This is a genomic window from Exiguobacterium sp. FSL W8-0210 (assembly GCF_038006045.1).
Taxonomy (GTDB): domain Bacteria; phylum Bacillota; class Bacilli; order Exiguobacteriales; family Exiguobacteriaceae; genus Exiguobacterium_A.
The window spans coordinates 1,968,450-2,199,135 of the sequence record NZ_JBBOUK010000001.1; the positions used below are offsets into that span (position 1 = coordinate 1,968,450).

Consider the following 230,686-nt stretch of genomic DNA (forward strand, 5'->3'; position numbering starts at 1 on the left):
AAAATCCGGAATACCGAGCGTCGCATCGGCAGCGAGCACCCCAACGAGCGTGACATTTGGAAAGTCGAGACCTTTTGCGATCATCTGTGTCCCGAGAAGAATGTTTCCTTCCTTACGCTCGAAGGCATCGAGTAACTTCTCGTGTGCGCCTTTACGAGACGTCGTATCTTGATCCATCCGGATAATGCGCGCTTCCGGAATCAAATGCGCCAACTCTTCCTCGATCTTTTGTGTCCCCGTTCCGAACTGACGAATCTTCGTCGATTCACAGGACGGACAAGTTTTCGGCATCGCTGCCTCAAATCCACAATAGTGGCACTTTAAGCGATTTTCAGGTTGATGATACGTTAAATTGACGGCACAATGCGGACATTGAAGCGTCTCCCCGCAATCCCGACATAAGACGAAGGTCGTGTATCCACGACGGTTCAAAAGTAATACCGTCTGTTCCCCACGCTCGATTCGTTCTTTGATACCTTCGACGAGCGCGAGGCTGAACGGAGTCCGATTGCCCCGTTCAAGTTCTTTACGCATATCAACGATGTCGACCGGAGGCAGTTCCCCACCGAATCGTTCGCGAAGCGGTAAGTAACGATAGACCCCTTTTTGTGCCCGCGCATACGTCTCAAGTAATGGCGTTGCACTTCCGAGCACGACGGGACAACGATGATAGGCCGCTCGCCATTTTGCAACATCACGCGTATGATAGCGCGGATTCTCTTCTTGTTTATAGGTTGTTTCATGTTCTTCATCGAGAATGATGATTCCGATATTCGTCAGCGGCGCAAACACGGCGGACCGTGCACCGACGACGACATCGACCTCGCCTTGAGCGATTTTGCGCCACTCATCATACTTTTCTCCGAGCGATAGACCGCTATGCAGGACAGCGACCCGTTCTCCGAAACGACGTTTGAACCGTTTGACCATCATCGGTGTCAGACTGATTTCAGGGACGAGCAAGATCGCTTGTCTACCGCGTTCGAGTTGTGCATGAATCGATTCAAGATAGACTTCCGTCTTTCCGCTTCCTGTTACGCCATGTAACAAAAACGTTCCGGTCTCAGCTTCAGCCGTAATCGCCGAGACAGCTTCCTGTTGCTTTTCCGTCAAAGAGGACGGCACAAAGATGTCTTGGACGAGATGTTCGTAAGGATTTCGCCGTACATCAATCGTCTCGACTTCAATGATGCTTTTTTTCTCGAGGGCGTTCAACGTCGCGCTCGTTGCGCCCGTCGCCTGCTTGATTTCACTCCAAAGCGCATTCGGAAATTCTTGGATATACGCATACAGTGCCGCTTGTTGACTCGCTTGTTTCGTAAAAGTTGCCTGTTCCTCTAGGAGACGAATCCGTTTATCCGTCTTTGACGTCTTTTTCTCGCGAATGACCGGTTGAAGCGTCACGTCAGCTTGTTTCGCCGCTGTTAAGATGATTTGTTGGACTTCCGTTGGTAATTGACTCATTTTCTTACCATGATATGCCCGAAGTGGGCCCGACTCGACTATGACCAGTTTATCATAACTCACCTTTAAGGCAGCCGGCAGCATCGCAAGCAACGCCGTCGCCTGAAAACACAAGGTCGTTTCTGATAGATAAGCCGACAGCTCGAGTAATTCTTGCGTATAGGTCGGCGTCTCATCTAAGACACGAACAATCGATTTGACGTTCGTCAAATCAGAGGTTGCTTTCGTTCCGACGACGATCCCAAGCAACGCACGTGGACCGAACGGAACCTCTACGCGCATTCCGGGAACAATCAGCTCCTGCCAGAGTTCCGGCACGGCATAATCAAACGGACGATCGACGGTGGCCGCTGCGACATCGACGATGACTTCAGCTATCATGCCAATGCCTCCGCAAATTGGCGCATGAGCGCTTTAGCGAGCGTCGATTTCAATTGTTGATCGTATCGCGTGACGGAATCATTCTTCCCAAAAACGACGACCTCATTTTCGTCGCTGACAAATCCGATGTCAGAACGAGAGACATCATTCGCGACAATGAAATCCGCTTTCTTTCGGACGAGTTTCTGTTTCGCGAACGTCTCGACGTCCGTCGTCTCCGCTGCAAATCCAACTAATACCTGATGTTCTTTCTGCTCACCGAGCGTCTTCAGAATATCCGTCGTCTCCTCGAGTTCAATCCGCAATGGTCCGTGAATTTTTTTCTGCTTCTGATCGTACTGGACAGACGGTCGATAGTCAGCTACGGCAGCGGACATGATGACGATGTCTTGCGTCTCATAGTCACGTAACATGGCTTCGAGCATCTCTTCTCCCGACTCGACGGCAATCGTTTCGACGCCAGCCGGTAGTCCGATCCGAAGGGGCCCGTGTACGAGCGTGACATCTGCTCCTGCATCTCGCGCTGCTTCTGCTAGCGCAATTCCTGTCTTTCCTGAAGAATCATTCGTCAAGTAACGAACCGGATCAATCCGTTCCACGGTCGGTCCCGCACTGATCAAGACTTTTCGTCCGGCTAGATACTTCTCTTCAAAGAACGTTGAGAGTGTTGCGACTAAATCTTCCGGTTCAGGTAAACGACCTTTCCCGACCCAACCACATGCGAGATTTCCGACTCCCGGTGCAATCACCTGGACACCGTCCTGCTTCAGTTGTTCGATGTTGCGGACTGTCGCCGGATGTTCGAGCATGTTGACATTCATCGCTGGAGCGACGATGACGGGACATGTCGCTGCAAGGATCGTCGTCGTGATGAAATCATCCGCGATCCCGTGCGCGAGTTTTGCAATCAAGTTCGCGGTCGCTGGTGCGACGACGATCAGGTCCGCTTCGTCCGCTAAATCGATATGGGCGATCTTTGACGGATCATGCTCGATGAAGACGTCATCATAGACCGCTTTTCGCGTCAGTGCTTCAAATGTCGTCTTACCGACGAATTGTTGCGCATTACGCGTCATCGCGACTTGAACATGTGCGCCTGCTTGAACGAGTTTGGAAGCGAGTGCTGCTGATTTGTAGGAAGCGATTCCACCGCCGACACACAGTAGAATGTTTCGGTTGGTTAACATGTAGGTGTCCTCCTTATTGAAAAAAACAGCCACGATGACAAGTGGCTGCTTCAAAATTAGTCTTGCGGTTGGTTCGTGACGGATACTTCTTCGAAATAAAGCTCTTCTAAAGCTTTCCCGACCGGTTTATGCGATTTTGGGTTCGTGACTTTCACGCGTTTCCCGTCTTGGATTTGACGCGCACGCTTAGCGGCAACTGTAACGATTGTATATTTCGACGGTACTTTCTTTTGAAGCTTATCAACTGATGGATATAACATATCACTTAACCTCCATGGCTTTTTTATATAGGGACGCGACACGTTCCCGACTGCAATGTTCCGCTGTGACGATCGCTTGGATCCGGTCACAGGCTTTATGAATTTCGTCGTTCGTCACGACATAGTCATAGGCATCCATCATCTCGATCTCTTCCTTAGCGACGAGAAGACGTTGCTTAATGACTTCCTCCGATTCCGTTCCACGCCCTACGAGGCGGTTCCGTAATTCTTGGAGGCTTGGAGGTGCAAGGAATAAGAAGACAGCTTCCGGAAAATGTTCTTTGACCTGCATGGCCCCTTGAACTTCAATTTCGAGAATGACGTCTTTTCCTTCATCTAGGATCTGGTTCACCCATTCGACAGGTGTTCCATAGTAGTTCCCTACGAATTCAGCATATTCCAAGAGTTGATTGTTCGCAATCATCTCTTCGAATTCTTCACGCGATTTAAAGAAATAGTGGACACCATCTACTTCTCCTTCACGCGGTTGGCGCGTCGTACAGGATACCGAGTAATGCAGATCGTTATCCTGATCTTCGCGCAAGGCACGACAGACCGTTCCCTTTCCGACACCACTTGGACCAGATAATACGAGTAATAAGCCACGCTCTTTGAAAATCACTTCAAAACCCCTCCATCTCACAAACTTCACATTGTTTCATATTAGCAGTAGAGACGGGAAGTTCGCAAGTCATCTTTTTTAGCTCGACTGCTTTATCATACCATAACGATGCCATTTCTGTTACCTTTAGAAAGTGAGAACGAAATCAAGAAAGAAGGTAATCGTATGGCTTTTGACGGATTGATGACGACACGCGTCGTCGAAGAACTCCAACCGCTCGTCGGAGGACGGATCAATAAGGTATACCAACCGTATACATTGGATTTAGTATTCCAGGTCCGGGCCGAGCGAAAAAACGTATTGTTGCTCGCCTCTGCGAATGCCATGTATGCACGGATGCACATTACGTCGGAAGCGGTCAGCAACCCGAGTGAACCCCCACTCTTCTGTATGATGCTCCGCAAACATGTCGAAGGTGGGTTCATCGAATCAATTGAACAACTCGAACGTGACCGAATCATCGTCTTGCGCGTCCGCTCCCGGAACGAACTCGGTGATGAGGAAGCGAAAAAAATCTATGTCGAGTTGATGGGACGTCACTCGAACATCATTTTGACCGATGGACAAGATAAGATCCTCGATGCGATCAAACACTTACCACTCAGTCAAAATACCTTCCGGACGATCATGCCAGGGATGACATACCAGCTTCCGCCGGCACAGGATAAAGTTGATCCGCTTACGGGAGATATCGAAAAGACCCTTCACCGAATCGACTGGAACGCTGGGAAACTCGATCGACAGTTACTTGGTCTCTTCAGTGGTCTATCTCCGCAAATCGCAAAGGAAGTCGTCACACGGGCAGGTCTTGCTAACCGGACGAATCTTGCATCTGCCTTTCAAGATGTCCTGAAGGAACTCGATGGTCCTTATGTGTTGCAACGGATGGAAGGTGGTAAGGAACGCTTCGCACCGGTCCGGCTAACGGAAGGATCCATCATCGACGAGAAGACGTTCGAGACGAGTGGTCAAGTCCTCGACGCCTTCTTCCATCAAAAAGCAAACCGCGATCGCGTCAAACAACAAGCAGCCGATCTCGAACGGTTCATCAAGAGCGAGTACGATAAGAATATCTTAAAGCGCTCAAAACTCGAAAAAGATTTAGAAGCGACGTTACGGATGGATGAATGGAAACATAAAGGGGAACTGCTGACGACCTATCTTTATCAGCTCGAACGCGGGATGAAGGAAGCGACCGTCGTCGATTACTATGATCCAGATGGTGCTGAGATCACGATCACGCTTGATCCTCGTTTCTCGCCGAATGAGAACGCGCAACGTTATTACAAACGGTATAACAAATTAAAAACCGCCAAAGTCGAAGTCGCGCGTCAGCTCGAGAAGAACCAAGCTGAGATTGCGTACTTCGAAGGCTTACTTGCGCAACTCGATGTCGCATCCCCGGAAGACATCCGGGAAATGCGCGAGGAACTCGTCGAAGAAGGTTATCTGCGCGAACGACAAAAGAAGAAAAAGAAACCGCAGCTCCCACAACTCGAAGAATACCGTTCTTCGACTGGTCTTCCATTCTTCGTCGGAAAGAACAATAAACAAAATGATTACGCGACGTTCAAGTTCGGACGCAGGTCCGATACGTGGTTACACACGAAGGATATCCCGGGATCACACGTCATCATTCAAAGTGATGCACCGGACGAGACGACGTTGAAGGAAGCAGCGATTGTCGCGGCTTATTTCTCGAAAGCACGTGAGTCGAGCCAAGTTCCGGTCGACTTCACGGAACTACGTTATGTCAAAAAACCGAGTGGTGCAAAGCCCGGATTCGTCATCTACACGGATCAAACGACTCTTTACGTCACACCTGATCCAGATGTCGTCCAATCCTTACGTCAATGATGCTACACAAAAAAGCGCTGTTTCTCCTAAGTGACATTTAGGAGAAACAGCGCTTTTTCATCTTCACTTCATTTTTTCTAACTGTTCCCGGTAATCGAGCAAATGCCCATGGATGATATCCTTCGCCTCGCTTAATTCTTGATCGAATGAGAACATCGCTTGTTTTCGTTCGTGGGAGAAGATGACATCGTAATGATGGCTGAGTAAGAAATCAATTTCCTGACCGAGCGTCTTTTCTTGTTCTTCTGTCATCGGGATATCCCGGTGACTAGCAATGCTTTCAAGCAAGACGAGCAACTTGTCTTCAAGATCAACAAGCTCCTTCAGTCGAATGAACGCTTCACTTTGACCGCTCGCCACTAGTGGATATTTTTGATCCTCTTGAAGCATCAACATCATTTCCTCATGTTTGAGGATTTGTTTACGGACAGTCAGCAAGCGTCCATCATCTTGCACAAGGCTTCGCCAATCTTCCATCAACTGTTGCGTCGTTTTTTTGACGAGTAACAGTAAGCGGTCTTCATAATGTGGCGGGAAGACGATGTAATTGACGAGGACGGCAGATAATACCCCAACGACAGTCAACAACGACCGTGATAAGGCATAGTGGACGTAGTCAGCGGTCGGGCTCTCGAACATCAAGACGATCGCAAAAGCAGCGAACGTCGACATATCCGTTCGTCCAATCATCGAATTGAGGACGAGCGAGACGACGACGGCGAGTCCGATCGTCAGTGGATTGGCACCAAGTGTCGCAACGATGGCGAGTCCACACATCAGTCCGAGTACCGTTCCGAAAATTCGATTGAAGACGATTTTAAATGAACGATGGATCGTCGGTTGCATCGCAACGATGGCTGCGACAGCCCCCATTCCTGAATAAATACCGAATACATACCAAGAGATGCTGAGTGCAAGAGCTACCGCGATACCGGTCTTGATCGTTCGAAGTCCAATCCGAAACTTTAATTTCACTCGAGCGTCACCTGCCCGACTTCACTATTGACTGTCACTTCCGGTTTTTCTTGTTTCGACAGTTCATAAATCGTCTCATCCTTATTCTTTTGTTTCGTATATCGGTCAGAGGCTTTAATATCGCCTCCCGTGTCAATCGTAATCGTACCGGCTGATTTATCTGGTTTTAGCTTCGTCGCGCCGTCAATCGTCGTGACATCAAGACTCAATTTCGCCATATAGTCTGCCAGTGAGACACTCTCGCCTGTCACCTGCGCATGGACGGCGTCCATTTCCTTGACGGAAATCGCACGTGTAGCATTCAGTGTAATCTCATCACCTTTTACTTTATCGAGACTCATCGCTTCTCCGTCCATCTCGATCGTTTTTGCGTAGATGCCCATTCCTTTAAGTGTTCCAGCCTCGACATCGACACGGTTCATATAACTTGGTAGTCCCACTTGAATCGTATAGTCTGCTGTTTTTTCGCTCGGACGATTGCCAAGTCGAGATAGCCAACCATCTCGTCCTGTCACCGTCACCGTATTCGTCGATGTACTGATTTTCAGTCGTTTGCCACTCGACGCACTATCGACGAGCTTGATTTGGACGTTTCCATCTGTGCTTCGAATGAATTGTACCGTTGCGTGCGGCGCCTCGATGGCGAGAGATTTATAGCGATTCGTCGTTTTGAATGTTTCGCCTCGTGATAACAATTCCGTTGAGACGAGCAATGTGATTGAATAGATGACGACAAGTCCGAGAATGACACCACCGTATAAATAAAGCGGTCGCTTCACTGGTCCTTTTTCTCCAATCCGGTTCAACCGTGCATCCATCTTTTGTTTTTGTTTATTTTTTAAGCGTGTGAACGACGATTGTTTTCGTTTCCGCACACTCCTACTGTTATGCTCTTCCATGTCAGCCCCTCCATCTCATGTCTACCATTATTCCGAATATCTGAATCGGCTGTCAACAGCCCCCTTCTTATCATAGAAGAAGTTCACCGTTTCGCCATCGGGCGGAAGAAGGAAGCGTCATCGGATGAACCACTGACATTCCAGAACAATAATCGACAAAAAGGAGAGGAACATTGACGTTTCCTCTCCTTTGCTTAAGAACGGATTATAATTCGAGTGACTCGCCAATCGCGAGTGGATGACCCGTTTGACCTTGCGCTTCAATCTTTTCACAGAATGCGTTCGCATCTTGTTTGATTAAATCAAATGTATCGTAGTGGATTGGTACGACGGCTTTCGCTTGCAACATATCTGCAGCGATCAACGCATCATCCGGACCCATCGTGAAGTTATCACCGATCGGTAAGAAGGCTAAATCGATTTCGTGATGAGCGCCATAAAGGGCTAAATCCCCGAACAGTGCCGTATCGCCTGCATGATAGATTTCCTTTCCTTCGATCGTCAGCAAGAATCCAGCCGGCATCCCCATGTACGTAATCGTCTGTTTTTCCTCATCGATGATACTTGATGAATGGAATGCCTGTGTCATCTTCACTTTACCAAACGGGAATTCAAACTGTCCGCCGAGATTCATCGGATGAACGTTGAGGCCTTTGAAACTCAGATACGTCGCCAGTTCGTGCGTAGCAATGATTGTTGCTCCCGTGGCTTTCGCGATACGCTCTGCATCCAGCATATGATCGGCATGGGCATGGGTTAACAAAATAAAATCTGCCTTGACGTCATCTGGATTCGTCGTCGCTTTTTCATTACCACTAAAGAATGGATCGATGACGAGATGGTGACCATTCGTTTCAATCGTTACTGTTGACTGTCCATGATAAGTTAGCTTCATCTAATTCACTGCCTCTCGATTAGGATTCGGATAATTGATTCCCTTCCCCCCATGCGCATAAACCTTTCATGGCTGGTTGCAGTGTAAATGCCGCTTCTGTCAATTTGTATTCGACATGTAAGACGGCTTCATCATACTCAATCCGTTCATCATTCCGAGACGTTCGAGTTCTTTTAATTGATCCGTCAAGACTTTCCGAGAAATTCCGGGAATGGCACGTTGTAACTCTAAAAAACGTTTCGGACCGTTCTCTAACGTGCAATATAATTGTGGACGCCATTTTCCGCCGATGATGGCGAGCGCCCGATTGACCGGAAATTGTTCTGTCGACATGTTGTTCTCTCCTCCAGAGTAGTTACTTCAAAGTGCGTACTATGCAATCGAGTGTAGCGTAAGTTAGAGTATGCGTAAATCATTTTGCAAAAGGAGTGTTAAGCATAACGTATCCACGTAATTTTTCGCACATCGGTCTTTCTGTACCGAATCTCGACGAAGCCGTCCGTTTTTATCAAGAGGTGATGGGTTGGTATATCATCATGGAACCATCTGATGTCCTCGAAGATGACTCTGCCATCGGTGTCATGTGTACGGATGTCTTTGGTGCAGGATGGAACAAGTTCCGGATTGCTCACATGGCGACAGGTGACCGCATCGGAATCGAGTTGTTCGAGTTCCCGAACAATGAACAACCCGAAAATAACTTCGAATTCTGGAAAACAGGCATCTTCCATTATGCGATCCAAGATCCAGACGTCGAAGGACTCGTCGAAAAAATCGTCGCCCACGGCGGCAAACAACGGATGCCGATCCGCGAATACTATCCGGGAGACAAGCCGTATCGAATGGTCTACTGTGAGGATCCATTCGGTAACCTCGTCGAAATCTACTCTCACTCGTATGAACTCACCTATTCGGAAGGAGCGTATTAAACATGAAAGCATGGTTAAATCACTCAGGTACAGCCATTGATCAATGGACATTCGAAGAGGTCGAAACACCGACGCCAGGAGAAGGTCAAGCCTTGATTCGTGTCAAAACCGTCGCGCTGAATCCCGTCGACTATAAGGCGACCAACAATCCAGCTTGGACGTTCCCGCATATTCCAGGCGTCGATTTAGCTGGTGTCGTCGAACAAATCGGACCCGGCGCAGAAGTGAAAATCGGCGATCGTGTAGCGATTCATACGAACCTGCAACGCGATGGTGCTTTTGCTGAATATGCCCTCGTCGATACACGTGCCCTCGCCCTGATTCCGGAAGACATCTCATTCGCTGAAGCCGCTGCGATTCTTTGCGCAGGCATGACTGCCTATGAAGCCATCGTTCAGAAGATGAACACGACAGGGAAAGAAACGATCCTTATCCATGCTGGTGCAGGTGGTGTTGGTGGCATCGGCATTCAACTCGCAAAACGCCTTGGTCTTAAGGTCGCGACGACTGCTTCGACGGAAAATCATGAGTGGGTCAAGCGACTCGGTGCCGATCTTGCCATCGACTACAAAAAAGAAAATGTCACGGATGTCATCCGCGATTGGACGAACGGTCGCGGCGCTGACTTGATTTTTAATACGGTGGGTCGAGATGAAGCAACAGCTGATCTCGGACGTCTTGCCTTCTCGGGGCAACTTGCCTTCATCGCCGGTGGTCCCGATCAGTCGGTCGTTAAGCCGTTCACGCTCTCCCCTTCGATCCATGAAGTGGCACTCGCGGCTGCTTATGCAAGCGAAGATGACCGTGCCATCCGAAATCTCGGTTATATGGCAAGCGAGTTATTAAAATTCGTCGCAGCAAAAGAACTCGATCCACTCGTTACAGAAGAGATTCCAGCAGCAGACATCGTCAAAGGATTGCAACGTCTATCTGAACGCCACGTCCGTGGTAAAATCATCGCTACATTCAATTGATTTCTCAATTTGACATGAAACAGCCGATCGTCCTTAGATAACAGGATGATCGGCTGTTGTTGTGCATATCAATGTCTAGACATCGAAATAAGAAACTCGATACTTACCGGTAGCGGTCTTGTTTCTTGATATGTAAGGATCGTCCGACTAACTCGAAACCGACATGCTGATAGATCTTATTCGCTGTCTGGTTCGACCAATCAGTGTAGAGCGTCACGACCGGATAAGACTGTAGTAGATGTTCAGATAGTTTGGCGACAAGATAAGAGGCATACCCATTTCCACGCAGTTCTTTCGGCGTATAGACGTAAGAAATCGTAATCCCAGTTTGCGTCGGACGCGTCGCTGCTGCCATCGCGACAAGCACATCTTCACGAAACAGTCCGATCAAGCTTCTTTGGTGGATGTGTCGCGTCATCGACTGATGGAGTTGCGTAAGCTGTCGCTCAGAAGGTCGCGTTTCAACTTCATATAAAAATCCGGACGCAAACGCTAAGGCTTGTTGTCTTTCATCGTCCGAAATCGGTCGGAAGACGACATTTTTCGGAACCTGCGGCATCTCGACCTTCGTCAATGCATACATCCCCTGTTCCATATGTACCTCATACATGGAATGTGGGAGTAACAGCGGCGCTAAGATAGCCTGTTCTCCGACGAATCCTGGACTATCCAGAATTCGCGCAAGCTTTCGGATTCCTTCTTGCGAGAACACATCCCCTGCGACGATGGCTTGCTCCGGTATCGTTTGCAATATGACGAGACGATGATCGCCTTCTTGTGCCGTTGCCATCAAGAGCGGTTCATCCCCACGTTCTAATATGCCAAGAATCAACTGATGGGTATCCGGACGTTCAAGCAAAAACGGGAGGACGACCTTTTTGAACTGTTCATAATCACGATAATGCGTCACCATAGTCGACGACCTCCTTTATTTTTCTAGTGTACCAAAACATTCACTAGAAATCGTAGGGCGTCCGACGGAATCTATCGATTTTAGGCGTTCGCTGTAAAACGTTCGCTCCAAGCGACTGGATCTTTCGACCAATCCGCCAACTGTTTTTGCTCTTCTATAGTAATATCGCCTTGTTGTTGTGCGGTTTCGAGTAACGCTTCGAACGTCAGTAATGCATCCGCTTCGATCTTTGCGTCGCGGAGATTGTTTGACAAGCGCTCCATCCCGTACGAGAAGATCGCTTGAATGCGAATGACATTTGCTCCCTTCGCTTGCAGAGCTTCCGCCGCTTCGATTGCTGACATCCCCGTCGATAATAAGTCTTCGATGACGACGACACGTTGTCCAGGTTGAATGACACCTTCGATTTGATTCCCTTTACCGTGTTTCTTGTTGCCACTACGTACGTAGACCATCGGTAATCCTAGTCGTTCCGCGACGAATGCTGCGTGTGGAATACCTGCCGTCGCAGTTCCAGCAATCACATCGACTGCAAGTCCCTTCACTTTCTCAGCGAGTGCATCTGCAATCAAGGAACGAACTTCTGGGTACGAGAGCGTCAAACGATTATCACAATAAATCGGTGAACGAAGTCCACTTGCCCATGTGTATGGATCGTTTGGCGATAAGGTGACGGCTTCAATACGGAGTAACGCACTAGCGATTGGATTTACCATGAGAATTGCCCCTTCCATTGTTCAAGTAACATCAGATAGATCTGTTCTGGATGTTCTACACGCGTAATCGGACGACCGATCACTAAATCCGTCGCTCCATTTTGACGAGCGTCAAGAACGGTCGCGACCCGCTTTTGATCATCCGCTTGACTGTTCGTCGGACGAATGCCGGGTGTGACGAACCGAAAATTCGTCCGACAAGCTGAAACTAGTTCCGGAAGATCGAGTGCTGAACAGACGATACCATCTAGTCCTGCTGCTTCTGCGAGTTGCGCATATTCACGAACGACTGCCGGCATCGCTCCTTCAATCTTTAAATCGCGTAACATCGCTTCATCCGTCGATGTCAACTGAGTCACGCCAATCAGTTGTGTCTCAGCGTTCGTCTCACGCAGTCCTTCTCGCGCAGCGATCATCATCTCTTTTCCACCAGCAACATGGACGTTCGTCAGTTCGACGCCTAATTGTCCGATGATGCGCATCGTCCGGCGTGCCGTTTCTGGAATGTCGTGGACTTTGACATCGAGGAATACCGCGTGTCCACGCTCGACGAGTTTTCGGACGAAAGTTCCGCCTGCTGCATAAAACAATTCCATCCCGATTTTCACGGCAGGTCGTGTCTCTTCGAACCGTTCGAGAAACGAAAAGACTTCTGCTTCGGTCGGAAAATCAAGCGCGATGTAAAGTTGATTCATATGCTTTCCCCCTGATGTCTAAAATATGATCGATGCCAAGTTCGTCCATCCGTTCTGGTAACTGCTGAATCAATTCTTGACAGATGTATGGATTGACGAAGTTTGCGGTACCAACGGCAACAGCCGAAGCCCCGGCGTAAATCATTTCGAGGACGTCATCGACCTCCATCACGCCACCCATACCGATGATCGGGATCGAAACGACTTGCGCGACATCATGAATCATCCGAATCGCGACTGGTTTGATTGACGGACCCGATAATCCACCGATACGGTTCGCAAGGATTGGCTGTCCCGTCCGGACATCGATTCGCATCCCAACCAGTGTATTGATCATCGTCAGACCATCTGCACCAGCGGCTTCGACGGCACGCGCCATCTCGACGATCGAGGTGACGTTCGGTGATAGTTTGACGTAGACCGGTTTAGTCGAGACTCGTTTGACACGTCGGGTCAACTCAGCGGCAAGCAACGAATCCGTTCCGAATTGAATCCCCCCCGATTTGACGTTCGGACAGGAAATGTTTAATTCCAGTGCATGAATGCCTGGATGCCGACTCATTTTCTCCGCGACGAACTCATATTCTTCCGGTGTCGAACCTGCGACATTGGCGATGATCGCCGTATCGAACGTCTCTAGGAATGGCAATTTATTCGTTAAGATGCCATCGACACCCGGATTTTGGAGACCGATTGCATTCAACATCCCCATGCCACTCTCTGCGACACGTGGCGTCGGGTTTCCGTAGCGTTCTTCACCCGTCGCTGCTTTAATCATGATCGCCCCAAGCTCTGATAAATCATACAACTTCGCATATTCCTCACCGAATCCAAAACATCCGGATGCTGGCATGATCGGATTTTTTAAAGAGAGTCCCGGCAACTCGACACGCAATCGTTCTCTCATAATACGACCTCCTCTGCCCGAAAGACTGGACCATCGGAACATGTCTTAACGTACCCGCCGGTCGGTGTTTTACAGACACAGGCAAAGCACGCTCCGATACCGCACCCCATTCGGTTTTCGATCGACAGATACTTATGTTCGATCGGTTGTTGCTGTAACGTTCGCAACATCGGTTCCGGTCCGCAGGCGAGTAGGACGTCGTAGCTTTCCGGACGTAAGGCTGCCGTGACGAATCCTGTCGTGCCATGCGTTCCATCGACGGTCGTGACCGTCGTCTTACCGAGTGCTTGGAATTCCGCTTCGTAAAAAACGCTTGTTGCCGTATCGAATCCTAGAATCGCTTCACATGTCACGCCCCGGGCGACAAGTTGGCGCATCGTCTCATACAGCGGTGGGACACCGATCCCCCCACCAACGAGGACGACGCGTTGAGTTGGATGGATAGCAGCAATCGGAAACCCGTTTCCAAGCGGTCCGAGGGCATCGATCGTATCATTCGGACGCAAAGAGGCCAGTTCTGCTGTTCCTTGTCCGATTTCTTTAAAGAGAAACGTGATCAAGTCATGATCGACCCGGGCAATCGAGATCGGTCGGCGTAAGAGTGGCCCGACGCGAAGATGCATGAATCGCCCTGGCGCGATGATCTGAGGTTGCTCAAAGCGACAGACGAGTTCTGTCGCACCTTGAGCTACCGTTCGTCGAGAGACGACCGTCAAGAGTTGCTTCATTGGATCACCACTTTCTTTTCATGTGTGAAGGCTTGGATTGCACTGGCTTCAAACGAGCGACTTTCGATGACACGTAGAATTGCTTCCGCCGTATCGAGTGATGTCAGACAGACGACCTGATTCTCGGCTGCTGCCCGGCGAATGATGAAGCCATCTTTCGTGACTTGCGAGTCCCGACTCATCGTATTGATGACATATTCGATCTCCCCTTTTTCAATCACGTCGAGCATCGATTCGGAAGACGAGTCGATTTTGCCGACCGTCTGGACCGGTAATCCTTGCTCCGTCAAGTACGCTGCCGTTCCTTCCGTTGCAAGTAACGTGAATCCAAGTGAGGCAAAGCGACGTGCGAGATCCGTCATTTCTGCTTTATCTGGATCTGCGACTGTCAAGAGGACACGACCGTGCTCTGGAATCGCCATCCCTGATGCGAGCAACCCTTTATAGAGCGCTTTTTCGAGCGTCCGGTCCGTTCCGATGACTTCACCGGTTGATTTCATCTCCGGTCCGAGTGTCGGATCAACTTCTTTAAGCTTCGCAAATGAGAAGACCGGTACTTTGACAGAGACGAGTGGTTCTTCCGGTAGGACACCACTTGTTAATCCATAAGAAGCGAGTGTCTCACCGAGAATGATGTCCGTTGCGAGACGCGCGACCGGAAGTCCCGTTACTTTCGAGATGAATGGCACCGTCCGGCTAGCACGCGGATTGACTTCAAGGACATAGAGAGCGCCGTCCGCGTAGACGAACTGGATGTTGAGTAAGCCTTTGATGCCGAATGCTTTCGCAATCCGTGTCGTGTAGTCGACGATCCGGTCCTTGATGTCTTGGGAGACACGTTGTGGCGGATAGACACCAATCGAGTCACCCGAGTGAACACCGGCACGTTCGATGTGCTCCATGATGCCTGGAATGACGACATCCGTTCCGTCGCAGATTGCGTCGACCTCGAGTTCGATTCCTGTCAGATAGCGGTCAACGAGGACCGGTCGTTCCGGTGAGGCGATGACGGCGTGTTTCATATAATGTTCGAGTTCTTCTTGAGCATAGACGATTTCCATTGCCCGACCGCCGAGGACGTACGATGGACGAACGAGAACCGGGTAACCGAGTGACGCTGCTGCCGTGACCGCTTCTTCGACTGTCACGGCCGTTTTACCTGGTGGCTGTGGAATGTCGAGCGCCGTCAATGCTGCTTCGAACTGTTTTCGGTCCTCAGCCCGGTCGAGATCCTCAAGCGATGTCCCGAGGATTTTTACACCTTCTGCTGCTAATGACTCGGCTAAGTTGATCGCTGTCTGTCCACCGAACTGGACGATGACACCGAGCGGACGTTCATTTCGGATGACTTCAAGGACATCCTCCGTTGTCAGTGGTTCAAAGTAAAGCCGATCGGAGATCGAGAAGTCGGTCGACACCGTTTCTGGATTGTTGTTGACGATGATTGCTTCGTAGCCAGCTTGACGAATCGCCTGAATCGAATGGACTGTCGCATAATCGAACTCAACGCCTTGACCAATCCGGATCGGTCCCGATCCTAGGACGAGAATCGAAGAACGGTTCGTCGCGATCGCTTCATTTTCGCGTTCGTATGTCCCGTAGTAGTACGGCGTGTCGGACGCGAACTCTGCCGCACACGTATCGACCATCTTATAGACCGGGTGAATCGCTTGTGCTTCACGCATCCGGCGAATCTCCGTTTCCGTTTGTCCGGTGATCCGGGCGAGCATCGGGTCACTGAATCCATACCGCTTCACATGCAGGAGTAGTTCAGGTGTCAAACCAGCTGCGACCGATTGCTCGAGCTGCCAAATATGGTGCAACTTCTCGAGGAACAGGCGATCAATCGCCGTCCAGTCATGAATCTGTTCGACGCTGTAACCGCGGACGAAGCCCGCGTACAAGGCGAAGAGTCGATCGTCCGTCGCTTGGCGAATCGCTTGTTGTAAGGCATCATCTGCCATTTCGATGAAGCGTGGCATATACAGATCCGCTGTACCAATCTCGAGTGAACGAACGGCTTTTAGTAAGGCCTCTTCCATCGTCCGTCCCATTGCCATGACCTCACCAGTTGCTTTCATCTGTGTGCCGAGTGTCCGGTCTGCCGTTTCGAATTTATCGAACGGCCAGCGCGGAATCTTGGCGACGACATAATCGAGTGCCGGTTCGAAGGAAGCAAAACTTGTCTCGGTGATCGGGTTCTTTAATTCGGATAAGGCATACCCGACGGCAATTTTCGCAGCCAGTTTTGCGATTGGGTAACCCGTTGCTTTTGACGCGAGTGCAGACGAGCGTGAGACACGTGGATTGACTTCGATGACATAGTAGTCGAAGCTCGTCGGATCCAGTGCGAACTGGATGTTACATCCACCCTCAATCCCGAGTGCACGAATGATATCGAGCGAGACGTTTCGTAGCAATTGATAATCGCGATCCGATAGCGTTTGTGTCGGAGCGAAGACGATTGAGTCTCCAGTATGAACACCGACGGGATCGAAGTTTTCCATCGCACAGACGATGATCGCCTGATTCGTCGCATCGCGCATGACTTCGAACTCGACTTCCTTCATCCCGGCAATCGATTTTTCTAGAAGTACTTGTGTTGCCGGACTTGCCTTGAGTCCCCCTTCGACGATTCGCGTGAACTCTTCTGGTGTGTTGGCGATTCCACCGCCTGTTCCTCCAAGCGTATACGCCGGACGGATGATGATCGGTAAACCGATCTGTTGCCGGAATTGTTGTGCCTCTTCAAGCGTATGCACGATTTCACTGTCCGGCACACCATGCCCGCGTTTAAACATCAGTTGACGGAACAAATCACGATCTTCTGCCTCTTCGATTGCTGACAATTTCGTACCGAGTAACTCGACACCATACTCAGCAAGGACACCGAGACGATCCAGTTCGACAGCCAAGTTCAGACCCGTTTGACCTCCGAGTGTCGCAAGCAAGGCATCCGGACGTTCCTTGCGGATGATCCGTGAGACGAACTCTGCTTGGAGGGGCTCGATGTAGACACGATCAGCGACCGTTGGATCCGTCATGATCGTTGCAGGGTTCGAGTTGACGAGGATGACTTCATATCCTTCTTCCTTCAAGGCTTGACACGCTTGTGTTCCAGCGTAGTCGAATTCAGCTGCTTGTCCGATCACGATAGGACCGGACCCGATAACGAGAATTTTCTGGATATCTTGACGTTTAGGCATGAGAGACCTCCTGTTGTTTCGTGATTTCTTCTAAAAACTGTTGGAATAGACCGTTCGCATCCATCGGACCAGGTGATGCTTCCGGATGGTATTGGACGGAGAAGACCGCTGCTGTCGTATGACGGATGCCTTCGACCGTTCCGTCATTGATCGCAAGATGCGTCACTTCAAGCACGGTATCGCGTAATGACTGTTCGTCGACGGCATACCCGTGGTTTTGCGACGTGATATCGACGCGACCTGTCCGGATATCTTGGACTGGATGATTCGCCCCTCGGTGACCGAATGGGAGCTTGAACGTATCCGCCCCGTGCGCTAGTGCAATCAACTGATGACCGAGACAGATGCCGAAGATGACGACTTTTCCCGTCAATTCTTGAATCAACGGAATCGCCGTTGGGACATCCTTTGGATTCCCTGGTCCGTTCGATAGCATTACACCGTCCGGACGATAGCGTAAGACTTCCGTTGCATTGACATCGTAGGGCACGACGACGACTTCACAGCCGCGTTTGACGAGTTCGCGGACGATTCCGAGCTTCGCACCGAAATCGACGAGAACGATCCGCGGTCCAGCACCTGGAATGATGTACGCTCGTTCCGTTGAGGCCCGCTTGACTTGATCCGTCTCGATAGGTGCGTTTTGAAGATGAACCAGTTCTGCTGCTAAATCGAACTCACCGTCAACGAGTCGTCCACGCATGACACCTTTCGAACGGATGTGCCGTGTCAATTGACGCGTATCGATTCCACTTAATCCTGGAATATCAAGATCCTGAAGTGCCGCATCGAGTGACATCTCACTCCGGAAATTCGACGGCGTCTGACAATGTTCACGGACGATCAGTGCTTTAGCGAGCGGACGCGTTGTCTCATAATCTTCTCGGTTAATCCCGTAGTTTCCGATTAACGGGTTCGTCAACACGATCATCTGATCGCAGTAAGATGGATCCGATAACATTTCTTGATACCCTGTCATTCCGGTCTGGAAGACGACCTCTCCTGTTGTTGTCGTATCTGAGCCAAACGCCGTTCCTTCAAACGTCATCCCATCTTCTAGTATCAGTGTCCGTTTACGCATGTGCTGTGTCCTCCTTGAATACGATTTCTCCCTTGACGAGCGTCATGACCGGGAATCCTTTTAACCGTTCTCCTGCGAACGGTGTGTTCTTACCTTTTGAGCGGAATCGTTCCGGTGATACGATACGCTCCGTTTCTAGATCAAGCAAAACCAGATCTGCTTCCGCCCCCACTTCGAGTCTCCCGTAAGGAAGTTCAAAGATGGCTGCTGCCTTGTCCGTCAAATTCCGAATCAGTGTCTCAAGTGCCATCTCTCCTTCAGCAACAAGCTTCGTATAGAGGAGTGGGAAGGCCGTCTCGAACCCTGTGATGCCGAACGGGGCGCGTTCGATACCGAGTGCCTTCTCTTCTGCCGCATGGGGAGCGTGATCGGTCGCGATGCAATCAATCGTTCCGTCCGCTAACCCCTCGAGCAATGCTTGGCGATCTGCTTCACTTCGTAAGGGAGGATTCATTTTAAAGTTCGGGTCCTGATTCGGTATGTCTTCATCGATCAACACCAGATGGTGCGGTGTGACTTCTGCCGTCACCCGGATCCCTGCTCGTTTCGCGTCACGGATGACACGGACCGATTCTTTCGTCGAGACATGACAGACGTGATAATGACAGCCAGTCTCTTCTGCAATCAGAACATCACGTGCGATGTGGATACTCTCAGCAAGCGACGGAATACCTTGTAGTCCTTCTCGTCGACTGTAGTTTCCCTCGTGCACACATCCTGCTTTTAACGAATCATCTTCACAGTGGGCAACGATCGTTTTCCCGAGCCGTGCCGCTTGTTGCATCGCTGTCCGCATGACTGCTGCCGTCTGGACGCCGACACCGTCATCCGTGAACGCGACGGCATCTATTAATTGGTCGAACGCGACGAGTTCTTGTCCGAGTTGATTTTTTGAAATCGCCGCGTAAGGCAAAACCCGGACGGACGCCGTCTCTTCAATCTTTTGGAACAAAGCATCGAGTGTTTGACGATCGTCTGGTACGGGGCGCGTGTTCGGCATCGGACAAATCGTCGTGAATCCACCCGCTGCCGCCGCTGCCGTGCCGGTCGCAATCGTCTCCTTATGTTCGCCACCCGGTTCCCGCAGGTGGACATGGATGTCGACGAATCCTGGTGCAACGAATAAGCCGGACGCATCAATGACCGTTTCATTCGCTTGCGGTGTTGCTGCTAAATCCGTGATTTTCCCGGCTTCAATCCGAATATCTCCAGTTCGAACTTGTCCCGCCTCGTACCATCTCGCATTCTCAATTCGTGTTGTCATCTGCATCGTCTCCTTTGATTGATTTCGTTGAAAAGCACCATTCCAGAATCGCCATCCGTGCAAAGACACCATTTTTCATCTGTTCAAAGATCCGCGATTGCGGATGTTCGACCAGTTCGTCGGCAATCTCGACTCCCCGATTGACCGGTGCCGGATGAAGCACGATCGCGGAATGCTTCAGACGGTTCATCCGCTCATGTGTCAATCCGTGTGTTGTGTGGTAGACTGCTGGATCAAATCGTGTCGTCCCGTCATGCCGTTCGTGCTGGACACGCAGTAACATCAAGATGTCGCACTGCTCGACTGCTTCATCCATCGGAAGATACGGTATGCCCATCGCAGGGTCGTACCACTCAATAGGTCCTGATCCATAAACGATGGCACCGAGTCGCTTTAAGATGTCCGCGTTCGATCGGGCGACGCGACTATGTTGCAAGTCCCCACAGATGACGACGACTTTTCCTTCGACCGTTCCGTACGTTTCGACCATCGTCATCAAATCGAGTAAGGACTGGGACGGATGTTGACCGCTCCCGTCTCCCGCATTGATGATCGGAATATCGAGTGTCTGCATCAGTTCTTCGTAATATCCGGTTGCTCCGTGGCGAATGACCAAAGCATCTGCGCCGATTGCTTCGAGTGTCTTGCATGTATCGCGTAACGTTTCTCCTTTTTGCACGGAGGAAGTCGCCGTTTCGAACGGCAGTAGATGCATGTTCAGACGATGCTCTGCCATCTCAAAGGAAGAGCGTGTCCGAGTCGAGTTTTCAAAGAACAGATTGACAAGCGTCTTATCGGAATAATCTGGCGCTGGCTCGCCTCGTTTAAAAGCGAGACTGCGTTCAATCAAAGAATTAATTTCTGTCGTGGATAAAATTTCTAGGTTGACGAAATGCCGGTTTTTTAGGATCGTCATCATATCACTCACTCCTCTTCAGGTCATGAAAAAGGCGCACCTTCTAAGTGAAGGTGCGCCGAAAGAAGGCAGAGTGATTCCCTGCATCTTTTCATGGCCTTCACTTTATCGTTCTCTCGGAACGTCTTAAAAGTTGTTAGCTACCGATTGAGTTGTAGAGGTTTCCGTTGTTTCTTCGACCTGCTCTGTCATTTTCGGAAGAACTAGATTCAGGATGATTCCAAGAATCGTCGCTAGTGCCATTCCTTCGAGAGAGAAGTTGCCGATTTTAAGCGCCGCGCCTCCGATACCTGTGACGAGAATGACGGCTGTAATCGTCAAGTTCCGTTTATCGGCAAGATCGATCTTACTTTCCGTCAGCGTCCGGAGACCATTCGACGCGATGACTCCAAATAGGAGGATACTGATCCCACCCATGACCGGTGTCGGAATCGTCTTGATGAACCCTTCGACATATCCGAGGAATCCGAAGCTAATCGCAAGAACCGCCGCGCCACCGAGGACATAGACACTGTAGACACGTGTGATTGACATGACACCGTTGTTCTCACCATACGTCGTAACCGGTGGTCCGCCAAGCATCGACGCGACTGTCTTCGCAATCCCGTCACCCAGTACGGTCCGGTGCATCCCTGGATCGAGGAGCGTCTCGCGCCCGATGATCCGTGATGTCACTTTTTGTTCGCCGATATGCTCCGTCAGTGTGACGAGCGTCACGGGAACGATCAGAAGCAAGGCGGCTGTATTCCACGATGGTGTGTAATTCAAGAACGGAATCGTGAAGTCCGGCACGTGGAACAACGTGGCTTGTTGAAGTGGTGTGAAGTCAATGATTCCGACTGATGCCGCAACGAGATAACCAATCGTGATCCCGAACAGGATCGGAATCGTGCTCCACATTCCTTTTAAGTACGTCATCGCAAGGAGTGTGACGCCGAGTGTGACCATCGCGACGAGGAAGTACAGTCCGTTGTACTTACCATCCGCTCCGTTCATCGCCATGTTGACAGCGGTCGGGGCGAGCGATAAACCGATGACCATGATGACCGGTCCGATGACGACCGGTGGGAGTAAGCGAAGCAACCAAGCAGCTCCCGTGTAGCGGATGAGGAGTGAGACAAGTCCGTAGACGAGTCCAGCGACCATTCCGCCGATTAAGGCATCCTCGACACCCCACCGTTCACTGACGGCAATGATCGGGGCGATGTAGGCAAAACTTGAACCAAGATATGTGGGTACTTTGAAGCGGGTGACGGCGAGGAAAATCAGTGTGCCGACTCCGCTTGCGACGAGCGCGACCGATGTGTTGAGTCCCGTTAAGAGCGGGACGAGCACGGTCGCACCAAACATCGCGAAGACGTGTTGTAAGCTGAGCATCAGCCAGTTTAGAGGGTGAGTAGGTACTTCTTGTACATCAAGTACTGCGGCATGTTTTGCCATATGGATGACTCCCTTCCTGGTCTCTCTGGACCACCTTAAAGGTTTTGAATTTTAGCGTTTAATGAATACTTGATCGGCTTCATCGACTTCAGAAAGCGCGACGACGACTTGTTCCTCACGGGATGTCGGGACGTTCTTACCGATGAAATCTGGTCGAATTGGTAACTCCCGATGTCCGCGGTCGACGAGGACAGCGAGTTGAATCATACTTGGTCTTCCGTGGTCGACGAGCGCGTCCATCGCGGCGCGAACGGTGCGACCTGTGTAGAGCACGTCGTCAACGAGGACGACGATTTTCCCGGTGATGTCTTCCGGTAGATCAGAACCTTTGATTTCTGGTTCTAAACTTCGTTTCGACAAGTCATCCCGGTACATTGAGATGTCGACGACACCGAGTAAGACCGGTTTTCCTTCGATTTGTTCGATGCGCTTCGTAAGTCGACGAGCGAGTGTCTCGCCTCGCGTCTTGATTCCGACAATCATCAAATCATGAATTCCTTTGTTACGTTCGATGATTTCATGGGCGATCCGTGTCAGTGCACGTCCAATCGCGGCTTCATCTAAGATGACGGCTGGTTTCATGTTTTCTCCTTTCATACAAAAGACCTTCTGCGGAAATCCGCAGAAGGTCATCGAAGACAGAATCATGGCATACGTATTGTATGCATGCCTACACACGATCGTGGTAGGTTCTCCCTTTCGCAGCCTCTCCGGACTCGATTAAAGGTGATACTAGTTAGGTAGGATCGTCACTCGGACGACCGAAGTGTCAGTAGAGGATGTCTCGCATCGCTCTCTAGGTGATACTCTACCGTTTTATTAGAAAAACGTCAAGACTCTAATTCAAGTTTTTTCAATTGACCGATTTCAAATGTCATCTCTTCTGGGAGCGGTGCTTCAAAGCGCATCCACTCACCTGTGCGTGGATGTTCGAAACCGAGAACCGCAGCATGCAAGGCTTGACCGTTCATTTTCATCGTCTTGCGTGGACCATATTTCGGGTCACCCGCAAGCGGGAAACCGATATAACGCATATGGACACGGATTTGGTGTGTCCGTCCTGTTTCAAGTTTACATTCAACGACCGTAAAGCCTTCATACCGATCAAGAACACGGAAATGGGTCACGGCAGACTTTGAATTCTTATCCGTTACCGTCATTCGTTGACGGTCGTTCTTATCGCGTCCGATTGGGGCTTCGATCGTTCCGAGTTCGTGCGGGATTTCACCGTGCACGAGCGCAATGTAGAGACGTTCCGTCGTCTTCTCTTTCAATTGATGCGCCAGTGACTCATGCGCTAAGTCGTTCTTAGCGACCATCAACAGACCTGACGTATCCTTATCGATCCGGTGAACGATTCCTGGACGTTTGACGCCATTGATGCCTGAGAGATCTTGACAGTGGTGTAATAAGGCGTTGACGAGCGTTCCTGAGACATGCCCTGCCGCCGGGTGAACGACCATCCCTTTTGGTTTGTTGACGACGATGACGTCCGAGTCCTCATAGACGACTTCAAGTGGGATGTCTTCCGGTAAGATCTCGAGCTCCACCGCTTCCGGGATATGAACGACAATCGATTCCGTTCCCGATAATTTATAGTTCGGTTTGACGACACGACCATCGACTTCGACACGTCCCGCTTTCAACCATTCCTGTACTTGCGAACGCGACCAATCGTTTTGTTCTGCGAGCCATTTATCAATGCGCCCTGTCGCTCCATCCGCTTGTACGGACCATGTTTCTACTTCATTCATTTATCCATCGTTCCTTTCTTAGTCAACCGTTCTTCAAACATGACGCTGATCAGCATCGTGATGACACCAAACGTCAAACAGACGTCTGCGACATTAAAGATCGGAAAATTATAGCCGAACGGGAAGAAGTGGAAGAAATCAACGACTTCTCCTCGTGCCATTCGATCAATGAAATTTCCGATCGCACCACTGAGCAATAACGCGATGCTCCAAGCAAATACCTTATTTTTCGTGCCTTCCTTGTAAAGGAAGTAAATCAATCCAATGACGACGACGACTGTAACGACGAAGAAAAAGCCGAATTTACCTTCGAGCATTCCCCACGCAGCGCCTCGATTTCGATACGAGTTGAGATAAAAGAAATCCGGAATGACCGTGATCGCTTGACCGATCGTCATGTTTTGAACGACGATCCATTTCGTCAACTGGTCGATTCCAACGAGTAAAGCAGCAATCCCTAAGTAAAGCCACATCCTATTGTCCTCCGCATCCAAAAATAATGAGGGACGTCCTGCGAAGTCGCAGTCGCCCCTCCCTTTGTATCATTATAAAGAATTGACGACTTCAGTACAACGTGGGCAAAGCGTCGGATGAGCCGGATCTTGTCCGAGTTCCGTCGAATATGTCCAACAACGTTCACATTTTTCACCGTCAGCTTTTTGAACCGTGATGCCGGTCGTCTCATACATCTTATCCGCCGTTTCCACGAATTCGAGTTGTGAGACTTGGAGTAACTGCTCAAGATGATCGATTGTTCCGAGCAAGGCTTTCGTCTCTTCCTTCGGTGCAAGCAAGAGTTTCGCTTCGAGTGTCTTACCGACGAGTTTCTCAACACGCGCTTCCTCGAGTGCTTTTAAGACATCATCGCGGAACGTCAGGAACGCGTTCCATTTCTCGATGAGGGCAAGTCCTTCTTCTGAGACTTCGACCGTTTCCGGAAGGTCTGTCAGGAAGATACTCTTCGTCTCAACAGCTGGTACGAATTCCCATGCTTCGTCTGCTGTGTGAGGCAAGACTGGTGCCATCAATTGCAACAAGGCAACGACTGTATCATACATGACCGTCTGAACCGCACGACGCGATGTCGCGTCTGCTTTTTCGATATACAGGATATCTTTCGTGTAATCGAGGTAGAACGACGACAAATCAAGGACACAGAAGTTGTGGAGCAATTGATAGACCGCCATGAAGTCGTACGCATCATAAGCCGCTTTTACTTTTCCAACAAGTTGGTCCAGTTTCGTCCGCATGAAACGGTCTGACTCTGGTAAGTCTTCAAATGCGACGCGGTGCGTCGCAGGATCGAATTGATCCAAGTTTCCGAGGAGGAAACGAACCGTGTTGCGGATTTTACGATAGGATTCTGAGACTTGTTTAAAGTTATCCATCGATGCCCGGACATCAGCTTGATAATCGACAGATGCGACCCACAAGCGAAGGATCTCTGCTCCGAATTGTTGCATGACTTGGATCGGTGCAATCGTGTTACCGATCGATTTCGACATCTTGCGACCTTGACCATCCAGAACGAATCCGTGACTGACGACCGCTTTGTATGGTGCTTTTCCTGTCGTTGCGACGGCTGTCGATAGCGACGAGTTGAACCAACCACGATATTGGTCAGATCCTTCAAGATAGAGATCCGCTGGACGTGTCAATTCAGGACGTGTCGCAAGGACACCGGCATGTGATGAACCAGAATCGAACCAGACATCCATGATGTCCGTTTCTTTTTTGAAGATACCGTTCGGGCTTGCTGGATGTGTGAATCCTTCAGGAAGCAAGTCGACTGCTTCGCGCTCATACCAGACATTTGATCCGTGAGCTGCAAATAAATTCGCGATATGATCAATCGTTTCTGGTGTGACGATTTCCGTTCCATCTTCAGCATAGAAGATTGGAAGTGGAACGCCCCAAGCACGTTGACGTGAGATGACCCAGTCGCCGCGGTCTTTGAACATGTTGTGGAGACGTGTTTCGCCCCACTCTGGTACCCACTGGACTCCTTTGATTTCATCAAGGATTTCCGCACGGAAGTCTTTGATTGAAGCGAACCACTGTGGCGTTGCCCGGAAGATGACCGGTTTTTTCGTCCGCCAGTCGTGTGGATACGAGTGTTTGATGAACGACAGTTTTAAGAGAGCGCCTGCTTCTTCGAGTGCGAGACCGATTTCTTTGTTCGCATCCTCATAGAACATGCCTTCGAATCCAGGAGCTTCTGCTGTCATGACCCCTTTATCGTCGACTGGGCAAAGAACGTCAAGACCGTACGCTTGACCGATACGGAAGTCATCTTCCCCGTGACCTGGAGCCGTATGCACGACACCTGTCGCTTCCGCTGTAACGTGATCGCCAAGCATGACGAGTGATTCACGGTCGTACAATGGATGTTTTGCTTTCATGTATTCGAAGTCCGCACCATTAAAGATACGTCCGACTGTTGCGTCTTCCCATCCGAGTGCTTCGATGACTTCAGGAACGAGTGTTTCCGCTACGATATAGCCTTTTCCTTGATATTCGATCCGCGCATATGTCAGTTCCGCACTGACAGAGATTCCGAGGTTCGCTGGAATCGTCCATGGTGTCGTCGTCCAGATGACGAAATGATCCGTCGGCTCTAAGATGTTTTTACCGTCCATGACTTGGAACGCGACATAGATAGCAGCTGACCGTTTATCTTGATATTCGATTTCTGCTTCAGCGAGTGCTGATTCAGAAGACGGTGACCAATAGACCGGTTTCTTCCCTTTGTAGATATAGCCTTTGTTCGCCATATCCCCGAATAAACGAATTTGAGCTGCTTCAAATTCTGGTTGCAGGGTGATATATGGGTTGTCATAGTCACCGAGAACGCCGAGGCGTTTGAACTGTTCGCGTTGGTGATCGACTTGTTCGAGCGCATATTTCGCACATAATTCACGGAATTCAGCGACCGTCATCGATTTACGATCAACACCGGCTTTTTGAAGTGCTGTTTCGATCGGTAATCCGTGTGTGTCCCAACCAGGCACGTACGGAGACTGGAAGCCATTCATCGATTTATAACGAACGATGATGTCTTTTAAGACTTTGTTTAATCCGTGACCCATGTGGATGTCACCATTCGCATACGGAGGACCATCGTGGAGGATGAACGTTGGCTTTCCAGCGTTCTTTTCCTGGACCGCAGCGTAGAGATTCATCTCTTCCCATCGTGCTTGCATATCTGGTTCACGTTTTGGCAAGTTGCCTCGCATTAAAAACTCCGTTTTCATCATCAATAAGGTTTCTTTGTAATCCATCTGACTATCTCTCACCTTTCGCTTTAAAAGTACAAAAAAAGCCAAGCTCATCCCTGAGATAGGGACGAGCTTGGCTGAACTCGCGGTACCACCCTACTAATCCCGCTCGCCAGTTTGACGACGCAGGACCGCTTAAGAACTCGATAACGGGAGTGAGCCGGCATGACTTACTGTTCAGCGAACGTTCAGTCATGCACTCCAAGGGGATACCCCATCTTTTTCGTTGCTCGGGCTTCCACCATTCCCCCGATTCGCTGTCAACCGTCCAAGATGCGACGTGTCCTTGTCATTGATTTTATTTATACGACATCGTCGTCATTATACGCAACTGCTGGAACATCGTCAAGCGCTCCACGAGAAGAGAAATCAAACGCATCCCAGTCATGGCTCGTCAATAATTCCATCTGCGCATCGATCAATACTTTGAATCGATTACGATAGAGTTCGATTTTTTTGCGCATTTGCTCTACTTCGAAGTCTGTCCGTTGTGCCCGGCGTTGCGCCGCATCTTGCAACTGCTCTGCTTCACGTTCTGCTTGCTTTAGGATCAAGCTCGCTTCTTTTGAAGCACTGGCTTTGACTTCTTCAGCCGCTTCCTGTGCGACGATGATCGATTTATTCAACGTTTCTTCCATCGAACTGAAGTAGTCGACACGCGCTTGCATGTTTTGGATGACTTCTTGTTGTTGACGGTTCTCACGTAACAACAATTCAAAATCCTTGATGACTTGATCTAGGAATTCGTTCACTTCATCTTCGTCATAGCCGCGAAACTTTCGTGTGAACTCCTTATTATGAATATCGAGTGGCGTTAATGGCATGATGAATCCCTCCTCCGCATTTATCTTATCCTTTTAAAATACCGTATTGTAGTTTGATTCGATCACGTTTCGTTGATCCGAGGATTGCAATCAACTTGACGCGTCCTGTTCCACGCAAGGAAAGTAAGTCGCCTTCTTCTAGCATGAAGCTCGAATCATCCACTACTTTATAATTGACCTTACTTTCACCTTGTTTAATGAGCGTCTGTGCTTTTTGACGCGAGAAGCCGAGAATTTCACTCACGACCGTATCAAACCGAAGTGAACTGACGAACCCAAGTGTCTCTTCCCACTCTTGATCCTTCACTTTCAAACGGTCTTCCGCCTCAACACGCGAAAGACGAATCTTCGTCTTCCCTGCTCGTTCGACGTTTGCTTCGATATAGGTCGCGACTTCGTCCGCGACGGCAAACTGTACTTGATCCTGAATGATGACGTCGCCGAATTTGGCTCGTTTCAACCCGACGTTCAATAATGTACCGGTGACTTGACGATGAGAAAGTTCAACGAATTTAGTAGGATAATGAATGCGATAGATGGAAATGTCAAAGTCATCCGCGTTGTATTCATAATAATCTGGTGCGAGGATTGCCCGTTTACGTTCAGCGCCTTCGAAACCGCCCTCAAAAAAGAGGGCGCATTTCGAACCGACGAGTTCTTGTGTGATTTGTTGTTCACGTGGATCTAGGAAATCCGTTAATTTGAACGTATAGGTCGCTTCCACATGATCGATCCAGTTCAAAACTGAGTCGACGAATTCCCGCTCGCTTCCACGATAATGATCATATACGCTCATACTAAAAAGATTGCTCGGATACCCGATTGAGCCAAGTTCAAGACGAGGAAGGCTACAATCGGCGAGATATCCAGCATGCCCCCGATAGGCGGGATGATACGACGGAAGGGCGCTAGGAATGGCTCGACCAACATCGCGAGCACTTGTCCGAATTTAGAATCACGGGCATTCGGGAACCACGAAAGCAGGATATAAACGATCATGACGTAACTGTAATACTGTAACAACGTACTTAATGTACGACCAATTGCGTACATCACTTGAGAATCCATACTTACCACCCCTTATGATTAATATCATCTTCTCCAAGAAGATTCGAGATGCTACCAGCTAACTCGACGTTGTTCGGAACACAGAGGAGGGTATTCTGACTGATCGTCGTAATCGTTCCATCGAGAGCGAAGACGACACCAGATAAGAAATTAATCATCTGTCGTGATTGATCTTTTGACATACGCTGCATATTGACGATGACAGCACGGTTCTGACGAAGATGTTCCCCGATTTCCTGGGCTTCGTTGAAGACACGTGGTTCACTCAAGATGACCTGCGATTTCGTTTTTTTCGTCGCATGTAGCGGCACGATATTCGATTGTCTCACGCTGTCCTCCTTTTGAGTAACACTTGCACTTGGGGTAGATTCCTCGTAATACTCTTCGTACTCTTGTTGTGAAGCACCTCTACCTTTATTTATTGTAGCATCATTTTCATATTCGAGTTCATCTAAATCATCGCTGTTGCCGAGAAATAGATTTTGCATTTTTGATTTGAAACCCATATCCATTCTCCCTTCTTCTCGTTTAGGTGTGAACGAGCGTCGTCCCGACTCGGACGAACGTCGCCCCTTCTTCGATGGCGATCTCAAAATCCGATGACATCCCCATGGATAACTCTGTACATGGAGCATACGACAATTTTTTTGCCTTGACCTCTTCTTGCAATGTTTTTAATGACCGGAATACCTCACGTATACGCGTCGTGTCTTCCGTCAACGGTGCCATCGTCATCAGTCCGATGACACGAATCGCGGGATACTGACCGATTTCGTGTAAGAACGACGGTACATCCTCAGGCGCGATGCCTTGCTTCGATTCTTCTCCCGAGATATTGACTTGAATGAAACAATCAATGATTCGGTTCGTTCGTTTATTGATCTCTTCTGCCAAATGAAGACGATCGAGCGAATGCAGCACATCAATAGCATCGATGATCTGACGAACTTTACGCGTCTGTAACGTGCCGATGAAGTGCCATGTACAGGCTGTACGTCCAAGTTCTGCTTGTTTTTCGAGCAGTCCATCCGGACGATTTTCTCCAAGATGCGTTACACCGGCCTCTAATAATTCAGAAGCAACTTGACTTGAGACTGATTTCGTCACGCCAATCAACTGTACCTGCTTTTTGGATGAACTCTTTTCACTCGCTTGTTTTATCCGTCGTGTAACCTCTTGTACATTTTCAAGAATTGACATCCAATGACTCCTTTACGATCAAACTCGCGAACCGACCGCCGTGGTCGCCGTGGCGATAAGAGAAGTAATCTTCCGCCTGACAGTGTGTACATAGACCTGAGTCAAGGACATCACCCACTCCACAACGCTCAGCAAGCGCAGCATTTGTTTTTTGTAGCGATAACATCGCTTTTCCATCTTCCTTGCGTATGTAAGAAGACTCATCGAGTTCAAGTGCGTCGATCGCATCGATGACGGGTTGATCGACTTCGTAACAACAATCACGAATCGATGGACCAATGACCATCTGAATCGATGAGCGACTCGCACCTGCACGCTCCATTTGTTTGACTGTTTCCTCGACGATATTGCCAACAGTCCCCCGCCATCCGGCGTGCGTATTCGCGATGATTCCTGTCGTCGGATCACAGAAGACAAGCGGAACACAATCAGCGAAGAGCATCATCAGTAAGACATTCGAATCAGTCGTCACCAATCCATCTGTACCCGGAATCGCTGTTTCGTAATCCAGAGCGCCGCGTCCGGAGTCAAGTGTCGTCACCTGTTCGACGTGATTTCCGTGAACTTGCTGTGCCCAAATCGAGTTCTCAAGGGAGAGATCAAGCTGACGTGCGATGACTTGTCGGTTCTGGATGACGCCGTCACGATCATCGTTGACATGTAATCCTAAGTTACCGTTTCCATGTGGTGCTGCGAACTTCGTCGTAAAGGCGGCACGTACTGTACCTGTCGGTGTATCCCATTTGATCCATTGTCCAAACATGTTCATGCCTCCTTTGATTTTGACGGTTTGTCAAATTAAGCGCAACACTTCTTCGGAAAAGACCTCGTATGCAGTTTTCCAATCCAAACACTTTCTTGGTCGATTGTTGATTCTAGAAAGTGCGTAATCTAATTCTGTCTTGTTGATCATTCCGAAGTTGGTTCCCTTTGGGAAGAACTCACGGAGAAGACCATTTGCATTCTCATTGCTGCCACGTTGCCATGAAGAATAGGGATCCGCAAAGTACATTGGGATACCAAGAGAGTCCTGTATCCGTTCGTGACAGCTGAACTCCTTACCGCGATCCGTCGTCATGGTTTGAAACGTTCCCGATGGGAAAGAAGAGTAAAGTGTTTGGATGGCATGTTCCATCGAGTGAGAAGAACGGTCGACCATCGGTAGTACGATATAGAACCGACTTTTACGTTCGATGAATGTCGCAACACACGCCTTTGTCTGCCCTCGTCCTGATACGACAGTATCCAACTCCCAATGCCCGAACGTTTCTCGACCCCGGACGTCCGACGGACGTTTACTGATCGGAAGCCCGATGTTGAAGCGACCTCTTGTCTCACGTGGCTTTTGGCGCTTTCCTTTTTGTCGTAAAACGCCTAAATCGCTCTTGATGAATCCTTTATATATCCATCGATAGATTGTACTGTACGATGGTCCCTGTTCGTGAAAGAGCCGTCCGGCGATCTGTTCGGGAGACCATGTCTCTCGCAGTTTCGAAAGGATACATGAGCCAAGCGAAGTGCTGAACAGCGTGCGTGCTCCACAATTCTTTTTTTGCATCTCATAACGCAGTCCGGCGTTGATCGCATTGTAGGAAGGATTCCGTTTGAGCTCACGTGAAATCGTGGACGGCTGTCGTCCGAGATGCTGAGCGATCTTTCGCATTGAAAATCCAAGCTCTAGATAAGTTTCTATTTTGACTCTTTCTGATGTGGTAAGATGAACATAGCTCATAACGAATCCTCCGTTGAATTTGGTGTGGTAACTCTATTCTACACGAGGTCGTTATGGGTTTTTTTTGTGTTTTCAGCTAGGTGTTGCACTTAATATTACAATTCGTCTTTTAAAAAAAGAGGCGCCGCTTTCGCGACACCTCATCGTTTAGCAGTCGTGTCACTGGAACATCGATCAACGATTATTCCGGCGAAGGAAAGATGGGATGTCCATCGTTTCTTCGACATCTGGCTCTTTAGCCGGTTCGGGATTCGAGCTGACAGGTGTCTCTTCGACTTGTGGTTTTGACTCCTCTGTTGGTGGTGGAGTCGCTTGTTTTTTCTTCAATAAATTCTTCATCATTTCTTGAGCGGATGGAATTTCGAAATCGAGTGGTTCGTTTTCGAATTCCGTCGCGATGACTGTAACGATGATTTCATCTTCTAGGTTATCGTTGATGACAGAACCAAAGATCAAGTTGACTTCCTCATCAGCTGCACTCTGAACGATTTGTGCGGCTTCCGTCACTTCGTACAAGCTAAGGTTCGCACTACCTGTGATGTTCATCAGAACACCTTTCGCGCCTTCGATCGAGGTCTCAAGCAACGGACTCGAAATCGCTTTTTTCGCTGCTTCCGTCGCGCGGTGTTCGCCTGTCGCGACACCGACACCCATTAAAGCAGAACCTTTTTCCGTCATGATCGTCTTCACATCGGCGAAGTCGAGGTTGATCAGACCAGGTACGGCGATCAAGTCAGTGATACCTTGTACACCTTGACGCAAGACGTTATCTGCTTCTTTGAACGCTTCAAGCATTGGTGTGTTCCGATCAACGATTTCAAGTAACTTATCGTTCGGAATGACGATCAACGTATCGACTTTTTCTTTGAAGTTCTGGACACCTGAAACAGCATGTTGCATCCGTTTACGTCCTTCGAACATAAATGGTTTTGTGACGACGCCGACTGTCAATGCACCGATTTCTTTTGAAATCTCCGCGATGACAGGAGCAGCTCCTGTACCAGTTCCGCCACCCATCCCAGCTGTGACGAAGACCATGTCAGCGCCTGAAAGGATTTCTGTTAATTGCTCACGGCTCTCTTCCGCCGCTTTTTTACCGATTTCCGGATTGGCACCCGCACCGAGACCACGTGTCAATTTAGCACCGAGTTGTAGTTTTACGTCAGCTTGTGACATGTTCAATGCCTGCGCGTCCGTGTTTACTGCGATGAATTCTACGCCTTGGACACCGTGTTCAATCATTCGGTTGACAGCGTTCGAACCGCCACCACCTACACCGATGACCTTGATTTTTGCTACTTGGTCCATCATTTCATCAAAATGCAACATAAAAAGGGCCCCCTAATATTTTTTACTCATTGGATTTTTTGTAGGCATTAACCAAAGAATTTCTCAAAGAAACTACTGAATGACTTTTTCTCTTTCGGAGGCTGTTCACGTGTTGGCCGTTCGTTTCGCGTAGGTGACGTCTGTTCGTTCATGAGCAGTGCATCCTGTTCATGTCCGTGCGCTACGGCTTCCTTCTCTTCCGCCCGGTCGAAACCTGATTTCGATACGGCGCTTCTTGAGAGCACATAACGTAACATACCGGCTGCGACGGCATACTTCGGATGACGAATACCAAGACTAGCAGGTTGATAGACATTGACGCTCTGCTTGAAGATTCGTTTTCCGAGCTGATCGATTCCCGGTAATGAAGAACTTCCCCCACATAAGATTAAGCCACTATTCATGTGAGCGTATCCTGCTTGCGTCATTCGTTTTTGAATCATCTCGAAGATTTCCTCAAGTCGTGCTTCTAAAACGAATCCAATCTCTGATTGTGGTTCGAAACGATGTTCGCCGTTGATCGTGACGTAGGAAACTTTCTCTTCCGGATCACCGAGTGCTTCGAGTGCAACGCCGTATTCTTCTTTAGCGAGTTTCGCATCTTGGTATTTGCAGTTCATCTTGTACGTCAAATCACGTGTCAGATGATCACCACCGTATGGCAACGTCGTCGAGTAGACGAGATCATTCTTTTCGTAGATGGAAAGTGTCGTCGTCTCATGACCGATATCGATGATTCCGACACCGAGTTCGAGTTCATCAATCGATGCTGCGATTCTAGATACCGCTAAACTCTCCAGCACATATCCAGCAAGCTCTAAACCAGCCCGTTCAATGGAACGTTTAATGCTATGTAGGATCGTCTTCGCTCCGATGATGAGCTTCCCTGTTACTTCGAGACGATAACCGATCATTCCTCTCGGATCAGTGATTTCTGTTTGCTGATCGACCGTAAAGGTCTTCGGCAAGACATCGACGACACTGAGTTCGTTCGGAATTCGCATGACCATCGCAGAATGCAGAACGTCTTTCACGTCATCATCCGTGATTTCATTGTCCTCACCTTTGATCGATGTCATCCCTTGGCAATCCTTCACTTGAATGTGTTCACCGGAAATAGCGACATATACTTCACCAATTGGTTCACCAAGTGTACGTTCCACTTCCGTAACCGCTTGTTTAATGGCTTGTACCGTTTGATCGATGTCAACGATGACACCTCGTTTAACACCCGCGGATGGTGCAGAACCTTCAGCAAGAACGTTCAGCGTTCCACCAAGTAGTTCACCGACGATGAGTTTCACCTCCGATGTCCCAATGTCGAGCGCGGCAATCGTACCTTTCGTTTCCATGGGAGTGACACCTCCACTTTCATAATACTAATCCTTTTTATTCCTAATTATATTCTAGGAATGAGTCAGGCTTCTTCTCGTTTAAGTCTACACTATATAAATACTTACGAAAAGAAGTTATTGCCCGTCTTAGCGTTCGAATAGATTACGATTTGATGACGATTCGAACAAAGGTCGACGAATGAAAACACACGTTTGTTTTTTTATTCGTCAGCCCTTTACGAATCTTCTATTTTTTTCCTTTATATGGCTTGAAATAGATACCGCCATCAATTGTAATCGTTCCCGTCTTTCCTTTTGGTAAGGCAGAAATGACCTTTACGTATTCATTCAAGGAATTTGAAAAGGATGATGTACTGAGTAACACAGTATTCCCATCCGTCATGAATAATTTCAGACCACCCTTGTCCGTCTTATCGTTTGCGACGATTTCAGAGATCCGACTACGTACTTTCGGCTCGATCTTAACGAGTTCCTTCGTCAACCGATTTAATGATTGATCCGTAAATCCAGTCAGAATTGGTGCATCGAACAATTCTTCCTTCGACTTTCCGGGAATGATCGTTCCGTCCGCCAGTACGATCCGGTCTCCTGGTTTATCCTTTGCGTAAGCGATCTCTTTCTCTTCCGTCACCGTCACGCGATATTGATGCAAAAACTGTTTTTGCATCGTTGCTTCCTGAATGCCTGGAACCCTCTCGATTCGTTCAAGAATGTCTTCCTCTGATAGATTAAAGGCGTGTGTCTCATTCACCTTAACTCCTGATGCCTTCAAGATATCTGATGTTTTGACATTAAGATTACCATCAATATCAAATCGAGCGACCCGAGAATAACTCGACTGTAGATAAAAAACGACACCGACCAATAGACCAATCAGAATCAGGACATAGATGAGCCTCCGGTTGGCTTTTTTGCGACGTTGTTCACGGATATAAGGTATCTTATCCTCGAGGCTGCGGACGTTCTCGTCCTCTTGTGGTCGTCCAACCGCTCTCCGTTCCCTCACGTCTCATTCCCCCTCTATAACGTAACAATTCATTTCCCTATCGGTCTTTTCCTGCAATAGTTTAGTTTTTTTGTCCTGTCAGTCGTAACAATTCATCAACTAAGTCCCGTGAAGCGTTCGGCATACCGAGCGCAAGCGCCGCTTCAGACATCATTTGTTGTTGTGCTAACGCTTTTTCGCATGCCTCAAACAACCGATCACCCGTTAGCTCTTGTTCACGAATCAATAGACTCGCACCTGTCTCGACGAGCGATGAGGCATTGACCTCTTGGTGATTTTCCGTCACGTAAGGACTCGGGATGAGCACACTCGGTAAGCCGAGTGTCGTCAGTTCTGCCAATGTGCTTGCTCCCGAACGTGAAATGACGAGTTGACTTGCTTTTAAGATGTTCGGTAAATCATATACGAATGGGCGAAGTTGAATGCGTTCTGGTAAGGAACCAACGCGTGACATAATCGTATCGTAATGAATTTGACCAGTAACGAAGAGGAGCGACCAGCCTGCTTGCTCGACCTTCGGCATCATATCGACGACTGCTTCGTTGATTGCAGGTGCGCCACGACTACCGCCATAGATGACGACGAGAGGACGTCCTTCCTCAAAACCGAAACGTTGTCGCTCTTCAAGCGGATTGATGTTGAGCTCTGCCACTTCAGAAGCACGCGGATTTCCGATTAAAACCGTCTTCGCTTCATTCTTACCGAAGTGATGTCCAGACCCTTTAAAAGAGAGTGCAACACGATCCACATACCGAGCTAAAAATTTATTCGTGATACCAGGTAGACTGTTTTGTTCATGAACGAGTGTCTTGAAACCCATTTTTGCAGCCGTATACAATACCGGTCCACAAACGAACCCACCTGTACCGACGACGATATCCGGTTGGAACTGACGCAGTAGTCGACGAACACGCCGGACGCTCTTGACGAACCGGATACCAGTCTTGACGTTTTCGAACGACAAGGAACGACGGATGCCAGAAATCTCAATCGATTCAAATGGAATTCCCGCACGACGGACGATATCCGCCTCGAGACCATTTTCTGTTCCGATATAGAGGACCTCACACGGCATGCGTTGTTCGAGCTCCCGGATCATAGCGAGTGCCGGATAGATGTGACCGCCTGTACCGCCTCCAGAGACGACGATTTTCATACTGTTGTTCCTCCTACTTCATGTACGGCACGAACGAAATGATCGCCGCGCTCTTCATATGTCTTGTATTGATCCCAACTTGCAGATGCTGGTGATAGAAGAATGATGTCGCCGGGTCGTGACACTTCAAACGCTACTTTCACGGCTTCATCCATCGCCTCAACGACGGTCGACGCATAGCCATTTTCTGACGCAAGCGTTCCGAATCGATGACCCGTCTCCCCCAGTCCGATGACATGTTTGACATGCTTCATTGAATCGAGTAACGGTGTCAAATCCGCTCCACGCTCGAGTCCGCCACATAACCAGATGATGGGTGCCGTAAATCCAGACAACGCCGCTTCTGTTGCCACATTATTCGTTGCTTTTGAGTCGTTGTAAACTTTTCGGCCAGCAATTTCACCGACGAACTGTGTCCGGTGCTCTACACCACCAAACGTTCGTAGAACGTGTTGAACGTCAGATAATGCTAAGTTAAACGGTTCGACGAGTGTTAAGGCTGCGAGAACGTTCTCGACATTATGCCCACCACCGAGAGCTAGTTCACTAACAGGTAAGATACTCGTCCCATTGATTGTCAACGTCTCGTTCATGATTTCTGCATACGCCGATTGACGACGAGAGAACAAGAGTGGCGTTACTTCAGCTGTCTTTCCGAGTGCATTGACGGACGCATCATCGGCATTCAAGACAAGACGATCCGTTTCTTTCATGTTCTTAAAGATCCGGGCTTTCGCTTCGCCATACGATTCAAAATCACCATGATAATCCAGATGTGCTGGTGATAAATTCAAAAATGCTGCCGTATATGGTCGGAACTGCTCGATCCCCATCAATTGAAAACTTGATAATTCAATGACGATGATATCGTCCTGTTTCGCCTGACATGCGATTTCAATTGCCGGGAATCCAATGTTTCCTGCCAAATGTACACGCCGCGTACCGGTTTTCAACAATTCATGGACAAGCGTCGTCGTCGTCGTTTTCCCGTTCGATCCTGTGATGGCAATCCACGTCGCATCGGTTGCTTGATATGCCAGCTCTACCTCTGTCCAAACCGGAATACCGCGTCGCAAGGCTTCTTGTAGCAGATCGATGTGATACGGAATCCCTGGATTCTTGACGATCAAATCAATGTCGTCGAGTAGTGTGAGCGGGTGCTCACCGTAGACCGTCTTAACGTCGAGCGAAGCAAGCGTCGCTTGATCACTCTCGGACGGCGTTTTCCCGTCATTGACCGTTACCTCTGCACCAACACTCGCTAAATACCGAGCTGCTGCGATTCCACTTTTCGCCGTTCCGAGAACGAGCACTTTTTGATCATTCCATTGTCGTTGTTCCATTGTTGAATCGCTCACTTTCTCTCTTCTTTTTTATTACACGAATAGATAGGCGATGAATGCCATCAAACAGCTGATTCCTGCGAATGTACCGACGATCCGCCATTCGCTCCAACCGACCATTTCGAAGTGGTGATGAATCGGGCTCATTTTGAAAATTCGTTTTCCTGTCGTCTTAAAGGAAATGACTTGTAGAATGACGGATAATGTCTCGACAACGAACACGATACCGATTAAGACGAGTAGTAATTCCAGTTTTAAGACAATCGATAGACCTGCTAGTGCAGCACCGAGTGCAAGTGAACCTGTATCTCCCATGAAGATCTTCGCTGGGTGCGCATTGAATAACAGGAATCCGATCAATGCACCGACTGCTGAGAAAGCAAAACAAGCAGCGCCTATTTCATCTGCGATAAACCAACTGTATGATCCGAAGAACAAGAATGTTGGAATCGCTGTGAATGATACGAGACCGTCCAATCCATCCGTCAAGTTGACTGCATTTGAGAAGCCAACTAACCAGAACAAGGCAACAAACGGATAGACGATACCGAAATCAAGCTCAAAATCGGTAAATGGAATCGATAGATACGTCGCCTCACTCGTAAATCCACCACTCAACCAGACGAATAACAATCCGACGACGATTTGTCCAATTAATTTTTGTTTCGAATTCAGACCAAGATTACGTTTCTTGACGACTTTGATGTAATCATCAATGAAGCCGATGACACCATAAGCAAGTGTTAAAAACAGTAACGATAATTGTGTCGTCGATAGATCTCCCATGACGACTGCACCGAAAACGCTGACGATCATCGCGACAAGAATGACGATTCCACCCATCGTCGGTGTTCCGGATTTGACCTGATGCCATTGCGGTCCTTCTTCCCGAATTTCCTGACCGAACTTCAATTGGTGTAGAAATGGAATCGCCTTTGGCATGACGAGTAGTACAACAAGAAATGCAAGAATAAGACTGATGAATAATGTGATCATAGCAGACACCCTTTTTTCAAAAATTAGTTTTCGTTCAGATAGGTTAATATCCGTTCAAGCGCCATCCCACGTGACGCTTTCAATAAAACGATTGTTCGTTCTCCGAGCAATGGACGCAATCGTTTTGCAGCATCCTCGACGGTTGTCGCGAATTGGATTTGGACAGACGGGTCGCTGATTCCTTCAGCAATCCACGCGCCTTTCTCCCCTACTAGGATAGCATGCGAGACAGGTAACACAATCCGCTTTCCGACCGAGGCATGTAATAAGCGTTCTTGGTCCCCTAATTCATACATATCGCCGAGGACGAGAACGCGTGTCGTGTACCCTTCCAGCGCAGTGACCGTCTCAATCGCTGCATTCATTGATGTCGGACTCGCGTTATACGCATCATTGATGACCGCAGTCTCTTCAAAGAGTAATCGTTCCATCCGCATCGGTGTCAATTCAACCGCATCGAACCCTTCTTGAATCCGGGCGTCCGTCACGCCAAGTGCACGTGCTGTCGCAATTGCGTATGCTGCATTTCGGACTTGGTGTTTCCCTAGCACTGGTAGGTGAAAAGCGGTGCCATCGTAAGTAAAGGCCGTTCCAAAGAACGTTGCTTCCTTCGTTTCGATCCGGTACGTATTTCCGATTTGATAGCCGATCTTCTCCGCTTCGACTTCTGCGAGAAGTGGTTCGTCACCATCAACGAATAAATGACCACCTGGTTTGAGTCCGGATTGAATCTCAAGCTTCGCTTTGGCGATGCCACTGCGTCCACCGACTTGCTCCGCATGCGATTCGCCGATGTTCGTGACGAGTGCGATATCTGGCTCAGCTAGATTCGATAGGAATTCAATATCGCCAAACCCGTTCATTCCCATCTCAAGCACAGCAACTTCCGTATCAGCTGGCATCATGAGAATCGTTAATGGCATTCCGATATCCGAATTGAAGTTTCCTTGTGTCTTATGTGTCTTAAACGTCGTCTTGAGTACGCTCTCGACCATGTCCTTCGTCGATGTCTTCCCATTTGATCCAGTGATGGCGACGATTTTCGGCGCAATCTGCAGTAAGTATCGTTTTGCGATTTGTTGCAGGGCAACCAATGGTTCATCGACTTCCAAGAAAACGATATCGATGTCTGGTCGATCAATGCCTTTCTTCCATAAGGTGACGATCGCTCCTTGGTTTTTTGCACCTTCAAGGAATCGATGACCATCGACGCGTGCTCCCTGAATCGGAACATAGAGACCGTCTTCCAGTTGTGCGCGTGAATCCGTTGCAAAATGACGAACGATACGATCATCTTTGACATCGAGATGCAACCATTCAGCGAGTTGCGTAATTGTTAACATGATATATACCTCCATTCGATGACAGCAAAAGAGGACGAATGCAAAAGTCAACGAATGACTCCTGTTCGTCCTCGTCTTCCTGTAGAAATCAGGAAACTTGCTCTACCGTTACTCTTTAGGTTCAGCTAGTTCGACCGTCAACTTTCCATTTTCCTTCACTAGTGTACCAGTTCGAGCCGATTGTTTGGTTACAAAACCTTTACCGATGACGTCGAGCTTCAAATCATATAAGCTGACAAGCTTTTTGACATCCCGTTGCGACCAACCGGTCAAATCCGGCATCTTGAACGTATTTGATGTTTTCAGCAAGACACGTTCTCCGCTGACAAATTCCTGTCCACGGGATGGAATCTGTGAAACGACTTCAGCACCATCGCCTAGGATGATCGCAACTGCCTCTTGTTCTTTTGCTAATTCAGTCGCTTGTCGAGCACTCTTCTTGATATAACTTGGCGTGATCTTCGCTTTGACATCCACCGAATCCTTTTGCGTTTCCGGTTGGATACTACGATACTGTAGTGCCGTATTCATGACACTTTTGAACACAGGGCTCATGATGAGCGGACCAGAAACAGATGATTCGTTTTTCGATGGACGATCGACCGCGATGTACATGATCAATTCCGGATCATCTTTGGGGGCCATACCGATGAACGAGTGAATGAATTGTCCTTGAATATACTTTCCATTCTCAGAAATCTGAGCCGTTCCGGTCTTCCCAATGACCCGGTAATCTTTCAACTTATACATTTGACCTGTACCAAGCTTACTATTGACGACACCGTCGAGTGCTTCGCGTGTTGCTTTTGCCGCTTCAGCGGAGATCGGTTTACCGACGACCTCTGTTTTCGCTCGGTATGGTGCCTTATCCGTATGATCCGCTTTTTGGATGATATGCGGTTTGACCATCTCGCCGTCTCCAGCGATCGCTGTCGCTCCTTGAAGCAATTGCATCGGCGTGACCGCAGTCGATTGCCCCCATGAGGTGATGAGCGCATTCAATGGTTTAGACAAGTCGGATTGACTATTTACTTCTCCCGAGATGTCTATACCCGTTCGTTGGTCAAAATGAAACTTCTTAAAATAATCTTTATACCGTTCGATCCCAAGTTTTTCTGCTGTCAACTTCGAGAACATGACGTTTGAGGAGTGATAGACCCCTTCAATCATCGGAATGGTTCCCCAACCGACATCGTTATAATCCTTGATGACCGTTCCTTTGTAGTTATAACTACCCGATTTATACATCTCATTCGGACGGAAGACTCCCGCATCAATCGCCGCTGCAAGCGTAAAGATTTTCATCGTCGAACCTGGCTCGAATCGTGACGAGACGGCAAAATTCGTGAAATCTTTCATATCACGTAAATTCGGGTTGAACGATGGGCGATCCGCCATAGCGAGGATTTCACCAGTCTTCGCATCCATGACGATACCTGTCGCATTTTTCGGTTTGTACGTGTTGTACATTTTTTGCATCTCTTTTTCAAGCGACTGTTGGATTCGATGATCGATCGTCAAATAGAGATTCGATCCATCCTTCGGTTCGTTCGAGATACGTGACGCACCTTGAATCAGCGGATTACCGCTACGATCCTTTTCAAAGACACGGGCTCCGTAAGATTCACTTAAAGCATTATCATACTGCTTCTCGATTCCCATCTGACCTTGTAAAGCGACCCGACCATTCTCCTCCGTAATCTTTTGAACGAATCCAAGTGTATCGGACAAGAAGATGCCGTTCGGATAGTATCGTTTCGGCTCTTCAATCATCCGGATGCCAGGAAGCTTCAGATTGTCGATCTTCTCTTTTTGATCAAGCGTCAAATCATTTCCTTTTTTTCCGAACTCAATTTGAGAACGGTCTTTGTTTTCAATCAGATAGGTCTCCAGTTCCTTCGTCGTCATCCCAAGAATCGGCGCAAGACCTTCAGCCGTCTTTTTAAAGTCGACGATCGTCTCATCTGGATCTTTGACACCACCAAGTCGATAAACGCCAATCAGATGATAGGATGGAATATTGATCGCAATCGGGGAACCGAGACGGTCGAAAATCTCGCCACGTTCTGCTCCAAGCGTTTCTTGAGACTCCCATCGTTTCTTTTCCGCATATGCAATCATATCTTCACCGTGGAACTGTTTTGTCGTAGCTAAATACAAAAATCGGCCAATGAACACAAAAAAGAGAGTAGCAAATATCACCATGATAAAGGCTACTCTCCAACGGGATTTTTTCAGTGGATTCATTTAGGAATCACCTTGATGTTCCCTTTACGCATATCAAGACCCTGTTCTTTTGCAATCTTATAAATCCGTTCCGGAGAGCTTAAGTTCGTGACCTCTAGTTGTAAACGTTCGTTTTCTTTTTTGAGTGATTGTGTGACTTGGTTCTCTTTCGCTAAATCACGGCTCACATTATACGCTTCGTTATGCGTACTGATCGTCAAACTCCCAAATAACACAAGACCACCAATCATCGCGCTGTATAAGAATTTTTCAAAGGGATACAAGCGATACTTCGGACGGACGGCGACGCGACGCGCGATATCTTCCGTCTTTCGTGGTTCCTGAACAGGTTGTTGACGAACGGGTTGAACCGTTTGGACCGATTTACGAAGTGGTTCTGCCATTGGAATGCTCCTCTCAAGTTTCTTTCATTTTTTCAGCAACTCGTAATTTTGCCGATCGGGCGCGACGGTTATCATCGAGCTCTTCAACACCAGCCGTAATCGGCTTGCGTGTGACGAGTCGGAGTTCCGGCTCCATTTCGACTGGAATCATCGGTAACCCCGGTGGAAGCTCGGGTAGTGATGATTTTTCTTTGATTGCTTGTTTACACATGCGATCTTCAAGTGAATGGAACGTAATGACACATAGACGTCCACCGACCCGTAATAAATCAATGGCTTGGTGTACTGCACGGTCAAAGACATTCAGTTCATCATTGACGGCGATCCGGATTGCTTGGAATGTCCGTTTCGCAGGGTGACCACCTTTACGTCGTGCTGGTGCCGGAATCGCATCCTTGATCAATTCGACGAGTTCGAACGTCGTCTCGATCGGTCGCTCTTCCCGCGCTTTTTCGATTTTGCGCGCAATCTGTTTCGAGAATTTCTCTTCCCCGTATGTAAAGAAGATACGTACGAGATCATTGTACGACCACTCATTGACGACTTCGTAAGCAGAAAGTGGAGAAGATTGATCCATGCGCATGTCGAGACGTGCGTCGTGATTGTAACTAAATCCCCGTTCCCCTTCGTCTAATTGTGGTGAAGAGACACCGAGATCGAATAAGATGCCGTCCACTTTCTCGACGCCATGTGCTGCTAATTGCTCTTTCAGATAAGCAAAATTACTCTTTATTAAAGTAAAGCGACCTTCATACGCCGCGAGACGTTCTGTTGCGTGAGCGAGGGCGACATCATCTTGATCAAATGCGTATAGATGACCTGTCGTCAATTGCTTGACGATCTCTTCGCTGTGTCCTGCTCCACCTAGTGTACAATCGACGTAAATACCGTCGGGTTTAATCGCGAGTCCTTCGATCGACTCCCATTTCAATACTGTTTCATGCTCAAACATGTCCTGCCTCACCTTTCACTGTCCTTGAAGGACGTTACTCTTTTTCAATGTATCACATTCTCTCGTGAAAACGTTACGAAAATGAGACAGTTTCCTTGATTTATTTAACTTTTGTGTAATTTTCGCTAAAAAAGAGAAAAAACCTGCTAGTTTCAGCAGGCTTAGAGGAAAATCTTCAGTTGATCACTCGTATTTGCTTCATAGGCTGTTCTTAAGTCCCGCACAAAATCAAGACCATGGTGATTCAACCACGGGAGGACAGAATGAATCCGCTCTTGCGGCGCTCCATCAGGAAGAAGATGATAAGCGGTCTCTTTATATTGTCGTGTTTGTCGATCGAACCGACGTCGATCTTCTGCCAGTAGACTAGCGACTGCTTGATCGAGCTGTCTCTTGACCTTCTCACTCTTACTCGATGTCCGCAGTAGATTCTGTTCGAGCGAAAGGAATTCGGAGACGAAACTGTCTTTTAACATTGCTGCCGTCTGCATACGTCCTGTCATTTTCTCTTCTGAATAGAGCGGAATCGGAACGCCTGATCGGACGATTTCTTCGAGCGACACCTCGAGTTTAGCAAGACGTTTTTCATCGCTACGACGCACGAGTAACCCACCCATGCGGGGAATCAATAACGGCATCGTCCAATTCAGGTGATGAAAGAGCGGTCGTAAGCGTGTCCAGTATGCTAACTCCCCCGGACCCCCGATATAGGCAAGCGTCGGGAACAGGTAATCCTGCATCAATGGACGTGTGACGACACTGTTGGAGAAACGTTCCGGACTGGCGTACAGCAACGCGATCAATTCAAGCTCCGTATATTGCTTTCCTTGTTTCGTCTCGAATCCGTCTGCTGTCGGATACAGTAACTGACGACCGTGATCATCGACGAAAAGATGCGCCGCTTCCTCGTTCAAGAATGTATCCGGTAACTCTTGCGTCTGTGAAATACCATCCGTCAATGCTCGTCTAAATTCCGCATTGTCTTGAATCAACCGTTCAAAGAACGGAATCTCGAGTTCACGGACAGAATGTGTATCCGCATCAAAGAAGACGACATCAAAATCGATCAATTCACCGATCAATTGTGAGAAAAACATTCCATACGATGTACACGCTTCAACGAGTTGCTTCAGGCGCGCAACTAATTGTTTCGTATGAACCGTTTCTGGCATTGCTCGGAATGCCTCTTCGATGATTTCAAGAAGTGCTGCTTGATCAAAAGAGAGCCGACTGACCGAACGGGCAATCGATTCTGAAGGTGTGACAGCGATTTTACGCGTTTGATAATCCGCTGTCGGAACGTAAACATGGTTAATCTCATCAAAATCGTGATCTTCGGTCGCGAGCCAAAAAATCGGAACGACAGGCCGCCCAAGTGTCGTTTCCGCCTGCTGCGCGACCTTCAGACAGGTCAACAATTTATAGATGGCATATAATGGTCCGCCAAAGATACCCGTTTGTTGCCCTGTAATGACAACTTGAGCTTCACCCGTACGAAGCTTCGCGACACGTTCCCGCAAACGCTCCGTCATGTTCGGATTTTGGCGTTCGAGTTCGTCTGTCAGTGCCGCGAGATGCGGATAGTGACGTTCTTCAAGCAAACGGCTCCTCGACGCTAAACCACTCTCTCCAAGGTGGTCGACATATGTTAAGAATTCTTCTCGTGAAGCACGATGCATCAACGAGTTATCATCGTATAAGGCTTCAAATGGTTGTACCTTCAAACAAAATCCCTTCTTTCTTACCTAACTGGTCAGCTGATGAACAGTTGACGAATTCCGAGTACGAACAGTATGAAATGGACGGGTAATGCCAGCAAGATGATGATCCGCCAACTGTGGCGAATCATTTGTCTCAAATCAACATCAAGTTGACGAATTCGTTGCCAGAGTGCATTCAACGCAAACACCAACAACACGACGATGACGATCCACCCTAAGTAATTTGTTCCGGTCAAGGCAATCAATGCAACATGAATCGCATACAGAACGATGAATGTTCCAAAGTCGAGTGCAAATCGAACGGCCTTCCCATGTTTCCGAAATAGAAGTAGAAAGACGAGATACAACGCAATCAGGCTGAATAAAGGAAAAATGATGAAGACTGTCACTGCGGACCCTCCCTCTGTTTGATCTGTTCATAATAAAAAGATAAACGTGGCGTCGCAGTCGTCGCCTGACGTAATGCGTATCCAAGTATCGGTTCTACTTCCGTTCGTCGTCCATACTCAAGATCTCGTAACATGGAAGAACGATTTTTGCCCGTATTCTTCATGATCCGCTCGATTTCGGAATAAGTAATGTCATGGTGCGGGAAAATCGTCCGCATTTCGTCAAATAATTGACGGGCTTCTTCTCGATAAGGCATCTCTAATAAGGATCCATTCTCAACACCGTAATAAGCCGTCACTGGATTGATGACGACGTTGATGAACAGCTTCGTCAATAAAACGGCTTCCATATCTGACTCAAGTTCAAAGCACAGCTGCTTTGACGACAAGTTCGCTACCTCTTGATTTCCGTAGCGGATGCGTCCTTTTCCAGTATGCTGGACTTCAAACGGTGCAGTACGCATGGCACCATGTTCTACGACACCAAATAAGACATGCGGCAATTGCTCTTTCCATTTCAAATGATCCATTCCATTTTGCAGGAACATGACGGGACACGTCAGCCGTTCAAGGAATGGAATCACACTTTTTATATCATACGACTTTGTCGCGACAAACACCAAGTCTTCTGACTCGAGCCGATCAATCTTCCGGATCCGTACGAGACGACTCGCTTGTCCATCGCGAATGATTGGTCGTTCCTCATCTTGTTCTTGTCGCACATAAAGCGTGACTGCATGATCTTTCGATAAATAAGAGGCAAGCAATAACCCGATGGCACCCGCGCCAATGATTCCAACATTCATCTATTCATATCCCCTTTCATGAAAAAAGCGACCTTAAAACCGATTTCTCGATTTGAAGGTCGCTTTTATACCGATCAATCAGCTTATTTGCTGACGATTTCTTTACCTTTGTACGAGCCACATGCTTTACAAACGCGGTGTGAAAGTTTCATTTCACCACAGTTTGGGCACTCGACCATACCTGGTACACGGAGTTTGAAATGAGTACGGCGAAGACGTTTGCGTGTTTTCGACGTTCTGCGGAATGGTACTGCCATCGTTGTCCACCTCCTTGAAAAAATACACTCGCCTTTACTTCAGAAATCAGGAATCCTGATCTTTTTTAAAGAACTGAGCGAGACCCGCGAGTCGCGGATCGATTTTTGGTTCGGTTTCCTCTGGATCTTCTTCAGAAAGAATCGTCCAGCCTTCCCCCTCAACCAACTGATTCTCTTCATCATCCCCATGCACTTGCACTGGCACATGAAGTAAAATCAATTCTTGCACGAGCGGTCGAAGATCGACCGTATTCCCGATCGGCACGTTGATGTCATCTGCTTCGTTCGAAACAGCATCGACCTCGAGCAGGAATGGCTCGATGGATTCAATCTCGAATGGATAAGCGACGTCATTTAGCGTCCGGGCATCCGGAAGCGTCATTTCGCCGGTAATCCGAAGATTGAATATTAATTGATTCGATGTAAACGATGCATTTGCACGAACGTGCACAGGTTGCACCGCCCGGATATCCGGATGGAGGGCGACTAGCTCATTGAGCTCGATCGTCTCGTTAACCTGAAGTTGACCCAGATTGCGCAATTTATTCAATTGCATCAGGGACCATTTCATCCGAATCACCTCAATTGCAACAATATGAATTATAGAGAGGACATCTTGTTTTGTCAATGTTTTTTCTTTACACTGAAATCGCTAGAGAACGAACACTTTTGGACGTCTTTATCCATATTACCGCACTTAATTCGGTTTGCAAAGGAGAAAGTTTTCATGAGGATGACAGCTATCATTTCAGAGTACAATCCGTTTCATAACGGACACTATTATCAAGCGACGACAGCACGACGGGAAACGGATGCCGACGTCATCGTCGCCATCATGAGCGGGACGTTCATGCAGCGTGGTGAGCCCGCCTTTACGGATAAATGGACACGTGCTCAGGCAGCCGTCGCGAGCGGTGCCATCGATCTCGTTCTTGAACTTCCCTTCTATTTTGCTGTCCAGCGTGCTGATCGCTTTGCACTCGGTGGTGTAACGATTGCCGAGACAATCGGCTGTCAGTCGCTTTCGTTTGGAAGCGAGTGCGGAGATATCGAACCTTTTCTCCATGCAGCAGCGGAACAGATCGAAGAGACACCTGCATACAAGCAAGCGTTACACGATGGTTTGGCATCTGGTCTCTCTTCTGCTCACGCCGCCAGTCAAGCATTCAGGAGCGTCTCACGGACGCTTGATTTGACACAACCGAACAATACGCTTGGCTATTATTACGCTCGCGCCGCAAATACCCTATCGCTTCACACGACGAAACGGATTGGAAGTGGCTACCACGACTTATCCACCGGGGACATCATGAGCGCCACCGCGATACGCGCCCATCATCAAACGCACGGTCAGCTGCTCGCACTTCCTGAACAAACCGAAGACGTCTTAGCAAACGCCTCTTTCGCCAACTTTTCGCACTATTATCCGTGGATTCGACAACGTCTACTAACGACTCCAGTACCCGAGTTGATGCGAATCGCTGGGATCGACGCTTCGTTAGCACCACGACTCATCGAAGGGGCGAAACAAGCAACAACATTCGAGACCTTTCTGAATCACGTCAAAACACGCCGTTATACGCGGACGAGCCTGCAACGTGCCCTGATCTATCTGTTGACCTCAACGACAGCAGAGGAGGTCGCACGGATTGATTACGACCATATTGATTTCGTTCGTCCCCTCGCCTTTTCAGAACGAGGACGACAGGCACTCAAAACCATCAAAACGCGGACTACCGTCTTCAGTACCTTCACGAGTCATCCTTGGCTAACGAAAGAAAGCCAAGTGACAGCTGCATACGCACTGCCCTTGGCTCGCTACGACGCGTTGCTCGAACACCGTCGTTTTCCTTATTTCGCTGGAAGTTCTTCTAAATAATCAATCGCATCTTCGACTGTCTTGATCGGAACGAGCTTCATGTTCGTTCCGAGTTTTTTGATGGATGGTTTTGCTTCTTTGTAGTTCTCTCCTGCTGGCACGAACATGATTTCTGCTCCTGCCTCGTCAGCAGCGACGACCTTTTGCCATGCTCCGCCAATCGGTCCCACCTTGCCGCCTTCTTCAATCGTTCCCGTGCCGGCGATTTTATGCCCTTTCGCCAAATCCCCCGGCGTCAATTGATCATAAATTTCAAGGGTGAACATCATTCCAGCAGATGGTCCACCGACACCTTCGACCTGAAACGCAATCTCAGGATCCGTCGTCACGTTTGAGATCGGAAGCGGTTCGTAAATACCTAGTCCGACTCGCTTGACCTCTTTAGATAACTGATCCACTCGAATCGTCGTCTTCTTGTCTTCCGATTTACGCGTGAACTGAATCGGAACAGCTGTTTTGGCTTTTTTCACTTGAATCGTCTTCATGAAACCTTCAAATGACGTAATCGGTTTTCCGTCAACACTTGTAATCCGATCCCCTGCCTTCAGTTTCCCCTCGGCTGGACCACCGGGAATGACGCCGGAGACGTAGACCCCTTCGAAATCGACATCGACCTTTTGATCCGCCAATTCATACGCTTCGATCGTTGCGTTATGTTGCGCTTCTTCCATATACAGCTTCTGACGCGTTTCATACTGCGCGTCCGACTCGCCGTCGTACAGATAATCACTTACACTCGATGTTTCGGAGAACGGTAGAAATAAGCTTTCAATGAGAAAGTAAGGCGTGGCCCGGCGTTGTGCGATCGTCAGCATCATCAAATCTCCCGGTTCCTTGTCGCCTCCAGACACATCGATCAAATCTTCCGTCGACGTCGCGTCACCCGGATAGGAGATGAAATAGGGAAGCGGTACGAAAAATACGATCAAGGCAGCGATGATTGCTGCTAAGGCAGGTTTCCAAGCTTTCATCACAGTTCTCCTTTCGTATATTTCTGACGTAGTGCTTCTTCGACAGAAGGCGGTACGAGATCGGCAACGGAAGCACCATATTTGGCAGCTTCTTTAACGATCGAAGAACTCAAGAAGGAATACTGATTATTCGTCATCATGAATAGTGTCTCGATTTGATCATTCATCTTCTTGTTGATGGAAGCGACTTGCATTTCGTATTCAAAGTCCGAAACTGCTCGTAGACCGCGTACAATCGCGGTTGCTCCGACTTCCGCCGCATAATCGACCAGTAGACCATTAAAGGAATCCACCTTGATTTGAGGTAGGTGCGATGTCACATCGGCAATTAACTCCATTCGTTCCTGGACAGAAAAGAGTGGTTGCTTCGAAGAATTATTCAGTACGGCAACGATGATCTCATCAAAAATCGGAACGGCACGCTCGATGATGTCTAAATGTCCGTTTGTGATCGGATCAAAGCTACCTGGGCAAATGGCGATTCGTTTCATTCGTGGTCTTCCTCCGCTTCCATGAATTCGTACAATGTAATCGAGATGACAGCGGAATAACGAAGTCGACGCACGACTTCTAGTCGTCCGATTTGGTCCGGCAATTCAACCGCTGAGTCATGTTCACAGACGATGACACCGTTGTCCGTCAGCATATCGTGTTGCTCTATGTACGTGACATGTTCCGTCAATCGCTCTTTTGCATAGGGAGGGTCTAGATAAATCAATTTAAACGGCTCTTCAGATGCGAGTTCCGTTAAAGCGATCGCTACATCTTTTTTTAAAACACGTGCTTGGTCCGTATAGCGCGTCGTTCGTAAATTATCTTGGATCGTTTGGATCGCTTTATGGTGTTGGTCGACGAACACCGCCTCATCGCATCCTCTTGAAAGAGATTCAATCCCAAGACCACCGCTCCCCGCAAACAGATCCAGTGCTCGTCCTCCGTTGAAATAAGGACCGATGACGTTGAATAAGGATTCTTTTACCTTATCCGTCGTCGGTCGTGTTTGATCCCCTGGCACTGCTTTTAATCGTGTACCTTTCCGTTCCCCTGAAATGACTCGCATTTCCTTCATTCCTTTCAACAAAGAAGCGACGAGGATGTCCTCATCGCTCCATGGATTATGCTTCTTCTGGCATTTTACCTTTTTTGTTCGCGAACGTCTCCGTGATGAACGGTCGTTCTGAACGTTTAATCGATTCGACGAACGGGAGAGTCGAAATGACTTCCATCACCTGTTCATGCTGATCTAAATCGACATACAGATGAACGTATCGTTCACGTTTAGACGTAAAGTAGACGTTCCCGTAACGGCGTAATTGACGGGATGCTTTCATCGCATTGACATAGACGATGAGTCCCACTCGTTCCTTGATCACGCCAGCCTACCCCCTTCACCTTCGTTATCCGCTACAGCTACAGCTGCCACCGGTCGAACAACCTCCAGCGCATCCTTGATCGAAGAAAGGATTTCCCGTCGGTACTTTAATTTGCGGTGATACTTCTCCAGCGAGCTTCAGACTGATTTGTCCGAGTAACGTCTCGAGTTGTTTTTCCGCCTTTTTAAACTGCGCGACTTCCTCTTGTAAATCAAGTCGCCGTTTGACTTCATGGACCTTTTTCGTGATCGTCTGATAGTCAGGATGATACCGTCCGAATCGCTGTACGAGTTCGTAGTCCTCCTTGACTTGATGAAAATCGCGAATGACAGCCTGTGCCTCTGTTGACTCTTGCTGTGCTTGTTTCGCACATCTATATGCTTGCCCCGTTTCACTTTGAGCGAGAGATCGAATGAGGTCTTCCGCTGCGTTGATGAGGTCAATCGTCTTATCGGTATATATCACAACGAATCTCCTCCTTAACTTTACCATCTTATCATAACATTTCTCTCCCTCCTAGCCTGTTGAATTGTGTATAATTTGTTCAGAAGGAAGGAATGAACTTTATGCAACTGCTCTCTTTTAATATGTTCCGGACGATTGGAATCAAGACGGAACATGCCAAATCAGATTATCACTTTGATTCCTTAAAAAAAATCGAACAGGCGGATGTCGTCCTGTTCCCGGAATACTGGCAAATCCACTCAATCATCTACGGGATGAAAAAACCGATCTTCCCGTCGGCTGCTACGTTCCACTTAGGTCATGATAAGATCGAGATGACGCGGATTTTTCAAACCGTCATTCCGGATAACATCCCTCGGACCGGCATCTATGGAAAAAATGAATTCACCGTCGAACGTGTCTTACGTGAATTCTCGTTTCCGTTCGTTGCGAAGACAGTCCGTAGCTCCATGGGACAAGGTGTCCATCTCATCAAAAATGAAACAGACTGGAAGAAATACACGGATACACACGAGACGTTCTACATTCAGGAGTACATTCCGAATGAGAAGGACTTACGTGTCGTCGTCGTCGGCGATCAAGTCCTTGCTGCGTACTGGCGCGTCGGTGGTGCTCAGTTCTTAAATAACGTCGCTCAAGGTGGTGTCCTTGATTTTGATGATGTGCCACAAGGGGCAATCGACTTCGTGCTCGCGCTCGCGAAACAGCTCGATATCGATCACGCCGGTTTTGACCTCATCATCCGTGACGGACAGTGGTACGTTCTTGAGTTCAATGTCTTCTTCGGTGGGGAAGGACTCAATCACCTTGGTATCCACGCACCGGATACGATTCTTGAATATGTCGAACGAAAATATGGAAGTTCATGAATTCTTCAAAATGACTTCACATCTTTTACGTCATCGTTTCATTCATTATGGTATGATAGTTTGGAAAGACTAGTATCTACTAGCAAACTGGGGTATAGGGGGATTCAAACATGAAGTTTGAACAATATGGCATCGAAGGCAAGGAACTGAAGTTCGGTCTTCTCGAAACAATCATGGAACATCACCGCTTCGTTCGTGAAGGACAGTGGGATTACGAACGCGCGATGTACGACATGAAATATGAAAAACAATCAACAGGTGAAGTATTCTACCTGCGTGTTCCTGTCTATGCGATCCAAGGCGAGATTGAAGACCGCCATGCTGTCGTTCGTATGATGACACCACTTCTCGGTAAACACTACTATCCACACGGTGTCGAGTATGATGAGACGTTCCCTCCGGAAATCGTTAAAGACTGCGAACGTCGTTTAGCAGCATTGCTCGAAACACTCGAAAAATAAGATCCACACGTAGAGGTTCTAATGAGGAGCCTCTATTTTTTGTTCTTCATTCCAAACAAAAAAGCCAAACAAAAAAGCTAACGACCTCGCATCATCCACGAAATCATTAGCTGTTCTGTCCACCTGATTGTTATTCTTTAATACACGCGAAATCGCTTTTAACGCGCGACGAATTGTACATAAGATACGACATCGTCTCCGAGCTGAATCCCAAGCTGCTCGCGTACATGAAGATAAAGCGCGTGAAGTGACGTTGCCGGTGCATTGACCTTTACACTAAATGCAATCTCTTCCCGGTCCATCCGTTTGATCCGGGAGTGATGGATTCCATAATCCTCGATCGCACAAGCAAGTAATTCCTCGATGGCTTGAATAGAGACGGTAACATCTCCTTGCATGTACTCTTCATAAGTCATCTACCTTCACTCCTTTGCTAATTGTGTGACCGAAGACATGACCTCTTCTAAGTCGACCGGTTCATCCGGTGTCTTCGCCATAGACGAAATCGCCCTTACTTTATTCTCACGGTCCAAAATGAACATTTGTGTTCCGTGTGTCACTAAGCCACTCTCAGCCTTCGAGTAATAGAAATTCAACTGACGTGTCAGACGATCGATGACGACTGGATCTCCCGTCAATACTTTCCATCCCTTAGCATCCGCTTCAAAGTTCGAAGCATACTTTTTCAAGACTTTTGGTGTATCCACTTTTGGATCAACCGTCACAGCGACGAGTTCGACGTCATTTCCGTATAACTCTTCACTCCGAAGCTTCTTCTCAAGCTTTCGGTAATCATTCAACGTCAACGGACAAATATCAGGACAGTTCGAGTAGAAGAACGTCAACACTTTGACTTTTCCGTCTTCCGAATTGAATGATTTTCCGTCTACGGCATTCGTTAATTCAAATGGTGTCGGTTCAGCGATGACAGGTAACTTTTCTTTCATGAAGAAATAATAATATCCCCCGGCTGCCGCAACTAAGATAAGGACGACGGCAGCGACCGTCAAGTAACTATTCTTTTTCAAGTTGGCTCCCCCTTAATGACTCCAGATCGCCCGGAATACGTTCGTCGTCTCACCCGGATCGTAGACGACATATAGTAAGCAATACACGATCACACCGGTAATGGCTGTCAAAAACCAAACGATTGAGGCAACCGGTCCGATTTTACGGTGACGTGCAAAGTTCTTCTTATACGCGTGATAGAGTGCCATCAAACCGAGCACCCCACCAGATGTCGCAAGAAGGATGTGGAAGATCAAGAATCCTGTGTAGTAGGCTTTGACGGACTCTGGACCGCCAAAGGCTGTATTACCGAGCAGAATCGTCCGCAAGGCATACATGATGAAGAATAATAAAGCGAGTGCAGCTGCAATCGTCATCACGGTTTGGTGAGCTTTCATGTTACGACGCGTTTGGGCGATCAAAAACCAGCCAATCGCTACGAAAATCGCACTGATGACAATCAGCGACACACAAATCAACGGCAAATAACTCATGTTCCAACTTCCTCCAATTTAATCCGCTTTTGGTGTGAAGGACATGCCTTCATCCACGGCAGTACTTTTTGAACGGCGCACCCATGTAAAGAAGGTCAGTCCGAAGAATAGACCATACACGAGTTCTTGACCGAGCTTCATGAGGACACCACCAAAGCGTTGGTCCTCTAATAAGTCATCTGTCGTTCCGAGCAATCGTTCCAGGTTCAATCCGCTTAAATCATTGTTCGGCATACAGTAAGCGAGTACTTTCGCGAATGTCGCCGGATCCTGATACGCTTGATACTGAAAACTTTGACTGAAGATCATGAAGGCACAGGCTGGTGTCAACAACACACCATTCGCTACGATGTAGACCATCTTCTTCAGGTCAGAAAGGCTGTCCGCCTCATTGACCGGTGCAATGATCGGATACCACATCGTCATACTCAAGAAAATCAATGTTCCGTGGAACAGACGGTGAACGGTATAGTTCGTCAAGACATAATCAAAAATAAATGGCATGTGATAGAACGTAAACAAGGCATTAAAGACGACAAGTGCAATCAGCGGCTTGATGAAGAAGCGAAGAATCCTACCAAGATACGGTGTATCGAACAAGCGCTTATAAAGCCACTCTGGTATCGCAATCAACAAGAGCGGCGGTGCGACCATATAGACGAATACCATCTGCAGCATGTGTGCTGAGAACGTGATATGTGCTAGCAGGTCTAACGGACTTCCAAAACCGATGTAAAAAACGATCAATGCCGCGAGCATCGAAAACTTTTGCCCAAGCGTTGTTTCCGGCTCATCCGGACGACGCAACTTTTCTGTCACGACAGCATATAGGATATACAATCCAACGAGTATCAACGCATAATACGGACTCCATAAGACAGTCCATTCGAATTGCGAAAGTGCTCCCCTTAAATTGCCTAACATATTTTTTCACCCCGTTCCTTTCTCTTACAAACTAAGATTACCGTTCCCCTATTTCATTGTAAAGGTTTCTCATAAAACGATTCCAAAATAAAAGACCATCCTGCTAAACGTTAGCAGAATGGTCACATTTCTTACCAGATCAACAGACGAAGCGTCGCAACGATCGTCAAGGCGACGAAGATGCCAAGACCCATCATGACTTTGATCCATGTGTTGCCTTTATTGTTCATATGCATGAACATGTAAAGCTGAAGGTAAACCTGAACGATTGCCATGATGATCAAGAAACCACCAGCTGCCCAGTGCGGCATGAGATCAGCCATGACAGCACCGAAAGCGATGAGCGTCAAGAAAATCATGAGTGCGAAACTGATGAGTTGCAGTTGTGTCTCACGACCACGTTCTGCTTTCATCTCAAGCTCGATTTGATTGCGCGTAAGTTGCGGTTCGTGTTTTTCCATCTTATTTCACCATCCCCATGAGGTAGACGACTGAGAAGATAAAGACCCAGACGACGTCAATGAAGTGCCAGTAAAGACTTGAAACATAGTACTTCGGCGCATTCACGACCGTGATGCCACGGTTCCAGTTCCGGATGAGCAATGTCGAGATCCAGAGAAGACCGAACAAGACGTGCGCACCGTGGAAACCGACGAGAGTGTAGAAGGCAGAACCAAATGCACTCGACGTGAATGTATGACCGATGTGGTAGTAGTGATTGAACTCATAAATCTCACCCGCTAAGAATGCTAGTCCAAGAACAAGTGTGATAATTAACCACATTTTCATCTTCTTGACATCATTACGTTTCATCGCCATCATCGCAAGAACACTTGTTAATGAACTTGTGAGAAGGAGCATCGTCATGATAAAGACGAGACCCATTTCGAAGATGTCATAACTGCGTAGACCTTCTTTTGCACCGGAGTTATGGAGACCGATGTATGTCCCGAAGAGAGAGGCGAACAAAGTCGTCTCTCCTCCAAGGAAGAACCAGAAGGCTACATATTTATTCTTACCCTCAAGTGTTGCTTTTTCAACATGATCCGGAATACCCGTGATCGGGTTATTCGGTACTGAATGATGACCCATCTTACTTCGCCTCCTTTTCTGCTTCAAGGCGTAGATCTTCTTCGACGACTGATTTCGGGATGTAGTATCCTTCATCATCGATCCAAGAACGGAAGAACATCGCGATCAATGTCATCGCAAGACCAATCAAGGCAACGACAAGACCAACTGTTCCATAGTCTAGGCGAAGAATGAATCCGAGACCTGCGAGGAATAGACCGACTGACATGACGAATGGCAAGATCGTGTTGTTCGGCATGTGGATATCGCCGACTTCTTCCGATACAGAAACTGTTTTGTTTCCTGCCATTTTTTCAAGCCAATACGTATCCAAACCTTTGACGAGTGGGATTTGAGCGAAGTTATACTCTGGAGTTGGAACTGGAAGTGTCCACTCAAGCGTACGTCCATCTCCCCAGACGTCGCGTTTTACATATTCTTTTGACATCAATGCTGCTGCAATCGAAATGACGAGAACGATCGTCGACACACCCATGAAGGCTGCCCCAATTGATGAAAGTAAGTTCATTGTTTCCCAGCCTTGGTTTGGCAAGTACGTGAAGACACGACGTGGCATACCTGTAAGACCAAGAATATGTTGCGGGAAGAACGTCAAGTGGAAGCCGATGAAGAACAACCAGAATTGAATTTTTCCCCAGAATTCGTTGAGCTGTTTCCCGAACATGAGTGGGAACCAGTAGTAAAGACCTGCGAAGAGACCAAAGACAACCCCACCAACGATAACGTAGTGGAAGTGAGCTACTACGAAGTAACTGTCATGGTATTGGTAATCGGCAGGTGCAACAGAAAGCATGACCCCTGTCATACCACCAACAAGGAATGATGGAATGAACGCGACCGAGTAAAGCATTGCGACTGGGAACGTCAACTTACCGCCCCATAGCGTAAAGAGCCAGTTGAAGATCTTGACCCCTGTCGGTACAGCAATCGCCATCGTTGCTACGGCGAAGATCGCGTTTGCGACCGGACCGAGACCAACTGTGAACATGTGGTGGACCCATACCATGAATCCGAGGAAACCGATCAACATCGTCGCAAAGACCATCGTCGTGTAACCGAAGAGACGCTTACGAGCAAATGTAGGAATGATTTCAGAGAAAATACCGAATGCCGGTAAAATCAAGATATAAACTTCCGGGTGACCGAAGATCCAGAAGAGGTGTTCCCAGATGACGATGTTCCCGCCCGCTGCCGGGTCAAAGAAATGCGCTCCGAAGAGTCGCTCGAACGTCAAGAGGAACAATCCAACCGTAAGTGGTGGGAATGCGAAAACGATCAAGGCAGAAGCAACGAATGCTGTCCATGTGAAGAGCGGCATCCGCATCAGTTTCATACCTGGTGCACGCATGTTCAAAATCGTAACGAGGAAGTTAATCCCCCCCATAAGTGTACCGAAACCAGAAATCTGAAGACCCAACGCGTAGAAGTCTACACCGAGAGACTCAGGTACTGTCGAGAGTGGTGCGTATGCAGTCCACCCTGCGTTCGGTGCAGCGCCGAAGAACCAAGAAAGGTTCAACAAGACTCCACCGAAGAAGAACAACCAGAAACCAAGTGCATTCAAGAATGGGAACGCAACGTCACGTGCCCCGATTTGAAGCGGTACTGCTGCGTTCATGTATCCAATCAACATCGGCATCGCTGCCAAGAAGATCATCGTCGTACCGTGCATCGTGATCAATTGGTTAAAGAGTTCACCGCTGACGAAATCGTTCATCGGTTTAATCAATTGAAAACGAATCATTAGGGCTTCTACGCCACCGACTAGAAGGAAGAACAATCCAGACATGATGTAGAGAATCCCGATTTTCTTATGGTCGACTGTCGTTAGCCAGTCCATGATGCCGCTTTTTTTCTGCGGCATACCCATAGTATGTGTCCCCACTATGATTCCCCCTTAAAAAATTATTGGAGCTTTTTGTCCAATAGATAATCTGCCAATTCGCTCAATTCTTCATCGCTGATCTGATCTTCAGAGAATCCAGGCATTTTCGTACCTTGTTTCTCTTTTTGAGGATCGCGAATCCATTTTTCGAGGTTTTCTTTATCATGGTCGAGATAACCCGCGATACGTTGACGATCACCGAAGTTCGTCAAGCTAGGTGCGACTTTTCCGCCACCATGACAGCTGAGACAGTTCTGGGCATAGACTTTCTCACCAGTCGTCCAGTTCTTTTCATTCTTTTTATCAAGCTGCTTCGTCTCTGCTTCTTTCGCAGCTTTCATATCTTTCAACCAGTTATCGTAGTCGTCTTGTTCAAGTGCAACGACTTTGAAGTCCATCAATGCGTGAGAAGGACCACACAACTCGGCACATTTACCGTAATAAGTGCCTGCTTCTTTTGCTTGTAACCACATTTCGTTCTCAAGACCTGGGTTCGTATCTGTTTTACCAGAAAGAGCTGGTACCCAGAATGAGTGAATGACGTCTTTAGACGTCAAGTTAACAGCAACACGTTTACCGACTGGAATGACAAGTTCTTGTCCTGTCGAAACACCTTTGTCTGGGTATTCGAACTCCCACCAGTAGAGGTTTGCTGTAACGTTGATTTGTTCGTTTTTCTTCGCTTCTTTTGCATCTGCGAGTTCAACCGTTGTTTTGATCGTCGGAATTGCAAGAACGATCAAAAGAAGAATCGGAATGACTGTCCAGATGATTTCAAGCGTATGGTTCCCTTCGACTTGCTTCGGAACCGTGTTATCACCTGATTTACGACGGAATTTCATAAGTACGTAAATATAAATGACGGCTACGATCGCAAGGACGAACAACATGACCCACAAACTAAGCTTGATGATCTCAAGTTGCATCTCAGCGCCTTCTCCGCGAGGCTGTAGCGCAGACAATTCCGGAATTCCACAACCTGATAACATAAGTGCCATCAAGCCGATTGGAAGAAGCCGGAAGAGCATTTTTACTGATTTTTTCACAACCATCCCCACTTTCTTTGTCCCCAATTTTGTCTTTCGTAATGGTGTACGTGAATTATGTCAAATCGTTTTAGAGAGAAACGAGTACGACCGTCACGATCCAAGCCGTGAAATAAAACAGTGAGAAGAAGAACATCTTCGACGCCCATTTGATTTCGGCTTGTTCATCTTGGATCTTCAGACCTTTCAGTCCCATATAGAGCCAATATCCACCGAGCAATGCCATGACGATCATGTAGATGATGCCATAGTGTGCTAAGAGGAGTGATGATGGAATGAGTACTGCAATCCACCATACAATTTGTCGTTTCGTGATCGCGAATCCGTTTACGACAGGTAACATCGGGATACCTGCTGCCCGATACTCCTCTGTCCGTCGCATCGCGAGTGCAAGGAAATGTGGTGGTTGCCACACGAACATGATGAGGAATAAAATCCACGCATCAATGTGAAGCGTCGGAGTGACTGCCGCAAATCCAATGATTGGTGGCACAGCTCCTGATATACCACCTACGACTGTATTGATCGTGTGCGTCCGCTTTAACCACATCGTATAAATCACGACGTAAACGAATGATCCGATCAATCCGAACACTGCCGCCACATGGTTGACAATCAACAACAATACCGTACCGGTCGCAAGAATACCGAGTCCTAGTGCGAGTATCCGTTGTCCATCCATCTTCCCAGTAACGCTTGGTCTTCCCATCGTCCGTTCCATCTTATAATCGATGTCCCGGTCAATGTAGTTATTGAGGTAGCAACTTCCGGCAATGACCAATCCACTCCCGAGAAGCGTCCACAGTAACATCCACTTGGTTTGCCACAGATACAACAGGACATCATCCGTTATGTATGATGCTGCTACGACATACCCCGCGAAGACCGTAATCAGATTGGCACGGACGATCCCCATTTTTGCTAGGGTAATATAGTCCTTGAATGTCGGCTGATCTGCTTGCTCAATCGCCATATCCAGTGCCTCTCCAGTAACTTTCGCCATGCTGTTCCCTCCTTTTCACCGTCTGCTTCCGTTTAGCACCTAGGCTTCACGTAATTTCTTCACAGAAATAACACAGACATGCCACGAAACGCCCTTTTCTCTATAAAAGATACCACATATCGAGGACCGTGACGTATGAAAATACTTTCGACATAATGAACAAAATGTGAAATCTATGTGATTTTCATCACAGTTCACCATATTTACCTAATACTAGAATAGCGTTGTTCTAAAAGATTGCAACCCTTTCAGTACTTTTTATGCGATACTAGACCTATGGAAATCCATGTATTTCGTATTTTTTTAGAAAGGTGGTGTCCAAATCTTGAATCGAAAACTTTCGATGTTTTCAGCCTTCGTCACGTTTACGATGATGATCGTCTTACTGATGGGTGGGACAGTCACAAAAACGGATTCGGGAGATGGTTGCGGAACGGATTGGCCACTCTGTCACGGGGAACTCATTCCGACGAACCCAAGTGTTGAAACGATGATTGAATATAGTCACCGCGCTGTGACTGGAGTCGTTGGACTCTTAATCATCGCCTTATGTCTCTGGACGCTCGTTGCCTTCAAGGATCGATTAGATACGAAGATCTTTGCGTTTCTTGCTTTCATCTTCATGTTGATTCAATCGATCGTCGGTGCTGGAGCAGTCGTTTGGCAACAATCAGACCTCGTCATGGCGTTACATTTCGGAATCTCTTTGATTTCCTTTGCTTCGCTATTGATTTTGACACTGTTGATCATGGAGCGTCCGGGTCAGGAATTCAGGGAATCTGTCCCAGCATTCTTACGGAAGCTCTTGTACGGTCTACTCATCTATACGCTGATCGTCGTTTATACGGGTGCTTACGTACGCCACGTCGGGGCTACATATGCTTGCGTTGGTTGGCCTGTCTGTTCTCAACCTTCCATGACGTTCGAAGCGTGGGTGCAGATGATTCACCGGATCATGGCAGGATTACTGTTCCTGTTCACCTTATTCGTCCATGTCGTTGCGATTCGCTTAAAGCATCGGACGACAACGATTGGTATGGCGTTCGCGACGTTCTTCATCTCGTGCCAAGTCGCCACTGGGGCTTGGATCGTTCTTGGTGGACATGCAACGTATGTGCCGTTACTCCACGCCTTCTTGATCACATGTTACTTCGGGGTCTTATCTTACTTGACGTACCATGCATTCCGAACGCGTAAGGCAAATAGTCGTCTTCAATAAGGTCGTAAAAAAGAGGCTGGGACATAACTAGCTGAATTTAACGAGAAGAAGGAATTGCCATCACTCAGGATGTGCAATTCCTTCTTTTTTCATTGTCTCGCGTCAAGTTGCCCTTCGGGCAACGCTTTGGATGAGCCATTTTCTTAAATTTACGGCCATGAGGATGAAGCCGAGCTCACGCTTCACCTTCGCTTTTCCTCTCACAGAAAAGCGAGTGAAACTCAAATTAGCCTTCAGATATCCAAAAACTGGTTCCACGTCTATCTTCCGTTTCGCATAGAGGGATCCTGTTTTTTGATCTGAAAGCCATTTTTTCATCTGTTCTTTTTGTTCTTCCCATGAAGTGTTTATGTGTACCTGTCGGTGACGACCCTCTTTGGCCTTGGTACAACGGGAGCGAAACGGGCAGCCATCACACCCTTCGCTTTCATACACCTTGAAATCACGCGTGAATCCGTACCGATCTGTTCTCTTGGACATGTAACGGAATGTTACGTCCTGTCCATTAGGGCACACAAAACGATCCGACCTTTCATCATAAGACCAGTTTACTGTGTTAAATGGATCATTGCGCCATTTTCGAGACTTTTCTTTTTCGAACATCGTATAAGGGATGAGTGGAATGCGCCCTCGGCGCATCAGAATATCCTGATAATTCTCCTGACTCCCATAGCCGGCATCCGCAACGATATGCGGTGGTAGTGGTAAATATGAGCTGATCTCATCTAAAAAGGGGAGTAACGTCCGGGCATCCGTCGGATTCGGATAAATATCATAAGCGAGTGTGTACTGTCCTTCGGTCGCGATTTGAACGTTATAGCCTGGCTTGAGTTGTCCATTTTGCATATGATCTTCCTTCATTCGCATGAACGTCGCGTCTGTGTCTGTTTTCGAATAGCTGTTCCGTCCAGCGAGCGTCCTCTTTTGGAGGGCGTATCTCTGTTTCCGCTCGATGAAATCTGTAATCTCCTTTCGAAGGAGACGTGGTTCCTTCCGTTCAGAACGTAGACGTTTTCTTTCTTGAGTATCCGAACTCGCCTCGATTTTTTGGTTGATGGAAGCGATATGTGCGTCTAAAGCTTCACCCATGTGTTCGAGTTCTGAGAGAGTGAGCTCGTCCGGGCTTTCTCGTTCAATTTCCGGTAGGATGTCTTGTTCGACGAGGTTGTCATAGATACGATTCGATTTGTCCACGAGAGACGAACTATGACGTTCGATCGATTTCCGCCAAACAAAGGTGTATCGGTTCGCATTCGCCTCTAGCTTTGTACCATCGATAAAGATGGCTTCTTCATTGATTTCTCCCATCTCGACGAGATGGCAACGGAAGGTAACGAAGGCTTGCTTCAAGATTGGAGTGACTGCGGGATGCACTCGAAAACGGTTGATGGTACGATAGCTCGGCGCATTCCCTTGCGCTAGCCACATCATCCGCAGACTATCGGATAGTAATCCCTCAATCTTCCGACCGGAGAAGACCGACTGTGTGTAGGCACATAAAATAATTTTCATCATCATCCGCGGGTGATAAGCAGGGCATCCCGTCGTCCGCATGAAAGGATCGAAAACATCATCCGGAATGGATTCGACGAGATGATGGACAGCGAACGCGATATCATTTTCTTGAAGACGAACTTCTAAATCTAAGGGCAGAACCAGCTGGTTCATGTTATAATCTTTAAACATAAGGGCACCTCCGATGGTTATGGTTTAGTCACTTTAACTTTATCAGAGGTTGTCCTTATTTGTTTATTCAGAACCGGTTTTTCATCATAGAACAAGGCCCTCGAAACGACTACACGTTTCGAGGGCCTTTCGTTTGTGAAACTGAGTTATGTCCCAGCCTCTTTTTTCATTATTTGAATCGAGCAATCGCACGCTTTCGCGCTTCGTCATGTGCGACGATTGGTTCTGGATAGCCATAATCCTTGCGTTGCTCAGCAGTCGGTTCATGAATATACTGCTTTGATAAATCCTTGATTTCCGTGACATACTTTCGAATGAACTCTCCATCCTTATCGAACTTCTTCGATTGAGTCGTCGGATTGAAGACGCGGAAGTACGGGACGGCATCCGTTCCGACTGATGCTGCCCATTGCCAACCCCCGATGTTTGATGCCGCTTCATAATCAACGAGTTTCTGCTGGAAATATCGTTCGCCTTTCTGCCAATCGACCAACAAGTCTTTTGTCAGGAAAGAAGCGACGATCATCCGTAGACGATTATGCATCCACCCCGTTTGATTCAATTGCCGCATCGCTGCATCAACGATCGGATAGCCCGTCTTGCCTTCACACCACGCCTTGAAGCCCTCTTCATCTTCTTCCCATTCGATTTCCCGATATTGCGTATTGACGGCTTGTCGTTTTGATTCCGGGAAATGCATTAAAATCATGTAATAGAATTCACGCCAGATGAGTTCGGTGATGAAGGTCTGTTTCCCTTTTGATTCTTTTGCCTCCTGAACAGCCGCATAGACGGTCCGAATGCCGACTTCTCCAGTCCGTAAATAGCGAGAAAGTAAACTCGTACCGTCGACAGCAGGAAAATCACGATTCTCTTCGTAATCTTCAAGCGATTGTTCGATGAATTTCTTCAAGCGTTGTTTTGCCTGCTTTTCACCAGTATGGAAGACGGCTTCCGACTCTGCCTTTTTAAAATAAGCGTTGATGAAACTATTATCGTGCTGACGCTTTTGATAATGATCCCGCAGCGTTTGCCATTTAACTTCATATGGTGCAGGAATATCTTTTTTCATGAATGCATTCTTATATGGCGTGAATACTTTATAGAACTTTCCATCCTGCTTTTTAATGTCATGTGGGTGAAGAAGATGCCGGTCTAGTAGTCGCTCCGTCTGACGATCTTTACGCTTTTTAATGATTTTTTCATCTCGCGTCTTGAATGGTTCGACATATTCCGCATTAAATAACAAAACGTCCGCATCACCAGTTGCGTCTAAGAAAGCCTGTTCATCGCCTTCGATGAAACGGATTGGCATCTCTTTCTCTTTGCAGGCATCAGAAAACATCTCGAGCGCTTGGAAGAAATATTGTTGCCGTGCTTCATATTCTCCGATGTAATCCGGATTGAGCCAAAAGACGAACTCGACCGTCGACTTGGGATTTTCATTTAGTAATTCAACAGCACGTGCCAACATGTGGTTATCTTGTAATCGAAAATCACTTCGTACCCAACAAATAATGTTCAATCGTATCCTCTCCCACTACGTATTGAATGAAAAACAGGCAGCCCGCCGAGCGTGCGCCTGTTTTTCGTTGTGACCTTATACGAATTCAATCAGTAAGTCTTGACTTGCGATGGCTTCGCCTTCCTTGACGTGGACGGCTTTGATTTCACCGTCTTCCGGTGCTTGGATCGTCGTTTCCATCTTCATCGCTTCCGTGACGAGGAGTTGCTCTCCTTTACGGACACGTGTACCCGTCTCGACGAGTACCTTCAGCACGCTACCCGGCATTGATGCACCGATTTGTTTCGCATTGCTTCGATCTGCTTTTGGACGACTTGATGAACTTTCCTTAATACTGATGTCTTTGACTTCGACTTCACGAGGAACACCGTTCATCTCATAATAGATCGTCCGCATTCCATGATCGTCTGGCTGACCGATTTGAATCAACTTGAGGTAGAGTGTCTTGCCTCGTTCGATTTCAACCTCGATCGTCTCCCCTAGACGCATTCCATGGAAGAACGTATTCGTATCAAGAACAGAGATATCGCCATATCGCGCGACATACGAACTGTAGTCCATGAAGACTTTTGGATAGAGCGCGTAAGCGAGTGCATCAAATTCTGTAACGGGACGTTCAAGCTTTTCGAACAACTCATGTTTGATCGCATCAAAATTGAGTGGTTCCATCATCTTACCTGGACGTTCTGTCAGCGGAGCAGCTCCCTTGAGAATAGCCTGTTGAACGTCTTGCGGGAAACCATCTGGTGGTGTTCCGAGCTCCCCTTTCATCAGTTCGACGACTGAATCCGGGAAATCAAGTCCACTTGCACGGTGCAAGACATCCTCTTCTGTCAGATGATGTTGAACCATGAAGAGTGCCATGTCTCCGACGACTTTTGACGATGGTGTGACTTTGACGATATCGCCAAACAGCATATTGACACGCGCATACATCTCTTTGACTTCAGACCAACGATCCGCAAGTCCAACCGCTTTTGCTTGTTGCTGTAAGTTCGAATACTGTCCACCCGGCATCTCATGGTCGTAGACCGTTGGATTCGGTGCGATCATATCGAGTTCGAATGCTTGATACAGATGACGAACGTCCTGCCAATAATCCGAAATCTGTTCAAACTTCTGTGCTGATACGAGCGGTTGACGTGGATGACCACTTAAGGCATGAATCAAGCTACCACCCGCTGGCTGACTCGTCAGTCCCGACATGCTTGATGCCGCGACGTCTACGACGTCGACACCTGCATCAATCGCACGCGCATACGTATAAATCCCGTTCCCACTCGCATCGTGTGTGTGGAGATGGATTGGTAGCGATACCGCATCTTTAAGTGCTGATACGAGCGCGTAGGCTGCCTCCGGTTTCAAGAGACCCGCCATATCCTTGATGGCAATGATATGAGCGCCGCTTTCTTCCAGTTGTTTCGCCAGATTGACGTAATACGGCAGGTGATATTTCGGTCGAGTCGCATCGAATAAATCCCCTGTATAACAGACAGCTGCTTCCGCGATTTTACCTGTCGGCAAGACCGCATCGATGGCAAGTTGAATCGACTCCGGGTTATTCAAGCTATCGAAGATTCGGAAGACGTCGACTCCTGCCTGCGCCGCTTCCTTGACGAACGTGTGAATGACGTTGTCCGGATAGTTTTTGTAACCAACACCGTTCGCACCACGAAGCAACATTTGAATGAGGACGTTCGGCATCTTTTCACGTAATTTCATCAGACGAACCCATGGATCCTCCGATAAGAATCGGTAGGCGACATCAAATGTCGCGCCTCCCCATGCTTCGACAGAGAACAGTTCAGGTAGCAGTTTCGCTTCCGCCTCTGCAATCGCAACGAGATCCTTCGTCCGCATCCGCGTCGCAAGGAGCGACTGATGGGCATCACGGAATGTCGTATCTGTCAACAAAACGTTCTCCTGAGCTGCCAACCATTTTGCGACGGCTTCTGGACCTTCCGCATCGAGAATCGCTTTTGCACCTGGTGTATAGTCTGTCGGGAGATTTTTCGGAATCCGGACGTCACGCGCAAGCGGCTTGTCCAATTTTCCGATTCCCGGGAATCCATTGACGGAAACCTCTCCGATGTACGTCAAAAGTTTCGTTCCCCGGTCTTGACGTTTCGGGAAGATGAATAATTCTTGTGTATCATCAATGAACGATGTATTGTAATCCCCGCTGACGAACGCATGGTGCTTCAAGACGTTGCTTAAGAATGCGATATTCGTCTTGATCCCACGGATTCGGAATTCACTTAAGTTTCGACGCATCTTCGCAACGGCTTGATCGTATGTCAAACCATGCGTCGAGATTTTAACGAGCAGTGAGTCATAATATGGTGAAATTTCCGCTCCAACATAAGCATTCCCACCATCGAGACGTACACCAAAACCGCCTGGAGAACGATAGGCTTTAATTTTCCCTGTATCCGGTAAGAAACCGTTCTCCGGATCTTCTGACGTGATTCGGCTTTGGATCGCAAAACCAAGCATCTTAATGTCTTCTTGTTGCGGAATACCAACGAGGTCGCTATGTAACGATTCGCCTTCAGCAACACGGATCTGTGTCTGTACGATATCAACGCCTGTGATCATCTCCGTAATCGTGTGCTCGACTTGGACACGTGGGTTGACCTCGATGAAATAGAACGATTCATCTTGTGTCACGAGAAATTCGACCGTACCCGCATTTTCGTATCCGACATGCTTCATCAATGTGACGGCTGCGTCACAAATCTTTTGTCGACCTTCGTCTGAAAGCGTCACACATGGTGCCACTTCGACGACTTTTTGGTGACGACGCTGTACGGAACAATCACGTTCAAACAAATGAATGATGTTCCCATGGGCGTCACCGATGATTTGAACTTCAATATGTTTTGGTCGTTCGATTAATTTTTCGACGTAAATCTCATCCGAACCAAATGCTTTCAAGGCTTCAGATTTCGCACGTTCGATCATGTCTGGAAGCTCTTCTTCTGTCCGGACGACACGCATACCGCGTCCACCACCGCCAAGCGATGCTTTGACCATGAGTGGATAGCCTGCTTCCTTTGCGAACGCATATGCTTCATCAATGGATGAGATCGGACCATCCGTTCCCGGAATGACAGGAAGACCGGCTTCAATCGCTGTCGTCCGTGCCCGTACTTTATCCCCGAACTTATACAGATGCTCTTCTTGCGGTCCGATGAAGATGATTCCTTCTTCACGGCAACGTTTGGCTAGCTCAATATTCTCAGAGAGGAATCCATAACCAGGATGGATCGCATCACATTCGGCTTTTTTCGCTGTTGCAATGATATCTTCAATATCGAGATAAGCTTCGATCGGTTTTTTCCCTTCTCCGATCCGGTACGCTTCATCGGCTTTATAGCGATGAAGAGAACCCATATCCTCTCGCGAATAAATGGCAACGGTACGAATACCGAGTTCTGTCGCTGCACGGAAAACACGAATCGCGATCTCCCCGCGGTTTGCTACGAGAATCTTCTGGATTTTAGTCAACTGATGCTCCCCCTTTAGTTAATGAGCTCGTGGCACTCATCGAACGTGCAGTCCGCACTTCTTTCTGATAAGCCACTCGATATTTGTTTTGCATGGAAATGTTTGCCATTACACCAAGCATCGTACTCATGACGAGTAACGATGACCCACCGTAACTGATGAATGGCAAGGTAACACCTGTACCTGGAAACAGACCGGACATGGCCGCGATATTGATACATGTCTGGATGAAGATGATACCGGATATCCCGAGAGCGAGCATGCTCGAGTAAAGCGAGACACACCGATTAGCGATGACCGCCCCTTGAATCATCAGATAGAACAATAGACCGAGTACGACAAGAACCCCGATGAACCCGAGTTCCTCCGAGATGATCGACATGATGTAGTCGGTTTCAGGCTCTGGTAGATAGCCATACTTTTGAAAACTATTCCCGAGACCTACTCCGAATAATCCCCCGTGGGCAATCGATATGACGGAGTTGATGAGCTGATACCCCTTCCCTTCTGCGTCAAGGAAGGGATTCAAACTTGCTTGAATCCGTTGCATCTGATTATCCGAAAAATTATTCCATGCGTACAAGAAGATGATTGGTACGGTGACGACACATAACATGATGTAACCACTCGGTAATCCAACTGCGAATAAAATCATCGCCGTGATGAGTAACAGAATGAACAATCCGCCGTCATCCGGTTGCATGCGAATGATGATCGCGTAAGGTGCAAGTAATACAACCATCGGAATCAAGATCCAGTCCGAGAAACTAAGTAAAATCCGTCTTCCTGGAGACGTCGCTGGAATTTGACGATGGATGAAGTGATGGACGATCCCAATCACGCCGTCCATTTTCCCTTTGTGCTTTTGATCAAAATAACTCGCAAGTCCGACGACGAGCACGAATTTACAAAGCTCGATTGGTTGAATCAAGAAGATACCGAAGTTCAACCATGCGCGAGCCCCGTTTAGTGGTGCCGAAAACAGCGTCGCCATCAACATCAACCATGTAATCGCGTACAAGAGTAAACGAATCACTGGTCCACGGAACACCTCATGATTGATTTGTGAAACGAAAAGGAACAGCACGATCGCCATCGCATCAAACATCAACTGCTTCTCAAAGAAGGACGTATTCGCATAATCTCCACCGTTCCACACGCTCGCACTATAGACCATGACCGTACTGATCGCCATGAGGATGAGCATCGTAAAGAAGAGACCATAGTCAAAAAATGCTCGTTTTTCTTTAAACTTCGCTAACATATGTACACGTCCTTTTTTCATTTTCTAAAAAAAAATACCCAAACGCCGCATTTCACGTTTGAGTAGAAAATCAGCACGTCTCCGCATCATGTAAATCAGATAATTGCTGTTCAAGTGATTCGAGTAATTGTTTCCCCTCACCCGCATCAATCAGTTCAAGACGTACCGCAAAATCAATCTGACGGGATAATCCGAACATTTGTGTATCCAATACTTCCTCGTAAAGAGGACATTGTGGCATCGTTAAATTCGCAAGCTGGACCTCGATCAACCGGCGGATTTTTTGTGCATCCGCTTCTAGTAGCTCAAGAGCGCGCTGGCGATGAACTGTCTCGATTTCAGTTGACAATCCAATCCCTCCTCATCAAATGACGCGTTCCTGTTATAGCTAAACTTTACCTTACTTTCGCCAACAATTCAACGTTTCGGTATAATGGATTTGTTGGACTTACACATTTAGGGGGTAGAACAAATGATTTTTCCGATTAACGGTAAAGTACGGCATCAGTTAACGATTGATCCGACAGTCTGGATCTTTGATGAACGAAAGGTGGCAATCGAGAAAATCGGGCAACCAGCCGACACAAGTGAACAAGAAGCGTACTACGCGAAAATGGGGGCTGCGTGGGATAAAGGCATCATGGAAGGCAGTCGTACGGATCACAATCGTCCGATGACACGTGCTGAAAAAGAAGCCGCGCTTCAAGGGTCATTCGCCATTGCGCTTGCACCGTTCATCCGGAATGCCGAGCTCTTACCGGATGCGATCGCTATTCGTTTCGAAGGCGAAGAAACGGTTGAACTTCCACTTGAGCAACTCGACGAGGTGTATCTGCAGTTCTCACAAGACGGCAAAGTGTTAGCAGATGGACCCGTTCATCTATTACACGGACAACGGATCGTCAAATCCGTTCATACGGTTACTGTCATATAAGGAAAACGTGGTGCGCCTGAATAGACGCACCACGTTTTTTCATAGTAAATCGGCTGCGAGGCGTGCCAAGTTTGAACGCTCCCCTTTGACGAGTTTGACGTGTCCCGTCATCTTCTCATTTTTGAGTCGTTCTACAGCGTAGGATAAACCATTGGAATACTCATCTAGATACGGATGATCAATCTGTTGCGGATCCCCGACTAACACGATTTTCGAGTTTTCACCGACACGTGTCAAAATCGTCTTGACTTCATGTTTCGTCAAATTCTGCGCTTCATCGATGATGATGAATTGTCCCGGCATACTACGTCCCCGGATGTACGTTAATGCTTCCAGTTGAATCGTCTTCATTCCGGCGAGAATGTTACCTAGTTCGTCTCCCGATCCCGTATTGAAAAGGTGTTCGAGGTTATCATAGATGGGTTGCATCCACGGACGAAGCTTCTCTTCCATTTCACCCGGCAAGTAGCCGATATCGTTTCCCATCGGTACGACAGGACGAGCAACGACCAGTTTTTTATATTTATGCTCGTCTTCCACTTGCAGGAGACCCGCAGCGAGTGCAAGTAACGTTTTTCCGGTACCTGCCTTACCAACGAGTGTCACAAGTGGTACATCGTCACGTAATAATAACTCAAATGCCATCCGTTGTTGAACGTTTCGTGGAATGACGCCCCAGACTTGATCGACATCGATCGAAAGCGCCCGAATGATTGGCAGGTTCTGATCAACGACGGCGATGGCTGAAGCTTTCGACATGTTACTTTTTAAGATGACGAACTCATTCGGTTGCACTTTTTCTGGCAAGACATCCACTGAAAGCCGTTTGTCCTGATAGAAGGCATCAATATATTCCTGATCGACGGTCACTTCGATGAATCCTGTATAAAGACCGGTCAAATCAGCGATATGATCCGTCATATAGTCTTCAGCGACTAATCCATACGCATCCGCTTTGACGCGGACTAAGATATCTTTTGAGACGAGAATGACATCTCGTGGGGTCGCTTCGGTTTGTTGTTCCTGATGAATCGACCACGCCAGTTCAATGATCTTATTATCGTTTGATTCATGCGTAAACGGCGAACCTTCATAAATGGAGTCCCCGATATCGACGCGAAGAATACCGCCGTTTCCGAGTGGCACTCCCGCATGAAGCTGACCCGTTTCTCGTAATTGGTCTAAAATGCGAGCTGTTTCTCGTGCATTACGTCCAACCTCATCCATGTTGCGTTTTTTTCCATCTAGTTCTTCTAGTACGATCGCTGGTATGACGACGTCGTGCTCCTGGAATTGAAAAAGAGAAAGTGGATCGTGAAGCATGACATTAGTATCAAGTACGTATATTTTTTTCATTCCATCGTTCGCCCCTTTAGAGTCGAGTTTGTGATGAATGTTACGCTTTTAGGATGCGATGAACGAGTTGATCCAACCGTTCAGCTGCCTGTTCATCGTATGTTTTTTCGATAGTTGGTCGTTGTGTGACAGCTGCTCCGTAAAACAAGATGTCACGTACCTCCTCAACGCGTCCCTCATAAAAAGCGAGTGGCAACGGAAGGTCTTCTTGCGGCGTAAACGCCTTGACGTCCGTACATGTTAAGCAGTACGTCGACTGATCTGCAAAAAAGATCAATGTGAAGACCGGATGTTCTCGTAATGTTTTAACGAGATGAGAATCTGCTTCGATTGTAAAACGAATCGTTTGTGAATCCTTCGCATGTACCCAACTGATTGCATGTGTGATGGGCCAATGTTTGGATTGATCATGCGTAATCAAAAAAACGAGTGGTAATTGCGATAGTGCTTCTAGTTGACCTGAGTTGAGCTGTTGTTCAACTTTATTTGCCATGACATCACCCCCTCTATGACTTAGTGATGATATTTCGATATATACTTCTCGTTTCCCTTTTTTACATCTGAATAATCTTCTAATATGATATACTAAGAAAAAAAGGGAGGACCTGGCATGCGAGTGAAATGTACGATTTGCGATAAGCGTGAAACGATTGATGATTGGTCCTTCACGGCGAAGCGATTACGCAATAAACCTGTTCGTGTCCACATTTGTGATGAGTGTCGATCACGCGTAGAAGAACGGACACTTGAACGCCACGCTTCTGGACAATTTCATTTATACCCGACTTGGGAAACGAAACGAAAACACTGGTAAACAAAAGGTCTGCGGGGAAATTCCCTGACAGACCTTTTGTTGTTCATCGATTGATTCGAACGAGTCGATCATCATCTGCCGATGGATTCCCTCTTCCGTCCGTATTATTTGTAATATAGTAAATCGATGTCTCGTCAATCCAGACATCTCGAATCCGACCTTGATTTTCGACGATCGTCTTGACTTGCTTCGTCTCTAGATCGATGGTTTGTAATCGTTGTCCGACAAGTGTTGCAAAATAAAGTGTATTCTCTGCCGTTGCAACTCCACTTGGTGCAACAGATTGTTCTCCTACTTCATACCACGGCGTCACCAGTCCATCTGCTTGTTCTTTCCCTTCAATCGTCGGCCATCCATAATTCTTTTGTTCGATTCGGTTGATTTCATCGTGCCCACTTTGCCCATGTTCGCTTGCATACAGTTGATCATCGACGAAAACAAGTCCTTGTGGATTCCGGTGACCGAGACTGTAGACGTATCCTTTTTGATTCCCTTCGAACGGTTTCCCTTCAGATGTGATACGTAAAATCTTTCCTGCCAACGAATCAATGTCTTGTGCCAGTTCGGGATTCGCTGCGTCTCCTGCTGTGACGTAGAGTGCGCCCTCAGGTCCCCACTCCAGTCGTCCCCCGTTATGAATCGTCGCTCCGGGAATATCATCGAGTAAGACACGTTCTTCCGTCCACTGATCACCCTCTTCTTTTATCGCGATGACGCGATTTGTCGCTTGTCCTTGTTTGGCGTACGTATGGTAGACGTATGCTGTCTTATTGTCCTTAAAATCAGGATCAAGTACCATCCCAAGCAATCCACCTTCTCCTTCAGCGAGGACATCCTCTTTCAGCTGAAGGCGCATCCGTTCATAATCATCTTTTTCTCCTTTGACAATCGTTCCTTCTCGTTCCGTGATGTAAAATACTTCTCCTTCTCGGACAATATTCCACGGAGCGTTTAGCTCTTTAAATACGACGCCTTCTTGCGCTTGAGATGATTGCGTCGCTTCTTGATCACCTGAATCCTGTTGATTGTTTTCTTGTGTCGTCTGATTCGTTTCCTCTGTTGACGATTCTTCTGACGTTTGTGTACACCCCATCAGGATACCCGCTAACAGTAGGGGTATGACATACCTTATTTTCACTGTTTTCTCCCCCTTTTAGTATCATTGTTCCCGCTACGCTTTAAATCATGCATCTGAATTGGCTCAAAAAAAGAACGAACCTCCGAAGAGATTCGTTCTTTTGATTCATGACATGCTTCCGTCAAGAAGCTGTCCGTTCACGTTCACGCTTGACCATCCACATCCGGAAGCGATAAATACCAAGTACGAAGACCATCGCTAAGAGTACTTCAGGAATCGGCCATGTCCAGAAGACAAGCGTCAATGCTGCCGAGAAGACGGCGAGCAAGAGATAGACGATCAGTGATTTCCACCATGCTAGTTCCTTAGCAAATCCTAACTTAAAGACGACAAGCGTCAAGATGACGACGGTGATCATTAAAGGATAAAATCCCGCTTCGATGTTATTCGGATCACTTCCGATACCGAGAAGTTTCGCGATGAACGGAATATCGTATTTCGAGAAATCAGAAGCAACGGCAGCTTGTGCATTCATTGCCAGTCCCCCTATTCGTTCAAGACTTAATCTTTACCTAGACGACGACGTTTTTCTTGCTTTTCACGTTCGTTCTTGTTCAAGACTTGTTTACGGAGACGAACCGATTGTGGTGTGATTTCACAGTACTCATCTTCGTTCAAGAATGTCAACGACTCTTCAAGTGAGAAGACACGTGGACGTTTAAGAACGTTCGTTGAGTCTTTTGCAGATGCACGCATGTTCGTTAATTGTTTTGCTTTAACGACGTTGACAGCGAGATCGACATCACGGTTACATTCGCCGATGATCATACCTTCGTATACTTCAATACCTGGCTCGATGAAGATCGTTCCGCGGTCTTCAAGAGCTGAGATCGCGTAAGCAGTTGCTTTACCTGTTTCGATTGAGACCATAACACCACTACGACGTCCACCGATGTCCGCTTGGATGAACGGACGGTATTCTTCGAATGTGTGGTTCATGATTCCGTATCCACGTGTAGCAGAAAGGAATTCGTTACGGTAACCGATCAAACCACGTGAAGGAACGATGAATTCCATCTTCGTTTGACCGTTGTCCATTGTTTGCATGTTCGTCAATTCACCTTTACGGAGACCGATCGATTCCATGACAGAACCTGTGTACTCTTCTGGTGTATCGATGACGACGCGTTCGAATGGCTCGACTTTGACGCCTTCTTCTTCTTTGATGATTACTTGCGGTTTCGATACTTGAATTTCGTATCCTTCACGGCGCATGTTTTCGATCAAGATCCCGAGGTGAAGTTCCCCACGACCAGAAACGATCCAGCGGTCCGGTGAGTCTGTGTTTTCGATGCGAAGTGAAACATCTGTTTCGAGTTCTTTTTCAAGACGCTCTTCGATTTTACGTGAAGTAACGAGATCCCCTTCACGACCAGCGAATGGCGAGTTGTTGACGATGAATGTCATTTGAAGCGTTGGCTCATCGATACGTAATAATGGGAGTGGATCAACGTGTGAAGTTGGGCAAACCGTCTCACCGACGTTGATATCTTCCATACCAGCGATCGCGATCAAATCTCCAGCTTTTGCTGTTTCGATTTCGACACGTTTTAGACCGAAGTAACCGAACAACTTCGTAACACGGAAGTTCTTCGTTGAGCCGTCAAGTTTCGAAAGCGAAACGCTATCGCCAACTTTGATTTCTCCACGGAAGACACGACCGACACCGATCCGTCCGAGGTAGTTATCATAGTCAAGCATCGTCACTTGGAACTGAAGCGGCTCCATTGTGTTATCGACAGGTGCTGGTGTGTGCTCAAGAATCAAATCAAGAACGTTCGTGATTGTATCTTCTTGTTTTTCTAATTCAGGTTCAAATGAACTTGAGCCGTTGACTGCCGATGCATAAACGACTGGGAATTCGAGTTGATCTTCGTCAGCTCCGAGGTCGATCAAGAGATCAACGACTTCGTCGACGACTTCAAGAGGACGGACCATCGGTTTGTCGATTTTGTTGACGACGACGATTGGTTGAAGTCCTTGCTCGAGTGCTTTTTTCAAAACGAAACGTGTTTGTGGCATACAGCCTTCACGTGCATCGACGACGAGGATGACGCCATCAACCATACGCATGATCCGCTCAACTTCTCCACCGAAATCGGCGTGTCCTGGCGTATCAACGATGTTGATGCGAGTGTTCTTGTAGTCAATTGCAGTGTTTTTCGCAAGAATCGTGATTCCACGTTCCCGCTCGATGTCATTTGAGTCCATTGCGCGTTCTTCGACTTGTTCGTTCGTACGGAACGTACCAGACTGTTTTAAAAGCTCATCGACTAATGTTGTTTTACCATGGTCAACGTGGGCGATGATCGCAACGTTGCGTAAATCATTTCGTACTAATGTTGTCATAGGTGTGTACCTCTTTCTATTCATTTAAATAAATCTTATCATACTTTCGGTCAACTTTAAGAGTATAGCACAGGTAGAGTCCTAATTGGCAATGACTAAGATTCGACATCACTCCGAAAGCCTTTTCATTATCCTTCATTCACGCTACACTATTAACGTACTCACGGGTAGAGGGGGAAAAAACATGCGCCTGCTATTTTTATTACTCGCCATGCTTGCCGTAGGATCCATGGCAGCCATCGGCATCTTCATCGCGGAACAAAACGTTCCGATGACGATCGCCTCTGTCATCTTGATGATTGTTGCGATGGGTGCTGGGTTCGTCTTAAAGGCACGTTTACGAAAACAAGCATGATCGAAAAGGTTCCTTTCGTTCAAAACGAAAGAAACCTTTTTTCAATCCTCTTGTGTTTGTACGAATGTCAAAACATCTTCAACGAACGTCTGGCTCCCTGCTAGCACACTCGTTTGTTCGAGAAATGACATTGATTCACCTGTGATCGTTCCGACACGCCCACCGACCTCTTCAATCAACAACTGACCGGCTGCGTAATCCCAAGGCATATTACGCATCGTGATATACCCGTCAACACGCCCTGCAGCTGTCCATGCGAGTTCAAGTGATGCTGCACCGATTGCTCGTACACCTACCGCGTGTCGCACGAGTGGCGCAAGACGATCCGTATTGATTCGACGATTTGGTGTCACCCAGGTCGCGTTCATACAGATGATTGCTTCTTTAACACTCCGCTCCTCGATTTGTGGTAATCGTATGCCGTTTTGATAAGCGCCATGCCCTTTGATGACATGGAACAACTCGTCCGCCATGACATCGTAGACGAATCCATAACGTAACTCACCATCTATCATGATCGCAATCGAGATGGCAAACATTCGTTTTTGACGGATAAAGTTCATCGTTCCATCAATCGGATCAACGAACCAGATCGTGCCTTCGAGTGTATCGGGTCGAGCGATTCGCCCTTCTTCCCCATAAATATGATGATTCGGATAGCGATCTAAAATACCTTGAATCAATAAATCCTCGACGGCTTGATCAATCTCTGTCACTAAATCGCTTTTTCCGGTTTTTTGTTCGACGTGATACGAACCATCAATTTTTTCACGAATGTACTTTCCCGCTCGTTTGATCAAATCTATCGCATCCAACTCAATCTGCATTTGAGTTCACTCCTTCATCGTTGTTTCCAGCTTCTTCTATAGTAACAAAAAAAGAAAACCAGCGAACAGTTCGCTGGTTGAAGAGTTGATATTTTATTATAAGGTAGAGATCGGAACGTTGAAATCAAGCTTCAAGACGTACCATCTCTTGACGATATTTTTCGAGGCGCTCTTTACTTGCACCAACAGCTTCTGCGTCACTTGCCACCATCGCATCGTGTAATGTAGCAAGCTCATAATCGATTTCGAGACGCAATACAGGAATGCGTTTTTCTGCATCTTTTCTCTTGTATGCTTCTATCACTTGTTTCACAGTAACCACACTCCTTCGCGGGATAAACAGAGGTTTAATTTGTCAGACAATTGCGACTTATTAGTGGATTGAATCTATAATAGTACGATTCAACTTAGATGTAAAGCATCTAATTTTAAAAAATACAGTTTCACATATTTGCAAGACCAACGTCTTGTATGTAGTATATAGCCGCTTCCTTTCCACTTTAAACAAATGTTGATCATTTCCCGCACATTTCCAGTCGGATTAAAAGATAAGACTCCTACGCGATCGCATAGGAGTCTTATCTTCATGATCCAATTATTTCTTCATACGAACAATCGGTTCTTCCTGACGTTTCGCTTGTTGCATCGTCCGATAACTCGAGCAACCGGTCTCTTCCATATAAAACTGATCCCACTGTTTTTCCTCGGATTTCGAGGTGACGATTTGCTTGAATTCACGATACGCTTCAAGCAACCGTTGTCGTTCAACACCTGTCTCATACGCTTGCTCGACTAAATTAAAGAAGTCGATGACTTTCACGATTTCTTCAGTCGACCAATCGGAATTGAGCGGATAATTCAATGCCATCATTCCCACTTCCTTTCTGCACTTTTCTATTTTACACGGAAAAGAAGCATAAAACAGTTGCAACCGTCCGAAAACTTGTTATAGTTAGCTTGTTTGATTGTATTTTTATTCGGTTTTAAGGGGGGAAATCTGGTGCAAACAAAAAGCTTAACACAGCTCGATACACCTTTATTCGATGCGCTACTCGCGCATGCGAAACGTCAACCAATTCAATTTCATATTCCCGGTCATAAAAATGGTCAAGGAATGGATCCAGCCTTTCGATCGTTCATCGGTCAGAATGCGCTCGATATCGATTTAATCAATATCGCTCCCCTTGATGATCTCCATCATCCAAAGGCAATTATTAAGGAAGCTCATCAATTGGCAGCTCAAGCCTTCCATGCCGACGAAACGTTCTTTTCCGTACAAGGAACTTCAACGGCCATCATGGCGATGATCATGAGTGTCGTCGGACCTGATGATAAAATTCTCGTTCCTCGGAACGTGCATAAATCGGTGATGTCAGCTATCGTTCTTTCTGGTGCGCATCCGATTTTCATTCACCCTGAATTCGATGAGACATTCGGAATCGCACACGGTATCACACCAAGCGCGGTAGAACGTGCCCTTGCACTTCATCCCGATACAAAAGCCGTTCTCGTCATCAATCCGACCTATTTCGGCGTTGCTGGTGACTTAGAGAGCATCGTCAAGCTTTCCCATAGTAAAGGTATTCCGGTACTCGTCGACGAAGCACACGGCGTCCATATCGCCTTCCACGAAGATATGCCGCTGTCAGCGATGCAAGCAGGAGCTGATCTTGCCGCAACCAGCGTGCATAAACTCGGTGGCTCACTTACAGGAAGCTCTGTCCTGAACGTTCGTCGCGGACTTGTCTCTCCAGATAAAGTTCAAGCAGTGCTCTCGATGTTGACGACGACATCGACATCTTACCTGTTGCTCGCTTCTCTTGACTGCGCTCGGCGTCATCTTGCGATCAACGGTGAAGCGATGAATCGTCGGGCACTTGAACTTGCGACACGGATGCGCTTTGGATTAGCGAAGCTTCCTTATCTCGCTGTTTTCGGTGAATCCGATCTGCATTCGAGTGCGACGTTCGCCTTTGATCCAACGAAAGTGCTTGTTTCCGTCAAAGGACTTGGCATTTCTGGTCACCTCGTCGAAGAGTTCTTACGTGAAGAACATCGGATCGAAGTTGAACTTTCTGATTTGAACAACATTCTCGTCATCATCACGTCTGGCGACTCAGAAGAGACGATTGATGCCTTTCTACATGCGATGTCGTTACTTGTCGCACGTTATCAAAATAATGGCGCCGAGACGACTGATCATTCGATTGTTCTTCCAGACATCCCAGCGCTCGCTCTCAGTCCTCGTGATGCATTCTATGAAGAGACAGAGACGATTCCGTTGGTCGATGCGGTCGGGCGGATTTCAGCTGAATTCATGATGGTATATCCACCTGGTATTCCTATCTTCATCCCAGGCGAAATGATCACGGCAGACAACCTTGCCTATATTAAAGAAAACATCGAAGCCGGTCTTCCGGTTCAAGGTCTTGAAGATCATTCGCTTGAGACGATCAAAGTCATTCAACAATCGAATGCGATTCGGTGAAGACAAGATAAAGCAGTAATCCTTATTCAATGAGGATTACTGCTTTTTTTGTCATTTCATTCTGCGTATTCATCGTTTGGTGAACAAGGAATGAATGCTGCGAGTGCTTCACCGATTACTTCGACATCCTCTCGTTCAATCGCAAATGTACGAATTAAGACATCTCCATTCAACACATCCTGTTGATCGAGTAACGCTGACTGACCACCGGTTAAACTGACGACAAGTACTTTCCCGAAGAATTGTCCCGTACAGACGACAGCAAAATCATAGCGGGCGAGTGCAGTCGTCCAGCCGACAAAACGAACCTTATCCATTTCCGATACGTAATACAGCTCCTCTAAGGTAGTCACGGATTCCATGTGCGTCCACCCTCTCCGATTTTTACTTTTTCTTTTCCTTTTTTGTATCAAGACCAAACAAAAAAACACCTCATACACGATCGGCTCCCCGTGTATGAGGTGTTTCGATATTATTTAATGATGTGGATTGGGCTACCGATTGCAACTTCAGCAGTTTCCATTGCGATTTCACCGAGTGATGGGTGTGCATGGATTGTGAGTGCGATATCTTCAGCTGTCATACCAGACTCGATTGCGAGTCCCATTTCAGCGATCATATCAGATGCGCCTGTACCAGCGATTTGCGCGCCGATCAAGAGACCATCTGATTTACGAGTGATCATTTTCAAGAAGCCGTCTGGCTCGTTGAGTGCAAGTGCACGACCATTCGCAGCGTAAGGGAATTTAGACGCGATGTAATCGAGTCCTTCTTCTTTCGCTTGTGCTTCCGTGTAACCGACTGTAGCGAGTTCTGGATCTGTGAAGACGACCGCTGGAATCGCGCTGTAGTCGAGGTATGCAGGGTGTCCTGCAGCTGCTTCAGCAGCAATTTTAGCTTCGAATGAAGCTTTGTGTGCAAGTGGTGGTCCTGGAACGATATCACCGATTGCGTAGATGTTTTCGTTTGAAGTACGGCACTGATCGTCGATTTCGACAAGACCACGGTCGCTGACTTTAACTTCTGCCATTTCAAGACCAAGATCACCAGTGTTCGGACGGCGACCGACAGTAACGAGGACGTAGTCCGCTTCAACTGTTTGTGCTTCACCGTTGACTTCGAATGTTACTTTAACGCCATCTTCCGACTCTTCTACACTTTGAGCAAGTGCTTCGTTGTGGATTATGATGTTACCTTTTTGTTTGAGCTTCTTCTTAACGACTTGCGTCATAGCAGGCTCGAAACCAGAAAGGATGTCTTTTGTTCCTTCAAGAATGACGACTTCTGTATCGAAGTTCGCATACGCTGTACCAAGCTCCATCCCGATGTATCCGCCACCGATGACGATGAGTTTTTTCGGGATTTCAGGAAGGTTCAATGCGCCTGTTGAAGAAAGGACGCGTTTTGACCATTTGAAAGCTGGAAGTTCGATTGGAGTCGAACCTGTCGCGATGATACATTTCTTGAATTTGTAAGGAGTCGAAGAATCTTCGTTGATGATACGGACTGTATCTTCTGATTGGAAGTAAGCTTCCCCAACGACAGTCTCGACTTTGTTCCCTTTAAGAAGACCACTAACGCCGCCAGTCAATTTGTTGACGACAGATTGTTTCCAAGATTGAACTTTCGAGAAATCGACAGTTGCATTCTCAGAAGTGATCCCCATATCGCTTGCACCTTTAGCATGCTGGAAGTTATGTCCTGCAGTGATCAAGGCTTTTGATGGGATACATCCAACGTTTAAGCAAACACCGCCGACGTTTTCGCGTTCAACGATTGTTACTTTCATACCGAGTTGCGCGCCGCGGATTGCAGCAACGTAACCACCAGGGCCAGCCCCGATTACGAGTAAATCTGTTTCTTGTGCGAATTCACCTACTACCATTGCTTATCCCTCCATGATGAGAAGTTGTGGGTCGTTCAATAGGCGTTTAACTAAGTTAAGCGCGTTTTGTGCAGTTGCACCATCGATGAGACGGTGGTCGAAGCTGAATGAAAGTGCAAGAACTGGTGCAGCAACGATTTCGCCGTTTTTAACGACTGCTTTTTCAGCGATACGGCCGATACCGAGGATTGCAACTTCTGGGTGGTTGATGACTGGTGTGAACCACTGACCGCCAGCAGAACCGATGTTAGTGATCGTGATTGATCCGCCTTTCATCTCTTCGCCAGAAAGTTTACCTTCGCGTGCTTTACCAGCAAGGTCGTTGATGTCGTCAGCGAGTGAGAAGATCGATTTACGATCTGCATCTTTAACGACTGGTACGACAAGACCGTTGTCTGTATCTGCAGCGATACCGATGTTGAAGTAGTTTTTGTAGACGATTTCTTCGTTTACATCGTCGATTGATGCGTTGATTGCTGGGTATTTTTTAGCAGCAGCAGTCAATGCTTTTACGACGAACGGAAGGTAAGTCAATTTCGTACCTTGAGCAGCCGCAACTTCTTTGAAGTTTTTACGGAGTGCTACGAGGTTCGTAACATCGACTTCGTCCATGAGTGTTACGTGTGGAGCTGTATGTTTCGAGTTAACCATTGCTTTCGAAATCGCTTTACGGATTCCTTTGATTTTCTCGCGTGTTTCAAGTTCAGGTTGAGCAGCAACGTATGGCTTAACTTCTGTTTTTGGTGCAGAAGCAGCTGCAGCTGGTGCTTTTTCTTCTGTTGCTGATGCTTCAGAAGTTTGACCACCGTTTGCGAATGCATCGATGTCTTCTTTGACGACACGACCGTTGTCTCCAGAACCTTGGACTTCACGGATGTCGACACCTTTTTCACGTGCATATTTACGGACAGATGGCATCGCGATGACGCGTTCTGATTTATGGATTTGAACCTCGTTTGGTTTGTCTTCCACTTTTTGATCCGTATCTTGAACGTCTTTCGCGTTGTCTTCAGCTTTTGGTTGCTCTGCTTCTTCAGAAGGAGCAGAACCTTCGCCTTCGACTTCGAAAGTGATGAGGACGTCGCCAACGACAGCTACGACACCTTCGTCAACTTTTACTTCTTTAACAGTACCATCAACCGGTGATGGGATTTCAACGACTGCTTTATCGTTTTGTACTTCAAGAAGAACGTCGTCTTCCTTGACAGTGTCGCCCGCTTTTACGAACCACTTTACGATTTCACCTTCATGAATACCCTCACCGATATCCGGCAATTTGAATTCAAATAAACCCATTTGAATATGCCTCCTTTTAGTTCACTCTTCTAGTCGATTGTTATCTGTAAAAACGGAAGCAAGGAGAGAATGGACCCCTCTCCTTATTTTCCGAAATGCTCTTAGAAATTGTAGACAGTTTTGACTTTCTCAACGATATCTTTGTGATCTGGGATCCAGACGTCTTCACCTTGTGCGAATGGGAAGATTGTATCTGGAGCAGCAACACGAAGAATTGGCGCTTCGAGGTCAAGGATTGCACGTTCTTGGATTTCAGTTGCAACCATTGCAGCGATACCCGCTTGTTTTTGTGCTTCTTGAACGACGACGACACGGTTTGTTTTCTTGACAGAAGCAAGAATCGTATCGATGTCGATTGGGCTGATTGTCATCAAGTCGATGATTTCGACGCTGATGTTTTCTTTTTCGAGCTCTTCAGCTGCTTTAAGTGAAGCGTGTACCATCGCACCGTAAGTGACGATTGTTACGTCTGTACCTTCACGTTTAACATCAGCTTTTCCGAGTTCGATCGTGTAATCGCCCTCTGGCACTTCACCGCGGAATGAACGGTAGAGTTTCATGTGCTCAAGGAATACGACTGGGTCGTTGTCGCGGATTGACGCGATCAAAAGACCTTTTGCATCGTAAGGTGTTGAAGGAATGACAACTTTAAGTCCTGGTGACTGAGCCATGAGTCCTTCGAGGTTATCTGCGTGAAGTTCCGGTGTTTTAACACCGCCACCGAATGGTGAACGGATTGTAACAGGTGCATTGTATGTGCCGCCTGAACGGTAACGTAGACGCGCAAGTTGTGCTGCGACTGAATCGAATACTTCGAATACGAATCCGAAGAATTGGATTTCCATGATTGGACGGAATCCTGTCAGACTGAATCCGACAGCAAGACCACCAATACCTGATTCTGCAAGTGGTGTATCGAAGACGCGGTCTTCGCCGAGCTCATCTTGAAGACCTTCTGTCGCACGGAATACCCCACCGTTTTTACCGACGTCTTCACCGAACAAGAGAACTTGTTCGTCGCGTTTCATCTCGACGCGCATTGCGTCAGTGATCGCTTGGATCATCGTCATTTGTGCCATGGGTTATTTCGACTCCTTTGCTGTATACTCATCAAGCTGCTCTTGCAGGTTTTGTGGAAGCTTCTCAGCCATCACGTTGATGAAATCTGTAACTTTTTGTTTTGGTTCTTTGTCAGCTTGTGCAAGTGCTTCCTTAACGTCAGCTTTAGCTTGCTCGATGACTTCGTTCTCTTTATCTTCGTTCCAAAGACCTTTTGCTTCCATGAAAGCACGGAAACGGACGAGTGGATCTTGTGCTTGATACTCATCATCCATGTCTTTTGTACGGTAACGTGTTGGATCATCACCAGCGAGTGTGTGTGGTCCGTAACGGTAAGTCAATGTTTCGATCAATGTCGGAACACCGTTGAGTGCTTCAACACGCGCTTGTTTCGTAGCTGCGTATACAGCAAGAACGTCCATACCGTCGACTTGGATACCATTGATACCAGCAGCGACAGCTTTTTGAGCGATTGTTTTCGCCATAGATTGTTTTTCGACAGGTGTCGAGATTGCGAAACGGTTGTTTTGAACGACGAAGATTGCAGGTGCTTTGAAAGCTCCAGCGAAGTTCATACCTTCATAGAAGTCACCTTGTGAAGAACCACCATCACCTGTGTAAGTGATTGCGACTTGTTCTTTACCGCTTTTCTTAAGACCGAGAGCAACACCAGCCGCTTGAACGATCTGCGCACCGATGATGATTTGTGGCATTAAGACGTTAACACCTTCAGGGATCTTACCACCTGTGATGTGACCACGTGAGAACAAGAATGCTTTGTAAAGTGGGAAGCCATGGAAGACCATTTGTGGAATATCACGGTATCCAGGAAGAATCCAGTCATCTTTATCCAAAGCGAATTGCGTACCGATCATTGACGCTTCTTGTCCAGCTACTGGAGCGTAGAAACCAAGACGTCCTTGACGGTTAAGTGAGATTGCACGTTGGTCCCAGATACGTGTGTATACGAGACGGCGCATTAATTCCGTAAGCTCTTCATCCGAGAGGTCTGGCATAGCGTCTTTATTGACGACTTCACCTTTCTCGTCAAGAATGCGGAACGTTTCAAAGTTTTCTTCCACGTTTTTAAACATGTTTACGTTCATCTTTTCACCTCATCCTTTCACTGCGTTCAGCGAAATATTCCTCTGACTGATTTGCCCACATGACAATAGTGTCCAAAAAACGAAGTCCCGTGTGACTATCCTTTGAACATGTGTCTGTGTACCTATTCAGTTGAGTAAACTGTATTATCATGAATCGACACGTTATAGTGTCTTGTTCATTACGTTACAAGTATAAATCTGTAACACCTTAAAATCAAAGGAAATGTTTTATTTTTTTCGCGTTTCACATTGTGAATTCAATCACAAAACTAGAATATTCCATCTTCTGTATCATTCGATATTTTCCTACTGTGTTAGTTGTCATCATTCCCCACTTTCCTATGCTATACTTTTTGTAGACGAAAGGAGTGTTGTTCATGATCACCATGAATGAAATCGTACGCGAAGACGTTCCTGCTCTTCACGAACGATCAGTAGAAGTGACCTTCCCTCTCAGCGATGAGGATAAGGAAACGATGCGACTCATGCGCGAGTTCCTCGCCAACAGTCAAGATGATGAAATTGCGAAGAAATATGACTTACGAAGCGGCATTGGACTTGCAGCACCACAAATCGGTGTCAACAAGCGCATGTTCGCGATCCGCTTACCGGATGGTGATGATTTGCTGGAATTTGGTATCTATAATCCAAAAATCATCAGTCATTCCGTTGAGCAGACCTATTTAACGGGCGGCGAAGGATGTCTGTCCGTCGATCGTGAAGTCGAAGGACATGTACCGCGCTATATGCGTATTACCCTAACTGGCATCGATCATAACGGAAATCCTATAAAATTACGTTTAAAAGGGATGAAAGCAATCGTCTGCCAGCATGAATACGACCATCTAGATGGCGTCATGTTCTATGATCGGATTGATAAAAAAGAACCGTTCAAGGAATACGGTCCTGCCACGTAATGCAAAAATCCTCGTTTCCGTTTCGGAGACGAGGATTTTTTTGAATCAGACTTCCATGATGATCGGCATGACCATTGGATGACGTTGTGTTTTTTCTGTTAAATACGGTGTGAGCGTATCATTGATGACTTGTTTGATGTCCGTCCATTTTGTATTACGGTTCGCAAGCGATTGATCAAGCGAACGCTTGAGTAGACGTTCAGCATCTTTAATCAAATTACCCGACTCACGCATGTAGACGAAACCACGCGAGATGATGTCCGGTCCAGAGACGAGACGATTCGTCTTCGAGTCAAGCGTCACGACGACGACGACGAGTCCCTCTTCTGAGAGAATACGGCGATCGCGTAAGACGATGTTTCCGATGTCTCCGATTCCTTTTCCGTCGACATAAACCGCATTCGCTTGAATCTTCCCAGTGATAGCGGCTGCATTCGCATCTAATGCCAGTACTTCACCGTTATCCATGACGAAACAGTTCTCTTCCGGTACGCCAGCATCCATCGCAAGCGACATATGCTTCTTCAGCATCCGGTATTCCCCGTGAATCGGCATGAAGTATTTCGGATTCAATAGACGTAACATGAGCAACTGCTCTTGTTGACTACCGTGACCTGATGTATGGATATCATTCAGTTTACCGTACATGACATCTGCACCAGCTTTATATAGCTGATTGATCGTCTTTCCGACAGAAACGACGTTTCCTGGGATTGGTGACGAAGAGAAGATGACGAGATCATCCGGAATGATCGAGATTTGACGGTGTGTTCCGTTTGCGATACGGCTAAGTGCAGCCATCGGTTCTCCTTGTGAGCCGGTACAAAGGATCGTCAACTCATTTGATTTATAACGTTTCATCTCGTTTGGTTCGATGATCGTACCCTTCGGCGCTTTGATGAAATCAAGTTCTTGACCAATCATCATGACCTTGTCCATGCTACGTCCGAAGACGACGATTTTCCGTCCTGCTTCTACAGAAGCATTGACGACTTGTTGCAGACGATAGATGTTCGACGCAAACGTCGCGAAGATGATCCGTCCTTCCGCTTTACGGAAGATGTCTGAGATCGTTTCCCCAACGACACGTTCACTCATCGTAAACCCTTCCACTTCTGCGTTCGTTGAGTCCGATAGAAGACACAATACGCCTTCCTTACCGAGTTCAGCCATTTTAGCTAGATCAGCCGGTTCACCAACTGGCGTGAAATCGAACTTGAAGTCCCCTGTATGCACGATGTTCCCTTGTGGCGTTTTGACGACGACACCGAACGAGTTTGGAATCGAGTGTGTCGTACGGAAGAACGAGATGCTTGTCTTCCGGAACTTGATGACCGAATCCTCATCGATCTCATGCAGTTCCGCGTTGCGAAGCAAACCATGTTCTTCTAACTTCACCTTGATGAGACCCATCGCAATCTTCCCAGCGTAAATCGGTAAGTTCACTTGTTTGAGCAAGAATGGCAGACCGCCAATGTGATCTTCATGACCGTGTGTGATGAAGACGCCTTTGACCTTATCCTTGTTCTTGATCAAGTACGTGTAATCTGGAATGACATAGTCGATTCCGAGTAATTCATCTTCTGGGAACATGACACCCGCGTCAATGACGATGATCTCATCTTGGAATTGAACGACATACGTGTTCTTCCCGATTTCCCCTAGTCCACCGAGTGCGAAAACGGCGGCTTGATGGTTTTTGACGAACTTCATTCGAACGTCGCAACCTTGAAATCAGGATGTTGTTGTTCGTATGTCAAAAATTCTCCGCTGACTTCGCGGATGAACTCGATGTTGATATCTTTGAGGTGGTCAATCGTTGATCGCACGTCACGAATGCTTTCCCCTTCTACATACATTGTTTCTGTCCGTTCACGAACAGGTGCTTCCGAACGAAGCGGTTGGTAAAATACTTTAAAAATCATGCCTAGCAACTCCTTATCAGTACATTGTTTTTTGTCCTTAGTACAGTATACACGATACACGGACTATTTTTCATCCTTATTCCGCATGTTCCCTTCAGGCAACACGCTTTTGGTTATGCTATACTTTCACGTGAACAGGTCATTTTGACCAATTAAAAAGAGAAGGTGAAACCATGGCAAATCAGAAAGTCGTCTTTTTCGATATCGACGGAACCTTATTGCATGATGGTCATTTTGTTCCGGAATCAACAAAACAGGCAATTCGTAAGCTTCAAGAAAACGGTGTATATGTAGCGCTCGCAACCGGACGTGGACCTGCGATGTTGTCCGGAATCCGTGAATTGCTCAACATCGATACGATCATCGGTTACAACGGACAAATCGTCGTTCATCAAAATGAAATCATCTACAAACGTCCGCAACCGAAGACGGATTTGACACAGTTGACACAACAAGCACGTGAAAACGGACATACACTTGTCTACCTCGGTGAAACAAAAGGCTTCACGACGAAATCGAATGACGTTCATGTCGTTGATTCACTCGGAGAGCTTGATATGCCGTTACCGGTTCACGATGAAGAAGCATTTTTATCGCATGATGTTTTCCAAACACTCGTCTACTGCACAGCTGAAGAAGAGAGCGATTATGTTAAACGCTATGACGCATTTGATTTCATTCGTTGGCACCCACATGCAATGGATGTCATCAATGTCGGTTCCTCGAAAGCAGAAGGGATCAAACAATTCCTGAAATTGACGAATATTCGCCGCGAAGATACCTTTGCATTTGGTGATGCTTTAAACGATCTAGAGATGCTTCGCTACGTCGGAACGGGTATTGCAATGGGCAACGGACTTCCAGAAACGAAAGCTGCTGCCGATTATGTCACGAAACCTATTCTTGAAGACGGTATCGCACACGGATTAAAAGAATTCCAACTCATTTAATTAGGTATAAGTAAATGTAAAGCTGAGGCGCGCCTCAGCTTTTTTTAGTTCTTCACTTTATGAATCGCACGCTCTAGACGGTCGAGATCCTCATTTTCACCAATGACGACGAGATAGTCCCCTTTTTCAATCATTTCATCCGCTTGTAAAGAAATCAGAACGTTTTCCCCACGTTTAATGGCGACAACGTTTGCTCCATATTTACTTCGTAAGTCGAGATCAATTAAGGTTTGTTTTGCCATCTGATCACTGACTTTAATCTCAACGATTGAAAATTCTTGTGATAAGTCTAAGTAATCAAGGATATTCGAACTCATCAATCCGTTCGCAATCCGAACCCCCATATCCCGCTCAGGGTGAACGATGAAATCCGCTCCGATTTTTCGCAATACTTTTTCATGGTAATCATTCGTTGCTTTGACGGTGATCGATTGTACACCAAGCTCTTTTAAGATCAACGTCGTCAAGATAGACGCTTGAATGTTCTCCCCAATAGCGACGATGACATGATCAAAGTTTCGAATCCCCAAACTTTTTAAAACGTTCTCATCGGTCGTATCGGCAATGACAGAATGTGTCGCAATCCCCATGAATTCGTTGACACGTTCCTCATCGGAATCAATTGCCAAGACATCATAGCCGTTTTTCGATAATTCGCGGACAATCGAGCCACCAAAACGCCCTAGTCCGATTACTGCAAACTCTCCATTCATTTTCACAACTCTCCTTCACAATCGCTCTTCCTTAGTAGTGTACCCGATTCAATTTAAAAATACTATAAACGCCTCTGCGAATCGCAGAGGCGTTTATCCATTCATTATTTTGATGATTTTCCACGTACATAATCGTTATCGAACAAGAAGAGCCGTAAAATCAAATACAACGCCGGAATTAAGAGTAAAAGTCCGAAGATGAAAACGACGACGAGTGCGGAAGCCATCGTTTCGTTTACGACTGCTTTGTTGATATCGATATATGGATACAAGATATACGGCAAGTGTGTATATCCGTAACCAAACCACGCGACTGCATATTGTAGCATGACCGCGACGAACGCGATGCCATAGTTTTTCTTCATATAGACGAGTGTCACGGCAATGAGGAAAAATAAGAAACTAGCAGCGAACCACCACCAGTTGCCGTTTAGGATATTTTCATAATGCCATGCTGCTTGGTTCTTCAGTCCAAAGAAGACGAGCGCACAGACGAGGATTGTTGGTCCACTCCAGAAGAGTGCCCATTTCCGAATAAGCGGCGTAGCTCCCTCATCTTTCGCTTTATCCGCGTAGAATAAGAGGAACATCGCGCTGATGTATAAGACAGATACGATAGCGAGCGCTACGACCGTCCACGAGTAAAAGTTCGAAAATAATTTCGTTCCTAAAAACTCAACTGTATCATTCGTTTTGCGGATGAAACCACCTTGACTGATCGTCAATGTCGTCGACATCGCAGCAGGAATCAGCAACCCTGTCGCTCCATATAAAAATGTGTAGAACATGCTGTCATTTGATCCATAATTGGCGAACGCATAAAAACTACCACGAATCGCAATCAAGACAAGAACAATTGACGCTGGTACGAGTAGTGCCGTACCGAAATAGTAAGCGGAGTCTGGGAAGAACCCAACTAGTCCTACGAAGAAGAATACGAAGAAGACATTCGTTACCTCCCAAACAGGAGAGAGGTAACGAAGAATCAATCGATTCGTCAGATGATCCCGCTTCGTATATTTTGAATAAAAGGCGTAAAATCCAGCACCGAAGTCAATTGAGGCAACGATGAGATATCCGTACAGGAAAGTCCAAAGGACCGTGATCCCTAGTGTTTGAACGTCCAAATCGTTCCCTCCTTACTTGTTATCATCCACGAACATTGCTTCACCGCGTGCATGGTGGTTTTCAGCAAGTTCTTGAAGTTCTTTTCCAACCGTGTTTTTCTTAAACATCCGTAATAAGACGACCGTACAAATCGTGCCAAGCAACAAGTACAATGCACTGAATAAAATGAGCATCGGACCAACCGCTGTTGAAGTCGTCGCCGCGTCCGCTGTTCGCATGATACCGTAAAGCGTCCAAGGTTGACGACCAATCTCAGCGTACATCCATCCCGCTTCGATTGAAATCATCGCTAACGGACCACCGATGAACACCCCTCGTAAAATCCACTTATTATATGGATTCAATTTTTTCAATCGGAATGCCAAGATGAACAAAGCAGAGATAGCAGTCAAGTACATCCCAATCGATACCATGATATCAAAGAAATAGTGGACGATCAGTGGTGCTTGATCTTCTTTTGCGAATTCGTTTAAACCGATGACTTCCGTATTCGGAGCCCCACCTGCAAGAATTGAGAGCGCATATGGGATTTTGACGGCTCCTTTGATTTCATAACTGCCGTCTTCTTGCTGATCAAGTATCCCACCAAAAATCAATTCTGCTTCATTTGTCGTATCAAAATGCCATTCCGCAGCTGCTAGTTTTTCTGGCTGGTATTTCGCTAAATATTTCCCTGAGAAGTCACCGACAAGTGCTGTCGAGAACGCGAAAATCAGACCAGCCATGACAGTGAGACGAAGAGCTTTCTTATGATATGCCGTCTCTGCTGCTGAGAGTGTCTTTTTGCGAAGCAAATGGAACGCCGCGATTGCTGCCAAGATAAAGGCAACAGTCAAGTAAGCTGAAACGATGACGTGTGTCGCCTTCGTCGGTGTCGCTGTATTAAACATTGCTTTTAATGGTTCGATTTGCGTCAACGTACCATTGACGATCTTAAATCCTTCTGGTGAGTTCATGAAGGAGTTGACTGTCGTGATGAAGAACGCTGATGCTGTCGCACCAATGACGACTGGAATCCCAATCAACCAGTGCAACCACGGATTTTTGAACCGGTCCCACGTATACAAGTAAATACCAAGGAAAATCGCTTCAAAGAAGAACGCGAACGTCTCCATAAATAGTGGCAGAGCAATTGTTTGACCCGCTACTTGCATGAGTGACGGCCAAAGTAATGATAGTTGCAAGCCGATTGCCGTCCCTGTTACGACACCGACCGCTACGGTAACGACGTATCCACGCGTCCACCGTCTTGCTAATAAGATATAATCTGGATCTTTGCGTTTCAGACCGATGAATTCAGCTGCCAGTACCATGAGCGGTACTCCGACACCAATCGTCGCGAAAATAATATGAAACGCTAGTGTGAGCCCTGTCAACAATCGACTGAGCACTACGGGATCATTGAACATGTATTTAGCCCCCTCTTCCTAAAACATACTTCTCTATATGGTCTATAACCGTATCATAGAGAACATAACCCTTTGTGTCTGTTTATAATGTTTGATGTAACAAATTGTTCACATATACACGTGATTTTTTTCACAAAATGTTCGAAAACTCTTATTCCTACATATATTAAAAACTTTCCCATTCCTGAATTCGAAAGGGAAAGCTTTATATCCTTTATTATTTCGACGAATTGTAATATTAAGTGCAACACCTAGCTGAAAACACAAAAAAACCCATAACGACCTCGTGTAGAATAGAGTTACCACACAAAATTCAACGGAGGATTCGTTATGAGCTATGTTCATCTTACCACATCAGAAAGAGTCAAAATAGAAACTTATCTAGAGCTTGGATTTTCAATGCGAAAGATCGCTCAGCATCTCGGACGACAGCCGTCTACGATTTCACGTGAGCTAAAACGGAATCCTTCCTACAATGCGATCAACGCTGGGCGGCGTTATGAGATGCAAAAAAAGAATTGTGGAGCACGCACGCTGTTCAGCGCTTCGCTTGGCTCACGTATCCTTTCGAAACTGCGAGAGACATGGTCTCCCGAACAGATCGCAAGACGGCTCTTTCACAAACAGGGACCATCGTACAGTACAATCTATCGATGGATATATAAAGGATTCATCAAGAGCGATTTAGGCGTTTTACGACAAAAAGGAAAGCGCCAAAAGCCACGTGAGACAAGAGGTCGCTTCAACATCGGGCTTCCGATCAGTAAACGTCCGTCGGACGTCCGGGGTCGAGAGACGTTCGGGCACTGGGAGTTGGATACTGTTGTATCAGGACGAGGACAGACAAAGGCATGTGTCGCGACATTCATCGAACGTAAAAGTCGGTTCTATATCGTACTACCGATGGTCGATCGTTCTTCTCACTCGATGGAACACGCCATCCGAACGCTTTATTCTTCTTTCCCATCGGGAACGTTTCAAACCATGACGACGGATCGCGGTAAGGAGTTCAGCTGTCACGAACGGATACAGGACTCTCTTGGTATCCCGATGTACTTCGCGGACCCCTATTCTTCATGGCAACGTGGCAGCAATGAGAATGCCAATGGTCTTCTCCGTGAGTTCTTCCCAAAGGGAACCAACTTCGGAATGATCAACAAGACAGAATTAGATCACGCACTTTCTAGAATCAACAATCGACCACGAAAGTGTTTGGATTGGAAAACTGCATACGAGGTCTTTTCCGAAGAAGTGTTGCGCTTAATTTGACAAACCGTCTTTCATAAAAACTTTTAAACATACTCTCGGAAATAATGGTCAAGTAAATCAATCACAAATGGAATCGCGGATTCATCTGGATTCAAGGTTGGTTGATGAAGACCAGATGTCGGATTGTCGACTCCGAGCCAAAACATCATTCCTGGAATTTCCTTCAACATGAATCCAAAGTCTTCTCCTGTCATTGCCGCATCACATTCAATGTAATTCGCATTCATCTTGACGAATGATGAAAATTTATCAACGATTTGTCGATCATTGACGACTTCGTAATAACGATTTCCGAATTGCAGATCAATCTTGACGCCGAAGGAAGCTTCAATTCCCCGGATGATGTCACGAACGCGTCGTTCCAATTTTTCCATGTCTTCTCCATTGAGTGCGCGCATCGTACCGTCAAGAACAGCTCTACCAGCGATGACGTTTTCTCGAATCCCAGCATCGACCTTTCCGATTGTGATGACGCTACAGTTCATCGGATTGATGGATCGGCTGACGATTGTTTGCAGTTGCATGATCAAGGCTGCTTGCGCGACGACCGTATCAATCGTCAAATGAGGAAATGCCGCGTGACCACTTTGACCATAAATCGTGATATGAACTTCTCGAGCACTCGCGAACAAGACGCCGGGACGGCTCGCAATCGTACCGACTGGATATTCCGGTGCAACATGAAGACCATACATCTCACTTGGACGATATTTTTCAAACAACGGACTTTTAATCATTGGTTCAGCCCCGCCCGGACCTTCTTCCGCTGGTTGGAATAAAAAGACGACATCATCCATGACCGGCAATTCAATGATTCGTTTCATCAACCCTAACGCAATCGACGTGTGCATATCGTGACCGCAGGCATGCATGAAGCCTGGATGTTCCGAGCAAAACGGAAGACCTGTCGCTTCTTCAATTGGTAACCCATCAATGTCTGCCCGGTAACCAATCGTCCGATTTCCAGTCAATCCTTTCACTCGAACGAAAACACCTGTTTCAAACGTGTCATACGTGACACGATCTGGTGGATAAGCACGAATTTGTTCCAATATAAAAGCTTGCGTCTTAAATTCCTTGAACCCTGGTTCTGGTATTTTATGAAGCGCGCGCCGCATTTCAATGGCGTATTCCATCTGACTGACTTCCTCCTTCTTCTTTTACGATATCCCAAAATGCTTGAACTTGTTTTAGTTCAAGCATCGATTCCGTAGACAAAATCCATGTATCTCGCTTTAATATCTTTCCAGATGATGTTTTTAACGGAAGCTGCATGACTTCATTTGATTGTTGGATCGTCGATTCGGGTAAAATCGCAAACCCAATTCCATGTAGAGCCATCTGCTTACATGTCTCGATTTGATCGACGACCAGCGTCCGAGATGGCGGACTTGCGAACCGATCTTGCCACCATTCTAAAATTTCTTGATAGTACGTTGAATCACTCTTGAACTGGATGAATGGTCGATCCGTCAAGCGTAACTGTTCGATTGACGTCAACTCACTATCGACTAAATAGAGCGGATCCGAGAAAAGACGTTCTTTGACACCTTTCCAGTCCGGGTTTCCACGAATGATTCCGATATGAAAATGTTCCTCTAACATATGACGCATCATCTCACTGGACCATCCCGTGACAAGCTGAACACGGACATGCGGATAACGCTCAACGAATCGTTTCAAGACACGCGGGAGCCAATATTGCCCCATGATGGAAGCGACGGCAATCCGAAGCGTCCCATAAACGGCACCCTCTTCTGCTGTCAATTCACTTTTTAACTCAAGTTCTTTCCGATTCATCTCTTTTGCGAGACCGATTACTTTTTCTCCTTGTGGTGTGATGCTTAACCCACGCGATGAACGAATGAATAATTTTGTTCCCCAGCGTCTTTCAATCGCAACGAGACGTTGACTAAGCGCAGGTTGCGAGACGAATAATCGTTCAGCAGCGCGCCTCATATTCAACTCTTCCGATAAGGTGATCAACATTTCCATTTCCGACACTTGCAATGTGAGATTCGACTCCTCATGATATAAGATGGCATTAGTTTAACACGTTAGAAAGGACGATACATATGACACGCTATCATTTTATGTTCATCATCTCAACGATTGCAACGCTTGGCAGTCTCTATTTCAGTGAAATTCGCGGATTCATTCCCTGCCCTCTCTGTTGGTGGCAACGACTATTCATGTATACGACAGCCTTTTATTTGCTCATCTCGCTATTCCGGTCAAAAACGATCGATCCGCTCTTCGTTCGCCTGTATGTGCTTGCCGGCTTTGGTGTCGCCTTGTACCACGTCATCCTTGAACGCTTACCCGATGGCGAAGCGTTATGTACGAGTGGCTGTCTCATCAAATGGGTCAACTATTTTGGTTTCTTGACGATCCCGATGATGAGTCTCATTGCCTTTACATTACTCTTGGTTCTAGCGTTCTATCCAGCACGTTCGAACAATGAAGCGTAAGATACAAAAAGAGGCTGGGACATAACTAGCTGAATTTAACGAAAAGAAGGAATTGCCATCACTGAGGATGTGCAATTCCTTCTTTTTTCATTGTCTCTCGTCAAGCTGCCCTTCGGGCAACGCTTTGGATGAGCCATTTCCTCAAATTTACGGCCATGAGGATGAAGCCGAGCTCACGCTTCACCTTCGCTTTTCCTCGCACAGAAAAGCGAGTGAAACTCAAATTAGCCTTCAGATATCCAAAAACTGGTTCCACGTCTATCTTCCGTTTCGCATAGAGGGATCCTGTTTTTTGATCTGAAAGCCATTTTTTCATCTGTTCTTTTTGTTCTTCCCATGAAGTGTTTATGTGTACCTGTCGGTGACGCCCTTCTTCGGCCTTTGTACAACGGGAGCGGAACGGGCAGCCATCACACCCTTCACTTTCATACACCTTGAAATCACGCGTGAATCCGTAACGATCTGTTCTCTTGGACATGTAACGGAACGTTACGTCCTGTCCATTCGGGCACACAAACCGATCCGCCGTTTCATCGTAAGACCAGTTCGCTGTGTTAAAGGGATCGTTGCGCCATTTTCGCGACTTTTCTTTTTCGAACATCGTGTAAGGGATGAGTGGAATGCGCCCACGGCGCATCAGAATATCCTGATAATTCTCCTGACTCCCATAGCCGGCATCCGCAACGATATGCGGTGGTAGTGGTAAATATGAGCTGACCTCATCTAAAAAGGGGAGTAACGTCCGGGCATCCGTCGGATTCGGATAAATATCATAAGCGAGTGTGTATTGTCCTTCGGTCGCGATTTGAACGTTATAGCCTGGTTTGAGTTGTCCATTTTGCATATGATCTTCTTTCATTCGCATGAACGTCGCGTCCGTGTCCGTTTTCGAATAGCTGTTCCGTCCAGCGAGCGTCCTCTTTTGAAGGGCGTATCTCTGTTTCCGCTCGATGAAATCTGTAATTTCCTTTCGAAGGAGACGTGGTTCCTTCCGTTCAGAACGCAGACGTTTTCTTTCTTGGGTGTCCGTACTCGCCTCGATTTTTTGGTTGATGGAAGCGATATGTGCGTCTACAGCTTCACCCATGTGTTCGAGTTCTGAGAGAGTAAGCTCGTCCGGGTTTTCTCGTTCAATTTCCGGTAGGATGTCTTGTTCGACGAGGTTGTCATAGATACGATTCGATTTGTCCACGAGAGACGCACTATGACGTTCAATCGATTTCCGCCAAACAAAGGTATATCGGTTCGCATTCGCCTCTAACTTTGTACCATCGATAAAGATGGCTTCTTCATTGATTTCTCCCATCTCGACGAGATGGCAACGGAAGGTAACGAAGGCTTGCTTCAATATCGGAGTGACTGCGGGATGCACTCGAAAACGGTTGATGGTACGATAGCTCGGCGCATTCCCTTGTGCTAGCCACATCATCCGCAGACTATCGGATAGTAATCCTTCAATCTTCCGACCGGAGAAGACCGATTGTGTGTAGGCACATAAGATAATTTTCATCATCATGCGTGGATGGTAAGCCGGGCATCCTGTCGTGCGCATGAAAGGCTCGAACACATCGTCTGGAATGGATTCGACGAGATGGTGGACAGCGAACGCAATATCATTTTCTTGAAGACGAACTTCTAAATCTAAGGGCAGAACCAGCTGGTTCATGTTATAATCTTTAAACATAAGGGCACCTCCGATGGTTATGGTTTGATCACTTTAACTTTATCAGAGGTTGTCCTTATTTGTTTATTCAGAATCGGTTTTTTTTCATAGAACAAGGCCCTCGAAACGTATAGTCGTTTCGAGGGCCTTTTGTTTGTGAAACTGAGTTATGTCCCAGCCTCTTTTTGTCGTTTGACATCAAGTCCATCGATTGAAGACGCTCACGGCACTTGAGAACGCAAGCTCCGAGAGTTGTCCCGTACCTTCACACCAGTCCCCGACGAAAGCGACACCTGCATGATCCGGAATATGAGTCGCAAGCGGCGTTTGCCCCATTTTCCATTTGATTTCTTGTACGACTGCTCGTTTGATCGTTCGTTCTGCGACGATACGTTGTCGCCAATCTGCAAAATGAACGTCAAGCATCTGTTCGATTCCTGTTCGGACATGTCCAATATATTCAGGATCCTCAAGTCGATCGTGTTCAAGGTAGGCGATTGCTTGAAGGACTTGACCATCCTTCGGTGCAAGACTTGCATCATAATGTGATAAATCCGTGATGAACGCTCGATGCGAACGGTCGTAGATGTATGAATACGGTGTTTGGATATACGGATGAAGTCCAAGATCATACACGAATACTTCTACCGGTTCATGGCTCGCGTACGGTGTAACAAATCGCTGAATGGCAGTGGGAGTCGCCATTTTTAAGATTTCACGCGGTGGGACGGCAAAGATGATCCGTTCGACGTTCCATTCTTGTTTCTTTCGATCACGTACTAAGAATCCTGTAGTAGTCGATTCGACTGCTGTTATTTTTGTTTTTTTCAGGATCTTCCCGTGGTTCTCTAGGATGATCCGTTCCAACTCCTGTACTAACCCTTGCCATCCACCTTCGATGTATGAGACAGGCTTGCGCGTCCGAAAAAGTTTTTGATAATACTCGAAATAGACGTCTGACGGAATTTTTTCGGGTTCTGCCGTAAAAAAGTTCGTTGATGCCAAATCAAGCATCAACTGTGCCACTTGTTCATCGACTCGTTCTGATTTTAACCACTGCCCGATCGATTGTTGCGGATCCCCTCGTTCGACTCGTAAAATCGTTTTAATGATTTCCCATGTGAAACGTACTTTGTTCGTTCCTTCGATGACTTCTGTTTTCAATAATCCCCAGGCATTCGCAGGAACTGCCGTCAAATGACCTGAAAACTCATATTTCGCACGACTCGCTGAGAAATCCAGCCACGTCACTTCGATACCGAGCTGTTTCGTTAGTTTGCGAAGAATCGATTGATCGCGTCCATAAATCGCATGAGCACCGTAATTAAACGTAAATCCTTTTACGGTTTGAGAGGTGGCACGTCCTCCAAGTAATCCCGCATCCCAAAGCATGACCGGCGTTCCTTGTTTTGCGAATAATGCAGCTGCCGTCAAGCCGGATAACCCTCCACCTATAATCCCAATCGTCATACTCTCGCCTCCTCAATCATCGTTTCTCTTCTTTTCCCATAACAATTGAAGAAGAATCGAAGAACATGAAAAAAGGCGTGATTTCAATCTTGAAATCACGCCTCCTTATTTTGGATTATGCTTTCCACCATTCATCGAGTGGTGAGACCGGCATATGATGCTTATGCCCAACACGTTTATACTGCGTCTCTAACTTTTCTTGACTTGCTTCTGAAATCGTCTTTCCTTCCAAATAATCATCAATTTCTTCGTATGTCATTCCAAGTGCCACTTCGTCTGGTAATGCCGGACGATTTTCTTCAAGATCTGCTGTCGGAATTTTTTCAATCAAGACTTCTGGTGCGTTCAAGTAACGTAACAGTTGTTTCCCTTGCCGTTTGTTCAGTCCCGTCAATGGCGTCAAATCACATGCACCATCACCATGTTTCGTGTAGAATCCCGTCACGAATTCAGCTGCATGATCCGTTCCAACGACTAAACAGCCATAATGAGCGGCTAAATCATATTGACTTTTCATTCGCTCTCGCGCTTTCGTATTTCCTTTACTAAAGTCGGAAAGTTCTGCACCTGTCGCTTCTTTGAACGCCTGCATCGATGCTTCGACCGCTGGTTTAATGTTCACACGAAGCGAATGATCCGGTTGAATGAACGTCAAGGCTGTCTGTGCGTCTGCTTCATCTTGTTGTTCCCCGTAAGGCAAGCGGACCGCATAAAATGCGACATCTTTCCCCTCTTCTTTTCTCAACTCTTCAACTGCCAGTTGGCACAGACGACCTGCGAGCAAAGAATCTTGTCCCCCTGAGATGCCCAATACGAATCCTTTTGCTCCTGTATGCTTGAGATACGCTTTCAAGAAGGCTACCCGTTCGTTTACTTCTTGTGCTGGGTCAATGGCAGGCTTTACTCCTGTTACTTGGATGATTTCTTTTTGCATGAATCGCTTCACTCCTTCACATTGTGTTGATCGTCATTTTGAATCAATCATTTGTTGATCCGTCGTTTGTTTTGCACTTGCTCCCTTGAATTGACGGATTGTCGATACGCGAACTTCCGTGCTATCACCTAAAGAGGAGATCGGTAATTCAACCGTATACTGTTTCGTTTAACGTTTCGTGAACGTATCCTTTTCAATCGCTTGCGTGAATACTTGCTCTTTCTCAAAATCATACGTTACGTGTTGTTTCGCATCAATCAATTGAGCCTGAAAACGTTGTGAGGAAGGATACGTCACGTTCACACTGTGATCATTTGGATTCGTTAAAGAAATGTCTAATTGCATCATGTCGTCCTGCTTTGTCGTTTTGACTGCGATTTGAATCGGTTCGTTCGTGGTTGTTGCCTGTTGTTTCTTTTCTTGGCAACCTGCTAAACAAACAGTAAGCAGTAGCAGAATGAAAACGAGACGTTTCATCTCATCCCTCCTTTTATCTCTAATAATTTTATCACAAAAAAAGCGAGAGAGGATTCTCCTCTCTCGCACGTTTATCCGCTTATGCCACAGGTAAAGTCGATGGATTCATCTTGAATGAAAACAATTGCTCTAATCCTGTCGCAAACAGTTCGTCACAAATATCTTCTGCCGCGTTTGCTGGTGCGACTAATGTGATCGTACGACTGTCGATTGTTTCGATCGTTACATATACCCCTGTTTTTGTCCGTTCCTTGTATCCTACTGCTAAATCTGTTTCAGCGAAAAGTAACATATCCCCGATTCTCCCCTTTTCTCATTCATAATGCCCAGCCAAGAGATGACCTACATGATTCGAATTCGTTATTGTAGATTAACTGTACCAAAGGGCAGGAAAAAGAAGAAAATTGTCATTCGACATTTCATTTCAAAACAATATTTCAATTTCATCAGGGATATTTTGGAATGCTTGATTTAGTTGTTAGATGCAAGCGTTTTAATAAGCATTTCCAACACATTTCATTTCGATTTCAAAAAGATGACAACATAATTTTGATTATTTTACCAGCGTTTTTAGACAACAGGGAAAATATACCTAGACAATTGGTGACTCATTTTGTCGAATGATTCTCTTAAGCAATTATTTTTTAAGTTCTTATGAACTTTCATCTATCATTCGATTCATTTGCTGCCAAACCGTTCCTAGTGCTTCTTCCCCACTCTCGATCCGCGTTAATGCGAGTTCGGCTTGTAGAGCCACTTCATATTCCCGGTCTCGGATTGCTTCACGCAGTCTTGGAATCGACTGTTCCGTTCCGACATCAAACAGGAAGCGAGCAGCTCGCCAGCGTACTAATTTATTTTTATCCGCTAACGCTTCCATCATCATTGGTTCAGCTTCTGGCATCGCCCAATCTGAAATCGTATCGCCTGCTGTCCGGCGAACGATCCCTGACGGATCATGCAGTGCACTCGTCAAATACTCTAACAGTTCTTCTCGGTGATCTTCGAACATCCCAAGCTTTACAATCGCTTGACGCCGAATTTGCATCTTCTCATCCTGTAACAGGCGAGCATAAGCTGGAACCCACTCCATCTCAACAGGTAGTTCATCGAGCGCCGCGAATCGTTCTTTCCAATCGGATGATTGAATCGCTTGACCGCTAAACGTAATATCTTCTCCTGCTGCGAGCGACTTGAGACGTTCGATACGTTCGACTGGATATGCAATCTCAATCTCATTCGCTACTTCACGCAAACTTTCGTCAAGGTCTCCGTATCGAGGTGCTTGTTCCACCCAGCGTCGATCGCTAATGACATTCTGAACGAATGGTTGGACGAATAGCGCTGCTTCTCGGAAACGTTCCGACAGCCCTTCTCGTTTTTCTTCTAATCCTTTCACACCTTTGATTTGCATTGGTACGCCTAAAATGAACTGCACGAATAGATGGACAGGCTCATACTCAGCATCTGTCTCGTGTTGTTCAACGTCATTTAACGTTTCACCGAACGCACGTCGTATATCGATGACAAGCGAGCGCCAATCATATTTTGGATAACGCTCGATCGATAAAAAGTCACTGACCTGATAAACGAACTTAACGCCAGGTATTTCAAGTAATCGCTGAATGTGTTCCGGTGCGCCAAAGGCATGCTCAAATGTCTGCCCCTTTTCCGAAAAGACCTCATCAACGATGACTTTCATGTTATTTGGACTTGGTGTTGGTTCAATCGCTACGATTTTCATGTGTATCCCCTCCACTTCTATCATTTCAGATATCTAATCTGAAATGCAAAGCAAATGCCCTACAGACGTGACCGTAGGGCAAAAACTTACTTGAATGCTTCTTCGATGATTGCAACGAAAGCATCCGGTGTCTCAAGCATCCCCATGTGTCCACTGTCTGTTGACCGATGTATGAGATGATCATTCTTTGGTGCAAATGCACTTTCCTCTGAAATCAGTTGATCTTTCGTGCCATGAATGATGAGACCCTTCACGCTTGCTCTCGTCAAGACCTTCGTCATATCTCGCCGATCTCGCATCGCAGAGAGCGCACGAATGGCTCCTTCGACCGTCATCATGTATCCGATCTCAAGTGCTTCAGCGACAGCGAACTCATCTGCCCCTTCAGCGAATAAGGATGGAACAAGACCATTGACGAATTCTCTGACACCGACTTCTTCAACGCGTGTGATGTTTTGATTTCGTTTTTGTTTCGCTTGTTCATCATCTGCTTTAGCTGTCGAATACACAAGACCGTATCCACTAATTTGATCCGCGTACCCTTCAACAATTGCAGCTGTGATGTATCCACCAAAGGAATGTCCGATGATGATCGGCTTGTCGATACCACGTCGATCAAGTTCATGCATGACCCATTCTGCAAAGCCTTCAATCGTATCCGGACCAACATCGAGTCCCTCATGCCCCGGTAAACTTAGTGGTAATACATCAAAGGAATGTCGTAAATTTGCCTCTACCCGATTAAAATAATCTGTTCCTCCTGTAAATCCATGCAGGAGTACGAGTGTTTGTTTTTCCATTGACTACCTCATCCCTTCCATTCAGATGCGAGCATACGGTACATCGTCAAATCCATGAAACGACCATGACTGTATGCATAATCTTCTAGTAATCCTTCTGCTTTGAATCCTAATTTTTGAACCAATGCGTTAGAAGCGAGGTTTTCAGGTGCGACGAGGGCGCTGATTCGATGGAGAGCAAATTCTTCAAAGCCATATGTCAGAACAGCTCTTGCCGCTTCCGAAGCGACACCACGTTGCCAATAATCTTGACTAACTTCAAAACCAATTTCAGCCCGATGGTATTGAGACAGCCAGTTATGAAAACCGATCGTCCCGATCAATTGATTCGTTTGTGCATCAGCAATTGCCCAGCGAATCGCTTTACCTTGCGTGAACTGTTCTTTAAAGTAACTGATGACATTTTTAGCTTCATAGACCGTCACGAGTGGATCTGATCCGTAATAGTACATGACTTTATCGTCCGATAGGATTTTAAACAATTCGCGTGCGTCACGGTTTTCGAGCTCACGTAATATGAAGCGCTCGGTCCGCAATTCCGGGAAAGGCTTTCGCAAGCCCCACATGCTCCATCACCTCTCTTTATGCTTCTCTATGTAGTATGCCCGTTTTCAGAAGTAAATATCCTTTCAGGCAATTCGAAGTTTTGCTACTATTAAATTATGAAGTAGTTAGTCATGGAAAGGAAGCGAAGTGGTATGTCGAGTGCGTTACTTTACTTATATGAGGACGAGGAAAATCAACGATTAACGATGTCAGGAGTACATTTCTCTGATTTCGCTGCAGCCGTCGATTTGAAACGTCCTTTACTCATTTCAGGAAGTGATTTCAAACAGACGAAACAATCGTTTCGAACGATGCTTCATTACATCGAAGCGCATGAGATCGAACAGTTTTCACAATCAACGGATGTCCAGCGTCATCCTTTGACTGCTATTGATATTCGATCTTCCCATTCGCTCGATGTATTGACGGATGTCGAAATCGCGGAATTATTATTTTTAATGCATATGAAACGAGGGACACCGCTTCCTTTCCTTGACTCGATCGAGAATGAACTGGTCTATTTTAGCGAACACGATGGGCTTCATGCTTCTGTTTACTTGAAGGATTGGTCACGGGTAGAACAACTCATCTCTGACCTCGTGCAACGGAAATTTCGTCAGCATGCACGATCTGTCGCCTCGATCGCCTTAACAGCTGAAATCATGATTCATATTCGCCACCTCCTCAAAGAAGGGGTAGTGATTGATTTCGAAAGTGCAAAACGGTCTGTTTTCTCAAGAAACATCACGATTCCCGTATATGTAGCAGGACGCTACGAAGATATGAGCGTATTACATGAAGATTTTGAAGCGGAGAAAGAATCGATCCTTCGACGAGGAACGCTTGTTTGTCGCAAAAAAAAATGGAGTTTTGAGTTAGATTGACCTTTAGCATCTTTTTCTTTTAGAGAAGGATGCTTTTGTTCTATTTGAATTTCACATGATGATTCCCTCTTAACAGGTGTTCCTATCCATATGACAATATTGTTAAAAAATTTTTCGAATTTTCACACAAAATAAGACTAGCATCTGGTGAAGACTTCGCTATAATGAGGATAACCTTTTCAAGATAGAAGTTAGACCCGGTTTTTTATAGGGACAGTACTGGAATCAACAGAAGGAGGAATTCAATATGGATCAGTTAAAAGTGAACGGAATTGGCTCATTCACGAAATTTGCGACAAATGGGAACATCCTGAAATTAAAGGATGCGACACTCGGTGAAGTGAAATTGTCGCTGAATGAGGCGAGTTCAATGACCATCGCCCCTGTCGATGAAGAAAATGGACTTTTCATCATTAAAGGGCAACAGCAGGAATCGCTTGTTGAACTGACGTTACCACGTCAATCCTGTGAGGTCGTTCACGCTTGGCTCCTCCATAAATTGAAACGTCACAAAAAAACGCGCTCGATTGCAACGAGCTGATGTGTAACGTATAACGTCTTGGGTAGAGACCTCATCTCTCCTCAAGGCGTTATTTGTTTTCAAAAATTCGGCGATGAATTTTCAGAAAATATTGTTTTATTAAATTCTTCATGTTATCCTTAGAAAAATTCAAACAGGAGGTTTTAAACATGACACACGCAACGCTCATCCAAGAACGACTGATTGTGATTAAGAGTAGGGACTGAAGATTCATTTCTCGTTTGAGAAAATGAAGATCCAGGCCCTTTTCGTCATTTCGACAAGGCGTCTGAGCAAACGACGCCTATCCACAAACTTAGTGGATGAGGCTTTTTTTATGAAATTAGGATGAATGGAGGACAACACATGTTTAAGACAAAAGATACATTTGCTTTAGGATTTATGATTTTTGCTTTATTTTTCGGTGCCGGTAACCTGATCTTCCCACCGGAACTCGGTGCGCTTGCGGGTTCACAGTTCCTTCCTGCCATCCTTGGTTTTATCGTAACGGGTGTCGGTCTTCCTTTGCTCGGCTTACTTGCAGTTGCCTCTATCGGAGGTGGCATCAAAACACTTGCTGCACCACTCCCTCGTTTTGTAGGTGCTGCCTTGACGTTTGCGCTCTATGTTGCGATCGGTCCCTTTTTCGGGATTCCGCGAACATCGGTTGTCACGTATGAGCTCGGAGTCGTACCATTTCTTGGTGCTCCCTCACAAATGACGTTGATTATCTCATCTAGTCTCTTTTTCCTTGCTACACTTTATCTTGTACTACGACCAGGAAAATTACTTGAGATCATCGGGCGTTTCATCACACCATTATTACTGATTGCTCTTGCTGCATTAAGCATCAGTAGCATCATTTCGCCACTCTCGAGCGTCGCTTCACCGAACGAAGCATATGAGACGACTGGACAGGCATTCATTCAAGGATTCCTTCAAGGATACTTAACGCTTGATGCACTCGGCGCCTTGGTATTTGGTGTCGTCGTACTGCATACATTAAAAAGCCGAGGCGTTCATGAACGAAAAGCACAATTTAAAGTCGTCACTCGTGCCGGAATCATCGCTGCCACTTCTTTGACTCTCGTCTATGTCGGACTTGGAATGATCGGACGTAACACATTTGCCGCTATCGGAAAAGTTGATGGTCCAGCACTTCTTCAACATTATGCAAATACTGCCTTCGGCTCAATCGGTTTAGCTGTACTTGGTCTTGCAATTCTGCTTGCATGTTTGACGACATCAGTTGGTCTCGTCACCGCATTTGCAGAATATATGATGACGATTTCCAACCGTGTATCTTTAAAAGCGGCAAGTATCTTCACGACTGCTCTCGGTCTTACGGTATCCATCGTCGGATTGCAGACATTGCTATCCATCGCCGTTCCGGTATTGATGTTCCTTTATCCAATCGTCATCGTCTTGATCGCTTTGACATTCATGCGTCATCTGTTCCGTCGTAAGTCGGTTGTTTATCAATCAACTCTTGGTGTAACGATTTTCTTCTCATTCTGTAGTGCGTTAAATCAACTTTCGCTTTTCCCGGGAAATCTTAAAACGTTCTATCAATCCTTGCCTTTAGTGGATCAAAGTTTAGAATGGTTATTCCCAACACTCATCGCCTTCGGTATCAGTTCATGGTTTGGACACGTTTCCAGTGCTTCTATCACACAAAAACGCGCTAGCTAGTGATTCCACTTTCATCGCTATGGTATGATGAACAAAATGGTTCTATTAATGGAGGCGTCATATACATGGATAAGATTGCTTGGATTACCGACAGCATGGCTTTTTTTGAGCCAGGAGAGGCTGAAAAAATCGGAGTCCATGTGATACCGACTTTACTCATCTTAAACGGAGAGTCTTACCGGGAGTATGTCGATATCTCGATTGAACAGCTTGATCAAAAAATGCGAGAAGATTCCCACGCTTCACCGACGACTTCTCAACCATCATTCGGTGATTTCGTAACCTTGTATGAACAATTGCTTGAAGATGGTTATGATTATGGGTATGCGATTCATATCACGAGTGGACTGAGCGGCACATATTCGAGTTCTGTCGCTGCAGCTGAAGCCGTCGGTTTCCCCTTATACGCGATTGATTCGTATACAGGTGCTGCGAATCAGCAAGAACTTGTCCGGATCGCACAACGACTCGTTGCTGCTGGTAAAGGTCCAGATGAAGTCATGTCTACGCTTGAGACATTCAAACACAAATCGCATTTTTATCTGATCATCGGAAATATGGAGACGATGCGACGGAGCGGACGTGTCTCAGGAAGTCAATTTTTACTAGCAAACATGCTCAATATTAAACCAATCGCTCAATTTAATGAGGAAGGACGACTTGTCCCATTTAAAAAAGTCCGTTCCATCAAAAAAGCTTTTAAAGAAATGGTCAGTGAAATTTCATCAAAAGTCAGTGCTCATGGTGTATATGATCGGACGCTTTATGTCAGTCATACGCTCGCTCATGCCGCTGCTGAAGAATTATGGCGCTTGATTTCTACAGAACATCCGGAGCTTCAAGTACGCATTACCCAATTTGGTCCTTCCATCTTGGCACATGCTGGCGCTGAGACGGTCGGTGTGTACTGGTTCGATGAGATTCCTTTACCAACAACTTGATATCTTGCACGAAACGATGAAAACCGAACGGTCTGCTTGAGACCGTCCGGTTTTTTCATGTCGTTTCATACTTACGAAATAGTTCTTCTAATAATACGGCTTCGTCCGTCGTCCGTTGAATCGGTTCATGCGGAAGCGTGATTACACTGGATAACGTCTCAGAAGGATATACATCAATCGAAACTTGTTCCATTTCGATGAGATACTCAAGGATGGAATCAAGTGATGTCTCCTTATTGAATTGACGAAGCCAATTTTCATATCGACGATCAACTTTTCCTTCTTTAAGCAAAATCTTTCCATCGTCAATGATTGCCCACTTAGGTGGCGCATCGATTTGAAAGAGTTCCAACTGCTGGTACTCTTCCATCGTTCGTTTCGTCACCGGAACAACACCGTTAATCGATACTAACCGTTTTAATCTGAGATGCGCTCGCATCGTCATGAAACGAGGTCGCCCAGCGACTCGCTCGACAAGCAACGTCGGCTTGTCGATGGAGCGCATCGTCTCTTCATCAAATAATAAACTATGATCAACATCTAACAGTAACATCAAGCCACTCCTTTTTTTCTACGGGAGACGATGAATGCATAGGAGCTACATAAAAGAATCGCAGCAAAACAATATCCACCGATTACATCTGAGAAATAGTGAACGTTTAAAATGATTCGAGAAGCTCCCATGGCGAGAAATAAACCAATCGTCACGATCGATACAAGTACCTTCCCACCTGTTTTAAGATGACGAAACGCAACGACGAGAAATCCAGCATATACGGCAAAAGCCATCGCTGAGTGACCACTCGGAAAACTGTATCCTACGCCACCAACCAATTCATTTAACGAGGGGCGCTCTCGGACGAAAGCGAATTTAACGACTTGATTCAATACACCTACTGATATTGCCATGATCACATACCAGATGCTTGCGATACGATCTCGCCACAATACATAACTCAGTATTCCAAGTAACACCGTCATCGTCATCGCCCCTGGACCTGATCCGAGTTGAGTAAACCAAGAAACGTAATCCCCTGGGACGTGTTGCGACATGTATGACGATAATTGGGCATCAAATAAAAAATAGCCTGTCATCCGAATGGAGACAGCGATGATCACGAACAAGACGACAGCAATGGATGCACCTATCCACGCCGCTCTCGCACCCCGCATCAGTATGTCCCCTTACGTTCTTCTAATTCTTCTGCGGAATAGTCTTCCTTATCTCGCAAGCGATGCGCTAGTCGTCCGGATGCGTTTGCTGCGATGGCCGCGACGATATCATCCATGAACGTGTTGACTTTTCCGTCCCCAAGCTTCGTATCGAGTTCTTTGATAATACCGACCTTTGCTTTATCCAAATAGCCGAACGTCGTAACCGCAATCGAACCATACGTGTTGACGGCACCAATCGCAATCGTCTCATCTACGCCAAATAGCCCTTCATCGCTTTGGATGATGGACAGGAGGGGTTCTGATAATAACCCTTTTTCCGCCAAGATATCTAGTTCTGCTCCGACGAGAATCGCATGTTGTAATTCACGTTTTTCAAGAACACGTTCCACTGAACTGACACATGTTTCAATTGTCAGATCCACTGTGTATGGGGCCTGCATTTGGTACACGATCTCAGCGATTGCATGAATCGTCACCCCTCGTTCGTGTAACTTATCGATAGCTGCCTGTTTGACCTCTTTTGAATGTGTTTTCTTCATGACTATATCCACCTCTCCAACAAAGTACTTCATTAGTATACACGGATTCTGAAGCTCCTCTCAAACTTCTTTGACATCGACGCCAGAATCCGTCATGATTATTTTGTAAAGCGTTATCATTTCAGGGGAAAGTAGGGGATTTTCGATGAACATCGGGGTTGTATTGTTTCCATCGAAACGCGTTCAAGATTTTGCAAATTCATACCGAAAGAGATATGACTCGAAGTATGCACTGATCACACCTCATATCACGCTACGGGAGCGGATGGAAGTCGATGAGACAGAATTAGACCACATCGTGACGGAGTTGAATCGAATCGCGTCCGAAACGAAGCCTGTCAATTTGCACATCCAAGGAGCTCGTTCGTTCCATCCGACGAACAATGTCTTGTTCCTTAAAGTAATGCCTACGGATGAGTTAGAACAATTACATCGCGCTTTGCATACGGGACCACTCGAACATAAGCCGAAATACGATTTCTTGCCACACATCACAATCGGTCAAGAACTGTCGGATGTCGAACTGTTCGATGTACTAGAACGTCTCAAGATGGAAGATATCCGTTTCCAAGAGGACGTCACGAAAATGGCTTTATTGTATGAACTGGAGAACGGTGCTTGGAGTGTCTATGAGACATTCCGCTTCACAGGTCAATGAATGATTAAACTTCCCGGTCGAAGCTTCGACCGGGAAGTTTTAGTTCTGGTAATACACCGTATGCATTTGCCTGTTCTTCTAAAAAGTCGTCCGCTTCGTGTTCGCGGTAAGGGTCAGTTGGGCGTATCGGTTGAACTCGAGCGACTGGTTCAGTCTTTAGCTGTGGATCGACACGTACTTGACGATTGACATATTGTACGACTGTAAAATCGATTGCGTTCATCCTCTGCACTTCCTCTCTCCTTCAACATGTTCATATTTGACACTTCCCCGATCCAGCACAAAAAAAACCAAGCCTCCTTCTCAGGAAAGCTTGGTTCAATCTGTTATCTATTAAAGAATGTGGAATCCACTATCGACGTGAAGGATTTCTCCTGTCACCCCACTCGACATTTGTGAAAGCAAGAACAGTCCACTTTGACCAATTTGTTCTGTCGTCACGTTACGATGAAGTGGCGCACGTTCTTCGATGCTATCAAGAATCGAATTGAAATCGCCGACACCTTTTGCGGATACTGTCCGAATTGGACCAGCTGAGATCGCATTGACACGAACGCCTTGCTGACCGTATTCAGCAGCGAGATAACGAACGCTTGCATCTAATGCGGCTTTCGCAACACCCATGACGTTGTAGTTCGGAACCATCTTCTCACCACCGAGGTACGTCAACGTGATGACGGATGCATCTTCCGTAAAGAAATCTTTCGCCGCTTTGACGACTGCTGTTAAGCTGTAGGCAGAGATATCAAGTGCTTGCGCGAACTGTTCACGCGTTACACCTGAAAACTCACCACGAAGCGCTTCTTTATCCGCGAATGCGATCGAGTGAGCGATTCCCGAAATTTTACCGTGATCTGCATGGATTGTTTGGAAGACCTGTTCGATCTCTTCATCACTCGTGACATCACACGTATAATAAGAAGCCGGTCGTGATAATTCTTGTCCTAATTTTTCAAGTGGTGCCTTGAAACGTTCTCCGACATATGTAAATGCCAGGCTTGCTCCAGCAGCGTCGAGCGCACGTGCGATGCCCCATGCAATCGAACGTTGGTTGATGACGCCCATGACGACGTACGTCTTGCCTTCGAGTGAAGGATAAATATTCATGATAAAGTCCCCCTTGAATTAGTACCTGGTAATAAAACCTATCTTCAGGTTACAAAAACGTAACGCTTCTGTCAACCATCGCTCTTGATATTGCGGATTTGATAAATTACGGTAATATAGAAAGTGATAGAAAGTAGGGATGAAATGAATCGATTCAAATCATTTACACAACGTTATGATCATACGTTGCTTTTTTTACTCGCCTGTCTGATGGTCATCAGTATCATCGCCATCTATACAGCACAACCTTCGCTTAAAGGTGCGATCAGTGCCATCAACTTCTCTGCCAAACAAATTCAATGGTATGTCATCGGCTTCATGGCGTTATCCGTCGTCATTTTCATCGATTATGAACAGTTGAAGCGATTCCACTGGTTTTTATATGGAGCAGGTATCGTATCGTTAATCGGTCTTGTCATTTTCCGTGGTACACCAATCGTCACTGAAATCAAAGGGGCATACGGTTGGTATCAATTCCCGGTTATCGGTACGGTTCAGCCGGCTGAGTTCATGAAGTTCTTTTTGATCGTGACGCTCGCTGCCGTCATTACCGAGCACAATGCGCGTTATGTTCAACATGAAAGAGATCTCTTGTTACTTATCAAGTTAGTCGCGGTTACAGCCTTGCCGCTCGGTCTTATCATCATTCAGCCCGATTTAGGGATCGGTTTGATTCTATGCGTCATCTTAGCATGTGCGATGTTGTTATCCGGACTAAACTGGAAATGGCTTTTGACGATGTTCGGTCTGTTCGCAGGAGCCGTCATCATCTTCTTTTACCTGTTCTTTTTCCAAAATGATTTACTCGCAACCTTTTTCCCAGGTCACGCGATGAACCGGATCATGGCTTGGTTGCAACCGTTCGAATATGCGGATGATCTGTCGTACCAGCTCGTCCAAGCAATCAACGCTACAGGTTCAGGGCAAATGTTCGGCGTTGGATACGGGAAACTGCAAGTGTTCGTTCCGGAATTGCATACAGACTTCATCTTTACGACGATTGCCTCTCACTACGGTTTCATCGGGGCTGCCATCGTCTTGATCGTATTGTTCCTGTTCGTCTATCGGTTGATTCAGATTGCTCTCGAGACAGCGGATCCATTTGGTACCTATATCGTGACAGGATACGTCGCGATGTTTACGTTCCAAATTTTCCAAAACATCGGGATGACGATTGGTGTCTTACCGATCACAGGCCTTCCCCTACCGTTCATCAGTTATGGTGGATCAACGATGATCGTAAACCTCGTCGGTCTAGGATTGATCATGGCAATCGCCTCTCAATCTCGGATTTCCATGTTCGATGAAGACTAAACACAAATAAAAGGCAGTGGACCAAGTCCATTGCCTTTTATTTGTGCACTTTATCATTCCAGTCGGAGATCCTCAGGAAGTGGTGCTTCAAAACGAACCTGTTCTCCCGTCGCAGGATGAAGGAACGTTGCTGACGCACTATGAAGCGCCTGACGCGGGAGTAACGGGTTCCCTTGATACATCGTATCGCCAATCAAAGGATGCCCAAGAAAAGCAAGGTGGACACGAATTTGGTGTGTCCGACCTGTCTCTAGTCGGATATCGAGTAATGAGATTTCTTGGTCAAAGGCTCGAACTAGACGGCTATTTAAGATATGTGTGATGGCTCGTTGACCATCTGGTCGTACCATCCGTTCCATGAAGGAATGATCGGTTTGACCAATCGGTTGATCAATTGTTTGTACCGGTACGTTTCCGGGTGCATACGCTAAATAATGTCGTTCTAATTCATTGGATCGTTGCATGAGACTCATCCGGTGATGGGCAAGCCCGTGTTTCGCGAACAAGACAAGACCACTCGTATCACGATCGAGCCGATTAACGATATGGATCGCATACGGAATTCCTTGTTTTCGGTAATAACCAAGGACATAGTTCGATAATGAGCGTTCCGGATGCAGTCGAGACGGAATCGATGCCATGCCCGGCGGTTTATTGACGACGAGCAACCAATCATCTTCAAACAAAATATCAAGTTCCCCTTCTGTCGCCACCATATCCGGTGCTGGTGTCTCTTCCGGGAAGAAGACATGGACATGATCACCCGCGTGTAAGACGTCGTGGACGTTAACATGCTGACCATTACGCGTAATATCCCCATGATTTTTAATCGATACTAACATTTTCCGCGAAATCCCTAAGCGGGTCGTACAAAAATGACTGACACGCCAGCCATCCTCGATGTCAGTCACCATCTGTTGTAGCTGAAATCCATTCATGTTTCCATTTCCTTTACTTTAACGTCTTTCGTCTGCCAGGAAAGATTCCCGCACCCGTTGCCAGAACGGGAAAGAACGAAAACGAGCAAATTTCACTTTTTTATCAGAGACCCGGCACCGAATCGATGTCACGTTTTGATGAATGATCGAAGCATAGTGGTCATAGGTCATCTGAAAATCAATCGGATTGACGGGACGAATTTCGACATCATGATGTTTCGGTAGCAACATCGGTGAGCCGATCGTCCGGTAGACACGATTGTTGATGGAAGCCATCTCTGTAATTTGAATTGCTTCGAGCGCCGGGTGAACGATCGCTCCGCCGAGTGCCTTATTGTACGCTGTCGAACCAGACGGTGTCGATACACACAGTCCATCACCTCGGAATGTCTCGAAGTAGTCGCCTCGAATCGATAAATCACAAACGAGCGTCTGATTAAAACTTTTAATCGTACATTCATTCAAGGCAAGCAGTTGGTTGTGTGAACCGTCCGCATAATCAATCGAGAGTTCAAGCAACGGGTATTGAACCGTCGCTAAATCCTGCTTCGCGATATGATCAATCAGTTCATCCATTTCTTCAGGGCGCCAATCCGCATAAAAACCAAGATGCCCCGTATGAATCCCAACAAGCGTAATTGTCTCTACTTGATCGAGATACGAATGAAACGCCTGTAACATCGTTCCGTCTCCACCGATCGAGACGACGATTTCCGGTTGGCTGACATCAAGAATACATCCCCGATCCGTCAATGCCTGCTCGAGTTGCTGTTTAAGCGCATGAGATCGCTCATCATCACGAGCCGTGATTGCAAAACGCATGGTCATCCCCCTACTCTTTTAATCGTTCAGACGCCTTAGCGTCGCGTTGAAAGACGAGTTGTGCGTCTTGGATTTCTACTTTCAGCTGGCTCATCTCCGCATCAAGCAAAAATGCTGCCTCTGCTGCACGACGCAGACGCTCACGCGTCTCTTCCGGAATATTTCCTTGGTACTTATAATTCAACGAGTGTTCAATCGTTGCCCAGAAATTCATCGCAAGCGTTCGAATTTGAATCTCGACTAACGTCGGAACTTCACCTTCGATCGTCTGTACCGGATAGGCAATGATGACGTGATACGATCGATAGCCACTATCCTTTTTTTGCGTAATGTAGTTCCGTTCTTCGACGATTTTAAAATCTCCGCGCGAGCGTAACAGCTCAAGGACATGAATGATATCATCGACGAATTGACACATGATGCGTAATCCGGCGATATCCTGCATGTCTTGTTCTAATGACTCACGCGCAATTGCTTTTCGTTCCGCTTTTTGAAGAATGCTCTTTACAGGTTTGACCCGTCCTGTGACAAATTCAATCGGTGAATGTTCTCCCCGTTGCTGAAATTGTTTACGAATCGCTTTTAGCTTAACTTTCAACTCATCGACCGCGATTTGATACGGTGCAAGAAATAAATCCCAATTTTCTTTTGTCATCTGATTTGTCACCACTTTTAATCGAATAGTATTGGTTCACTGCCAGTTCCTACCTCATTCATGTTATCATATTTTCAGACATTCAACTAGAAAGGCGTGATTCCGATTAGACAAGAATTGGAAATCGAATTTAAGAACTTATTGTCTGAACAAGAATATCTATCGTTATTTACCCATTATGCGTCAGCTAAACAACCCATTTGGCAAGCAAACGATTATTTTGATACGCCTGATTTTGAACTTCGAAAAAAAGGTGCTGCTTTACGGATTCGTGAGAAAAAACAAGGACTCGTACTGACTTTAAAGCAACCCCATGAGGAGGGATTGCTTGAAACGCATGTCACGTTATCATCAACTGAAGCAGAAGATCTATTCAAATACGGTCTAATTCATTCCGAAGAGATGAACGAACAGCTAAAGTCATTTGATTTACAGGGATCTTTAGAGCATTTAGGTCGATTAGAGACAGAACGAATCGAAACCGCGCTCCCGGAAGGATTGCTTGTCCTTGATAAAAGTCGCTATCTCGGACACACCGATTATGAGTTAGAGTTTGAGGTCAGTAACTTCGAACAAGGGCAAAAGAATTTCGAGCGAATTCTTTCAGAACACGACATTCCACAGCGCAAAACAAAAAATAAAATCGTCCGCTTCATGGAACGTAAAGCGCTTTCTTGATTTTTCGTGTAAGAATGAACAAGCAAAACCTTTGCTCTTTCTTTTTTTTCGTTGCTAAAATAGGGTAACGATAACAACAGGAAGGGGTGAACGGATGGAACACGCACAATGTAACGGATCTTATTGTTCATTGGACGAACCATCGATTCAACAACCGACGAAACCTCTGGAAATCTATCATTTTCTAGATGTGACACAAACGGATGGTTTACGGTTGATACCCGTTCTCAAGAAGTTAGAACTAGAATATGGTCATCTGTTCCGTCTTCGGACGATTGCAACGATTCCATGTGCTCCATCACGATCCGCATGCGACATGTCACCACTCGTCATTCTAAAAGCAATTGAGCTTCAAGGAAAAACGTTTGGTATGCGATTCATGCGACGCCTTCGAATGCTTCATAACGTCGAAGGAGAAAGTGCTTATAGTCGGCCATCATTGATGCGGCTAGCAGAAGCATTAACGGAGTATGGTTTGGATTTAGATGAGTTCCATCGTGATGTCTCGTCGGATACGATTCAGCAAATGCTCGAGAAAGAAACTGAACTAGTCACCGAATGGGATGTTCGGATTCTTCCAACACTCGCTTTCGTCGGAGACGAAGAAGCGATCAAAGCAGAAGGACCTTATGAGTATTTGGTGTATGTCTCGATCTTAAGTGAATTGCTAGATCATACGATCGAAAAACAACCGAAGCCACCACTCGAACAATTCTTGAGACGGTATGAAACAGCAACAACGGCTGAAATCGCCTTTATTTATGACGCTCCTGAATCCCAGATTGAACACGAATTAAAAAAACTGGTCTTGCAACAAAAATGTGCTTCTCTATCGTACTGTGATGGAAAAGTATGGCGTCACTTAAAAGATTCGGCACACGCATGATAAAAACAATAAAAAGGACAGTTCAGCGTGCTGAACTGTCCTTTTTGTGTTCAATCATAGACAAAAGAAAAAGTCCCTCCTGACGAGAAGGACTTTTTCTTTTGACCACTGGATGGGGGAAAAAGAGAATCGACTGGGGAATGTGACCCTCTTCACAATATAAGTATATCGTGGACTACGCCTCTTTTCCACTCTTTGTTCACTTTGTCACAAAGATGTCACTCTGCTAACAAAGCTTCAAATTCATCTAGGACACGTTCAAATTGACGCAATGCTGCTTCAACTGGCGCTTTTGTTGTCATATCGACACCCGCAGCTTTTAAAACTTCGATTGGATAATCACTTGATCCCGCTTTTAAGAAATTGTTAATGTATCGCTCTACAGCAGGTTGTCCTTCTTCTAGAATCTGATCCGTCAAAGCAGCGGCAGCAGAAATGCCCGTTGCATACTGATAGACATAATAATTGTAATAGAAGTGTGGAATCCGAGCCCATTCTAGACCGATTTCTTCATCTAATACAATTTCGTCTCCGAAGTATTTTTGATTCAACGCATAATACGTTGACGTTAAGAATTCCGGTGTCAGCGATTGTCCAAGACGAGCCGCATCATGAATTGCATGTTCGAACTCGGCGAACATCGTTTGTCGGAACAATGTTCCGCGGAATGTTTCGAGTTGATTGTTTAATAGATAGAGTTTTTCTTTACGATCCGTCACTTTCTTCAATAGATAGTCGTTCAACAATGCTTCATTCGTCGTTGAAGCGACTTCTGCGACGAAGATTGAATAGTCACCGTATGGATATGGTTGAGACTTCCGCGTGTAATAACTATGGACGGAATGTCCGAATTCATGTGCGAGTGTAAAGAGGTTGTTGATATTGTCTTGCCAGTTCATCAAAATGAACGGCTGTGTATCATAAGCTCCAGAAGAGTAAGCTCCACTCCGTTTACCACGCGTCTCCCGGACATCAACCCAACGTTCAGACAACCCTTCTTCGAGGATATGCTTGTACTCTGCTCCGAGCGGTGCGAGCCCTTCAACCATCAATTGTTTCGCTTCCTTGTAAGAGACTTTCATCTCCACCTCAGAAACGAGCGGTGTGTACATATCATACACGTGTAGTTCATCGAGTCCGAGTACTCGCTTACGTAGGGCGACGTAACGATGGAGTAATGGTAAATGCTCATGTACCGCTTCAACTAATCCATCATAGACGGACTCAGGAATCGCATTACCGTGTAACGCTGCTGCGCGTGCCGATGGGAACTTCCGGACATCCGCATAGAAGTTGTCTTTCTTAACTGACCCAGCAAGTGTCGAAGCGAGCGTATTCGTGTATTTCGCATATGTTCCATACATCGCTTTAAATGCGGCTTCACGGACCGAACGATCAGATGATTCCAGGAATGTGATGAAGCGACCATGTGTCAACTCTGTCTCTTCACCGTCTTCCCCTTTGATTTTTGGGAATGTCAGATCTGCATTGTTCAACATACCGAACGTCGTACCGGATTGACCGAGTACTTCTCCTGCCTTTGCAAGAATCGCTTCTTCCGCTTCCGTCAGGACGTGTTCACGCTCTTGATTCAATTCATCAAATGCATGACGATACATCGCAAGATCTGGATTCTCATTAAGATACGTCTCAATCGTTGACTCAGGTACAGCTAATAGTTCTGGTGTCATGAAAGCAAGTGTTGCTCCGATTTGCGACGCGAGTGTTCGAGCACGGTCGTTCATAGCTTGGTAGAAACTATCTGCTGTATTTTCGTCATAACGCATATGCGCGTATGTATAAAGCTTATAAAGACGTCTTGAGACTTCATCTCGTAACTGTAACCCTTCATAGAGCGTTTCTGCACTCTGTCCAAGACGACCCTTATACTCGACGAGTAATGGGAGCATTGCTTTCACCGATTCGAATTCTTCTTCCCACGCTTCGTTCGTTGTGTAAATTGACTCTAGATTCCATGTTTCTGTAACGTCAACATCTTGACGTGTTAATACTTCTGCCATTTCCCTCACTCCTTTAATTCAGTTATACCTGTTTTCTTTTCGACAAACAATCGAAGTGCTCCTGCTAAAACAGCTTATTCGACTCCTCGATCCGTTCCATCCATTCTCTGACGAGAGCATCAATCAAATCTCTTTCAATCGATAGATTCAATTGGTAAAGCAGTTGATTTATGGCATGTTCTAGATGGATTGAAGTATATCTCCCTTTTAGCTTTAAAAAGACTGCGATTTGAAATTCAAAGGGATGGACGGGGAGAAATAATAGACGTGTGATCGGAAGAAAGGCAAAAGAGGGAAGGTTTTGTAGATGGAGACCTGCTTGATACAGTGGGGTCTTGAGAATGCGTGGAGGTAATGAAGGATAAAAAGGACGTCGCTGATAGCGATGAACGATCCCTTGCCATCGAGCGATTGAAAATTTCCGAGGAAATGATGAAGGCTCTGTCGAGAGAAAATCAGATAACGAGAGCGATTGAACCGTGCAATAGACATGGTGTTTTGCAAAAGGAACTGGATGTCGAAATCTCCGGATTTGATTCTCGACGATCAGATCCAAATAATCATTTTGTAAAAATGCTTGTCGCATCCAACCCTGCAATCGCAACGTGACACCATGTGAAGGATGAAATCCGATCCACCGAACCGTTTGTTCTTGTTTCGCATCAAGTCTGGCTCGTCTAATCCATTCCTCTGCCGACATCGGAGAACGTTGAATCTCAATTCCAAGTTTCTGTTCTGGTATCCACAGGTCAAAACGTCTCTCTCCAGTCACCCATTCAATTTCGACTTGGATACCTGCGTTTATTAAAGAATCGGCAATGCGCTTTTTCCAGGACATATGCACACTACTTTCTCCTGAACAAGCTGAGATATGTGCAAAATGTGGTCGTCGTCCTTGCCTGACGCGCAAGGGCTTCAGGCAATACGGACAACGTAAGGACATCGCTTTTAATTCATGGATGGGAAATCTGTGAATCATGATGCGTTTACCAGAAGCATCAATGGCTTCAAACATCTGAATCGTCCCCTTTTTCTAGAGTAACGGTGAGAATAAACGTGAAATCGATTCAATCAATCGACGTCGTAATGGACGCCGATGGAACATATCAGCATCAACTTGTGTCGAATGGCTAAAATCTTCATAAAAATCACGTGTTAGTTCATGGACAGAGTTCGTTCCATATAAGAAAGCATTCACTTCGAAATTCAAATGAAAACTACGTAAATCCATGTTCGCTGTCCCAATCGTTGCGATGGCGTCGTCCACAACGATGACTTTCGAGTGCATGAATCCCTTATTGTACTCGTAAATTTTCACACCAGCTCGTAGCAAGTCATCAAAATAAGAACGGCTCGCGTAAAATACGATTTTATGGTCTGGAAAGCTCGGTAGCAAAATACGGACATCAATCCCTGCCATAGCAGCTGTCTTCAGTGCTGTCATCAGGTCTTCATCCGGTATCAAATACGGAGAAGCAATATAGACTGATTCACGCGCTTCCGTTATGAGCCCGAAGTAAAGTGATTTCATTGCCTCATGTGGCTCATCAGGACCGCTCGCAATGATTTGAACACCCCCTGTTGCTTCTTCAACGTACTCAAGTGGCTCCATGTAAAACGGTGTAAACAGCCGTTCACCTGTCATGTAATACCAGTCTTGGAGAAAAATCAGTTGGAGTTCAGAGACAGCCTCTCCCCTTACGAGAAGATGGGTATCACGCCAAAAACCAAAATGTTGATCGCGACCGATATACTCATCCCCAATGTTGATTCCGCCTGTAAATGCAACCGTTCCATCGATGACGACGATTTTCCGATGATTCCGGTAGTTCGATTTACTCGAAATAAACGGTAAGACGACAGGGAAAAACGCGCGAACCTCAACGCCAGCCGCCTGCATCTTCTTGAAATAATGCTTACCCGTCGAAAAACATCCGACGGCATCATAAAGAAAACGGACCTCGATTCCTTGCTCGGCCTTTTCAATCAACGCTTCCTGTAATTGAAGCGCAAGTTGATCATCCCGTACGATATAGTACTCCAAATGAATATGATGCTGTGCTTGACGAATCTCTTCTAAAAGAATCGGAAACTTTTCCTGACCATTCGTCAAGATTCTTGTATGTGTATTATACGAAATCGGAAGGCGACTGATTGAATCGATAAGTGTCACAACTTTTCCATAATGTCCTTCTTGGAACACTGATTGGTGTACCCCTGCCTTAAACTGGTTACGATACTTAATGTAAGACTCTTCATCAAGCATTGCCTTCAGTCGAAACATTCGTTTTCGACGGTAGTTCTGACCAAATGTGAAATACACGAATACGCCAACGACAGGCAATGCCATCATGACGAGTGCCCAGACGAGCGTTCGTTCTGGGTTTCGATTTTCGAGTAGAATGATGACGAACACGCTCATGACGACCAAGATGATGACGATGGACAGCCAACCTACCATATAGACACTCCAATAGTAGGATAAAAAGGCAATCAAGCCGATGGTCAAGATGAGGGTCATGAGAAGTTGTACACGTCGTAGCATGAATCCCCCTCCTTTTATGTAGGTAGTACAAATCGTATTTAAACTGATGACAGAAAGGAAGCGTTTAAATGGGTACGTATATCATCACTGGTGCAACAAGTGGAATTGGTGAGGCAACTTCCCTTCAACTCATTCGGGAGGGACATACCGTCCTTGCGATTGGTCGCAATGAAGAAAAGGGATCCTCTCTTGAATCAAACGGAGAAGGACGTTTATATTTCTTCCCTGTCGACTTAGCTGATTCCTCTGCAATCGATGCGTTCTTTGAAGAAACACAAGAAGATTTCCCAGAAATCGACGGGATTTTCAACAATGCAGGTACTTTCGGGAAACCCGTTGCACCTGAACGTGTCTCCGATCAACAAAAAGAAGTATTCCAAGTGAACTATCATGCGCCCGAACGAATTATCCAGCTCGCGACGAAACGTTTCTCAAAAGGTGCCTCTATCGTCAATAATAGCGCCATTGTCGGTCACGTCAAGTTTCCCGCCATGCTCTTACCCTATGCATCGTCTAAGAGCGCTTTATTGACACTGACAAAGACATACGCTGCCCGCTTCCATGGCAAGTATCGTTTTAATGCCATTTGTCCGGGACCGGTCGACACATCACTGAGCCACGCATTATATGGCGGGAAAGATAAGTTTGATCTTGCGATGAAGCATCATCTTCGTGGCGAACCTGCACAACCTTCTGAAATCGCAGAAGTCGTTTGTTTCTTACTCTCGAATAAAGCGAGTTACATCAATGGGCAAGCCCTTATCGTAGACGGTGGCTATACCCTCACTTAATGTCAGAATAAAAGGAGGTATCACGATTCGTGATCCTCCTTTTACTCGCGCTTTTAGTTCCTTTAGTTCGGAAAGTGTTTCCGAATAAAGGCAAAGACATCTGAAGCAATGATTTGTTTTCCATATTCAGCGACAGGATGAATCGTTTGTTCGCTAAAGTGAAGATATTCAGCAATTAAACTCATGACATTTTCTTGTGCTTCTACATCCACATCATCTTCGAAATGAACATGTAGTAGATAAAGTCCATCCTTTTGGTAAAGCGCTGTTTCAAGTTCTGCGAAGACAGGAGCATTCGCATATTGACTAAGCGCAATGATATGCTCGAAATCATGCGTTTCGAATAAGACATCCTGGCTTAATTCTGTATCTTTATCTTCTGTCTCAGACATCGCTGATCGTAAAAGTGAATCGAGTTCGTCTTCATCGACTTGTTCACCATCGACTGCATTTTTTGCGATCGTTACAGTGACTTCAAGACCTTTTTCAAAAGCTTGCACTTGTATCCATAGTGGACCTTCGAAGGAGATGGACTCTTTTTCATTCGCTTCGTCCATCATCTGCCAGAATAACTGTTCTCCCCGTTCCCGATTATACCAAATCTCATCTCGGGCAAAACCACGGCGTTCGATGTCAGTATAAGTGATGAAGAACTTGACCGTATTGTCATTGACGCGTTCGATTTTCAATCTGTCCACTCCTTTCTTCTCGTTCCTTATTTAGAATACGAACGAGGACATGACTTGGATTCACACTTTCGAATCCGAAGGATATATTTCTATTCCTTTGTTATCTTTATTTTAACCTTTTTTATCGGTAACAAAAAGCACACTGCTCACGAGGCAGCGTGCTTTTTAAAATTACTCGTTTACAAGACGCTGTGCTTCCAAAAGTTGGAATGTACGCACCTTGCGTGGTAAGAATCGACGGATTTCATCCTCGTTATATCCTACTTGAAGACGTTTTTCGTCAATCAAAATCGGACGACGCAATAATCCAGGATATTCTTGAATTAAATCGTATAGGTGCTGCAACGATAAGTTTTCAACGGAAACATCGAGTTTCGAGAAGACTTTTGAACGCGTTGAGATAATCTCGTCCGTTCCATCTTCCGTCATTCGAAGAATCTGTTTGATTTCATCGAGCGATAATGGTTCTGAAAAAATATTACGTTCTACGAACGGGATTTCATGTTCTTCAAGCCACGCGCGTGCTTTCCGACAAGAAGTACAACTTGGTGAAGTATAGAGTGTTACCATTGAAAAACATCCTCCCCCTGATTTAACATCATTCAACACCTAAGTGAATACATAGATATCGATGATGGTTCTATTACTTGACAGTTTACATCTAATAAAGCAGAAAACCTAGCTTTTTTATAAAGATGAAAGAACTTTTCGTAAAAAAGCTTGTTAAAGCCACCACGTGGCTTTAACAAGCTGGCGTGTGATCAAATGGCTGAGAAATCGTCTCTTTTGCTTTAGGAAGTTTTATTTCTTTTAGTTTTTTCTCTAAAATATCCCGCAAAAGGCGCTTCTTCAGCTTTTTCTTTTTGTCACGTTCTTTCATATTCCGACACCCCAATCGGTCCGAAACAGAACTAACAACCTACGAAAGCAAAATAATCATCTTCTACATTAGTAAGTATACCACGTATATCAATAATCTATTCCTACTTTAAGCAATTAAATATGTGAGATTGTCGATTGAGTAATGAAAAACAGTTGCAATTTCTTTCAATTTTCTGTAGAGTGTATAGAAATATCAACGCTGAGGAAGGAGTTTTTCATTCATGTCATTAACACTCGTCACTATTCTCGATCATCCGATCGCTCAAAAATATTTATCCCGTTCTGGCTTGAATCATGCGATTTCAGTAGCTGAACGCGCTCTGACGCTCGCTACGAAGCGAGGTTTAGATGCGGATACAGCTACGAAAGCTGCACTCCTCCATGACATCGGGCATTACGAATGGTATACCGATGGCACTTGGAACTATGATCTCTATCGTCAAAATGATATTCATGCCATTAAAGGGGCTGAACGCGCCCATAAACTTTTGATTCGCCTTGGTGAAGAACCAGCACGCGCCAAAGAAATCGCACTTGCCGTTCTCTTGCATACGGATTCGTATCTTCCACCTGGTGCAATCAATCGGACACCACTTCAACAACTTGTGCACGATGCGGATACGCTAGAAGAACAACCAGGCGGACTACATCACTATGAAAAAATCGATTTTGATGAAGCCATGCGCCGTCTTGATGCGATTGATTCTGTCGTTCATCGCTTCGCGCATCTTCCACGAATTGCATCAGAAAATTAAAAGGCGTTTCCACGATCAACGTGGAAATGCCTTTTGTTTTAAACAATTATACGAGTTGCGCTTGATATGCTTCCAGTTCTGCATCCGTCATCGAAACAAAATGACCTGGTTCGATTTCACGAAGTGGTGGAATGCTTGAATCTTCATCTGATTTACCAACAGGTCCACTCGTCGGACGATCATAAACGATCCGCTTACGCGTACGCTCGTGCTCTGGATCCGGAAGCGGAATCGCAGACAAGAGCGATTTCGTATAAGCATGGACCGGATTCTCATATAAGCGATCCGCACTACATAGTTCAACGAGGTGACCTTGGTACATAACGCCGATACGATCCGAGATATATTTTACCATCGATAAGTCGTGGGCGATGAACAAGTAAGTCAAACTACGGTCACGTTGCAGTTTTTTCATCAAGTTGACGACCTGCGCTTGAATCGATACGTCAAGTGCCGAGATTGGCTCATCCGCGATGATGAAGTCCGGTTCTACAGCAAGCGCACGCGCGATTCCAATCCGTTGACGCTGACCACCTGAGAACTCGTGTGGGTAACGGCTCGCATGTTCTTTCGTCAAACCAACTGTTTCGAGTAAATCGTACACACGGTTATTCCGCTCGTCTTTCGACTTTGCTAGACCATGAATATCAATTCCCTCAGCGATGATATCACCGACTGTCATCCGTGGGTTAAGTGACGCATAAGGGTCTTGGAAAATCATTTGCATAGCACGGTTGAACTTCAGTTTATCTTTACGCGACTTTTTACCATGAACGTTTTCACCTTTGAACATGACTTCGCCGTCTGTCGCCTCATACAATCCGATGATTGAGCGACCAGTCGTTGATTTACCACAACCCGATTCACCTACAAGACCAAGTACTTCGCCTTCATAGATATCGAATGATAAACCATCAACCGCTTTAACGACACGTCCGCGTCCAATGTTGAAGTGTTGCTTCAAGTTTTTTACTTCAAGTAATTTATTACGGTTTTCCATTATTTCAGACCGCCTTTCAGAAGCGATTTCGCGAATACGCTATCTGGGCGGTATTTCAACGCCAGATCCCGAATTGCAAGTGGTGGCTCAACATACGGTGCTTGTGGGTGGAGCAACCATGTCGCCGCTTCGTGAGTATCTGTAATTTTGAAGAAAGGAGGTTCTTTTTCAAAATCAATCTTCATTGCATATTTATTTCGTGGTGCAAACGCGTCACCGACTGGTGGATGAAGTAAGTTAGGTGGTGTTCCTGGAATCGCCGGTAAATCTTGTGAACGGTCATCCGATGGACGTGGCATTGAACCAAGGAGTCCCCAAGTATATGGATGACGTGGCTCGTAGAAAATCTCATCGACTGTACCCTTCTCAATTAATTTACCTGCATACATGACCGCTACACGATCGGCCATGTTCGCTACAACGCCTAAATCGTGCGTAATGAAGATGATCGCTGTACCCGTTTTTTGTTGAATGTCTTTCAATAACTCAAGGATTTGCGCTTGAATCGTAACATCGAGTGCTGTCGTCGGCTCATCGGCAATCAAGACTTTCGGATTACAAGCAAGTGCGATTGCGATGACGATCCGTTGACGCATCCCACCAGACAATTGGTGTGGATATTGTTTCAGACGTGCTTCTGGGTTTGGAATCCCTACAAGCGTCAGTAATTCAAGCGTACGTTTTTTAGCAGCATCACCTGTCAATCCTTGGTGACGTTTTAAACCTTCGGCAATCTGTTTGTAGATCGTCATTGTCGGATTAAGTGATGTCATTGGATCTTGGAAGATCATTGCGATATCACGACCGCGTACTTTTTGCATTTCTTTATCAGAAAGCTTAACCAAATCGCGACCTTCGAATAAGATCTCACCTTTTGTGATTTCACCTGGCGGATTTGGAATCAGACGCATGATGGCTTTTGAAGTAACCGATTTACCAGAACCGGACTCACCAACGATTGCGAGTGTTTCACCTTTTTTTAAATCGAACGATACTCCGCGGACGGCTTGTACCGTCCCGGCGTACGTATGGAAAGCGACGTTCAGGTCGCGGACTGACAAGATTGTTTCCATTTTGGATGAGCTCCTCTCTAATCTAATATTTGTTAGCGACGTAGACGTGGATCGAACGCATCACGTAATCCATCTGCCAACATGTTGAAGCTGATCATGAGGAGTACGAGCACTGTCGATGGAACGACGAGCAAGAAAGGAAACGTCTTAAGTTCTTTGTACCCTTCATTGATCAGTGTACCAAGCGACGGTTGCGGTGGTGCAAGCCCAAGACCGATGAAGCTTAGGAAAGCTTCGAAGAAGATTGCCCCAGGAATCGTGAACATGAGCGAGATGATGATTGTACCCAAGGTATTTGGAATCAAATGCTTGAAGACTAAACGTGCGCTAGAAGCACCAAGTGTACGTGCTGCGAGAACGAATTCTTGGTTCTTTAGTTTCAGGATTTGACCACGAACAAGTCGACTCATCCCGATCCAACCAGTAATCGTCATCGCGAGGATGATCGTCGTGATTCCTGGTTCAAGAATCAAGATGAAGAGGATGATCAAGATTAAGTTCGGTACCCCTGTCAGGATTTCCGCGATCCGTTGCATGATATTATCGACACGACCGCCGTAATAAGCTGAAATACCACCGTATGTGACACCGACGAGAACGTCAATGAGCGCTGCCATCAAACCGATGAAGAGTGAAATTTTCGTCCCTTCCCAGACACGTGACCAAAGATCACGACCAAGGTGGTCCGTACCAAACCAATAATTTTCTTTTACTTGTTTTTGTTTATAAAAATCGATTGGTGTCTCACCAAGTGTTGCCATACCATCAAAGCCAGCCCACTCTAATCCTGTTACTTTAGGTGGAAGTTTAGCTTGAGTGATTGTTTGGGTATAAGCATCTTTACCAGAGATTGCAGGACCCGCTAATGACATGATGGCAATCACGATGATCAAGACAAGAGAAATGATCGCTGCTTTGTTTTTACGCAAGCGCATCCAAGCATCCTGCCAAAAGTTTAAGCTTTTACCGGCAATTCGTTCACCGGCTTGTTCATTGAACTCGACTTGTTGAAATAACGATGAATCGAACTGTTCCGCTTTTGCATTTGAATTTTGTTCAGCCATTATTTACTACCCCCCAAACGAATCCGTGGATCAACGACACCGTATAGCAAGTCGACGATTAAAATCATGAGAATGAAGATTGCCGAGAAGAACAGCGTCGTACCCATGATAACTGTATAGTCATTTTGTGTGATTGACGATACGAACAACTCACCAAGTCCAGGTACAGCAAAGATTTTTTCGATGACAAATGTACCTGTGATCAATGCAGCAGTCATAGGTCCAAGAATCGTAATAGCAGGAATCAATGCATTCCGAACCATGTGTTTCCAAGTGATTGATTGACCATCTAGGCCTTTTGCTTTAGCTAACGTGACGTAATCCTGACCTGTAACCTCAAGCATTTCCGTCCTTACGAATCGGGCAATCGAGGCGGTGACCCCAAGAGACAACGAAATCGTTGGTAGAATCGTATGCGCCGGACTTTCCCAGAACGCTACTGGCAAAGCGCCCCATTTCACGCCGACATAATACTGAAGGAGTGAGGCAAATACGAAAGATGGTACTGAAATCCCGAGAACCGAGATGAACATTGCTCCGTAGTCGACAACTGTGTTGTGACGAAGTGCAGCAACTACACCAAGTACGAGACCTAAGAGTACACCAAGTACGAGTGCTTGAACTCCAAGTTGAGCCGATGGTCCAATTCGTTCAGAAATTAAATCCGTAACTGGACGGCTGTCATATTTGAACGATACACCAAGGTCTCCTTGGAATAAGTTAACCATGTACGCTGCATAGCGTTGTGGTAGTGGATCATTCAAATTGTACTTATCCCGAAGGATATTCAACTGTTCAGGAGAAAGTTTCTCCTGGTTCTGGAATGGTGAACCTGGTAGCAGATCCATCAGGAAGAAAGTGAACGAAGCGATGAGTAAAAACGTCAATACGCCGTAAACCAGGCGTTGAGCTAAATAACGGCCCATAAGATGGCACCCCCTATAAAGATTTTCTGTTTTTTCGAAACATCAATAAAATCAGTATGACCCACAATTGTCGGAACATTCAAGAATTTTGTTATAAAAATTTAAAATTCTTTTTAATTGTGCTTTGATTCGATGTTCGATCAGACGCTTTTTTAATGTCGTCCAATAGTCAGAATTTTTCGTTTGGTTTCATTATACTTTGCTAACAAAGTAATTAGAACCACTTTTTTACGAAAATTTCACATTTCCGCTAAAAATGAGTTTCCGTTCATTCAAAGTAGTATAAAACAGGAGCGCACCCGAACTGACTTAGGGACGCTCCCGTTCTCGATTACTTCACATCAACATATTTGTATTGGAAATCTGCTCCGAACAATTGACGGTTAAAATCTTTAACCGATGGACGGCTCAAGTATGCAGAACCAGCTTGATAGATTGGTGCGATGGCTTGATCTTTTTCAATCAATTGTGCCTCAGCTTGTTTGAACAAATCTAAACGCTTCGTCAAATCTGACTCGTCGTTTGCCGCGTTTAATAATTTATCATACGCAGCTGATTTGTACTTCACGTCATTTTGACTGTTCGTTGATTCGAAGATGGACAGGTTAGACATTGGATCTTGGTAATCCGGACCCCAAAGTGAGTAAGAGATTTGGTAATCTCCTTTTGCTTCAAGATCGAGTTTGTTCTTGAACGGCTGTTGCTTAATTGAGACAGTGACGTTCGGAAGATTCTTCTCGATTTGACCTTTCATGTACTCACCGATTTTCTTCGCATCTTCACTATCGAACGAAAGCAATTCAATCGTCGTTTTCTTATCGCCATTTGCTTTTTTCCAAAGATCTGCTGCTTCTTTCGCGTCACGATCGAACCAGTTGATGTCGCTCGTGTAGTCTTTACCTGATGCATCCTTGACAAAGTCTTTTGGAATGAAGCTTGTTGTTGGAATTGAACCATTCGCAAGAAGCGTATCCGTGATACCTTTTGGATCGATCGCACGAGCGATTGCTTTACGTGCATTGACATCTTTCATCGTTGCATCTTCGTTATTGAACTTCAGATAAGCGATTGAAGAACGAAGCGCTGTCTTGAATTCAGGCTTCGATTTGTAAGCTTCAACTTGCTCTGAGGTCAGACCTGCGTAATCAATTTCATTTGAATCATACAAGTTTGCGACTGTTGACGTATCTTTAACGACACTGATCGTGACTTCGTCGAGTTTGACAGCATCTTTATCCCAGTAGTTGTCGTTTTTCTTCAGGACACGTTTTGAATCCGTTTTCCAAGATTCCCAAACGAAAGGCCCGTTATAAAGCAATTTATCTGGTTTGAGCGAGAAGTCTTTTTCGTTTTTCTTGTAGAAGTCTTCACTGATCGGTGTATACGTACCGAACGATGTCAGTGAGAGGAAATACGGAGCTGGACGCTCGAGTTTTACTTCTAACGTTTTATCATCGATTGCTTTAACACCGAGTTCATCAACAGGCTTTTTACCTTGTGTAACATCAGCGCCGTTTTTTAACGTGTCAAAGATGTATGAGTAACTAGAACCTGTTTTTGGATCAGCAGCACGTTTCCACGCGAATTCAAAATCTTGTGCTTTGACGGGTGAACCGTCTGACCATTTCGAATCACGAAGCGTGAACGTATACGTCAAATTGTCGCTTGAGATATCCGTTTTTTCTGCAAGTGCTGGAATCGCTTTTCCGTCCTTGTCTAAACGATAAAGACCTTCCATCGTGTTTCCGATCATGTTGAAAGCGACGGAATCCGTAGCTTTCGCTGGGTCCACTGTCGTAATATCCGAAGTGTCCGTTAAACGTAGATTTTTCTTGCCGTCTGTCGAACCTGAATCTTTGTCTCCGCCACCTGTCGAACATCCAGCAAGCACAGCGCTTCCTGCAAGCATGACTGATAAAGCGAGACCGACTGTTTTTTTCTTCATCGGTAAGTCATCTCCTTTTCAATTTCCAAGTTGCCATAATGCCTATGACATCAATAACGTCCCGTCGAAACTGCAATGTATTCCCCAAAATGCATTGACCTAGTTTCAAAAACTTAAACGAAGTGATAAATTGATTTTATGTGAGAATAGCATTAACGTCAAGTGAATAGTCACACTATTTGCTATTTTGCATCATTCGTTTGTTACCGATTCGTAACAGCGTTAAAAGTTTCGTATACTAAGAATATCTATGTACGTAAAGGGGGATTTTCATGCGATCGACGTATTTCCGACCGGTCATCGTTGCGGTCATTCTTGTTCTGCTTTACACGATTTGGGCAACTATGACGGATTCGACTCACAGCATCTTGTATCATCTGTCTGGTGGTTTATTCATAGCAGGATTCTTGTTAGTTGCAGTAGGATTCTTCTCGAATATGTCTGCTAACGGCTTCTTCCGCGGCATGACAGCTGGATTCAAAAAGCAGCGGGAAGCAAAGTTGCGAGAGATTGATGGAGATTATTACGAAGATGAAGACGAGGAGGAAGAAGTGCTTCGCAAAAAGCAACGCCGTGCTTCAGCACGGACGAAACCCTACGTCTCAAGCGGTGTCATCTTCATCGTCGTCTCGCTGATCATCTCCTATTTTTAAACGAAATCAACGTGACGCTCTATCTCAGGTATGGTAAACTCAAACTAATCAAACAAGAAAACACGACGACAAAGAGTAGTAACTTAGGTACATCCCTTTCAGAGAGTCCATGGTGCTGGAAATGGACAGGTGATGCCTACGTGAATGGACTTTCGAGTGGCTGATTCGAATCAAGTAGAGTCAGATGGGTTTGCCCATTACAGCAAATGAAGCGGCTATGTAAATAGCAACTTGGGTGGCAACGCGATGAATCGTCCCTTGATTTTCAAGGGGCGTTTTTTATTTTGATTTTATTATTTGGAGGGATTTCATTATGAAAACGATTTTCTCAGGTATCAAACCAACAGGAACAGTGACGCTCGGAAATTACTTAGGTGCGATGAAACACTTCGTGAACTTACAGGACGGTCATGATGCGTATTATTGTGTCGTCGACTTGCACTCGATCACGGTCGATATCGATCGTGTCGAACTGATGAACAATACACGCGCCCTTGCTGCACTTTATATCGCAAGTGGTCTGAACCCAGAAAAATCAACGATCTTCGTTCAATCAGAAGTCAAAGCCCATGCGCAACTCGGCTGGATGTTGACGTGTCTCTCCGGGATGGGTGAGCTCGAGCGTATGACACAGTATAAAGATAAATCACAAGGAAAAGAGCGGATTGGAGCAGGGTTGTTCGTCTACCCAACACTCATGGCAGCTGATATCCTTCTCTACGACGCGGAACTCGTTCCGGTCGGTGACGATCAAAAACAACACATTGAGTTAACGCGCGATTTAGCCCAACGATTTAATAGCCGCTATTATGAGACGTTCACATTACCAGAACCGATCATTGCTGAATCAGGTGCACGGATCATGAGTTTGACGACGCCAGATAAAAAGATGTCAAAATCTGATCAAAATCCGAAAGGCTTCATCTCGATGCTTGACGCACCAGATGTCATTCGTAAAAAAGTGAAATCAGCTGTCACAGACTCAGAAGGCATCGTAAAATTCGATCGTGAAAACAAACCAGGTGTGTCGAATTTACTTGAGATCTATTCCCTACTCGCTGGTATCTCGATTCCAGCTCTTGAAGCAAAATACGAGGGCTCGAATTATGGAACATTCAAAGCAGATGTCGCAGAAGCGATCATTGCGGAACTCGAACCGATTCAACAGCGCTATTATGAATTGATTGATTCTGAAGAACTCGATCAAATTCTTGACGCTGGACGTGATCGCGCAGAAGCAGTCGCTGCCAAAAAACTCGCGAAAATCGAAAAGGCAATGGGCTTACAGCGGAAGCGTGCCAAAGTAAAAAAATAAGATTTTCTCCAAAAGAGATCGGAATGCTCCGGTCTTTTTTGATATTTCCAAACAAAAAGAGGCTGGGACATAACTCAGTTTCACAAACGAAAGGCCCTCGAAACGTGTAGTCGTTTCGAGGGCCTTGTTCTATGATGAAAAACCGGTTCTGAATAAACAAATAAGGACAACCTCTGATAAAGTTAAAGTGACTAAACCATAACCATCGGAGGTGCCCTTATGTTTAAAGATTATAACATGAACCAGCTGGTTCTGCCCTTAGATTTAGAAGTTCGTCTTCAAGAAAATGATATCGCGTTCGCTGTCCATCATCTCGTCGAATCCATTCCGGATGATGTTTTCGATCCTTTCATGCGGACGACGGGATGCCCTGCTTATCACCCGCGGATGATGATGAAAATTATTTTATGTGCCTACACACAGTCGGTCTTCTCCGGTCGGAAGATTGAGGGATTACTATCCGATAGTCTGCGGATGATGTGGCTAGCGCAAGGGAATGCGCCGAGCTATCGTACCATCAACCGTTTTCGAGTGCATCCCGCAGTCACTCCAATCTTGAAGCAAGCCTTCGTTACCTTCCGTTGCCATCTCGTCGAGATGGGAGAAATCAATGAAGAAGCCATCTTTATCGATGGTACAAAGCTAGAGGCGAATGCGAACCGATACACCTTTGTTTGGCGGAAATCGATCGAACGTCATAGTTCGTCTCTCGTGGACAAATCGAATCGTATCTATGACAACCTCGTCGAACAAGACATCCTACCGGAAATTGAACGAGAAAGCCCGGACGAGCTCACTCTCTCAGAACTCGAACACATGGGTGAAGCTTTAGACGCACATATCGCTTCCATCAACCAAAAAATCGAGGCGAGTTCGGATACTCAAGAAAGAAAACGTCTACGTTCTGAACGGAAGGAACCACGTCTCCTTCGAAAGGAGATTACAGATTTCATCGAGCGGAAACAGAGATACGCCCTCCAAAAGAGGACGCTCGCTGGACGGAACAGCTATTCGAAAACAGACACAGACGCGACGTTCATGCGAATGAAGGAAGATCATATGCAAAATGGACAACTCAAGCCAGGCTATAACGTTCAAATCGCGACCGAAGGACAGTACACACTCGCTTATGATATTTATCCGAATCCGACGGATGCCCGGACGTTACTCCCCTTTTTAGATGAGATCAGCTCATATTTACCACTACCACCGCATATCGTTGCGGATGCCGGCTATGGGAGTCAGGAGAATTATCAGGATATTCTGATGCGCCGAGGGCGCATTCCACTCATCCCTTATACGATGTTCGAAAAAGAAAAGTCTCGAAAATGGCGCAATGATCCATTTAACACAGTAAACTGGTCTTATGATGAAAGGTCGGATCGTTTTGTGTGCCCTAATGGACAGGACGTAACATTCCGTTACATGTCCAAGAGAACAGATCGGTACGGATTCACGCGTGATTTCAAGGTGTATGAAAGCGAAGGGTGTGATGGCTGCCCGTTTCGCTCCCGTTGTACCAAGGCCAAAGAGGGTCGTCACCGACAGGTACACATAAACACTTCATGGGAAGAACAAAAAGAACAGATGAAAAAATGGCTTTCAGATCAAAAAACAGGATCCCTCTATGCGAAACGGAAGATAGACGTGGAACCAGTTTTTGGATATCTGAAGGCTAATTTGAGTTTCACTCGCTTTTCTGTGAGAGGAAAAGCGAAGGTGAAGCGTGAGCTCGGCTTCATCCTCATGGCCGTAAATTTAAGAAAATGGCTCATCCAAAGCGTTGCCCGAAGGGCAACTTGACGCGAGACAATGAAAAAAGAAGGAATTGCACATCCTGAGTGATGGCAATTCCTTCTTCTCGTTAAATTCAGCTAGTTATGTCCCAGCCTCTTTTATTTTGCTTATTTTCCTTCGATTGAAGCCCATTTGTAAGAGAAGTCTGCGCCGAAGTTATGCTCGACGACTCCTTTGACGTATGGTTTAACGAGGAATGCACGTCCACGCTGATAAACAGGTGAGATTGCTGCTGAATCAAGAAGGATTTTCTCAGCTTCTTGTAGTTCAGACCAACGTTTTGTTGCATCTGTTTGAGTTTGTGCATCTTTGATGAGTTTATCGTACTCTTTGTCCGACCATTTACCACGGTTGTATGGTCCGCCCGTGACGAAGAGATCGAGGAACGTCATTGGATCTTGGTAGTCAGGACCCCAGCCAGCGAATGAGAACTCGAAATCACCTTTGTTTTCAAGATCAAGTTTGTTTTTGAATGGTTGTTGTTTGATCGTAACCTTCATACCTGGAAGGTTTTTCTCAAGTTCCCCTTTCAAGAACTCACCGATTTTCTTAGCATCGTCGCTATCGTAGTTCAAGAGCTCAAGATCAACCGATTTTTGACCGATTTCTTTGAGACCCTCTTCCCAGAGTTTTTTCGCTTCATCGGCATTGTATTCGTTGAATGCCGGATACTTGTCGCGGAAATCTTTTCCGTCAGCATCTTTTGCGAAATCTTTTGGTACGAGGTAGTTTGCTGGAAGTGATCCGTTTGCAAGGATGACATCCGTGATTCCTTTTTTGTTGTAACCCATATCGATGGCGCGACGGATTTTTTCATTATCAAGCGCTTTTACCTTTGTGTTGAGGTTAAGGTAGAAGATCGTTGATTCACCTTTTGTTTTAAATTCTTTATTGTCTTTGTACTGAGCAACGAACTCAGAAGTTAGACCTGTACGGTCGATGTCACCTTTTTCGTAAAGGTTAACACCTGTCGCTGTCTCTTTAACGACCTTAACGTTGATCGTTTTAAGTTTGACGGCATCTTTATCCCAGTAGTTATCGTTTTTAACCATTTTCCAGCCTTGTTCACGTGTCCATTCTGTTAACTTGAATGGTCCGTTGTAGAGCGCCTTGTCTGCAGTCGAACCGAAGTCTTTCCCGATTTTCTTCGAGAGTTCTTCTGATTTCGGCATGAATGGTCCGAATCCAGTGAGTCCGAGGAAGTAATCTGCAGGTGCTTTTAACTTAACTTCGAGCGTTTTGTCATCGACTGCTTTAACACCGACAGCATCACGATCGCCTTTTTTCGTATTGTACTCTTCTGCACCTTCGATATTGTAGAAGACGTATGCATACTGTGAAGCGTTTTCAGGATTTAGAACTTCTTTCCATGCATATTCGAAATCTTTTGCCGTAAGTGGTGTACCATCAGACCATTTTGCATCACGTAATTTGAACGTGTATGTTAATTTGTCATCTGAGACTGTATGACTCTCAGCGATACCTGGTGTTGGCTGCTGCTTGTCATCAAGACGGTAAAGACCTTCCATCGTGTTGTTCAACACGTTGAATGAAACTGCATCTGTAGAAGTCGTCGGGTTAAGTGTCGGGATATCCGAACCTTCGATCAAGTTAAGTGTTTGATCACTAGATTTTTTGTCTGAACCAGTGTCGCCCGATTTGTCGCCTGAATCCGTTGTCGAACAAGCTGCGAGGAACGCACTTGATACGAGTGCTACCGATGTAGCTAAAGCAAAGCTTTTCTTCTTCATGTTACGATGACCCCCCTAGGTTTCTAAAAAAATGATACTGTCAGGTTTTTGACCGAAAAAAAAAGAATTACTATATTCGAATCAAACCCTTCGTTACAAATAGTTTACAATGTTCTGATAATTTTGCAAACCTTTTATCCGATTTTTCTAAATATTTTTTCAAAAAAAAGACTGGGACCTTAAGAAATAATGGTCCCAGTTAAGTGATTATTTTAAAATTTTCATCGAGCGGAGTAGGTATTCCGGTCCATAAATCGGTACTTCAATTCCTTGAATCGTATCAGAAACATATAATTTCTCAGTCGTCTGATACAAAGGAACGACGACAGCATCCTGATGGATTAACCGTTTTTCGGCTTGATGATAGAGTGCTTGTTTTCGTTTTATCTCTTTTTCTTTTCGTGCTTTTTCAACTGTCTGGTCGTATACCTTGGATTGATAATTCACCGAATTTAAAGGATTGTCTGAGACGAATTGATTTAAATAGGCTAGCGGTCCTGGATAATCTGGCATCCATCCAGTCAAAGTCATCGCATACTGAGCTAACTGTTCTTTATCAATCTTCTCTTCAATCGCAACTGGTTTAAGAACGATATCAATCTCAGGTATTTGTTTCTCAAGATAGGTTTCGAGTTGTTCCCCAATCCGTTTTGCTTGTGGATCATCAAAATTAAGCATCTCAATTTGTTGTTTACTGTGTTCTTGTGATTTTTCAGGTTTCTCTTGAACGGATTTTGACATCAATACGTTCGTATCAGTGACGACGAATCGATTCGTCGGAATACCTGCATACCCTAAAGGAAGTTGAACCGATTCTTTTTCCATCAAGGCGTAAGCAATTCGTTTTCGGAGTGTCGTATCGCGGAACGTGTCATTTTTTTGATTAAAGGCGATATAAAAGACACCACTCCGCTTTTTTTGATAGGTCGGTCGTGAAACCTGATCACCTTGTGTTTCGACACTTTCTTGTAATGGAAGGATAGCCGCCTTGTTTTTCTTATACGAACTCCATTGCGTCTGATGATCGGGAATGATACGGCTTTCTATTTTCGCTACTGTAACAACGTTTTTCTGATGATACTGATCATTTTTCTTAAGCGTATATCCGCTTTTCGACATTTTTTCTAGTGTAAATGCACCATTTCCAACAAGTTCTTCCCACTTCTTTGATTCCGGTTGTGGATAGAAGACGGACATCGCAAGTAATTCCTTTAGATTCGAAACCGGCTGATTCAACGTGATGATAAGTTGATTGCGTCCTTTCGCCTTTACACCTAAACACTCTGGCTTCATTTTTCCGTCATTGACGGCACGTCCATTTTCAAACACTTCAAATAAAAAACCATAAGGAGAATTCGTTTTATTAGCTGCGACACGTCGGAAACTATCGACAAAGTCTTGTGCCGTGATCGGCTGACCCTGCGCATTTTTCGTTTGTTTGAGTTGAATCGTATACGTCAGACGATCCTTTGAGACTGACATATCCTGTGCTAATCCTCGACGGACGGATGTCCCAGAAGTAAAGACATATAATCCTTCATACAGTTGTGCTAACAGTGTCTGAGAACGACTATCTGTCGCTAACGCAATATCGGATGTCTTCGGGAGTGATGATTCAATTAATTCAACCTTCACTGCTTGGGTCTCCTGATCTGTTTTGGTCTTTTGAGATGATGATAGACGATATATGAGCGTACCACTGAGACCAATCAATAAAAATAAGATCAATATCAGGATTGATGTTTTTCTTGTGATGTTAGTCATAAACGACTCCTTTCTGCGTCAAACACGCATTTCTCTATTGAATCAGAATTTCATCAAAAAAGCGACCCCCTTGATGTTTCAAGGGAGTCGCTTGAGCTTAAGCTTCATACCGTTTGAAGACGAGTGATGCGTTGTGTCCACCGAACCCAAGCGAGTTGCTGAGCGCATAAGTCATTTCGACGTGACGTGAACCTTCTGTCACATAATCGAGATCACAGCCTTCGCTCGGCTGTTTGAGATGAATCGTCGGGTGAACTGTTTGTTCTTGTAATGATTTAATCGTCGCAATTGCCTCGACGCCACCTGCTCCACCAAGTAAGTGACCGATCATCGATTTCGTCGAGTTGACGACGAGTTGTTTCGCTTGTTCACCGAAGACACTGTGGATCGCTTTTGTTTCAAGGATGTCGTTCATTGGTGTACTCGTTCCATGAGCATTGATGTATCCGACTGCCTCCGGAGTGATGCCCGCATCTTGAATCGCCATCGCCATCGCGCGTGCTCCACCGTCTCCGTCTGGATCCGGAGCTGTGATGTGGTACGCATCAGCTGTTAATCCATACCCACTGACCTCAGCATAGATTTTCGCACCACGAGCTACTGCATGCTCATATTCTTCAAGAATTAAGATTCCTGCTCCTTCTCCCATGACGAATCCGTCACGTCCTTCGTCAAATGGACGGCTTGCCGTCTCAGGATCGTGGTTCGTTGACATCGCTTTGTTGGCACAAAAACCAGCAAATGCTAAGTTCGTGATCGGCGCTTCCGCACCACCAGCGATCATGACATCTGCATCGCCCCGTTCGATGACACGAAGTGCTTCCCCGATGGCATTCGTTCCTGAAGCACATGCTGTGACAGAACAGTTATTCGGTCCCTTGGCTCCGGTATAGATTGATACCTGACCGCTTGCCATGTTCGGAATCATCATCGGAATGAAGAACGGGCTGACACGACGGTGTCCACGTTCAAAGTAGATTTTCGCTTGTTTCTCGATTGTCTCCACGCCACCGATTCCTGATCCAATCCAGACACCTGCACGTTCAGCAATCGACTTGATATCAATTCCAGCATCTTTTACAGCTTCCATGCTTGCGACAAGTGAGTAATGAACGAAGCGGTCCATCTTGCGTGCTTCTTTCGCCTCGATGAATTCTGTCACGTCGAAGTTTTGCAATTCGCCAGTGACCTTTGTTGGATATTCATCGATATCGAGACGCTCCATCGGTCGAATCCCGTTCGTTCCTTCTTTTAATGATTCCCAGAATGTATTGGCATCGTTCCCGATTGGTGTCAGTGCTCCGATTCCTGTGACTACAACGCGTTTTCTTATCATCTTATGTGTTCTCTCCTTTAGTCCAAGTAATGTATGCTGCTCCCCAAGTCAATCCGGCACCGAAGCCAGCAAGTACAAGTTTCGTACCTGGTGTCAGACGACCTTGCTTACGTGCTTCTTCGAGTGCGAGTGGGATCGAAGCAGCAGATGTATTCGCATGCTCATCGATCGTAACGATGACTTTTTCTTGCGGAATATGCAGTCGTTCGCACGCTGCATCGATGATGCGTAGGTTCGCCTGATGCGGAATCAAGATATCGACATCTTCAAGCGTGCTGTCTGCTTTTTGAATGACCTTCTCAACGATTTCCGGTAATTTACGAACGGCGAACTTAAAGACTTCGCGACCGTTCATCTCGATTGGTCCATCGATATCCTTAAACAACAGATGGGCTCCACGTCCGTCTGTTCCGAGTTCAAAAGCATTTAATCCCTCTTGCTCAGTTTGTCCGATGACGACTGCCCCTGCACCATCCCCGAATAAAATCGCTGTCGACCGGTCTGACCAGTCAACGATACTCGACATTTTTTCAGCACCGATGACAAGTGCATGTTTCCCTTCGACTGTTGATAACATGCTTGCAGCTGTTTGTAATGCGAAGATGAATCCACTACAGGCCGCACTGATATCAAAAGCGGTCGCCCCTCGTGCTCCAAGACGCTCTTGAACGATACAGGCTGTAGAAGGGAACGCACGTCCTGTTGCCGTTCCGACAACGATCAAGCCGATGTCCTCTACTGTCAATCCAGCATCATCGAGTGCCTTCTGAGCCGCTTCTGTCGCTAAGTCTGTTACATCCACATCATCGGCTGCAATTCGTCGTGCCCCGATTCCTGTCCGTGTCCGAATCCATTCATCGCTCGTATCGAGCGTCGTTGCTAATTCATCGTTCGTCACGCGGCGTGACGGCAAAGACGTTCCTAATCCTACAATCCCGATCTTCATAAGGCATCCCCTTTTGTTATTAGTATCTGGTACTAATATAAAGCGTTAATATGCTTTTGTCAAAGAAAAAAGGAAGAGCATGGTCTCCCTTGCCCTTCCCCCATACCTCATTCTGCTAACGTCCGTACGACTTCCATGACCATTTTAGCGGAATTGATTGACGCAATCTCGAGGAATTCATCAAACGAGAGTGACGCTTCTTCATTGGCGCTATCTGAAATCGAACGCGTTACGACGAACGGAACACCGAACTGATGACAGACTTGTGCGATTGGTGCTGCTTCCATCTCGACGGCTGCGACTTCTGGGAAGTGCGCCTTGATTTGAGCAGAGCGCTCTGAATCGTGGATGAATGAATCGCCTGTCGCAATTAATCCATGAACGACGCGAATCGCATCCATCCGCTCGATGACGGCTTCTGCCGTTGCAACAAGCTTCGGATCTGCTTGATAGGCAGCTGGCATTCCAGGTACCTGACCATATTCGTATCCAAATGCCGTCACGTCGACGTCGTGGTGACGTACTTCTGTTGAGACGACGACATCCCCGACCGTTAAGCCTTCCTTGAATCCACCTGCTGAGCCCGTATTGATGACAGCACTTGGTTTGTAGTGGTCTAGCAATAATGTAGTCCCGATCGCAGCGTTCACTTTCCCGATTCCTGACTTCAAGATGACGACAGGAACGCTATTTAAAAGCCCTTCATAAAAATGATAGTTTGCGATGACTGTATCTTTACGTTCTGATAACTCATTACGCAATAAGTTGACTTCCTCTTCCATTGCGCCGATGATTGCGATTGGCATAATTCATTCCTCCATCAAACAGAAAGCCGGATTGCTCCGGCTCCTGTGTTCTTTATTTGATCGATGTAATTTTTACTGCGTATTCGCCGCCTGGTGCTGGTACAGAGACTTGATCTCCGACTTGGTGCCCCATTAAACTTTTCGCGATTGGTGATTCGTTCGAGATTTTACCCGTGAACGGATCTGCTTCGGCACTACCGACGATCGTATACGTATCTTCTTCGTTATCTTCGACACTTAAGAAAGTTACCGTCGTTCCGATACCGACGACCGAGATATCCTTCTCTTCTTCTGAGATGATGGCAACATTACGAAGCATCTCTTCAAGTTGAGCGATCCGGCCTTCGACCATCGCTTGCTCTTCTTTTGCTGAATCGTACTCAGCGTTCTCTGAAAGGTCACCGAACGAACGGACGATCTTGATGTTCTCGACGACTTCTTTCCGGCGGACTGACTTCAATTCATTCAATTCATTTTCAATGTTCGCTTTACCTTCAAGCGTCATGTAGTATTGCTTTTCTGCCATTTTTGTCACGCTCCTTTTTATTCCACTAGTATAGTATATTCACATCTTTTTTGGAATCAATATCCTCTTTGATCGAGTGCTGAACGATAATCAAGAATCGCTCGAATCTTCGTCACGAGTAAATCGATCGCGACATGATTCTCGCCGCCTTCCGGTACGATGATATCCGCATACCGTTTTGTTGGTTCACAGAACTGCAGATGCATCGGACGAACGACGTTCGTGTACTGCTCAACGACTGAGTCGATCGAACGTCCACGTTCGTTGATATCACGTTGCATCCGACGCAGAATGCGAACGTCCGCATCCGTATCGACGAACACCTTGATATCCATTAGTTCCCGTAACCGTTCGTCTTCAAGCGCTAAAATTCCTTCTACGATGATGACATCGCGTGGTTCGAGACGAATCGTTTCTTGTGCCCGCGTGTGGGCGACATAGTCATATACCGGTTTTTCAACGGCAATGTTTTCACGGAGCGACTGAATGTGCTCGATCAACAGACCATTATCAAAAGCGAACGGGTGATCATAGTTTGTCTGATACCGCTCCTCCATTGATAAATCACTTTGATCTTTATAATACGCGTCCTGCTCAATCATGACGATTGATTCACTTGGGAACGCATCGACGAGTGAACGTGCCACCGTCGTCTTCCCTGAACCCGTTCCGCCCGCTACGCCAATTACTACCGGTTTTTGCATGTCATTCGTTCCTCCATCATTTCGACTTTTTCCGACTGACGGATACACCGTCACCGAGCGGAAAAATCGTCGTATCGTATTGTTCTTGTTCCATCATCCAGACCGTGAATTCCTTGACGAGACGCACGAGTCGACGTCTTCTTCGATCGAATGTCTTCGGATCAGACTCGAGAACATCTCCGTGTAAGAAGAGATTATCCGTATAGAGTACACCGCCCTCAGGAATGAGTCGCCCATATCCTGCAAAGAATTTTTTATACTGTCCTTTAGCTGCATCAATGAAGACCGCATCGAACTGGTCTTCAAGCGTTTCGGCTAATTCTACTGCATCACCAAAAATGATGTCAATCCGGTCCGCCACATCTGACCGGGCGATGAAGGTTTTTGCTTCTTCATACCGCTTTGCATTCCGTTCAATCGTCGTAATGCGCGCATCCGGTAGCGCACGGGCCATCCGAATCGCACTATATCCGATTGCGGTTCCGACTTCTAGAATGCGCTTCGGTTGTTGTAATCGCAAGAGCGATAACAAGACTTCGGAACCTGTCAGTTCGATGATTGGTATATGATGTTCTTCCGCATAACGCTCCATTTCTTCTAACAGAGCATCTCGAGGATGAATCATTGATTCGACATAGGTCGTGAAATCATTCACGCCATTCACTCCCTCTTCCGCATAAACAGGTTGACTTGAAGCGAACTTCCCGCTTCAACCCAACCCGTTGCTCATTGCTCTTTACTCGCTTCGTATTCCACCCATTCCGGCTTATACTTAACGACGTTTCGTTGATGTTCTTCATATGTCTCTTCGTATAGAATCTGTCCTCGTGGATGTTTATCACTTGGTGGACGTGCGAAGAAATAGACATATTTCGTTTTATTCGGATTTAATACGGCAAGTACCGAATCTTTGCTGACCGTTGAAATCGGACCGATCGGAATCCCTTCGTACTTGTACGTATTGTACTTCGAGTTATTCTCAAGATCCTTCAGCGTCGTTAAAGCCGTATTTTCGCCTGTACCATACCAAACTGTTGGATCCGACTGTAACTTCATGCCGTCATCCAATCGATTTTTGAAGACACCAGCGATTTCACGACGATCATCTGGTGTCGCCGCTTCGCGCTCGACCATGGAACCGAGACTGAGCACTTCATGGAAGGTCATGCCTGACTTTTGAATGGCATCCGCATTCTCATCGTAGACTTTTTCTGTTTCATCGAGCATCGTCTCGACGATTTGATCAATGCTTTTTCCTTTATCAAACTCATACGTTGCTGGGAAGAGGTACCCTTCAAGTGCATACAGGACACCATCTTTTTTCACTTCATCCGTCAACATCGGATATTTTTCAATCATGCTGTCGATGAATGTCGCATCCGTCAATTCTTTACGGACCGTCTCTTCCTTGAAGTTCGTTGCTTTCGCGATCAAAGCGATTTGACGATCCATCGTGATGCCTTCAGGTAACGTGATTTTCACATCCGCTGCCTTCATGACCGTTCCCGTCTTTAATTCATTGATGATTTCATCCGGGGACATGGCTTGTGACAGTGTATACGTACCCGCCTGGAATGACGATTCATTCTTATAACGGACGTAATAACGGAAAATCGTCTCGTTCGCAATCAAGTCTTTTTCCTTTAGTAAGGAAGCAATCGTACTCGTCCCTGCTCCTAAAGGAACTTCGACTTTGACGGATTTCGTCGCTGCTTCATCGACTGGTTCAAGCGCATTTTTCAAAAAGACATAGACGACCGCACTGGCAACTAGAAAAATCGTCAACAATACAGAAAGGATGATTAGCGTAATCCGCCGTGATGTCCGGCGTCGCCTTTTTTCGATTTCGGCATTTTGCTTCCATTCGTTCTCCATCGGTTCCTCCTTCTTCTCTTAAAACAAGGTGACATCGTAAGAGAAAGTCTCTTACGACGTCACCTGTCATGAGTCGGGTTAGTCTAACTGATCTTCGAGCGTGTTAAAGACTTCTTCGATTTCATCCCAAGTCGCTGTATCATCTTCATCGATCGGTACGAGGTTGAAGTCGTTGTCTCCATCACCGTATTCGTCAAGTTCGTAAACGAAGATATCGACTTCTTCTGCTTCGTCATAGTCTGCTCCGATTGGCTCAAGGAAGATGTATGTCTTACTCGAACGTGGGCTTTCGTAACGCAGACGTTCTACGAATTCGAAATCATTTCCTTCGCCGTCCGGAATTACGTAACGTGTTGGTTCATTCTGTTGCATCAGTGATCCGCTCCTTTAACGCAAGCTCGAGTTCATCCCAAGTTTGCTCATCATTTTCATCGATCAGGCTCAATTCGAAATCATCTTCGCCTTCTCCATATTCATCGATCTCACAGATGATCAGATCATCTGCTCCTTCGTCAGGGTTACCGATCATTTCAAGAAACAGATAGGTTTTTCCTGTACGTTCACTCGAGTAACGGTACCATTCTTCGAAAAGATGTTCGCCGCCCTCTTCATCTGGAAAGAGATACTGACGTTTTTCTTCAGCCATCGGTTTCTCCCCCTTCATCGGTTCGTCCGATCCAAGTACGATTGCAGGATCATGACGGCAGCCATCTTATCGATGACTTGTTTACGCTTTTTACGGCTGACATCGGCATCGATCAGCATCCGTTCTGCTTGCATCGTCGTCAACCGTTCATCCATGAAGACGACTTCAAGCCCGGTATGCTGTTCGATTTCCTTCGCAAAAGCTTCACTTGCTTCTGCGCGGGGACCGATGGAACCGTTCATGTTTTTCGGAAGACCAATGACTAGGATTTCGACATTGTATGTCTTCATGATGACATCGAGCCGTTTGAAGGCTTCTGGGTAATCCGGTTCCGTCCACTTGACCGTCTCGACGCCTTGCGCCGTCCAGCCCATCAAGTCACTGACCGCTACCCCAATCGTCTTCGAACCGACATCTAGTCCCATTGCACGTTTCATTTTGAATTTCCACTCTCCGCCAAATAAGATTTCACGAGTTCTTCGAGCAATTCGTCGCGTTCAATCTTACGAATTAAATTACGTGCGTCATTATGACGAGGAATGTAAGCAGGATCTCCTGAAAGGAGATAGCCGACGATTTGGTTGATCGGATGATATCCTTTTTCTTCTAAAGCATGATAGACCGTCAACAACACATCACGTGTCGCTGCTTTGTTATCGTCTTCCGGAAAGTTGAATTTCATCGTTTGATCCATCTGACTCACGTTCATCACCTCTTTCATATACACTACGTTTCTATTATGCCAGTGATTGCACGTATTGTGAAGCGTACGCGAGTGCTTCTTCTAATTTCGACGCATCTTTTCCACCAGCTTGAGCCATGTCAGGGCGACCGCCACCGCCACCACCGCAGCGTGTTGCGACTTCCTTGATCAATTTACCAGCATGATAGCCTTGGTCGATTAAATCTTTTGAGACGCTTGCGACGAGATTGACTTTCTCACCTTGCGCACTTCCGAGAACGATGATTGCCGATCCGAGCGAGCTCTTCAACTCGTCCATCATACCGCGAAGAGCATCCATATCTGAGACATCGACGCGTTTCGCAAGCACACGCACACCGTTGATTTCCTCAACATCGTCCTTCAATGAAGCAGCTTCGATGTTCGCGAGTTTTGCTTGCAACGATTCATTCGCCCGTTCCGTCTCACGGAGCTGTTGTTGCAGTGCTTCGATGCGAACAGGAACTTCTGTCATCTTCGTCTTCAAGACAGCTGCTGCTTGTTCGAGTGTTTCCAAGTGTTGATTCATGACACGATATGCGCCTGCACCCGTTACCGCTTCGATTCGGCGTGTACCTGCACCGATCCCAGACTCTGAGACGATCTTGAACAGACCGATCTCTGCAGTGTTTCCGACGTGGATTCCGCCACACAATTCAATCGAGTATGTGCCTGCTGAGACGACACGGACCGTTTCCCCGTACTTCTCACCGAACAATGCCATCGCGCCTTTTGCTTTTGCATCAGCGATGTTCATCTCTTCGATATCAACCGGTAATGATGCCCAGATCGCTTGGTTGACGTCTTGTTCGATTTTTGTCAACTCTTCTTGTGTCACGGCACCGAAGTGTGAGAAGTCGAAGCGGAGACGTTCTGGAGAAACAAGTGATCCCGCTTGGTTGACGTGTGTTCCGAGCGTGTCTTTCAATGCTTTATGAAGCAAGTGTGTTGCTGTATGGTTTTTCGTGACGGCTTTACGTTCTGCTGCTTCGACGTTTGCAACGACGTCTGCAGCTTCCGTTGCGATCCCTGTACGAACGATGACCGTATGCAAGTTTTGACCGTTTGGTGCTTTTTGAACATCTTTGACATCAAGAACGAAGTCTTTGCCTTCGATTGTTCCTGTATCCGCGACTTCACCACCACTTTCAGCGTAGAACGGTGTGATGTCGAGAATGACTTGTGCTTCTTCACCAGCAGCGACTTCTGTGACTCGTTCTCCATCATGCAACAATGCGATGATTTTCGCATCCGCCTTAAGGTCGGTATAGCCGACGAACGTACTTTTATCTTTTAGCGTTGAGAGGACTTCCGATTGCTGTTGCATCGAACCACTCTCTTCACGCGCTGCACGTGCACGCTGACGTTGTGCATCCATCGCTAGTTTGAAGCCTTCTTCATCAACAGACATCTGATGATCTTCCGCATACTCGACTGTCAATTCGAGTGGGAAACCATACGTGTCATACAGACGGAACGCATCTTCGCCACTGATGACGTGCTCACCGTTTGATTTAGCCGTCTGAGCGACCGTGTTCAAGATTGCAAGACCGTCATGAAGTGTCTCGTGGAAACGTTCTTCTTCGTTTTTGATGACACGTTTGATGAAGTCTGCTTTTTCTGGAACTTGTGGGTAGAAGTCGACCATGACATTCCCGACCGTATCGACGAGTTCATACATGAACGGACGTTCGATTCCAAGCATCTTCGCATAACGAACCGCACGGCGTAGTAAACGACGAAGGACATATCCACGACCTTCATTCGAAGGAAGCGCACCATCACCGATCGCGAATGATACGGTACGGATGTGGTCTGCGATGACTTTGAATGCTACATCGAGTTTCGAATCATCACGGTAGATTTTACCGCTGATCTCTTCTGTTTTGTGAATGATCGGCATGAACAGATCCGTATCGAAGTTCGTCGGCACGTCCTGCATGACACATGCCATCCGTTCAAGTCCCATTCCTGTATCGATGTTTTTACGTGGAAGTTCCGTGTAGTTGCCGTGTCCATCGTGGTTATACTGACTGAAGACGATATTCCAGATCTCGAGATAGCGTTCGTTTTCGCCACCTGGATAGAGTTCTGAATCGTTCGGATCGTCTCCAAAAGCAGGTCCACGGTCGAAGAAGATTTCCGTGTTCGGACCAGATGGACCTTCACCGATTTCCCAGAAGTTATCTTCAAGTGGAATGATCCGCTCAGCCGGTACACCGAGTTCAAGCCAGATTTGACGCGCTGCGTCATCTTCCGGGTGAATCGTGACCGAGAGACGTTCCGGGTCAAGACCGTACCAGTCATCACTCGTCAAAAGTTCCCAGCCCCATTTGATTGCATCTTCACGGAAGTAATCACCGACAGAGAAGTTTCCGAGCATCTCGAAGAACGTATGGTGACGTGCTGTTTTCCCGACGTTTTCGATATCATTCGTCCGGATTGATTTTTGTGCGTTGACGATACGTGGATTATCAGGAATGACACGACCATCGAAATATTTCTTGAGTGTCGCAACCCCTGAGTTGATCCACAAGAGCGATGGATCCTCGACCGGTACGAGTGAAGCACTCGGTTCGATCGCATGCCCTTTGCTTTGGAAGAAATCAAGATACATCTGACGGATTTGTGCACCCGTTAATGGTTTTAAAGCTTTCATGAACAGTTACCCCCATTGGTTTTATTTGGACGCAAAAAAGCGATGCCTTCATCCCTGAAAAGGGACGAAAGCATCGCTTCCGTGGTACCACCCTCGTTCGTAAGCAATCCATTGCTTACCTCGAACATCTGATAACGGGGATGACCCGCAGGTGTTTACACCCGACTCCGGAAGGAGCTTCAAAGGGACTCGAGAAAGTGATTGCAGCAGATTCACTTCTCTCTGGACTCGAGTTTTCCTTTTACTTATCTTCCATCAACGTGTTACGTCCATTCATCTATCGTGATTATTACCTATCGTACAGCATCCGTCAAGTCTTTGTCACCCCACCGAGTCGTTCAATCAATCGTGTTCGGCGCCGCGGCTCCTCTTCTTGCGACGCTTTATGAAACGCTCGTGGGTCGCCGAACAATAATAAACTCGACTTCGCACGGGTGACCGCCGTATAAATCAAGTTTCGAGAATGTTTGAATGCCCCCGTGAAATAGACCGGCATCAAGACGATCGGGAACTCGGACCCTTGTGCCTTGTGAATCGTAATCGCGTAGGCATGCGTGAATTGATCCCAGTCACTCCGGTTGTACTCGACTTCCGTCTGGTCGAAGCGGGCGATGATCTTATCCACCTTGTCGACGTTTTCTTTGGCGAAGAAGATATTGACGATTTCGCCGATATCTCCGTTATAGACGTTCTCTTCCGCATTGTTGACGAGCTGAAGAATCTTGTCCCCGGTCCGGTAAATCCGGGTGCCTTGTTTGACTTCGCGTTTTTTCGGTTCCTCCGGATTGTAGACGCGTTGCAAGGCGACATTCAGTTCGTCGATTCCGACCTGACCACGGTAAGTCGGTGCCAAAACCTGAACATCGAATTTCGAATACCCTTTTGCGAGTGCTTTTTCCGCGAAGGCTGAGATGCCGCGTAACGTCTCTTGCGGAGACGCAGTGTAAAAGCGACGATCCGCAAGTGGTGATAACAAATCAGCTGACGTCGTCCGGTTCTTCAAATCGTGCGCGAGCCGTAAAATCGAAGAATCTTCCGCTTGGCGATGGACGACGTTCAAACGAACGACGGGAATCCCTTCCGTATCCATCAAGTCTGCCAGCACTTGCCCAGGACCAACGGATGGTAATTGATCCCGGTCACCGACGAACAAGATTTTCATACCGTTCGGCACAGCACGGAGCAGACTCGATAACAAGTAGATATCAATCATCGACGACTCATCGATGATCAGTACTTTCCCCGTGATCGGCTGATCTTCATTTAATTGGAAATTCGTTCCGTCATACTTCAACAGACGATGAATCGTCATCGCTGGGACGTCCGTTGCTTCCGACAGACGTTTAGCGGCGCGTCCGGTCGGTGCAACAAGGACGTATGGATAGACATCCCCTGTCTTGACGCGACTCTTCTCAAGCGGCCAGTCATGAATTTCTTGCAACGCATGCAAAATTCCCTTGATGACAGTCGTCTTACCGGTACCCGGTCCACCAGTCAAGACCATCAGCGGCGCTTTGACCGCTAACTCGATCGCTTCTCGCTGTTGCGCCGCATATTCCATCCCAAACTGTTCTTCGAGATGCCCGATTGCTTCAAGGATCGTCGCGACATCGACTTCCTGTTCGGCACCGTTTGCCATGACGCGTGCTAGCTCCTTCGCCGCTCGGACTTCCGCATAAAAGATCGTCGGTAAATACAAGCAACCTTCTTCGAGCTTGACCTTATCTTCAGCGAGCAACAGTTCGATCGCTTGTTCCAGCCGCTCTCCCGGATCTTCCCCTAGCAGACGGGGTGCCCGTTGCAACAGCGAGTCGACCGTCGCGAAGGCATGTCCCTCGCCCGCTTCTTGTTCTAATATGTGCATGATCGAAGCAGCGACACGCTCTGGATGTAATCCGACGAGTCCGAGATGTGAGGCAATATGATCGGCTGTCTTAAAACCAATCCCATTCACTTCATACATCAAGGAATACGGATTCTCCCGAATCCGTGCCATGGCGTCGCCCTCGTACGCGGCATAGATCTTTGCCGCTAGCTTCGGTGTGACATCAAACGGTGCTAAGAACAGCATCAACTGATCGACACCGTATAACGTGGCGAGTCGACTCAAGATGATGTCAGCTTGTTTTTGTTTTAACCCAGGCACCTGATTCAGTACCCGTTCATCTTTCAAAATGAGATCCACTGCCTCTTCTCCGAGAGCATCGACGATATTTTTCGCTGTCTTCGGACCAATGCCGGTGAACGAACCATTCGTCAAGAAGCGGATCGTCGCATGTTTTGTCATCGGAACCGATCGTCGAATCAGCTCCGCCTTCAGTTGTTTTCCGAACCGGGGATGATCGACGAGACGACCGAATGCTTGATACGTTCCTCCGAGTTCGATCCCAACCCCAGTACCCGTGATGACGAGCTCGGTTTCTTTCAGTTCAAAGTTCTTTTCTTTGACGGCGACCAATACAATGGAGTGTGCTTCTTCTTCAGAAGAAAAGAGCACACGTTTGACGCGCCCGACGACTTGATGGGGGTGCTCCATCACTCCACCTTCTTTCTCTCTTTTTCATTCGCTGCTTTCATCATAGCATTCGTTTACCGGATTTTAAATCAGGGAAAGATACCGTGAAACATTTCGTTAAGAGGAGGAGTTCAAGGATGGCACGTTTACCGATTGCAGGATTGTGTGAATTAGTACTTGAAGTCGAAGATATGGACCGTGCGGTTGGCTTTTGGAATGGGACACTAGGCATTCCAGTCGTCGAGCAATGGGCACCTGAGGATGCTGAGCCGAGCAAAGAACAATCTAAACAAGATGGGGTCTGGGCAACGTGGCTCTACATTGGCGGCAACACCCGACTCGGTCTTTGGCTGAAACGGGACTTCACGATGGAAGAACGAACCGTCAAACACTTACCGGTCTCCGAATGGGATACGTTGTACGATGAAGGCGGAGTCCATGTCCACTGTGCCTTTTACGTTGAGAAGGACGAGTTCCAGCAAGCCTTAAATCAGCTTCGGGAAGCTTCAATCACCGTGAAGCTAAGAGAATGGGATGAACAGGAGACCTCGAACCAAAAAGAGTATTCCGCTTATTTCAAGGATACAGAAAATAACGTCATCGAACTGTATACGAAAAACATGGATGAAGCCTATGAAGACTTTTCCGGACCTCCGCTTCGTGTCATCCGTGAAGTCGGGAATTAAATAGCATAAAAAAAGACGACTCCGCCTGGAATCGTCTTTTTTTAGATCAATCTGCTTGTTTTAATAACGCATCCATCTTCGCTTTTGCATCTCGTGCAAGCGCGTGTTCCGGCTGATAGGCAAGAACGGCTTCAAGTTCTGCATAACAGGCTTCTTGTTGACCAAGGAAAGCAAGGGCAATCGCATAATTGTATCGTGCATCCGTATGCGTTTCGTCAAGCATCAAGACGTGCTCGAACATCTCGACCGCTTCTTCCAACTTCTCGTTTTGCGCTAAGGCAAGTCCGTATTGGAATGCGATCTCGATATCGACACCGTTTAATTCTGACGCGCGCTGTAGACGAGGTAAGCCACGTACTGGATCACCTAGTTTTTGATACGTCATCCCAAGCATGAAATGGAGATCCGCGTCGTCAAGTCCATATAATAACGCTGCCCGCAATGATTCCTCTGCTTCGACGAGTTTATCGGCAGCAAAGAACAGCGCCCCTTTTGCATAATAGGCACTCGCAAACGTGTTATCGATCATCAGTGCCCGGTCATAAAAACGAAGGGCACGATCAGCATCGTTCATCGTTTGGAGTAATGTTCCAAGATTGACGTACGCTGTCGGATCTTTTGGATTTTCTTCGATCGCGTCGTTAAACGCTTGCGCTGCTAATTCATAATTTCCAGCTTCTAGATGCCGGAACCCTACTTCATTATAGTTCATCTTCTTTTGCTCCTTATGCTAAATAAGCGAGGCGTTCGCCTGCTTTATAGGCTGCATCGATTGTGGCACCACCGAGGCAGATGTCTCCATCATAGAACACGACCGCTTGTCCTGGTGTGATTGCTCGTTGACGCTCGTCAAACGAAACATCGAGTCCATCTTCAAGGACACGAACCGTGACGGCTGTGTCTTGTTGACGGTAACGGAATTTCGCTGTGCAACGGAATGTCTCACCGACTGGACGTTCAGATGTCCAACTGACATCTGAAGCAAGTAACCCTTCCGAATACAATAATTCGTTATGGAATCCTTGATCGACATAGAGAATGTTCTCTTTTAGGTTTTTTCCGACGACGAACCAAGGTTCTCCGTCGCCACCGATACCAAGCCCGTGGCGTTGCCCCATCGTATAGTACATCAATCCATCGTGACGACCCATGACGTTGCCGTCAAGCGTCCGCATCTCACCGGGTTGTGCCGGTAGGTATTGACCGAGGAACTGTTTGAAGTTCCGCTCGCCAATGAAGCAAATACCGGTCGAGTCTTTTTTCTTAGCTGTTGCAAGGTTCGCTTCTTCTGCGATCCGGCGCACTTCTGATTTTTCCATGTGACCGATCGGGAACATCGCCTTCGCAATTTGCTCTTGCGACAATTGATTCAAGAAATACGTTTGATCCTTGTTTGCATCGACACCACGAAGCAATTTATGTTCTCCATCTTCATAGACAGCACGTGCATAATGACCTGTCGCGACGAAATCGGCACCAAGACGCATCGCGTGATCGAGGAAGGCTTTGAACTTGATTTCCTTGTTACACATGACGTCTGGATTCGGTGTCCGACCGAGTTTATATTCATCGAGGAAGTACGTGAAGACCTTATCCCAGTACTCTTTTTCAAAATTGACCGCATAATACGGAATGCCGATTTGATTGGCTACGGCGATGACGTCTTCATAATCTTCCGTCGCCGTACAAAAGCCGTTCTCATCCGTGTCATCCCAGTTTTTCATGAAGATCCCGATGACGTTATAGCCTTGCTCTTTTAATAAATGAGCGGTCACAGAAGAATCGACACCGCCCGACATCCCAACGACGACTGTCGTTTCACTCGGGGCTTTCGCTCGTGTATTCATTTATTTCACCTCTTAGTTAATTCTGAAACGATTTTACGACATCTTGCAAGGCTTGTGCGAGTAGTTCGACTTGCGCGAGCTCATTTCCGTGACCAAAACTGATTCGGACCGATGCTCGTGTCCGTTCATCTTCGCCATACATCGCCGATAAGACATGCGAAGGTTCGACGGATCCTGCCGTACATGCACTCCCGCTCGATACGGCCATCTGGCGCATATCGAGCATGATCAGGAACGGTTCGATTTCAATTTGCGGGAAGTAAAGATTGAGGACATTCGGCAATCCTTCAACACCGTTGACTTCGTAAGTGATGCCACTTTCATCCAAGCGTGTTAGCAAAACGCTACGCAGTTGTTTGATGTGGTCCTGCTGTTGATCGCGCTCTGCGATCATCAGTTCGAGCGCTTTCGCTAAACCGACGATTCCCGGTACGTTCTCCGTACCAGCGCGACGCTTGCGTTCCTGTTCTCCGCCATACGTCTGCGTCGCTAATTTCACACCTGTCCGTACATATAATAGACCGATTCCTTTTGGACCATTGATTTTATGACCAGACGCGGATAAAAGATCGACCTGTAACGCTTCGACATCGATTGCTTGTTTTCCGAACACCTGCACCGCGTCCGTATGGAACAAAATACCGCGTTCTCGTAAAAATTGACCAATTGCCGCAATCGGCTGGATCGTTCCGACTTCATTGTTGCCGAACATGATCGAGACAAGTGTCGTATCTTCCCGGACAGCTTCTTGCAAGGCAGCCAATGAGACGACGCCTGTCGTTGGTACATCAAGATACGTGACGTCATAGCCTTGTTTTTCCAGCTCTTCGAACGCGCGGAGCACGGCATGATGCTCAAACCGTGTCGTAATGAGATGACGTCCTTTTTCACGCGCTGCCTCTGCCGCACCGAAGATGGCATAGTTATCCGACTCCGTTCCACCACTTGTGAAAATCAGTTCGGTTGGTTTCGCGTTCAATTCTTGTGCGATCTGCCGACGTGCTTTGTCAATCGCTGCACGAGCAGACCGACCAGCCGCATGGACACTCGATGGGTTACCATACTGTTCGAGCAAATAAGGCGTCATCGCCTCAAGGACTTCCGGACGCATCGGCGTCGTCGCCGAATGGTCAAAGTAATTCATTCGTTTTCACCTCTCAAATATAGAACATGTATCCTGTATCGTCTTCTTCCGCTAAGTCTTGTAGCGTCGTTGAATCGAGTACTTGATCGACTGCTTGTTGGATTTTATCCCACAGTTTGCGTTTCGTGACCTCGTCACACGCATCACCTTCGACGACGACGAGTGGTCCTTCAAGTAAGCGGATGATTTCACCCGCTGTGATGCTTTGTGCTTCACGACCGAGCTTATATCCGCCGTAAGCGCCGCGGACGCTTTTGACGAGACCACCATTACGAAGTGGTGCGATCAATTGCTCGAGGTAGTGTTCAGATAAGTCATACATCTGCGCGATTTTCTTTAAGGACAATGGTTTAGATTCAGCTTCTTTCGCGAGTGCGATCATGATCGTCAGACCATATCGCCCTTTCGTCGAGATTTTCATCATGCGAAGGATCATCCTTTCTAGTATAGTAGTAGCTAAAAGTGGAAGGAGCGTATGTGTATGGCACATTTATTTGAATCCCAGTCTCCTGCCGGACCGCTCGCGAATCGAATGCGTCCGCAGAATCTGGATGAAATCGTCGGACAACGTCATCTAATTGGAGAGACAACGCTCCTGCGGCGTGCCATCTTAGCCGATCGTCTCGGAACCGTCATTTTTTACGGTCCACCCGGTACCGGTAAGACGACGCTCGCACGTGTCATCTCCAGTTATACGAAATCAGCATTCGAGCAATTGAATGCGGTCACGGCGAAACTGGAACAATTACGGGAAATTCTAAAAGCAGCCGAAGCTCGTCTTCAGTTCGAGGATCAAAAAACGATCCTTTTTCTCGATGAGATCCATCGGTTCAATAAGATGCAGCAAGACGCCTTACTGCCAGCGCTTGAGGCGGGTACGATCACATTGATCGGGGCGACGACGGAAAATCCGAGTTTTGAGGTCAACGCCGCTCTCTTATCGCGGGCAACAGTCTTTCGTTTTGAACCCCCGACGGCAGACGATTTACGAATCGTCCTCGACCGGACCCTAAAAGACGAAGAACGTGGTCTTGGCAAATATCCGATCACGATCACGGATGACGCGATCGATCATTACGTCAAGTTGTCGGATGGCGATTACCGGGCATTATTGAATGCGCTTGAACTCGCCGTCTTAACGACACCGGAAATCGATGGTCAGATCACGATCGATCTCGCTGTCGCCGAGGAATCGATTCAACAAAAAGCATTGAAGTACGATAAGGACGGCGATCGGCATTATGATGTCATCTCCGCCTTCATCAAATCAATTCGGGGTTCCGATCCCGACGCTGCGCTCTACTGGCTCGCTGTCATGATTGAAGCGGGCGAAAGTCCGCGCTTCATCGTACGGCGTCTCTACGTCCATGCGGCAGAAGACATCGGTCTGTCTGATCCGCAAGCGTTATTAATGGTCGATGCCTGCGCACGCGCGTGCGAGTACGTCGGTTTCCCTGAAGCAAGGATTCCGCTCGCTGAAACCGTCTTATATCTCGCGACGGCACCGAAATCGAATGCTGTCATCTCAGCGATCGATCAAGCATTGACACTCGTTCGCCGTTCAGACGGCGGTCCGGTACCGCCACATTTGCGCGATGCCCATCATCCAGGGGCAGCGGCACTTGGGAATGGCGTCACCTATCAGTACCCGCACGACTTCGAACATGCCTATGTGCCACAGAATTACTGGCCGGAAAACCTTGCCCGGACAAAACCGGTCTTTTATCGTCCAAGCCCACGCGGTTTTGAGAAACAACTGCAAGCTCGACTTGATTTTTGGAACAAACAAACAGCCACACATCAGAAAAAGCGACCATAAGGTCGCTTTTTTTTAACGAACGCGTTCGATCGTCACGCCGGCTTCACGGACGATCTCGTTGATGACGTAGCTCGCTGCGATCAATCCACCAACTGATGGAACGAACGCATTCGAACTTGGCGGCATCTTTGCCTTACGAATTGCAGCCGCATCGTTTCCGACGACTTGACGGACTTCTTCGATGATCTTAACGGGCGGTTCATCAGAGAAGACGACAGGAACACCTTTATGAATACCGGCTTTCCGAAGTTTCGTCCGAATGACCTTCGCTAGTGGATCATAACTTGTATCTTTGATGTCAACGATCTTGATGCGAGTTGGATCCATCTTGTTCGCCATCCCCATGCTTGAGATGATTGGAATGTTACGTTTCTTACATTCCTGAATCAAGTGAATCTTGAACGAGACCGTGTCCGATGCATCGATGACATAATCCGGTTGCTGTTCGAAGAACGACTCGAATGTCTCTTCATTGTAGAACATCTTCAAGCGAACGATTTCAAGATCCGGATTGATTAACGCAAGACGTTCTGCCATCGCATCGACCTTCGGTTGACCAACCGTCGGAAGCAAAGCATGGATTTGTCGGTTGACGTTCGTGATGTCGATATCGTCCTTATCGACGAGAATCAAACGACCTACACCACTGCGGGCAAGCGCTTCTGCTGAGAACGATCCAACACCACCGATACCCAGAATAGCGACGGACTTGGATGCCAATGCGTCAAGTCCAGTTTTACCGATTGCTAATTCATTACGCGAAAATTGATGTAACATCTCATAACCTCACAATACTCATACTGTTTTACTCGGAATTATATCATAAAAAAAAACGTCATGCGACGTGTCAAACAATAAAATAATAAGACGATGGGACCCGAAGTGCCGTGTCGATACCTTATTTTTGAACCTGCTGTGCAGGTGGGTGTCTTATCCGATTCCTATTCGTACGTCCTCCTGCTGTGTTACGAGGCATGTACTACTAGTTGGAACGTCAAACTCCCTATCAAAAAAGAGTGGCTCAAAGATAAAAGGCGGCTCTCGTACAATTCAGGAACCCCATCTGATGCATTTAATATAGCATCCTCCCCTCTGAAATGCAACTACTTCCCACTCCAGAAAAAGATGCTTTTTTCAGGTCCAACGTTTCGTGAAGTGTTGATTCGGATCATATCGTTGTTGTTGGAATGCGGGATCGAATCGTGGTGTGCGTGTCGCATTCCCGACACCCGCGATGAACGCCCAGTTCCCATAGTTCGAAGCGACATCATAGTCGATCAACTGCTGTTCGAAATATCGCGCTCCGATGCGCCAGTCCTGCTTTAATTCATGAATCAGATAACTGGCAACGATCTGCCTGCCGCGGTTCGACATCCATCCCGTCTCGCGAATCTCGTTCATGAAGGCGTCGACGAATGGCACACCGGTTTTTCCTTCTATCCAACGTTCGACAGCTAGCTGGTCCGCCTTCCACGTGGATTGACCTTCTTGTAATCCGCTCGCACGGAACAGACGGCTTCCTGTCTCACGCATCGTCAAATGGAAGAAGTCACGCCATAACAGTTCGAAATACAACCAGTACGTCGATTCATTCGCTCCCTTTTTTCGCTCGGCTTCCTGCAATTCAGCCATGACGCGACGCGGCGAGAGTGATCCGTTCGCTAGCCAGGCAGACAGCTTCGAAGAATCATTTCGTAAGAACCCATTCCGTGTTTCTTTATAGGTGAATACAGGCTCAGCAAGGTATTCCTTAAGGCGCGCTCTCCCTGCTGACTCTCCACCACGGAAGGGGAACGCGATTTCGGGATTCGCTTCGACCGATTCTTCTTTTACTAACTGAATACCGGTTGGTAGATCGAGTGGATCGTAGAAGGTCCCTCTCGCCTCGACACGTTTTCGAAATGCCGTAAAGACACGCTTTAATTCATCACTTCCGATATCTTCCCGTCGATGTAATGTCTGTGTTTCAAAAGAGCGGACGGTATATCTGTCTTCGATATACTGCTCACTTGTCGCTTCTTCTGTTCCGGTCATCTTATGGAAATAGACGGTATCATCCGCTTGCAGATAAGAATCGAGTGTCTCAATTGTCTCCCCTTCTACTATATCTAACGTAATCCCGATTTGAGACAGATGGCCCGCTAGGTTCTCTAGTGTCTCTTGTTCGAACCGTGCTTGTTGTGTACCTCTTTTAAAATCGCGTTTCTTTTGGTCTTTGACGTATATGGCACGAATGACGTCATGTTCTTCACACGCACTCCGAAGTGCCTCATGATCATCGACACGTAAATCATGACGATACCAAACGACTGCTCCCATATTGATCGACTCCCTTCTCCTTATACTATGACCCGACCAAGGTAGATAGAAAACCACTTGATGTGCCGATGAGGTTTTAAGACGTTGTTTTCGTGGAATATGATTAGTACAACAAATCAGAGGAGTGAATGAATCAATGGCAGCAAAACGCGGTAAACTTAGAACATTAATGACGCTCGTAACGACGGTTGGTCCAATCGTCTATAAATTCTATAAAAAACAGCAGTCGAAAAAATCAATCAACAACCCTAAATAAAAAATGGACGTCTCCTTATCGGAGCGTCCATTTTTTAACGTTTACTGACACCTTCACTCGCCTCTACATAAAACCGCCATGGATAGGCTGTCGCTTCTCCTGCGTTCGGAATACCGATCCGTGTCGTCTGGACGATCGCATCGACCGGGTCAGCAACGAGTCGGAACCGTGCTTGATAGAGATCCTGACCTGAATCCGCTGTCGTGAGACCGAATCCTTGGCACAGTTTCGCTGGTCCATTGACGAGATTACGCCGTTGCACCCCCGTCAACGCTGCGTAGGAACAACCAAAACGACGTTCCGCGACGAGGTCGTGCCCACTGATGATTTCCGCACCTCGTAGTAAAAGTCCGTATCCTTCCCCTTCATGTCCACAAACGATATTCATGCAGTGATGCATACCATATGTGAAATACACATAGAGATGCCCCGGTGGACCGAACATCGGTGCCGTCCGTTTCGTTGGTTTTCCGGAAAACGAGTGCGCTGCTTGATCGTGAGGACCGAGATAGGCTTCGACCTCGACGATCCGCATCGTCACCTCATCGACGGTGATCTGTGTTCCTAAGAAATCTGGACCGACTTCAACCGGTGAGCGTTCAAAAAAGTGTCGTTCCATCCGTTCGACCTCCTTCATGAAACAAGCGAATCTCCCATACCGGAAGATTCGCTTGTCGTGTCTTACGATTGTTTAACTGCTGTTCGAATCGAGAGATCATTTAATTGCGCATCCGAGACTGGGCTTGGTGCTGCCGTCAACAGATCGCTTGCTGATGCTGTTTTCGGGAAGGCAATCGTATCACGCAAGTTTGAACGTCCTGCGAGTAACATAACGAGACGGTCTAGACCAAGTGCGATTCCCGCATGTGGTGGTGTTCCGTATTCGAATGCTTCCATCAAGAAACCGAACTGCTCGTTTGCTTCTTCTTCTGTGAAGCCAAGCAACTTAAACATCCGCTCTTGGATATCCCGTTCGTAGATCCGTTGTGATCCACCGCCGAGCTCGTATCCGTTCAAGACGAGGTCGTACGCGACGGCGAGGACTTTTCCAGGATCCGTCTCGAGCAATTCGAGATCTTCACGACGTGGCATCGTGAACGGGTGGTGGTTCGCGTAGAAACGACCTTCTTCTTCTTCGTACGTGACGAGTGGGAAGTCCGTCACCCAAAGGAAGTTGAAGACCGACTCATCGATCAAGTCCAGTTCCTTCGCTAATTTCTGACGGAGCGCACCTAAGCTGTCTGCTACGATCGATGATTTTGCTGCGACGAACAACAATAAGTCGCCTGATTCCGCATCTGTCGCCGCTGTCAGGCGAGCAGTTGCTTCTTCGTCGAAGAACTTCGCGATCGGACCGTTCAGTCCGTCCGCTGTCACTTTGACCCACGCGAGACCTTTTGCACCGTAGATCGCCGTGAATTCTTGTAACTTATCGATATCTTTACGCGAGAAGCGCTCAGCTGCACCTTTGACGTTCAATGCTTTGACTTCGCCACCTGCTTTTAGTGCCATGTCGAATACTTTGAATCCTGCACCTTTGACGGCTTCCGCGACATCGATCAATTCGAGACCGAAGCGTGTATCTGGCTTATCCGAACCATACCGGCTCATCGCTTCCGCATATGGCATCCGTGGGAACGGTGTCACGATATCTTTGCCAAGCGTTTCCTTCATGACACGTGTCATCATCGACTCCATCATCGCATACAAATCTTCGATGTCCATGAAGCTCGTCTCGATATCGACTTGCGTGAATTCAGGTTGACGGTCTGCCCGTAAGTCTTCGTCACGGAAACAACGTGCAATTTGGAAGTATCGCTCAAAACCAGACACCATCAGCAATTGTTTGAACAATTGCGGTGATTGTGGCAAGGCATAGAACTCACCTGGGTGAACACGACTCGGAACGAGATAGTCACGTGCGCCTTCTGGTGTTGATTTCGTTAAGATTGGTGTCTCGACTTCCAAGAAGTCTTGCTCATCGAGGAAGTTCCGCATGATGTTCGATGCTTTCGAACGGAGACGGAATGTCTCTTGAAGCGACGGACGACGCAAGTCAAGATAACGATATTTAAGACGTAAATCTTCTGACGTCTGCTCTGCTTCTTCACTGATCGGGAATGGTGTCATTTTCGCTGCGTTCAAGATGACGACTTCATCCGCGACGACCTCGACTTGCCCAGTCGGGATGTTCGGGTTCGGATTCTCACGGCCGATGACGTGTCCTTTGATGTCGAGGACATACTCTGAACGAATCGATTCCGCAAGGCGGTGTGCCTGCTCGTTTTCCGGTTGGAAGACGATTTGGACGATGCCACTCCGGTCGCGGAGATCAAGGAAGATCAATCCTCCTAAGTCACGTCGTTTTTGAACCCATCCTTTAAGTTGAACGTGTTGACCGATGACTTCTTCTGTCACCTGACCGTTCATATGCGTGCGTCCGATCATTGTGCTTCCTCCTTTAATTTCGCGACGATCGTATCAGCGACTGCTGATAACGGAACGTCCGTCTGTTCCCCTGTAGCCATGTTCTTCAGCGCTGCTGCACCACGCTCAACTTCTTCATCCCCGAGGATGACCGTATAGCGTGCTTTCAAGCGATCGGCTGCCTTGAATTGTCCTTTGAACTTTCGACCGAGATAATCCCGATCCGCGACAAGTCCTTCGAGACGCATCAATTGTAAGAGACGTGTTGCCGTCTTTTCGACTTCGTCACTGCCTTGCGCGACGATGAAGACATCGATTTGATCATCGACTGGCGGTAAGACGTTCTCATTCTCAAGTGCCATCAATAAACGCTCGATGCCGATTCCGAATCCGATTCCCGGTGTTGCCGGTCCACCGATCTGTTCGACGAGACCGTTGTATCGTCCACCACCACATAATGTCGTGATCGCTCCGAAGCCTTCTGCTTCTGACATGATCTCGAATGCCGTGTGATTGTAATAATCGATTCCGCGGACGAGCGTTGGATCAACGACATACTCGATGCCGAGTGCATCTAAGTGAAGCAGTACTTCATCGAAGTAGGCTTTTGATGCCGGGTTTAAGTAATCGAGAATCGATGGTGCCGTTGCCATACTCGGGTGATCGCGGTCGACCTTACAGTCAAGGACACGAAGTGGATTCGTTTCGAGACGGTTCTGACAGTCCTGACACAACTCGTGAACGACCGGTTTGAAGTGATCGACGAGTGCTGCCCGGTGTGCGGCGCGACTTTCGTTATCCCCGAGTGTATTGATGACGAGCTTAAGGTGCTTCAATCCGAATGAACGGTAGATGCTCATCGCGAGACTGATGACTTCCGCATCGATCGCTGGTTGTTCACTACCAAGTGCCTCGACTCCATATTGGTGGAGCTGACGGAAACGACCTGCTTGCGGACGTTCATAACGGAACATCGGTCCAATGTAAAACAATTTCGTCGGTTGGTTCGGTGAACCGAACAGCTTGTTCGTCACGAATGAACGAACGACAGCAGCCGTTCCTTCTGGACGTAACGTCAACTGGTCTTTTCCGCGTTTCTCAAGCATGAACATTTCTTTTTGAACGATATCCGTCGTCTCACCAACGCCACGTTTGAAGAGTTCTGTCTCCTCAAAAATCGGCGTCCGAATTTCCTTATAGTTGTAACGCTTACTGATATCACGTAATTGTTGCTCGATGTACTGCCAGCGTTCGACTGTTCCTGGAAGGACATCAAACGTACCGCGTGGTAATTTCATCTCAAATTCCTCCTTTTTTGAATACAAAAAAGTCCTCGTCCGCAAAGGGACGAGAACTTGAAGATCCCGTGGTACCACCCTGGTTGTCAAATCACATTTGACCACTCGGTGCAGTTAACGCCTGCGTACGACCTTCCCTACTATCAGTTCAGGAAGATACCTCGGAAGGGTCTTTCATCAAGTTCGTCTGTTCGCCCTTCCAGCCAAGGGGCGACTCTCTAAGCAGACAAGGTCTTGATTACTCCTCTTCGTCTTCGGTCGTATGAATCATTTGGTTACGTCTAATATTGCCTCGTCTCTCGGTTCCTGTCAAGCGTTTGCTTCTTTTTCAAGAATCAATGTCACCGGTCCATCATTGACGAGCGCGATATCCATCATCGCACCGAACTGACCTGTCTCGACCGTCAGTCCTTGCGCACGAAGACGTTCATTGAACGCTTCATACAATTCGTTGGCAAGATCCGGTTTCGCTGCTTCCGTGAACGCTGGGCGACGTCCTTTTTTGACATCACCATACAACGTGAACTGCGAGACGGATAGAATCTGACCGTCGACATCTTGCAACGAGCGGTTCATCCGTTCTTCTTCATCTTCAAACACGCGGAGTCCTGCGATTTTATCAGCTAACCAGTTCACCTGATCGATCGTGTCTTCGTGCGTGACACCGACAAGCAAGAGAAAACCTTGCTTGATTTGACCGATGACCTCCTGATCGACTGTGACACTTGCTTCTTTGACTCGTTGTAATACGACTCGCATGACTCATCCGCTCCTTACGTCATCATGACGCGATGTACAGCATACACGTCAGAGATTTGTTTGATGCGATCGACGACTTTTTGTAAATGATTGACGTTATTGATCGCGATCGTCATCGTGATTTTTGCTTGTTTACTGTCGTCGCCTTTCCCACTAACGGCAACGATGTTTGTATTCGTCGCAGATACCGACTGCAGGACATCGTTCAATAATCCTGCCCGGTCGAATCCAGAAATTTCGATTTCGACGTTATAACTCTTAACGGCTTTGCCTTCGTGTTCCCACTCGACTTCGAGCAAGCGTTCTGGATTTTGTTCATGAATGACGTTCAAACAATCCGTCCGGTGAATCGAGACACCCCGTCCACGTGTGATGTACCCGACGATATCGTCCCCTGGTACTGGATTACAACAACGACTCATGCGAACGAGCATGTTATCGATGCCTTTGACACGAACGCCTTCTGGATTTTCCTTCTTCGGACGATCGAACGTCTTCATCTCACTAATGGCTTCGTTCAGTTCAAGATTTTTGGACTCTTTGTCTTTGCGTAACTTTTCCGTCAATTTATGCGCGACTTGGGCAGCGGTCAGACCATGATACCCAACGGCAGCATACATGTCTTCTTCTTGCGCGAAGTTGAACTTCCGCGTCACGTCTTCGAGCGTCTTCTCATTGATGACTTCCTTCGGCTCGAATCCGAGTTTCTTGACTTCTGCTTCGATCAGTTCCCGTCCTTTAGAGACGTTCTCTTCGCGTTGCTGACGTTTGAACCATTGACGGATCTTGTTCTTCGCCTGACTCGACACACAAATCTTGAGCCAGTCCTTACTTGGACCATAACTGTGTTTTGAAGTGACGATTTCAATGATGTCGCCTGTCTTCAGCTTATAATCAATCGGGACCATCCGTCCGTTGACTTTCGCCCCGATCGTCCGGTGACCGATCTCCGTATGGATCCGGTACGCATAATCAATCGGAACAGAGCCTTTCGGCAATTCGATGACGTCGCCTTTTGGTGTAAAGACGTACAACATGTCACTAAAGAAGTCGACTTTGACCGATTCCATGAATTCTTCAGCATCCGCTGTATCCTTCTGCAATTCGAGGATTTCACGGAAGTGGGCAATCTTATCCTCAAAGCCTGATTTCGCTTCCTGTTCCTTACCTTCTTTATACGCCCAGTGAGCGGCAATACCGTACTCGGCAATGAAATGCATGTCTCGTGTCCGAATTTGGACCTCGAGCGGCTCGCCTTTCGGTCCGATGACCGTCGTATGCAGCGATTGATACATGTTCGGCTTCGGCATCGCGATATAATCCTTGAAACGTCCCGGCATCGGTTTATATTGCGTATGAATGATTCCGAGAACAGCGTAACAGTCCTTGATTGAATCAACGATGATGCGCACAGCCATCAAGTCATAAATTTCGCTGAATTCTTTTTTCGAGTTTTGCATCTTGTTATAAATGGAATAGATATGCTTCGGACGTCCATCGACTTCCGCTGCGATTTGTACATCATCGAGTACTTCTTTGACCTCTTCAATGACCGAACTGACGAGCGCTTCGCGTTCCGTCCGTTTTTGTTTCATCATTGAGACAATCCGGTAGTACTGTTGTGGATTGATATATCGCAAACTGATATCTTCGAGTTCCCACTTGATCGTCGAAATCCCGAGACGATGCGCAAGCGGTGCAAAGATTTCGAGCGTCTCTTCTGCCTTTTGCACCTGCTTCTCCTTGACCATGTGTTGCAACGTCCGCATGTTATGCAGACGGTCAGCCAGTTTGATCAAGATGACGCGAATGTCTTCTGCCATCGCGATGAACATCTTCCGATGATTCTCAGCCAATTCTTCGCGTTTCGATTTATATTTGATTTTCCCGAGTTTCGTGACGCCGTCAACGAGCATCGCGACGTCGGGTCCGAATCGTTCCGTTAATTCTTCGAGTGTAATGTCCGTATCTTCGACGACATCATGAAGAAGCGCAGCGACAATCGTCGTTGCATCCAAACCAATATCGACTAAGATACCGGCAACTTGTACCGGATGAATGATGTAGGGTTCCCCAGAACGGCGGAATTGCCCATCATGTTCGTCTTTCGCGAATTGGTAAGCCCGTTCGATGTCTTTGACTTCAGCTTGCGTCATGTATTCCGCACATCGAGCGAGAAGGTCTTCTACATTTACGATTTGTTTGTTTGTCATCCCTTTTCCTCACCCAGTCCCCGGGATCGTCTGCAACGGAATCCCTAATATATAGTTCTTATTATCGTGAAATCTTGAGAAGATGTCAAAATAAAAAGAAATACCCCCTTGGTCACCATGTACCAAGAGAGTATATATGCTTTAGTCTTCGTAGCGAATCAATGAGAGAACGTCGTATCCTTCGAGTTTCTCACGTCCACCAAGACCATCGAGTTCAATCAAGAATCCGATTCCGGCAACCGTTCCGCCTAATTTTTCAATCATTTGGATCGTCGCTTCGATCGTACCACCTGTTGCAAGCAAGTCGTCAAGGATGACGACGCGTTGTCCTGGTTGAATCGCATCTTCATGCATCGTCAAGACGTCTTTTCCGTACTCAAGACCATACTCGACACGGACTGTCTCACGTGGTAATTTTCCTTCTTTACGGACAGGTACGAATCCGATTTCCATCGCGTAAGCGGCTGGGCAACCAACTACGAATCCACGTGCTTCCGGACCCGCGATGACATCAGCACCTTTACTGCGTGCATATTCGACAAGTGCATCAACCGATTGTTTGTATACTGGTCCGTTCTGCATGAGTGATGTGATGTCTTTGAAACTGATTCCTTCTTTCGGCCAGTTTTCGACCTCTTTTATATGCTGTTTGAACTCCATGTCTTTTCCTCCTGCTTCGCCGCTTCTACCAAAGTATCAAAACGCTCTTTCAACTGAGCGAGTGACGAATAAATGTATTGTTGCTCGAGCTCTTGACGCGCTTCATGACGCTGGTACGTCGGAGCTTCCGTCAGATCTCGTTTTGCAGCATTTGGGTTTACACCCGGCAGCCCGTCCTCCATTGTAACAAGAAAATCAAGTTCCGAGAATACCGAATGCATAAAGTTAATCGATCGTTTCGTCCATTTTCGCGATTTTGACAAACGTACGAGACCAATTCGGAGCTCGTCGCGTGGACATTTCGCGAAATACTGGAAGTAATGCTTGAAGTCCTCCCGCGATGGAATCGTCTCAAAATAATAGCCCTCGTCCTTAAAGGCACAATAAATCCGCTCTGCCTGTTGGACGTATGGATGAAACGCAACTTCTTCTTCCGGTAGATCGAGGAAGACGATGTTTTGACGAATCGGTCCGTTCAACGGACGTTCCGCGTACTTCTCCTTCACCTCATCAGTAAAGGCGACGAACGTCGTCGTCTCATGCGGTAAGGCGAATAGTTCGCTCAGCGGCCGCTTACCGCCGCGGTAATCGAACACTTGGACATCTTCGACGGCGACGTCTTGAATCATCAATTGTGGTTTACGGAACCCATTCCATTCATTGATGTTCAGACTACCCATCAAGTGAATCTCCGATAAGGTCGAGACTTCATCGACAAGGTCGCCGAAGCCGAAGCCGATCGCATCGAGTTCCTTCCCGTCGCCTGATAGTAGTGCTTTAACATGCGTCAAGTCACGACCAATCCGTTTCATGTCACGGATCTTCGCTTGCTCGATGACGATCCGCGGCGCGGGATTTCCCATCCCGAACGGTGCCAATCGCTGAATATCTTCAATCAACTGGATCGAGACATCACTGACCTGTAGACGTAGATCGACATCGATTGTCGCGATGAAGGCATCGTCTGGCAACGTACTGGCTTGTTCATTCAAACGTTGACGTAACGCCTCGACGTCATCGGAAGAGAGCGTCATACCGGCAGCAGCGGGATGTCCACCGAAATGCGGCAAGATGTCTTCACATTTCGTCAGTTCAGCGAAGAGATCAAAGGCTGGGATTGAACGTCCAGAACCCTTCGCTGTTCCTTTTTCAGCATCATGACACAGCATGATGACGGGACGGTGATATTTTTCAACGAGTCGCGAGGCGACAATCCCGACGACACCTGGATTCCAGTCTGCCGCATCGACGACGAGCACGCGGTCCTCTGTAAAACGTTCTTCGACAAGTGCCGTTGCTTCCTCTGCAATCTGTTTGACGATATCTTGACGTTGTTTATTTTGTTGGTCGAGTTGTTTCGCGAGATGAAGTGCCTCATCCTTACTTTCCGCTAGTAACATCTCGAGCGCTGGCATCGCTGAATCAAGACGACCTGCCGCATTGATCCGCGGACCGAATGCAAATCCGACTGATTCTTCCGTCAGTTCGTCTTCCGTCAAACTACAAACGTCCCGTAACGCAAGGATACCTGGACGTTCACTTGCGTTTAGCGCCTCGATTCCACGAATCGCAAGCAAGCGGTTTTCGCCGACGAGCGGGACAAGATCGGCAATCGTTCCGAGCACGGCAAGATCGAGTAATTCGACTGGTTCACGATCAAGGAGAGCATGTGCGACTTTAAAGGCGACGCCTGCCCCAGCAAGTTTTGAGAACGGATAGTCTGGATCGACACCTGGATGGATCAAGGCAAAGGCATCGGGTAACGTTTCTTTGGCTTCGTGGTGATCGGTGATGATTAAATCGACCCCGAGTTCCTTCAGGACATCTGCTTCGTGGATACCGGAAATCCCACAGTCGACAGTGATGACGAGACTAAACCCTTCTTCCGCTGCCCAGCGAAATGCGGCTTCATTCGGTCCATAGCCTTCCGTGAATCGGTTTGGGATATAACACTCTGCCATCCCTCCGATTTCAATCAAGGCATGCCAGAGAATCGCAGCGGAACTCACACCATCGACGTCATAATCACCGTAAATTAAAATCATCTCACCTTCGTTGACGGCACGTTGAATCCGTTCGACGACTTTCGGCATGTCTTTAAAAGCAAATGGATCGTGGAATGCCATCTGATCGGTTTCTAGAAAATCACGGGCTGCTTCACGTGTCGTGAATCCCCGTTGGACAAGTAGTTGTGCGACGTGCGATGAGATTGTGCCATCCGCCGTCAATTGTTCGATCTGTTCTGAATCGATGACTTTATCAAGCCATGTTTTTTTAGCATGGTACATCTCAAACCCTCCAATCAACTTCCCCATTATAATAGAAAATCCGCACCAGCGATAGCTGATGCGGATACTCTTTTAAGAAGCGCGTTTTGTCCGACCAAGTGTCCGACCTTTCATGACGAGCCAGAGCTGAGCAGCGATGAAGATCGAAGAATACATCCCCATGATCAACCCGACAAGCAGGGCAAGACTGAATCCACGGATCGCTTCGCTACCGAAGATGTAGAGCGCTGCTGCCGTCATGATGACCGTCACGACGGTATTGATCGAGCGAATGATCGTCTGTTGAATCGATTCATTGACGATATGCGCCAACTCATCGAATGAGACTTTCCGTCCGCCCTTTTCAGCAAGTCCGAGATTTTCTCGTACCCTGTCGAAGGTAACGATCGTATCGTTGACGGAATACCCAATGATCGTCAAGATGGCTGCGATGAAGTACAGATTGACCTCGATCTGGAACAGCGAGAAGAAGGCGACAATCATCAATGCATCGTGCAATAGTGCAAGCACTGTCGCAATCCCGTATAACGGTTGGAATCGGAACGAGACATAGATGACGATCCCAAGTGACGCGAGTAAGACGGCATAAATCGCGTTACGCGCGATTTCTTGACCAACTTGTGCCGAAACCGTCGAGATACTCGGTTCTTTCTTATATTCCGTTTCAATCGTTTGTTTCATTTTAGAGATTTGATTTTGGCTGAATTCCCCAACGAACGTGACGTTCGCTAGTTTTCCACCTTGAGCAAATTGGATGCCATCGATTTCCGCAGCATCAATGCCTGACTCTTCAATGACAGAGCGGACATCGGCTTCCTTGATTTGATTCTCAGAAGAAATCTCGACGCGTGTACCTTGCGTGAAGTCGATCCCGAGGTTCAGACCACGGAACGACAACAAAAGGACCGACACGATGACAAGCGCAATCGTGATTGCGAAATAGATTTTACGATGTTTGACGTAATCGAATTTCGTAGGATTAAAGCTCACGGATTTCACTCTCCTTTACACCGAACCATGATTTCTTCTTATCGAACCATCGGCTACTGACAAGGAGTTGCATCAGGTAACGTGAGACAAAGACGTTCGTGACGAACGTGACGGCGATCGAAACCATCAACATGATGGCGAATCCTTTGACCGTACTTGTACCAAAGTAGTACAACACGCCAGCAGAGATTAACGTCGTCAAGTTGGCATCAAGAATCGTACCGAACGAACGACGGTTACCGGCTTTGAACGCGGACAAGACAGATTTACCACTTCGTAATTCATCCTTGATCCGCTCAGCAGTGATGATGTTCGCATCGACCGCCATCCCGACTCCAAGAACGAGTGCCGCAATCCCCGGTAATGTGAGGACAGCATTGATCCCGTTAAAGAAGATCATGACGAGATAGATGTAGAACAGCAACGTAATAATCGAAACGAATCCAGAGACCCGGTAGAACAGTAGCATGAACAAGAAGACCGCAGCTACACCGATTGCTGAGGCGAAGAGCGTCTGATCAAGTGCATCCTGTCCAAAAGCAGCAGAGACCGACGTCGAGTAGATTTCCTCGAGTTTGACCGGCAGTGCTCCTGCGTTAAGGATTGAGGACAATTGTTTACCATACTCGGCATCGATATCGCCACCGGAAATGATTGCCTTATCCGAGTTGATTGGTTGAGTGACCGATGCATCCGAAACGATTTTCGAATTCTTCTTTTGAATCTCTTTTTCGTACGTATCACCTTTTTCGTAATCGAGCCAGATGACAAGGCGGTTCGCCGGTGCTTGCATTTGTGAGACTTTTTGAGTTACTTCATAAAATTTCTGTTTTGACTTCATCGTCAATTCGACGAGTGGTTCATTCGTATTCGGATCATATCCGACTTTTGCTCCTTTAGCTTTTAAGTCTGAACCGTCAAGCAACAACTTATCGTTGATGTCACGGAATGACAATTGTGCTGTCGAAGATAGGATTTGACGCGCTTCCGTCTGATCCTTGACGCCAGCAAGTTGAACACGAATCCGGTTGTTACCTTCGATCCGAATATCCGGTTCAGAGACACCGAGAACGTTGACACGGTTCTCAATTGCCGTCAATGTGGCACTCATCGCATTTTGGTCGATGACGTCTCCTTCTTTCAGTGGTTGTACTTCATACAAGACTTCGAAGCCACCTTTAAGGTCAAGGCCAAGCTTCGTATCCTTCAGCAACCATGACGATGTCGTACCGATCAGCACGAGCAACGCGATGACGACGATGAAGAATGTGGCAAGTTTCCCTTTCTTGATCATGCTACATTGTCCTTTCTCTAGTTCCCAGTATATTTTCAGACAACTTTGTTCTCCTACCCTAGCTTACAAAAGAAATGGTAATCTTAGCAAACGTTTTTCTCATATATAAACAGAAAAGACGCTCCGGAATCCGGAAAGCGTCTTTTCAATGCCTTATTCGACCGTTTCGTCGCCCATGACAGTCGTTGATTTTTTCGTCACTTCTGCCACAGCACTTCGGTTGAATGTCAATTGTGCGTTTCCTGACTTCAATGTCACCGTCGTGTCGTCCACTTTTTGGACAACCCCGTGAAGACCGCCGATCGTTACGATCGAATCGCCGCGTGAGAGTTCATTTTGCATCTGACGCACTTGCTTCTGGCGTTTGTTCTGTGGACGGATCAACAAGAAATAGAACACCACGAAGATCAAGATCATCGGGAGGAATGTCAATAATTGTTGCATCATATTCAGCTCCTTTTATCATTCAAATCACGTTCATTATACCGTGAAAGGATTGATTTGTCAGACGATTTGTTAGAAATTCTTTGCGTTCGGTAAATTGTAACCGTATTCTTCGAAGAATTCTTCCTTGAAATCGAGCAGACGATCCTCACAAATCGCTTGACGAACGCCTTCCATCAACTTGACGAGGAAGTGAAGATTGTGTGTCGAACACAGATGAAGACCGAACGTTTCTTGCGCACGAATCAAGTGATGGATGTACGAACGTGAGTAATTCTTACACGCGTAGCAATCACAGTTCTCATCGAGCGGACGGAAATCACGTGCATATTTCGCGTTCCGAACGACAAGACGACCTTTTGAGGTCATTAACGTTCCGTTTCGTGCAATTCGTGTTGGTAAGACACAATCGAACATATCGATTCCGCGAATCGCGCCTTCAATCAACGCGTCCGGTGAACCAACGCCCATCAAATAACGCGGTTTGTCTTCCGGCATGAGTGGTGTCGTGAATTCGAGCGCACGGTACATGACGTCTTTCGGTTCTCCGACCGATAGACCACCGACCGCATAACCCGGGAAATCAAGCGCAACGAGGTCTTTTGCACTTTGACGACGTAAGTCTTCGTATTCTCCGCCTTGGATGATACCGAACAGCGCTTGATCATGTGGACGTTCATGCGCTGCAAGACAACGTTCTGCCCAGCGGCTTGTCCGTTCAACAGATGCTTTCATGTACTCGTGAGAAGCTGGATACGGTGGGCACTCATCAAACGCCATCATGATGTCTGAACCGAGTGCATTCTGGATTTCCATTGCTTTTTCTGGTGATAAGAACAGTTTGTCACCGTTTAAATGGTTACGAAAATGAACGCCTTCTTCCGAAATATTCCGGAGATCAGCGAGTGAGAAGACTTGGAAACCACCTGAGTCCGTGAGAATCGCGCCATCCCAGTTCATGAATTTATGCAGACCGCCTGCTTCCTTGATGACATCGTGTCCAGGACGCACCCATAAATGGTACGTGTTCGCGAGGATGATGTTCGCGTTCATGTCCTTGATTTGTTCCGGTGCCATCGTCTTGACCGTCGCTTGTGTTCCGACCGGCATGAAGACCGGTGTCTCAAAACTACCGTGCGGCGTGTGGACGATTCCTAACCGCGCTCCGGATTGTTTACATGTCTTGATATGTTCGTATGTTACCGCGTGTTTTGTCATTAGTTTCGTTCCTCTCTCGTTAAGAACATCGCATCACCGAAGCTAAAGAAACGATAGCCATTCGCGACAGCTTCTTCGTAGGCATGCAGAATGTGTTCCCGTGTCGATAACGCGGACACGAGCATAATCAATGTTGATTTCGGTAAGTGGAAGTTCGTGATCAATCCATCGATCCCTTTGACTTCCTGACCTGGGAAAATGAAGATGTCCGTCCAACCTGTTGCTTCGACGAAGTCACCGTGATCACGGATGACCGTTTCAAGCGTTCGCGTCGACGTCGTACCGACCGCGATGATCCGTCCGCCTTGTTTCCGTGTTTCGCGTAGTAGAGCAGCTGAACTTTCCGGCAGTTCGTAGTACTCACTGTGCATCTTGTGACTATCGACGTCGTCGACCGAAACAGGACGGAATGTGCCAAGTCCGACATGTAACGTCAACGGTGCGATCCGGACACCTTTCGCTTGAAGCGCTTCGAGCAATTCCGGCGTGAAATGAAGACCCGCTGTTGGTGCCGCAGCGCTCCCACGTTCGCGAGCGTAGACCGTCTGGTAACGATCTTGATCTTCTAGTTGTTCATGAATGTACGGTGGCAGTGGCATCGTTCCGAGTTGGTCGAGCACTTCATAGAAAATGCCGTCATAGAAAAACTTCAGAATCCGTCCCCCGTCTTCAAGTGCTTCGACGCACTCAGCACGGAGTAACCCGTCACCAAACGACAAAATCGTTCCTGGTTTGACGCGTTTTGCTGGTTTTGCTAGCGTTTCCCACACATCGTCACTCGTCTGCTTCAAAAGCAACAATTCGATTTTCCCACCCGTCTCTTCCTTTACACCAAAGAGACGTGCTGGTAAGACTTTCGTATCGTTGATGACGAGTGTATCACCTTCGCGAAAGTGGTCGACGATATCATGGAAGTGCTGATGCTGAATCGCACCCGTCTCCCGATCGAGAACCATCAGTTTCGAACTCGTCCGGTCGAGCAATGGCACTTGAGCAATTTGTTCTTCTGGTAAATGAAAATCAAATAAGTTTACATCCATTGGTTCAATTTCCTTCTTTCAGTCCTAAATGTTGGCGGGCGAACGGTGTTAAGACGCGTCCGCGCGGAGTACGTTGTAAAAATCCTTGTTGCAGTAGATATGGTTCATATACATCCTCGATCGTCTGCGCATCTTCTCCGATTGTCGCTGCAATCGTCTCAAGACCGACCGGACCACCGGCAAACCGTTCTGCAAGCGATCGTAATAAACGATGGTCGACATCGTCGAGTCCGAGCGCATCGACATGCAAGCGATCAAGTGCACTTGTCGCAAGCGAGGCATCGATTTCGGTTTGATGGGCAACTTGAGCGAAGTCGCGGACACGCCGTAATAACCGGTTCGCGACACGTGGTGTTCCGCGTGAACGAAGGGCGATCGCTTCTGCTGCGAGACGATCCGCTTCGAATCCGAACAATCGTGACGTCCGGGTCACGATGGCAGACAACTCTGACATCGTATAATATTCAAGCTTCAGCGTCACTCCAAAACGATCACGTAGCGGTGCCGACAGCATCCCGGCACGCGTCGTCGCACCAACGAGCGTAAACGGTGGTAAATCAATTCGGACGCTGCGGGCGAGTTCCCCTTGACCGATGACGATATCGAGACAATAGTCTTCCATTGCCGGATATAGAATCTCTTCGATTGATCGACTCAACCGATGAATCTCATCGATGAACAGGACGTCTCCCGGCTCAAGTGATGAGAGAATTGCCGCTAGATCACCTGGTCGTTCGATCGCAGGACCGGCTGTCGTCTTGATGCCGACCCCCATCTCGTTTGCGATGATCGTCGCAAGCGTCGTCTTCCCAAGACCCGGAGGACCGTAGAGAAGCACGTGATCGAGTGTTTCCTGACGAATTTTTGCCGCCTCGATGAAGACACTTAAGTTTCCTTTTGCTTTCTCCTGCCCGATATATTGTTCGAGCGTCTGAGGACGCAGACTCCACTCTTCTTGATCTTCCGCATGGGCGGATTCTGACAAAATGCGCTCTTCCATGTCCTCACCTCACATTCAATAACAACTGGAGTGCCCGTTTAACATATTGATCCGTTGACAGGACTTCTGCCTGCAACGCTTTTTTGACTTTTTCGACTTCTCGATCACTGTAACCGAGCGCCGTCAGAGCTTCACAGGCTTCGTTCAACTCAGCGTTACCTTGTGCGAACAAGCCTTCGCTCGGTACATAGTCTGGCGCGAGCTCTGCTAACTTTCCTTTTAGATCGAGTGTCATTTGTTTTGCTGTCTTTTTGCCGACACCTGGGAACTTGACGAGATAACTTTCCTTTTCTTGTTCGATTGCTTCAACAAGCGCATCGACATTCCCTGATGCGACGATTGCAAGCGCTCCTTTTGGTCCGATCCCTGTCACACCGAGCAACTTCGTGAACAAGGCACGCTCACGCCGGGAACGGAATCCGAATAAGACTTCTTGGTCCTCACGGACATAGTGATACGTATATACGATGATCTGTTCGTCTCCGGTCCGATAAAAAAACGGGTTCGGTGCTACGATCTTGTAGCCAATCCCGCCAACTTCTACCGTCACGAATTCCGCACAGACATAAGCGACTTCGCCGCGTACGAATTCTATCAATGTGGAACGCTCCCATCCTTAAACAAACTCTCGTGTTATTGTAGCATACATCTTCGTTTGGCTTCAAAGCGTTCTTCAGCAAAAATCAATACATACGTTCGCTCTCTCAATCAGAAGACAAAAAGCGTGATCGTTTGCACGACCACGCTCTCACTCTCTATTTTACGAACGCTCAAGCATCCGTTCGAGCGCCAACACGGCATGCCGCGTCGTCTCTGCGTCGACTTTAATGACGTTGACCGGCTCACCTGCTTCGACTTGTTCGAGCGCCCACGCTAAATGCGGCAAGTCAATCCGGTTCATCGTCAGACACGGGCACATGAACGGATTGAGCGACACGATGTCGAGATCCGGATAAGTCGTCGCGAGTCGATTGACGAGGTTCATCTCTGTTCCGATCGCCCACTTCGTTCCAGGAGCAGCCTGTTCGATTTGTTGAATGATGTACGCCGTTGATCCGTTGAGATCTGACGCTGCTACGACTTCATGCGAACATTCCGGGTGAACGAGAATCTTTCGCTCCGGATCCGTCTTACGGAACTGTTCAATTTGACCGACTGTGAATTTCTCATGCACCGAGCAGTGCCCTTTCCATAAGATGACGCGGACGTCTTGGTCCTCCCCGTCAAAAACGAGTTCGTCGCGAATCGGATCCCAAATCGCCATCTGCTCTAACGGAATTCCGAGCGCATGTGCCGTATTGCGACCGAGATGTTGATCCGGCAGGAAGAATAAGATGTCTCGTTCAGCAAGCGCCCACTCGACCATCTGGACAGCGTTCGATGACGTCACCGTCGCCCCACCGTGACGACCGACGAATGCTTTGATCGCTGCCGTCGAATTGACATACGTCAACGGTAAAATCGACTCCCCGAATCGTTCCGTCAAGATCGTAAAAGCACGCTCCGTTTGCGTATCATTTGCCATATCCGCCATCGAACAGCCAGCACGCATGTCAGGCAAAACGACCGTATGCGACGCATCGGTTAGCATATCTGCCGTCTCTGCCATGAAGTGGACACCACAAAAGACTGTATATTCCGCTTCTGTCATCTGCTTCGCGACTTGCGCGAGCTGGAGCGAATCTCCCATCGCATCCGCGAACTGGACGACTTCATCCTTTTGGTAGTGGTGGGCAGGTAAGAATAAGCGACTGCCCATCCGTTCTTTGACCCCTTCGATGATCGCGATCAAGTCTGCTTCTGATTGCTGTAAGTATGACGCCGGAATTCCCTCGTGACGTAATAGATCAAATGACATCTTTTTTTCCTCCTTCGATTTTCATGCTGATATCGAGTGCTGTTGCTGAATGAGTAAGTGCTCCAAGTGAGATGACGTCTGCTCCGCTATCCGCGAAGTCCGATAATGTGTCTACCGTGATCCCACCGGATAGTTCGATTGTGATATGCGGTGGAATCAATTGCCGGAGCTGTTTAATTTCTGCTGGCGTCCGATTATCGAGCATGATGATATCGACTTTTGCAGCCACTGCCTCCAGTACTTCCGCTTCCGTCTCGACTTCGACTTCGATTGGTGTCGTATGACCCGCGACACGTTTTGCTCGCGCCACCGCCTCTGTGATCGATCCCGCGACTGTGATGTGGTTATCCTTGATCATGACGGCGTCATCGAGACGTCCGCGATGACTATATCCACCCCCGACGCGAACGGCATGTTTTTCGAGCATTCGTAATCCAGGGGTCGTCTTGCGTGTATCCGTGATTCGGATTCGTCCTGCTGCTACCTCGACCGCTTGACGTGTCTTCGTCGCAATCCCGGATAAGCGTTGCACTAGGTTCAAGGCGACCCGTTCTCCGCTTAAAATGTCCTGTAACGAACCAGACCACTCGGCAAGGAGTGTTCCTCGCGTGACGATCGTCCCTTCCGCTACATGAATCGTCACGTCGACTTGTAAGAGATGCGCCATCTCCTGAATGATGTCTACTCCGCAAAAGACACCGTCTTCCTTTGCTAAAAAACGACCGGTCCCGCGTTCTTGTCCCGTCAGACATCCTTCACTCGTGATATCCCACTGTCCGATATCCTCGATTAAAAATGCCTCCAGTTGTTGCCGTAACTGCCATTTGTTCAACGTTCTCATCCTCTCCTGTCAATCGACTCCTTGCTCCTTCAAGCAACAGACATGCCGCTACGTGACGTAATCGATTTTCTTCCGCTTCCTGTCCGGATTCGTCTAACGTCCAGCGTTTTAACTCTTCTAAACTATCTTCTATTTGCTTAACATCCATTTCGACACCAATGACCTGCGATAGACGGTCTGTTACGGAACGAAGTGTTCCTGGACGTCGTTTCACTTGTTTTACTGCAAGTTTCGGTAACAACTTAAGCTGTTCTGCTACTGCTTTCCCCATGACGACACATTCAAGGAGCGAGTTCGACGCCAGACGATTTCGACCGTGTAGTCCAATCGATGCTGTCTCGCCGACCGCGTAAAGTCCTTCGACATGCGTCTGCCCCGTCAGATCCGTTTCGATCCCGCCCATTAAGAAATGGATGCCTGGTGCGATTTCAACGAGATCCGGATTTATGTTCAGTTTTTCACATTTTTCGACAAACGTTGGAAACCGTTTTGTCCGATCGATGACGTTTGACGTATCGAGATAGACTGGTTCACGTTTTCGCACCTCATGGATTCGTTTTGCGACTTCATCTCGCGCCGCTAAATCTTGCATCGGATGATCCGCCATAATCCGGTCGCCATTTTTCGTTACAAGCGTCGCTCCTGCACCTCGCAATGCTTCCGTGATCAAACCTTCCGAACGACCTGCATGAACGAGTACCGTCGGATGGTGCTGAATATAACCGAGATCACGAATCGTCGCCCCCGCTTCAAAGGCGAGCGCAATCCCGTCTCCTTGAATCGATGGATCATTCGTCGACGCCGCGAATAATCCACCCACTCCACCGGTCGCGAGAATCGTTGCGCGCGCCACAATCTCGATCGGCTCTCCATGGCTATATCCGACTGCACCTACTACCTGCCCATTTACTTGAATCAACTCTGTGATACGCGTCTGCTCGAGAATCGGAAATGGTACCCGCGGCATCAACGTCTCCATGATCCGTTTACCAGTCTCGTCGCCGCCACAGTGATAAATCCGAGGCAAACGATGTGCTCCTTCACGACCGAGCAAAAACTCTCCTTCGGACTGATCGAATGGAACGCCTTGTCGTAACAAAAATTCCATCGCCTCGGTTCCCGATCGGGTGACGTAATCGACGACGGACGGATTGATATGCCCTTTTGCTGCTTGGCACGTATCTTCAAAGTGACCACGATGATTGACTTCTGCATAAGCGGAAGCAATCCCACCTTGTGCTCGGACGGAATTCGTCTCAAACCGCGAACCTTTCGAGACGAGTAATGCGTCCATCCCTGATGGAAGATGCAGGGCGACTGAAATTGCGGCAAGTCCTGTTCCAATGATCAACACATCCGTCTCAAGCCGTTTATGTAAAGACATATGTTTTACACCTCTATATCTAAATGTTTACTATTGACTTGACAATAAGTTTGGCATACTTTTAGCTGAGTGACAAGACGAAAGGACAGGATTTTTTCATGATCTATCTCGATTACGCAGCGACGACTCCGCTGCATCCACAAGCACTCGATCATTATCAACAAGCCGCTCAGTCGTTCTACGGCAACAGTTCTTCTCTTCATGACATCGGTGGGAACGCTGAACGTTTACTCGAACGAGCCCGTCAGTATCTGATGCAACAATTGGCTCAACAAGAAGGAACCGTCATCTTTACAGGGAGTGGATCTGAAGCAAACTACATCGCGTTGACCCATCTGATGCGACAGAGTAACAAATCAGTTGTCTTGACACTTCGATGTGAACACGACTCGGTCTTGCTTCCGCTAGCGCGCTGGGCACAAGAAACACGGCACCTTTCTTTATTACCGGACGGAACGTTCGATTGGGAACAATTCGTCACAGCTTGTACGGATGAAATCGGCGTTGTCTCGATTCAACATGTCAATTCGGATACGGGGTTTCGTTTTCCGGTCGAACGGATTGCAGCATATTGTCAATCGCGCGGGATTCTGTTTCATTGCGATGGTGTCCAAGGATTTTTAAAAGATGCAATCAACATCGACGCTTTTGATGCCTACACAATGAGTAGTCATAAAGTGTATGGACCAAAAGGATTGGGCGCTTTGTATTTACGGCGTCCGCTCTTCAGCCCTTATTACGAGGGACATCACGAATTCGGAATCCGCCCAGGCACAGTGGACGTTCCAGGAATTGCCGCCTTCATCGCTGCCTGTGAAGCGTCTCGCTTCGAAAATCCAGGAATCCAAGATTCAAGCCGTCGATTTCGTGGTATGCTAAAAAAAACATTGTCTTCGTCTCGTTACACGATCATCGAGTCGCCGACACAACTCGCTTCCATCTGCGCCATCCATACGAAGCAACGGGATGGTCAATACGCATTGCTCGCCTTGAATCGTGCTGGAATCGCGGTTTCCGCTGGTAGTGCCTGCCGGGCTGGAGAAAACGGTCCGAATGCGACATTACGTGCCATCGGCTTTGACGAATCAGCGGCTCACGGGTTGATACGACTCAGTTTTGGAAGACAGACGACGAACGAAGAAATCGAACAGTGCATTGATGTGTTGAACACGATCTCATGACACTGAAGAAAGGTAGGAGACATGATGGGGAAACGCATCTCCGGAGAAGAACGCCGGAAATCATTACTTCGTATGATTGAGGAAAGTGAGCAACCTGTCACGGGAACGGCACTGGCGAAACAAGCAGGTGTCAGTCGCCAAGTGATCGTGCAGGATTTATCATTGTTAAAGGCAAAAGGATATCCTGTCATCGCGACAGCTCGTGGTTATTTCATCAATGATCCGGAAGTCGACGGTTCAAAATTACGTCGCAAGATCGTTTGCCGTCACGGCATCGATCAGTTAAAGGATGAGTGTGACGCCATCGTTGACGAAGGGGTCGTCGTCCGCGATGTCATCATCGAACATCCCGTCTACGGCTTCATCACTGGAGAATTGATGCTAAAGAGCCGCCGAGACGTCCGTGTATTGCTAGAGCAGCTAAAAGAGACGCAAGCCACTCCGCTCTCGAGCCTGACGGACGGAGTCCATATCCACACGCTGGAGGCGGATCATGAAGACGCACTGGAAGCAGCCATTGCGAAACTCGATCGTCTCGGAATTCTCGTTTCAGAGCTCGATGTCTGAACATAAAAAAACCGCCTATTCCAAAGGAATAAGCGGTTTTTTTATCGTTCAATCGGTTCAAGTCGTGTCTCCGGCATCGTAGATGGCGGATCGAACGTTGCTAAGACTTTGCGGACGCGTCGGTTTTCGATATGCAAGACGGTCAACGTGACACGTTCATAACGCATCGCCGTTCCGACGTCCGGTAATTGTCCGCTCCCCTCCATGATCCATCCCCCAAGTGACTGGGCATCGGTGTCCGGCATCGTCAATTGAAATTGCTGACAGAAGTCTTCAATGTCATACTCCGCTAGACATTCGTATTGCTCTGGACCAATCCGTTTCGTATATTCCAACGATTCATCGTGTTCATCCCAAATCTCCCCGACGATTTCTTCTAAAATATCCTCAAGGGTGATCAAACCTGCCGTCCCTCCGAACTCATCAAGGACGACTGCCATATGGGACTGCTTGACTTTGAGTTCCGGTAATAAATCCATCAATCGTGTCTGTAGGACGACGAACGATACCGGTCGAATCCATTCTCGGATATCAACGGAGCCGTTCTTCACGTATGCACGCAGAAAGTCCCGCTCCGATAATACACCGATGACGTGATCAATCGAATCCTTATAGACCGGTAGACGAGAATAGCCGCCCTTCTGGACTTCTGCAAGGATGTCTTCGAGCCGCGCATCGATATCAATCGCTTGAATGTCCATCCGTGGCGTCAACGCATCCTCGACCGTCGCATGTTGAAAATCAACTGCTTGATGAACGAGTTCAGCCTCTGCAAGCCCCATGATGCCCTCTTCCTGACTGATATCAACAAGTGCCTTGAGTTCCTGTTCGGTCACGAGCGGTCCTTTCGGATCTGCTCCAATCAACCGAAGCGCAAACTGACGTAAGCGAAGTAACAGAAAAACGAGCGGTCGAAAGCACAGTAAGAAGAAACGCAGTGGACGTCCGATCAATAACACGTAACGTTCCGTATGTTCACGAGCATACGACTTCGGTATCAATTCTCCGAACAACAGCAACAGGAAAAACAGCGCAAGAAAGGCAACGGTTTGTGTTGCGATCGTCTCGACGAACTGGATGATCCACCAGCCACCAAATAAGATAAAGGCGACGTTGACGATCGTATTCCCAATCAAAATCGACGTCAGTGTCTCTTCGTAGCGTTGAAGTAAACGAAATACACGGGACGCACGCGCGTCCCCTGCTTCCGATTGGTGCAACAACCGCAACCGATTGACACTCGCGAGTGCTGTCTCGGCTGAGGAAAAGAACGCGGATAACATGAGAATCGGAATTAACCAAACGAATGAAATCATGGGCAATGGGTCCACGATGCTTTCACACTCCGTTTCCTAATGGAATGAATCGCTTAGAATGATGACTCGACGAATTCGAACTCGAAATCACGGATTCGAACGACATCGCCGTCGATCGCACCAAGACGACGTAACTCTTCGTCGACACCCATTTGACGCAGTGTCCGAGCGAAACGTTTAATCGATTCTTCACGCATGAAGTTCGTCATCGTGAAGAGTTTTTCGATGCGTGGTCCTTTGATGACGAAGCAATCGTCTTCATCTTTCGTGATCGTAAAGCCAGCTTCTGGTGCTTCGTAACCGTAGACGACACGTGGTGTCGCTGTTTTCTCTTCGAGTTCCTCAAGACCGAATTCTGGTGTTGCATCGACGAGGTCAGCGATTCGGAATAACAGATCGCGTAAACCTTGACGTGTTGCTGCTGAAATCTCGAATACTTCAAGCTCTGGGAAAGCTTCCTTGAAGGCTTTAAGGTGTTCTGCCGCATCTGGCATGTCCATCTTGTTCGCGACGACGACTTGCGGACGTTCTGTTAAGCGGAGATTATAGTCCGCGAGTTCTTTATTGATGATGTTGTAGTCTTCGATTGGATCGCGACCTTCCATCCCGCTCATGTCGATGACGTGTACGATGACTTTCGTCCGTTCGACGTGACGGAGGAACTGGTGACCGAGTCCGACACCTTCACTTGCACCTTCGATCAATCCTGGCAAGTCAGCCATGACGAAACTACGGCTATCTTCCGTTTCGACGACACCGATGTTCGGTGTGATCGTCGTGAAGTGATATGCGCCGATTTTCGGGCGTGCGGCTGAAACGACGGATAACATCGTTGATTTTCCGACGCTTGGGAAACCGACGAGACCGACGTCTGCTAGCATCTTCAGCTCAAGTTTCAAGTACTTCTCTTCTCCTGGCTCACCGTTTTCAGCGTGCTCAGGTGCTGGGTTGGCTGGTGTCGCAAAACGTGTATTTCCACGTCCGCCACGTCCACCTTTTGCGACGATCGCTTGTTGTCCGTGATGGACGAGGTCAGCGATGACCGCATTCGTATCATCATCGTAGACGACTGTACCGGGTGGGACCTTGACGATTAAATGCTCGGCTTTACGACCGTGCATGCCTTTTGACATACCGTTTTCACCTTGAACCGCTTTAAAGTGACGTTTGTAACGGAAGTCCATCAATGTCCGAAGTCCTTCGTCGACTTCGAGGACGACGTGAGCCCCGTGACCACCGTCACCGCCGGCAGGACCGCCGTCCGGAACGTATTTCTCGCGACGGAACGCTACTTGCCCACGTCCTCCGTCACCTGCTTTTACATAAATATTTACCTGATCGACAAACATGTCGGATCCCTCCTCTTACTTCTCTTCCTCAAACGGAAGACTTTCAATCTCAATCACACACTCATTTTCCGTCTGCGACTCGATTTCCATCGGCGTCACTAGATCCTTAAGGCGCGACATATCTAGTAGATCCCGATAGATCTCGATGGTCACGCCCTCGTGGAAGGTCACGGATACTTCTCCTACTCCTACATCAATCATGGTGATGGCTGCTTCGACGAGTTGCTTCAGCCGCTCATCTTCCATGTGGGGTGCTCCGATGACATCATACGTCACAGTTTTGCCTGACCATTCAGCTTGCAGCAACGCCAGTGCGGTTTTCGGCAATCCGATTCGCGCTAGACGTCCTTCCCGAGATGCTTGCTCCCGGTACGCCGAACAGATCGACTCGACTGCTTGTTCGTCTCCGATCGCGCCATACGAACGGACGAGTTGTATCCGGTTCAACCACTCGTGACGAAGAGTCTTTAAAAGATCAAGTACCTGTTGTTCCTCCATCGGTCGTTCCCTCCTAAAAAAACAGACCCTAACCCTCGAAAGTGGCTAGAGTCTGCTTCGTCGATCCTTATGCTGGGTAAACGCTGACTTGTTTCTTGTCGCGTCCGAGACGTTCGAAACGAACGACACCAGTTGCAGTTGCGAAAAGTGTATCATCGCCACCACGTCCGACGTTCATACCTGGGTGAATCTTCGTACCGCGTTGACGGTAGAGGATTGAACCAGCAGAAACAGTTTGACCGTCTGCACGTTTCGCCCCAAGGCGTTTCGATTGCGAGTCACGACCGTTCTTTGTCGAACCTACCCCTTTTTTCGATGCGAAGAACTGAAGATTAAGTTTCAACATGTGGAATCCACCTCCTATACTTGTTCAAGTTGGATAAACTCACCGTAACTTTCAGCGATGGTACCAAGCTGGACCAAAGTCGCCTCCAGTAACAATTGGGTGCGTTCACTGACATCCGGTGCTAAGTCAGCATACGGTTCTACATAAAAGTAGCCACCCTCTTGTTGTTCTGCCATTTCAAGGAGCAGGACCTGCCCGAGTAATGCTTCTATGGCATTGTATGCCCCGAAAATCACCGACGAGACGCCGGCACAGACAAGGTCGAGACCTGGTTCTGCGAACTCGGCATGTCCTGTCACTTCGATGGAGCGGACGAGTTCCGCTTCATCTCGTCGAATCTTGACACGTATCATGGCTTACGCTTCGATTTTCTCGATGCGGACCTTCGTGTAAGGTTGACGGTGACCTTGCTTACGACGGTAGTTCTTTTTCGCTTTCATTTTGAAGACAGTGATCTTTTTCGCGCGAGCGTGTTTGATGACCGTTGCTACGACCTTCGCACCTTCTACGAGTGGAGCGCCGACTTTAACATCGTCACCACCAAGGATCAATACTTCACCAAATTCAACTGTGCTGTCGACGTCTGCGTTTAATTTCTCAACGTAGATTTCTTGGCCAGCTTCAACTTTGACTTGTTTACCACCAGTTTTGATAATTGCGTACATTACGTGCACCTCCTCTTAGGAACTCAGACTCGCCATCACGGGCAGCGGATGCTTTAAAACCCGGTCTGTGCGGTTGTAGTCATTTGGGTGCTTCCAAACGAACTAACGTTATTCAGAATACCAAACGTTCTTCTACCTTGTCAATGCTGTTCTGAAGGATTATTCCGATCGCTTGATGAAATCGAGACAGTCCTGTGACGACCCCGTGAACAGGACCGCTGGATCGCCTTCGAGCACATGGACTTCGAGCGGTTGACGAGAGATGAATTCGTCTTGCAACAGATGCCGTGGTGCGCGAATCACGACCGCTTCCGCATAGGTCGCAATCTCAAGTAACTTCGGTTCAATCAAGCGATAGACACTCAATCGCGTCCACTGCCCGGATTCCTGTGAGCGTTCCTGTAGCGATTTTCCGTGACGTTGTCGTGTCAGTTCACATAAGCCCATCTTCGTAAAGCCATAAACTTCGATTTGTTTCGTCTCGAGTGCGGCTCGTTCTTTGAGAAGTTGCGTCACCCGTGTCTGACCTTTACTAGAGCCACGGAGGAAATCGATCGCAATCATACCACTGATGTTGCGCAACCGTAGTTGGCGCATGACTTCGACGGCAGCCGCTTCATTGATTTGATCAAACGTCCGCTTTTGTTCCTTGACGGAGATCGTCTTCCCACTGTTGACGTCGATGACAGTCATCGTCTCGACCTCTTCAATCAAGAGATACGCTCCCCCGTCAAGCCAGACGACCCGTTGCATCGCCTTCTCGATTGCGCCATCGATCGCTTCCATCTCGGGTAAGCGTCCTTTTCGTAGCGACCGTTCGACGGACAGACCAAGCAATTCCAGGCGTTCCTTTTCCTGACGCGTCATGACGAGCGCATCGGTGACATGTGGAAGTCGTTTTGCTTCCTGAACGATCAGTGCCTCGTCTTGTTCAAGACGCGGTGCCTGCATGAGTTCTTGATGTCGTGTCCGTAATGACTGAAGCTCTTGCTTCAATTCGTCAATTGATGCTTTTGCTGCCTCCGTCCGGTAGAGAATCCCCTCTTCGTCCGTCGTCGTCAATTGCTCCGCCAGTTGACGCTGAACGACGAGATCCAGCTTTCGACTGAAACGGACGCGACGACCATACGGGAAATAAACGAGATAACGTCCACCATAGGTGATGTTCTGCGTCACTTTGTGTTGTTTTGGTGCGACCCCTTCCTTGACGACCTGGACAAGTAACGTCTGTCCGACCTGGACGGCTTGTCCAATCGTTGGTACGTCCGGATAGCGGCGAAGTGCTTCCACCGTCTCATTTAGCGGTAAATAAAGCGGTGTACCGTCAGTCGCGATCAAAAAGGCTGCCCCGAGCGTCGGATGCAACCGATCGACCTTTGCATAGACGAATGTGCCGACCCGGATCTCGTCACGCATCCGTTCATGATATTCAATCAATCGACCGCCTTCGACCAATGCTAATCGTTCAAGCGAAGCGGTCTGTTCACTAATCCATCGCATACTGATCCCTCCAAAAAAATTAGACTAGGCACGACGCTGTCGTCCTAGTCTAATTTCCCATTCTTATTTCATCCCAAGCATCTTCTTCAATTTGACGAAGAAGCCTTTTTGCGGTTGTTCGTTTAAATCAAGCAGTGGCACGGATTCTCCAAGAATCCGGCGGGCGATGTTTCGGTATCCGAGTCCAGCCCGGTTATCTGGATTCATCGTCACAGGCACACCACGGTGGGAAGCGGCGATGACTTCTTCATCATCGATGATCAGACCAAGTAGATCAATCGAAAGAATACGCATGATCTCATCGATGTCGAGCATATCACCTGATGCCATCATGTGTGACCGCACCCGATTAATGACGAGTTTCGGAACGATGTTACGTTCTGAGCGCTCGAGCATCCCGATGATCCGGTCCGCATCCTGAACGGCTGCTTTTTCCGGTGTCGTCACGACGACGGCTTCATCGGCTCCTGCGATTGCATTCATGAAGCCTTGTTCGATTCCGGCAGGGCAGTCGATCAAAACGAAGTCGTATTCAAGTTTCAGTGTATCGATGATTGCCTTCACCTGTTCGGGTGTGACGGAGGACTTATCCTTTGATTGAGCAGCAGGCAACAGATACATCTCTTCAAAACGTTTATCGCGGACGAGCGCTTGGTGCAACTTACATTGCCCCGTCACGACGTCAACGATGTTATAGATACTCCGGTTATCGAGACCAAGCACGATATCCAGATTGCGTAACCCGATATCCGTATCGACGAGACAAACGGAATGTCCCATCAATGCAAGTGCTGTTCCGATGTTCGCAGTCGTCGTTGTCTTACCGACACCACCTTTACCGGATGTGACGACGATGGCGCGTCCCATGTTCGTCTTCGCCTCCATATGTACCTGTTCTTTCACTTGTTCCATATCCGTCACCCTCTTTCACTATCAATCGCAAACTGATCCATCCGCGCGAGCGGAACGGTTTGAAGGCGGGAGAATTCGACCCCGTCTTCACCTAAAAATGCACAACCCATATCGAGAGCAGGAATCGGTGCGTCCTCCGGTTCCTCATGGACGGTGCCAGCGACCGCAATCCACTTCGGTTGCAACACGCTCGCCGCGATGACGGCTTCCGTATTGCCACCTTTCCCGGCATGAACGGTCCCCCGTAACGCACCGAGACAATAGATACTTCCTGTCGCATGGACGACCGCTCCCGGATTGATATCTCCGATGATGACGATCGAGCCTTCGACGTCTAATACGTGCCCACTGCGTGCCGTGCCACCGAAATAGTGGAACGTTCGCTCTCCGTACAAGGCTTTTGCCTCGTCCTTCGTGATGCACTCACTGTCATAACCTTTGAAAGAGAAGGAATCATGTCGCGCGACGATAGATTCGACGGCCGTCAACACCCCTTCATCGACATAACGTCGACCGAAGAAGAAGGTGATCGGTACGGCGCGTCCGTTCTCGACGGATTTGTCCGCAAGCGTCAACTCTAAATCGTCAAGAAATTCATCCACACTGCACCTTTCATTCACATAGACGGCGAGGCCACCACGATGACCTTTCATCGTTACATAACGTTTACGCTCAATCATGACTCATCCTCTTTTCTCGTCAAGGGTCGACTGCACGAGTCGGGTCATCGGATAATACAGGATGATGATCCCGATCAACTGCGCAACCAGACTCCTTGGAATGATCTGTGTCGCGAGTTCCTGGAAGGAGACTCCGACACCCACGACCGAAGCCGTGAAGAAATATATATCGAGTTCATACAAAATGGCACTGAACGTGAACGTGACAAGAATCGTCAATACGTTCTCCTTTACATATTTTAGCACGAAGCTACTAAAAAGCGGAATGGCGGATAACGCAAATAAGTAAATGCCGATGATATCCGAATAGACGAAATCATACAACAATCCGAAGACGAGTCCGAATCCGAGTGCCTGTTCGAGTTTTCCATATCGACCAAGGAACATCAATCCGATCAATGTCGCATGAATGACATATGGCGATCCATCTCCAAGAGGTCCTGCGAACAGCGTTCCTTCCAAGATGAAAAGAAGGAACACGGCGAAAAACAACTTAACGTTATTCACGAGTGTCCCCTCCCTTATCGGTCTCAGCGAAAGGTTCCTTCGCTTCGCGTTCAATCACGAAGACATGACCGAACTGTTCGAAGTCTGCTGCCGGTTTGACGTATGCGATTTTTGAAGCCCCATACTGATCGGATTTCACTTCCGTGATTTTTCCGATGACGATCCCACTCGGATACTTTCCACCAAGACCTGACGTCGTGACGGTCTGCCCTTTTTTCAGCTTCGCGTCGTTCGGAATTTTCGTGAACTTGAGTAATTTCGTTTCTTCATCAAACCCCTCGATCGTACCGAAAACACCTTTTCCCTTCGTATCGTCAGCCGTTGCCGAGACGTTATTCGTGCGACTCGTATCCGACATCAACTGTACGAGAGACGTATAGGCGCTCGCTTGGATGACGCGACCAATTAGTCCGTCTGCTGTTACAACGGCCATGTTCGCCTTGACACCCTTTTGTTCACCGATGTTGATCGTCACGAACCGTTGCCATTCAGATGCCGTCCGACCAATCATCTCTGCCGGTAACAACTTGTAGTCGCGGATCGATCCGTTCAGGTCGAGCATATCCTTCAATTCTTTATTCTCACGCTCAAGATCACGGACTTTGACCGCATTACCAGCATAGTCATTCAATCGTGATTTCAAGTGTTCGTTCTCTTTGTAAACGTCACGCACTTCTCTAATCGAAGTGACCGTATCATCAATCCAGCCAATCGGTGTCGCGAAAAGGCGTTGACCGACGCCCGCGGTATCACGCACGAAGCTTTGATACCAGTGGGATTGGTTACGCCCTTGCAGCGAAATGCCGATCAAAATCACCAAAAGGAGAAAACTAAGGAGTGTGATGAGCAGTTTTCGATTGTTTAAAAATCGCTTCATCGCTCATCCCATCCTTATCTTTTTTGCGAGATGCCTGATTTCGAACGAAGGACATTCATCATCTCGAGTGATTTTCCTGTACCGATTGCGACACAATCGAGTGCATTTTCTGCAACGAGTGTCAAAATACGTGTTTCGTCTTCGATGACAGCATCGAGGTTCTTTAAGAGAGCCCCACCGCCAGTCAGAACGATACCGCGGTCCATGACGTCTGCTGATAATTCAGGAGGTGTCTGCTCAAGCGTGTGCTTGACACCCGCAAGAATCGCATCGACCGTATCTGAAAGTGCATCACAAATTTCGGCACTTGTGACTTCAATCTGTTTTGGAAGACCTGTCACGAGATCGCGTCCACGGATCTCCATCGTTTCATTTTCTGATTCTTCATCGATGCGTGCGTAACCGATTGTCATTTTCAACGTCTCAGCTGTCCGCTCCCCGATCATCAGGTTGTACTTCGACTTGATGTAACGAATGATGGATTCATCCATCTCGTCTCCACCGACACGAATCGATTGACTCGTGACGATACCACCGAGTGAGATAACAGCAACTTCCGTCGTACCACCACCGATATCAACGACCATCGAGCCTGTTGGTTCTGAAACCGGAAGACCTGCACCGATTGCTGCTGCAAATGGTTCTTCAATCGTGTACGCTTCACGCGCTCCCGCAAGTTTCGCTGCATCTTCAACCGCACGTTTTTCGACCGATGTAATCCCACTTGGTACACAGATCATGACGTTTGTTTTTGAAGAGAACAAACCTTTTTTCTTCGAAGCTTGATCCATGAAGTATTTGATCATCGTAGCGGTTGTCTCATAATCCGCGATAACCCCGTCTTTCATCGGGCGTCGTGCTGTCACGTTACCCGGCGTACGACCGATCATGTTTTTCGCTGCGTTACCGACCGCTTCAATTTTTCCTGTATCCGTACGGAAAGCGACGACGGACGGTTCGCGGACGACGATTCCTTGCCCCTTTACATACACGAGCGTGTTAGCCGTACCTAAGTCAATGCCGATTTCACGGCTGAATGATCCAAACATTATTCAAAAAACCCCTCTCTGAGAATACACTTCACTAATTATAACGGAAAAGCCTTCATTGGAAAGCGTTAAAACGTTACAGCTTGTTTACAGTTCGCCTTAGAAAACACACAAAAAAACGTCTGATGGAAAGAAACGAAACTTTCCCTTCAGACGTTATTCTTACATAAATCCGCGCTGTTTCATACTAATAAATTGTCCGTGCCCGATGATGATGTGGTCAAGACAACTGATTCCAATGAGCCGTCCTGCCTCAACGAGCCGCTCTGATACCTCGATATCCTCTCGACTCGGTGTCGGATCACCCGACGGATGATTATGCACAGCGATGAAATTCGCAGCCGAACAACGAATCGCTTCCCGGAAGACGTCACGCGGGTGGACGATCGACGTGTTCAATCCTCCAATGAATAACGTCTTTTTCGAAACGACCTCATTTTTCGTATTCAAATACAGACAGATGAAGTGTTCTTGTTGATAAAGACGCATCTCTTCTAACAACAGCTCCGCTGCGTCTTCCGGTGAACGAATCGTTGGTCGCACCCACTTCGGTTCCGTGACGAGACGACGACCCAGTTCCAGTCCCGCCATGATTTGTAATGCCTTCGCCTTTCCGACCCCTGGTGCTTTTTCGAGTCCTCCGACTCCAGCCGCTTCGAGTTCGATCAGCGAAGGATAGATATGCAGTAATTCTTCCGCGATTTCAAGCGGGGTCCGGTCCCGTGTCCCACTTCGGACAAGACACGCGAGCAGTTCGACTGTCGTCGCTTGTGCCAAGCCTTTCAACTGAACCATATCCTTCGGCCATTCAATCACAGCATCCGACCTCTCTGTTTCAGAATTACGCAAACATCGGCTTGATTTTAAACGACGCGAGACGTTTCGTGATCTCGTGTATGGGCAATCCAACGACATTATAATAATCGCCCTCAATCGCCTCGACGAATAGCCCTCCCATCGCTTGGATACCATAGCCACCCGCTTTATCGTAAGGCTCGTTCGTCGCGATATACCCTTCGATCCACTCGTTTAACAATGCACCAAAACGAACGTGTGTCGTCACGTCGAACGTCTCCTCCTTTTCACCAAAGCGAATCGTCACGCCTGTCACGACCTCATGAGCGCGTCCTGACAGACGCGCAAGCATCGCCCGTGCCTCAGAACTATTTGCTGGCTTCTCAAGAATCATGTCATCAATCGCGACGACCGTATCCGCAGCCAAAATGACGCCGTCTATCGTAATCGCTCGCGCTTTCTTTTGCGATAGATAACGGACGTATTCATGCGGTGACATCGGAAATGGTGCCTCTTCGACGACATTCGCAGGTACGACTTCGTGAGGGATTCCAATTTGCTTCAGAAGTTCCGTCCGGCGTGGTGAAGCCGAGGCAAGGATCAAGTGTGGTTGCGTTACCATTAGTATCACGTTCTTTCCCGTTAATTTCGAATCGGATAATTCGAGTCATCGTATAGTCTAACAAAAAACAAGCGGTCCCTAACAGAGTAGGAACCGCCAAACTCATCTTAATTTCCTGTCACATCGACAAATGGATCTGACTTTGGTGTTTTTTCTTTAAGCGGCGTCTGTTTATCAGGCGTCAACTTCGTTAAATCCGGACGGTAATACGATTCAATTTCGACTGTGAAAGATAGCATTTCGTTTTCCAATTGAATTGCGCCACCGCCAGGTCCTTGTTCTTCTGGACCAGTCAACTGAATCTGGCGAAGAATCGTAATGCGATCTGTTCGCTCAATTTGTTTCAAGAAGGCCATCAATTCAAGATATGACGGTGCTTCAATCGTCAAAGAAGCTGGTAACGGTGTCGCATTTGCTGCGGGAGTAGTCGCTGTAGGCGTTGTCGCTTGATCCGATTCGGTCGCCATCGCTCCATCAACAGCTGGTGTTGACGTTACGGGAGATTGTGGTGTCGTCTCTGTCGATTGACCGAAAGTAATCGACTGCACTTTTACTCCAGCAATCTGACTTGCTGCGTTGATCGCATCGATGACATCATCATTCGATGCCGTCACCGGAACTTTTTGCTGTAGGAAACTCGATTCTGCCACGTCCACTTTTTGCTCATTTGCTTTTGCTTGCTCTAACGCCATTTGTTCTCGCTTGAGTGTCGCTTCTTTTTGTTGCAAGGTTTGATGTGTCATATACGTCGTATATCCAAAATACCCAATGCCACCTAAAACGATGAGGATTGATAAAAAGAGAAGGAGGTAGCTACTATATCGCTTCAATTTTCAGGCACCTCCTCAACTTCTGTCGAGATGACTTCTCCTGAAGGATCATCCGGTGTTTGACCGTCCCCTTCAATTTCTGGCTCAGATGGCTTATCTTCTTTCGGTACTGCCGGGTCTGCCTCATTGGTCTCTCCCTTAACAACCTCCTCAGGATTGACATTCATAGAAAACTGACCGATATATCGCGGTTCTTCTGTCTTCGTGTCATCATTCGGAGTAATTTCCGTCGTTGGAATCTCTTGACCGGTCGCCGGATCAACCGTTGTCGTTGTCACGACATCCGTTTTTTCATTCATCGTTTTTGTCGTCACGCTTGCCAGCGTCGTACCGGAGAACACTTTATCGGTCAGCAACTCTCGGTAAAAATCATTCAGCTCATCGAGTGTCTCAAACTGAGCCGTCATAGCAACGGTATCATCCGCTTCATATGCGTACTGAAGAATGTACCCGCGTTCCGGTAAGTAACGTGTGATCCGCTCAAGTGTTGGAACAGCTGGCTTAGGTGCTTCTTCTAGCGACTCGACCGTCTGTTTCAATTGAACGACTTCTTGTTTAGACGACTGATCGGATTCGGATTGTAATTGTCGGACGATTTGAATCTGATCGTCTACGGATTCCACTCGGTTAGCGAACTGATCCGTTTGCCAATATAAATAACCACCAATCAATCCACCAAATAATAATAAAATCAGCGAAGCGACAAGCGGATATTTCGGTGCCTCGTCACTTTCCGGTAAAAGGTTGATACGATCTGGTCGCGCAGTGGCTAGACCAACGATCGGTAAGTAAATGCGTGGAACCGATTGACTATCGATTGTCATCATGTCCGGTACTTCATCTAACTGAAGATCAAAGTTCGTTCGGAATCGTGTCGCTAATTCATCTCGAAACGGGAAGTCTCCCGCAAGGACAACTGTCTTGATTTCGCGACTTTCTCGAGCGAGCGAGAAACGGTAAAAGTCTAGCACACGCGAAAATTCTAACAGCATTTCATCCAAGACGAGTTCAACTGTCTGATCATCCGATCGATAGCGATAATGCAATTGATCCTCGATCACGTCTACATCCCAAGCATCTGCCGAAAACGTATCCACTGAGCGAATCAGGCGTGGCACACGGTCTTCGATGATAATCAATTGATGGTTCGTTGCGTTTGCATTCCAAATCAGTAGCGTATCGGTATCTGCTGCTGGATAATGCGCTTCAAGACCGAAGTAGGTAGACAGTGGTTGCGGTTCCGCTGCCACTAATCGAAGATGCTTTTGTTTAAACAATTGCGTATATTGTTTCAGTGCTTCGTTCGGTGCCGCATACAGCATGATTTCACGCTTTTCACCGTCTTCAAGGACAGTGTAGTCGAAGTATGGTTCTTCAAAAGGAAGGACAATGCTATGACCAATCTCCATGAATAGATAACCCCGGATCTGATTCGTCGCAATCGTCTCCGGAATATCGAGTTTCCGCGCAAGGACGAGTGAACCATCCAGCGCAAGAACGGCTTTAGATCCGCGAGGAACTTTCAACTTCGTCAATAGACTATCAAAAATCAGATCGAGCGACGCTTCCGGTTGAAGCCATCCACCCTGTAACGTACCTGCTGGAAGAGATACGACAGCACGTCGTTTCAAGACCCCTTTTTTGACAACCGCACCAAAAATAGCGACGTCCGTAAAATTAAAATAAACATATGTACCTTTACGCCGTTGCGTCATATGTACGTTCTTCCTTTCTTAAAGCAGTAAATCGAGGTACCACGACACCCAATCATCCGCAAAATAATATGTAAGTAATGTCCCGATCGCAATGGAGGGAACGAATGGTATCGGTTGTTTTCGTCTGACGCGTCCCGTTCCGAGTAGCGTCAGCCCGATCACTGAACCAACAAATGCTGAAACAAACAACGCGATGACGACGTGAAGCGGTCCAAGGAAAATCCCGAGTAAACCGAAGAGCTTGACATCTCCCGCTCCCATACCGCGTCGTGATGCAAGAAAAATGACGAACAATAGAACGAATCCGACAATTCCTCCAATAATTGGATTATACCAGTTTTCAAGTGGAGAAAGGTAGCGCACAATCAAGGCAATTGGTAAAAAGAACAGTAAAATTTTATTCGGTATGAGCATATAGGCAAGATCAGACATCGTAAGAATAAACAAGAGACTAGTTAGAGTGAGTGTCAACGCAAGTTCCATCGACCAACCGAACTGCCAAAAGGCATACGCATAGAGCATTCCACCGAGTAGTTCAAGCGCTGGATACTTGATTGAAATCGCCTGTCCACAGGAACGACACTTCCCACCGAGTACTACATATCCGAGTATTGGCGTCAGTTCGAGTGGTCCAAGCACATGTCCACAGGTCGGACAATGGGAACGTGGATGAACGATCGACTCCCCGACCGGAACACGCAAACCGACGACATTCGTAAACGATGTGATCAATAAACCTAGCAAGAAAAAATATACCGTGAAGACAATCGTCATGACACGACCTCCCTTTCAAAAAACTTCAGAAAAAAACCCCCGAGGAGGGGGGACGATTACCAACGTTTTAGTTCAGATGGACCTTTATTTGCAAAGTAATCTTCCTCACCTTTAAGGGTTACAGAGTAAGTATACTTCCCACCAGTTTCTGTTACAGATACAAATGCATCTTTATATGGTTTAGGAGAATCGAATGGGTCCTCCATGCTATCGATATATTTATCGAGCACTACACCGTCAGTTGTAGCAAATTTCTTTCCAGCTTTCTCAATTCCCATTACAACCGTTTCCCCTGCTTTGATCGGATTCGAAGAAGTATATAACTTCGCAGCAGATACCAATTGCTTCGCATCCGAAACAACTGCATCTTTACGTGAGTTCTCAATCAATCCACCGATTGCGACGACAGCGATTGCTGCGATGATACCTAAGATAACGACGACGACAAGTAACTCGATCAATGTCAGTCCGCGCTCATCACGCATTTGTTTTGCATCTAACCAGATTTCTTTTAACCGTTCGATCATTTCATTATGCCTCCCTAGTGCTTTTTACTGTTCTTGGTTAGTAAGACTTACTATCCAAACGAATACTATTATAGTAGCACCACATTTTTTGTAGTTTATGTCTTTTTTTAACAACAGGTAAATGTTTTTACAATTGTCAACTTGCTTGAATATCGGAATAAATCTTAAACATTGGTACAACGACGGCAATGACAATGACACCAACGATTGCGGCTAATACAACAATTAATAATGGTTCGATGATCGATTTCAAACGATCCGTCGTCGTTTCCACTTCGGTTTCGTAGAAGTTCGCGACTTCCGTCAGCATCGAATCGAGACGACCTGACTCTTCCCCAATCGCAATCATCTGTGTGACGAGCGGTGGAAAGTACTTGTTTCGCTCTAGTGGTTCGTGCATCGGAATACCGCGCGACATCGCTTCATTCGCACCTGCGATCCCTTTACGAATGATCCGATTCGTAACGATTCGTTCAGTAATATCAAGCGAAGCTAAAATCGGTACTGACGCATTGAGCAATACAGATAGACCACGTGTCATCAGCGCGATTTGTGATTTTTGAATCAGCGGTCCGAAGACTGGAATCATTAACAAGAAACGGTCAAAAAAGAGACGCTGTCGCTCATTCTTGAGGTTAAAATACAACAGTCCGATTAAGCCAAATGCAATCAATAGAAGCACCCACCAATAGGCGACAAAAAAGTCGGAGACAGCGACGACGAGTTTCGTGATCAGTGGCAACTCACTGCCTAACTGATCAAAGATCGAAGCGAACGTCGGTACGACATTCATCATCAGGAAGACAACGACGCCGATCGCGACAAGCGATACGACCGCCGGATAGATTAAGGCCGAAATGACTTTTCGTTTGATCTCATATTGTTTTTGCAGCTGCGTCACGATATTATCTAGCGCCTCTTCGAGATTACCACTCGCTTCTCCCGCCATCGCCATACTAACGAAAAACGTATCAAATACACGAGGATGTTTTTCGATTGCCTGGGAAAACTGAATCCCACTACGCAAGTCATCTTCTACCTCGACAAGCGCTCGCTCGAGTGGTTTTGATTCTGTTTGTTTACGTAGAATTTCTGTTGCTCTAACAATCGAAACACCCGATCGAACGAGCGTTGCAAACTGCCGCGCATACATGACGAGGTGTTCAATCTTCGGTTTAGCACTTAAAAACGTAATCTCGGTATTTAACCCTTTTGATTCTTGCTTCTCAAGCAATGTGACGGCAATTTGATCCGTCCGAAGACGTTCTGCCGCCTCTCGCTTCGTCAGGGCAGTGATCTTGCCTTTTTTTCGTTTTCCGGCCATCGTTCGACCTTCGTAAATGAATACTGCCATCCCTTCACCCCGATATGTATGGTGTTGCAGCAGATGCCGGAATCAAACCGCGGCTGACCAAATCTTGTAAAGCCATCTGCATCGTTTGCATGCCATATTGTTTACCCGTCTGTAAAACGGATTGAATCTGATATTCTTTACCCGTCCGAATCAAGTTGGAGACAGCTGGTGTATCAACCATGATTTCTAAAGCCGCAACACGTCCTGTCCCATCCGATCGTGGCATGAGTCGTTGTGAGATGACACCTGCTAGGACGTTCGCTAACTGTGCCCGAATCTGATCTTGTTGCTCCGACGGAAATACATCGATGATGCGACTGACCGTTGAAGCTGCTGTTGCCGTATGCACCGTCGCAAAGACAAGATGACCGGTTTCAGCAGCCGTTACCGCGGTAGCAATCGTCTCAAGGTCACGCATTTCTCCCAGTAAAATCACATCCGGATCTTGGCGAAGCGCTGAGCGCAATCCTGTCGAAAAACGTGGCGCATCAATTCCAATCTCCCGTTGATCAATTAAGCTCTTTCGATGACTATGTAAGTATTCAATCGGGTCTTCCAGTGTGATGATCCGTTTATACATTGTTTGATTGATTTCGTTAATCATCGCAGCAAGCGTCGTCGACTTCCCGGAACCTGTTGGACCCGTGACAAGGATGAGACCATGTGGCTTCGTCAAAAATCGCTTGATGACTGGAGGAAGTCCTAACTGTTCAAGCGAAGGCACTTCTGTCGGGATCGTTCGAAAGGCCATCGATAATGCGCCTCGCTGATAAAAACAATTGACCCGATATCGTGCTACACCTGTCACACCAAACGAAAAATCAATATCTCGATCCTGCTTCAGTTGCTGATACATGTCTTCCGTGATCAACGAACGAACGAACCCGTCAATGATGACTGGTTTCATCTTCTCGGATCCATATGGTGTCAGTGTTCCATTGATCCGAAACACAGGAGGGGATCCGGCAGTCAAATGAACATCGGATGCCCCTCGTTCCTTCGAGGAACGAAGAATATCTTCGATTTGGGCACGTTCCATCGTTTGATTCATTCTGAAATCACCGTCCGTAAAATTTCTTCTGTCGTCGTGATACCATCAGCTACTTTCGATAGACCATCAGCTAGAAGGAAACGTTGTCCTTGCGATTTAACGTACGCTGTGATGTCACTTTCCGTCGACTGGTTCATGATCATGCGCCGTAAGACTTCGTCAATCATGATGACTTCCTGAATCGCGACACGACCTCGATATCCGGTCATATTACAAGATGAGCAGCCACGACCTCGCATGACAGTCGTCGCTTCGATTCCTTCTTGATCAAACAGCTCGTGTTCCCGCGTTGATAACGAGTGGGCTTCTCCGCAGTCCCGACAAACACGGCGGACGAGTCGTTGTGCGATCAATCCGCTAAGTGAAGCTGCGACGAGAAATGATTCAACGCCCATATCGATCAACCGTGTAATTGAACTAACTGCTGAATTCGTATGGAGCGTGGATAGAACTAAGTGTCCCGTCAAAGAAGCACGGATCGATATTTCTGCTGTTTCAATATCGCGAATCTCACCGACCATGACGACGTTCGGATCCTGACGGAGAATCGATCGGAGACCACTCGCAAATGTCAAACCGATCTTCGCATTCACTTGGACCTGATTGATGCCATCGACCTGGTACTCAACCGGATCTTCGACGGTGATGATATTGCGTGACTCATCATTCAACTCATTTAAGGCTGCATACAATGTCGATGATTTCCCTGAACCGGTTGGCCCGGTAATCAAAATAATACCGTTCGGTCGTTTTAACATTTCTCGGAACTGTGATTCATTCCGTGAGCTAAAACCAATTTTAGAGATGGAAATATTCGAATTGGAACTATCCAAAATTCGAATAACGACTTTTTCCCCGTATACGGTAGGTAGTGTAGAAACACGGAAGTCGTAAGCTAGTCCATTAAAGACATATTTGATTCGCCCATCTTGCGGTAACCGGGATTCCGTAATATCAAGCTCACTCATGACCTTGATTCGTGTCGTTAAAATGCTTTGAATCTGCTTCGGATAATTATTTTCCGTTCGAAGTTCTCCATCGATTCGAATTCGAATCGTCATCGATGTTTCCTGGGGATCCATATGAATATCGGATGCCCGTTGTGCAATCGCATTTTCTAAGATTTGATTAACGAGACGAATGATTGGCGCATCTTCACGTGTCACCACGTCGCGCGACTGGTCCATCTCCGTCATATCATCTGACTCCAACAAATCGCGCAACGATGAATCGATATCATAATACTTCAAAATCGTTCGTCTGATTTCGTCCCGTGTCGCAATACCTACGTCAATCACTAGACCCGTCTGCATCCGTAAATCATCGATTGCAATCAAGTCCATCGGATCCGCCATGGCAATAAATAAACGATTTCCTTCACGGTAGACCGGAACTAACGTATGCCGCTGTGCTAACTCTTTTGAAATCAATTTCGTCACCGCGACATCGACCGGATAATTATACAGTTGAATGATCGGAATCTTTAACTGATGATGGAGCGCTTCTAGTAATTGTTGTTCCGTCAAATGACCGAGGCGGAGTAACGCGTCACCCAATTTTTCAGTTGGTCGTTTTACAGAAAGTGCCTCATCGATTTGACTCTCTGTCACTAAACTCTCTTCGATTAACATTTCACCGAGTCGTTTTCGCTTCATCGCCATTTAGTCCGTCATCCTTCCGCATGCCATGATTCGTCTTCAATCATTACAGTTCGCTTTTGTTTCTTTTCATCAATCAGACTCGTAACGCCTCCCGTTACGACACACAGTAATACCATCCCGATCGCTACTAAGGGATTACTAATCCAATCCAACTGAACACTAAAATAGATCAGTGTCACCATGATAATCGCTGCGATGGATAATACTGACTTCGCCTGAATCGAGGTTACATATGGAATCGTCACCGCAAACATCAATCCACAAATGATTGTCGCAAGTCCGATGATGATTCCAAGTTCAATTGCAATCGTCGTCCAATTCATACTCTTCCCTCCTCGTTTAACCGACCGCTTTACCTGTCGATTCATCGTCTACTGGTGAAGCCGGATCCCCTTGATTGTCCTCGTCTGGTACCGTTGGTGATTCTGGACTATCTGGGGAAGTAGGAGAATCTGGCGTTTCGACCGTACCGTCCATTTGCGAATCCTCAGGGTTCGATTCATCCGGCGTTTCAGAATCCGTTCCGTCCTCAGATGGTGTTTCTTCGGTTGGTGGAACCACGACAGGCGCTTGTTCTTCTTGACTACTCTTTGTAATGACAGCTGGGACCGCCGCATAAAAATCTAAGGAAAGTAGCTTTTTCTTCTCTCCTTTAGCTGTTTTCATTACACGGTAGACTTCAATCGATTTTCCTTCTTCACCGGCTTGTGTATCGTTTGTCGTCCCGGCTGAAAGAGTGGCTGAGTAACGAGTAATGGTTCTAAATGGAATTGTCTTTTCTCCTTCCATCACAACAGTCACTGCCTCTTTTATTGGGGCTCCGCGTAGTTCAATCGTTACGTCGCTTCCCTCTTGCGTAGCGACGAGGCGATAAACTGATGCTTGCGTATTTCGAACAGCAAAATCTGTTTTTTCGTCAATTTTGACATCGTAACCTAGTGTAATATCATCAGGAAGCGTCGCATGTGGCATACGTTCCACGATTTCAAATGGTGTTTTTGCGAACAATTCGTATAATTTACTTCCAACGTAAGAAGCAGCGATTGGATCCATACCATACGTTTTCACATTCATTAATTGATCTGGCTTGATTTCGACGTTTGCCATGCCTGTAATCATCTGTTCTTCTGTTGCTGAACGTGTTGAAAACGTGATACTTGATACGACCTCACCTTCAGCAGACGACTCTGACGTTTGTGAAGGATCAAAATTCCCTTCAGCTAATGTCTTGCTTGTATTCGTTAACCATGTTTTAAACGCTTCCGTTTGCTCTTGTGAATAGCTGACAGGTTGTGTAGATAGAAAACTTTGTAGCATTTCGTCATCGATTGAGAGAATTAAGTCTCCTCCCGTTTTCAGAGACGCTTTTTTTACAGATTCCTCAGAATCAAATGTCACCAATTCAGTTGGTACCGGTAACGTTTCTTCTCCTGTACCCGTCGTCAACGGTGTTTTTTTGGACCATTCCGTAATCGCTTTTTGGACTGCGGATTCAGCTTCTTTACGGCTCATCCCACTTACAGGAACAGATCCAACTTTAGCCGTTTCAGAAAAAGTCGTCTGTTCAGTCGCCTTTCCGGTAAAGGAAATTAAGGCGAACGATGGCACATAAATCAAAACCACGAGTAAGACGAGTAAAAGTGTATGTACAGCAAAACGCTTTGTATTGAGCATCATCTGTTTCCTTTCTGTATGAATTAATCATTTCAGGTGCCTAGTATTTCCATTATAATGAATATCATGATGAAACATAAGTCTATCCTGACAATTCTTTTCTCTAACTGTGAATGTCTGTAGGTTTTTGAACTTCATCCAATTGATGTTTTTTCCGATAGAAATGAAGAGGTGAGCATATGCAACACAAACAAGATGGATTTTCATTAATCGAGGTCCTTGTCAGTATTACGATTCTGTCGATTATCTCTGTCTCATTGATCAGTATCTTTTCGCAATCTCTTTCAGCATCACGCACTAGCACGGAATTGACGTTTGCGAACTATTTAGCTAAAAATGCTACTTCTTACATAAAGCGAGAAGCGATTGAAGCGACAACGAATGAAGCCTTTTCTTTCGTTTCATTATCTCAAGAAGCACTGAAAGCCGTTTATCTGAATGGAAATTATGTGATTCCAGAACCCGCCACTCCTTCTTGTGGTGTATCGGCTATTTGCACGTCAATTTTTACTGATCCTGAAATCAACAATATTTCATTTGATGTGAAGTACAGTGTGACACCTCATAAAATGGAAGGTGAAGTGAATCCGAATCTGCTCGATCTTTATGTATATGTGTATGTAGAAGGAACGACTGAACCGATTACGACTTTGAAAGGATCGATTACGAATGCGACGCTCAACCAAAGTTTTCCAACAACAAAGTGAAGGATTCACACTCGTCGAACTACTTGTCTCGATCGTCGTTGCTTCTATTTTCAGTGCTGTCATCTTGACGGTATTCATTTCCGGAACGAAAAGTTTTCGAGCAACTGGTATCATTAGTGAATTACGTAGTGAAGCGGATAGTCGGATCGGTATCATTTTAAATGAGGTCAGTGGCTTTGATGCGATTCGCATCGATGAATCCAAAACACTCTCTTTTTATAAAAGAACGTTGCCTACGCTGAACAATGAGACGGGATTACTTGAACGAGCTAGTGGATTTCAACCGTTCAATGCAACAGAAGAAGCTTCAGCATCCGCATCTACCGTGAAGCCTGTTACATATACATTCCTGACCGAACAGCAACAAGGCGATAAACTCGTCTATACGTCAGAGCCACAATCAATCGATGAGCAATCCGAACTTTTTCAAACCTTCACATTATCTAGTCCTGAATATCAAACGATCACCGGAAGTACGTATCCTGGTCGTTATGTCATCCATGGTATTTTGACCATCACGACTCGAATCCAGTCAACTGATCAAGAAGAAGTACAGACCTTCACGAGTACGATTGGATTTTAATTCAGAAAGGAACTAATCATGCGTAAATCTGAACAAGGCTACACTTTATTATTCGTACTCGTCACGCTAACGGTACTTTCCGTTCTTGCCGTAGCCACGATTGGTATCAGTCTACAGTCCACACGATTAACTGAGATTCGTGAAACGGATATCGATGTCGAGACATCCACTCAAAATGACTTAGATAAAGCCGTTGCTGCATTACAGCAAATCGTCGTCAAGACGACTGGGACTTCACCTACGACATCTTCACAAGCACTATTCAGTAATTTAAATAGTGCAATCGTCTTACCTTTAAAATCCATCGTTCCGAGTGTCACGGTCGAAGTAAACGAGACCGCCTCGAATATCCGAGTTAAAGCATTAGATTTAACCGCAACAGTCGAGAAACAAAAGGGTGATCAGCCTGTGATTCGCAAGACATATCGCCAACGCGTGTATCTGTCTGCTATTCCAAGCTTTTTGTACTATACGCTTGGTTCGGATAACCAAGTCATTATTAAAGGTGCGCCTTTCATCGAAGGTAATATCTTCTCGCGAAATCCTTTAAAGGCAACCGCTACTCCTTATTTTAAATACAATAATGAAAATGGGACGTTCACGAATACACAAGCACTTCCTTATGTCGCTGGTCAAATTCGGGTGTTCCAAGAAAAAAATCTACCTTTGCTGCAATGTGAAGATTATTTATCTTGTGACCCTAGCATCTTTGATCCAAAAGGATCAACGGACCTCGTCTCAACGAAAGAGGCGCTTGTTCCATTCGACTTCAACTACGCTTTGAATGTCTTTTTAAAGCTGCCGGTGAATACACCGATTACACAAATTACTACCTCCTTAAAGGACTCGGCTATTCCACAATCAGTCTTAACAGGTCCGTTTCTGACGGCACTTGATACGAAACGACAGATGATTAGCCCCGCACCGAACACAAATAACACGATCACGTTGACGGATGATTTAGTACAAGAGACGCTCGAGCCTTTGATCATCAATGGGAATCTGACAATTTCTTCATTGAATTCCGTTGAGCAGCCGTTGGAAATCAAACGGCCGCTTGTCGTCCTAGGTAACCTTCTCGTTCGAGGGAATGTTGGTTTTGCGACAACGATTTATGCGACAGGTACAAGTCGTCTCGATGATGCGAATATTCAAGGTCTCACTTCCTCAACGAAACAAAACACGTTAATTCTACTCAGTAAAGGAACACTAGTCATCAACCGGGTGAATAAATTTTCAACACCCCGAACGACTACGCCTGACTTAAATGCTTTCCTTTACAGCGATGACGATCAAATCAATACGATCTACTCTGTCGGGTCGACGATGAACGTACGTGGTGGCATCTTTACGAAAGGGAAACTAGAAGTAAACGCCTATCGTGGAAAACTCGATTTAGCAGAGAATCAGTTCCCTGCCAATGTGAGGGATTTAGAACGACTCATGATTGCCAATAAATCTGCGGATGCTGAGGCTTCTCGATTACGCATGGCCTATGATGCAACCGTTTTGAAAAATCCAACTTCCTTATTACCTTTAAATCGTTCTGTCCAAATGTATGTCGAAACACCAAAACGTATTCAACAGTAATCATAAGAGCCCCTCATCAACTCGATGAGGGGCTCTCCGTCATTGCTTAGAATGTCGTAGCACGATACATTTTTGCGATCTTCTTTACTTGTTTCGTTTCTACCTTTGCCTTGTGCTGTTTCAACAATTCAAATAAATCTTTTCGATTTTGTTTGACTGTCTCATAGATCGGACGTTCTTTTCCTAAGTTCGGATCGGCACCAGCCCCTAGAAGCAATTCGATGACTGTCTCATTTTGATCAAGTGTGGCATAAAACAAAGGGGTATGACCGTACGCATCGATTCGATTCAAATCTTTAGACGTTGCGCGCTTGACGAGTAAAGCATACGCATCACTGGAACGATTCACACTTGTTGCCACATGAAGAACAGATTGTTTCTTCTGATTTAACTGATTTACCTTTGCTCCTTTTTGAAGCCAAGTAGCGACTGTATCCCGAGGAGCAAATCGCGCCGCATAAAACCAATTCATTTGATTTTGAGATGTCTTAGAATCTAATAGCAATTCAGCCTTTTCAAATGCAAGCGTCTCTTGAAAACGACCAATATAACGATTTTTTTCCGATGTAGACATGTCTGAACTTTTTAACGCGGTTGCTAATTCCATAGGCTTTTCTGAACGTAACGCCTGTTCTAGTTCAGTTTTTCGATTCGATTGGATGACGTAACTTGTAACTCCGACTCCAGTCAAAATCACGATCAAAAGGATGACAACGATGCGTTTTCGTTTCATATCCAACTTCCCCACTTTTTAATATACATCTCCATCCAAGTCGGTTGATCCTGAATCTGAACCAATCGTCACCTTGAATGTTGTACTCAAAGGTGTTTTCTGATCATTTTTCAAGACTTCCAACACATCTTTATTTTCTTTTAGCACAGTGACTTTAATGCGAGCCACACCAGGACGTAACGGTTGCAACGCTTGGCCCGTCGGATCGATTTTGACGTACTCTTTCCCTTGCGTCACTTCCATCCGGTAAAATCGTTCAGTCGTCGTTTCCGGGAACCATCCTAAGAGTGGTCGTTTGTTTTCATCCTTCATCGTCATGATTAAATCATCAGCTGTTACGCTGGTCGGGTTCTCACGGACTCGAACGAGTGTCTTCGCTACCGTATCTGGGAAATCCGTCAACGTGAGTAATGCTTCGACAGCTCCATTTGGAGTACCGGTCTTACCTTTGATCGTATAACCGTTCGCTGTCGGTATTAGTTCAATCGCACTACTCAACGTGGACGTCGTAAATGGTAACGGGTAGTTCGGCTTGAATGTTGCCGTCACATCCTGTTTTGATCCGACCCAAAGTTCGAGATTACTTGGAGCGACCGATAGTTCCGGTAGCTTCACTTGAATCGTATACGTCGTAGATTGAGCAAGATATGTTGAACTTCCTGCTTCTGCCGGAACGACAGCTTTAACTGTGATCGTTCCCGGTGTTTTTCCGGTCAAATCTAATGTGTTTTTCGATAAACCATTCGTTTTGACATGCGAATCATTCGTAATGATCCATTGAATCGGTGTCTCGTTTCCTGAAATCATTGAAGCGAGTCCCGTCATGGATTTCGTTTCACCGACGTACAGTGTATCCGGTACGTTTCTTACAATCAGTCCACCAAATACATCATTGATGACAAGATTAGATGTCGTCGTGAGTTCTTTTCCATTACCTACAGGAACGACTAATTTGATTTGTGTCGTACCGACTTTTTTCGGTTTAATGACTCCTGCTTCATCGATTGAGGCAATCGTCGGATCGACGATTGACCATTTCAACGTTCCGTATTGGCTACCTGTCGGATTAATTTCTGGCAAGACTTTATAAGATGGTGTCGTGATATCCATCTTGACGGATGGAATCTTCGCACTTGTCGCAAATGCCGGTGTCAATGCGTAGCCCAGTGTCGGAAATGCTTGTGGATCATTATTTACTGTCGTTAGTTTATCTGAACGATTTGTTTCATTTTTATAGACATTTTTAGTTGATGTTAGCACATTATCTTTTTTATCGAGCGTGTAAATGCCCGCAGATTCTTTAGCTTTTACTTTTACTTTAAATGTTATTTCTGATTGTTTAGCTACCCACTGCCCTTGGTAAATGCCGTCAAGTGCTTCATCGTATTCAATATTTGGTGCGTAGCCTTTTATAGACTGTCCAGAAATAATAGCATCCTTTAACCCACTAGTTGAAACTACTTCTAAATTACTCGGTAATTTTTCATTGAACAGTATATTTTCCATCGTCACAGAAAATTTCCCTTTGATATAGCCATTCTCCCCAATAGCTTCTTGTTGCTTCATCGGTGTTGTTTTAATGGTATATGAAATTTCAGCCGTCTCACCATTAAGAATAGTAGCCGGATCAATAGAACGAGATAATACGAAAGGAGCAGAAACAGCAGGTCGAACAACTTGAACGGTCCGTGTCTCGATTGCCTTAGCTCCCCGCTGATCCTCTGCTTCGATTCGAATCGTAACATTTGTTTTACCTTTTAATTTTGATTCGAAGGATTGACTGACGAACGAGTTATTCTTCAACTTATTGTTTTCAAAGACTTTCTCATTATCAAGATAGATCCGTGTCTTTAGCTCACGATCTTGCAGATCGTAATCATTGATTTGATACGAGATCGTCAACGGTTCATTCTCGAGGTAACTTGATTTATCCGTTGGTAAGATGTTCTTGATGAGCGGCTTATGGTTTGCACCGATGAATGCGCGATACATCGTGTTCGAGAACAATTCTTTTTCTTGTTGTTGATTAAAGCTCGAAGTATGTCCTGCTCCGGAATACGTAACATTTCCTTTGGTATACATATAATAGTGGTTGCGCGCATCACCAATTGTTCTTCCGGCAGCCTGATTCGAACTACTGAGGTTGTTTTCACGGATGTTATACCATGGAATCAAGTCCGGTTGTTCAAGATCTAGACCAAAGTATTGATTGTGTGTCGTTGCGATAGCAACCGTATCAGCTAAGGCAAATGGATAGGAAGTCATGACCCCGGCATTTTGTTTGACTGCTTGACCAGATTTGCGAGGTGCTGAATATCCCATATTCGTAAAGTTCTTTTGACCAGCGAGATCGGCAAATTTCGTTTCCCAGAACAGCTCTGGTTTACTAGATTGAGCTGGTCTGAAGATCGTGTCGTGCGTCAACATCAATCCTTGACCCGTATTCGTAAAGTCAAGGATGGCATTCGATGCAGGATCACTGAGTGCAGCAGCACCATAAGAATCTTGAAAACCAAAAATCAGCATGTCGTATGCTGTATTGAGATTTTTCGTCGTGTATGTTTTGTTAAACGTGTCCGCAGAAATGACTTCTACATTGAAATCATATAACCCATCTTGTTTTAGTAAAGTTCCTGAGTTCATAAAACCGTTGATTGAACCGTTCGTTCCGGAACGCGTGACTTGTAGAATCTTCGCTTCTGCCACTTGGTCTTTCATCAAGAAGCTTCCTGTCTTATAATCTGTGAGTCCGTCTTCACTTACGATTTTAATCATCCAGTTCCGTGGTCCTGTATAACTCGGTGCATCAAATTGATAGGACAAGGAGCCAGAAACCGTCGCTGGTTTTTCATCGACCTTTTCAGATTCCTCAAACTGGTCATTACTATTGAAATCAATATACAAATGGACACGTGTATTAGCCGTAGTTTGATCAAGCGTAAAATTAAAATCAATTGGTTTATCTGGTGAAGCCGGTGCTGCTTTATCCACCGATGTTAACGATTGACCAGCCTGCGAAACCGCTACTTTGCTTAAACGAGGTCGTTCAATTTTTTCGGATTGTAATCGGGAGACGACCTGTTTTGAATCCGTATAGGCAATCGCAGCACCAGACGTCATGCTTGGCTTAAAAATCGAAGTGAAATTACTCGTTGCATGTGTTAACACATCAGCGTGTAAAAAGACGGGTAATCCTTTTTGAATATAGTTCGTCAAAATCTCATTCGCTTTTAACTGCGTAATATCATTCTCAATTTTACTCGTATTATGTTTTTTGGATGTATCAGATACTGTAATCGAATAACGGTCTGTTCCAGTAAAAATAGATGGATCAAAAACGATTGCATCAAATGCGCCATCAAGTGGAAAACGAGACGCATTTAGTTCTTTGACCGTCATCATCTTGATTTCGTATTGACTGGTATTCAACTCTTTTAACAGTGACAACGAAGTGATTGTCGTTCCCGGATCAATCCGGTTCGTCGTCGACCAGTCATCACGAATCTCTAAAATCTTGAACTTTTCCCCTGTTGCCGCTTTTGAATGCGGTTCATGTATATACGTAAAGCTTGAAAAAATCAGTAAGCTTGCTACTAACAAACGGACCCACTGTCTCATCGCTCATCGTCTCCTCATCATTTCGTTGAAATCCGGGACTATACTTCCCCAATTTCATTATAACGAGCGAAATCGCATTTTCCCTATTTTGTAAAAGAGTTTGTGTACATTTGACGCACTTCACTGATGAAATAAAGTGATCCCGTCACGACATATGTTCGATCTGCGCTTAAGTGACCAAAGAATGCTTCGACCGTCGTTACGTTAGCGCCTTCCTTTTGCAACTCATCCATCGTCCGCGCTCGCGGGAAATCAAATGTCGTTTCGTAAATATCCGGTGTAATGCTACGTAACTGCGTTAGCATCGCTGTCCGGTCTTTGTCACGCAAAATCGAACAAAGTAACGTTACCGGTTTTGATTCCTCTTTTAACCGTTCCACAAGTGCCGTGATGCCTTCCGGGTTATGGGCACCATCGAGAATGATTCGTGGTTTGCGTGAGATAATCTCAAACCGTCCCGGATGTTTTGCTTCCCGTAGTCCTTTTCGGATTGCCGCTTTCGACCACCCGAGTCGCCGCGCACAGATGACAGCATTCGCCGCATTATGGACTTGATGGTGACCTTCTAGACCAAGACGTGTCTCCGGAATCCCATCATATGTCGCCCAGGTACCTGTCTCTTTCAGACGGTAACGGATGATCGCTTCCTGACTCCATTTCAACGTCGCATTTCGGTCCCCGCAATACGCCATTAACGGTACCGTCAGCTCTTCCTGCAGTTTTCCGGCGATGACCGGTGTCCCTTGTTTGATGATCCCGAACTTCTGTAAAGCAATCTCTTGGAGCGTATCTCCGAGAATCGCTTGATGATCGTGCCCGATCGACGTGATGATCGCCGCGACCGGCTTCTTGAAGACGTTCGTCGAATCATACAAACCACCGAGTCCAACTTCATAAATGACGAAATCGGGACGAATCTGATTAAAATAATAGAAAGCAAGTCCCGTTAATGCCTCGAACTCAGTGACCGTACCGAGTGCCGGATCGATATGCTGGATGGCAGCTTGAACGGCGATCGCAGCAGCGACGAGATCATCTTCTGCGATCGGTACCCCATTCAACATGATCCGTTCCTCGAACTGAATGATATACGGCGACGTGAACGTCCCGATGCGTAATCCTTCCGCAATTCCCATCTCACGTAAGAACGCAACCGTCGATCCTTTCCCGTTCGTGCCAGCGACATGAATCGTCGGAATCGCGTCCGGGTCAATCTGTAATTCCAGTAACATCGCCTGCATCCGTTCAAGACCTGGTTTGACGCCGAATGCTAGTAAGCTCGATAACCAATCCAATACATCTTCTCGCGTCCTCATGCTGTTCGCTCCTTTAAAAAAAGTGGCTCAAGGAGACTTGAGCCACTGCTGTAATTAGTGTGAGAGTTCGTTGATGCGTGCTTCGACAGCTTGACGTTTTTCCGTATAATCAAGTGCCTTTGCTTTTTCTTCATCAATGACATGTGCTGGTGCTTTGCCGACGAAGCCAGGGTTGTTGAGTTTTTTCTCGACCCGTTCGACTTCTTTCGTATACTTAACGAGTTCTTTATTCAAGCGCGCGATTTCTTCCTCGATGTTGATCAAGTCTGCGAGCGGGATGAACAATTCTGCTCCCGTTACGATCGCACTCATCGCTTTTTCTGGCGCTGGCATTTGCTCTTCAATCCGGAGTTCAGACGCGTTCGTGAACTTTTGCAAGTACGAGCTGTTTGACGACAAGTCGTCTTGAACACGTGTGTCATTCGTCGAGATGAACAGTTGGATCTGTTTCGACATCGGTGCGTTCACTTCCGCGCGGATGTTACGAACCGAACGGATGACGTTCTGAACCGCTTCAAATGCTGGAACAGCTTCCGGGAAGTCGAGTGACGCCTCGCGTGTCGGCCATGCGGCACGTGTGATCGTCTCACCTTCATGCGGTAAGTGTTGCCAGATTTCTTCCGTGATGAACGGCATGAACGGATGCATCAAGCGCATGATCCGGTCGAGCGTATAGGCAAGAACCGAACGCGTCGTCTGCTTCGCTGCTTCATCTTCCCCGTTGAGCGGTAACTTCGCCATCTCGATGTACCAGTTACAGAAGTCTTCCCAGATGAAGTGATAGAGAATACGTCCCGCTTCACCAAACTCATATTTGTCCGACAGACGCGTCACATCGTCAATCGTCGTCTGTAAGCGTGTCAGAATCCATTTATCTGCGAGTGACTTCTCGCCTGTCAAATCGATCTGATCAAACGTTAGACCATCCATGTTCATCAAGGCAAAACGGCTTGCGTTCCACAGTTTGTTCGAGAAGTTCCATGTTGCTTCGATCTTTTCCCAGTAGAAGCGGAGATCGTTCCCTGGTGTCGATCCAGTCGTTAAGAACCAACGCAGTGAATCAGCACCGTATTTCTCGATGACATCCATCGGGTCGATCCCGTTTCCGAGGGATTTCGACATCTTGCGTCCTTCCGAATCACGAATCAATCCATGGATCAAGACGTCTTGGAATGGACGTTGTCCCGTGAATTCATACGATTGGAAGATCATCCGTGAGACCCAGAAAGCGATGATGTCATAACCCGTAACGAGTGTCGATGTCGGGAAGTATTTTTGATAATCAGCAGCGTCCGTGTTCGGCCACCCCATCGTTGAGAACGGCCAAAGGGCTGAAGAGAACCATGTATCGAGAACATCGTTGTCTTGCTCCCAGTTCTCGAGGTCTGCTGGTGCTTCCTTGCCAACGTATACTTCGCCTGTTTCTTTATGGTACCAAGCCGGAATGCGATGTCCCCACCACAGTTGACGGCTGACACACCAGTCACGGATATTTTCCATCCAGCGTACGTATGTGTTCTCAAAGCGTTGCGGAACGAAGTTGACCTTGTCTGGTCCTTGTTGTTCCTCGAGCGCTTTTTGCGCGAGTGGTTCCATTTTGACGAACCATTGTAATGAGAGATACGGCTCGACGATCGCATCTGAACGCTCCGAGTGACCGACAGAGTGCAAGTGTGGTTCGATTTTGATTAGAACACCTTCTGCTTTTAAATCTTCAACGATTTGTTTTCGGCATTCGAAACGATCCATGCCTTCGTATTTCCCTGCGTTCTCGTTCATCGTTCCATCTTCATTCATGACGAGGACACGTGGTAATTCGTGGCGGTTACCGACTTCGAAGTCGTTCGGGTCGTGTGCAGGTGTAATCTTCACGACACCTGTACCGAACTCCATGTCGACATATTCATCCGCAACAATCGGAATCTCGCGACCAACAATTGGTAACGTGATCGTTTTTCCGACGAGGTGAGCGTAACGCTCATCCTTCGGGTTCACGGCAATCGCTGTATCACCAAGCATCGTCTCAGGACGTGTCGTCGCTAGTTCAACATGACCTGAACCGTCCGTCAGTGGATAGCTGAAGTGATAGAACGCACCTTCGATATCCTTATAGATGACCTCGATATCTGAAATCGCTGTTTTCGTCGCTGGGTCCCAGTTAACGATGTATTCGCCACGATAGATCAAGCCTTTTTCGTAAAGTTTAACGAAGACTTCTTGAACTGCTTCTGACAACCCTTCGTCGAGCGTGAAGCGTTCACGCGAGTAATCGAGTCCAAGACCGAGTTTTGCCCATTGTGCACGGATCGTTGACGCATACTCTTCTTTCCATGCCCAAGATTGCTCGAGGAATTTCTCACGACCCATTTCAAGACGTGATTTCCCTTCTGCTCGCAGTTTTTGTTCGACTTTTGCTTGCGTCGCGATACCAGCATGGTCCATTCCTGGTAGATAAAGGACGTCGAACCCTTGCATTCGCTTCATCCGCGTCAGCATGTCTTGTAACGTTGTGTCCCACGCGTGACCAAGGTGCAATTTACCTGTGACGTTCGGTGGTGGAATGACGATCGTGTACGGCTCTTTTTCTGGATCCTGATCGGCTTTGAAATAGTCACCTTTCACCCAAAAGTCGTACCATTTTTCTTCCGTTGCCTGCGGATCATACTTCGTTGGCATTGATAATTCCTGCATCCTGATCGCTCCCTTTTTGTCCATAATAAAAACGGCTTCTCTCGTCCTATGCTAAGGACGAAAGAAAGCCGTTGCTTTTTTCCGCGGTACCACCTTAGTTCATCCACAATCGGATGCCCTCGAGCCACGTAACGTGTGGAGGACGGATATCGCTCGTAAGACTCACGATACCAGCTCGTGGGGTGACCTTCCTCCTGTTCGCCCGTCACATCTTTCAGCCAAGGATGTGTTCTCTACACCGGTACGAATACAGGACTACTCTTCCCGTCATCGCTGTTGCCATTTTCTTCTTTACTTATTTTAGCCGAGAGTTCAAGCAATCGTCAAGAACTGCTTAACGACCAAATTCAACTTGGAGTTCTTGGAACGTCAATTCGACGGCTTCGATCGTCCGCTCGATGTCTTCGTCCGTGTGGGCGATTGACAGGAAGAGACCTTCGAATTGTGACGGTGGTAAGAAGACACCACGCGCCGCCATCTTTTGATAATACGAACGGAACATCTCAAGATTCGATGTTTTCGCTTTTTCGAAGTTCGTGACGCGCTCATCCGTGAAGAAGACACCGAACATCGCGCCTGCACGGTTCGTCGTCAACGGAATGTTATACTTCGCCGCAGCGTTCAGGTAGCCTTCTGACAAACGGCTCGTTTTCCGGTCGAACTCTGCATAGTGTTCTGGTTTCAATTGTGTCAATGTCGCTAGACCTGCTGCCATCGCGAGTGGGTTCCCGGATAACGTACCTGCTTGATAGATTGGACCTTGTGGTGCGATCTGCTCCATGATGTCACGACGTCCACCGTAAGCACCAACTGGCATTCCGCCGCCGATGACTTTACCGAGACACGTGATATCCGGTGTGACACCGAAATGTCCTTGGGCACAGTGGAATCCGACACGGAAACCGGTCATGACTTCGTCAAAGATCAGTAAAGCGCCGTTTTCTGACGTGATTTCCCGTAAGCCTTCGAGGAATCCTGGTTCTGGTGGCACGAAGCCCATGTTCCCAGCAGCCGGTTCGACGATGACACCAGCGATATCGTCGCCATGTTTTTCAAACGCGATCCGGACAGCATCCAAATCGTTGTACGGAACTGTCAGCGTCATGCTCGCGATTTGCGCCGGAACGCCTGGTGAATCTGGTAATCCGAGTGTCGCGACACCTGAACCTGCTTTAATCAAGAGTGAGTCACCGTGACCATGGTAACAGCCTTCGAACTTGAGGATTTTCGTCCGACCTGTGTAGCCACGTGCGAGACGAAGCGCTGCCATCGTTGCTTCAGTCCCTGAGTTGACCATCCGGACGACTTCGACCGACGGCACCCGACTGATGACGACTTCCGCCATCGCTGATTCGATTTCCGTTGGTGTCCCGTAGCTCCAGCCACGTGTCGCTTGTTCTTGGATCGCTGAAGTGACGATTGGATCGGCATGACCGAGAATCATTGGTCCCCATGACAGGACATAATCGATATACTCTTTTCCATCGATATCATAGAGCTTTGATCCTTTCGCATGATCTGCGAAAATCGGTGTCATCCCGACCGATTTATAAGCACGGACCGGACTGTTGACACCACCTGGCATGAGCGGGAGTGCCCGCTCGAATGCTTCTTTTGATTTTGAGTTCTGGTTAATTAAGCTCATTTCGACCCCTCCAGGTAACGACAAATGTCTTTTGCGAAATAGGTGATGATTAAATCAGCGCCTGCTCGTTTAAAGCCAAGCATCGTCTCAAGGACGATTCGTTCTTCGTCGATCCAGCCGTTCAAGGCAGCGGCTTTGACCATTGCATACTCACCCGATACGTTATACGCAACGATTGGTAGATCGATTCGCTCGCGCACATCACGAATGATATCCATGAACGCAAGTGCAGGTTTGACGATCATGAAGTCAGCTCCTTGATCGACGTCCGCTGTTGCTTCGCGGAACGCTTCGCGACGGTTTGCTGGATCCATTTGATAACCTTTCCGGTCGCCTTCTCCCGGTGCCGAATTCGCTGCATCACGGAATGGACCGTAATAAGCAGACGCGTATTTAACACCATAGCTCATGACCGGAATATGGCTGAAGCCGTTCTCGTCTAATCCTTGACGAATCGCTGCGACGAATCCGTCCATCATCGATGATGGCGCGATGACGTCGGCACCTGCTCGAGCTTGTGAGATGGCTGTTTTGACGTGAAGCGGTAATGACGCATCATTATCGACCGTTCCGTCGGCGACGATTCCACAGTGACCTGTCGACGTATATTCACATAAGCATGTGTCGGCGATGACCGTTAGCTGCGGAGCAACTTTTTTGACGAGACGTGTCGCTTCTTGAACGATCCCGTGATCGTGAAACGCACCTGATCCTTGCTCGTCTTTCAAGTGGTCATGCGGAACACCGAATAAGATGACAGATTCGATTCCGAGTGCGACGACTTCTTCAATCTCAGCCGTCAGATGATCAAGTGATAAGTTGAAGACGCCAGGCATCGAACTGACTTCGCGTTTAATGTCTTCGCCTTCAGCGACAAAAATCGGATAAATCAAATCTGATTTATGCAACTGATTCTCGCGGACGAGTGACCGGAGTGATGCGGTATGACGTAAACGACGGTGACGTGCGTATTCTAATGTGTTCATGCTGATTCCTCCTCAATGATACGATCAATCATGCCGTCCACCGTGAATTCACGGGCGACATGGATCGGTTGAAGTCCGGCTGCTTTTGCTGCTTGCTCCGTGACCGTCCCGATGACGATGAATATCGTCTGTGGGGCTAACGGCGCAATCGCTTCGACAGCGGAAGGACTCTGCAGTCCAATATAGGTGGCAGTTCTGACAAGTGCTTCAGGTAGTCGACGGGTGACGGTTTCATAGGTGATGATATCTTCAATTGTGAATCGATTCAGTTTCCGTAACTGATCGACTGGTGCTTGACGCGACCGATTCCCACGCGCAAAAACGATATGATCGCCGTCAGACAAGTGTGGTCCGAGTTCTGCGACGAGTGCGTCTCCTGTAAAGGTCGACGGACAGAAGTCGGCCGTTCGACCGTACTTCGCAAGTGCGTCTGCCGTCTTTCGTCCAACGACCGCGATACGTGTTGCTGTTAATTCAGGCAACGCATCAGCAATCCGGTGGACACCATTCGGACTCGTCACGATGAGCCAATCCATTCCCTTCGGCAATGTAAACGAAACCGGTCGCGTTTCAATGACAGGATAGTGCACTGACTCGATCGCGACGGCGCGCAGTCGCGCCATCTGCTCGGTCGTCGGTGGTCGGCTGCCCGTGAAGAGTACCTGCTTACAAGTCATCCGGAAGTGTCGCGAGAATCTCACGACCGCCCGAAGCAAGCAGACGTTCTGCAACATCTTGACCGAGTTGCATCGGGTCAAGACCTGATTCGCGCTCGAGTAGGATTTGCTCACCATCGACGGATCCAATGAATCCGACAAGTGTCGTTGACATGTCTTCGTTGATCGTTGCGAATCCACCGACCGGAACGTGACAGCTACCTTCGATCGCCGCTAAGAACGCGCGCTCTGCGTAAGCTACTTTTTCCGTCATCTGATCATGGATCAGGTGCAGAAGGTCACGTACTTCTTGATCATGTTCGCGACATTCGATACCGAGGATTCCTTGTCCGACGGCTGGAATCATGTCATCTGTCGAGAGATATTCCGAGACGACGTCTTCAGACCAACCCATCCGTTGTAGACCAGCTGCTGCGAGCAAAATTCCGTCAAACGGACCATTCTTTAATTTATCGAGTCGTGTGTCGATGTTTCCGCGAATCGATTCGATTTTTAAATCAGGGCGGAGTTTTAGCAATTGCGACCCACGACGTAAGCTACTCGTGCCGACAACTGCACCTTCTGGCAAGGAAGCAAGACCTTCGCCTGTTTTCGTGATCAAGGCATCACGCGCATCGACACGTGCTGGTGTGGCACCGATGATGAGACCATCCGGTAATTCAGAAGGTAGATCCTTCATGCTGTGAACGGCAAAATCGATTTCTTCGTCAATCATCTGTTGCTCGATCTCTTTTACGAATAATCCTTTACCGCCGACTTTCGAGAGCGTCACATCCAAAATGCGGTCCCCTTTTGTGATGATGTTCTTGATTTCGAACTCATACGGCGCGCCGGCTTGTTTCAACTGGTCAATGACCCATTTCGTCTGTGTCATCGCTAGCTTCGAGCTTCGCGATCCAACAATGATTTTTCGCATGCTAAAATCCCCCTGTACAATGATAAAGGGGCGGCACAAGTCCGCCCCATGCATTTTCTATTGTAACACAAATCGTGCTTTGTTCACCGGTTCACAGCTTTTGCAGAAGGTGTCGTCTCTTCTGATGTCATGACATCATCTTCGAGCCCTTCGAACAAGTCTTCGTTTAATGCAAACGTATCCATGAACTGCGCAATCCGCTCATCGGCATCTGGCTTCGCTGCCGCATCTTTAATATAAGACAACGGCTCACGCAACAACTGGTTGATGATTGATTTCATGTGTTTGCCAATGACGGTTTTTTCGCGTTTTGACATATCCGGTAATTTCCGTTCCAAGCTTTGCATCGTTTCTTGTTGAATCCGCAATGCCTGGTCTCGTAATTCCGTGATGATCGGTACGACACCAAGTGTCGTCATCCAACCTTCGAACTCAGCGATTGCTGCTTCGATCCGTTGTTCGATCTTCGCCGCTTCCTTCATCCGTTCCGCCATGTTTTGTTGGACAATCGATGTCAAATCATCGACATCGTACAAATGAACACCCGGTAAATCACCGACGGTCGGTTCAATGTCCCTTGGTACGGCGATATCGATCAAGAGGAATGGACGATCGTGCCGGAACAGCTGTGCTGCCGCGATGTCTTCCCGTTTGATGATGGCACGTTTGGCACCTGTTGAAGAGATGACGATGTCTGCCCGAAGCAAACCGCACTGCATCTCGTTAATCGAATGTGCCGATCCTTCGAACCGATTCGCGACCTCTTCTGCTTTAGCTAACGTCCGGTTAAAGACCGTGATATCGCGTGCCCCTGCTTCATATAGGTTGAGCGTCGTCAATTCGCCGGTTTCTCCCGCACCGATGACGACGATTGATTTATCTTCAAGCGATCCAAGTAACTGTTCGGCAAGCGTGACAGCAGCAGCACTGACAGAAACGGCATTTTCACCGATTCCAGTTTCTGCGTGAGCCCGTTTGGCGAGCGTGACCGCTTCTTTGAAGAGTTTATTGAAGACCGTTCCTGTCGTTTCAAGCTTCTGCGCCATGAAGAAGCTTGTCTTCACTTGACCAAGGATCTGCGTTTCACCGACAATCATCGAATCAAGTCCACTTGTCACGCGGAACAGATGCTTCATCGCATCAAACCCTTCATGAATGAAGAGATACGGCTCGAGTTCCTCCATCGTCAAACCGAACCAGTTTGCAAGGAAACGTTTCGTATAATATCGTCCTGTATGTGGCTGATCCGTCACGACGTACAGTTCCGTCCGATTACATGTCGAGACGATGACACTTTCAAAAATACTTTTTTCATCGCGCAATGCGACGACCGCTCCCTTCATCTCATGCTCCCCAAATGAGACTTGTTCGCGTATTGATACAGGCGCTGTTTTGTTATTCAAGCCGACCACTACGATATGCATGCGCTCTACCCCTTACGTCCAAAGATTTCGTTCCGATCTATCTTTTCGTTCTCTATCCTACATTATAACCATTATAAAAAAGATTCCAATCAATTTATAAACTAAAATGAGTCGAAGTTGTGAAATCTTCTTCATTTTTTCTCTTCTTCTACCTTATCCCTCTCTCATGAAAATCACAAACCCTCTGCTCCTAAAAAGGTCAGAGGGTTACACTTTACTTCAAGGATTCAGGTGATACCGTCACGTCCGGTACGTCGAGACGTTGCTGACGTAAACGATAGATCCGAGCGATATTTTGAATGACGACTTTTGTGACCGCATAGGTCGGAACTGCTAGGATGACACCAATGATTCCACCAATTTTCCCAGCAACGAGCAAGACGATGATGATCGTCAGCGGATGAACCTTGAGTGTTTTCCCTTGGACATAAGGAGAAATCAAGTTCGACTCGATTTGCTGCGCGACGACGATCGTGATGATCGCATAGACGGCTTTGATCGGATCATCGATGAACCCGACGATGACCGCTGGTACAGCACCGATGTAAGGTCCAAGATATGGAATGATGTTCGTGACCGTACAGAATAAGGCAAGCAGTAACGCATATTGAATATCTGAGATGAAGAAGCCAATCAATGACATGAGACCGACACAGATTGAGACGATAACCTGTCCATTGACATAATGCTTCACTGTCACGTGCATATCGTGCAAGATTTTACGCGTTTCTGTTTCATAGCTTTTCGGCAACAGCTTCACGACGGAATCCGGAAACTTATAGCCGTCAAGCAACATGTAAACTAAGATGAACGGCACTAAGACAATGATTAAGACGGTCGAAGAGATGACACCGAAAATCGTTCCGACAGACGTCGAGACAGACTTAAAGACTGTACCAATATACGACGTTGCTTCATTCGTCCACTTGTCAAATAAGTCCGTATTCTCGTGAACCCATGTCGAGATGAAACGATTGTCCATCAATTGATCGCGTAAGTTTAACGTCTGATCGCGCAATTCGATGACGAGCGTCGGAATGCTTGTCGCAAAATCCGTCACCTGCTCGACTAAGATCGGTCCGATCGAAGCGACAGCAATCGTCAGAATCGTGATGAAACCAAGCAAGACGATCAACACGGCAAGACCACGTTTCTTGACGCGTTTTTGCAATGCATCTACGATACCGAGCGTGAAATAATAGAAAATCCCCGCAATGATCAGCGGTGGGAAGATTAATGCCAGCATGACTTTAATCGGCTGGAATAAAAATGAGATCTTTGTACCGACCCAGATAACGAGAAAAATCACCAATACCCAGATTAATGCCTTAAACCATTTATTTCGAAGCAAATCCAAACCATTCACACTCCCATTTATTACATAGTCATTATAGCTATTCTTACACACTATATTACGAAATAATAGTTTTTTCATAAAACATATCTTATGTACCATACATAAAAAAAGCCTACGAAATCTTACTGATTTCATAGGCTTAACATCAATTCATAGTAAGCGATAAATGGCTTCCCACGCTGCATCGACGCCTTCTCCAGTCTCAGATGAGAAAGGAATCAATGTATCTTGACCATCAAATTGCAACTTACGTTTAATCGCCGCGATATGTTTATCACGTTGACTCTTCTTGATTTTATCGAGTTTTGTCGCAACGACGATGACCGGTAGATCGTAATACTTCAAGAAATCATACATCGTCACATCGTCCGCAGACGGATCGTGTCGGATGTCGACGAGCTGTACGACACCTTTGAGGATTTCCCGTTGTGTGAAGTACTTCTCCATCATTTTGCCCCACGCTTCACGCTCCGTCTTTGAGACTTTCGCATATCCGTAACCCGGTACATCAACGAACATGACTTCATCATTGATGTTGAAGAAGTTCAAGGTTTGCGTTTTACCTGGTTTCGAAGATGTCCGCGCGAGTGCTTTACGCTGGACCAGTTTATTGATGAAAGAGGACTTTCCGACGTTCGATCGCCCAGCGAGTGCCACTTCTGGCAACAATGGCTCCGGATAATGTTCCGGATTGACGCCACTCGTAATAAAATCAGCTTTATAAATTTTCATGTTACTCTCCTTTTAATGCATGTTCGAGCACTTGCTCCATCGTCGCGACCGGAATGAATTCCATTCCTGCGCGGACGCTTTCCGGGATATCATCGATGTCCCGCGTATTGTCTTGCGGTAGTAGAACGGTCGTCAAGCCCGCACGGTGTGCTGCGAGTGACTTCTCCTTTAGTCCACCGATTGGTAAGACACGTCCACGCAACGTGATTTCACCCGTCATTCCGACGTCTCGGCGAACCGGACGTTTTGTTAAAGCGGAAATCAATGCTGTCGCGAGTGTGATCCCAGCAGATGGACCATCTTTTGGTACGGCACCCTCAGGAACGTGGATGTGAATGTCTTGCGTTTCGTAGAAGTTCGGTTCGATGCCAAGGGACGTCGCATTCGCTCGGACGAAGCTGTACGCGGTCTGAGCCGACTCTTGCATGACATCCCCGAGTTTCCCGGTTAACTGCAATTTCCCTTTACCTGGAGCAAGGCTGACTTCGATCGTCAACGTATCGCCCCCAAAAGCAGTATACGCTAAACCAGTCACCGCGCCAATCATATCTTCGAGCTCGCCTTGACCATAGCGGTAAATCGGTTTGCCTAGGAAATCGTCCAGATTACGCTTCGTCACCGTCACCCGTTTCTTCTCACCCATCGCGATTTGTTTCGCTGCTTTCCGGCAAAGTGAGCCGAGGACACGTTCGAGATTCCGGACACCGGCTTCTCGTGTATAACGACGGACGACTTCTTCTAGCGCGTCTGCTTTGACCGTCAATTGGCTCTTTTTCAGACCGTGTTCAGCCAGTTGCTTCGATAAGAGATGACGAACGGCGATCTCCGTCTTCTCTTGTTCCGTATAGCCACCGATTTGAATCAGTTCCATACGGTCAAGCAACGGTCCGGGGATGTTTGAGACATCGTTCGCTGTCGCGATGAACAGAACGTTCGATAGATCGAACGGTTCTTCGATATAGTGATCGGAGAAGCTGTTGTTTTGTTCCGGATCAAGAACTTCGAGCATCGCGGACGACGGATCACCACGGAAGTCATTTGACATCTTATCGATCTCATCGAGCAGGAAGACCGGGTTGTTCGTTCTTGCTTGTTTTAAACCGCGAATGATCCGTCCTGGCATCGCACCGATATACGTCCGGCGATGTCCACGAATCTCCGCTTCGTCGCGCACGCCACCAAGTGAGACACGGACGAACTTCCGCTCAAGTGCTGTAGCAATCGAACGGGCAAGCGACGTTTTCCCGACTCCTGGAGGACCAGAAAGACAAAGAATCGGTCCACGCAATGAGTCGGTCAATTGACGAACGGCAAGATACTCAAGGATTCGTTCTTTGACCTTCTCTAGACCGTAATGGTCCTTTTCAAGCTGTTCCGAAGCAGCTGAGACGTTCAAGAAATCATCGGTTGCTTCATTCCACGGCAACGAGAAGAACCATTCGAGATAGTTGCGAATGACCCCATGTTCGGGACTCGTCGCCGGTACGACCGCTAAACGACTGATTTCCTTCTCGACGTTTGCAACCGTCGTTTCTGGTAAATCAAGCATCGCTAGCTGCTCCCGGTATTTCGTCGCATCGCTTTCAACAGAAGCCGACTCGCCACCGAGTTCTTGTTGAATCGTCTTCAATTGTTCCCGCAAGTAATACTCGCGTTGCGATTGTTCAATCGTCTTCTTCGTCCGTTCACGCATCTCACGTTCGAGTTCGACGACTTCATATTCGTGTTTCATGACATCAAGCAACATCAATCCTCGTTCGACCGGATCCTGTTGTTCGAGAAACTCCTGCTTCTTCGAAATATCGATTGGTAGCTTCGACGTAATATAGTCCGTCAATGAATCGAGGCGTTCGTATGTCTCGAACCGGCGACGTTCATCGGTTCCGATTCCTTTGATCCGGGAGACGAGTTGACCAAACTGTTCTTTGATGAGACGAACGAGCGCTTCTTGTTTCGCTCCTTTGATGTCCATCTTCTCGATTGGTTCAATGACGGCTTGATAACCCTCGTCCGTCTCCTCGACGTTTTCGATCCGGACGCGTTCCTTCCCGATGACGCGGACACGGACCGTATCATTCCCGAGTTCACTCATCTTCGCGATTTGAACGAGCGTACCAACCTGATGCAACCCGTCGACAGACGGCTCTGCTTCTGGATCACGCTGTGTGACGACGACGAGATCGATTTCGTGTTCCTTTGATGCAAGTAAGGCTTTCAAGGATACCGGACGCCCGACATCGATCGTCAATCCGATCAACGGATACGCGACGACACCTCGTAACGGTAAAAGTGGATATTGTTTTTTCTTCATTCGAATTCCTCCTAAACAAAAAGACTCGGAAAGGCGTACAAGTAGCCTCCGAGCCGATTTGTCACGGTGTTACGCCGTTTCTTTTTCTTTCCCATGTTCAATTGTACCATCTTTCAACTCAAGCGTTGGACCGCGTTTACCAGTCAACGTTTCTGCTGTAATGATGACTTTCGCGATGTCTTCACGCGATGGGATTTCGAACATGATATCAAGCATAGTTTCTTCGATGATCGAACGAAGACCACGCGCACCTGTTTTACGTTCGATTGCAAGTTTTGCAATCTCAAGAAGTGCATCTTCCGTGAAGTCGAGTTCGACATCATCGAGTTGAAGCATTTTCTTATATTGTTTCACGAGGGCGTTTTTCGGTTTCGTCAAGATTTGAACGAGTGCCTCTTCATCAAGTGGCTCGAGCGTCGCCATGACCGGCAAACGACCGATGAACTCCGGAATCAAACCGAACTTTTGAAGATCTTCTGGTAATGCAGCTGCTAGAATTTCTTTTTGTGTAAGGTTACGGTTCTCTGAATCGTTTCCGAATCCGATGACTTTTTTACCAAGACGACGTTTGATCGACTGATCGATACCATCGAATGCGCCACCGACGATGAACAAGATGTTCGTCGTATCGATTTGGATGAATTCTTGATGTGGGTGTTTCCGTCCACCTTGTGGCGGTACACTCGCAACCGTTCCTTCCAAAATCTTCAGCAAGGCTTGTTGGACACCTTCACCAGATACGTCACGTGTAATCGACGGGTTTTCTGATTTACGAGCAATCTTATCGATCTCATCAATGTAGATGATGCCTTTTTCAGCCTTCTCAACATCGTAGTCCGCTGCTTGGATGAGTTTCAATAGGATGTTCTCGACGTCTTCACCAACATAACCGGCTTCCGTCAAACTTGTTGCATCTGCAATCGCAAACGGTACGTTCAAGATACGTGCCATCGTTTGGGCAAGAAGTGTTTTACCGCTACCTGTTGGTCCAATCATGACGATGTTCGATTTCGAAAGCTCGACATCATCTGCGCGACCACCAGCATTGATTCGTTTATAGTGATTGTACATCGCTACAGACAACGATTTCTTAGCTTTCTCCTGACCGATGACATAATCGTCAAGTGTCGTACGAATTTCATGCGGTTTTGGAACATTTTTCAGCTCGACTTCTTCTTCAGTACCGAGTTCTTCCTCTACGATTTCATTGCAGAGTTCGATACACTCGTCGCAAATGTAAACGCCAGGTCCAGCAACAAGTTTGCGTACTTGTTCTTGTGTCTTTCCACAGAAAGAACATTTTAGCTGACCTTTTTCTTCGTTAAATTTAAACATAAAGGTCCACCCCTTTAACGTGGAAATTGTATGGACGCCTGTAGCATCCCGTCTCACGTTTTACTATTTATGATTGTAGCATGAACAAGGAAAGTCTTTCAAATCCTGGACGAACGATTTACAGTTTGATGTTCTGAACCAAGGATCGTTTGTCCTTGTTTGACCTATCGTACAAAAAAATCGACTCCAAGACCAGAAATTGGGCTTGAAGTCGATCGAAAACCATGAAATGGCTTATTTTGCTTTTGCGTTGTCGACGAGAACATCGATAGCTTTACGGAATTGAAGATCGCCTTTAAGCGTTTCAAGACCACCTTGTGGTGCAAGCATCGTTTCAAGTTGATCTGCAGGGATGTTGTAGAGTTCTGACATTGATTGAAGTTCAGCTTGAGTTTCCTCATCTGTTACTTCGATTTTTTCGTCAGCAACGATTTGCTTGAGGACGAGACGTGCTTTAACGCGCTCTTCCGCTTGCTCTTTCATTTCAGAACGCATTGCCTCTTCTGTCGTTCCAGTCAACTGGAAGTACATGTTGAGGTCGATGCCTTGTGATTGAATACGTTGTGTGAACTCTTGAACCATACGCTCGACTTCGTTTTCGACCATGACTTCTGGAAGATCAACTGTCGCGTTTTTCGTAGCCGCTTCGACTAACTCATCGCGCATTGAAGCATCAGCTTCTTGTTTGCGTGTGTTTTCGAGACGCGTACGAATTTTTGTTTTCAACTCGTCGAGTGAAGAAACTTCTTCATCCATTTCTTTTGCGAACTCATCTGTCAATTCAGGGAGCTCTTGTGCTTTAACTTCGTGGATCGTTACTTTGAATGTAACTGGTTTTCCAGCGAGTGATGCTTCGTGGTATTCCTCTGGGAATGTCACTTCAAGATCTTTTTGCTCGCCAGTTTTTAAACCGACCATTTGCTCTTCGAATCCAGGAATGAAGTTTCCAGAACCGATGACGAGTGAGTAGTTCTCAGCAGTTCCGCCGTCGAATTGGTTTTCCCCATCGAAACCTGCGAAGTCGAATACGACTGTATCGCCATTCTCGATGACGCCATCTTCTTTAACGACGAGTTCTGCACCGCGTTCTTGCAATGTTTTGAGTTCAGCGTCGACGTCTTCGTCAGTAACGTTCGTTTCAACTGCTGTGTACTCAAGACCTTTGTACTCACCGAGTGTAGCTTCTGGCTCGATGACGAACGTGATTTTGAATTCGACTGGCTTGCCTTTTTCGAGTGTTTCAACGTCGATGTTCTCAAGCGCGATTGGCTCGATTCCTGATTCGACGACTGCACCTTCGATTGTGTCCTTGTAAAGGATATCGAGTGCATCTTGGTACAGTGCTTCTTCACCGTACATTTTGTTGAACATTGCGCGTGGCATTTTTCCTTTACGGAAACCAGGTGTGTTCAAAGTCTTAACGACTTTCTTGAACGCTTGGTCTACCGCTTTATCAAATGCTTCAGCAGGCGCTTCATACGTGAGGACGCCGAGGCTACCTGATTGTTTTTCCCATTTTGCAGTCATGCTGAGTCCCTCCAAAATTGTCAATTAGCGTACATGTGTGTACAACAAGTCACATTATAGCACAATCGTTCTGACGATTACCACTGTTGAACGAATCGTTTCCTGATGTCTCAATCGAAGTAAATTTGCTCGAATGCAATGACTTCCGGATAAAGGATATGCGCCGCTCGATATAACCGCTTCGCCAGCGGACTGAGGATACGTTCCGGTTCTTCACGTTCAAATGTCAGACCTGCGAGTTCTTCGCATGCTGCGAGCCACTTCTCCATGTCTGCTCCGATTCGTTCTCGTTCTTCAAGATGGATCAATTGATCCGATCGCAGGACGAGCAACGCTCGAAACGGATCCATTCGCTCTAACGTATGCATCGATGCCAGTAACGCTTGTTGCTCCTGTTGATGTACTAGCAGGATTTCTTCTAACTCTTCACGTGACGAGATCGTCCAGTCTACATCTAAGTGTGGCACATGAATGCTTACCGGATATGGCACGTGATGAAGCACGCTTCCTAATAACTGATCAATGACGAGTAGACTTTGATGTGCTGTCTCTTGCGCCTGAAGGTATTTTTGTGTGATGTATGCAATGAGCTCATGTGTCCGTTCGAATTCCACACCGGTCAATTGGCGCATTTGTTCGACCCAACTGCCGTGTCGCAACACATGCATCAATTCCGTTGCTGCTGTTACCTCACGCTGCGCAACAGGGTTGTTTTGAACTGCCGGCTTTTGTTCGCGAACACGCATCTGTTGTTTGATTTCATCTAATTGAAGCGCGAGCCCATAAGGCAGATACGGTGACGCCGAGCGCAAAGCGAGTTTCATCGGATAACGTTCTCCGAGTTCATAAAGAAAGAGTGCGAGTACTTGCTCGACACCCTCGACTTCAAGAAATCGTTCTGCCACTGTTTCAAATCGTTCACGGTCATGCATTAAGAGTGGTTGAATGACATAGAGCCGGTGTAAGACATCTTCTCCTGTCAATTGGTCAGTCTCTAATTCCATAATCAATTGTTCTTGTTTAGAAGCGGTCAAACGAAGAATCCGCGCTCGTTCTACTTCTAGTTCATGTTCCATCCAGCGCGATGTCCCCATATTCCGGCACTCCTTCATGTTCAACTTCTTATTTCGTAAATGGATCGAGTAAAGACGTCCAGTTCGTGATCGCTTCTTGAAGTTGTCCCGCCTGCTCGATTCCTAATCGATTCAACGTATCTAATGAGACGTCAGCTTCAAGTAATCGAGCGATATCTTCCGATTGATTCACGTACTGCTCGAGTTTTGCACTTAAATTTTGCAATTCTTGCGGCGGATTTTCAAGTCCCGCTAATCGTTGATCGATTTGATCCAGTTCTTGATTGAACTGATCAATCGTTCCGTTTTCCTTCAACTTTTCGATTTGTTGATCGAGTGCCTGTTCAGGGTTCGCAGATTCACGCGCTGTCGTAGCCGCCTCATTCAAGGAAGCCGACAAATCTGACGTGACTTGTGCCGTATCTTTTGCAATGCCTTGAAGTTCTCCAGCGTAATCGACACTATTTTTTACATCGTTGACTTGTTGTTTTGCATCGTCGACTGTATTTGAAATCTCACTACATCCAGCAAGAAACGTACTTAGCATAAGGACTGCTCCAACTTTCTTCCACATAGCATTCATCCCTTTCGAGTTCATGATACCTTAATTATAATCGAAAATCGGAATAAAAAAAAGAGACCACCCTCGTAAGGGCAGTCTCTATTTTAATTATAGCGTCCCAAGAGGGATTCGAACCCCCGACCGACGGCTTAGAAGGCCGTTGCTCTATCCTGCTGAGCTATTGGGACGTGTCAACACGAATAAACTATACTAGAACAATTCTTTCGTGTCAATCACATTACAAACATTGCAATTATTATATTACAAAAATGTTCCGTCCAGATGAAGGGCATTTACCGGGTCACCGTTCACATTAAGAAAATCGACAGAATAACGGTTTTGATCCACTTCAAGAATCGCATACGTCTTGTCTGGTCGATGACGTGGCATCCGGATTGAACCTGGATTGATGAATAACACACCGTCCCGATATTCAGCCTTCGCCACATGGGAATGACCATATAAGACGATGTCCGCCTGCTTTTCCTTCGCATGATGCTGTAAGACATCTAGACTGTATTTGACGTCCTGCCGATGCCCGTGGACACAGAGGATGGTATGACCATCCATTTCCGATACGACTTCTTCCGGAAAATCGTGTCCGTAATCGCAATTCCCTCGCACAACACGATATGGATATAATGATTCGATGTCGCGCGTCAATTGGGAGTCCCCACAATGAAATGCCGCATTTACGTCTTGGTGACGTTCGAATATCGTAAGCAGTTCTTGTTCTAGTCCATGACTATCACTAACGATCAACGCTCTCATCTTCATCACACTCCTAAGAAAGTAGTTAAGTCCTGTTCGAGCTTGCGCAATGCATTGCCACGATGACTAATCATCGCTTTTTCTTCTTTCGTCAATTCAGCAGCCGTCTGTCCGCTTTCTGTGACGAACAATGGATCATAACCGAAACCGTTCGAACCCGACGCCTCAAAACCGATTCGCCCTTCCATCGTTCCACGAACCGTCAATGTCTCACCCGTTGGTTTCGCTAGCGCGAGTACACAAACGAAGCGCGCCGTCCGCTCTTCCTCCGGAACACCTTCTAACTTTTCAAGTAGTAGAGCATTGTTCGCCGCATCCGACTTTTCAAGTCCCGCGAAGCGTGCTGAGTAGACGCCGGGAGCGCCATCTAAAGCATCGACTTCAAGACCTGAATCATCAGCAAGTACCGCGTGGCCAAAGTAGGCTGCTGCCTCTGTTGCTTTTAAAAGTGCATTCTCCTCGAATGTCTCACCTGTTTCATCCGTTTCCGGAGCATCGGCGTGATCGAGTAACGACTCGACCGTATAACCGAGACGACCCAGCATGCTTTCAAGTTCCTTCACTTTACCTGCATTGTGTGTTGCGACGATGACCTTCATCTATGTTCCCCCACTTCTTCTCCTACATACCACCAAGAGACACCGAGTGCCTCACGGCCAGCCTCAATCAGTTCCTTAATACCTTTTTCCCCAAGTTCGAGCATTTCGAGCATCTCTTGACGGGAAAATGTCGACTCTTCTCCTGTTGCTTGCATCTCGACGATTTTACCCGATGAGGTCATGACGAGATTGAAGTCGACTTCCGCCGCAGCGTCCTCTTCATAGCATAGATCGAGCAAGACATTCGACTCGACGATTCCAACCGAGATGGCTGCGATGCCCTCTTTGATCGGTGTATCTGTCAGTTTTCCCGCTTGAATCAATTGATCGACTGCTCGGACGAGTGCCAAAAAACCACCAGTGATCGATGCCGTTCGTGTACCGCCATCTGCCTGAATAACGTCACAATCGATCCAGATTGTTCGTTCCCCGAGCTTCTCTAAATCAACGACGGCCCGAAGCGAGCGGCTGATCAGACGTTGGATTTCCATCGTCCGTCCCGTCTGTTTGCCGCGGACGGCTTCTCGTGCGGTCCGCTGAGCCGTCGCACGCGGCAACATCGAATATTCCGCATTGATCCAGCCCTGGCGTTTACCGCGAAGGAACGGTGGCACCTTCTCCTCGACGGTCGCCGTACAGAGGACTTTCGTATCTCCCAGTTCAATCAAGACAGAACCTTCTGCGTGTTTATTGACATCAATCGATAATTGAATAGGACGGAGATCATCCGCCGTTCGTTGGTCTATCCGCATTTAATCTTCCTCCGTTCCAAGCACGATGCGCTCCGCATGGATGGTCTGATCGAGCCAGTCCGTCGCAATCTGATCAAATGAGCGGATATCGCCTGTCGCGTAATAACGATGTTCCGGAATTTGTGTCACATCTGCTGAAATCGTATTGTAATCAAGTAGTGCTGCTACCTCGAGCGCTGTCTCGTCTCCTGAAGAGATTAGTTGGACGCCTGGTCCGATGACCCGTCCAATCACATCTGCTAGGAGCGGGTAATGGGTGCACCCGAGGATCAATGTATCCATATCGTAATTCATCAATGGTCGTAAGGTATTGGCAACGACACGTTCGACGTACGCACCGTCTGTCTGCATCGACTCGACGAGCGGGACGAACGGCGGGCACGCTAACGATTCGACGACGACTTGTCCTTCGACGTGGCGTAATGCCTTCTCGTAGGAATTACTTGTAATCGTCATCTTCGTTCCGATGACACCGATTCGTTTCGTACGCGTCACCTTGACTGCCGCACGGGCCCCAGGATCAATGACACCGATGACAGGTATATTTAAACGTTCTCGCGCTTCTTTTAAGACGACAGCCGTAGCTGTATTACAGGCGATCACGATCAATTTCACATCTTGTTGTACGAGATAATCAATCATCTCCCACGTAAACTCACGAATTTCTTCTTCTGGACGCGGACCATACGGACAACGTAGTGTATCCCCGACATAGATGATTCGCTCATGGGGCAACTGTCGCATCAATTCACGTGCGACCGTCAATCCACCGACTCCGGAATCCAGTACTCCAATCGCTCGATTCACTCTTCTCCACCTCTTTCTATCAATCTTATGGTAACAAAAAAGGACGACGGTGCAAGACCGGCGTCCGAGAATGTACGATTACAGGATTACTGAGCAAGACCTTCGCTAGTCAGCATATCTGAAAGAGTCGTGATTGCTTCAGAAGCATCGTCACCGTTTGCAACGATTTTGATATCTGAATCTTTCGCGATTCCGAGTGAAAGAACACCCATGATTGACTTCAAGTTGACAGTCTTTCCGTTGTATTCCAAGTTGATGTCTGATTGGAATTTAGAAGCTGTGTTGACGAGCTGAGTAGCGGGACGAGCGTGAATGCCTGAATCCGCGATGACTTTGAATGTTTTTTCCATGATTAAGAAATCTCCCTTCACTAATAACGTACTAGTGAGTCGTTTTCGAATATGTGAACTCATTATCAAATGATAACGGATTCGAATCGATTCTGCAAGGAATTTTTATATGCCTCACTCCATGGGAATGCTTTCCCGGCACGATTGATTTGTACCATCGATGTCCGTCCTGTGAACATCAATTCACCCTGTTCATCAAATGCCGCATAATGGACGTCACACGATGCACTTCCGACATGTACTGGGTACGCATAGACGGCGAGACGTGTCCGTGGATACACTTGGCGAATGTAATTACACTGGGCATCCGCAACGACGATGATCCCGTCTTCTGCAAGCGAGTATCCGGTCTCCTCTAACATCAATGTCCGAACGTCCTCGAAATAGATGAACGGTACCCTGTTATTCATATGACCATAGGCATCCGTCTCTGCAAAACGAACAGCGACGTCGAGTCGTGTTCCATGTTTCATTTGTTCAAGCCATGATTCGAGTTCTGAAATATAAGCTGGTACGCGCACAATCGGTTCCTCCTGTCTGAATGAAAAAAGAAGGAGCAGGCTCCTTCTTTAATAACTTATGAACTAACTGCTTCACCTGTCCGTCCTTCGTCACTACCGAAGAACTTCTTGAATGAGTGAAGTGTCGTCTGACGGTTCATCGCTGCGATCGAAGTCGTCAGCGGAATGCCTTTCGGACAAACCTCGACACAGTTTTGAGCATTACCGC

General features: G+C 46.9%; 226 protein-coding genes, 1 tRNA gene, 1 other RNA gene, 2 pseudogenes and 5 other annotated features (2 of these 235 only partly in view). Of the genes and pseudogenes, 35 read left to right on the forward strand and 195 right to left on the reverse strand.

What is annotated here, in order from left to right; translation table 11 throughout:
• The 4 genes in view from priA to gmk are tightly spaced (at most 56 nt apart) and all read right to left on the reverse strand, a layout consistent with a single transcriptional unit that may run on beyond the window.
• Nucleotides 1–1,845, reverse strand: partial view of a primosomal protein N' gene (priA, locus tag MKY22_RS10425; protein WP_341088707.1) — the 5' portion only. Its footprint begins 480 nt before the window's first position; the window shows 1,845 of its 2,325 coding nt (coding positions 1–1,845); the start codon lies at nt 1,843–1,845; its stop codon lies off the left edge, out of view.
• Nucleotides 1,842–3,032: a bifunctional phosphopantothenoylcysteine decarboxylase/phosphopantothenate--cysteine ligase CoaBC gene (gene coaBC, locus MKY22_RS10430; RefSeq protein ID WP_341088709.1), complete on the reverse strand. Its 1,191-nt coding sequence runs from the start codon at nt 3,030–3,032 to the stop codon at nt 1,842–1,844. Before coaBC ends, priA begins: the two co-directional genes overlap by 4 nt.
• A gap of 56 nt (nt 3,033–3,088) precedes the next feature.
• A complete protein-coding gene (rpoZ, locus tag MKY22_RS10435) occupies nt 3,089–3,292 on the reverse strand; it encodes a DNA-directed RNA polymerase subunit omega (protein WP_029342114.1) in 204 nt (67 codons plus the stop codon).
• Between the two features lies 1 nt (nt 3,293).
• Nucleotides 3,294–3,911 (reverse strand): guanylate kinase, encoded by a 618-nt coding sequence (gmk, locus tag MKY22_RS10440; RefSeq protein WP_174316772.1) that lies wholly within the window; start codon nt 3,909–3,911, stop codon nt 3,294–3,296.
• Between the two features lie 168 nt (nt 3,912–4,079).
• Between gmk and MKY22_RS10445 the strand changes: the two genes are divergently transcribed.
• The gene (locus tag MKY22_RS10445; protein ID WP_050677513.1) at nt 4,080–5,771 is read left to right on the forward strand and encodes an Rqc2 family fibronectin-binding protein; all 1,692 of its coding nucleotides are present in this window, start codon (nt 4,080–4,082) and stop codon (nt 5,769–5,771) included.
• Nucleotides 5,772–5,834: 63 nt separating this feature from the next.
• On the opposite strand, the gene MKY22_RS10450 is transcribed toward MKY22_RS10445, so the two are convergent.
• The 4 genes and pseudogenes from MKY22_RS10450 to MKY22_RS10470 form a co-directional block, all read right to left on the reverse strand.
• Nucleotides 5,835–6,746 carry an FUSC family protein gene (locus MKY22_RS10450; protein WP_029342116.1) on the reverse strand — a complete coding sequence of 304 codons (912 nt, stop codon included), beginning with the start codon at nt 6,744–6,746 and terminating at the stop codon, nt 5,835–5,837.
• On the reverse strand, nt 6,743–7,645 hold the full coding sequence (locus MKY22_RS10455) for a hypothetical protein (protein ID WP_341088712.1): 903 nt from the start codon (nt 7,643–7,645) through the stop codon (nt 6,743–6,745). The genes MKY22_RS10450 and MKY22_RS10455 overlap by 4 nt, the downstream gene beginning before the upstream one ends.
• 205 nt (nt 7,646–7,850) lie before the next feature.
• Nucleotides 7,851–8,540 (reverse strand): metal-dependent hydrolase, encoded by a 690-nt coding sequence (locus MKY22_RS10460; RefSeq protein ID WP_023468776.1) that lies wholly within the window; start codon nt 8,538–8,540, stop codon nt 7,851–7,853.
• 19 nt (nt 8,541–8,559) lie between these two features.
• A pseudogene (locus MKY22_RS10470) lies at nt 8,560–8,873 on the reverse strand (winged helix-turn-helix transcriptional regulator).
• A gap of 104 nt (nt 8,874–8,977) precedes the next feature.
• On the opposite strand from MKY22_RS10470, the gene MKY22_RS10475 reads away from it, so the two are divergent.
• Both MKY22_RS10475 and MKY22_RS10480 read left to right on the forward strand, forming a co-directional pair.
• Nucleotides 8,978–9,469 carry a lactoylglutathione lyase family protein gene (locus MKY22_RS10475; protein ID WP_023468778.1) on the forward strand — a complete coding sequence of 164 codons (492 nt, stop codon included), beginning with the start codon at nt 8,978–8,980 and terminating at the stop codon, nt 9,467–9,469.
• A gap of 2 nt (nt 9,470–9,471) precedes the next feature.
• Nucleotides 9,472–10,443, forward strand: coding sequence for a zinc-binding dehydrogenase (locus tag MKY22_RS10480; RefSeq protein WP_290778100.1), 972 nt, complete (start codon nt 9,472–9,474; stop codon nt 10,441–10,443).
• 103 nt (nt 10,444–10,546) lie between these two features.
• On the opposite strand, the gene MKY22_RS10485 is transcribed toward MKY22_RS10480, so the two are convergent.
• The 36 genes from MKY22_RS10485 to MKY22_RS10660 all read right to left on the reverse strand — a co-directional run bounded on the left by MKY22_RS10485 (nt 10,547) and on the right by MKY22_RS10660 (nt 48,019).
• Complete coding sequence (locus MKY22_RS10485) at nt 10,547–11,356, reverse strand: GNAT family N-acetyltransferase (RefSeq protein WP_341088713.1); 810 nt, start codon at nt 11,354–11,356, stop codon at nt 10,547–10,549.
• An 80-nt stretch (nt 11,357–11,436) separates the two neighbouring features.
• Nucleotides 11,437–12,072, reverse strand: a complete 636-nt coding sequence (gene pyrE / locus MKY22_RS10490; protein WP_290778106.1) for an orotate phosphoribosyltransferase — start codon at nt 12,070–12,072, stop codon at nt 11,437–11,439.
• Entirely contained in the window at nt 12,066–12,767 is a 702-nt protein-coding gene (gene pyrF / locus MKY22_RS10495) for an orotidine-5'-phosphate decarboxylase (protein ID WP_341088714.1), read from the reverse strand. Before pyrF ends, pyrE begins: the two co-directional genes overlap by 7 nt.
• Complete coding sequence (locus MKY22_RS10500) at nt 12,742–13,674, reverse strand: dihydroorotate dehydrogenase (protein ID WP_341088716.1); 933 nt, start codon at nt 13,672–13,674, stop codon at nt 12,742–12,744. The genes pyrF and MKY22_RS10500 overlap by 26 nt, the downstream gene beginning before the upstream one ends.
• On the reverse strand, nt 13,671–14,402 hold the full coding sequence (locus MKY22_RS10505) for an iron-sulfur cluster-binding protein (RefSeq protein WP_341088717.1): 732 nt from the start codon (nt 14,400–14,402) through the stop codon (nt 13,671–13,673). The genes MKY22_RS10500 and MKY22_RS10505 overlap by 4 nt, the downstream gene beginning before the upstream one ends.
• Complete coding sequence (carB, locus tag MKY22_RS10510; protein WP_055968653.1) at nt 14,399–17,608, reverse strand: carbamoyl-phosphate synthase large subunit; 3,210 nt, start codon at nt 17,606–17,608, stop codon at nt 14,399–14,401. The genes MKY22_RS10505 and carB overlap by 4 nt, the downstream gene beginning before the upstream one ends.
• Nucleotides 17,601–18,689 (reverse strand): carbamoyl phosphate synthase small subunit, encoded by a 1,089-nt coding sequence (locus tag MKY22_RS10515; RefSeq protein ID WP_290778122.1) that lies wholly within the window; start codon nt 18,687–18,689, stop codon nt 17,601–17,603. The genes carB and MKY22_RS10515 overlap by 8 nt, the downstream gene beginning before the upstream one ends.
• Nucleotides 18,682–19,953 carry a dihydroorotase gene (locus MKY22_RS10520; protein ID WP_341088720.1) on the reverse strand — a complete coding sequence of 424 codons (1,272 nt, stop codon included), beginning with the start codon at nt 19,951–19,953 and terminating at the stop codon, nt 18,682–18,684. Before MKY22_RS10520 ends, MKY22_RS10515 begins: the two co-directional genes overlap by 8 nt.
• On the reverse strand, nt 19,937–20,872 hold the full coding sequence (locus MKY22_RS10525) for an aspartate carbamoyltransferase catalytic subunit (protein WP_290778128.1): 936 nt from the start codon (nt 20,870–20,872) through the stop codon (nt 19,937–19,939). The genes MKY22_RS10520 and MKY22_RS10525 overlap by 17 nt, the downstream gene beginning before the upstream one ends.
• A gap of 123 nt (nt 20,873–20,995) precedes the next feature.
• A complete protein-coding gene (locus MKY22_RS10530; protein WP_341088722.1) occupies nt 20,996–22,309 on the reverse strand; it encodes a uracil-xanthine permease family protein in 1,314 nt (437 codons plus the stop codon).
• 51 nt (nt 22,310–22,360) lie between these two features.
• Nucleotides 22,361–22,891, reverse strand: a complete 531-nt coding sequence (gene pyrR / locus MKY22_RS10535; RefSeq protein ID WP_290778468.1) for a bifunctional pyr operon transcriptional regulator/uracil phosphoribosyltransferase PyrR — start codon at nt 22,889–22,891, stop codon at nt 22,361–22,363.
• Nucleotides 22,892–23,139: 248 nt separating this feature from the next.
• Complete coding sequence (locus MKY22_RS10540) at nt 23,140–24,063, reverse strand: RluA family pseudouridine synthase (protein WP_023468791.1); 924 nt, start codon at nt 24,061–24,063, stop codon at nt 23,140–23,142.
• Nucleotides 24,060–24,536 (reverse strand): signal peptidase II, encoded by a 477-nt coding sequence (gene lspA / locus MKY22_RS10545; RefSeq protein ID WP_214859730.1) that lies wholly within the window; start codon nt 24,534–24,536, stop codon nt 24,060–24,062. Before lspA ends, MKY22_RS10540 begins: the two co-directional genes overlap by 4 nt.
• Before the next feature lie 72 nt (nt 24,537–24,608).
• The gene (gene ileS / locus MKY22_RS10550) at nt 24,609–27,344 is read right to left on the reverse strand and encodes an isoleucine--tRNA ligase (protein ID WP_290778137.1); all 2,736 of its coding nucleotides are present in this window, start codon (nt 27,342–27,344) and stop codon (nt 24,609–24,611) included.
• Nucleotides 27,345–27,643: 299 nt separating this feature from the next.
• The gene (locus MKY22_RS10555) at nt 27,644–28,165 is read right to left on the reverse strand and encodes a DivIVA domain-containing protein (RefSeq protein ID WP_341088726.1); all 522 of its coding nucleotides are present in this window, start codon (nt 28,163–28,165) and stop codon (nt 27,644–27,646) included.
• Nucleotides 28,166–28,190: 25 nt separating this feature from the next.
• Nucleotides 28,191–28,961: a YlmH family RNA-binding protein gene (locus MKY22_RS10560; RefSeq protein ID WP_029342133.1), complete on the reverse strand. Its 771-nt coding sequence runs from the start codon at nt 28,959–28,961 to the stop codon at nt 28,191–28,193.
• Complete coding sequence (locus MKY22_RS10565; RefSeq protein ID WP_023468796.1) at nt 28,958–29,233, reverse strand: YggT family protein; 276 nt, start codon at nt 29,231–29,233, stop codon at nt 28,958–28,960. Before MKY22_RS10565 ends, MKY22_RS10560 begins: the two co-directional genes overlap by 4 nt.
• Before the next feature lie 2 nt (nt 29,234–29,235).
• Nucleotides 29,236–29,721 (reverse strand): cell division protein SepF, encoded by a 486-nt coding sequence (locus MKY22_RS10570; protein WP_341088731.1) that lies wholly within the window; start codon nt 29,719–29,721, stop codon nt 29,236–29,238.
• A 40-nt stretch (nt 29,722–29,761) separates the two neighbouring features.
• On the reverse strand, nt 29,762–30,433 hold the full coding sequence (locus tag MKY22_RS10575; protein ID WP_035406814.1) for a YggS family pyridoxal phosphate-dependent enzyme: 672 nt from the start codon (nt 30,431–30,433) through the stop codon (nt 29,762–29,764).
• Nucleotides 30,420–31,196, reverse strand: coding sequence for a peptidoglycan editing factor PgeF (gene pgeF / locus MKY22_RS10580; protein WP_341088734.1), 777 nt, complete (start codon nt 31,194–31,196; stop codon nt 30,420–30,422). Before pgeF ends, MKY22_RS10575 begins: the two co-directional genes overlap by 14 nt.
• A gap of 30 nt (nt 31,197–31,226) precedes the next feature.
• Entirely contained in the window at nt 31,227–32,165 is a 939-nt protein-coding gene (locus MKY22_RS10585) for an IS30 family transposase (protein ID WP_341086530.1), read from the reverse strand.
• A 174-nt stretch (nt 32,166–32,339) separates the two neighbouring features.
• Nucleotides 32,340–33,494 (reverse strand): cell division protein FtsZ, encoded by a 1,155-nt coding sequence (gene ftsZ, locus MKY22_RS10590; protein WP_023468800.1) that lies wholly within the window; start codon nt 33,492–33,494, stop codon nt 32,340–32,342.
• A 47-nt stretch (nt 33,495–33,541) separates the two neighbouring features.
• Nucleotides 33,542–34,846, reverse strand: coding sequence for a cell division protein FtsA (gene ftsA / locus MKY22_RS10595; protein ID WP_023468801.1), 1,305 nt, complete (start codon nt 34,844–34,846; stop codon nt 33,542–33,544).
• A 229-nt stretch (nt 34,847–35,075) separates the two neighbouring features.
• Nucleotides 35,076–35,855: a cell division protein FtsQ/DivIB gene (locus MKY22_RS10600; RefSeq protein WP_023468802.1), complete on the reverse strand. Its 780-nt coding sequence runs from the start codon at nt 35,853–35,855 to the stop codon at nt 35,076–35,078.
• Between the two features lie 61 nt (nt 35,856–35,916).
• Nucleotides 35,917–37,011 (reverse strand): undecaprenyldiphospho-muramoylpentapeptide beta-N-acetylglucosaminyltransferase, encoded by a 1,095-nt coding sequence (murG, locus tag MKY22_RS10605; RefSeq protein ID WP_035396718.1) that lies wholly within the window; start codon nt 37,009–37,011, stop codon nt 35,917–35,919.
• Nucleotides 37,008–38,354, reverse strand: a complete 1,347-nt coding sequence (gene murD / locus MKY22_RS10610) for a UDP-N-acetylmuramoyl-L-alanine--D-glutamate ligase (RefSeq protein WP_341088739.1) — start codon at nt 38,352–38,354, stop codon at nt 37,008–37,010. The genes murG and murD overlap by 4 nt, the downstream gene beginning before the upstream one ends.
• A gap of 33 nt (nt 38,355–38,387) precedes the next feature.
• Nucleotides 38,388–39,350 (reverse strand): phospho-N-acetylmuramoyl-pentapeptide-transferase, encoded by a 963-nt coding sequence (gene mraY / locus MKY22_RS10615; protein ID WP_341088741.1) that lies wholly within the window; start codon nt 39,348–39,350, stop codon nt 38,388–38,390.
• A gap of 23 nt (nt 39,351–39,373) precedes the next feature.
• Entirely contained in the window at nt 39,374–40,693 is a 1,320-nt protein-coding gene (locus MKY22_RS10620; RefSeq protein ID WP_251137551.1) for a UDP-N-acetylmuramoyl-tripeptide--D-alanyl-D-alanine ligase, read from the reverse strand.
• A 108-nt stretch (nt 40,694–40,801) separates the two neighbouring features.
• Complete coding sequence (locus tag MKY22_RS10625; RefSeq protein ID WP_341088744.1) at nt 40,802–42,940, reverse strand: penicillin-binding protein; 2,139 nt, start codon at nt 42,938–42,940, stop codon at nt 40,802–40,804.
• Nucleotides 42,937–43,323, reverse strand: coding sequence for a cell division protein FtsL (ftsL, locus tag MKY22_RS10630; RefSeq protein WP_023468808.1), 387 nt, complete (start codon nt 43,321–43,323; stop codon nt 42,937–42,939). Before ftsL ends, MKY22_RS10625 begins: the two co-directional genes overlap by 4 nt.
• A gap of 13 nt (nt 43,324–43,336) precedes the next feature.
• A complete protein-coding gene (gene rsmH, locus MKY22_RS10635; RefSeq protein WP_290778165.1) occupies nt 43,337–44,275 on the reverse strand; it encodes a 16S rRNA (cytosine(1402)-N(4))-methyltransferase RsmH in 939 nt (312 codons plus the stop codon).
• A gap of 161 nt (nt 44,276–44,436) precedes the next feature.
• Nucleotides 44,437–45,999 carry a bacillithiol biosynthesis cysteine-adding enzyme BshC gene (gene bshC / locus MKY22_RS10640; protein WP_341088747.1) on the reverse strand — a complete coding sequence of 521 codons (1,563 nt, stop codon included), beginning with the start codon at nt 45,997–45,999 and terminating at the stop codon, nt 44,437–44,439.
• A gap of 29 nt (nt 46,000–46,028) precedes the next feature.
• On the reverse strand, nt 46,029–46,385 hold the full coding sequence (locus MKY22_RS10645; protein ID WP_023468811.1) for a DUF3397 domain-containing protein: 357 nt from the start codon (nt 46,383–46,385) through the stop codon (nt 46,029–46,031).
• The gene (locus tag MKY22_RS10650; RefSeq protein ID WP_341088749.1) at nt 46,382–47,191 is read right to left on the reverse strand and encodes a ketopantoate reductase family protein; all 810 of its coding nucleotides are present in this window, start codon (nt 47,189–47,191) and stop codon (nt 46,382–46,384) included. The genes MKY22_RS10645 and MKY22_RS10650 overlap by 4 nt, the downstream gene beginning before the upstream one ends.
• Nucleotides 47,192–47,274: 83 nt before the next feature.
• Nucleotides 47,275–47,448, reverse strand: coding sequence for a 50S ribosomal protein L32 (gene rpmF / locus MKY22_RS10655; RefSeq protein WP_012370841.1), 174 nt, complete (start codon nt 47,446–47,448; stop codon nt 47,275–47,277).
• 46 nt (nt 47,449–47,494) lie between these two features.
• Nucleotides 47,495–48,019 (reverse strand): YceD family protein, encoded by a 525-nt coding sequence (locus MKY22_RS10660; RefSeq protein WP_023468813.1) that lies wholly within the window; start codon nt 48,017–48,019, stop codon nt 47,495–47,497.
• Nucleotides 48,020–48,175: 156 nt separating this feature from the next.
• Here MKY22_RS10660 and MKY22_RS10665 point away from each other — a divergent pair, with 156 nt between their 5' ends.
• The gene (locus MKY22_RS10665) at nt 48,176–49,327 is read left to right on the forward strand and encodes a tRNA(Met) cytidine acetate ligase (protein WP_290778178.1); all 1,152 of its coding nucleotides are present in this window, start codon (nt 48,176–48,178) and stop codon (nt 49,325–49,327) included.
• On the opposite strand, the gene MKY22_RS10670 is transcribed toward MKY22_RS10665, so the two are convergent.
• From MKY22_RS10670 to MKY22_RS10690, 5 genes are read right to left on the reverse strand one after another with little or no spacing between them, the layout of a single operon-like run.
• Nucleotides 49,300–50,298 carry a SepM family pheromone-processing serine protease gene (locus tag MKY22_RS10670; RefSeq protein ID WP_290778181.1) on the reverse strand — a complete coding sequence of 333 codons (999 nt, stop codon included), beginning with the start codon at nt 50,296–50,298 and terminating at the stop codon, nt 49,300–49,302. The genes MKY22_RS10665 and MKY22_RS10670 overlap by 28 nt on opposite strands.
• Nucleotides 50,298–50,789: a pantetheine-phosphate adenylyltransferase gene (gene coaD / locus MKY22_RS10675; RefSeq protein ID WP_029342153.1), complete on the reverse strand. Its 492-nt coding sequence runs from the start codon at nt 50,787–50,789 to the stop codon at nt 50,298–50,300. Before coaD ends, MKY22_RS10670 begins: the two co-directional genes overlap by 1 nt.
• The gene (gene rsmD / locus MKY22_RS10680; RefSeq protein ID WP_149427632.1) at nt 50,786–51,367 is read right to left on the reverse strand and encodes a 16S rRNA (guanine(966)-N(2))-methyltransferase RsmD; all 582 of its coding nucleotides are present in this window, start codon (nt 51,365–51,367) and stop codon (nt 50,786–50,788) included. Before rsmD ends, coaD begins: the two co-directional genes overlap by 4 nt.
• Nucleotides 51,368–51,413: 46 nt before the next feature.
• Entirely contained in the window at nt 51,414–51,671 is a 258-nt protein-coding gene (locus MKY22_RS10685; RefSeq protein ID WP_023468818.1) for a YlbG family protein, read from the reverse strand.
• A gap of 24 nt (nt 51,672–51,695) precedes the next feature.
• Nucleotides 51,696–52,136, reverse strand: a complete 441-nt coding sequence (locus tag MKY22_RS10690; RefSeq protein ID WP_214859713.1) for a YlbF family regulator — start codon at nt 52,134–52,136, stop codon at nt 51,696–51,698.
• A gap of 122 nt (nt 52,137–52,258) precedes the next feature.
• Here MKY22_RS10690 and MKY22_RS10695 point away from each other — a divergent pair, with 122 nt between their 5' ends.
• Entirely contained in the window at nt 52,259–53,005 is a 747-nt protein-coding gene (locus tag MKY22_RS10695) for an ATP-grasp domain-containing protein (RefSeq protein ID WP_241492307.1), read from the forward strand.
• 110 nt (nt 53,006–53,115) lie between these two features.
• Complete coding sequence (locus MKY22_RS10700) at nt 53,116–53,466, forward strand: YugN family protein (protein WP_023468821.1); 351 nt, start codon at nt 53,116–53,118, stop codon at nt 53,464–53,466.
• A gap of 158 nt (nt 53,467–53,624) precedes the next feature.
• Here the strand turns inward: MKY22_RS10700 and MKY22_RS10705 are convergent, their stop codons facing one another.
• From MKY22_RS10705 to cyoE, 9 genes are all read right to left on the reverse strand, one after another.
• Nucleotides 53,625–53,882: a hypothetical protein gene (locus MKY22_RS10705; protein WP_023468822.1), complete on the reverse strand. Its 258-nt coding sequence runs from the start codon at nt 53,880–53,882 to the stop codon at nt 53,625–53,627.
• A 6-nt stretch (nt 53,883–53,888) separates the two neighbouring features.
• Entirely contained in the window at nt 53,889–54,494 is a 606-nt protein-coding gene (locus MKY22_RS10710) for an SCO family protein (RefSeq protein ID WP_050677540.1), read from the reverse strand.
• Nucleotides 54,495–54,506: 12 nt separating this feature from the next.
• Nucleotides 54,507–54,968: a DUF420 domain-containing protein gene (locus MKY22_RS10715; protein ID WP_023468824.1), complete on the reverse strand. Its 462-nt coding sequence runs from the start codon at nt 54,966–54,968 to the stop codon at nt 54,507–54,509.
• A gap of 18 nt (nt 54,969–54,986) precedes the next feature.
• On the reverse strand, nt 54,987–55,892 hold the full coding sequence (ctaG, locus tag MKY22_RS10720; RefSeq protein ID WP_023468825.1) for a cytochrome c oxidase assembly factor CtaG: 906 nt from the start codon (nt 55,890–55,892) through the stop codon (nt 54,987–54,989).
• A gap of 131 nt (nt 55,893–56,023) precedes the next feature.
• Complete coding sequence (locus tag MKY22_RS10725; protein ID WP_029342160.1) at nt 56,024–56,353, reverse strand: cytochrome C oxidase subunit IV family protein; 330 nt, start codon at nt 56,351–56,353, stop codon at nt 56,024–56,026.
• A 1-nt stretch (nt 56,354) separates the two neighbouring features.
• Complete coding sequence (locus MKY22_RS10730) at nt 56,355–56,984, reverse strand: cytochrome (ubi)quinol oxidase subunit III (protein ID WP_029342161.1); 630 nt, start codon at nt 56,982–56,984, stop codon at nt 56,355–56,357.
• Nucleotide 56,985: 1 nt separating this feature from the next.
• A complete protein-coding gene (gene ctaD, locus MKY22_RS10735) occupies nt 56,986–58,848 on the reverse strand; it encodes a cytochrome c oxidase subunit I (protein WP_445298374.1) in 1,863 nt (620 codons plus the stop codon).
• 41 nt (nt 58,849–58,889) lie between these two features.
• Complete coding sequence (gene coxB, locus MKY22_RS10740) at nt 58,890–59,921, reverse strand: cytochrome c oxidase subunit II (RefSeq protein ID WP_081637364.1); 1,032 nt, start codon at nt 59,919–59,921, stop codon at nt 58,890–58,892.
• Nucleotides 59,922–59,985: 64 nt separating this feature from the next.
• The gene (cyoE, locus tag MKY22_RS10745) at nt 59,986–60,918 is read right to left on the reverse strand and encodes a heme o synthase (protein WP_023468830.1); all 933 of its coding nucleotides are present in this window, start codon (nt 60,916–60,918) and stop codon (nt 59,986–59,988) included.
• 325 nt (nt 60,919–61,243) lie between these two features.
• Between cyoE and MKY22_RS10750 the strand changes: the two genes are divergently transcribed.
• A complete protein-coding gene (locus MKY22_RS10750) occupies nt 61,244–62,137 on the forward strand; it encodes a COX15/CtaA family protein (RefSeq protein ID WP_023468831.1) in 894 nt (297 codons plus the stop codon).
• Nucleotides 62,138–62,239: 102 nt separating this feature from the next.
• Here the strand turns inward: MKY22_RS10750 and MKY22_RS10755 are convergent, their stop codons facing one another.
• The 5 genes from MKY22_RS10755 to MKY22_RS10775 form a co-directional block, all read right to left on the reverse strand.
• On the reverse strand, nt 62,240–63,823 hold the full coding sequence (locus MKY22_RS10755) for an IS1182 family transposase (protein WP_341086759.1): 1,584 nt from the start codon (nt 63,821–63,823) through the stop codon (nt 62,240–62,242).
• A 169-nt stretch (nt 63,824–63,992) separates the two neighbouring features.
• On the reverse strand, nt 63,993–65,348 hold the full coding sequence (locus MKY22_RS10760; protein WP_341088769.1) for a cryptochrome/photolyase family protein: 1,356 nt from the start codon (nt 65,346–65,348) through the stop codon (nt 63,993–63,995).
• A gap of 75 nt (nt 65,349–65,423) precedes the next feature.
• Nucleotides 65,424–68,858 (reverse strand): pyruvate carboxylase, encoded by a 3,435-nt coding sequence (locus MKY22_RS10765; protein WP_341088770.1) that lies wholly within the window; start codon nt 68,856–68,858, stop codon nt 65,424–65,426.
• Nucleotides 68,851–70,122, reverse strand: coding sequence for an FtsW/RodA/SpoVE family cell cycle protein (locus MKY22_RS10770; protein WP_223040602.1), 1,272 nt, complete (start codon nt 70,120–70,122; stop codon nt 68,851–68,853). Before MKY22_RS10770 ends, MKY22_RS10765 begins: the two co-directional genes overlap by 8 nt.
• 70 nt (nt 70,123–70,192) lie before the next feature.
• Nucleotides 70,193–70,471, reverse strand: a complete 279-nt coding sequence (locus MKY22_RS10775) for a YlaN family protein (protein WP_023468835.1) — start codon at nt 70,469–70,471, stop codon at nt 70,193–70,195.
• 123 nt (nt 70,472–70,594) lie between these two features.
• Between MKY22_RS10775 and MKY22_RS10780 the strand changes: the two genes are divergently transcribed.
• Nucleotides 70,595–71,056, forward strand: coding sequence for a hypothetical protein (locus MKY22_RS10780; protein ID WP_341088774.1), 462 nt, complete (start codon nt 70,595–70,597; stop codon nt 71,054–71,056).
• Between the two features lie 39 nt (nt 71,057–71,095).
• On the opposite strand, the gene MKY22_RS10785 is transcribed toward MKY22_RS10780, so the two are convergent.
• Together MKY22_RS10785 and MKY22_RS10790 are read right to left on the reverse strand one after the other, a co-directional pair.
• On the reverse strand, nt 71,096–72,412 hold the full coding sequence (locus MKY22_RS10785) for a PhoH family protein (RefSeq protein ID WP_290778204.1): 1,317 nt from the start codon (nt 72,410–72,412) through the stop codon (nt 71,096–71,098).
• 40 nt (nt 72,413–72,452) lie between these two features.
• Entirely contained in the window at nt 72,453–72,905 is a 453-nt protein-coding gene (locus MKY22_RS10790) for a hypothetical protein (protein WP_341088776.1), read from the reverse strand.
• Between the two features lie 117 nt (nt 72,906–73,022).
• Here MKY22_RS10790 and MKY22_RS10795 point away from each other — a divergent pair, with 117 nt between their 5' ends.
• Complete coding sequence (locus MKY22_RS10795; RefSeq protein ID WP_029342171.1) at nt 73,023–73,226, forward strand: YlaI family protein; 204 nt, start codon at nt 73,023–73,025, stop codon at nt 73,224–73,226.
• A 43-nt stretch (nt 73,227–73,269) separates the two neighbouring features.
• Here MKY22_RS10795 and MKY22_RS10800 read toward each other — a convergent pair whose 3' ends face one another.
• The 3 genes from MKY22_RS10800 to typA form a co-directional block, all read right to left on the reverse strand.
• Nucleotides 73,270–74,364 (reverse strand): PQQ-dependent sugar dehydrogenase, encoded by a 1,095-nt coding sequence (locus MKY22_RS10800; RefSeq protein WP_214723667.1) that lies wholly within the window; start codon nt 74,362–74,364, stop codon nt 73,270–73,272.
• 121 nt (nt 74,365–74,485) lie between these two features.
• Complete coding sequence (locus MKY22_RS10805; protein ID WP_023468841.1) at nt 74,486–74,839, reverse strand: YlaH-like family protein; 354 nt, start codon at nt 74,837–74,839, stop codon at nt 74,486–74,488.
• A gap of 26 nt (nt 74,840–74,865) precedes the next feature.
• Complete coding sequence (gene typA, locus MKY22_RS10810; RefSeq protein WP_023468842.1) at nt 74,866–76,713, reverse strand: translational GTPase TypA; 1,848 nt, start codon at nt 76,711–76,713, stop codon at nt 74,866–74,868.
• Nucleotides 76,714–76,897: 184 nt separating this feature from the next.
• Here typA and MKY22_RS10815 point away from each other — a divergent pair, with 184 nt between their 5' ends.
• The gene (locus tag MKY22_RS10815; RefSeq protein ID WP_023468843.1) at nt 76,898–77,068 is read left to right on the forward strand and encodes a DUF5325 family protein; all 171 of its coding nucleotides are present in this window, start codon (nt 76,898–76,900) and stop codon (nt 77,066–77,068) included.
• Nucleotides 77,069–77,109: 41 nt separating this feature from the next.
• On the opposite strand, the gene MKY22_RS10820 is transcribed toward MKY22_RS10815, so the two are convergent.
• The 3 genes from MKY22_RS10820 to MKY22_RS10830 all read right to left on the reverse strand — a co-directional run bounded on the left by MKY22_RS10820 (nt 77,110) and on the right by MKY22_RS10830 (nt 78,763).
• The gene (locus tag MKY22_RS10820; protein WP_023468844.1) at nt 77,110–77,895 is read right to left on the reverse strand and encodes an inositol monophosphatase family protein; all 786 of its coding nucleotides are present in this window, start codon (nt 77,893–77,895) and stop codon (nt 77,110–77,112) included.
• 124 nt (nt 77,896–78,019) lie between these two features.
• Nucleotides 78,020–78,208 (reverse strand): hypothetical protein, encoded by a 189-nt coding sequence (locus MKY22_RS10825; protein ID WP_023468845.1) that lies wholly within the window; start codon nt 78,206–78,208, stop codon nt 78,020–78,022.
• Between the two features lie 282 nt (nt 78,209–78,490).
• Complete coding sequence (locus MKY22_RS10830) at nt 78,491–78,763, reverse strand: UPF0223 family protein (RefSeq protein ID WP_023468846.1); 273 nt, start codon at nt 78,761–78,763, stop codon at nt 78,491–78,493.
• 132 nt (nt 78,764–78,895) lie between these two features.
• On the opposite strand from MKY22_RS10830, the gene MKY22_RS10835 reads away from it, so the two are divergent.
• Nucleotides 78,896–80,383 (forward strand): aminotransferase class I/II-fold pyridoxal phosphate-dependent enzyme, encoded by a 1,488-nt coding sequence (locus MKY22_RS10835; RefSeq protein ID WP_035406702.1) that lies wholly within the window; start codon nt 78,896–78,898, stop codon nt 80,381–80,383.
• 56 nt (nt 80,384–80,439) lie between these two features.
• Here the strand turns inward: MKY22_RS10835 and MKY22_RS10840 are convergent, their stop codons facing one another.
• From MKY22_RS10840 to pdhA, 5 genes are all read right to left on the reverse strand, one after another.
• Nucleotides 80,440–80,745, reverse strand: coding sequence for an SAV0927 family protein (locus MKY22_RS10840; protein WP_023468848.1), 306 nt, complete (start codon nt 80,743–80,745; stop codon nt 80,440–80,442).
• Nucleotides 80,746–80,855: 110 nt separating this feature from the next.
• Nucleotides 80,856–82,268, reverse strand: coding sequence for a dihydrolipoyl dehydrogenase (gene lpdA, locus MKY22_RS10845; protein WP_341088785.1), 1,413 nt, complete (start codon nt 82,266–82,268; stop codon nt 80,856–80,858).
• Nucleotides 82,269–82,271: 3 nt separating this feature from the next.
• On the reverse strand, nt 82,272–83,564 hold the full coding sequence (locus tag MKY22_RS10850) for a dihydrolipoamide acetyltransferase family protein (protein ID WP_341088787.1): 1,293 nt from the start codon (nt 83,562–83,564) through the stop codon (nt 82,272–82,274).
• A gap of 101 nt (nt 83,565–83,665) precedes the next feature.
• Complete coding sequence (locus MKY22_RS10855) at nt 83,666–84,643, reverse strand: alpha-ketoacid dehydrogenase subunit beta (protein WP_035406692.1); 978 nt, start codon at nt 84,641–84,643, stop codon at nt 83,666–83,668.
• Nucleotides 84,644–84,646: 3 nt separating this feature from the next.
• Nucleotides 84,647–85,729 (reverse strand): pyruvate dehydrogenase (acetyl-transferring) E1 component subunit alpha, encoded by a 1,083-nt coding sequence (gene pdhA, locus MKY22_RS10860; protein WP_023468852.1) that lies wholly within the window; start codon nt 85,727–85,729, stop codon nt 84,647–84,649.
• 377 nt (nt 85,730–86,106) lie between these two features.
• Here pdhA and def point away from each other — a divergent pair, with 377 nt between their 5' ends.
• Nucleotides 86,107–86,646: a peptide deformylase gene (def, locus tag MKY22_RS10865; protein WP_029342180.1), complete on the forward strand. Its 540-nt coding sequence runs from the start codon at nt 86,107–86,109 to the stop codon at nt 86,644–86,646.
• A gap of 45 nt (nt 86,647–86,691) precedes the next feature.
• Here def and rnjA read toward each other — a convergent pair whose 3' ends face one another.
• Nucleotides 86,692–88,359 (reverse strand): ribonuclease J1, encoded by a 1,668-nt coding sequence (gene rnjA, locus MKY22_RS10870; RefSeq protein ID WP_035396693.1) that lies wholly within the window; start codon nt 88,357–88,359, stop codon nt 86,692–86,694.
• On the reverse strand, nt 88,356–88,571 hold the full coding sequence (locus tag MKY22_RS10875; protein ID WP_023468855.1) for a DNA-dependent RNA polymerase subunit epsilon: 216 nt from the start codon (nt 88,569–88,571) through the stop codon (nt 88,356–88,358). The genes rnjA and MKY22_RS10875 overlap by 4 nt, the downstream gene beginning before the upstream one ends.
• 173 nt (nt 88,572–88,744) lie before the next feature.
• On the opposite strand from MKY22_RS10875, the gene MKY22_RS10880 reads away from it, so the two are divergent.
• Nucleotides 88,745–89,521 carry a Cof-type HAD-IIB family hydrolase gene (locus MKY22_RS10880; protein ID WP_050677552.1) on the forward strand — a complete coding sequence of 259 codons (777 nt, stop codon included), beginning with the start codon at nt 88,745–88,747 and terminating at the stop codon, nt 89,519–89,521.
• A 44-nt stretch (nt 89,522–89,565) separates the two neighbouring features.
• Here MKY22_RS10880 and MKY22_RS10885 read toward each other — a convergent pair whose 3' ends face one another.
• From MKY22_RS10885 to MKY22_RS10895, 3 genes are all read right to left on the reverse strand, one after another.
• Nucleotides 89,566–90,234 (reverse strand): potassium channel family protein, encoded by a 669-nt coding sequence (locus MKY22_RS10885; RefSeq protein ID WP_341088792.1) that lies wholly within the window; start codon nt 90,232–90,234, stop codon nt 89,566–89,568.
• Nucleotides 90,235–90,338: 104 nt separating this feature from the next.
• Nucleotides 90,339–91,361, reverse strand: a complete 1,023-nt coding sequence (locus MKY22_RS10890; RefSeq protein WP_035406681.1) for a cytochrome d ubiquinol oxidase subunit II — start codon at nt 91,359–91,361, stop codon at nt 90,339–90,341.
• Between the two features lie 12 nt (nt 91,362–91,373).
• Nucleotides 91,374–92,771 carry a cytochrome ubiquinol oxidase subunit I gene (locus MKY22_RS10895; protein ID WP_035406678.1) on the reverse strand — a complete coding sequence of 466 codons (1,398 nt, stop codon included), beginning with the start codon at nt 92,769–92,771 and terminating at the stop codon, nt 91,374–91,376.
• A 330-nt stretch (nt 92,772–93,101) separates the two neighbouring features.
• Between MKY22_RS10895 and MKY22_RS10900 the strand changes: the two genes are divergently transcribed.
• Nucleotides 93,102–94,040: an IS30 family transposase gene (locus MKY22_RS10900; protein ID WP_341088793.1), complete on the forward strand. Its 939-nt coding sequence runs from the start codon at nt 93,102–93,104 to the stop codon at nt 94,038–94,040.
• Nucleotides 94,041–94,063: 23 nt separating this feature from the next.
• Here the strand turns inward: MKY22_RS10900 and MKY22_RS10905 are convergent, their stop codons facing one another.
• Complete coding sequence (locus MKY22_RS10905) at nt 94,064–95,176, reverse strand: N-acetyldiaminopimelate deacetylase (protein ID WP_133207547.1); 1,113 nt, start codon at nt 95,174–95,176, stop codon at nt 94,064–94,066.
• Nucleotides 95,160–96,050 (reverse strand): LysR family transcriptional regulator, encoded by an 891-nt coding sequence (locus MKY22_RS10910; protein ID WP_290778232.1) that lies wholly within the window; start codon nt 96,048–96,050, stop codon nt 95,160–95,162. The genes MKY22_RS10905 and MKY22_RS10910 overlap by 17 nt, the downstream gene beginning before the upstream one ends.
• A gap of 65 nt (nt 96,051–96,115) precedes the next feature.
• Here MKY22_RS10910 and MKY22_RS10915 point away from each other — a divergent pair, with 65 nt between their 5' ends.
• Entirely contained in the window at nt 96,116–96,511 is a 396-nt protein-coding gene (locus MKY22_RS10915) for a disulfide bond formation protein B (RefSeq protein ID WP_029342185.1), read from the forward strand.
• Between the two features lie 100 nt (nt 96,512–96,611).
• Here the strand turns inward: MKY22_RS10915 and MKY22_RS10920 are convergent, their stop codons facing one another.
• The 8 genes from MKY22_RS10920 to MKY22_RS10955 form a co-directional block, all read right to left on the reverse strand.
• Nucleotides 96,612–98,195 (reverse strand): IS1182 family transposase, encoded by a 1,584-nt coding sequence (locus MKY22_RS10920; RefSeq protein WP_341085783.1) that lies wholly within the window; start codon nt 98,193–98,195, stop codon nt 96,612–96,614.
• 177 nt (nt 98,196–98,372) lie between these two features.
• On the reverse strand, nt 98,373–99,644 hold the full coding sequence (locus tag MKY22_RS10925; protein WP_341088795.1) for an FAD-dependent oxidoreductase: 1,272 nt from the start codon (nt 99,642–99,644) through the stop codon (nt 98,373–98,375).
• A 115-nt stretch (nt 99,645–99,759) separates the two neighbouring features.
• Nucleotides 99,760–100,578 (reverse strand): ammonia-dependent NAD(+) synthetase, encoded by an 819-nt coding sequence (nadE, locus tag MKY22_RS10930; protein WP_341088797.1) that lies wholly within the window; start codon nt 100,576–100,578, stop codon nt 99,760–99,762.
• Nucleotides 100,579–100,746: 168 nt separating this feature from the next.
• Nucleotides 100,747–101,055, reverse strand: a complete 309-nt coding sequence (locus MKY22_RS10935) for a BsuPI-related putative proteinase inhibitor (RefSeq protein WP_341088798.1) — start codon at nt 101,053–101,055, stop codon at nt 100,747–100,749.
• 79 nt (nt 101,056–101,134) lie between these two features.
• Nucleotides 101,135–101,347 (reverse strand): hypothetical protein, encoded by a 213-nt coding sequence (locus MKY22_RS10940; protein ID WP_023468866.1) that lies wholly within the window; start codon nt 101,345–101,347, stop codon nt 101,135–101,137.
• 360 nt (nt 101,348–101,707) lie between these two features.
• Complete coding sequence (locus tag MKY22_RS10945; RefSeq protein ID WP_050677558.1) at nt 101,708–102,799, reverse strand: conserved virulence factor C family protein; 1,092 nt, start codon at nt 102,797–102,799, stop codon at nt 101,708–101,710.
• A gap of 86 nt (nt 102,800–102,885) precedes the next feature.
• Nucleotides 102,886–103,599, reverse strand: coding sequence for an alpha/beta fold hydrolase (locus MKY22_RS10950; RefSeq protein ID WP_290778243.1), 714 nt, complete (start codon nt 103,597–103,599; stop codon nt 102,886–102,888).
• Between the two features lie 8 nt (nt 103,600–103,607).
• Nucleotides 103,608–104,165: a GNAT family N-acetyltransferase gene (locus MKY22_RS10955; RefSeq protein ID WP_023468869.1), complete on the reverse strand. Its 558-nt coding sequence runs from the start codon at nt 104,163–104,165 to the stop codon at nt 103,608–103,610.
• Nucleotides 104,166–104,297: 132 nt separating this feature from the next.
• Between MKY22_RS10955 and MKY22_RS10960 the strand changes: the two genes are divergently transcribed.
• The 4 genes from MKY22_RS10960 (at nt 104,298) to MKY22_RS10975 (ending at nt 108,182) form a co-directional block, all read left to right on the forward strand.
• Nucleotides 104,298–105,029 carry a hypothetical protein gene (locus tag MKY22_RS10960; protein ID WP_341088803.1) on the forward strand — a complete coding sequence of 244 codons (732 nt, stop codon included), beginning with the start codon at nt 104,298–104,300 and terminating at the stop codon, nt 105,027–105,029.
• Between the two features lie 247 nt (nt 105,030–105,276).
• Entirely contained in the window at nt 105,277–105,570 is a 294-nt protein-coding gene (locus MKY22_RS10965; protein WP_050677561.1) for a hypothetical protein, read from the forward strand.
• A gap of 345 nt (nt 105,571–105,915) precedes the next feature.
• Entirely contained in the window at nt 105,916–107,241 is a 1,326-nt protein-coding gene (gene brnQ / locus MKY22_RS10970; protein ID WP_341088809.1) for a branched-chain amino acid transport system II carrier protein, read from the forward strand.
• A gap of 65 nt (nt 107,242–107,306) precedes the next feature.
• Nucleotides 107,307–108,182, forward strand: coding sequence for a DegV family protein (locus MKY22_RS10975; RefSeq protein WP_290778252.1), 876 nt, complete (start codon nt 107,307–107,309; stop codon nt 108,180–108,182).
• A gap of 55 nt (nt 108,183–108,237) precedes the next feature.
• Here the strand turns inward: MKY22_RS10975 and MKY22_RS10980 are convergent, their stop codons facing one another.
• From MKY22_RS10980 to MKY22_RS10990, 3 genes are read right to left on the reverse strand one after another with little or no spacing between them, the layout of a single operon-like run.
• Nucleotides 108,238–108,735: a hypothetical protein gene (locus MKY22_RS10980; RefSeq protein WP_290778255.1), complete on the reverse strand. Its 498-nt coding sequence runs from the start codon at nt 108,733–108,735 to the stop codon at nt 108,238–108,240.
• Nucleotides 108,735–109,355 (reverse strand): phosphatase PAP2 family protein, encoded by a 621-nt coding sequence (locus MKY22_RS10985; RefSeq protein ID WP_133207554.1) that lies wholly within the window; start codon nt 109,353–109,355, stop codon nt 108,735–108,737. The genes MKY22_RS10980 and MKY22_RS10985 overlap by 1 nt, the downstream gene beginning before the upstream one ends.
• The gene (locus MKY22_RS10990) at nt 109,355–109,897 is read right to left on the reverse strand and encodes a phosphatidylglycerophosphatase A family protein (RefSeq protein ID WP_034786059.1); all 543 of its coding nucleotides are present in this window, start codon (nt 109,895–109,897) and stop codon (nt 109,355–109,357) included. Before MKY22_RS10990 ends, MKY22_RS10985 begins: the two co-directional genes overlap by 1 nt.
• A 145-nt stretch (nt 109,898–110,042) precedes the next feature.
• Between MKY22_RS10990 and MKY22_RS10995 the strand changes: the two genes are divergently transcribed.
• Nucleotides 110,043–110,555 (forward strand): YjcG family protein, encoded by a 513-nt coding sequence (locus MKY22_RS10995; protein WP_023468877.1) that lies wholly within the window; start codon nt 110,043–110,045, stop codon nt 110,553–110,555.
• Between the two features lie 4 nt (nt 110,556–110,559).
• Here MKY22_RS10995 and MKY22_RS11000 read toward each other — a convergent pair whose 3' ends face one another.
• Both MKY22_RS11000 and fabI read right to left on the reverse strand, forming a co-directional pair.
• Nucleotides 110,560–110,778: a hypothetical protein gene (locus tag MKY22_RS11000; protein WP_023468878.1), complete on the reverse strand. Its 219-nt coding sequence runs from the start codon at nt 110,776–110,778 to the stop codon at nt 110,560–110,562.
• A 110-nt stretch (nt 110,779–110,888) separates the two neighbouring features.
• Nucleotides 110,889–111,662: an enoyl-ACP reductase FabI gene (gene fabI / locus MKY22_RS11005; protein WP_029342212.1), complete on the reverse strand. Its 774-nt coding sequence runs from the start codon at nt 111,660–111,662 to the stop codon at nt 110,889–110,891.
• A gap of 144 nt (nt 111,663–111,806) precedes the next feature.
• Between fabI and MKY22_RS11010 the strand changes: the two genes are divergently transcribed.
• Nucleotides 111,807–112,976 carry an FtsW/RodA/SpoVE family cell cycle protein gene (locus MKY22_RS11010; RefSeq protein WP_029342211.1) on the forward strand — a complete coding sequence of 390 codons (1,170 nt, stop codon included), beginning with the start codon at nt 111,807–111,809 and terminating at the stop codon, nt 112,974–112,976.
• A 53-nt stretch (nt 112,977–113,029) separates the two neighbouring features.
• On the opposite strand, the gene MKY22_RS11015 is transcribed toward MKY22_RS11010, so the two are convergent.
• The 3 genes from MKY22_RS11015 to MKY22_RS11025 are packed head-to-tail and all read right to left on the reverse strand — an operon-like array spanning nt 113,030 to nt 115,391.
• Entirely contained in the window at nt 113,030–113,914 is an 885-nt protein-coding gene (locus tag MKY22_RS11015; RefSeq protein WP_214858071.1) for an RluA family pseudouridine synthase, read from the reverse strand.
• Nucleotides 113,915–113,932: 18 nt separating this feature from the next.
• Entirely contained in the window at nt 113,933–114,736 is an 804-nt protein-coding gene (locus tag MKY22_RS11020) for an NAD kinase (RefSeq protein ID WP_023468882.1), read from the reverse strand.
• A 10-nt stretch (nt 114,737–114,746) separates the two neighbouring features.
• Entirely contained in the window at nt 114,747–115,391 is a 645-nt protein-coding gene (locus MKY22_RS11025; RefSeq protein ID WP_035396676.1) for a GTP pyrophosphokinase, read from the reverse strand.
• Nucleotides 115,392–115,508: 117 nt separating this feature from the next.
• Between MKY22_RS11025 and MKY22_RS11030 the strand changes: the two genes are divergently transcribed.
• Both MKY22_RS11030 and MKY22_RS11035 read left to right on the forward strand, forming a co-directional pair.
• Nucleotides 115,509–116,069: a CYTH domain-containing protein gene (locus MKY22_RS11030; RefSeq protein WP_341088815.1), complete on the forward strand. Its 561-nt coding sequence runs from the start codon at nt 115,509–115,511 to the stop codon at nt 116,067–116,069.
• 94 nt (nt 116,070–116,163) lie between these two features.
• On the forward strand, nt 116,164–116,955 hold the full coding sequence (locus tag MKY22_RS11035; RefSeq protein ID WP_050677567.1) for a DsbA family protein: 792 nt from the start codon (nt 116,164–116,166) through the stop codon (nt 116,953–116,955).
• 218 nt (nt 116,956–117,173) lie between these two features.
• Here MKY22_RS11035 and pepF read toward each other — a convergent pair whose 3' ends face one another.
• The 3 genes from pepF to cls form a co-directional block, all read right to left on the reverse strand.
• Nucleotides 117,174–118,976 (reverse strand): oligoendopeptidase F, encoded by a 1,803-nt coding sequence (gene pepF / locus MKY22_RS11040; RefSeq protein ID WP_290778269.1) that lies wholly within the window; start codon nt 118,974–118,976, stop codon nt 117,174–117,176.
• A gap of 64 nt (nt 118,977–119,040) precedes the next feature.
• Nucleotides 119,041–119,991 (reverse strand): competence protein CoiA family protein, encoded by a 951-nt coding sequence (locus MKY22_RS11045; protein WP_290778272.1) that lies wholly within the window; start codon nt 119,989–119,991, stop codon nt 119,041–119,043.
• An 18-nt stretch (nt 119,992–120,009) separates the two neighbouring features.
• The gene (gene cls, locus MKY22_RS11050) at nt 120,010–121,521 is read right to left on the reverse strand and encodes a cardiolipin synthase (RefSeq protein ID WP_290778274.1); all 1,512 of its coding nucleotides are present in this window, start codon (nt 121,519–121,521) and stop codon (nt 120,010–120,012) included.
• 68 nt (nt 121,522–121,589) lie between these two features.
• Between cls and MKY22_RS11055 the strand changes: the two genes are divergently transcribed.
• Nucleotides 121,590–122,312 carry an SDR family NAD(P)-dependent oxidoreductase gene (locus MKY22_RS11055; RefSeq protein WP_290778277.1) on the forward strand — a complete coding sequence of 241 codons (723 nt, stop codon included), beginning with the start codon at nt 121,590–121,592 and terminating at the stop codon, nt 122,310–122,312.
• Nucleotides 122,313–122,374: 62 nt separating this feature from the next.
• Here the strand turns inward: MKY22_RS11055 and mecA are convergent, their stop codons facing one another.
• The 3 genes from mecA to MKY22_RS11070 all read right to left on the reverse strand — a co-directional run bounded on the left by mecA (nt 122,375) and on the right by MKY22_RS11070 (nt 123,881).
• A complete protein-coding gene (mecA, locus tag MKY22_RS11060) occupies nt 122,375–123,001 on the reverse strand; it encodes an adaptor protein MecA (RefSeq protein ID WP_214853154.1) in 627 nt (208 codons plus the stop codon).
• Between the two features lie 171 nt (nt 123,002–123,172).
• Nucleotides 123,173–123,571, reverse strand: a complete 399-nt coding sequence (spxA, locus tag MKY22_RS11065; protein WP_012370920.1) for a transcriptional regulator SpxA — start codon at nt 123,569–123,571, stop codon at nt 123,173–123,175.
• 172 nt (nt 123,572–123,743) lie between these two features.
• On the reverse strand, nt 123,744–123,881 hold the full coding sequence (locus tag MKY22_RS11070) for a hypothetical protein (RefSeq protein ID WP_290778280.1): 138 nt from the start codon (nt 123,879–123,881) through the stop codon (nt 123,744–123,746).
• 223 nt (nt 123,882–124,104) lie between these two features.
• Between MKY22_RS11070 and MKY22_RS11075 the strand changes: the two genes are divergently transcribed.
• Complete coding sequence (locus MKY22_RS11075) at nt 124,105–124,638, forward strand: HD domain-containing protein (RefSeq protein WP_035406605.1); 534 nt, start codon at nt 124,105–124,107, stop codon at nt 124,636–124,638.
• Between the two features lie 46 nt (nt 124,639–124,684).
• Here MKY22_RS11075 and MKY22_RS11080 read toward each other — a convergent pair whose 3' ends face one another.
• The 5 genes from MKY22_RS11080 to MKY22_RS11100 all read right to left on the reverse strand — a co-directional run bounded on the left by MKY22_RS11080 (nt 124,685) and on the right by MKY22_RS11100 (nt 130,646).
• A complete protein-coding gene (locus tag MKY22_RS11080) occupies nt 124,685–125,638 on the reverse strand; it encodes an ABC transporter ATP-binding protein (protein WP_035406602.1) in 954 nt (317 codons plus the stop codon).
• Nucleotides 125,638–126,711: an ABC transporter ATP-binding protein gene (locus tag MKY22_RS11085; RefSeq protein WP_035406599.1), complete on the reverse strand. Its 1,074-nt coding sequence runs from the start codon at nt 126,709–126,711 to the stop codon at nt 125,638–125,640. The genes MKY22_RS11080 and MKY22_RS11085 overlap by 1 nt, the downstream gene beginning before the upstream one ends.
• 32 nt (nt 126,712–126,743) lie before the next feature.
• Nucleotides 126,744–127,775: an oligopeptide ABC transporter permease gene (gene opp3C, locus MKY22_RS11090; protein ID WP_035406596.1), complete on the reverse strand. Its 1,032-nt coding sequence runs from the start codon at nt 127,773–127,775 to the stop codon at nt 126,744–126,746.
• On the reverse strand, nt 127,775–128,701 hold the full coding sequence (gene opp3b, locus MKY22_RS11095; RefSeq protein WP_035406592.1) for an oligopeptide ABC transporter permease: 927 nt from the start codon (nt 128,699–128,701) through the stop codon (nt 127,775–127,777). The genes opp3C and opp3b overlap by 1 nt, the downstream gene beginning before the upstream one ends.
• A gap of 331 nt (nt 128,702–129,032) precedes the next feature.
• Nucleotides 129,033–130,646, reverse strand: a complete 1,614-nt coding sequence (locus MKY22_RS11100; protein WP_214853139.1) for a peptide ABC transporter substrate-binding protein — start codon at nt 130,644–130,646, stop codon at nt 129,033–129,035.
• Nucleotides 130,647–130,918: 272 nt separating this feature from the next.
• Here MKY22_RS11100 and MKY22_RS11105 point away from each other — a divergent pair, with 272 nt between their 5' ends.
• From MKY22_RS11105 to MKY22_RS11115, 3 genes are all read left to right on the forward strand, one after another.
• Nucleotides 130,919–131,299: a DUF3899 domain-containing protein gene (locus MKY22_RS11105; RefSeq protein ID WP_214853136.1), complete on the forward strand. Its 381-nt coding sequence runs from the start codon at nt 130,919–130,921 to the stop codon at nt 131,297–131,299.
• Nucleotides 131,300–131,355: 56 nt separating this feature from the next.
• Nucleotides 131,356–131,561, forward strand: a binding site (T-box leader).
• Between the two features lie 51 nt (nt 131,562–131,612).
• Nucleotides 131,613–132,614 (forward strand): tryptophan--tRNA ligase, encoded by a 1,002-nt coding sequence (gene trpS / locus MKY22_RS11110; protein ID WP_056062436.1) that lies wholly within the window; start codon nt 131,613–131,615, stop codon nt 132,612–132,614.
• Between the two features lie 219 nt (nt 132,615–132,833).
• Nucleotides 132,834–134,417, forward strand: coding sequence for an IS1182 family transposase (locus MKY22_RS11115; protein ID WP_341086759.1), 1,584 nt, complete (start codon nt 132,834–132,836; stop codon nt 134,415–134,417).
• Nucleotides 134,418–134,518: 101 nt separating this feature from the next.
• Here MKY22_RS11115 and MKY22_RS11120 read toward each other — a convergent pair whose 3' ends face one another.
• The 15 genes from MKY22_RS11120 to recD2 all read right to left on the reverse strand — a co-directional run bounded on the left by MKY22_RS11120 (nt 134,519) and on the right by recD2 (nt 150,681).
• A complete protein-coding gene (locus MKY22_RS11120; protein ID WP_290754925.1) occupies nt 134,519–136,162 on the reverse strand; it encodes a peptide ABC transporter substrate-binding protein in 1,644 nt (547 codons plus the stop codon).
• A gap of 207 nt (nt 136,163–136,369) precedes the next feature.
• On the reverse strand, nt 136,370–137,797 hold the full coding sequence (locus MKY22_RS11125) for a peptide ABC transporter substrate-binding protein (RefSeq protein ID WP_341088831.1): 1,428 nt from the start codon (nt 137,795–137,797) through the stop codon (nt 136,370–136,372).
• 226 nt (nt 137,798–138,023) lie between these two features.
• On the reverse strand, nt 138,024–139,262 hold the full coding sequence (gene fabF / locus MKY22_RS11130; RefSeq protein WP_290778291.1) for a beta-ketoacyl-ACP synthase II: 1,239 nt from the start codon (nt 139,260–139,262) through the stop codon (nt 138,024–138,026).
• Between the two features lies 1 nt (nt 139,263).
• Entirely contained in the window at nt 139,264–140,208 is a 945-nt protein-coding gene (locus tag MKY22_RS11135) for a beta-ketoacyl-ACP synthase III (protein WP_290778294.1), read from the reverse strand.
• Nucleotides 140,209–140,315: 107 nt separating this feature from the next.
• Nucleotides 140,316–141,014 (reverse strand): 5'-methylthioadenosine/S-adenosylhomocysteine nucleosidase, encoded by a 699-nt coding sequence (gene mtnN / locus MKY22_RS11140; protein WP_023468903.1) that lies wholly within the window; start codon nt 141,012–141,014, stop codon nt 140,316–140,318.
• Between the two features lie 52 nt (nt 141,015–141,066).
• On the reverse strand, nt 141,067–141,540 hold the full coding sequence (gene greA / locus MKY22_RS11145; protein WP_341088833.1) for a transcription elongation factor GreA: 474 nt from the start codon (nt 141,538–141,540) through the stop codon (nt 141,067–141,069).
• Between the two features lie 56 nt (nt 141,541–141,596).
• Nucleotides 141,597–142,244 (reverse strand): uridine kinase, encoded by a 648-nt coding sequence (gene udk / locus MKY22_RS11150; RefSeq protein WP_023468905.1) that lies wholly within the window; start codon nt 142,242–142,244, stop codon nt 141,597–141,599.
• A 16-nt stretch (nt 142,245–142,260) separates the two neighbouring features.
• Nucleotides 142,261–142,899, reverse strand: coding sequence for an O-methyltransferase (locus tag MKY22_RS11155; protein WP_023468906.1), 639 nt, complete (start codon nt 142,897–142,899; stop codon nt 142,261–142,263).
• 71 nt (nt 142,900–142,970) lie between these two features.
• Nucleotides 142,971–144,119, reverse strand: coding sequence for an endolytic transglycosylase MltG (gene mltG, locus MKY22_RS11160; RefSeq protein ID WP_290778298.1), 1,149 nt, complete (start codon nt 144,117–144,119; stop codon nt 142,971–142,973).
• 78 nt (nt 144,120–144,197) lie between these two features.
• A complete protein-coding gene (locus MKY22_RS11165) occupies nt 144,198–144,491 on the reverse strand; it encodes a DUF1292 domain-containing protein (protein ID WP_023468908.1) in 294 nt (97 codons plus the stop codon).
• Nucleotides 144,478–144,765: a DUF1292 domain-containing protein gene (locus tag MKY22_RS11170; RefSeq protein WP_023468909.1), complete on the reverse strand. Its 288-nt coding sequence runs from the start codon at nt 144,763–144,765 to the stop codon at nt 144,478–144,480. The genes MKY22_RS11165 and MKY22_RS11170 overlap by 14 nt, the downstream gene beginning before the upstream one ends.
• A gap of 14 nt (nt 144,766–144,779) precedes the next feature.
• A complete protein-coding gene (gene ruvX, locus MKY22_RS11175) occupies nt 144,780–145,202 on the reverse strand; it encodes a Holliday junction resolvase RuvX (protein WP_023468910.1) in 423 nt (140 codons plus the stop codon).
• Nucleotides 145,199–145,468: an IreB family regulatory phosphoprotein gene (locus MKY22_RS11180; protein ID WP_029342229.1), complete on the reverse strand. Its 270-nt coding sequence runs from the start codon at nt 145,466–145,468 to the stop codon at nt 145,199–145,201. Before MKY22_RS11180 ends, ruvX begins: the two co-directional genes overlap by 4 nt.
• A 34-nt stretch (nt 145,469–145,502) precedes the next feature.
• Entirely contained in the window at nt 145,503–148,145 is a 2,643-nt protein-coding gene (gene alaS / locus MKY22_RS11185; protein WP_341088836.1) for an alanine--tRNA ligase, read from the reverse strand.
• 57 nt (nt 148,146–148,202) lie between these two features.
• Nucleotides 148,203–148,413: a binding site (T-box leader), on the reverse strand.
• A gap of 42 nt (nt 148,414–148,455) precedes the next feature.
• Nucleotides 148,456–150,681 (reverse strand): SF1B family DNA helicase RecD2, encoded by a 2,226-nt coding sequence (gene recD2, locus MKY22_RS11190; RefSeq protein ID WP_023468913.1) that lies wholly within the window; start codon nt 150,679–150,681, stop codon nt 148,456–148,458.
• A gap of 116 nt (nt 150,682–150,797) precedes the next feature.
• Between recD2 and MKY22_RS11195 the strand changes: the two genes are divergently transcribed.
• Entirely contained in the window at nt 150,798–151,346 is a 549-nt protein-coding gene (locus MKY22_RS11195; protein WP_341088838.1) for a VOC family protein, read from the forward strand.
• 46 nt (nt 151,347–151,392) lie between these two features.
• On the opposite strand, the gene MKY22_RS11200 is transcribed toward MKY22_RS11195, so the two are convergent.
• Genes MKY22_RS11200 through cymR form a run of 4 tightly spaced genes read right to left on the reverse strand, consistent with a single transcriptional unit; the run spans nt 151,393 to nt 154,758 of the window.
• Entirely contained in the window at nt 151,393–152,058 is a 666-nt protein-coding gene (locus tag MKY22_RS11200; protein ID WP_290778306.1) for a tetratricopeptide repeat protein, read from the reverse strand.
• Nucleotides 152,059–152,071: 13 nt separating this feature from the next.
• A complete protein-coding gene (gene mnmA, locus MKY22_RS11205) occupies nt 152,072–153,193 on the reverse strand; it encodes a tRNA 2-thiouridine(34) synthase MnmA (protein WP_029342234.1) in 1,122 nt (373 codons plus the stop codon).
• A 16-nt stretch (nt 153,194–153,209) separates the two neighbouring features.
• Complete coding sequence (locus MKY22_RS11210) at nt 153,210–154,337, reverse strand: cysteine desulfurase family protein (protein ID WP_341088839.1); 1,128 nt, start codon at nt 154,335–154,337, stop codon at nt 153,210–153,212.
• Nucleotides 154,338–154,350: 13 nt separating this feature from the next.
• On the reverse strand, nt 154,351–154,758 hold the full coding sequence (cymR, locus tag MKY22_RS11215; protein WP_056062801.1) for a cysteine metabolism transcriptional regulator CymR: 408 nt from the start codon (nt 154,756–154,758) through the stop codon (nt 154,351–154,353).
• Nucleotides 154,759–154,818: 60 nt separating this feature from the next.
• Between cymR and MKY22_RS11220 the strand changes: the two genes are divergently transcribed.
• Nucleotides 154,819–156,156: a replication-associated recombination protein A gene (locus tag MKY22_RS11220; RefSeq protein WP_047393656.1), complete on the forward strand. Its 1,338-nt coding sequence runs from the start codon at nt 154,819–154,821 to the stop codon at nt 156,154–156,156.
• Nucleotides 156,157–156,168: 12 nt separating this feature from the next.
• On the opposite strand, the gene MKY22_RS11225 is transcribed toward MKY22_RS11220, so the two are convergent.
• From MKY22_RS11225 to MKY22_RS11315, 19 genes and pseudogenes are all read right to left on the reverse strand, one after another.
• Nucleotides 156,169–156,933, reverse strand: a complete 765-nt coding sequence (locus MKY22_RS11225; RefSeq protein ID WP_023468920.1) for a tRNA threonylcarbamoyladenosine dehydratase — start codon at nt 156,931–156,933, stop codon at nt 156,169–156,171.
• A gap of 93 nt (nt 156,934–157,026) precedes the next feature.
• Nucleotides 157,027–157,216: non-coding RNA, 6S RNA (ssrS, locus tag MKY22_RS11230), on the reverse strand.
• Between the two features lie 74 nt (nt 157,217–157,290).
• Nucleotides 157,291–158,475 (reverse strand): DASH family cryptochrome, encoded by a 1,185-nt coding sequence (locus MKY22_RS11235; protein WP_341088840.1) that lies wholly within the window; start codon nt 158,473–158,475, stop codon nt 157,291–157,293.
• Nucleotides 158,476–158,765: 290 nt separating this feature from the next.
• Complete coding sequence (locus MKY22_RS11240) at nt 158,766–159,350, reverse strand: DNA-3-methyladenine glycosylase (RefSeq protein WP_290778321.1); 585 nt, start codon at nt 159,348–159,350, stop codon at nt 158,766–158,768.
• A gap of 62 nt (nt 159,351–159,412) precedes the next feature.
• On the reverse strand, nt 159,413–161,179 hold the full coding sequence (aspS, locus tag MKY22_RS11245) for an aspartate--tRNA ligase (RefSeq protein WP_290778324.1): 1,767 nt from the start codon (nt 161,177–161,179) through the stop codon (nt 159,413–159,415).
• Entirely contained in the window at nt 161,176–162,456 is a 1,281-nt protein-coding gene (gene hisS / locus MKY22_RS11250) for a histidine--tRNA ligase (protein WP_064299563.1), read from the reverse strand. The genes aspS and hisS overlap by 4 nt, the downstream gene beginning before the upstream one ends.
• 42 nt (nt 162,457–162,498) lie before the next feature.
• Nucleotides 162,499–162,720, reverse strand: a binding site (T-box leader).
• A 45-nt stretch (nt 162,721–162,765) separates the two neighbouring features.
• Nucleotides 162,766–163,215: a D-aminoacyl-tRNA deacylase gene (gene dtd, locus MKY22_RS11255; protein WP_058713802.1), complete on the reverse strand. Its 450-nt coding sequence runs from the start codon at nt 163,213–163,215 to the stop codon at nt 162,766–162,768.
• 14 nt (nt 163,216–163,229) lie between these two features.
• Nucleotides 163,230–165,428 carry a RelA/SpoT family protein gene (locus MKY22_RS11260; RefSeq protein ID WP_290778327.1) on the reverse strand — a complete coding sequence of 733 codons (2,199 nt, stop codon included), beginning with the start codon at nt 165,426–165,428 and terminating at the stop codon, nt 163,230–163,232.
• A gap of 141 nt (nt 165,429–165,569) precedes the next feature.
• Nucleotides 165,570–166,088, reverse strand: a complete 519-nt coding sequence (locus MKY22_RS11265) for an adenine phosphoribosyltransferase (protein ID WP_023468928.1) — start codon at nt 166,086–166,088, stop codon at nt 165,570–165,572.
• A complete protein-coding gene (gene recJ, locus MKY22_RS11270) occupies nt 166,067–168,376 on the reverse strand; it encodes a single-stranded-DNA-specific exonuclease RecJ (RefSeq protein ID WP_290778330.1) in 2,310 nt (769 codons plus the stop codon). The genes MKY22_RS11265 and recJ overlap by 22 nt, the downstream gene beginning before the upstream one ends.
• Nucleotides 168,377–168,448: 72 nt before the next feature.
• Nucleotides 168,449–170,657: pseudogene (gene secD, locus MKY22_RS11275) on the reverse strand (protein translocase subunit SecD).
• Nucleotides 170,658–170,813: 156 nt separating this feature from the next.
• Nucleotides 170,814–171,104: a preprotein translocase subunit YajC gene (gene yajC, locus MKY22_RS11280; protein ID WP_214853065.1), complete on the reverse strand. Its 291-nt coding sequence runs from the start codon at nt 171,102–171,104 to the stop codon at nt 170,814–170,816.
• A 72-nt stretch (nt 171,105–171,176) separates the two neighbouring features.
• Nucleotides 171,177–172,322 (reverse strand): tRNA guanosine(34) transglycosylase Tgt, encoded by a 1,146-nt coding sequence (gene tgt / locus MKY22_RS11285; RefSeq protein ID WP_341088841.1) that lies wholly within the window; start codon nt 172,320–172,322, stop codon nt 171,177–171,179.
• Nucleotides 172,322–173,362 (reverse strand): tRNA preQ1(34) S-adenosylmethionine ribosyltransferase-isomerase QueA, encoded by a 1,041-nt coding sequence (queA, locus tag MKY22_RS11290; RefSeq protein WP_214853061.1) that lies wholly within the window; start codon nt 173,360–173,362, stop codon nt 172,322–172,324. The genes tgt and queA overlap by 1 nt, the downstream gene beginning before the upstream one ends.
• Nucleotides 173,363–173,366: 4 nt before the next feature.
• Nucleotides 173,367–174,362: a Holliday junction branch migration DNA helicase RuvB gene (gene ruvB, locus MKY22_RS11295; protein WP_035406506.1), complete on the reverse strand. Its 996-nt coding sequence runs from the start codon at nt 174,360–174,362 to the stop codon at nt 173,367–173,369.
• Between the two features lie 4 nt (nt 174,363–174,366).
• Nucleotides 174,367–174,960, reverse strand: a complete 594-nt coding sequence (ruvA, locus tag MKY22_RS11300; protein WP_023468936.1) for a Holliday junction branch migration protein RuvA — start codon at nt 174,958–174,960, stop codon at nt 174,367–174,369.
• Nucleotides 174,961–175,122: 162 nt separating this feature from the next.
• The gene (gene nadA / locus MKY22_RS11305) at nt 175,123–176,220 is read right to left on the reverse strand and encodes a quinolinate synthase NadA (protein ID WP_290778333.1); all 1,098 of its coding nucleotides are present in this window, start codon (nt 176,218–176,220) and stop codon (nt 175,123–175,125) included.
• Nucleotides 176,210–177,052: a carboxylating nicotinate-nucleotide diphosphorylase gene (gene nadC, locus MKY22_RS11310; protein ID WP_290778336.1), complete on the reverse strand. Its 843-nt coding sequence runs from the start codon at nt 177,050–177,052 to the stop codon at nt 176,210–176,212. Before nadC ends, nadA begins: the two co-directional genes overlap by 11 nt.
• Entirely contained in the window at nt 176,976–178,445 is a 1,470-nt protein-coding gene (locus tag MKY22_RS11315; RefSeq protein WP_290778339.1) for an L-aspartate oxidase, read from the reverse strand. The genes nadC and MKY22_RS11315 overlap by 77 nt, the downstream gene beginning before the upstream one ends.
• A 98-nt stretch (nt 178,446–178,543) precedes the next feature.
• Between MKY22_RS11315 and MKY22_RS11320 the strand changes: the two genes are divergently transcribed.
• Nucleotides 178,544–179,626, forward strand: coding sequence for a cysteine desulfurase family protein (locus MKY22_RS11320; protein WP_290778342.1), 1,083 nt, complete (start codon nt 178,544–178,546; stop codon nt 179,624–179,626).
• Between the two features lie 24 nt (nt 179,627–179,650).
• On the forward strand, nt 179,651–180,193 hold the full coding sequence (locus MKY22_RS11325) for a transcription repressor NadR (protein ID WP_149427668.1): 543 nt from the start codon (nt 179,651–179,653) through the stop codon (nt 180,191–180,193).
• A 41-nt stretch (nt 180,194–180,234) separates the two neighbouring features.
• Here the strand turns inward: MKY22_RS11325 and MKY22_RS11330 are convergent, their stop codons facing one another.
• The 23 genes from MKY22_RS11330 to MKY22_RS11440 all read right to left on the reverse strand — a co-directional run bounded on the left by MKY22_RS11330 (nt 180,235) and on the right by MKY22_RS11440 (nt 200,898).
• The gene (locus MKY22_RS11330) at nt 180,235–181,509 is read right to left on the reverse strand and encodes a hemolysin family protein (protein WP_290778346.1); all 1,275 of its coding nucleotides are present in this window, start codon (nt 181,507–181,509) and stop codon (nt 180,235–180,237) included.
• Between the two features lie 53 nt (nt 181,510–181,562).
• On the reverse strand, nt 181,563–182,858 hold the full coding sequence (gene obgE / locus MKY22_RS11335; protein WP_290778349.1) for a GTPase ObgE: 1,296 nt from the start codon (nt 182,856–182,858) through the stop codon (nt 181,563–181,565).
• Between the two features lie 15 nt (nt 182,859–182,873).
• Nucleotides 182,874–183,356 (reverse strand): Spo0B domain-containing protein, encoded by a 483-nt coding sequence (locus MKY22_RS11340; protein WP_056062530.1) that lies wholly within the window; start codon nt 183,354–183,356, stop codon nt 182,874–182,876.
• Nucleotides 183,357–183,423: 67 nt separating this feature from the next.
• Nucleotides 183,424–183,702 (reverse strand): 50S ribosomal protein L27, encoded by a 279-nt coding sequence (gene rpmA, locus MKY22_RS11345; RefSeq protein WP_012370976.1) that lies wholly within the window; start codon nt 183,700–183,702, stop codon nt 183,424–183,426.
• Between the two features lie 14 nt (nt 183,703–183,716).
• Nucleotides 183,717–184,055 carry a ribosomal-processing cysteine protease Prp gene (locus MKY22_RS11350; protein WP_023468945.1) on the reverse strand — a complete coding sequence of 113 codons (339 nt, stop codon included), beginning with the start codon at nt 184,053–184,055 and terminating at the stop codon, nt 183,717–183,719.
• 3 nt (nt 184,056–184,058) lie between these two features.
• Nucleotides 184,059–184,367, reverse strand: a complete 309-nt coding sequence (rplU, locus tag MKY22_RS11355) for a 50S ribosomal protein L21 (RefSeq protein ID WP_012370978.1) — start codon at nt 184,365–184,367, stop codon at nt 184,059–184,061.
• A 15-nt stretch (nt 184,368–184,382) separates the two neighbouring features.
• Nucleotides 184,383–184,452, reverse strand: a sequence feature (ribosomal protein L21 leader region).
• 74 nt (nt 184,453–184,526) lie between these two features.
• The gene (locus MKY22_RS11360) at nt 184,527–185,867 is read right to left on the reverse strand and encodes a ribonuclease E/G (protein ID WP_290778355.1); all 1,341 of its coding nucleotides are present in this window, start codon (nt 185,865–185,867) and stop codon (nt 184,527–184,529) included.
• A gap of 63 nt (nt 185,868–185,930) precedes the next feature.
• The gene (gene minD / locus MKY22_RS11365) at nt 185,931–186,734 is read right to left on the reverse strand and encodes a septum site-determining protein MinD (protein ID WP_029342255.1); all 804 of its coding nucleotides are present in this window, start codon (nt 186,732–186,734) and stop codon (nt 185,931–185,933) included.
• A 50-nt stretch (nt 186,735–186,784) separates the two neighbouring features.
• Nucleotides 186,785–187,459, reverse strand: coding sequence for a septum site-determining protein MinC (locus MKY22_RS11370; protein WP_023468948.1), 675 nt, complete (start codon nt 187,457–187,459; stop codon nt 186,785–186,787).
• 3 nt (nt 187,460–187,462) lie between these two features.
• Entirely contained in the window at nt 187,463–187,966 is a 504-nt protein-coding gene (mreD, locus tag MKY22_RS11375; protein WP_023468949.1) for a rod shape-determining protein MreD, read from the reverse strand.
• Nucleotides 187,959–188,843 (reverse strand): rod shape-determining protein MreC, encoded by an 885-nt coding sequence (gene mreC, locus MKY22_RS11380; protein ID WP_023468950.1) that lies wholly within the window; start codon nt 188,841–188,843, stop codon nt 187,959–187,961. The genes mreD and mreC overlap by 8 nt, the downstream gene beginning before the upstream one ends.
• A 14-nt stretch (nt 188,844–188,857) precedes the next feature.
• Nucleotides 188,858–189,892 (reverse strand): rod shape-determining protein, encoded by a 1,035-nt coding sequence (locus MKY22_RS11385; protein ID WP_023468951.1) that lies wholly within the window; start codon nt 189,890–189,892, stop codon nt 188,858–188,860.
• Between the two features lie 162 nt (nt 189,893–190,054).
• Nucleotides 190,055–190,687, reverse strand: coding sequence for a RadC family protein (gene radC / locus MKY22_RS11390; RefSeq protein ID WP_050677672.1), 633 nt, complete (start codon nt 190,685–190,687; stop codon nt 190,055–190,057).
• 46 nt (nt 190,688–190,733) lie between these two features.
• Nucleotides 190,734–191,309, reverse strand: coding sequence for a Maf family protein (locus MKY22_RS11395; protein WP_035396637.1), 576 nt, complete (start codon nt 191,307–191,309; stop codon nt 190,734–190,736).
• Between the two features lie 107 nt (nt 191,310–191,416).
• Nucleotides 191,417–192,139, reverse strand: coding sequence for a hypothetical protein (locus MKY22_RS11400; RefSeq protein ID WP_023468954.1), 723 nt, complete (start codon nt 192,137–192,139; stop codon nt 191,417–191,419).
• Nucleotides 192,136–193,854, reverse strand: a complete 1,719-nt coding sequence (locus MKY22_RS11405) for a fimbrial assembly protein (RefSeq protein WP_290778368.1) — start codon at nt 193,852–193,854, stop codon at nt 192,136–192,138. Before MKY22_RS11405 ends, MKY22_RS11400 begins: the two co-directional genes overlap by 4 nt.
• Before the next feature lie 18 nt (nt 193,855–193,872).
• Entirely contained in the window at nt 193,873–194,628 is a 756-nt protein-coding gene (locus tag MKY22_RS11410) for a prepilin peptidase (RefSeq protein WP_290778372.1), read from the reverse strand.
• A gap of 56 nt (nt 194,629–194,684) precedes the next feature.
• On the reverse strand, nt 194,685–195,155 hold the full coding sequence (locus tag MKY22_RS11415) for a type II secretion system protein (RefSeq protein ID WP_214746519.1): 471 nt from the start codon (nt 195,153–195,155) through the stop codon (nt 194,685–194,687).
• 136 nt (nt 195,156–195,291) lie between these two features.
• Nucleotides 195,292–196,509, reverse strand: a complete 1,218-nt coding sequence (locus tag MKY22_RS11420; protein WP_055968718.1) for a type II secretion system F family protein — start codon at nt 196,507–196,509, stop codon at nt 195,292–195,294.
• Between the two features lie 4 nt (nt 196,510–196,513).
• Nucleotides 196,514–197,560 (reverse strand): type IV pilus twitching motility protein PilT, encoded by a 1,047-nt coding sequence (locus tag MKY22_RS11425; RefSeq protein WP_023468959.1) that lies wholly within the window; start codon nt 197,558–197,560, stop codon nt 196,514–196,516.
• A complete protein-coding gene (locus MKY22_RS11430; protein ID WP_341088874.1) occupies nt 197,557–199,221 on the reverse strand; it encodes a GspE/PulE family protein in 1,665 nt (554 codons plus the stop codon). Before MKY22_RS11430 ends, MKY22_RS11425 begins: the two co-directional genes overlap by 4 nt.
• A gap of 8 nt (nt 199,222–199,229) precedes the next feature.
• Nucleotides 199,230–199,544, reverse strand: coding sequence for a hypothetical protein (locus tag MKY22_RS11435; RefSeq protein WP_341088876.1), 315 nt, complete (start codon nt 199,542–199,544; stop codon nt 199,230–199,232).
• A gap of 16 nt (nt 199,545–199,560) precedes the next feature.
• Nucleotides 199,561–200,898 (reverse strand): G5 domain-containing protein, encoded by a 1,338-nt coding sequence (locus MKY22_RS11440; RefSeq protein ID WP_341088878.1) that lies wholly within the window; start codon nt 200,896–200,898, stop codon nt 199,561–199,563.
• A gap of 176 nt (nt 200,899–201,074) precedes the next feature.
• Here MKY22_RS11440 and MKY22_RS11445 point away from each other — a divergent pair, with 176 nt between their 5' ends.
• Genes MKY22_RS11445 through MKY22_RS11455 form a run of 3 tightly spaced genes read left to right on the forward strand, consistent with a single transcriptional unit; the run spans nt 201,075 to nt 203,775 of the window.
• A complete protein-coding gene (locus MKY22_RS11445) occupies nt 201,075–201,602 on the forward strand; it encodes a type IV pilus modification PilV family protein (RefSeq protein WP_023468963.1) in 528 nt (175 codons plus the stop codon).
• Nucleotides 201,565–202,185 (forward strand): PilW family protein, encoded by a 621-nt coding sequence (locus tag MKY22_RS11450; protein WP_023468964.1) that lies wholly within the window; start codon nt 201,565–201,567, stop codon nt 202,183–202,185. Before MKY22_RS11445 ends, MKY22_RS11450 begins: the two co-directional genes overlap by 38 nt.
• 18 nt (nt 202,186–202,203) lie before the next feature.
• Nucleotides 202,204–203,775: a type II secretion system protein gene (locus MKY22_RS11455; RefSeq protein ID WP_341088881.1), complete on the forward strand. Its 1,572-nt coding sequence runs from the start codon at nt 202,204–202,206 to the stop codon at nt 203,773–203,775.
• 46 nt (nt 203,776–203,821) lie between these two features.
• On the opposite strand, the gene MKY22_RS11460 is transcribed toward MKY22_RS11455, so the two are convergent.
• The 24 genes from MKY22_RS11460 to sdhB form a co-directional block, all read right to left on the reverse strand.
• Nucleotides 203,822–204,508: an ankyrin repeat domain-containing protein gene (locus tag MKY22_RS11460; RefSeq protein WP_341088882.1), complete on the reverse strand. Its 687-nt coding sequence runs from the start codon at nt 204,506–204,508 to the stop codon at nt 203,822–203,824.
• An 18-nt stretch (nt 204,509–204,526) separates the two neighbouring features.
• Nucleotides 204,527–208,126 carry a DUF5057 domain-containing protein gene (locus MKY22_RS11465; protein ID WP_341088885.1) on the reverse strand — a complete coding sequence of 1,200 codons (3,600 nt, stop codon included), beginning with the start codon at nt 208,124–208,126 and terminating at the stop codon, nt 204,527–204,529.
• An 83-nt stretch (nt 208,127–208,209) separates the two neighbouring features.
• Entirely contained in the window at nt 208,210–209,442 is a 1,233-nt protein-coding gene (locus MKY22_RS11470; RefSeq protein ID WP_341088887.1) for a bifunctional folylpolyglutamate synthase/dihydrofolate synthase, read from the reverse strand.
• Nucleotides 209,443–209,496: 54 nt separating this feature from the next.
• On the reverse strand, nt 209,497–212,133 hold the full coding sequence (locus MKY22_RS11475; protein ID WP_445298375.1) for a valine--tRNA ligase: 2,637 nt from the start codon (nt 212,131–212,133) through the stop codon (nt 209,497–209,499).
• Nucleotides 212,134–212,183: 50 nt separating this feature from the next.
• Nucleotides 212,184–212,413 (reverse strand) — a binding site (T-box leader).
• A 54-nt stretch (nt 212,414–212,467) separates the two neighbouring features.
• Complete coding sequence (hemL, locus tag MKY22_RS11480) at nt 212,468–213,778, reverse strand: glutamate-1-semialdehyde 2,1-aminomutase (protein ID WP_341088889.1); 1,311 nt, start codon at nt 213,776–213,778, stop codon at nt 212,468–212,470.
• Complete coding sequence (hemB, locus tag MKY22_RS11485; protein ID WP_023468970.1) at nt 213,775–214,764, reverse strand: porphobilinogen synthase; 990 nt, start codon at nt 214,762–214,764, stop codon at nt 213,775–213,777. The genes hemL and hemB overlap by 4 nt, the downstream gene beginning before the upstream one ends.
• Entirely contained in the window at nt 214,761–215,441 is a 681-nt protein-coding gene (locus MKY22_RS11490; RefSeq protein WP_035396604.1) for a uroporphyrinogen-III synthase, read from the reverse strand. The genes hemB and MKY22_RS11490 overlap by 4 nt, the downstream gene beginning before the upstream one ends.
• Nucleotides 215,431–216,357 carry a hydroxymethylbilane synthase gene (gene hemC, locus MKY22_RS11495; protein WP_023468972.1) on the reverse strand — a complete coding sequence of 309 codons (927 nt, stop codon included), beginning with the start codon at nt 216,355–216,357 and terminating at the stop codon, nt 215,431–215,433. The genes MKY22_RS11490 and hemC overlap by 11 nt, the downstream gene beginning before the upstream one ends.
• Nucleotides 216,358–216,440: 83 nt before the next feature.
• Nucleotides 216,441–217,781 (reverse strand): glutamyl-tRNA reductase, encoded by a 1,341-nt coding sequence (gene hemA / locus MKY22_RS11500; protein ID WP_035396598.1) that lies wholly within the window; start codon nt 217,779–217,781, stop codon nt 216,441–216,443.
• 214 nt (nt 217,782–217,995) lie between these two features.
• The gene (locus MKY22_RS11505; protein WP_341088896.1) at nt 217,996–219,189 is read right to left on the reverse strand and encodes an AI-2E family transporter; all 1,194 of its coding nucleotides are present in this window, start codon (nt 219,187–219,189) and stop codon (nt 217,996–217,998) included.
• Between the two features lie 99 nt (nt 219,190–219,288).
• Nucleotides 219,289–219,870 carry a ribosome biogenesis GTP-binding protein YihA/YsxC gene (gene yihA / locus MKY22_RS11510; RefSeq protein ID WP_023468975.1) on the reverse strand — a complete coding sequence of 194 codons (582 nt, stop codon included), beginning with the start codon at nt 219,868–219,870 and terminating at the stop codon, nt 219,289–219,291.
• A 1-nt stretch (nt 219,871) separates the two neighbouring features.
• Nucleotides 219,872–222,181 carry an endopeptidase La gene (gene lon / locus MKY22_RS11515; protein ID WP_341088900.1) on the reverse strand — a complete coding sequence of 770 codons (2,310 nt, stop codon included), beginning with the start codon at nt 222,179–222,181 and terminating at the stop codon, nt 219,872–219,874.
• Nucleotides 222,182–222,250: 69 nt separating this feature from the next.
• Nucleotides 222,251–223,516: an ATP-dependent protease ATP-binding subunit ClpX gene (gene clpX / locus MKY22_RS11520; protein WP_023468977.1), complete on the reverse strand. Its 1,266-nt coding sequence runs from the start codon at nt 223,514–223,516 to the stop codon at nt 222,251–222,253.
• Between the two features lie 234 nt (nt 223,517–223,750).
• Entirely contained in the window at nt 223,751–225,043 is a 1,293-nt protein-coding gene (gene tig / locus MKY22_RS11525) for a trigger factor (protein WP_029342286.1), read from the reverse strand.
• Between the two features lie 110 nt (nt 225,044–225,153).
• The gene (locus MKY22_RS11530) at nt 225,154–226,137 is read right to left on the reverse strand and encodes a hypothetical protein (protein ID WP_341088903.1); all 984 of its coding nucleotides are present in this window, start codon (nt 226,135–226,137) and stop codon (nt 225,154–225,156) included.
• 28 nt (nt 226,138–226,165) lie between these two features.
• On the reverse strand, nt 226,166–226,663 hold the full coding sequence (locus MKY22_RS11535) for a hypothetical protein (RefSeq protein ID WP_235147586.1): 498 nt from the start codon (nt 226,661–226,663) through the stop codon (nt 226,166–226,168).
• Nucleotides 226,664–226,792: 129 nt separating this feature from the next.
• Nucleotides 226,793–226,866: transfer RNA gene (locus MKY22_RS11540), tRNA-Arg, on the reverse strand.
• 73 nt (nt 226,867–226,939) lie between these two features.
• Nucleotides 226,940–227,449: a metallophosphoesterase family protein gene (locus MKY22_RS11545; RefSeq protein WP_341088906.1), complete on the reverse strand. Its 510-nt coding sequence runs from the start codon at nt 227,447–227,449 to the stop codon at nt 226,940–226,942.
• A gap of 5 nt (nt 227,450–227,454) precedes the next feature.
• The gene (locus tag MKY22_RS11550) at nt 227,455–228,048 is read right to left on the reverse strand and encodes an XTP/dITP diphosphatase (RefSeq protein WP_023468982.1); all 594 of its coding nucleotides are present in this window, start codon (nt 228,046–228,048) and stop codon (nt 227,455–227,457) included.
• The gene (rph, locus tag MKY22_RS11555; protein WP_023468983.1) at nt 228,045–228,800 is read right to left on the reverse strand and encodes a ribonuclease PH; all 756 of its coding nucleotides are present in this window, start codon (nt 228,798–228,800) and stop codon (nt 228,045–228,047) included. Before rph ends, MKY22_RS11550 begins: the two co-directional genes overlap by 4 nt.
• Nucleotides 228,801–229,607, reverse strand: coding sequence for a glutamate racemase (gene racE / locus MKY22_RS11560; RefSeq protein ID WP_023468984.1), 807 nt, complete (start codon nt 229,605–229,607; stop codon nt 228,801–228,803). It abuts the gene before it with no gap.
• 86 nt (nt 229,608–229,693) lie between these two features.
• Nucleotides 229,694–229,957 (reverse strand): phosphocarrier protein HPr, encoded by a 264-nt coding sequence (locus MKY22_RS11565; RefSeq protein ID WP_012371023.1) that lies wholly within the window; start codon nt 229,955–229,957, stop codon nt 229,694–229,696.
• 65 nt (nt 229,958–230,022) lie between these two features.
• Nucleotides 230,023–230,478: an acyl-CoA thioesterase gene (locus MKY22_RS11570; protein ID WP_290755031.1), complete on the reverse strand. Its 456-nt coding sequence runs from the start codon at nt 230,476–230,478 to the stop codon at nt 230,023–230,025.
• A gap of 56 nt (nt 230,479–230,534) precedes the next feature.
• On the reverse strand, nt 230,535–230,686 hold the end of the coding sequence (gene sdhB, locus MKY22_RS11575) for a succinate dehydrogenase iron-sulfur subunit (RefSeq protein ID WP_023468986.1). Its footprint extends 655 nt past the window's final position; 152 of the gene's 807 nt are visible here — the last part of the coding sequence; its start codon lies off the right edge, out of view; it ends in the stop codon at nt 230,535–230,537.

Excerpts from the sequence above, each read along its gene's own strand:
- coaBC (WP_341088709.1), bottom strand. The coding sequence starts at position 3,032 with ATGTTAACCAACCGAAACATTCTACTGTGTGTCGGCGGTGGAATCGCT.
- rpoZ (WP_029342114.1), bottom strand. The coding sequence starts at position 3,292 with ATGTTATATCCATCAGTTGATAAGCTTCAAAAGAAAGTACCGTCGAAA.
- MKY22_RS10445 (WP_050677513.1), top strand. The coding sequence starts at position 4,080 with ATGGCTTTTGACGGATTGATGACGACACGCGTCGTCGAAGAACTCCAA.
- MKY22_RS10455 (WP_341088712.1), bottom strand. The coding sequence starts at position 7,645 with ATGGAAGAGCATAACAGTAGGAGTGTGCGGAAACGAAAACAATCGTCG.
- MKY22_RS10460 (WP_023468776.1), bottom strand. The coding sequence starts at position 8,540 with ATGAAGCTAACTTATCATGGACAGTCAACAGTAACGATTGAAACGAAT.
- MKY22_RS10480 (WP_290778100.1), top strand. The coding sequence starts at position 9,472 with ATGAAAGCATGGTTAAATCACTCAGGTACAGCCATTGATCAATGGACA.
- MKY22_RS10485 (WP_341088713.1), bottom strand. The coding sequence starts at position 11,356 with ATGGTGACGCATTATCGTGATTATGAACAGTTCAAAAAGGTCGTCCTC.
- pyrE (WP_290778106.1), bottom strand. The coding sequence starts at position 12,072 with ATGGTAAATCCAATCGCTAGTGCGTTACTCCGTATTGAAGCCGTCACC.
- pyrF (WP_341088714.1), bottom strand. The coding sequence starts at position 12,767 with ATGAATCAACTTTACATCGCGCTTGATTTTCCGACCGAAGCAGAAGTC.
- MKY22_RS10500 (WP_341088716.1), bottom strand. The coding sequence starts at position 13,674 with ATGAGAGAACGATTGCGTGTCGAGTTGCCGGGACTCTCTTTAAAAAAT.
- MKY22_RS10505 (WP_341088717.1), bottom strand. The coding sequence starts at position 14,402 with ATGAAGCAACTCTTGACGGTCGTCTCTCGACGAACGGTAGCTCAAGGT.
- carB (WP_055968653.1), bottom strand. The coding sequence starts at position 17,608 with ATGCCTAAACGTCAAGATATCCAGAAAATTCTCGTTATCGGGTCCGGT.
- MKY22_RS10515 (WP_290778122.1), bottom strand. The coding sequence starts at position 18,689 with ATGCGTAAACGGACACTGATACTAGAAGATGGGATGACGTTTGAAGGA.
- MKY22_RS10520 (WP_341088720.1), bottom strand. The coding sequence starts at position 19,953 with ATGACAACACGAATTGAGAATGCGAGATGGTACGAGGCGGGACAAGTT.
- MKY22_RS10525 (WP_290778128.1), bottom strand. The coding sequence starts at position 20,872 with ATGATGACGATCCTAAAAAACCGGCATTTCGTCAACCTAGAAATTTTA.
- MKY22_RS10530 (WP_341088722.1), bottom strand. The coding sequence starts at position 22,309 with ATGGCAAAACATGCCGCAGTACTTGATGTACAAGAAGTACCTACTCAC.
- pyrR (WP_290778468.1), bottom strand. The coding sequence starts at position 22,891 with ATGAAACCAGCCGTCATCTTAGATGAAGCCGCGATTGGACGTGCACTG.
- MKY22_RS10540 (WP_023468791.1), bottom strand. The coding sequence starts at position 24,063 with ATGAATGAAGTAGAAACATGGTCCGTACAAGCGGATGGAGCGACAGGG.
- lspA (WP_214859730.1), bottom strand. The coding sequence starts at position 24,536 with ATGTGGCTTTACTTAGGGATTGCTGCTTTACTCGTTGGAATCGACCAG.
- ileS (WP_290778137.1), bottom strand. The coding sequence starts at position 27,344 with ATGGATTACAAAGAAACCTTATTGATGATGAAAACGGAGTTTTTAATG.
- MKY22_RS10555 (WP_341088726.1), bottom strand. The coding sequence starts at position 28,165 with ATGCCATTAACGCCACTCGATATTCATAATAAGGAGTTCACACGAAAG.
- MKY22_RS10560 (WP_029342133.1), bottom strand. The coding sequence starts at position 28,961 with ATGAGCGTATATGATCATTATCGTGGAAGCGAGCGGGAATTCGTCGAC.
- MKY22_RS10565 (WP_023468796.1), bottom strand. The coding sequence starts at position 29,233 with ATGGATTCTCAAGTGATGTACGCAATTGGTCGTACATTAAGTACGTTG.
- MKY22_RS10570 (WP_341088731.1), bottom strand. The coding sequence starts at position 29,721 with ATGCAAAATCTATTTCTCGGCAACAGCGATGATTTAGATGAACTCGAA.
- MKY22_RS10575 (WP_035406814.1), bottom strand. The coding sequence starts at position 30,433 with ATGTCAATTCTTGAAAATGTACAAGAGGTTACACGACGGATAAAACAA.
- pgeF (WP_341088734.1), bottom strand. The coding sequence starts at position 31,196 with ATGTTTGGACAATGGATCAAATGGGATACACCGACAGGTACAGTACGT.
- MKY22_RS10585 (WP_341086530.1), bottom strand. The coding sequence starts at position 32,165 with ATGAGCTATGTTCATCTTACCACATCAGAAAGAGTCAAAATAGAAACT.
- ftsZ (WP_023468800.1), bottom strand. The coding sequence starts at position 33,494 with ATGTTGCATTTTGATGAAATGATGGACCAAGTAGCAAAAATCAAGGTC.
- ftsA (WP_023468801.1), bottom strand. The coding sequence starts at position 34,846 with ATGGAAACGAAAGGTACGATTGCCGCGCTCGACATTGGGACATCGGAG.
- murG (WP_035396718.1), bottom strand. The coding sequence starts at position 37,011 with ATGAAAATCGTCGTCTCTGGAGGCGGTACAGGCGGTCACATCTATCCG.
- murD (WP_341088739.1), bottom strand. The coding sequence starts at position 38,354 with ATGGAACAACGACAATGGAATGATCAAAAAGTGCTCGTTCTCGGAACG.
- mraY (WP_341088741.1), bottom strand. The coding sequence starts at position 39,350 with ATGATCACATTATTCATCAGTCTTATTCTTGCATTTCTTGTTGTACTA.
- MKY22_RS10620 (WP_251137551.1), bottom strand. The coding sequence starts at position 40,693 with ATGTTAACAATTACGCAACTCGCTGAATGGTTGCATCTCGATGTCAAA.
- MKY22_RS10625 (WP_341088744.1), bottom strand. The coding sequence starts at position 42,940 with ATGAATCCACTGAAAAAATCCCGTTGGAGAGTAGCCTTTATCATGGTG.
- ftsL (WP_023468808.1), bottom strand. The coding sequence starts at position 43,323 with ATGGCAGAACCACTTCGTAAATCGGTCCAAACGGTTCAACCCGTTCGT.
- rsmH (WP_290778165.1), bottom strand. The coding sequence starts at position 44,275 with ATGTTTGAGCATGAAACAGTATTGAAATGGGAGTCGATCGAAGGACTC.
- MKY22_RS10650 (WP_341088749.1), bottom strand. The coding sequence starts at position 47,191 with ATGAATGTTGGAATCATTGGCGCGGGTGCCATCGGGTTATTGCTTGCC.
- rpmF (WP_012370841.1), bottom strand. The coding sequence starts at position 47,448 with ATGGCAGTACCATTCCGCAGAACGTCGAAAACACGCAAACGTCTTCGC.
- MKY22_RS10660 (WP_023468813.1), bottom strand. The coding sequence starts at position 48,019 with ATGAAATGGTCCCTGATGCAATTGAATAAATTGCGCAATCTGGGTCAA.
- MKY22_RS10665 (WP_290778178.1), top strand. The coding sequence starts at position 48,176 with ATGAGGATGACAGCTATCATTTCAGAGTACAATCCGTTTCATAACGGA.
- MKY22_RS10670 (WP_290778181.1), bottom strand. The coding sequence starts at position 50,298 with ATGAAAGCTTGGAAACCTGCCTTAGCAGCAATCATCGCTGCCTTGATC.
- coaD (WP_029342153.1), bottom strand. The coding sequence starts at position 50,789 with ATGAAACGAATCGCCATTTGCCCAGGTAGCTTTGATCCGATCACAAAC.
- rsmD (WP_149427632.1), bottom strand. The coding sequence starts at position 51,367 with ATGAAGGAAATGCGAGTCATTTCAGGGGAACGGAAAGGTACACGATTA.
- MKY22_RS10695 (WP_241492307.1), top strand. The coding sequence starts at position 52,259 with ATGTTCCGGACGATTGGAATCAAGACGGAACATGCCAAATCAGATTAT.
- MKY22_RS10700 (WP_023468821.1), top strand. The coding sequence starts at position 53,116 with ATGAAGTTTGAACAATATGGCATCGAAGGCAAGGAACTGAAGTTCGGT.
- MKY22_RS10705 (WP_023468822.1), bottom strand. The coding sequence starts at position 53,882 with ATGACTTATGAAGAGTACATGCAAGGAGATGTTACCGTCTCTATTCAA.
- MKY22_RS10715 (WP_023468824.1), bottom strand. The coding sequence starts at position 54,968 with ATGAGTTATTTGCCGTTGATTTGTGTGTCGCTGATTGTCATCAGTGCG.
- ctaG (WP_023468825.1), bottom strand. The coding sequence starts at position 55,892 with ATGTTAGGCAATTTAAGGGGAGCACTTTCGCAATTCGAATGGACTGTC.
- MKY22_RS10725 (WP_029342160.1), bottom strand. The coding sequence starts at position 56,353 with ATGGAAAAACACGAACCGCAACTTACGCGCAATCAAATCGAGCTTGAG.
- MKY22_RS10730 (WP_029342161.1), bottom strand. The coding sequence starts at position 56,984 with ATGGGTCATCATTCAGTACCGAATAACCCGATCACGGGTATTCCGGAT.
- ctaD (WP_445298374.1), bottom strand. The coding sequence starts at position 58,848 with ATGCCGCAGAAAAAAAGCGGCATCATGGACTGGCTAACGACAGTCGAC.
- coxB (WP_081637364.1), bottom strand. The coding sequence starts at position 59,921 with ATGGTTGTGAAAAAATCAGTAAAAATGCTCTTCCGGCTTCTTCCAATC.
- cyoE (WP_023468830.1), bottom strand. The coding sequence starts at position 60,918 with ATGGCGAAAGTTACTGGAGAGGCACTGGATATGGCGATTGAGCAAGCA.
- MKY22_RS10755 (WP_341086759.1), bottom strand. The coding sequence starts at position 63,823 with ATGTTTAAAGATTATAACATGAACCAGCTGGTTCTGCCCTTAGATTTA.
- MKY22_RS10770 (WP_223040602.1), bottom strand. The coding sequence starts at position 70,122 with ATGTTAGCGAAGTTTAAAGAAAAACGAGCATTTTTTGACTATGGTCTC.
- MKY22_RS10780 (WP_341088774.1), top strand. The coding sequence starts at position 70,595 with ATGATTTTTCCGATTAACGGTAAAGTACGGCATCAGTTAACGATTGAT.
- MKY22_RS10785 (WP_290778204.1), bottom strand. The coding sequence starts at position 72,412 with ATGAAAAAAATATACGTACTTGATACTAATGTCATGCTTCACGATCCA.
- MKY22_RS10790 (WP_341088776.1), bottom strand. The coding sequence starts at position 72,905 with ATGGCAAATAAAGTTGAACAACAGCTCAACTCAGGTCAACTAGAAGCA.
- MKY22_RS10795 (WP_029342171.1), top strand. The coding sequence starts at position 73,023 with ATGCGAGTGAAATGTACGATTTGCGATAAGCGTGAAACGATTGATGAT.
- MKY22_RS10805 (WP_023468841.1), bottom strand. The coding sequence starts at position 74,839 with ATGAATGCACAAGCTGCCGTTGCTTCTGATTTCTCGAAATACGATATT.
- typA (WP_023468842.1), bottom strand. The coding sequence starts at position 76,713 with ATGACAACATTAGTACGAAATGATTTACGCAACGTTGCGATCATCGCC.
- MKY22_RS10815 (WP_023468843.1), top strand. The coding sequence starts at position 76,898 with ATGCGCCTGCTATTTTTATTACTCGCCATGCTTGCCGTAGGATCCATG.
- MKY22_RS10820 (WP_023468844.1), bottom strand. The coding sequence starts at position 77,895 with ATGCAGATTGAGTTGGATGCGATAGATTTGATCAAACGAGCGGGAAAG.
- MKY22_RS10830 (WP_023468846.1), bottom strand. The coding sequence starts at position 78,763 with ATGGCATTGAATTATCCGCTCAATTCCGATTGGTCGACTGAAGAAATC.
- MKY22_RS10840 (WP_023468848.1), bottom strand. The coding sequence starts at position 80,745 with ATGGAATCCGTGACTACCTTAGAGGAGCTGTATTACGTATCGGAAATG.
- lpdA (WP_341088785.1), bottom strand. The coding sequence starts at position 82,268 with ATGGTAGTAGGTGAATTCGCACAAGAAACAGATTTACTCGTAATCGGG.
- MKY22_RS10850 (WP_341088787.1), bottom strand. The coding sequence starts at position 83,564 with ATGGGTTTATTTGAATTCAAATTGCCGGATATCGGTGAGGGTATTCAT.
- MKY22_RS10855 (WP_035406692.1), bottom strand. The coding sequence starts at position 84,643 with ATGGCACAAATGACGATGATCCAAGCGATCACTGACGCAATGCGCGTC.
- pdhA (WP_023468852.1), bottom strand. The coding sequence starts at position 85,729 with ATGAACGTAAACATGTTTAAAAACGTGGAAGAAAACTTTGAAACGTTC.
- def (WP_029342180.1), top strand. The coding sequence starts at position 86,107 with ATGATCACCATGAATGAAATCGTACGCGAAGACGTTCCTGCTCTTCAC.
- rnjA (WP_035396693.1), bottom strand. The coding sequence starts at position 88,359 with ATGAAGTTCGTCAAAAACCATCAAGCCGCCGTTTTCGCACTCGGTGGA.
- MKY22_RS10875 (WP_023468855.1), bottom strand. The coding sequence starts at position 88,571 with ATGATTTTTAAAGTATTTTACCAACCGCTTCGTTCGGAAGCACCTGTT.
- MKY22_RS10880 (WP_050677552.1), top strand. The coding sequence starts at position 88,745 with ATGGCAAATCAGAAAGTCGTCTTTTTCGATATCGACGGAACCTTATTG.
- MKY22_RS10885 (WP_341088792.1), bottom strand. The coding sequence starts at position 90,234 with ATGAATGGAGAGTTTGCAGTAATCGGACTAGGGCGTTTTGGTGGCTCG.
- MKY22_RS10895 (WP_035406678.1), bottom strand. The coding sequence starts at position 92,771 with ATGTTCAATGATCCCGTAGTGCTCAGTCGATTGTTGACAGGGCTCACA.
- MKY22_RS10900 (WP_341088793.1), top strand. The coding sequence starts at position 93,102 with ATGAGCTATGTTCATCTTACCACATCAGAAAGAGTCAAAATAGAAACT.
- MKY22_RS10905 (WP_133207547.1), bottom strand. The coding sequence starts at position 95,176 with ATGGAATACGCCATTGAAATGCGGCGCGCGCTTCATAAAATACCAGAA.
- MKY22_RS10915 (WP_029342185.1), top strand. The coding sequence starts at position 96,116 with ATGACACGCTATCATTTTATGTTCATCATCTCAACGATTGCAACGCTT.
- MKY22_RS10920 (WP_341085783.1), bottom strand. The coding sequence starts at position 98,195 with ATGTTTAAAGATTATAACATGAACCAGCTGGTTCTGCCCTTAGATTTA.
- MKY22_RS10925 (WP_341088795.1), bottom strand. The coding sequence starts at position 99,644 with ATGACGATTGGGATTATAGGTGGAGGGTTATCCGGCTTGACGGCAGCT.
- nadE (WP_341088797.1), bottom strand. The coding sequence starts at position 100,578 with ATGCAAAAAGAAATCATCCAAGTAACAGGAGTAAAGCCTGCCATTGAC.
- MKY22_RS10935 (WP_341088798.1), bottom strand. The coding sequence starts at position 101,055 with ATGAAACGTCTCGTTTTCATTCTGCTACTGCTTACTGTTTGTTTAGCA.
- MKY22_RS10940 (WP_023468866.1), bottom strand. The coding sequence starts at position 101,347 with ATGTTACTTTTCGCTGAAACAGATTTAGCAGTAGGATACAAGGAACGG.
- MKY22_RS10945 (WP_050677558.1), bottom strand. The coding sequence starts at position 102,799 with ATGAAAATCGTAGCGATTGAACCAACACCAAGTCCAAATAACATGAAA.
- MKY22_RS10950 (WP_290778243.1), bottom strand. The coding sequence starts at position 103,599 with ATGGAAAAACAAACACTCGTACTCCTGCATGGATTTACAGGAGGAACA.
- MKY22_RS10955 (WP_023468869.1), bottom strand. The coding sequence starts at position 104,165 with ATGTGGGGCTTGCGAAAGCCTTTCCCGGAATTGCGGACCGAGCGCTTC.
- MKY22_RS10960 (WP_341088803.1), top strand. The coding sequence starts at position 104,298 with ATGTCGAGTGCGTTACTTTACTTATATGAGGACGAGGAAAATCAACGA.
- MKY22_RS10965 (WP_050677561.1), top strand. The coding sequence starts at position 105,277 with ATGGATCAGTTAAAAGTGAACGGAATTGGCTCATTCACGAAATTTGCG.
- brnQ (WP_341088809.1), top strand. The coding sequence starts at position 105,916 with ATGTTTAAGACAAAAGATACATTTGCTTTAGGATTTATGATTTTTGCT.
- MKY22_RS10975 (WP_290778252.1), top strand. The coding sequence starts at position 107,307 with ATGGATAAGATTGCTTGGATTACCGACAGCATGGCTTTTTTTGAGCCA.
- MKY22_RS10980 (WP_290778255.1), bottom strand. The coding sequence starts at position 108,735 with ATGTTACTGTTAGATGTTGATCATAGTTTATTATTTGATGAAGAGACG.
- MKY22_RS10985 (WP_133207554.1), bottom strand. The coding sequence starts at position 109,355 with ATGCGGGGTGCGAGAGCGGCGTGGATAGGTGCATCCATTGCTGTCGTC.
- MKY22_RS10990 (WP_034786059.1), bottom strand. The coding sequence starts at position 109,897 with ATGAAGAAAACACATTCAAAAGAGGTCAAACAGGCAGCTATCGATAAG.
- MKY22_RS10995 (WP_023468877.1), top strand. The coding sequence starts at position 110,043 with ATGAACATCGGGGTTGTATTGTTTCCATCGAAACGCGTTCAAGATTTT.
- MKY22_RS11000 (WP_023468878.1), bottom strand. The coding sequence starts at position 110,778 with ATGAACGCAATCGATTTTACAGTCGTACAATATGTCAATCGTCAAGTA.
- fabI (WP_029342212.1), bottom strand. The coding sequence starts at position 111,662 with ATGAATATTTATCCTTCACTCGAAGGCAAGACGTACGTCGTCATGGGC.
- MKY22_RS11010 (WP_029342211.1), top strand. The coding sequence starts at position 111,807 with ATGAATCGATTCAAATCATTTACACAACGTTATGATCATACGTTGCTT.
- MKY22_RS11015 (WP_214858071.1), bottom strand. The coding sequence starts at position 113,914 with ATGAATGGATTTCAGCTACAACAGATGGTGACTGACATCGAGGATGGC.
- MKY22_RS11020 (WP_023468882.1), bottom strand. The coding sequence starts at position 114,736 with ATGCGTTTTGCAATCACGGCTCGTGATGATGAGCGATCTCATGCGCTT.
- MKY22_RS11025 (WP_035396676.1), bottom strand. The coding sequence starts at position 115,391 with ATGACAAAAGAAAATTGGGATTTATTTCTTGCACCGTATCAAATCGCG.
- MKY22_RS11035 (WP_050677567.1), top strand. The coding sequence starts at position 116,164 with ATGGAACACGCACAATGTAACGGATCTTATTGTTCATTGGACGAACCA.
- pepF (WP_290778269.1), bottom strand. The coding sequence starts at position 118,976 with ATGGCAGAAGTATTAACACGTCAAGATGTTGACGTTACAGAAACATGG.
- MKY22_RS11045 (WP_290778272.1), bottom strand. The coding sequence starts at position 119,991 with ATGTTTGAAGCCATTGATGCTTCTGGTAAACGCATCATGATTCACAGA.
- cls (WP_290778274.1), bottom strand. The coding sequence starts at position 121,521 with ATGCTACGACGTGTACAACTTCTCATGACCCTCATCTTGACCATCGGC.
- MKY22_RS11055 (WP_290778277.1), top strand. The coding sequence starts at position 121,590 with ATGGGTACGTATATCATCACTGGTGCAACAAGTGGAATTGGTGAGGCA.
- spxA (WP_012370920.1), bottom strand. The coding sequence starts at position 123,571 with ATGGTAACACTCTATACTTCACCAAGTTGTACTTCTTGTCGGAAAGCA.
- MKY22_RS11070 (WP_290778280.1), bottom strand. The coding sequence starts at position 123,881 with ATGAAAGAACGTGACAAAAAGAAAAAGCTGAAGAAGCGCCTTTTGCGG.
- MKY22_RS11075 (WP_035406605.1), top strand. The coding sequence starts at position 124,105 with ATGTCATTAACACTCGTCACTATTCTCGATCATCCGATCGCTCAAAAA.
- MKY22_RS11080 (WP_035406602.1), bottom strand. The coding sequence starts at position 125,638 with ATGGAAAACCGTAATAAATTACTTGAAGTAAAAAACTTGAAGCAACAC.
- MKY22_RS11085 (WP_035406599.1), bottom strand. The coding sequence starts at position 126,711 with ATGGAAACAATCTTGTCAGTCCGCGACCTGAACGTCGCTTTCCATACG.
- opp3C (WP_035406596.1), bottom strand. The coding sequence starts at position 127,775 with ATGGCTGAACAAAATTCAAATGCAAAAGCGGAACAGTTCGATTCATCG.
- opp3b (WP_035406592.1), bottom strand. The coding sequence starts at position 128,701 with ATGGGCCGTTATTTAGCTCAACGCCTGGTTTACGGCGTATTGACGTTT.
- MKY22_RS11100 (WP_214853139.1), bottom strand. The coding sequence starts at position 130,646 with ATGAAGAAAAAAACAGTCGGTCTCGCTTTATCAGTCATGCTTGCAGGA.
- MKY22_RS11105 (WP_214853136.1), top strand. The coding sequence starts at position 130,919 with ATGCGATCGACGTATTTCCGACCGGTCATCGTTGCGGTCATTCTTGTT.
- trpS (WP_056062436.1), top strand. The coding sequence starts at position 131,613 with ATGAAAACGATTTTCTCAGGTATCAAACCAACAGGAACAGTGACGCTC.
- MKY22_RS11115 (WP_341086759.1), top strand. The coding sequence starts at position 132,834 with ATGTTTAAAGATTATAACATGAACCAGCTGGTTCTGCCCTTAGATTTA.
- MKY22_RS11120 (WP_290754925.1), bottom strand. The coding sequence starts at position 136,162 with ATGAAGAAGAAAAGCTTTGCTTTAGCTACATCGGTAGCACTCGTATCA.
- fabF (WP_290778291.1), bottom strand. The coding sequence starts at position 139,262 with ATGATAAGAAAACGCGTTGTAGTCACAGGAATCGGAGCACTGACACCA.
- MKY22_RS11135 (WP_290778294.1), bottom strand. The coding sequence starts at position 140,208 with ATGAAGATCGGGATTGTAGGATTAGGAACGTCTTTGCCGTCACGCCGC.
- mtnN (WP_023468903.1), bottom strand. The coding sequence starts at position 141,014 with ATGCCAATCGCAATCATCGGCGCAATGGAAGAGGAAGTCAACTTATTG.
- greA (WP_341088833.1), bottom strand. The coding sequence starts at position 141,540 with ATGGCAGAAAAGCAATACTACATGACGCTTGAAGGTAAAGCGAACATT.
- udk (WP_023468905.1), bottom strand. The coding sequence starts at position 142,244 with ATGCAAAAACCGGTAGTAATTGGCGTAGCGGGCGGAACGGGTTCAGGG.
- mltG (WP_290778298.1), bottom strand. The coding sequence starts at position 144,119 with ATGGAGAACGAATGGAAGCAAAATGCCGAAATCGAAAAAAGGCGACGC.
- MKY22_RS11165 (WP_023468908.1), bottom strand. The coding sequence starts at position 144,491 with ATGCAACAGAATGAACCAACACGTTACGTAATTCCGGACGGCGAAGGA.
- MKY22_RS11170 (WP_023468909.1), bottom strand. The coding sequence starts at position 144,765 with ATGGCTGAAGAAAAACGTCAGTATCTCTTTCCAGATGAAGAGGGCGGC.
- ruvX (WP_023468910.1), bottom strand. The coding sequence starts at position 145,202 with ATGAAACGTGCAATGGGACTAGATGTCGGTTCGAAGACGATTGGGGTA.
- alaS (WP_341088836.1), bottom strand. The coding sequence starts at position 148,145 with ATGAAAGCTTTAAAACCATTAACGGGTGCACAAATCCGTCAGATGTAT.
- recD2 (WP_023468913.1), bottom strand. The coding sequence starts at position 150,681 with ATGGAGCACCCCCATCAAGTCGTCGGGCGCGTCAAACGTGTGCTCTTT.
- MKY22_RS11195 (WP_341088838.1), top strand. The coding sequence starts at position 150,798 with ATGGCACGTTTACCGATTGCAGGATTGTGTGAATTAGTACTTGAAGTC.
- MKY22_RS11200 (WP_290778306.1), bottom strand. The coding sequence starts at position 152,058 with ATGAACTATAATGAAGTAGGGTTCCGGCATCTAGAAGCTGGAAATTAT.
- mnmA (WP_029342234.1), bottom strand. The coding sequence starts at position 153,193 with ATGAATACACGAGCGAAAGCCCCGAGTGAAACGACAGTCGTCGTTGGG.
- MKY22_RS11210 (WP_341088839.1), bottom strand. The coding sequence starts at position 154,337 with ATGAATTACTTTGACCATTCGGCGACGACGCCGATGCGTCCGGAAGTC.
- cymR (WP_056062801.1), bottom strand. The coding sequence starts at position 154,758 with ATGAAAATCTCGACGAAAGGGCGATATGGTCTGACGATCATGATCGCA.
- MKY22_RS11220 (WP_047393656.1), top strand. The coding sequence starts at position 154,819 with ATGGCACATTTATTTGAATCCCAGTCTCCTGCCGGACCGCTCGCGAAT.
- MKY22_RS11225 (WP_023468920.1), bottom strand. The coding sequence starts at position 156,933 with ATGTTACATCAATTTTCGCGTAATGAATTAGCAATCGGTAAAACTGGA.
- MKY22_RS11235 (WP_341088840.1), bottom strand. The coding sequence starts at position 158,475 with ATGGGAGCAGTCGTTTGGTATCGTCATGATTTACGTGTCGATGATCAT.
- MKY22_RS11240 (WP_290778321.1), bottom strand. The coding sequence starts at position 159,350 with ATGGAACGACACTTTTTTGAACGCTCACCGGTTGAAGTCGGTCCAGAT.
- aspS (WP_290778324.1), bottom strand. The coding sequence starts at position 161,179 with ATGATCGGACGCACGCATATGAACGGTCAGGTGACAGAAGAAGTCATC.
- hisS (WP_064299563.1), bottom strand. The coding sequence starts at position 162,456 with ATGAAATTACCACGCGGTACGTTTGATGTCCTTCCAGGAACAGTCGAA.
- dtd (WP_058713802.1), bottom strand. The coding sequence starts at position 163,215 with ATGCGAGTCGTATTACAACGAGTCAAAGAAGCAAGTGTCACAGTCGAT.
- MKY22_RS11260 (WP_290778327.1), bottom strand. The coding sequence starts at position 165,428 with ATGACAAACAAACAAATCGTAAATGTAGAAGACCTTCTCGCTCGATGT.
- MKY22_RS11265 (WP_023468928.1), bottom strand. The coding sequence starts at position 166,088 with ATGGAGTTCAAACAGCATATAAAAGAGGTCGAAAACTGGCCGAAAGAA.
- recJ (WP_290778330.1), bottom strand. The coding sequence starts at position 168,376 with ATGTACCATGCTAAAAAAACATGGCTTGATAAAGTCATCGATTCAGAA.
- yajC (WP_214853065.1), bottom strand. The coding sequence starts at position 171,104 with ATGCAACAATTATTGACATTCCTCCCGATGATCTTGATCTTCGTGGTG.
- tgt (WP_341088841.1), bottom strand. The coding sequence starts at position 172,322 with ATGACAAAACACGCGGTAACATACGAACATATCAAGACATGTAAACAA.
- queA (WP_214853061.1), bottom strand. The coding sequence starts at position 173,362 with ATGGATGTAAACTTATTTGATTTTCATTTACCAGAAGAACAAATTGCT.
- ruvB (WP_035406506.1), bottom strand. The coding sequence starts at position 174,362 with ATGGAAGAGCGCATTTTGTCAGAATCCGCCCATGCGGAAGATCAAGAA.
- nadA (WP_290778333.1), bottom strand. The coding sequence starts at position 176,220 with ATGTCATTTGATCTATTACGTCACGAGGGAATTCCGGCGTCATACTTA.
- MKY22_RS11315 (WP_290778339.1), bottom strand. The coding sequence starts at position 178,445 with ATGTCTTTACATAAACGGCTTGAGACGGATGTGTTGATCATTGGAACA.
- MKY22_RS11320 (WP_290778342.1), top strand. The coding sequence starts at position 178,544 with ATGATCTATCTCGATTACGCAGCGACGACTCCGCTGCATCCACAAGCA.
- MKY22_RS11325 (WP_149427668.1), top strand. The coding sequence starts at position 179,651 with ATGGGGAAACGCATCTCCGGAGAAGAACGCCGGAAATCATTACTTCGT.
- MKY22_RS11330 (WP_290778346.1), bottom strand. The coding sequence starts at position 181,509 with ATGATTTCATTCGTTTGGTTAATTCCGATTCTCATGTTATCCGCGTTC.
- obgE (WP_290778349.1), bottom strand. The coding sequence starts at position 182,858 with ATGTTTGTCGATCAGGTAAATATTTATGTAAAAGCAGGTGACGGAGGA.
- MKY22_RS11340 (WP_056062530.1), bottom strand. The coding sequence starts at position 183,356 with ATGGAGGAACAACAGGTACTTGATCTTTTAAAGACTCTTCGTCACGAG.
- rpmA (WP_012370976.1), bottom strand. The coding sequence starts at position 183,702 with ATGTTGAAACTTAATCTTCAGTTCTTCGCATCGAAAAAAGGGGTAGGT.
- MKY22_RS11350 (WP_023468945.1), bottom strand. The coding sequence starts at position 184,055 with ATGATACGTGTCAAGATTCGACGAGATGAAGCGGAACTCGTCCGCTCC.
- rplU (WP_012370978.1), bottom strand. The coding sequence starts at position 184,367 with ATGTACGCAATTATCAAAACTGGTGGTAAACAAGTCAAAGTTGAAGCT.
- MKY22_RS11360 (WP_290778355.1), bottom strand. The coding sequence starts at position 185,867 with ATGCGATGGATTAGTGAACAGACCGCTTCGCTTGAACGATTAGCATTG.
- minD (WP_029342255.1), bottom strand. The coding sequence starts at position 186,734 with ATGGGACGCGCCATCGTCGTCACATCCGGTAAAGGTGGTGTCGGTAAG.
- MKY22_RS11370 (WP_023468948.1), bottom strand. The coding sequence starts at position 187,459 with ATGATTGAGCGTAAACGTTATGTAACGATGAAAGGTCATCGTGGTGGC.
- mreC (WP_023468950.1), bottom strand. The coding sequence starts at position 188,843 with ATGAAGCGATTTTTAAACAATCGAAAACTGCTCATCACACTCCTTAGT.
- MKY22_RS11385 (WP_023468951.1), bottom strand. The coding sequence starts at position 189,892 with ATGTTTGGATCATTCAGCCGTGAAATCGGCATTGACTTAGGTACGGCT.
- radC (WP_050677672.1), bottom strand. The coding sequence starts at position 190,687 with ATGGTTCAGTTGAAAGGCTTGGCACAAGCGACGACAGTCGAACTGCTC.
- MKY22_RS11395 (WP_035396637.1), bottom strand. The coding sequence starts at position 191,309 with ATGGTAACGCAACCACACTTGATCCTTGCCTCGGCTTCACCACGCCGG.
- MKY22_RS11405 (WP_290778368.1), bottom strand. The coding sequence starts at position 193,854 with ATGACGCAACGGCGTAAAGGTACATATGTTTATTTTAATTTTACGGAC.
- MKY22_RS11410 (WP_290778372.1), bottom strand. The coding sequence starts at position 194,628 with ATGACGATTGTCTTCACGGTATATTTTTTCTTGCTAGGTTTATTGATC.
- MKY22_RS11415 (WP_214746519.1), bottom strand. The coding sequence starts at position 195,155 with ATGATCGAACGGTTAAAAGAAATCTGGTTAGATGCAAAACAAATGCGT.
- MKY22_RS11420 (WP_055968718.1), bottom strand. The coding sequence starts at position 196,509 with ATGGCAGTATTCATTTACGAAGGTCGAACGATGGCCGGAAAACGAAAA.
- MKY22_RS11425 (WP_023468959.1), bottom strand. The coding sequence starts at position 197,560 with ATGAATCAAACGATGGAACGTGCCCAAATCGAAGATATTCTTCGTTCC.
- MKY22_RS11430 (WP_341088874.1), bottom strand. The coding sequence starts at position 199,221 with ATGGCGATGAAGCGAAAACGACTCGGTGAAATGTTAATCGAAGAGAGT.
- MKY22_RS11435 (WP_341088876.1), bottom strand. The coding sequence starts at position 199,544 with ATGAATTGGACGACGATTGCAATTGAACTTGGAATCATCATCGGACTT.
- MKY22_RS11440 (WP_341088878.1), bottom strand. The coding sequence starts at position 200,898 with ATGATGCTCAATACAAAGCGTTTTGCTGTACATACACTTTTACTCGTC.
- MKY22_RS11445 (WP_023468963.1), top strand. The coding sequence starts at position 201,075 with ATGCAACACAAACAAGATGGATTTTCATTAATCGAGGTCCTTGTCAGT.
- MKY22_RS11450 (WP_023468964.1), top strand. The coding sequence starts at position 201,565 with ATGCGACGCTCAACCAAAGTTTTCCAACAACAAAGTGAAGGATTCACA.
- MKY22_RS11455 (WP_341088881.1), top strand. The coding sequence starts at position 202,204 with ATGCGTAAATCTGAACAAGGCTACACTTTATTATTCGTACTCGTCACG.
- MKY22_RS11460 (WP_341088882.1), bottom strand. The coding sequence starts at position 204,508 with ATGAAACGAAAACGCATCGTTGTCATCCTTTTGATCGTGATTTTGACT.
- MKY22_RS11465 (WP_341088885.1), bottom strand. The coding sequence starts at position 208,126 with ATGAGACAGTGGGTCCGTTTGTTAGTAGCAAGCTTACTGATTTTTTCA.
- MKY22_RS11470 (WP_341088887.1), bottom strand. The coding sequence starts at position 209,442 with ATGAGGACGCGAGAAGATGTATTGGATTGGTTATCGAGCTTACTAGCA.
- MKY22_RS11475 (WP_445298375.1), bottom strand. The coding sequence starts at position 212,133 with ATGCAGGAATTATCAATGCCAACGAAGTATGATCCGCAGGCAACGGAA.
- hemL (WP_341088889.1), bottom strand. The coding sequence starts at position 213,778 with ATGAGCTTAATTAACCAGAACTCAAAATCAAAAGAAGCATTCGAGCGG.
- hemB (WP_023468970.1), bottom strand. The coding sequence starts at position 214,764 with ATGAACACATTAGAATACGCACGTCACCGTCGTTTACGTCATACCGCA.
- MKY22_RS11490 (WP_035396604.1), bottom strand. The coding sequence starts at position 215,441 with ATGACTTGTAAGCAGGTACTCTTCACGGGCAGCCGACCACCGACGACC.
- hemC (WP_023468972.1), bottom strand. The coding sequence starts at position 216,357 with ATGCGAAAAATCATTGTTGGATCGCGAAGCTCGAAGCTAGCGATGACA.
- hemA (WP_035396598.1), bottom strand. The coding sequence starts at position 217,781 with ATGCATATCGTAGTGGTCGGCTTGAATAACAAAACAGCGCCTGTATCA.
- yihA (WP_023468975.1), bottom strand. The coding sequence starts at position 219,870 with ATGAAAATTTATAAAGCTGATTTTATTACGAGTGGCGTCAATCCGGAA.
- lon (WP_341088900.1), bottom strand. The coding sequence starts at position 222,181 with ATGAAGAAAAAACAATATCCACTTTTACCGTTACGAGGTGTCGTCGCG.
- clpX (WP_023468977.1), bottom strand. The coding sequence starts at position 223,516 with ATGTTTAAATTTAACGAAGAAAAAGGTCAGCTAAAATGTTCTTTCTGT.
- tig (WP_029342286.1), bottom strand. The coding sequence starts at position 225,043 with ATGACTGCAAAATGGGAAAAACAATCAGGTAGCCTCGGCGTCCTCACG.
- MKY22_RS11530 (WP_341088903.1), bottom strand. The coding sequence starts at position 226,137 with ATGGGGACATCGCGCTGGATGGAACATGAACTAGAAGTAGAACGAGCG.
- MKY22_RS11535 (WP_235147586.1), bottom strand. The coding sequence starts at position 226,663 with ATGCTAAGTACGTTTCTTGCTGGATGTAGTGAGATTTCAAATACAGTC.
- MKY22_RS11545 (WP_341088906.1), bottom strand. The coding sequence starts at position 227,449 with ATGAGAGCGTTGATCGTTAGTGATAGTCATGGACTAGAACAAGAACTG.
- MKY22_RS11550 (WP_023468982.1), bottom strand. The coding sequence starts at position 228,048 with ATGAAGGTCATCGTCGCAACACACAATGCAGGTAAAGTGAAGGAACTT.
- rph (WP_023468983.1), bottom strand. The coding sequence starts at position 228,800 with ATGCGGATAGACCAACGAACGGCGGATGATCTCCGTCCTATTCAATTA.
- MKY22_RS11565 (WP_012371023.1), bottom strand. The coding sequence starts at position 229,957 with ATGGAAAAAACATTCAAAGTCATCGCGGATTCAGGCATTCACGCTCGT.